This is a genomic window from Candidatus Formimonas warabiya (genome assembly GCF_002777255.1).
GTDB classification, from domain to species: domain Bacteria; phylum Bacillota; class Dehalobacteriia; order Dehalobacteriales; family Dehalobacteriaceae; genus Formimonas; species Formimonas warabiya.
Map to the genome: position 1 here is coordinate 2998495 of NZ_CP017634.1, position 230686 is coordinate 3229180.

Consider the following 230686-nt stretch of genomic DNA (forward strand, 5'->3'; position numbering starts at 1 on the left):
TTATTTCTCTCTGGTATACCTTCTGATCATGGTCGGTAAATTCCGTATGATTCGGGCATATCCAGCCCCTGGTGCCGCAGATGGCGGTAGCGCCGAAACAAATACTATCGTTCTGGAGGGCGAAAACATTTCCCGGCAAGGCTTCACGCACCCGGGAAATACTTCCCCACCAATAATCATGATTGCCTTGAATCAAGATAATGTTTCCGGGGAGGTCGCCCAAGAACGCCAAATCATAGGACGCATCCGGCAAGGTCATGGCCCAGGAAATATCTCCCGGTACCAATACCAGGTCGTCGCCTTTAACAGTATTTATCCAGGCGTCGAATATTTTTTCAAAATGATGATGCCAATGGGCGCCGAAAACATCCATGGGCTTATGCTGCACCACACCATCCCACTCCGGCGGCACCACAGGCCGGCAAAAAGACAAATGCAAATCACCAATGGCAAAAATTCTCACCCTGTTCACCTACAAGCAAAAAGATCTGCGGCCCTCTTCATAAAATAAGGCCTATTCATATTATAACAGTTTATGCGCCGATAAAACCTTTCCTCAGGGAATTAATAACCAGACTATGACCAGATGGGCTAAAATAGCGAAAGAAAAAACCGCCTTGAAATACCAGCGTTTGGTTTTATGATGAAATAATGCCATGCCGCTTGCCGTGCCGATGGCTCCACCCGCCAATCCCGTGAACAGCAAAGCCCGTTCGGAAATCCTCCACTGCTTTCGCCTGGCCTGTCTCTTGTCCCAGCCCATCATCATAAAGCCCATAGCATTGATAAAAACATAATAGGGAATGAGAAATTTAATCATTTTTGCTCCTTTTTCCCATACTTTGAATATATTCTTCCTAAATTTGGCATAATACGGATGATTAAAAAAGTAAGGAGGTAGCTTCCTTGGACAAAATTGCCCTTATATTGGTTATTATTGGTGCTCTGAACTGGGGCCTGATTGGCCTATTCGGCTTCGACCTGGTGGCCACCATTTTTGGCGGCCAATCAGCCTTCATCAGCCGGATCGTCTATTCCTTGGTGGGATTGGCAGGTTTGTATGCCATTACCCTTTTGTTCAGAGAAAGAACGGAAGTTAAGTAAAGAAAAGCGCCTGGACGGCGCTTTTCTTTACTTAATATTTTCTGTACTCCTAATCTCTGTTGACAATGTAAGCGAAATCCCCGTTTTTTACCAAAGCTGCATTGGCTTCGTCGGTATCCAAATGGAAATCCAATTTCATCGTATCTCCCACTCGGGCGGTGACATCATAGAAGCAAACAGTCTTTCCGCCTTTCACCAATAAATCAATTTTTTCCCCATCTTCAATGCCGAATCTTTCCGCCTCCGTGGTATGAAAATGAACATGGGTTTTGGCAAGAATACATCCTTCATTGATAATCAGGGGCCCTTTCGGACCAATAATAATACATCCGGGAGTTCCTTTTACGTCCCCAGATTCTCGCAAAGGAGCATTAATCCCCAATTGGCGGGCATCTGTCTGGCTTAATTCCACTTGCGTCTGCTTTCGGGCCGGTCCCAGGATGCGCATGCCCTGGAGCACTCCTTTAGGACCGACAATGGTCACCGTTTCTTTGCAGGCAAACTGGCCGGGTTGAGAGAGATCCTTCAAGCTCTGCAATTCATAACCCTCACCAAACAAAGCCACAATGTGCTCTTCGGTTAAATGGAGATGACGGTTGGAAATCCCGAGCGGAACAGCCCATTTTTCATTTGGTTCACAATTGTTTCCACAGCACATAAAAAAACACCTCCAGGTAAAACTTTGTACGTTTAGACGCTGTACTTTTCAGAACAATTATAACAGGGTATGGCACGAATAACAACGCCAATTGGCCCGGGGTACGGAAGTTGGATTTTTGAGAATATTCTCAAAAACAAAAATATCTTTATTCTCGTTATGGATTGGCAGCGTAAAACTAGCCGCAACAGAGAATGATTGTTTTAATTGATCGGGATGATCGAAGGATATTGGATCCTCCCCTTCATCCCGGAGTAATCAAAAAGCAGGGTACTTTCTCCTTCTTCAATCCCTATGATCCTATCCTTTTGAAAAGAAAACCGGTGCTGGAACCGATGCACAGCGATGAATTTATTGATTTCTTTCATGGTGCTCCCCAGGTGCTGGGGAAGATATCTCTCCCGCATTTGCCGATCCCGTAAAAAATCCGTGGATCCTGCCCCGGACTTGCCCAGCAACCAGGCGGGCAATCTGTTTCTCATTTCCGACACCAGCCAATCAAGCTTGATCAGGTCTAAAATAACCGGCTCTGCGCGCCGGGGCAAAATTCCGATCAAAAAAGAAAAGAGCATCTTGGCGCGCATTTCCGCCCCCAGTTTTTTTTCCTGCCCGTTTTGCGCCAAATACTCGGCAAAATACCTGTAAAAAGCAAAAGGCTCCGCGGAAAAATTGTTTATTGCGTAGGTAAGCGTATGCCCATATTTCCCCGAATTATAGTATTGCTCCAAAACTTCTTCGATATTTCTCAGCTGGAGCATTTCTTCAAAGGATAAGGCCTCTGTTTTCAGCACTTCATAAGGAGGATGGTCCCGGTAAATAAGACCGAATTCCTCCGCCTGCTTTCTTAATCCCGAGCCTTTGAGCAATTTGAGAAACCCCAGCTGCAGTTGGTGGGGGCCTAAAGTGTAAACATCATTAAAAGACTTTTCGAAAGAGAACAGGTTCTCCCCGGGCAGTCCGGCAATCAGATCCAGATGGAGATGCACATTGCCCGCTTTTTTTAATTGATGCACAGAAGCCTGAACCTGAGCAAAATCCATCTCCCTTTGGATTGTTTTCAGCACCTGCCGGTTCGTGGACTGAACCCCGATTTCCACCTGAAAATATCCGGGGGGCGCTTGTCCCAGTAAAGCAATGATTTCTTCATCCAATAAATCCGCGGCAATTTCAAAATGAAAATTAAGGTCCCTGTCTTGATAGGCCAGTAAAAAGGTTAAAAGATCTTTCGTCCGGCTTTTATGGCAGTTAAATGTCCGATCCACAAACTTCACCTGCCGGATCCCGGACCGGATCAGCTTCTCCAGGTCCTTTTTCACCCGGTCCAGGGAAAAATACCTGACGCCGGGAATGGTGGAGGACAAACAATATTGACAACGGAAAGGGCAGCCCCGGCTGGATTCGTAATATACAATCTTATGGGCAAACTGGGCCAAGTCATCTGCCGCGTAGGGAAAAGGAATCCTGTCCAGTTCCTTGATTAAACTTCGCGCCGGGTTAGGAAAAACGGCCTGATCTTTGCGCCAGACTAAGCCGGCGGTATGCGCCAAAGAGAGCTCCTGCTCCCGGCATTGAACCAGCTCAAAAAAAGTCTCTTCTCCCTCACCCACGACAATACAATCCACAAAGGAGTGATTTGCCATCATTTCCTCAGCGTCGAAAGAGACCTCAGGTCCCCCTAACACAATAAAAACTTGCGGGCAAACCTTTTTCAGCACCTGACAAATTTCCAAAGTGGGCCTGATGTTCCAGATATAGCAGGAAAAGCCGATCAGGTCCGCTTTTTCCCGGTAAATTTCCCCTGCAATATCCAGCACCGGTTCATTAATGGAATACTCCCGGACCGTAAAATCATGGGTATGGGAAAGGGGTGCGCAAAAGCTCTTTAAGTAATAGATGGATAGGGAGGTATGAATATATTTGGCATTAAGAGAAGTGAGCAGAATCTTCATGAGCGCCCCCGGTTCATCCAGAATGTTTTAGTGATATAAATAATCCCGCGTTAAGGCCAAGCTATTATTTAACCCTTTAGAAAAAAGGATTTGGTGAATATCCAGCCCGCTGCTCCGAAAGGAAGCCGCACAGGAATTCAAATAGAGCCGCCACATTTTCACGAAACGGTCCCCGTATTTGTTCCTGACCGTATCGACATTTTTTTCAAAATTCCTTGCCCAATGATCCAATGTTTGGGCATAATGGAGCCGCAAGCTTTCCACGTCGATCAAATGATAGTCATAATCGGGAAGCAGGGAAATTAATTGCCGGATGGAAGGAATATAGCCCCCCGGAAAGATATACTTTTGAATCCACTTATTGCAGGGTCCCTCAATTTGTCCGGTAATACAGTGTAAAAGGGATAACCCGCCGGGCGTTAATAGTTTGCTTACTGCTTCATAGTATTTTGGCAAATTAGCATAACCCACATGTTCTACCATCCCCACACTGACCACCTTGTCAAATTTTTTCCCTCTTTCTCCTAAGGTGCGATAGTCGGCCACTTCAACCCCCACCTGTCCGGTAAGCCCCAGTTCCTCAATCCGTTCCTTCGTCTTCTTGTATTGTTCTTCGCTCAAGGTGATGCCAAAGGATTGCACCCTATACTGCTGGGCGGCCCGAATAATCAGCCAGCCCCACCCGCTGCCAATGTCCAGAAGGGTCTCTCCCGGCTTCAGCTGAAGTTTTTTCAGCGTATGATCAATTTTTTGAAGCTGGGCCTGGTAAAGGGAATCCTGGGCAGACTTAAAGTAAGCGCAGGAATAGCTCAATGTCTCATCCAGCCACAATTCATAAAAATCATTGCCCAGGTCATAGTGGTGCTGAATGTCCTTTTTCTGCTGCGTGATGGAGGTAGATGACTTCTCCCGGGAAAAGAGGTTTTTTATTCCTTTAAAGGATTTTTTGGACATGAGCAGATCCCCGCCCTGATAAGCCGTCTCGATGATCTCCTGAATGTCCCCCTCAAAATCAATGATCCCGTCCATATAAGCTTCTCCCAAGGCCAGGGAAATATCCTTTAAAAGCTTACTTTTGGGGATTGGTTGATAAAAAATAATCTTAAACCGGGGCTTTCCCGTACCATAATTCTCTACCGTACCATCCCAGTATTGAACGGAAAAGGCCTTACCCGTCATTTTTCCCAATATGTTATGTAAAAAAAATTTTTCCATACCACAACCTCCTTTCGGCCCAGATCATAGTACTCTCCTTACAAATAGGCCGGATGTCAATCTATTAGTTACATTATAATGGGATAAACATCCGATGACTACCAATTGAAGGGCCATATTACTTTATCTTCCATTGTATGAGGGTATTTTATTCATTTTCCCGGAACTAAACCGATTATTTCTTTTGTTTTTTCCTCTTCACGCTTTTTTTTGATTATTTTCACAAAAAAACTGCCCCTAAGGCAGTTTTCCATCCATCTAGCGCTGCGTCCCCAGAAAAAACACCGCTAAAGTTCCCGGCCCGGAATGGGCGCCGATCACCGGTCCCACATGATTGATCAGGAAACCCTTCACAGGTATTCTTTCCTGAATCGCTTCCTGCAAGGAAAAGGCATCCTCCGGACAATCCCCATGGCTGATGCCGATAATTTGGTTTTCCGGATCGACAATTCTTTCTGCCGCCATGTCAGCCAGGGTTTTGATGGACTTTTTCCGTCCCCGTACTTTCATCACCGGAATCAGCCTTCCTGCATCATCCACATGCAAGATGGGTTTAATATTGAGCACCGTGCCCACAAAAGCTGCCGCCCCGGAAACCCTGCCCCCTCTTCTCAAATGCTCCAGGTCCTCCACGGTGAACCAGTGATTCATTCTCAGCTTGTTGTTTTCTACCCAATCCACAATCTCTTCTTTAGAGGCACCCTGGTGCAGCATTTCCAGCGCATAATGAAGAATTAAGCCTTCGCCCAGGGAGGCGCTTTTTGTATCGATCACAGTGATCTCCCTTTCCGGATACTGCTCCAAGACCATCTTTCTCGCCGCCACAGCATTGGTAAAGGTGCTGCTTAAAGCAGATGAAAAAGAGAGAAAAACCAGGTCGGCACCTTGCTGTACATATTTTGTAAAGATCTCCGTAAAGGTATGTATGTTCACCTGAGACGTGGTGGGCATTTCTCCGGCGCGCAACCCGTTATAAAAGCTTTGATAAGACATCCCGGTACCGAAATCATCAAAATATTCCTTTCCCTGAAAAAGATACAAATAATGAACAATGGGAATTTCATGTTGATGAATATAATTGGCCGGAAGATCGCTGCATGAATCCCCGATAATCACCGTTTTCATCAGTCCGTTCTCCTTTTAAGGTTATAAGGTCAGGGGACACACCATGTCCCTAATTATGGAATATTACTTTCTCATTTTATGCCAATATTTATCTAAAATCAACTGTCTATGACCGGAGTCCCGCGGGATCGAGCTACTCCCGGAAGGGAATCCAGGGTTGGCAAAGTCCTATAAGCGCAAAAAATGCGACCCAGAGGTCGCGGCTGATTAAAAAATGAGCTTAATTAAATAAGAAATAATTCCGGAGATGGTTGCCGTAATAGGAATGGTGAGAACCCATGCCCAGACAATATTTTTCGCCACCACCCAACGGACGCAGGACAACCTTTTCGCCGCCCCGACTCCCATAATTGAGCTGGATATGATATGGGTTGTGCTTACGGGAGAATGGAACATCGTAGCGGTAAAGATCACTGCGGCAGCACCTGTTTCGGCAGCAAACCCGTTTACCGGAGCCAGGCGGGCCATATTCATTCCCATGGTCTTAATGATCTTCCAGCCGCCCACAGAAGTACCTGCCGCCATCACCAGGGCACATGCCACTTTGACCCAAAGGGGCACCTCAAACTGGGGAATTAACCCTCCACTTAGCAAAGCCATGGTGATAATCCCCATAGACTTTTGGGCATCATTCCCCCCATGGTTTAAAGCCATTAAGGCGGCTGAGAAAATTTGGGCCTTGGAAAAAACTTTCGTCACAGTAACCGGGCGAACGGATCTTAAGATTCTGTTTAAAAGAGTCATCAAAATAAATCCGGCGGCAAATCCGATACAGGGTGATAAAATTAACCACAACAAGACCTTGTCAAAAAAATTACTCCAATGGACAATGGAAAGGGACCCTTTAAAGGCAATGGCGGAACCCAGTAGTCCCCCGATCAGGGCATGAGAACTACTGCTGGGCAATCCGAAGTACCAGGTGATCAGATTCCAAGTGATGGCTCCCAATAATGTGGCGATCACCACGGTTTGAGGAATACTGCCGGGGTTTACAATATCCGCCCCCACCGTTTTTGCTACTTTTACACTGATAAAAGCGCCAAGAAAGTTTAAAGAGGCGGCCATCATGATGGCTGCCGCCGGTGAAAGGACCCGGGTAGACACCGAAGTAGCGATGGAGTTTGCCGTATCATGAAAACCGTTAATAAAATCAAAGGTAAGTGCTAAACCTACCACAACGATGGTAATCCACAAAGTTGCATCAAGCATGCTTCATTACGACCCCTTCAACGGTATTTGCCACATCTTCACAGGCATCCAAAATATTTTCCAGGTGTTCATAGATTTCCCGCCACTTAATCACATCAAGTATCGGTATGGCCGTATCACTGAACAGCTTCCGGATCGCTTTCCGGTAGATAGCGTCCACCTCTTCTTCCAACCTGTTTATTTCCACAATCACCGGGAGCAGTTTATGGCCCTTCTTCACTACCTTAAAAGCCTGCATTAATTCAATCACCTGCTCCGTACCTTTCAAGACCAAATCGCTCAGGGTTTTTGCCTCCGGAGTGGCCTTATGCACATTAAACATGACAAATCTACTGGCCGTCGCCTCGATATAGTCGGCAATATCATCCATCTGCTTCCCAATGGTATAGATATCCTCCCGGTCAATGGGCGTGAGAAAAGTTTTATTCAGTTCTGTAAAAATCTCATGTAAAGTATGGTCGCATTTCACTTCCGTATCTTTAATCGCTTTTAATTTCTCTTCCGCATGATCCAGATCATACACAAAATCCTTTAACATTTCCGAAGACTTATGAATATTTTCGGCAAACAAAATAAATAAATCATAGAACTTATCTTCCTTCGCAGAAAACTTAAACATTTATTGCCCCTCCCTAGATTGCACTTTAAGCCACATATAGCATACTATAATTCACATAAAATTAAAATAAAAAAAATAATTCCATAACAATTTTAAGAAAATTTTCACAAACCTGATTTACGAAATCAACAGTCGCCGGGAGACACAAATGCCCAGCATGTACAAAGTTGCTGTAGGCAAATGACAACTGACGTTACCGTCAAATAGGATATTAGCCCGGGCAGGAAACCCCTCATCCTTTTCCCACAGCATCAACATCAAAGAAATTTTGGGAAAGACGCCCATTTCAAAAGCCGCATCCCCTCCTTGAACAGGAACACCCCCCAGCTTCTCTGCCGCTTTCCGAAATAGGTCCAAATTTGCGCCGAATTTCTGTGCTAAGGGCTCAATTGCTTCTTTCATAAATGGGTGATAGTGATGCTGTCCTTCCGGAAGTTCCAAAAAAGAAAGCCACCTGGCGGGCAGATGGGCGATGCCACAGCTTTCCGCTAGATATTGTAAAATAATCACCTTTTCTTCAAACCATAAATCATCCGGTATCATTTCTCCCGTATCCCAGTTGACAGCAAGGGGAATGTTTAGATAATTAAGCTTCAGGAAAGGCGTTTCCCACCTGGAAGAGGACAAATCTGCCATCACATGAGGCTTTTTATTGCGGAATTTTTTTAATGAGTCATCAAAAGCATCCTGGTATTGACGTCTTCCATTCATTACGGAGCACCCCTTTCTTTAAATACTAAAACTGCTCGTACTCCTTTCACTTCGCATGATTATTGTCATTCTGATTTAAATCCAGCATCACAAATCCCGACTCTTGATCCAAAATCCTTTCGCCACTGGTTCCATTAATCTCATAGATGACAGCTTCCGCATAACACCAAACAGAGCTCCCTTCCCGCAAACAACCGGCTAGGGTATGTCCCGCCCTGCCCATGGCCCCATGTATATGAAGAATAGGCCTGCCTTCAGAATTAGGTGCGATCAAACCGGCCGCAAGCATTTCATGAACCCCGTCCATGGGGATCATCATCGGCTGAGGAGGCCTTTCCCCGCCATCCTTAGGACCCATCGCCACATCCCCCTTCTCCAGGCAGCCAATTACCGTCACCCATCCGAATTTTATTCCTTTTTGCTGAGCAAGTTGTTCAATACAGGTAGGGATAACCTCATCATCCTCCAAACGCAAAATAAAAATTCTCCCTATCCTTCCTTCCGAGACCTGCATAACGCGCCTCCTTAAGACTGATTCTCCTGTCATAGTATCGCCCTATTAAGCGTTTGGCAAGCCCCTGCCTAAATAATATCAAAGACCTTAGGAGCTTGCTTTGCCTTTTTGCTCCCAGAAGGCTTAGGGTAACAGTGGACATCAGTAAGTAAGTACATAAAATAATCTTAAGCAGCATGATTTATCTTTATTATCACAAAAAAAGCAGATCAAAGCGATCTGCCTTTCAACAAAAAATTTTCCCGAATTGAGCTTTGGAGAACCTATTTTACCGTTCCCAGGGGCAACACAGTTTTACCATACACTTCATTAATCAACCATGGATTATTATCTTTTCTCCTCTTAATCTTTGACTGGTTTTATGGTAAATTGGGGTAAATCTAGTTTCTTCAGCACTTCAGGAATAACAAATAATTTCCATTGGTAAAGGGTATATTCTCCCTTTGAAAGCTCCACTTTTTGACCGCCTAAAGAAAGGCTGTACTTTTGAACAGACCCCATCCGTAAGTCTTTCGTTTTCTCTATATCAATGCTAATTTTTAGCGGGGCCATTAAAGGTCGGACCGGAATCAATTCCTGGTTGTCTCTAATAAACACGAAAGGAAGAGAAACTTTTTGTTTTAACTAATTATTGTTTTTATTTTTTTATACTAAAATTCTTTGATTAGGTTTGAAAATTTGTTCTATCCCGCATACAAGAAGCTGTTCATACCTTTTCAGGGCTGTGAAAAACAAGGGGACGAGGTACAGCTTTAGCTTAATCATAGTCTAAAGCAGCAACCCGTCCCTCTGACACTTTCCTTCACTCTGCACTTACTGTTGGGAAGTATTGGTTAATGGATATTGATATATTTTATCATCTCTCTGCAAATTGGAATTATTTTTAAAGTAGAGTACATTATTTTTTGCCTCTATGAACTTGAGATGATCACCATCACCATAGTAAGGAACTTCATTTGTTTCCACATCCTTTTGTTCTAGTTCACTTAAAAGTTCTTTATACAACAAAACCTTTTCTTTTGTTTTTAGATTGATTAACATCAAAATCCCTGTCTGGTTAGGTCTGATTAAGACATAATCTTCTTCCATCCATTCTATAAAATAATCATCGTCTTGACCACCCAATGCCACCAGATCAAAAGTTTTTTCGATCTCGTTTGTATCATCATTGACTAAATAGGCCTTTTTGCCATCCGTCATCACAACATATTCCCGGTAAAATTTTATGTTTTGCTTAAACCAGATATAGTAATGGACCATTGTTCTTTGAGCAATTTTGTTGTCGCTCAGGTAAACGGCGTAAACTATGTTGTTATAGCCGGGTTCTCCAAAATTGTCAGTTACAGTCAGGAGTACATTTCCTTTTGGGGTCTGTTCGGCAGACATATATCCCATGCCTATAATACTAAGCTGCAATTGCCCGATTTTTTGGAGCATCGCGGTATTTTTCAAAAGGTACAGATCCCCGCTTTTAGTATTCAGCCAGTATTCGCAATCATTTAATGCGCTTTTCAAATAGTTGTGCTCCCGATAGATGGAAACCAACTTAGGTTCTTTTTGCCATTCTACCCTTGCTTCTAGCACTTCAGAAATAAATCGAATTGGTGCCAAGGTTCTTCCGTTTTTTATCGTTACCGGCATGTCCAGTTTTACTTCCCGGTCACCCTTGTAGACAATTGGGCTGTCGACAAACAATTTTACCGTATTGTTTGTATCGATAATTGTTACCATTCTTTTTAATGGATCCCAAGCGGCTTCTTTTCCCAAAGCCTCAACCATAGGCCGAAGGGGGACCAACACGCGGCCTTGCTCCAACACAGGGGGCACGTCAAAGTTCATACTTTCACCATCCAAAAGCACTTTAACCGGCTGGTCCGCCAGTGCCCCTGCCGGCAAAAGCACTGTTAGTAGGATTATAACAGCCAGCGCAGCCAAACAGTGTTTATTCATGAGCAAAACCTCCTTGCAAGAAAAACAATGTTTCTGACTCTTAAAAGATGTTACTCAGTAGCTTATTTCGGCTCTGTGATAATCTTACCGTTTTCACCGGAAATTGTAGTATCATACCCTTCTACACCATTTACCCTGACTTCAGTTAATGCTAAATCTGTTTCACCTTCTGCTACAAGTTCAAAGGTAATTCGGGCCAATTCTCCGGTACCGCTAATACCTGTGCCACTAGCAAAGACTAATATAATGTTACCTTCTGCACAATGATCTAAATTGGCCGCTGTTAAAAATCCCTCCAACAAAGGTCCAAATTCTACGCTCTGAGGAATGGCTATGGAGGGGTCATACACCAATTTAAACATACCACCGGCTAACCCGGAAATATTCTCTCCGGTAATAGGCAACTGCACCAAATCTCCCGCCTTTCCTGTTACTTGCCCGGCAACAATACTACCGAAAACTGTCGTCTGCTTAGGATCTCCCATTCCTTGTTTCGAGGATGTTTGAACCGGGAATACATCAATTGTTCCGGCCCAATATTGCATAATTAAAGTAGCATCAGCGGAGGTTATTTCGCTGTCACCATTTACATCTCCAAGCAGCTTTTGCCAGTCCTCAAGAGGTGTTTGCCCTGACTCATATAGTAAAACGTATGTTGAATCGACCGGAGAAACTTGACAGTCTCCATTGACGTCCCCATAGTCCGAATAGGGTATTACTCCACATTTGATCCAGACTTTTTCATTTGCCGGGTCTGTGTAATTAACCAGCACATTCTCACCCTTAAATCCACCGCTATCGGCCGATGAAGTGGTATTATTCGTCATCAGTACTACAGAGCCTAAAGATGTACCAATTTTTACATTTGCCCATTTCGCGTTACGCAAAAAAGAGCCTGTAGTTAAATCCTGATGATCGAAGGTTTGAGCAATAGACGTTACTCTTTTCACTTGCATTCCTACTCCGTCAGACCTAAATTCGTACGATTCCGGAACGTTCACAACCGCGGTATGGTTGGAAGGATTCCCATATTTATCGACACCGGAGACGGCTAAAGCAAACTGGTTATCACAAGGCGTGTAATATTTAAAATCTACCGTTGTCCCCATTTTAAAGTTTCCCAGGTCTTTAGGTTGTGCCCAACCAACATTAGGATTATCATCTGGGTTGGGGTTAATAAACATTCCCCACGTTTCGGAAGTATAATTCAAAAGTAACCCTGCATCCACCTTACCCGCACTCGTGTTAGCGCCTGAATAAATATGTAATGTATCACCTTTAGCGTTGTCTGTGTTTACAAATGCTTCACCAGAATATTTATCCGGTAAATAAATTTGGGCCGTAAGACAGGAAAAACCTGTTGTAGAGCTAATTCTACGATAGGGACCGCTTTTAATATTGGGTAATTCATTAGCCGGGTGGTTCCATCCCCATGATGGCGCTGATGTTATGACTGCCGGAGCATCTGCATCATCCATTGATATTTCCCCCGTTGTTGCTGACGATATTTCCTTTTCAGGCGTATCGGTTTGGGTCGTGAACCATCTTATCAATTTGCCGTCTTTCCCAAGCAGGTCAGAATTTCTTTTTTTGAACTCTTCGATTAATTCCAAACGATTAGCCAGAATAGAACCATCTAGATCAATAAAAAGGACATTTTCCCTGTCTTCCTTAGCCAGGTTTTTCATGACGTTTTCCATTTTGATTTGATCCTCAAGGGAAAGCCTGTTATCGATAAAATCGGCTTTTTCTGCGTCTTTTGCGCCAGCCGGGATGCTCAGCAGAGTGAAGAACACTAAAACCACTAGTAAAAACATTTTTCTTAACATTGTGTTTCCTCCTCCAACTATATTTTTTAGCTTAAAGAAATTGATAATAAAGCTAAGGCATAAAGCAGCTAAAGTACACAGCAGTTTTTTCATGTTTAACCGACCATACCTCTCTTTCTGGCACAGCCATTTCGCAGCCTCTGGTCACCTCTTCTCAGGTTAATATAGGGTTTTTTATACTGCATTCACTTTTGTTGGTCATATCTTCTGTCCAAACTCTTTTTGCATTACCCTGCTTTCATCATCCTCACCTCCCCAGGAGATATAACAATCTCTATTTCATAACAGCTTTGCATAAAAACAAAAAAGCACCATTCATTAATGCTGCCTCCATCTTTGGTCATAATAAGTATTTTTACCTTTTAAAAGAGCTAATTAAATTCTTTATTCGATATATGTAAAATTTTTCCTTCTATTTTACTTAAATTTTTTATTATTTTTACATCCAGACTTAGGATTCAGTTATTGACACTTTTGATTATTATCTTGTTTAGCAAGTCCTCTGACTTCCGGTGTTTCGGATAGTATTAATTTAATCCTCAGTTAACACTTAGTTTAGTTTTTGAGCTATAAAGAAATAAAGCGCGAGGTCGCGCTTTTTGGGGGTTTAGTCGTTGGTTATTGTAAATTATTATAATGATTGTAATTATATGGAATCATGGTAATTATTCTCCTATCACAACAACTAGTTCAACACACTTTTATCAAGGCCGGAAATTACCACCTGGGACACTAATACTCCTTTGTCGGTTAATCACTTCAACTCTGGCTTTCACAGCAGATTTTACAGCACCGATCTCTCTGGCCAACAAAACAAAACTTTCCCCCCATCCCCTTGGCCAGCCTGATTTCGATCAACTCCACCTTACCGCTTTTTACAGCCATATCACAGACTAGAGGAGAGAGGCTTGTCTGCTAGAGGTGACATTTTGTAACGATAATTGAACTACTTTTAGAGTGACATTTTCAAAAGTTATTAACATAAGGTACTCTTAAAAAAAGGGCCCCAAATATGTAATCAATATCACAGCGCCCATCCCGGCGACCACAGAAGCAAGCATGCTCTTGCTAAAGTAGGCTGTTAATACGGTGATAATGGAAGCAATGATAGTTCTGTTGGCCAGGGAAAAATGGAGTTCCCCCTGATCGATAAAAATTAAAGGCACAATGAGGGCGGTCAATACGGCCGGGGCAATGTACCCCATGAATCTGACCAGTTTTTTTGGTAAATCCTTTTTTCCGGCCAGAAGCATCAGAGGAAACCTGGTAGCATAGGTTGCCAAGGCTGCGCCGGCGATAATCAGGACTATTTCATGAACCACTTTTTGCCACCTCCCGGCAGGTAGAACTTAGCCTTTTCTCTCGGAATGTCTCGGCCAGGTATCCGGCTATGCTGGCTCCTAAAGCGGCAATGAGGATATACCATTTGCCCGGGATGAAAAGACAACCCAGGACAGACAAAAATGACGCTACGATCACCGTAACCACGACGGGAAAATCTTTCACCATGGGCACCAGCATGCCGATAAAAGCTGCCACAAAGGCGAAATCAAAAGCATAACTCCATTGGAGGGGAATGATATTTCCCCCGAAGTAGCCGGCCAAACCTGCCCCGCCCCAAAACAGATAAATATTGAAACCGCTCCCCAAGAAGTACCAGGGGGAAGGAGGATTATTCTGAAAATAGGTATAAGATACGGCATAACTTTCATCCGTCAAAAAGAAAGCATTCAACAGTTTGATGCGGTGGGAAATTCCCTTTAAATACGGGGACACGGAAGCTGCCATGAGATAGTGCCGAAGATTAATAATAAAAACGGTAAATATCACGGAGATTGGGTTGCATCCCTGGGCAATCATTTGCACAGCTGCTATCTGGGAGGCTCCGGCGAAAACCAAAAGGGACATGGCCGCCACTGTCCATGCGGAAAGCCCGGTTTTCTGACTTAATACGCCATAAACGACCCCATACAGGGCCACACTGATGCCAACCGGTAGAGTGTCTACAAATCCTTTTATGAATTCAGGTCCTTTTTTCATTACGTCTCTCCTTTCCCGGATCCGTCTGCTAGACAATAGGTTTCATCTGGTTCTTGATTCCCTTTCTTTTTGTTTTGTTTTCCTGCAAAGTTTCGTTCAGGGCGGATATGAATTGTTTCACCCCGGCTCTGATTTTTTCCGGTTTGGAAAAAGTGAAATTAAGCCGGATATAATTTCCCGGGGGTGATCCGGTGAAAAAAACGTCTCCCGGCACAAAAGCCACACCCCGGTCCGCACATTTTGTCAACAATTTGGATAGCACTGTGTTCTCCGGCAGCCGGCACCACAAATAATATCCCCCTTTCGGTTCATTCCAATAGGTTTCAGGCGGCGCCCACCTTGTTAATTCTTCCAGCATCACATTGCGGCGCAAAGCATACTCCCGGCGCACTTGGTCCAGGTGCCGGTCCAGCAATCCTTCCTTTAAAAACGCATCAATCAAGTATTGGGCCAAACTGTTCGGATGCAGGTCTACCATTTGTTTGATCAGGGCAAGTTTATGCACCACCGGAGGAGGGGCTGCCAGCCACCCTACCCGCAGCCCGGGAAAAAGCATTTTGGAGAACGTGCTGAGATAGATGACATAACCCCGGGTATCCAGGGCCTTCAGAGAAGGCAACCCCTGGTCTTCATACCGAAGTTCTCCGTAAGGATCATCTTCCAGAACAGGGACCTGGTATTTATAGGCCAGCTCCAAAAGCCGGCCTCTCCTTTGCAAACTCATCACAGCACCTGATGGGTTTTGAAAGGTGGGCAGCGTATAGATAAACTTAGGCTTGTATTTGATGAGCATAGGCTCCAACAATTCCACCTGCATGCCGTTTTGATCCACAGGGATTTCCCTTACTCTGGCTCCCGCAGCCTGAAAGGCCTGAATAGCAGAGAAAAAGGAGGGCTCTTCCACGATTACCGCATCTCCGGGGTCGAGAAAGGCCCGGACCAACAGGTCCAGCCCCTGCTGAGATCCGGAAAGAATCAGGATCTCTTCCGGAGATAGGGATACCCCCCGGGCACCCATAAATGTGCTGATGGATTCTCTAAAAAAATAGCAACCCTCAGTGGGCGTATGCAGAAAAGCCGCGGGACCATAGCTTTGGGTCACCCGGCGATAGATTTTCTGAAAAATCTCCAAAGGAAACAACTCCGGGGCTGCCATACCCGCCGCAAAAGAAATCACATTTTCCCGGCCGACGATCTCCATTAAGTCCCGGAGCAGAGGCTCTTTGATCGAAGCAACATAACCGCTGAATAACTGATGCCAGGGCAAGGCAGCCGGGGAAGAAAATGAAAAGGGCTCGGGGGGTTTGGGGGAAAGCACCACTGTCCCCTGCCCAATATGGGAATCGATCAAGGCATCTGCTTTTAATTCCCTGTACGCATTTAACACCGTACTGCGATTAATGCCCAGCATCTCTGCCAGTTTACGCTCCGGGGGAAGACGAAACCCGGGAGGCAGGAGACCCGAGAGCACCTGATCCTTGATTTGATTTCTGATTTGCAGATATACAGGAACGGAACTGCCTTTGTCAATGGAAATCTTCATACATCCTTCATTCCTTTCCTAACCATAAATCGTCTAATCCATTTGCCTATTGGCCTCATCCAATTTTGATTATATCAGCCCCATTTAGGAAATAAAACAGCCAATTGGCATATTCTATAACCATCCAATTGTGGGCCAAAGGGCCCCATTTGCAGGTTACGCCCTTGGGGCCTGAGGAAAAATAAAACAGACCCGATCACCGAGTCTGTTTTAACTTTATGATGAATTTTACTTTGCCCTGGACCAGTTTATGCCAGTATGAAACAGATCACGGCGGTAACGGCAGTAATGACGAGAGAAACGACAAAGGCCGTCTTAATCACTGTTGTCTCCTGGCCCAGCGCATCAATGGTCGCTGCGGCATTCTGAAGCTTGGCGGGGGAAATAACACTGGCCAGCCCGCCTCCAATAGCTGTAGCTGCCGCCACGGTAAGAGAATTTACGCCCAGTAAATCTGAAGTCATCAAATTGTATTTGGCGAACATAGCCACGGTGGAAGCTTCACTGCCGCTGATAAAGCCGCCAAACAGCCCTAAAGGCGCCGCAATCAAGGGATACAGGCTGCCGATGGCCGCCGCCGATCCTTGGGCCAGAATCCAAATCATATTGTGGCTGGATTCTACCACCTGCCATTTTCCGGCCACATTCTCCAGACCGGTGTTGTTCATCACAAAACCGATGGCAAAAAATATTGCTGCCGCAAAACCGGGGCGCAGGGCTCGTTTCCACCATTTCGTCACCGTATATTTTACCTGCTTGCCGCTGGGTCTGAGAAAGACCGCTGCCGCAATGGTCGTGATCAAAACCCAGGTGTAGGCGTTCCAAAGCATTCTGGTCTTAATCACCTGACCGGGAATCACGGAAACAGCCATTTCCATTTTGGTAAAGAAAAAGTCCTTTAAAGGCGGGTAGAAATTGATAATAAACAAGGTTACGACTAAAATAATCCAGGGGGAAAGGGCAGTAAACAAAGACATTTCTTTTTCCACCTTTAAATCATCTGCCGTTAACTGGCTTTTATCGATAATTGGTTTGCCCAATATCTTCAGGTAAAGCAGCATCACAAGAATGGTGCAGGCTCCGGCAACCACTCCCGTAAGCACCACCCCGGAGCTTAAAAAAGGAATATACCCCATGGCCACCGCCGCTCCGCCGTTCGTCAAACCGGCAATGAGACAAGGGATGAATCCCTCTTTCATTAATTTGCTTCCCCCCACGATCCAAAGCATCCCAAAACCAATCAGGGTAGAAATAACCGGCAGGTAGGCGGCAAAAACTTGAGCCGCCTGAGTTAAGGGTACCCCGGTCATATCCGAGTATACCACCAAAGGAGCACCCAACAAAGAAAAGGTGCATAACGCATCAAAACCCAGGGCGGGCAGGGCAATCGCTACAAAAGTAGAATAACCCAGGGCGATCAAAACGGGCGGTAAAACCGATACCGGCGTTGCTCCCACGGAAACAAGGAGGGTGCCTGCCCCCACGTTGATCAGCATAATTTGCACCGCCTTATCGGCAGAAGACAGGGTTTTGACAAAAACCACGATCCTTTTTATGGCACCGGTAGCTTCCATAAAAGTAATTTGTAAAATAGAGGCTAAAACCATCAAAGAAACCGGAAAAGAAGAGATGAGACCGGCTAAGCTGGCCCGCAGGCCCACTTCCACAGAGGTATGAAAAAACAGAATTGCGATTAGAAGGGTGCACAACCATCCTATCGTACCACTTAAATCTGCCGCCAACTGCTTCCATGTCATAAGCAATAAGATCACAACGATTGGAAGCAGCGTTAAAATAATTGATAGCGCCACTACTACCATCCTCCCATCCTACACATAATTTAGTTGTTTTTATTTTACTCCTTTTTGGGCGTAATAGAGAATTATTCGTCATCATGGCCCAAAAACCTTCTGCTATCCTGAAAAATTTTTCAGTAAAATCTGTTAAAAAGCGCTCTATTCCCGGTCCGTTGTTGTCCTGTCCCCTAATCCTTATATCTGTGATATAATAGGGGGAAGATACGTTGAGGAGGTAATAGTATGACCAGTAAGACCCTGGAAATTATGCAAAAAATCATTGAGGATAAAAAGAAAAAGAGTGCTTCCCAGGGAAGCATGAAGCGTAGTCCGGATACTCTCGGCAACGCACAGCCTGGAATCAAAAAGAAGAAACCCAAAAAAGGCGGCATGTTTGACAAATAGTGCAGGTAAGGCACCCTTAACAACTTCGCAAATTGACAATGGTCAATTGCCAATTCACCTGGGAAAGGAATAATCGTGTCCATGAAAAAGCTTGTTCTCGCGGAAAAGCCCAGTGTCGCCCGGGAAATCGCCCGGGTGTTAAAGTGCACCGGCAAAAATAAAGGGTTCATGGAAGGTCCGGACTATGTGGTCACCTGGGCCCTCGGCCATCTGGTCACCCTGGCGGAACCAGATGATTATCAGGATAAATACAAAGAGTGGCGGCTGGAGGACTTGCCCATGATCCCGGAAAAAATGAAACTAAAAGTAATCCGGCAGACCGCCCATCAATTTCAGGTTGTCCGGAACTTAATGAAACGCAGCGATGTTCCTGAATTGATTATCGCCACAGACGCCGGCCGGGAAGGGGAACTGGTGGCCCGGTGGATTATGGAATTGGCCAACTGGAAAAAACCTTTTAAGCGGCTTTGGATTTCCTCCCAAACGGATCAGGCCATCCGGGAAGGCTTCGCCAGCTTAAAACCCGGTGCCGAGTACAACAACCTGTACGACGCGGCCGTTTGCCGGGCGGAAGCGGACTGGCTGATCGGTCTGAATGTGACCCGGGCTTTAACCTGTAAATTTAATGCCCAGCTCAATGCCGGCCGGGTGCAGACCCCTACCCTGGCCATGATGGTGCAGCGGGAAGATGAGATTAGGCACTTCGTTCCGGTAAACTACTGGACGATCCGGGCTGATTTCGGCGACTACTTCGGGGATTGGCGGGACAAGTCGGGGAAAAACCGCCTCTTCCATCTCCCTGAAGCAGAAGAAATTGCCCGCCGGGTAGAGGGAAAGTCCGGCGTGATCCAGGAAATCAAGAAGGAAAACAAAACGGAGCCCTCCCCCCTGGCCTACGATTTGACTGAATTGCAAAGGGATGCCAACCGGCGCTATGGATTCTCCGCCCAAAAAACCCTTTCGGTTCTGCAAAACCTGTACGAGCAGCATAAGCTGGTCACCTATCCCCGGACGGATTCCCGGTATATTACCCGGGATATGATCCCTACACTGCCCATCCGGCTGAAAAGCATTGCCGTGGGCCCGTACGCCAAATTAGTTAAACCCTTGCTGGAAAAGGAACTGCTGACCACCAAGCGTTTTGTAGACGACAGTAGAGTATCCGACCACCATGCCATTATTCCTACGGAACAGCCTTTAAATTTATCCGCCCTGAGCGGTGAGGAAAAAAGTCTTTACGACCTGATCGTCAAAAGGTTTCTTTCCGTGCTTTATCCTCCTTACCGTTATGAACAGATTACCCTGATTACGGAAGTAAACGGGGAGACCTTTTTTTCCCGGGGAAGAGTAGTCACAGACCAGGGCTGGAGGGCAGTAGGTACCGGCAGCGGGGAAAAGGACGAACCGGATGAGGATATGATCCCGGAACAAACCCTCACCCAACCCAAAAAAGGAGAGCACAAACCGGTAAAAAAGTGTCTCATTAAAAAATCCCAGACCAAACCGCCTGCCCGGTATACCGAGGCCACCCTGCTTACCGCCATGGAAAGCCCGGGTAAATTCATCGAAGATGAAGAACTGCGCGAAGCAGTAAAAGGAAGCGGCTTGGGCACCCCGGCCACCCGGGCGGAAATCATAGAAAAATTGCTTCACACCAGTTACATCGAACGGCATGGCAAGGAATTGGTCCCCACCTCTAAGGGCATGCAGCTAATCAAACTGGTCGTCCCGGATTTAAGATCCCCCGAGCTCACCGCCAAATGGGAACAGTACCTGGCCGATATTGCCCGGGGCAAAGGGAAAAAGGATCAATTCATCTCCGGCATCAGAGAGAACACGGTGGAATTGGTTAAGAGCATTGTTGCCGATACGGACAGCGTGTACAAGGCAGACAATATCTCGAAAACCAAGTGTCCCCTGTGTGGCAAATTGATGCTGGTGGTGAACGGCAAAAAGGGCAGAATGCTCTCCTGCCCGGACCGCAAATGTGGGCACCGGCAGCCGGAAAAGGAAGAAGCCTTCGGAAACTTCCGAAGTTCCCGAAAAGCCAGTGCCGTCAACCAGAAATTAATTGCCCGGTTCAGTGACCAGGGTTCCCTGGGAAACAGCCTGGGAGACGCCTGGAAAGAGGCTCTGGCCAAAAAAGATAAATAGCCAAAAAGAGACCCAAGTGTCTGTGACCCCACCACTTGGGTCTCTTTTTGGCCCGGGTTAAGATTGACAAACGGGCTCTTTAAAAGTAGAATTAAATTCCCGTATTTGACACTTGATCAAAATAAAAATCCTGCAAAGCCTTGATTTGAAAGGGCACTGAAAAATCCCCGTTTTTAGAGACGGGGATTTCTCAGTGCATAAATATGCGTTGTAATTTTCGTAGGAATAAGCGGAAAATTTGTTGGGTTTCGCTTGAAATAAAAAAGCAGCCCCAATCAGGCCGGATTTAGTGCGGAAAGCTTAACTATCCGCTTCACATTTACCACAAACGCTGTAAAATACGTTTGTAATCGCATGGCGTCAAGCCCCACGGAATCGGCTTTGCCAAGACCGTGCGCCACTTTCATTTCACCGTTTTTTTCTTCAATACGGTGCCGGATTTTCAGCCGTTCACGGAAGTATTCACCGGCTTCAAATTCAAGTCTTAGGCGGTTTTTCTCGTTCGGCTGCGTGATGCTGTAACTCCGTTCTTTCGCTTTTGATTTCCCAACACGGCACTGCTCCCATAGCGGGCATTTTCGGCACTTGACTTTGCTAAACACATATCTCAAATAGGTATTCCCATTCTCTGCGGCCCTTTTTTCAACACGCATAGCCAATTCCCCTGCCGGACATTGTAACAATCCGGCATCTTTGTTGAAAGAAAAACCTTCATCCAGCGACGAGGCGGCAGCAGCCGCCACAGCGGAATTCGTTTTAGCGAAAAGCATCACGCCGTCTTCTTCGCAAGTATCAAGGTTATCTTCGCTGACATACGCCATGTCGCCAATAATTTCCTTAACCTCAACACCATTGTTTTGGGATTTTTCAAGTAGTGCCGGAAGTTGCTTGCAATCCGCTTCTCCACCGTGTGTGACTTCAATGCCTGTTATGATCCGCTCTTCGCTCATAGCCAGATGGCTTTTATAACCGAAAAATGTACTGGTTGCCGTTTTGTGCCCAAAGCGGGCATCCTCATCGTTTTTGGAACGTATTTCACGAATACGCTGTGTGTCCAGCAATTCCTTAATGCGCTCATACAGTTCAATCAGCGAAATTTTCTCGCTTTGCAGTATGTCCTCTTTGACATTTTCAAGCAAGTGGTATGTATATTCGATTTCCTCCGCCAATTCTGCGGTTTCGCTTGGCTTTTCCGGAAACTTTTCGGAAAGCTCTATCATCTCACGGTAAATCTTTCTGCGGAATTGTTTGCTAAGTTCTCTCAGTACCTGTGTGACCGTTTTGGGCCGTGCCGCCGAGTTTGTATGGGTAGAATCCACTATGATCGCTGTGGATTTGATGATTCCTTTTTCTATCCCTTGCCGTATGGTTTCTCTTAGCATATCTTCCAAAATATCTTCTGTAATGCGGGTCTTGCGAAATTTTGTGAGCAAACTTGGATCTATCATTTCAGCTTCTGGGTCTAAATCCAGAAAGTATTTGTATGCCATGTCGGTCTGCGCGCCACTTATTAGCTTTTCGTCAGACAAATCGTACATTTTTTTCAAAAACATCAGCTTGAACATCATCTCCGGCTCCTTAGCCGGGCGCCCGAAGTTTTCACAATACTGTTTCCGCAACATGGGATTCACAAAGCTGAAATCTATATGCTCTTTGATTTTTCGCAACAGGTGTTCTTGGGGAACCACGATATCATAAAGCCCTTGATATGGTGACAAGGACAATTGCATTTGACTGTTGTCCCTCAGCATTCTCTCCCGCTCCCATCCATCCTTTCTTTCTATGCATAATTATACCAAAAATATATGAAAAAATCCATCCCGCTTATGCGAATGGACTTTTTCAGTGCCCTTGATTTGAAAGGTTTTGCAGGATTTAATGTATGTGTAAAAAGTGCGTACTTTTTTTACTTTTTCGTTTCTTTAAAAATTTTTTTCATGATGCTTGTTGCAACAATCTGATAGTCCGTGCGAAAGCCAAAAGCATCATGAAGCGCATCGGTAAAATCTGTTCTTGTGTAGGTTGGAACATACCCTTCGTTTTTAACTTCTAGAAAATCCATATCTCTCAGCCCGCCAATAATCTCGTGGCATGTGAAATTTTCGTTGAGCCTCTTTTCAAGTAGCCTAAAAATAATTAGCGATATAAAGCAAGTGGTAAAATGCGCTTCAATCCTGTCATCATTGCTTAAGTACACAGGTCTTGCTTTGAATTCGCTTTTCATAATCCTAAAGCATTCTTCGATCTCCCATCTCCTGTGATTTACCTTGATGATTTCAGATACATCATCCTCAAGGTTTGTGCAAATTCCATAAAAACCATCAAAGGCTTCTTCTTTCTGGATGAGAGTAGAATCAATGCTGTAGATCTCTTTTTCTGCGACTTCTCCATCAGGAGTACAGCTTGTTTTATGAATAAACCTTTTGTAATCGTTAGGATTGCATTTCTTAATTTTTATTGGGTTTGCATCTATAACCTTTTGGGCACGTTCTATTTGAGAGTTACGGATTTTACGCTGATAATCCCTGTATTTGATAGAGTAGGTTACAATAAGCCTTTGTTCAAAACCGTTTTCTTTGATCCAACGTTCCTTGTAAAAAACTTTAGCTCGTATTTTGGCTTTATCTTCAGTAGTGGCTTTATCTATCATTTCATCAAGCTTGGAAATGTCATAGGTTTTTTCGCTATCTGGAAGTTTCCAGCCATCTGGAGCAAGAGCCCATTTTTTTAGGTGCTCTTTTAATTTTTTAATAGACTGAGTTGTAATAAACGCCCGTCCATCTTTGTCGTTAAACTTTCGATTATCTTCGGAAGCAAGGCCTGCATCAGTACAGACGATGAATTTGGAAAGTTCAAAATCGGATAAAATCTTTTTTTCCAATGGCTTTAAAGTCAGCTGCTCGTTCATATTACCCCTGTTAATGCTAAAAGCCAGAGGAATGCCATCCCCGTCCATGAATAGTCCCATTTGGACTATTGGGTTTGGTCTGTGTTCTTTTGACGGACCGTATTGTTTACTGCCGTCTTCCTGTTCTATTTCAAAAAAGTAATTGGTGCAATCATAGTAAAGTACACTGGTGTTTCTTTTGGAAACCTTAAGGCTGTTTTCATACAAAGAGGACTGAATAAAACCTGTTTCCTTGGAAAGCACTTCAAGAGCTCTGTATATTTGATGTAAATCAAAATTAGGCTGCTCAATAAACCTTTTAGAAAGCTCGTATGTTGCAAGTTTTGAGGAAGGGAAGATAACTCTGCCGTAAATTAACCTTGAGAGAATTGAATCCAGGTCAAAATCAAATTTGTACCTTTGGGAAATATCTTTACAGATCTTATGAATTCCGAGTTCGTGATAAATCTTTTGCAGAAATAGATATCCGCCGTTGAAGGAACGCTGTTCGTCTTTCGAAATAATTTTAGATTGCTCGAAAGGAACAAGTATTTTCCGTATTTGTTCCTTTTCTTTTTCATTCAATTTTCTTATATATTCTTTAGCCCACTCATATGGATCTGCACCATTAAGTTTTTCCCTGAGTTCAGTTTCGGTTCCAAGTTTCTCAACAGTAATTGTGCGTTCTTTCTTATTCATATAAACAGTTTTTGTAACATAAAGTGAAGCTGAATTTTTTGAACGTGATACCTTTAATCTCATAAGCAATCCTCCAAACTACTTATATTATAACATATCACGCGTTATCACGCAATTGGAAGTGCGAAAATTTGACAAAAAAATAAGCCTATCTCAAGGCTTTCAGGGATTCTTTCTTTATTCAACTGTCAAAGGCCCGTGTCTGTGACCCCACCACTTGGGTCTCTTTTTGGCCCGGGTTAAGATTGACAAACGGGCTCTTTAAAAGTAGAATTAAATTGTAACCATTACAAAGTAATAATCATAATTATATTTAGTCCAATAAAACGTTTTCCCATCAAAAAAGGGAGAAGGGTTAGATGTGAAACCATCGTTTGATGATCTGTCCCATGAGTTGATCAGGAGAAAGATACGGCCTTCCCACCAAAGGATTAAGATACTGGACTATCTAATGAATCAGCGCTGTCATCCTACAGTGGATCAGATCTTCCATGACTTGCACCAGGAAATTCCCACCCTGTCAAAGTCAACGGTTTACAATACCTTAAATGCTTTTCTAGAAGCTCAGTTAATACGGGTGATCACGATCGAAGATCATGAAACCAGATACGATATCGCCATGAAAAACCACGGGCATTTTAAGTGTGACTCTTGCGGTTCCATTTACGATTTCACGATTAACATTGATGATTTTGCCACCGGCGAATTAAACGGTTTCCAAATCACGGACAAAAACATTTATTTTAAAGGGATCTGCCCCAGATGTTCGCAAGGGCTGTAATCCTGATATTCCGTGAAGGAGGGCCGCACCAAAACCATAGGCTTTGGTGCAGCCCTTTCTCCATTCTGATCAGATAGATTTTAAAAATTCCACCAGGTCATTTTTCTCTTGATCTGTTAGTTTGAGCCTAAATAAAGCATTATAATGATTCACGACGTCCAGGAGGGTGGCAAAACGCCCATCATGGTAGAATCCTCCTTTTTGGTGGGTCCATAGTCCCGCCAAAGGCGCCGTCCGGTACCTGTTTGTCGGCGAACGATAAGCCTGAAACCCGTCAATGCCCATTTCCCCGGGGGTATGCATGGCCCAGCCCGGTTCATTGTAAAGGGGCGGTACATGACAGCTGGCACATGTGGCCTTCCCATTAAACAAAGCCTCACCCCGGCGGGCTGCTTCCCGGTCATAGCTGCCTGTCGGAGGCTTAGGCGCAGTGAGGACCAGCTGGTAAAGATGCAGGTCCGGCAGCTTCGAAGTAATTAAATCAGGATTGTTCCTGATATTCCAGTCTTTGGTTTTCACCGCGATAGGATATTTTTCCGGGTTATTCAGCCTGGGGTCATAAAAGGTTCCCTTCCCTCTCATCTGGGTGTTCGCCACATAGGCATTCCAATAAGGGACGGAACCCCAGCCTGTCCAAGTATGCAGGTTGATCCCAGCGAGGCCGAAGGCTGGAGGAAGCAGCGTCGCGGCAGCCTTCCCGTCCGGGCGGAACCCCTTGCCGTCCTGCAACAACTCTGCGTCAAATTTCCCCGGTCCCCAGCTGGCCAGGACCTTTTTTACCGTGGCCACATCAATCCCTAACCGGTCGGCGATCGCTTTCAGGTTGGGTGACAGGCCAATAATCGCCCCCACATTCAAGTCCCGGTTAGCCCAGCCGTCCAACCGGCGCCCGATTCCGGGCGCTATAGAGTCGTCTACCGTGGAATGGCATAAAGAACATTGAATTCCCATAGAAGTCAGTTGTCCTTGTTCATCAAAGAACCCTGTAAGCCCCACCACGGCGTTATTTTTCAAAAGGGCCAGGGTCGCCGCAGGATCGTCCAGATTGATTTTGCCTTCCTTCAGACCGGTGGCCAAATCCCGGGGAAGGGCTTGGGCATCTACCTTTAGCCCAACCGACAGGGCGGTCTTAGGGCTGACTCCAGGACCTACACCACCCAGCTTTTCTCCGGCAATGGCCTGATGGAGTTTTAAGGTATTTCCCCAAAAATCTTCGTCCCCAAAAGTATCGTAGCGAAAGATACGCTGTCCTTCCTTCACCCTTGCGAGGGTACTCTTCTCAAGTTCCGGCGCCAAACCGGTCCCTTGGGAAGAAGTAAAGGTGAACCATTCTGTCCAGGGCGATAAAGCAAGACGGGATTTTTCTCCCGGATTCCACAGAATCAACCCGGCTACTGCTAACCCTGCCAAAATCACGGTAGCAACTTTAAACCTGGATTTCATATCATCCCTCCTAGAAATAGAGAAACTTTTCCCAATGCTAACGATATCTTATCCAGATTTATGCGCAATATGTGCCGGAGAAAAGCCGGGTTATCTGGTAGGAAGAGTTTTTCTTGATATGGTCACAAGGAATATCCCCCCGCCGATGAGAAATAAAATCATCACGCTTAAAACACCATACCGGGACTCCCCCGTAACCTGGCTGAAAAAACCATATAGACTGGGCCCCATAATGGCGGCAAATTTGCCAAAAATATCGTAAAAGCCGAAAAATTCGTTGGCATTTTCCTTGGGAACCATTTTCCCAAAATAGGAGCGGGACAAAGCCTGAAGGCCCCCCTGAGAACTGGCCACCAGCAAGGCCAGGATCCAAAAATCGAGGGCCGTCTCCATTCTATAACCCAGGTAACAGATGATGAGATAAATGATAATGCCGAAAAGAATCATCTTACTGCTGCCAAATTTCTTGGCCAAGATGCCGTAAAGAATCGCGCAGGGAAAGGCGACAATTTGCGTTACCAATAAAGCCAGGAGCAGGGTGCTGCTCCCCAACCCAACACTGTCGCCGTAAACGGTAGCCATATGAATGATGGTATTGACCCCGTCAATATAGAAGAAGTAGGCTAAAAGGAAGAGAAAGATGGCACCGTAATTTTTAATATTACGAAAAGTGCCGTATAATCTTTGAAAACTGCTTCGCACCAAACCGGGACTTGGCTCCAGGAAATATACCTGCCGGACATTTTTTAAAATGGGAAGGGCAAAAACCGCCCACCACACGGCCGTAATCAGAAAGGAAATCTTCGTAGCCAAAAGGGCAGGTATTCCAATTTCTTTGCCGAACATAATCAGAGCGATAGAAAATACAAAGGGGATGGTGCTGCCCCCAATATAGCCCAGAGCAAAACCGTAGGTGGACACCCGGTCCATCCTGTCTTCAGTGGTTACATCCACTAAAAAAGCATCGTAAAACAGGTTGGCTCCTGAAAAACCAATGACGGTAATGATGTAAAGAACAAGGATGGGAAACCATTGGCCGGTAAAGGCAAGGGCTGCCGTTGACAAGACGCCGATGAGCAGAAAGACCCGGAACATGCGCATTTTCATACCCCGGTAATCCCCCATGGCACCTAAGATGGGTGCCATAAGGGCAATGATCAGGGTAGCCAGTGACGTGCTGTATCCCCAATAAGCATCTGCCATATTGGGGCTGATACCGGCCTCTTTGGTCAAAGTTTTGAAAAAGATGGGCAGGACAGCCGCAGTCACAATGACCGAATAAGCAGAATTGGCCCAATCATACAAAATCCAGCTTTTTTCCTGGAGACTGAAATCTCTCAGCATCCCATCTCCTCCTTAATATTATTAGGAAAGGATAACCCATATGCCCAGTCTGATTACTCACTACCTGTGCGGGGAAAAAGCCGCTCAACTGCTGGAAAATACGCCTGGGGAAACAGTGATCAAAGAGCATAGAGCATTATTTAACTTGGGTACCCAAGGCCCTGACATCTTTTTTTATCACCGGGTCTGGCCCTGGACAAAAAGCCAGGGAGTAGAGAAAATAGGGCACCGAATGCATGAATACCAGGTTGGTGATTTCTTCTCACAGGCAATTAACTATATTATAAACCAGAGGGACGGGGAAAGGAACCGGCTTACGGCATATCTCTGCGGTTATCTCTGCCATTATGCCCTGGACCTGTACACCCATCCTTATATTTTTTTTAAATCAGGTTTTATCCGTCCCGGAGAACTGAGCACTGCCAAATATACCTGTTATCACCGCATATTTGAAACCGCTCTTGACTTATTGATGTTGGACCGGATGCTTAAGAAAAGGCCCACTGACCTCAGGATTTCCCAACTGATCCAGGTGGAGAAAGAAGAAGCCGGCCTATTGGGCAAAATGTACCAATCCAACCTGGAGATGATGGGTATCTCCGTTACTACCGCACAGGTAGTTCAAGCGATCCAAGACATGATTTGCGTGCAGGCGGTACTTGCTGATCGATGGGGTCTTAAAAAGAGGCTGCTCTCCTCTCTGGAAAGAATTCTCGGAAAATACCCCCTGATGTCCAGCATGATTTATCCCGCCGTGATTGCGGACGGGCTTGATTATTTGAATATGCGCCATTCCCCCTGGTCTCTTCCCTGGGACCGTTCTGTAGAAAGCCGCTTATCCTTTCCGGAACTGTTTGACCTGGCCGTCCAGGAAGCTAAAGGAATGTGTGAAGCCCTCTTGCTCTTCTTATCCGGGCAGGGCAATATTCAGGATGTTTTGCAAGCCATCGGCAACCGGTCTTTTTCCACCGGTCTGGACTGCTGCCTCAATTTGGAATTTCATTTTTATAACTGTATTTTTGCACCGGTCGAAGAAAAGGGGAAAGCATCCTTCTGAAAATATTTTCATTGACGAAAATGTTTATTTTCCGATACAATATTTAGAATGAGATTTTGCACCCAGCCTTTTATAGCACCAAAAAATGATTACAAAAATACCGCAAGCCGCAGCCCGGGCCATGGCTTAAGGAGGGCCGGTTCCCTTCCGGGAACCTTGTCACCTGCCGTGAAAAGGGCTATGATAAATGTAAAAAATCTGCTCCCCTGATAAGGAGGTTCCAATGATGTTAGAAATGCGCATTCACGGCCGGGGTGGACAAGGTGTGGTCACCCTGGCTGAACTTTTGGCCAAAACTGCCCTGAAGGCAGGGCAGGAAGCGCAAACCCTGCCTTTTTTCGGAGTGGAACGGAGAGGTGCCGCCGTCAAAGCTGCGGTTCGCTTTGACTCCCGCCCCATCAAAGTTCGCTCCCTCTCTTACCAGCCTGATATTCTGGTGCTGATGCACGAAAATCTCCTCTCCATCGGGCTTGATGACGGCTATGCCCCTGATGCCTTCATCGTGGCCAACGGGGAAAATCCCCTCCCCGTGTCCCAAAAGCACTGGCTGGTAGATGCCGTCGGTATTGCTGTCCGTAATGACCTGGTTTACGGCGGTGAACCCTTTATTAATGTTCCCATGCTGGGAGCTCTCTCGCGGATTCTCGATCTTCCTTTCTCCCTGGTGGAGGAAACGATCCAGGAACAATGGAGCGGCCCCAAAGCAGTTCCCAACATCGCTGCCGCCAAAGAAGCTTATGAAGCGGTGCGGCAAATCGAAGGAGGTGGGTCCCATGCATGACCCGTCCGTTTATCCCCTGGCCCGTCCGCTGAAAGGTTCCGGCGGACTTACCGGTACCTGGCGCACCAGCCGGCCCCAGTTAGATCCCCAAAAATGCAACGGCTGCCTTCTGTGCTGGCTTTATTGCCCCGAAGGGGTAATCAGCAAGACAGACCGCAGCATTGATTACGATTTATGTAAAGGATGCGGCATCTGTGAGGCAGAATGCCCGAAGAAAGCAATCACCATGGTAAAGGAGGAGGGCAGATGAAAAAAATACTTGACACGGGAAATGCTGCCTGCGCTTTGGCGGTAAAGGCCGCCAAAGTGGACATGATTGCGGCCTATCCCATTACTCCCCAAACTTCCGTGGCAGAAAAACTGGCCGGTTATATTGCCCAGGGTGAGCTGGATGCCAAATACCTGCCCGTAGAATCGGAACACAGCGTGATGAGTGCAGTGGCCGCAGCGGCCGCAGCAGGAGCCAGAGTTTTTACCGCCACTTCCTCTCAAGGTCTTCTTTATATGCACGAAATTCTCCATTATGCGGCAGGAGGACGCCTGCCCATCGTTATGGCCAACGTGAACCGGGCTGTGTGCGCTCCCTGGTGTCTCTATGTGGATCACCAGGATGCAGTTTCCCAAAGGGATACCGGTTGGATTCAATTGTATGCCGCCTCCAACCAGGAAATATATGATACCATTCTTCTAGCCTACAAGGTGGCTGAGGAAATCAATATCCCGGTCATGGTTAATTATGACGGCTTTTTGCTCTCTCATTCCATGATGCCTTTTGAACTTGTAGATCAGGACATCATCGATCAATTTCTTCCCCCCTTTGAGCCAGCGTGGCGCCTGCACCCAGACTGGGGCGGTACTTTCGGTAATGTGACTCCTTCGGAAAACTATGTGCCTTTCCGCACCCGCCTGGCGGAAGACATCGTCAAAGCAGGAGAAATCATTGAAAACTATGCGAAAGAGTATCAAAAGCTCACCGGCCACTGGCACGGCGGTCTTTTTGACCTCTATGGCCCGGCAGATGCCGAGTTTTTCCTCCTTTCCATGGGTTCCATGGGCGCAGAAATGGAATTGGCGGTGGATATCCTGAGAAAACAAGGTATCCCTGCGGCAGGTTTAAGACTTCGCGTCTTCAGGCCTTTCCCCGCCCAAGAATTATCCCGTCTGTTGCCGGCGGGAGCCAAGCTTCTGGTTTTTGACCGGAACTGTGCTTTTGGGACCGGAGGGGGAGCGTTGCTGGGCGAAGCCAAAGCCGCTCTTTTTGACCGGAAAGATGAGATCAAGGTCACCGGCCAAGTTATGGGTCTGGGCGGCGAGGACCTTCCTGCCCAATATCTCGCCGGGAAAGCCCGTGAAATGATGGAGGTGCTGAAATGAGCGTGACAATAAAAGAATTTTCCGATGTGGAATATGTGGTTCCCGGGTCCGCGGCCTGTGCCGGATGTCCTTCCACCATGGCCCTGCGCATTGTGGGCAAGGCTTTGGGAGAAAACGCTATTATGCTCATGACCCCTTCCTGTGCCGTGGCCAGTATCGGTCTTTTGCCTAAATCCTGTTACTCCCTGCCCGTCTTGAACATCTGTTTTGCCTCTGCGGGAGCCTCTGCCGGCGGTCTCACCCTGGCTCTGGATGCCCTGCTGGAAAAGGGCCGGATCAAGGGGGAAAAACCGACTGTGTTTAACTGGGCCGGTGACGGCGGCACCTATGACATCGGTCTTCAGGGCCTTTCCGCGGCAGCAGAAAGGAACGATGACTTTATCCACTTTTGTTATAATAATGAGGCCTATTCCAACACCGGTGTGCAAAGAAGCGGAGCTACCCCCATCCATGCCATGACCACAACCACTCCCCTGGGAAAAGAAGTGCACCGGAAGAATTTGCCCCTTTTAATGCTGGAGCACCGGATTCCTTATGTTGCTACCGCCTCTCTGGCCTACCCCATGGACCTGTACCGCAAAGTCCAAAAGGCAAAAGGCATCAAGGGGTTCAAATATATCGAAATCCACGCCCCCTGCTATCCGGGATGGAAATTTTCCGCCAGTGATACCGTAAAAATGAGCCGGCTGGCTGTGAAATCCGGAACCTGGCTGTTATGGGAAGGGTCATACGGGAAGGTAACCTTGAATAACCCTACCTCCCTTTTGGCCCAGGGAAAACTGGCCCCCATTCCGCTTGAAGAATACATCGGAGGTCAGGGCCGTTATGCCCATATCATGAACAGCCCCCAAAGAGAGGAATATCTCTCCGCCATCCGGGAAGAAATCAAGCGGGAACTTAAATTTATGGCAGGCAGAGTAGAACTGTAACGTACTTGAAAGCTTTTAGACGGCAGTAAATTAAATATCGTTCAATTGTGTCATGTGAGAAATCCCCCGGACTGGAGAAGGAAATGACAGATTGGGAAAGAACAGCAGGAAATCAGATACTGGAATGGTACGGGAAAAACAAAAGAGACCTCCCCTGGCGCCAAACAAAAGATCCCTACCGGATTTGGGTTTCGGAAATCATGCTGCAACAAACCCGGGTAGACACGGTAATCGGCTATTATCACCGCTTCTTGCAGCGTTTTCCCTCCATTGCTGCCTTGGCGGAAGCCAAGGAGGAAGAGGTTCTTTCCCTCTGGCAGGGTTTGGGATATTATTCAAGGGCCAGGAATCTGCACCGGGCGGCCCGTCTGATCACAGACCGGTATGGGGGTCAATTTCCCCATACCTATGAAGAGGTACGGAGCCTTCCCGGCATTGGCGACTATACGGCCGGCGCTATCCTGAGTATTGCCTTTGACCAGCCTTATGCGGCAGTGGACGGCAACGTCCTGCGGGTCATCACCCGGCTGACAGGGCTGGAAAAAGACATCACCCGTCCGGAAACAAAAAAAGAGTTGAGCCAGATGGTAAGGCCCATGATTCCTCTTGCCCATTCCGGAGATTTCTCCCAGGGACTGATGGAATTGGGCGCTCTTGTTTGTCTTCCCCTTGAGCCCTTGTGTGATCAATGTCCCGTCCAATCCCTCTGCACCGCCTATGCCACCGGGAGGCAAAATGAACTTCCTGTGCGAAAAAAGCGGGATAAACCCCTCAAAACCATCTTTTACCGGGTAGCTGTGATTCAAGATCAGGACTGCCTGCTCCTGGAACACCGGAGGAAGGAAACTTTGTTGGGCCAAATGTGGGGATTCCCCCTTGTGGAAGAAGGATCGGCCCGGTCCCTGGAATCCTTGTTTTGGGAAAAATATGGGTTAAAAATAAAGCTGGGTAAAAACCTGGGCCGGGTGACCCATATCTTTACCCATCAAGTATGGCAAATGGACATTTCTTCTTATTTGCTTCTGCCCGGCACTGCTTTCGCCTCCACCCTGCACTGGATCCCGGAGGAGGAACAAAAAAATTTAGCCATCCCTACCGCTTTTCGCAAGGTATTGCAAGTGATCAAGCCTGGCTAGTACACATTATCTGTTTTTCCAGGCCGGAAGCTGGGCCATCATGCTTTTGGCTGCTGTGGCGGCAGCCTGCTCATCCAAACCTTGGGTGCGCACAATAAACCCGGTTAAGGAATCCAGCTTCTCTTCATAGGATTGCATCGTGCCGTCAGGTCGCGCACAGTGCACACAATAGTCCTTATCGGTATCTCCCATCGCATAGTCGGATACAGCTTCCATAGGCATTCCACAGGCAATACAGGTTTTCATTACATCTCATCCTCGTATTATATATTTACAGTCATTTTTCTAGTTATAATTCCAATCCATAAATGACTGCATAAGAAAATTGAATTGGAATTATCAGAAGGGGTCTTCTTGAAGTATAATTTTCTTCGGGTTACAGAAAGGTTAGTTCTTATTCATCCTGTTGCACCGTATGGTGACTTCAAAGAAAGACTGTTCCCTTGTTCAATTTGTTAACTTCAAACCCAGGTGTTGTTCCTGCCTGCTTGGCGCTGTGGGTAGCAGCCGGCATGACAGCCAACAGACAGAGTTCTGATTTGTGCGAGGGTGTTGATGCATTTGAACCAAGGAGGCTCCTTTTGGTAATTCCAATATTCTCTTACGAAAGGTGGTGTTACCATGAAAAAGCAATTGCTATCAACACTCTTTATCGGTATAGATGTGAGCTTACGCGCTCACCATGCTGTCATTCTTGACTTCTTTGGAAATCAACTGGCTTCTGTTTCTTTTAACAACAATTTATCTGGAGCTTCATTGATCACTTCGGAGATCCTTCGTACAGCAGTTTCTTCCAAAGCTACTCATGTGGTCACTGCAATGGAAGCTACTTCTTTCTACAGCTTCCACCTTTGCAATTATCTTTTTCAGTCGCCGGAGCTGGCAGCTTTGAATATCAAGGTTTACTGCCTGAATCCCAAGGTGACAAGTGCCTATCAGAATACTTTTGTAGATATGGATAAGACTGACCCCAACGATGCCTATGGTATTGCCGATTTTGCAAGAACCGGCAAGATTACCTCTGAGCCCTTTAATGGTTCTGCTTTCGTTGCCCTACAACGACTAACCAGAGTAAGACTTCATTTGGTTGAGAGCCTCGCTAGGGAAAAGTCCTATATCCTTACCAACATTTTTATTAAATTCAGCGAACTAGCTGTCCTTAATCCAAGAGATAAAGAAGATAATCCTTTTTCCAATAGGTTTGGTGCAACTTCTGTTGCAGTTCTAACTGACTATTTATCACCGGATGAAATTGCATATGCTCCAGTAGAAGAACTTATTGATTTTCTCTGCGAAAAAGGTAAAAGCCGTTTTTCTGATCCTGAAGCCAAGGCTAAGCTGCTTCAACGTGCTGCACGTGATTCCTACCGTTTGGATAAAGCGCAGTATGAACCGCTAAACGCTGCGATTGCTGCTTCCTTTAACTGCATTAAGTCTTTTGAGAAGGAAATTAAGACAATTGATTCTGCTATTGAAAAAGCAGTAAAAGGTTTATCAAGCAACGGCTATCAATGTCTTCTGTCAATACCTGGCTTTGGGCCTGTGATTTCTGCCGGTATTATCGCTGAAATTGGTTTTATTGACCGTTTCAAATCGGAAGAAAAGCTGGCAAAGTTTGCTGGGCTTACATGGCGTAAAAAGCAATCCGGACGCCTTACCAGCGATATTACTTACATGACTAAATCAGGTAATAAGTATCTTCGCTATTATTTGGGCGAAGCCGTTATGAGTTTAATCAAAAACCATAATCCCGAATACACAGCTTTCTACCATAAAAAACGTAATGAAGCGACTCGCTTCCAGCATAAAAGAGCACTCGCACTGACTTCACGAAAACTTGTCAGGTTGATTTATGCACTGCTACGCAATAATCAACTCTATATTTCAACGAGAGGAGCTGTTGAAGCAACCACTTAACTAAATACAAACCTTTAGTCCTGTTTTTTTGATGCTTTTAAGGACGGGTTTGTTTGCTATACCCTTTTTTACAAAACCCAAGACAAGAATATTTAGATATTGTCTTGACATATCACCAGATGTCTTTCTTTTTATACATTTGGCTCATTTAGTCTAAATTGGCACCCATTTTTTTTAATTCTTCCGTTCCCTTTTCCGTAATTTGATAGACTGTTGTTCTGCCTTCCGCTAATTTCAACCATTCCAGCTCAATAAGCCGTTCTAAAATACGCTCTCCCAGCTTTCCCCCAAGATGTCCATAGCATTTTCTCCCCGCCGGCATCTTATGTTCCATGATTCACCTCCTTGTCGTCCATGGCATCATCTGCCCCGCTCTTCCGAGTAATTAAACACCAATAATGATCAAGCAGTTCCTGGCCATACCGTTTTAACACGCTTTCCCCCGGGGCAAATACATCGTCGTTTGCCAGGTAGTAATGGATTAATCCCACCCAGGTATTAAAAAGCAGGTGCACAGGAAAGGAATAAATAACTCCTGCCTTCATCTCCTGTTCCGCAGCTTGGCTCAGGTGAAAAGAAATGGCCGATTGAATCATGATCAAGGTATTTCTGGCCCCCTCCGGAAGCAGCCTTCCTTCAATGACAAGCCTGGTATAAAAATCTTCATATTCGGTTAAACCCTTTAAATGGGCCTCCAGAATCTCCCGCACCCCCTTTTGTTGGCCGGCCAGTTCATGCAGCCGCCGGGCGATCCGGGTGCCAAATTCCTCGATCACTGCGGTTAACAATGCTTCTTGGGTGGAAAAGTGGGCAAAAACAGTGCCGTGGGAAACCTGGGCCGCTTTCGCGATGTCGGCGGTCCTGGTGGTGGTTAAACCATTTTGGGCAAACTGGCGCAAGGCGACTTCAATCAGGTGCGCCCGGGTTTGTCTTTTCTGGATTTGCCGCTGTGTCTCCTTCATCTTGTTGACTCCTAACTCATTGAGTATATACTCATTATAGATATTCTTATGTCTTTTGTCAAATCATTTTTATAAAAATTTTCACCAAAAATCTGAACAAAAAGCTCGGGCTGTAATAAAAAACTTGAGGAAATTTTTAGGTAGTGAAGAACGATCACAAAAATAATAGCTTTTCACATGAGAAAGTGGTGGAAGAACGTGGCATTGTAGTAATATTCCTTATAAAAGCGAGGCTGTAACAAAATTTAGTAAGCATTTTGTTACAGCCCCAGCCCTTTTTTTAAAAATGAACTCCTTTTTAAAGAAATATCTAGTTTTTCTTCCATTGTTTTCAATAAAAACTATTAAGAAATCACTAAAGTTGAGGACCACCCATTTCAAAGGTTATTTGCTTGGCGGTTGAAAGTAAGATTTGGGTGTACGCATCTTTTGTCTCCGGGGAGAGCCTTTCGGCCATACTGGAAATACTCAAAGCAGCCAACGCCCGCCCGGAAATATCCAGTATAGGAACTGCCACGGAAGCCCCGCCTGGCACTCTTTCTGCAATACTGACAGCAAAGCCTTGTTTACTAACCTGCTCTATTTCCGTCAGAATTTCCGGCACCTGCTCACCGGTGAGTTCTCCTACTGAGATGTATTTCTCTATCATGCTCATCAATTCCGGCCTGCTGAGCCTGGCGGCAAGCACCTTTCCGACGGCTCCTTTCAGCAACGGCCCCCGGTCCCCAATTTTGATATTCTGGATAATGGAGTACTCTCCTTCAATCCGGTAAACACAAATCCGTTCAATTCCGGAAACCATATTAACAGAAACTGTTTCTTTCGTCTTCTCCGAAACTTTCCGCATAAATGGGATCGCCACATCCAGTAGATCCTTTTGCCCCAGGCCCTTTAATCCGATGGACAAGAGTTTGGGCGTTAACACGTAACCACGGCTCGGCCACGTGGTGACAATTCCTTCTTCGGCTAAAATAACCAGAATTCGGTGCACAGTGCTTTTGGGAATGCCCGTTCGTTGACTTAAGGCAACGATGGTATTGTGATCCCGGTTTCCCGCCATACTATCCAGAATCATAAAAGCTTTACTGATCACACAGATCCTCCTTTCCCATTCTGTAGGATTACGATTCAGTTATATGGAATTAATTGTCATTCATTATACCTTAATCATTTATTTTTGCAAGAGGGTATCAGCCTTCTTTGTGCCAGCTTTGCTTTAAACCAGTACCGGAAAAACTTGCTTTTCTCGTTTCCGGCAGAAATACGGCTACTAACAAAAAGGCCAGCGTCATGAGAAAGATGCCAAAATAGAATGAAACCCCGAAACCAAATCTATCGATTACTTGAGTCAGTAGCAAGGGACCAATCACAGTTCCCAGGTCGTTGAAAAGCCGGCCCAAACCCAGGGCTTTGCCGATATGCCTGCGCGGAGACATGTCGGCTATGATCACGTTGGGCAACCCCATATTAAAGGCCACCACACCGAAGATCAAACTGACGCCTAAATACATGGCATAATTGTGGACAAAGAGAAAAAGACTATTGCCCAGGACCAGAAAAGCCACTCCCACCAGCAAGACAAGTTTTCGCCCCCAATGATCTGCCGCTCTGCCTCCTAAATAGATGCCCCCCAGACTGGCCAGGCTACTCAAGGTTAAACCCAGGCCAATTTGCACGGAATTCAACGACAGGGTGCTGCCGAAAAAGGGGACTAGGGTCCTTTCTACTCCATCCCGGTTCAGGAAGATGGCCAGAGCCACCAGGTAAATGACGAGAAATTTCCCTTGAAAGAATGAGAAAGCTTCTTTCTCGTCCCCGTTTTTTTCTTCCTGAAGAACCTGGTCCTTTTCTTTCAACTGGTGCGATTTCCGGGCAGAGTAAGTGAAGAGGGCAATCGCGGCTCCGATCACATTCAGCACGCAGACCATAAAAAATACGTTTCTCCATCTGCCCCAGGCGGCCAATACTCCTCCCAAGAAGGGGAAAAGGGAGCCTCCGGCCCTCCTGGCCAGCATAAAGTAGGACATGGAGCGGGAGCGGTAGGCAGGAGGGGCGAGCAGGATTAGCTCTGTTTGCAGGGAAGTAACGGCAAGACCGGATCCTACCCCGGAGAGAATCCGCCCGGCAATCAAAAAATACAAGTTGGGGGCAAATCCGCACATGAGGGATCCCAGGGCGGACACGGTAAAACCGGAAAGAGTAACGATACATGTTCCCCAACGATCTACCAGGATTCCGGAAGGAAGATCCACTACCACACGGCTCATCGCGTAAGAAGCGACAAAAAAGCCCATCATACTGTAGCTCACATCCTGCCAGGCTTTAATCTGGGGCAGGATAGGCGAAACAATGCTCAGACCCGCCAGGGCAAAAATAATGTTAAGACAAACCAGCCAGATTCTCCGGTAAGGAATCTTTTCCTCCCGGTTGATTTTCTCTTCCATCCTTCCACCACCCTTTTTAACTGTTTCCCGCCAGAACGGTACCCGGCTCTTTCCAAGTACGCGCCCGACTTGGCACATTGTAACCCATCTGGCGGGACTATAATCCTGTAATACGGGATTTATTATTCTAATTATACCTCAAAAATTAATTCCTGCCAAAGAGCCAACCTTACCATCATAAAAAAACACCCGTAAAGTATCTTACAGGTGTACAAAACGAATACATGATGATTGTTTAGGGACGGAAAGCTTCACTGTATAAGGTGCATTCATCAATTCTCCGGGCAACCGGATCATAACCGATCCCCGGGGCCTGGGGAACCGTGATCAGGCCCTTTTCCACCATCACCTCGGGGTCAATCAGGTCCTGCACCCAGTACCTGCTGGATGCGGCGGTATCACCGGGTAAAGTAAATCCGGACAGTGTGGTAATGGCCACGTTGTGCCCCCGGCCAATGCCGGATTCACACATGCCGCCGCACCAGACGGGAATCCCTTTTTCTTGGCACAGGTCATGAATGGCCTTGGACTCTCCTAGGCCCCCGACCCGGCCGATCTTGATATTGATAATTTTGCAGCTTCCCAGTTCAATGGCTTTCCGGGCATCTTCCCGGGAATGAATGCTTTCATCCAAACAAATGGGCGTTTTAACTCTCTTTTGAAAAGTGGCATGGTCAATAATATCATCATGGGCCAGGGGCTGCTCAATCATCATCAAATTAAACTGGTCCAATTGGGCCAGGTGGTCCAGATCCGCCAGGGTATAGGCAGAGTTGGCGTCAACCATGAGGCGGATATCGGGAAAACGCCGGCGAATGGCTGCGACCACAGGAATATCATCCCCCGGCTGAATCTTTACCTTGATGCGGCGGTATCCTTCCTCCACATACTTCTCCACCTGTTCTACCATCTTCTCTGCCGTTTCCTGAATGCCGATGCTGATGCCTACTTCAATTTCCTTTTTTTCCCCGCCCAGTAGCCGGCTCAGAGACAGGCCCTGCCTTTTGGCGTATAAATCCCATAAAGCCCCGTCCAGGGCTGCTTTGGCCATATTATTGCGGCGGATATGTCGGAAAATGGCTCCTATTTCTTGGGGATGACTGATTTTGTGCGCCCAAATCAAGGGGATGAGAAATTCCTTCATGATGCTCCAGTTTGTGCTTACCGTTTCTTCATTGTAGTATGGTTCCCGGGAGGCCACCGATTCTCCCCAGCCGCTGCGTCCTTCCTTGTCCCGGGCTTCCACCAGAATAAAGTACTTATCCCATTCCGTGCCCAGACTCGTCGTGAAAGGATGCCTCATGCGCATTAACATTGCCCGTAAAGTAATCGAGTGCAGTTCCATGTTCTTTTTCATTCCTTTCAAAGTACTGCCGTTTTCCTTTTCCTTTACCCTTCTCCTGCCATCCAGGGCGCCTTCGGTACCGTCAGCGTAGACCGTTTCACAAGTATGTACTCATGCACCGGGTCGGTTTTCCGCAGGTTAAATCCTCCAACAGCCCAGCCGGCATCGAAGCATTTGGTAAAGACCTGCCGGGTTACTTCCTTCCAGGTTTTTGCCAGCTCAAAATCCTTTTGTTTCATGTCTTGGAAGCGGGCAGGTACGCTGACTACCAATTTATCCCCATCCGGAAGGGGATCCTCCACCCGGTGCGGCCGGGGAAAACCGGCTCCGTTCAATTGCCAGGAGATGAGACTCTTCCCGGCACCCGGAGGCAGAAGAAAGCTCCGAGGCCGGTCCAGCCACCATTCTACCTGAAAGCGGTCCGTGGGCAGACCCCGGTTCAACTGGTTTTCCATCGCTCCATAGTAATCCACATGATAGGTAGAACAATGGGCGCCCAACTTCCCCATATTCAAATAGCCATTGACCGTTTCCAAGGGGTCGTAAGTCCAGGCAATCAGGGGGTAACCGCCTTGCCTGGCCGTCTCCGCCTGCGCCCGCTTCAGGCCTTCGCCAATTCCCTGGCTGCGCCATTCCGGTCTGAGCCCCATCATATCGGACCAAAGATAGACCTGTCCGTGTAAAAAACAGGGTATACTGAACAGCATCCCGACCATTTGCTCGCCATGAAAAGCCCCCAGTAAAAAGCCGCCGTTTCTGCACACCACAAGCAACTCTTCCACACAGACCGGATTTTGCGAACCCCACACCAGCTTTTCCAACTCATTTACGGCAACCATGTCCGGGATGCTTTCCAAGCGCCGGATGATGATGTGATCATGCATCTATTTTGCCCCCTCTGAGAAACAACATACTCGTGTATCAACCTACCGGCGTTCCATGGCATACCAGGCGGCCCGGGCCAGTATTTCCGCGCCGTGGATTAAATAAGCGTGTTCAAAATGCATCTCCGGGTGGTGTAAACCGGGCTGTACATTGCACCCCAGGCCCATCATGGCCGCCTTGATGCGGGGGCAAAGGTGGGGATAATAATGGAAATCTTCGGCCCCCGGCGTAGCAAGGGAAGAGGCTAGGCTTTCCGGGCCTGCACTATCCCTAATCGCCCGGCACAAAATACCTTCCGCTTCCCTATTTACTTCAGCGGCCACAGTCTTCCCCACGGTGGACAGCTTTATCTCCGCTCCATAGGCTGCCGAGACATGGGAAGCCATCCTTTCCACCTGTGCCGTCAGTTTCTCCATTTGTTCATTGGTTCCGGCCCGCAGGTCCAGGGTGAAGCGGCCATATCCCGGAATAATGTTATCCGCTTCCGAGCCGGCCATGAAACGGGTCATCTTTACCGAAGCAGGCGTCAACGGGGTAAAATGAAGACCTTGCAGCAGGTGCAAAAACGCCATTGCCACCTCAATCACATTGATTCCTAAGTAGGGGCGTGCTCCATGGGCAGGTACGCCCGTCAGTTCTCCGTAAATCGTCTGGGCTGCTCCATGTTTTACGGCCGGAGAAAATTTGCCTGCGGGCAATTCATCACCCGGGCGCAGGTGTACGCCAAAAAGAAAGTCTACATCGTCCATGACCCCCGATTCGATCAAACGCAGGGCACCTTCTCCCTGCTCTTCCGCCGGTTGAAAGACGATTTTCAGGGCCGTCCCCTCCGGCAAGCTGAGGGGAGCTAGGGCTCCGGCAGCAGTGAGAACCATGGCCATGTGGGCATCATGGCCGCACGAATGCAAGATCTGCTCCCCTGCACCGGTGGAATGGCAAAGAGCATCCATATCTGCCCGTAAAGCTACCGTAAAAGGTCCCTTTCCCCGCATGCCGATCAGGCCGGTACTGTTGGGGATGGTAATAAGATCGTACCCCAACTCTTTTAACCGGTCCTTGATCCATGCGGTGGTGCGATACTCCTGCCAGCTCACTTCCGGAATTTCATGCAGCCGGTGAAAACAGTCATCTAAATAAGGCTGCCATTTTTCTTTGTCAAAATGCCAATCCAATCATTACCCGTCCCTTCATTTCAGAACATTGTCCATCCATACCTTCTCCTTAAATTATATGGATAATTCCCCGCTAATACAACATCAGACCCTTTCTAGATATCATCCTGTCCCAGCCAGGAAAACCACTTTTTATAAAAGAGCCGTTGTTGAATAAAGCGGGAGAATTCTTTCTGCCATTTTTTCAGGGAGGATTCCGGACTCTTTTCTCCCTGGCAGTACTTATGAATGGTTTTATACACATCGTCGGGAAACAGCAGAATGGCCTTTAGAATAGGAATCTCCTCTTGTTTGACAGGACGTACTACATGATAAGACTCAAATAAGGTCCGGGCAAAAGGCAGGGACCAGCCGGTGCATGAGAGAGCGGCAAAAAATAGGGCGCTCAAATCCTGCACAGGCAAATCGAGCCGAAAAGAATCAAAATCAATCACAAAGACCGCGCCGTCATCGTCGATAGTAAAATTTTTAGCTTTGATGTTACCATGGCACAGCATGGGCCTTGTGTAAATTTCCTCTACCATGCTTTGGTAGGCAGATTTTCTTAATAATTCTAATGCGGCCTCGGCCGTTTCCAGTACGAGAGGAGCATCTTTGCTCACTTCCTCCTCAAAAATATTTTGGGGATTTTTAAACCGGTCAAAGGCCTCCTTCATTTCTTTAATCCGCTTCGGGAAGCGGAACAGCCATTTTCCGGAGAAATAGTATCGCTCCACCTGGGGGGGTAAATAAATGTTTTGGGACATGAGATGAAAGGCCGCTAATTCTTTAGCGGCTAGGGTCCATTCTGTTTTTGATTCCCCCCGCAAGGGCCGGCCTACCCATTTTGTCAAAACAAAGATGTCCTCATCATTCTTGGCATAGGGCAGGCCGTTCACGGCGGGAAGGAGGCGGGGTGTTCTGGAATAACCCCTTTCCCATAATTGTTCAATGACCTGATAAGCAAAAAGCAGGCGGGCTTTTCCATGCTTCCACCGTTTCAAACAATATTGCCCGTGTTTCGTTTTCACTTTCCAAACAGGGCCAAATTTAGATACTTTCTTAACTTTTTTTCTCCAGTGATGATAAATCATCTTTTTAGCTTTTTCCTTCATGGCATCATCACCCTTCAATTTATCATTTACCGGGACCATCGATCAGAAAAAGGATTCATTATCAAAGATATGTAGAAAAATAGAGGATATTCAAAAGAATTTCCCCGGTATGGGGGCACTAGAAAACTTGGCTTGCGCCAAGCCTCTGGCGACGGCGGAAGCCTTAGTTGCACTTATACTTTCAACCTTTTGAAACTTATAAATTCTGAAAGTATAAAAAAGCCCAGAGGGCTTTTCGGGATCCGGGTACCGGGAAAAACAATTAAATCAAAAAGCCGGAGGTGATTCCCCCGGCCTTGGCGGTACCATGCATCTTTATTCTTCCTGGTAGAAATCCAAATAGGAATGCTTTTTGCCCTCCCGCTGCCAGCCTACAATACAATCCATATTGACATTTTGGGCCGATTTCATAATGAAGTGATCCACGTTCTTAATTTTTTTCTTCAGTTCCTGAATCAAGGCTTTTATTTCATACCGTTTATTGGCCGTCTTTTCCGCAGCCACCATACAAGCGCAGTTAAGAGGCCAAATTCCGTGCTCCTGAGTAAATTTCTCAATATATTGTTCCTCAATATAATAAAGGGGACGGATCAATTCCAGCCCTTTAAAATTGGTTGACCTTAATTTAGGGAGCATGGTTTTGAAGCATCCGGTGTAAAACATATTTAACAAAGTTGTTTCAATCACATCATTAAAATGATGGCCCAGAGCCAGCTTGTTGCATCCCAGTTCCCGGGCTTTAGCATACAATGCGCCCCGGCGCATTTTGGCACAGAGATAGCAAGGATAGTCCTGGGCAATATGATCTACAATTTTAAAAATATCGGACTCAAATAGATGAATGGGAATATTTAATTGCCGGCAGTTCTCCAGGAGTAATTTCCTGATGTCTTCGTGATAACCGGGATCCATGGCAATAAACTCCAGGGCAAAATTTCTCTTGCCATGATGATACAGTTCCTGGAACAACTTGGCCATAATGGTGCTGTCTTTTCCCCCGGAAACTGCAACCGCAATTTTGTCTCCGTCCTCAATTAAATGAAAATCGTTGATTGCCGTAAGAAATTTAGACCAAATCTGCCTTTTATATTTCGTAATAATACTTCTTTCAATTTCCTGAAGGGGGGCCCGCTCACCCTCCGGGATTAATCTATCACAGCCACTTCCTGCCACTTTACCCATCTTTGTCCCTCACTCAAAACAGAATTCAGCATCTATTGATAGGAATAATTTGAGCTAAAACTATTTTTTTCATCCCAAAATATTATAAATCCATTCCACCAAATTAACCAGCCTGTCCTTTATTCCTCCCCCAGGATCCTTCAAAAAATAAAAATTCCGAGATCACTTTTGGGTGCTCGGAATCCTTGTTGCCGCCTACGGCTACATCTCCAAACCTACGTTTATTTCCACCATGCCCACTTCCGTTAATACCTCAACGACTAATGTTTTAACCCGGCTTAACCGCCCCCGCACATTATTCCCCACAATAAGGGTAGGTGGAGAAATCTGGACGGACAGGCCATTTTGCTCCAGACCGATGGAGGCACAGCCCGTAACCATATTTGCCATCTCAGAAATCGCGCTTTGCGCCATCTCATCGAATTCCTCCACAGGAACTCCCATCATCATCATAGATGCAATCCCCTTGGCTGTTTCCTGGTTCATGCTAAAGGCCACGATCCCCCTAATATCCTCCGAAAGGCCGATAAAAGCAGTAACCTCATTGGTCGCCAGAAGCTTATCCTTTAAACTGAGATTCCCTCTTTTTACTTTTGAGAAGCCGTACTGTAACAGTATTTCAAAAAAGGCATCTACAAATGGAGCGACCATTTTAACGTCCAAAAAAATTCTCCCTCCTCAAAACCCGTCTCTTTGTCTACGGTGACCATTCCAGAAGCTCCTGGGAAATTGTGGTCTTCATCTATTGATTTTGCCGGCACAATAAAAGACTCTGCTTGGTTTACCAGAACAGAGTCAGAAAGCAACATCAATGAGATACTCTTCGGTAACTCGGCTGCCTTGGGTAAAACCGTAAGGTCCGTAGTTTTGCGTCGCCGGTTTTCACCGGGTTTGCCTTTTCGGAATTATTATAAAATTATTTTGGGAAGATCATCTTTCTATTATTAATTATGTGTTGAGGGGTAAATATTGTCAAGAGTTTACAAGCCGTATCAAATAATTCTTCTGTCAGACCGCCGCAAGCTTTCGTTCATATTCCTGCCTGAAGTGCTGCAGGGTAGTCAGAATCGGACTTGGGGCAGCCTGGCCGCATCCACACAAACAGGCTTTTTGCATGATCCTGCCTAACCGGGTAATCTTATCCATATCTTCTGCGGTCCCTTTTCCTGCATTGATTCTGGTCAGCATCTCGTGGCACCTGAAGGAACCTTCCCGGCAGGGAGTACACTTTCCACAGGACTCGTGGACAAAGAATTTGGCGATTCTTGTCACAATATCGACCACGTCTCTGGTCCGGTTCATCACAAAGACAGCCCCGGTTCCCAGGGTAGCGTCAATCTTCCGCATGGAATCGAAATCAATGGCCGTGTCCAGCAGGGATTCCGGAATAAAAGCACCGGATGTTCCCCCAATCTGCACCGCCTGGAACTGACCGCCATTTTTCACGCCGCCACCAAAATCATAGATGACATCCCTGATCGTGGTATCGGTAGGTACCTCAATGACAATACAGTTTGCCACATCTCCCGTCAAGGACAGTACCTTGGTCCCGGGATAGCTTTTTGCTCCGATCCCGGCATACCAGTCGGCACCTTTTTCCATAATTGGCCCAATATTGGCAAATGTCTCCACATTGTTGACAATGGTAGGTTTTCCCCAGAGTCCGGATACCGGGGGAAAAGGCGGCTTAAACCTGGGCTCTCCCCGGTGGCCTTCGATGGATTCGATCAGGGCCGATTCTTCTCCACAGACGTAGGCACCTCCACCCATGCGCACTTCCACGTCAAAATCCCCTAAAACCCCTTTTTCCTTGGCTTGGGCAATCGCGGTATTCAAAAGGTCCACTAAAAATGGATACTCACCGCGGCAATAAATATAGCCTTTTTTTGCTCCGATGGCATAGCCGCAGATTGCCATCCCTTCCAGCACACTGTGGGGATCGCTTTCCAGGAGGATGCGGTCTTTATAGGTCCCCGGCTCCCCCTCATCGGCATTACAAATGACATACTTTTCATCCGCAGGTATATTGTGAGAGAAGGACCATTTCAGGCCGGTATTAAAGCCTGCTCCCCCTCGCCCCCTCAGCCCGGATCTTTTCACTTCTTCAATGACGTCCAACCTGCTCATATGACGCGCTTTATTTAAGGACTCGTATCCACCTGTGCCTATATAGTCCTCAATCTTGAGGGGGTCAATTTTTCCCCAATTACGCAGCACAATGCGCATCTCTTCACCCATAGTTAAGTTCCCTCCTCACCTTTCCCAACCCTCACTTGTTTAAATCATTTATACAGGGACAGAACCTGGGATATTTGCTCCCTGTTCAATCCGCCAAAGGGTTTGCCATTCACCGTAAACACCGGGGTATCCTGGCACTGCCCCACACATTCCGCCCACTCCAGGGTAAATTTTCCGTCCTCCGTGGTTTCTCCCATTTTAATACCCAATTCTTTTTCCAAGGCATCAACAACCTCGCTTGCTCCGGCAATATGACAGGGAGCGCTTGCACAGATGCGAATCACATATTTACCCCGTTGTCCCACTTTCAAATAGGAATAAAAAGTAGCCACCCCAAAGGCCTTCGCCAAAGGAAGCCCAAATACTTGGGCCGCTTCACGCACCGCTTCTTCAGGAATATAATTATATTCTCTCTGGATCGCGTGATAGGCTTCAATTAGTCCTCCGGGAAGATCTTTGCGGCTATTGATAATTTCTGTATAATCAGTCACAGCTGGTTCACCTCCATCGCGGATGATAGATTATAAAAACTGTCCTCGGTTGAATTTAGAAGGAACACAGGCACCTGGTCCCCTAGCCGTATTACCCTACTTTTTCGATCTTAACCGCACATACTTTATATTCTCCCGTCTTTGTAACCGGGTCCAGCCCATGACTGGTGAGAACATTGGTGGGGCTTTCTTTATAATGGAACGACATCCAGATCATGCCGGCAGGCACCTTGTTTGTCACCTGGGCCCGTGTGGTAACCTCTCCCCGGCGGGAAATCACTTTCACCTTTTCTCCTGTCCCCACCCCTAAACGGGCGGCATCTTCCGGATTCACCTGGGCCATTTCTTCCGGCCACATGCTCTGAATACCCTTTGAGTAAGGCGTGGTGACATTATAATGGTATAAAATACGTCCCGTCGATAAAAGAAAAGGAAATTGTTCGTCCGGTATTTCTACCGGAGGAATATGCTCGGAGGGCTGGAACAATCCCAGACCCCGGCTGAAAGACTTGCCATGGAGGTATGGTGTCCCCGGATGGTCGGCCGTGGGACAGGGCCATTGCATGCCTTTTTCTTCCAAGCGAGGATAGGAAACTCCCGCCATAGAAGGGGTAAGGGCGGCCATTTCCCGCCAGATTTCCTCCGGATGCGTATAATTCATGGGATAGCCCATGGCATTGCTGATGGAGATAATGGTCTGCCAATTGGCTTGCCCTGGAAGCGGGTTGATCGCTTTCCGTACCCGTTGAATCCGGCGCTCCGTAGAGGTGAAAGTGCCGTCGGTTTCCGCAAAGCTGGCCGCCGGCAGCACCACGTCGGCATACTGGGCGGTTTCTGAGAGAAACAGCTCCTGCACCACCAAAAACTCCAGCTTTTCCAGTCCGGAACGGATCTCATTGGTGTTGGGGTCGGTGAGAACCGGATTTTCCCCCAAAATATACATGGCTTTTAATTCCCCTTCATTGGCCTTTTCAAACATTTGGGGAATCATCAACCCGTTTTCCGCCGGCAAAGTTACTCCCCAGGCGGTTTCAAACTTAGTGCGGGCAGCCGGATCAACCACCCTTTGATAACCGGAGAAAACATTGGGCAGCGCCCCCATATCGCAGGCGCCCTGCACGTTATTCTGACCCCGGATGGGATTCACTCCGGTGTGGGGACGGCCCAAATGGCCGGTAAGCATGGCCAGGTTGGCAATACTCATCACGTTGCTTGTCCCGCATACGTGTTCCGTAATCCCTAAGGTATAAAAGAGCATGGCCTTATCTGTCTTGGCATAAAGACGGGCCACCGCATACAGGTCCTCTACAGGAATACCGGTGAGGCGGGAAACATATTCCGGGGTGTATTTTTCCACGGTTTCTTTCAGAGCGGCAAAATTCTCCGTTCTTTCTTCAATAAAGTTTTTGTCCTGCAAATCCTCTTTAATAATAATGTGCATCAACCCGTTGAGCAGAGGGATATCGGTACCGGACCGGAGGCGCAGCCAGTAATCGGCTTCCTCCGCCAGTTCAATGCGTCTCGGGTCAACTACGATCAGTTTCGCGCCCCGGCGCTTGGCCTGCCGCATTTTATAGCCGATGACCGGGTGCGCTTCCGTGGTATTGGTGCCGACCAACATGAGCAGTTCCGCCCCGCTGATCTCGGCAATAGAATTGGTCATGGCGCCGCTGCCAAAAGTAGTGGCCAGACCGGCCACTGTGGGAGCGTGTCAGGTACGGGCACAGTGGTCTACATTGTTTGTGCCCATCACCGCCCTGGTAAATTTTTGCATCAAGAAATTTTCTTCATTGGTACATCTGGCTGAACTTAATGCGGCAAAAGACTTGGGTCCATACTTTTCCCTGATCTCCGTGAAACGGGTGGAAATCAGATCAATGGCCTCCTCCCAGGAGGCAGGCTCAAATTTTCCCTCTCTTTTAATCAACGGCGTTGTCAAGCGCTGTTCATTGTTGACAAAATCCCAGCCAAACCGCCCTTTCACGCACAGGGCCCGGCCGTTGGCAGGACTGTCCGGGTTGGAAAGGACCCCCACCAATTTGCCGTCTTTCACACAAAGATCAAAATTACACCCGACTCCACAGAAGGGACAGGTCGTTCTGACCCGGTCCAATTCCCAGCGGCGGCCTTTCCCCTGCATCGGTTTTTCTGTCAAAGCACCGGTGGGACACACCGCTACACAATTGCCGCAAAATGTACACACCGAATCCACATAGGGCTTGTCACCGTAAGTAGCCACTTTCCTGTCAAACCCTCGGTTAATATAATCAATATTGTCCTTACCAATGATTTCGGCACAGGCCCGCACACATTTGCCACACTGAATACACTTGTTCATATCCCGCAGTACGAAAGGATTACTGTCGTCAATGGGGTAATGATGTCTCTCCCCGGCAAAGGAACTGTCTTTTACGCCGTACCGGTAGCAGTATTCCGCCAGCCTGCAGTCTCCATTTTTTTCACAGGTCAGGCAGTCAAGAGGATGGTTGGCCAAAAGTAGTTCCAAAATCGTTCGTCTCGTTTCCACGACAAGAGGAGACTCGGTGTGCACCACCATGCCCCGTCCCACCGGGGTCACACAAGAAGCCGACAAAAGCGGGGCTCCTTCCACTTCCACAACGCAAAGACGGCAAGATCCCTGAAGGCTTAATTCGGGATCAAAACACAGCCGGGGGATATCAATGCCGATTTGTTCGGCAGCCTCTAAGATGGTTGTCCCGGCCGGAACTTCAACTTCTCTTCCATCAATCGTTAATTTAACTGCATCCACACACAACACTCCCTTCCATTCCCTATTTTGCATTCCATGGTAAAACAGCGCCTAAAAACCTTCTCTGTCCCAAATGCCGTCCCCACCGCATCCATGGCCATCAGGTTTTCCTCATGTCCCAAGGCTACATGATGATATCCGTCCAAACAAAATAGAACCGGTCCTTTTCTTAGCAGAAAAGACCGGTTTTTCACCCGTTTACCTTCTCTTTTCCACATTGGGAGGCACAACCGTCTCCCGTTGCACCTAAAGGTCAAAGGGCCATAACATCCGTTACAGGTCAATTGACTTGAAGGAATATTCAAGATATTTGATACTATTTTAAACGATCTTGCGCATTCCCACAAGAAAAAATTTTTTTCCTTTACATAAAGTCATTTCTAGTTCTGGGATATTTCTCCACATACTCCCGGTAGTTTCCAGCACCAGGCGGTCTTGTTTATCCGTTATGATCACATTCCTTCCTTTCCTTGTCGGCCAGAGCCAGGAAATATCCCGGTTTCACAAGAGCAATGTCCTGTCCCAACCGGCAATCCCCTAGGACGGATAGGCTTCCGTATTCCCAGATCACTTGGGCCGCAAACTCTTTCCAGACAGCCGTGTGATCCTCCCACAAAAGGCGTCGGAATCCGCATCTATCAAGAAGTTCCTCCCATTTGGCCCTTGTAAGGAAACGGCGCACTTCAACGGCGCTCAGGGCGCTCTCACTGGCCTCCTGCCGGGCATAAACATCGGATATGAGCAGCTTGCCGCCCGGCTTGAGTACATGGGCGCACGCAAGCAGTACATCAGGCTGTTCCATCACAGATAAACTGCATTCGGCAAGAACGGCCTCCCAGCTTCCCTCCGCAAAAGGTAAATTTTCTCCCCGGGCAACCATCAGCCTGCTCTGGGGGTATTCCGCCTGTCCGCACCGGATCAGGTCCGGGGAGCAATCAACACCGAGGGCCTGATATCCCAAGGCATCCAAATGGGCGACCGTGCCTCCCATGCCGCAGCCGAGCACAAGGATGCCTGCGCCTTGCTGCAACTGGGCCAGTTCCAGCAATCTCTCCGTTAATGCCAGCCCTCCCGGACGCATGGCATGACCGGGCAATCCTATCCATGCCTGATTTTCGTATACTCCCATTCCTTCGCCTCCTTTGCCAGGTTGTCAGGGGGGTTGTCAGGGGGACGGGGTTGTTGACACGAGTGTCAACAACCCCGTCCCCCTGACAACCCTACTTGTCTTCCAGAGACATCTCAACCTGGGCTACTTTTCCTTTCACTAACTCCTCCGACAAATAGACCAGACCGCAGAGAGGGCATTTGGGCAATTCTGTAATAAAACTATTTCCTAAATAACTGAGCGTTATTTTTGCCGGTTTCAAATAGACCTTGCACTTGTCGCACATAATAGCTGTATCTTGTTCATTCTGCATATTATCGCTCGCCCTCCCCAATCCGGATCCTATGGCTATACACATTCATTATTTCATAGGAATCCTCCTTTGGCAAATATTCTACCCAATAAGTAATGATGCCTTTTGGGAGATAACTGATGAAATGCTTGCGCTTAGTATCAAAAAGCCTATTTCCCGTGCTCTCTGCGTAATGGATTACCCCTTTTACATCGTCCAGGAGAATCAGCTCCCGGTCCATTTTTTCCTGCACTTCAGCAGGTACCAAGAGGGCGATCCTCTCATGATCCCGTTGATCCATGGTTACATCCACGCCCCAAATTTCTTTTAGCAACTGTTTTTTAAGCGTAATGCGGTTTTCCCACCTTTGGGACAGACTGGGCGGTTTTCTTTTTGCCTCGTGCTCAGAGCCACTTCCAAAGAGCAAATCCAGCATATGCCAGGCAGCTTTGCCGTCGGCGGCAAAGGTATCCCGGCAGTTGGTACAGTAGGTCACATAATGGTATGGGCTGGCCTCGGTCCTCTTTTTGATGATCTCTTGGGCCAGGGTAGGATTTGCGGAGTAAATCAACCCGCCGTAGCTGCAGCACTGGGCATACTTGCCATGGTAAGGCAATTCGGCGATGTGATAGTCCGCTTGCCCTAGCAACTGCCGGATGCTCTCTTGTGTTGCCGGGTCATACCGGCTGGAGCAGGAATCATAAACGGTAACCGTGATCCCATTCCCTCTCGCCGTCTCCTCCGGTAGCCCATATTCCTTGATCACATTCCACAGGGTCACCGCTTTCAGCTCAGGAAGATATTGTTGAAACATCTTCAGGCAGGTAGGGCAGGCTAGAATCACCGTCGGTTTCCCCAGCTTTTCCCAGCTTGTCTGTACCGCTTGGATCACTTGATGGTGCAGTTCTTCCCGGCCGGCCCATGCCGCAGGCGCGCCGCAGCAGCCTAAAGTAAGGGCAACCCCGTTGGGGAGACGGGTGGAGAGATATTGGTACGCCTTGATCACATATTCGGGGCGGGAAGCACCCAGCTGACATCCGGGAAAAAACAGGTAAGAGCTGTTTTCCCGTCCCGGCGGATTCAGGGATAAAAAAGCTTTTTCACCGCCACTGAATTGCATATCCCTGAGCCAAAAATCATGAAACGCCGGGGGCAGCTTGCCGCCCCGGTGTAAAATGCGCCGGCTGCTCAGACAGATTTCACTCATATCAAGGTCCGTGGGGCATACTTCCTTGCACAAACCGCATAAGTTGCACGAATTGATAAAACGGCCCGCCACGACTTCGAACAAGTGTAAACTTTGCTGGATATTGGTAATGTATTTTTTGGGGTACTCCCGATACCGTTCCAGCAATTGACAAGCCCTGACACAGGATTTACATTCACAAAGAAGGCACCTGCCTGCCTCTTCCCCTGCTTCTTCTTTCGTATAGCCGGCACCAGGGCGGGCGGGCAAAACAGCGGGTTTTGGTTCCTGATGGGGAAGATTTGTGTGCAGCCTGGTCTTTTGATAAACTTCCCCTTCCCGCCCTTCCGTTAATGAGGCATTCTTTAAATACCGCTCTATGGACCTGGCGGCGCGCAGACCCTGGGCGATGGAATTGATCGCTGAATCCTCCCCCTCTGTTGCCAGCAAACTGCCTCCCACAAACACGCCCTTTTGGGAACTCTCCAGGGTGAGGGGATGGAAGGATACCCTGTGATCTTCGGCATTAATCAGGTCAAAGGGATCCCCTTCCCTTCCGGTTGCTACAAAGAAGGCATCCCCCTCAAGGCCGTCCAGTTGGTCAACCTTTGTATGAAGAAAGATTTCCAGGTCCTCATCATTCCGGACCAAATCCAGCTCTTGGGAGATGATTTCCGGAGGGAGCATTTCCGGGCTCATCTGCCACAGCTTACCGCCCAGGCGGCCGGATTGTTCCAGTAGTTTTACTTGATATCCCTTGCGGGACAGGTTCAGCCCACAACTGAGCCCGCTTAAGCCCCCTCCCACGATGCAGACCTGCTTCTTCTTCCGGGGTATGGCAAACCGGTTCACTGCACTTGTTTTGGTAAAATCAACACAGGCTTTCTCAATCAGCCGAATAGACAGAGGATGATCCAGCTGACTTCTTAAACAGGCCTCTTGGCAGGGCGCGGGGCAAATGCGGCTGATAATACCGGGGAACATGACCTGTTTTTGATAATGTTTAAAGGCGCCTGTGAAGTCGCCCTGCTGCACTTTGGCCATCAGGAAACGCACATCCACATGCACGGGACACTGATTGGTGCAAAAAGCAGGCTCTTCCTGGATACATTTATCCCCTGCACAGAGTATTTCTTTCATGTCCATAAAAGCAACCCCAATTCCGCAAATTTATGGAAACATCCGGATATATTCAAAATATCCTGGCCGCCGGTGAAGGTACAGCCAGGACATGCTCATGCTTGAATCCTTTTACCGGTTTAGCATAAAAGGATTTCTCTTGATCTCTGCGATCCGTTCATACAGGTCTGAGCCCAGGAAATATTTCTTCGGTTTTTGTACCTCACCCTTTTGCCGTGCCTTTAGGCCGGCCAGCACTTTGTCGGGTGTGGCGGGCAACTCTCTCACCCGAACCCCGCAAGCATGATAGATGGCATTGATAATCGCTACATGGGGAGATGTCAAATACAGCTCCGCACAACCGGCGGACCCGTGGGGACCTCTGCTCCTTGGTGTCTCCAGATGATCGATTTCCAGTTGATCTGGGATATCATTGATAAAGGGAAATCCGCAGGAGATTAAGCCTCTGTGCTTCATCACATCGTCATAATCCTCCGTTAAGGCCAGACCCACGCCCTGGGCCAGCCCCCCATAAGCCTGCCCCTCTACGGCCTGCCTGCTGCCGATCACGCCTATATCGGCTTCCAAATTCATTTTCAATACTTTGGTCTTGCCCGTGGCCGTATCCACTTCTACTTCCGCCATAAAAATGCCATAGGTATAGTCCGGCGTCGGATCCCCCTGTCCCGTATTGGGGTCCAGGTCGATGGTATGCCCGGTGGTATCATACACGCCGATATATTTTGTGGGTATCCCTTCTTTGACCATTTCATCATAGGTACGGAAGGTACCGTCGGCTTTTCGCATCCCATGCATCAGCTTCTGGGCGGCATCAAGGGTGGCATTTCCGTTCATATAGTGGGAACGGCTGCCGGAAGCATTTCCCGAGTTGGGACAAATGGCCGTATCATTCATCACCAGTTTGATCTGTTCCGGCTTGATTCCTAAAGGACGCAACGCTTCATGGGTATGCACCAGGGTACCGATATCTCCTCCCTGCCCCTGGTCTTCCCAGGTATTATAATGGGTGATCGTGCCGTCAGGGTTCAGTTCCAAAGCCACTTCAGAATGGTCATTAATACCGGCAGTGACGTTGTACATGCCGCAGGCAATCCCCACACCCCGTTTTTTCTCAGGAGTTGATTCCCGCTTGGCTCTTTCCAGGGCTTCCTGATATTTGGGGCGCAGCCTGTCGATTAATTCCGGCATGGGATAAACATCAAAGGTATGGCCGTTAATGCTCTTGTCACCCGGACGGTACACATTGAGATAACGAAATTCCAAAGGATCCATGCCCACTTTTTCGGCCAGTTCATCCATCAGCTGTTCACTGGCGGCAAAGGTCTGGGGCGAGCCAAAAGATCTAAATGCCGTACTATGGGCATGATTGGTAGTTACTGCTTTGCTCAGGCCAATGGCATTGGGGATCACGTAGGGAGCACCCATAAAACGGATGCCCTTGGTAATCACCCGGGCCACTTCCGTAAAGGCTCCTTTATCATAAGCAATCTCAAATTCCATGGCCAGCAGCTTGCCCTTTTCGTCCGCCGCCATTTTCAGATTGGTAAAGGAAGGTGCCCGTTTACCGGTGAAATGGTGGTGTTCTTCATAGCTGAATCCGAGGCAACAGGGCCGTCCTGTGGCCAGGGTGGCCACAGCAACCAGTGCCTGGGCGGCAGGGGAAATGGTATAGCCGAAGCTGGCCCCGGTGGGATTCTCTATCAGCCGGATTTTATCTGCCGGAACCCCCACCCCGGCGGCGATGGCATTTTTGATCACATAGAGAGCCAGAGATTTACAATGAATGGTGAGCATACCCTTTTCGTCGGTATAGGCCATGGATACATCCGGTTCAATCACCAGATGGGGCTGCCTCTGGGTGTAATAACTGCCTTCTGCCACAAAGGGGGCCGATTCCATGATAGGAGCTGTATCTTCTCCATAAATCAAGGGATATTCATAGTACATATTGGGATAGCCGGAGTGAATCTCCATGGCATCCTCCGCCAAAGCGTCCAATGCGTTTAAGTATTCGGGCAGTTGTTCATAGTGTACGGTGACCTTTTGCGCTGCTGCCCGGGCATTTTTCTCATTATCCGCGGCAACCAGGGCGCAGACGTCTCCGTACCGGAAGATCTTCTCATCCATCAAAATGGGCCGTTCCGAGCCACTCATCTTAGAGAGGGGAGACCCTACGGGAAAATTGATCCGGTTGGTTCCTTTCACATCTTGATGGGTGATTACTTTAAAGACACCCGGCATCTCTTCCGCGGCCGATGTATCGATAGAAATAACCCTGGCGTGGGACACGCCGGCAAAAACAGGGGCCAGATGTAAAGCCCCGTCCGGAAGCTTCATATTGATATCGGCGCCATAATCGCAGGTCCCTGTCACCTTGGCCAGGGCGGCCGGTCTGGGATAGGCCGTATTGTATATTCTGCCGTTTTCCGGAATCTTAAAGTAAAGTTCTTCCATAGCCATTTCACCGCGGAGCACTTGGGCCGCAGCCATCACAGCATCCACGAGAGGCTTGTACCCCGTACACCGGCAGGCATTACGGTGTTTCTGGAACCAGTCCCGCACCTCCTGCCGGGTAGGCTTGGGATTTGTGTCCAGCAGTCCTTTGGCCGAAACAATAAATCCCGGCGTACAGAAACCGCACTGCACTCCCCCATAGACAATCCAGGCAAGCTGCAGGGGGTGCAAATGATCCGGGGTGCCGATTCCTTCGATGGTGATCACTTTGCTATATTCGGGGACCGCCTTCATCTTTCTCGCACAGGACCGGACAACTTTACCGTCCAAAATCACGGAGCATGCTCCGCATTGTCCGGTCCCGCAACCCACTTTTGTTCCGGTAAGTCCCAACCGTCTCAAAACATCCGCCAAGGTGTCCTGGTCCGGGTCACAGAGCAGAATACGCTCAGATCCGTTGATATTAAGAAACATTTTTCTGAAAGCCACTCACTTTTCCTCCTTTGCGTTTTTCGATCATGACCAGAAATTGGGGCAAAAAATTAGACTCCCGAAACATAGAATAGCAAAAACCATACCACATTTGAGAAGGCGCGAAAACCCTTTTATTACGCTATTTTGGGGTGAAGAAAAAAATGGCCCCATGAAAAAATGCATTAACTTTTCCCATTCATAGAGAAAGTGGCTGCTTTTAATCATGTGCCGTTAATGCTTTTTTTAATGAGAAAATGCAATTCTGCATTAAGAAATAGATTTTTACCCCCTCAAGTCCCTAATTTTGCGTTTACCATTTGCATTGGCAGAGAAAACTTTTTGCCCGGCAAAAGTAAATTGAGCAAAAATTTTGGCATCCATCAGCATGCTATGCAAATAATCCAAGTCTTCCTCCCTTCCCTGGTCCGGGAACTGGGCAGAGATAGTGAGAAAATCTTTCTGCCCCTCTTCCGTTAAAACGGCTTCATAATCGAGTAAACGAGGATAATTAAAAAGCACATCATCCAGCATATTGATGGTCAGCACCTGGTGATGAAAAGGCTGCCTTTGGCTTAAACGGCCGGAAATTTTTTGCAAAGTTTTTAACCTTGTCCCGCAGGTACAAGGTTGATCCAAAAATCGGCTCAAGTCGCCGGTGCGATACCGAATCAAAGGCATCCCTTTTCTGGTTAAGGTGGTGAAAACGATTTCCCCAACGCAGCCGTCCGGCAAAACCTCTTTGGTCTCGGGATCAATGATTTCAAAGTAAAGATCGGCTTCTCTGAGGTGATAGCCCCTACAGACATCACATTCCAGGCCTCCGCCTAAACCCATTTCCGTCATGCCGTAATGGTCAAAAACAGCACAGTGAAACGCATTTTTGATTGCCTTGACCAGGGAGGGAGCGGAATAGTCGGCCGAGAGCAGGATGCTTTTCATTGCCGTCTTCCGGTCCGGATAGCGGTATTCCTTAAGCCTGGCCAATTGGTATACCTGAGTGGGAATGCCCACGATGCCGGTGATTTTTTGCTCAAAAATCAGTTGTAACACCCTGTCGTAATCATCCACGAAACCATAAGGAATGCCCCGGCAATGAAACCGGCTTAACCCGGTTAACAATAAATCCCCCACACTGCCGGGTCTTGCTCCCGGCATCAGAATCAAAACACGATCTCCCGGACCGACGATGGTTTCCATGCCATGATGGAAGTAATCTGCCGTTAATTCCTGATCTTCCTCCGTAAAGAAAATCCTTTTATTCTGTCCCGTGGTTCCCGAGGTATTTAAGGTGACAATGCGGTGAATTTGATTCTGATTGACGCAGACCAATCTCTGGGGATGATCAAGAATATCTTCCCCACCGGTAAAAGGAATCCGGCTCAGGTCGCTCCAATCCCTGATCTCATCTGCATGGACTTGCTGCAACAATTCCCGGTAGAAGCCGGAATTCGCTTTGGCATAGAAGATGGTGTCTCTAATTTTGCCGATTTGATATTCCCTCAGCCGGCTCACGTTGAGATCCTCTCCCGGAAAATCACCTATTTTTGCTTTAATCCACCGGTCTAACGGGTAACGCTTGCCCTGATCTGTCATCTGCCTGCCCGATCCTTTCCCAGGTGCAAAAATACGGCCTAATCGGCCAGCTCATCATAAATCTCCCTGATTTTTTCATAGGTACGGCATAAAATAGCGGGACATACTTCCGCTTTCACTTTTCCCTCCAGTAACTCCGAACAATTGACGGTTCCATAGGTGTTATGAAACCAGTCTACCAATTCCATGGTGGCCCGGACATCGTCTTCGGGAAGAAGCATCGTTAAAGCAACCGCACCCGCGCTTAAACACCCGCATAACTCTCCTGACTGTAACCCGTTGCATAAGCCTTTCATGGAATTTACCAGTTCTTCATTATCTTTCTCCAATAAATCCAGCGCTAATTGCACCATAATTTGGCTGCAACAATAGCCTTTGTTTTTTAAACTCAAGATCCTGAGCTGATAGTCTTCCATGATTACTCTTCCCCCTTTTTTTCCTGAAACTCCTATTTATCCTCAAGAGTTTCTTCGACTTCCAAAATTTTACCCAGCGCCAGCTCTTCGGAAACATAGGTTAAGCCGCATTTCGGGCATCTCAACAGTTCCACCGGAAAAGTGCTTTTTAAATAATTGATATTGATCTTTTCCTCTTCCAGCAGCAGGTCGCATTTCAGGCATTTTAATTTTTTGCTGTTGCTGTTTTTATTCTTCATGATTCTTTTAAATCCTCCATCAACTGTACGCGATGGCTGTATGCTTTATGAACCAGATAGACATTATTTTCTCCGGGGGAATATTCCACCCAGTAGGTAATGAGGTCCGGCTGGTAATGGGCAATGAGATGATTGGTTTCCGGGTCTAAAATTTTGTATCCCGTCTTCTCCCCATGATCAATTACTTTTTTAATGTCTGAAATCAGGATCAACCGCTCCTCCAGATTTCTTTGCACATCCTCATCTAAGATAATTTCTATGCCCTGGGATTCCTCTAAAGATTCCATAGACTCACGCCATAGGTTTTTTAACAATTGTTTCTTCAGCCTGACCCTGTTTTCCCGTTTTTGGGAATAACCGGCCTTTTTTTTGCCCGCCTGCTCTTGATCCCCCTGATCATAGATTAGATCCAGCAAATGATAGGTGGGTTTGCCTTTTTGGGCCAGATATTCCCGGCACACGGCGCAGTAAGTGAGATAATCATGATCGCTTTCCGAGATCCGCTCCTGGATCATGCCGTCGGCAATTTTTTTATTGGCATAGGAGACCAAACCGCCATAGCCGCAGCATTTGGTTTTTTCTTTGCTGTAGCTGAGTTCCTGAAAAGGATAGCCCATTTTATGCAAGATGCTGCGTACCGCATCCTGAATTTGGGGCTCATCTCTCGTGGTACAGGGATCGTGTACCGACAAAATCTCTGGATGAGGTTCCTTGATGTCCGGAAAGTCAAAGGATTGCTCAAATATTTCCCACAAAGAAAGGATGCCCATGGAGGGAATATTTTTTTTGAATACGTGCAAGCAAGTAGAACAAGCGGCAATGATCCGGGGGGACCCCATGCCTGCCCACTTTTGCTCCAGTTCCCTTAATGACGCTTGGAACAGTTCCTTTCTTCCTGACCAAAAGGCGGGCGCCCCGCAGCACTGTAAAAACAAGCCTACGCCTCCGGTTAATTTTTCTCCTAAAAAAGTATAGATTTTTTCGATATATTCCGGATAGAGAGCGGCCAACTGGCAGCCGGGGAAAAACAGGTATTGGCTTTTGGCCCATCCGGGCTGATGTTTGATCAATTGGAATTGGCCGCTATTGCTAAAAAGCATATCTTGCACAGGAAAATCATGGACCGCAGGAGGCATGACCCCTTTTCTGACCATTTCCTCCCGGGCCTGGTCGCACACGAACCCCATATCTAATCCCGTAGGACAGACCCGGGCACAGAGTCCGCAATAGGTACAGGAATTAATCAGCCTTTTCGCGGTTTTTACCCCCATCACAATGGCTAAATTATTGGAAATTTCCCGGATGTACTTTTGGGGATAACTTTCAAAGGCCGCCAAATACCGGCATGCTTTCACGCACTCCATGCAGCTGCACTGCAGGCATCGGGCAGCTTCCTTCCGGGCCTCTTCCGGAGTAAAACCCCTTCCTTGGGGAGATACTTTCCCCTCTTTCCCCATGTGGTCGATCCGGGTCACCAGTTGGGTCTCATAAGGGCCTTCCTTCTCTCTGGCCTCCGTCAAGGAAGATTTCTTTAAGAACCGGTCTATAGAAATTCCCGCTCTTTTCCCGTCGGCGAGGGAAAGGATGGGAGAGTATGCCTGATCTTTTCTCGTCCCGCTTCCCCCGGCAAAAACCCCCGGTATCTTTGTTTCATAGGTAAGGGAGTTGACCTGGTCCGGGAAGAAAAATCCACTCAGGCCCGCTCTACCGGTACCCAGATACACGGCATCACATTGATCCACAAGGGCGGCAAACATTTCCCCGTCAATTCTGGTCTCTCTCTTTTGTTCAATCTCAAAGTAATCCAGCAGGGCTAAATCCTTTTTGATGGCCTCCCGGGGCAGTATCTCTTCCGGATACTGCCAGATTTGTCCCCCCAGGCAAGGTTTTTGCTCAAAGAGGGTCACCGGATAACCCTTTTCCGATAAAAAAAAGGCTGCCGCAAGACCGCTCAACCCGCCCCCAATCACGGCCACCTTTTGGGATTTTTTTCGGAAAGGCTTTTTCCAGATATTTTTTTCCCCATCGCCATAGTCTACGCAGGCCCTTTCCAATAAAGAAAGAGAAATGGGCTCATCCGCGTCTTTCCTGAGACATTTTTTTTCACAGGGATGATCACAGATTCTGCTCATGATCCTGGGAAAATAGACTTTTTGCCTGAAGCTGTTTAAGGCGGAAGTAAAATTCCCTTCCCCAATTTCTTTCGTCATCAGTAACCCACCCACATGGACAGGACAGGCCGCGGTGCACCGGGGAGGGAATCCTTGAATACAGACATTTTCCAGTTCCAGCAATTTTTTTCGGTCCATTTTTGTCTCCTCACCCTGAAAATGAGTTTTGTAAAGAGAAATATCAGGGGGACGGTGCACCGTCCCCTGACTTGCTGACTCGAATCATTCCTGGTGGTTGTCCTTCAATCCGGCCAAGATCTTTTCCGGCAGGGCGGGCAGGTATCTGATTCTCACCCCGCAGGCATGGTAAATAGCATTAATAATCGAAGCATGGGGACTGGTCAAGGGAGCTTCCCCTACTCCGGAACAACCAAACACACTGTGTTCTCTTGGTGTTTCTAAATAATAAATATTTAATTCGTCAGGCACATCTTCAATGAAAGGCAGTCCGCACCGGATCAAGGTGGTATGTCTGTGAATATCCTCGAAATCTTCACTTAAGGCCAGCCCGATCCCTTGCGCCAAACCGCCTAGAACCTGGCCGTCCACCACGGTCTTATTGGCGATTTTGCCGATATCAATGCCGGCAGTCATTTTCAGCACTTTGGTTTTTCCCGTTTTGATATCCACTTCCACTTCGGAAACGAAAACCCCGTACATATAGGCTACATAGGGATTGAATTGGCCTGTTTTCGGATCAAGGATGGTGCACAGATGGCCGGTCGCAAAGTTGCCCGTATATTTCGCCGGAATTTCCTCGGCCACCATTTCCCCGTAGGTCCGATAGGTGCCGTCCTCCTTCTTCATGGCATCGATTAATTTCTGGCAGGCATCGGCAATGGCATTGCCGACCATAACCTGACTCCGGCTCCCTGCCGCCATGCCGCTGTCCGGACAGCAAGCCGTATCGTTCATGACAAGTTTAATCTGCTCGGGTTTGATGTTTAAGGGAAATAAGGCTTCATGGGCAGAAGCTAAGGCGCCCATATCAGATCCCTGCCCATGATCTTCCCAGGTGTGATACACGGCAATTTTCCCATCGCTTAACAATTCCACAGCCGCCTCGGCCACATCCGCACTGTCGTTTCCCACCACGTAAATGCCTAAAGAAATCCCCACCCCCCGTTTTATATCCGGGGTAGACTCCTGCTCTGCTCTTTCCTTTGCTTCATAATAAACAGGGCGCAGCGCATCAAAAAGCTGGGGCAGGGTATAGACATCGGACCGGCACCCGGTAGGAGTGGTATCGCCTTCCCGGTATAAATTCCGGTAGCGGAACTCAAAGGGATCTAGTCCTGCTTGATAGGCCAGCTCATCCATGCAGCTTTCCGAGGCAAAGAAACTCTGGGGGGAACCATAGGCCCGGAAGGCGGAACCAAAAGCATGGTTAGTAAAGGTGACCCGGCCTCGCCCCCGGATATGATCGATCTTATATCCGGCGCCAATCAGCTGGTTGCCCTTGGTGCATAAAAGATCGCCAAACTCGGAATAAGCGCCGTGGTCCACGATGAAATCATATTCCATGGCCAGCAGTTTACCGTCTTTATCGGCACCCATGGTTAAGTCGACGAAAAAGGGCGACCTTTTACCGGTATAAGTAATTTGTTGGTACATATTGTATTCCAGATAAACCGGTTTTCCCGTGGACATCACCGCTACGCCCAAAATCGCTTCCAGGGTAGGGCTCAATTTGTACCCGAAGGTGCCGCCGGCGTTGTTCTGAATTAATCTCAGTTTTTCCCGCTCAATACCTAATCCCTCAAAAATCATATCCGCATGGCAATAGAGGGCCACGCTCTTGGAGTGGATGGTTAAACGTTCTTCCGCATCATAATAGGCAAATCCCACGTCTGGTTCCAAGACCAGGTGGGGCTGTCTTTGCAGGTAATATTGTGCGCTGACCACATACGCCGCCTTTTCCAGGAGGGGTTTGGTCTCCCCACCTTTCACGGTGGGCTGTTCAAAAAAGACATTGGGCGTGCCGGGGTGGATTTCCATGGCATCTTCTGCGGCCGCTTCCAGGGCGTCCATATAGGCGGGGAGTTCTTCCACCTCAACTTTTACTTTATCCGCAGCGGCCCGGGCATGCTCGATGGTATCGGCACAGACAATAGCAAGGGCATCTCCGAACTGATAAATTTTCTCATCACATAAAATGGGCCGGTCAAATCCATTGCATTGATTCCAGGGATAGACCACCAACCCGTTGATTCTATTGGAACCTTTCACATCTTTATAAGTAAGGACCGCCTCTACTCCCGGCATCATTTCCGCTGCCGAGGTATCAATGGAAAGAATTTTGGCGTGTGATACCTGGGCCTGCACCAGAGCCAAGTGCAGGGTACCTTCCGGAAGCTTTTGCCCCAAGTCGGCACCGTAATCGCATGTGCCGGTGACTTTTGCAGCAGCGGAAGGCCGTGGCATATCCGTGCCGAAAATTTTTCCGTCCGGGGGCAATTTGAATTTCAAATCTTCTTCGCTTCTTTCCCCGCGCAGCACCTGGGCTGCATCCATCACGGCATCCACAATGGGCCGGTAACCCGTGCACCGGCAGGCATTTCGATGTTTCTGGAACCAGTCTCTCACTTCTGCTCTGGTGGGACTGGCGTTTTGATCCAGCAGGCCCTTGGCGGAAACGATGAAGCCCGGGGAGCAGAACCCGCATTGGGCGGCCCCGTGTTTCATGAAGGCCAATTGCAGAGGGTGTAAGTGATCCGGGGTGCCAATCCCCTCAATGGTGACAATGTTGGCTTCTTCCGGCACTCTTTTCATTTTCAGAGAGCAGGATCGCACCACCTTGCCGTCCAGTAGGACTGAACAAACCCCGCATTGTCCTGCGTTACATCCGATCTTCGTCCCTAACAAGTGAAGCTGGGTGCGCAATACTTGGGCCAAAGTATCTTCCGGGTCAACCATGACAAAAACATTTTTCCCATTGACGATCAATTCTTTTCGGTATAGTATTTTCATATCTCTTTTACTGTCCCCCGCTCATCGTATTGGACATAAAAAACCTATTCCGAAAGATAGAATAGGTCCATTTCTTGCATACAATTATCGGTGAGAACCTATCTCCTTTCTATACGGAGAGGCATATTCGCGTCCCCATATGCCTTGTCGGCCGACAATTCGTAGCAGATCAGCAGGGCACCCCAGAATAACCGGCGCGAAGGTTTTTTCATGATCCGATTCCAGTCTACCTTACCGGGTATTCCAGTGTCAATATTTTTGTTTAAATATAACGGAATTATTACTCATAGTGGAATTATAAATTCCACACAATCACCTTCAGATTAGTCATTTCTTCAATGGCATATTTGATCCCTTCCCTGCCGATACCTGACTCTTTCACCCCTCCGTAAGGACCGTTGTCCGCCCGGAAAGAAGGAATATCGTTAATGATAACTCCGCCTGTTTCAATGGCCTTTGCCGCTTTCATCGCTTTATCGATGTTGGTGGTAAAGATGCCCGCTTGAAGCCCATATTTGGAATGATTTATTTTTTTCAAGGATTCTTCAAAACTGCGGAAGGTATCCACACATAACACGGGAGCAAATACTTCTTCACTCCATACCTTCATTTCAGGGGTAATGCGGTCGATAATCGTCGGCGCAAATAAGGCCCCTTGAATCCTTTTCCCGCCGCAGCGCACAAGAGCCCCCTGCTCCTCGGCCTCACGCACCCAGTTTTCGATGCGGATGGCCTCCTGCTCACTGATCATGGGACCCACATCCGTTTCCGGATCAAAGGGATCCCCTACTTTTAAGGTATGGGCCTTTTCCAGCATCCGGGCCACAAAATCCTCTTTGATTTGGTCTTCCACCAGAACCCTTTGCACGGAAATACAAGCCTGGCCCGCATTGGACACGGCCATGCGGACACATTTTTCCGCCGCCTGCTCTAAAGGAGCATCGGCACAGATGATCACCCCCGCATTGGATCCCAGTTCTAAGGAGCATTGACGGAAACCGTTTTTGGCGGCAATTTGTTTCCCCACTTCGGCAGATCCCGTGAAAGAATAAAAGGCGATCTCCTTATTTTCCAGCATGGCGTTGCCGATTTCTGCGCCGGACCCGGGTACTAAATTCATATATCCGGCGGGCAGCCCGGCTTCCTCCAATACTTCACACATGATTACTGATGAAAGAGGGGTGACGGAAGCAGGCTTCAGCACGACGGCGTTCCCTGCCGCAATCGCCGGGCATACCTTGTGGGCAACCAGGTTGAGGGGAAAATTAAAAGGAGCAATACAGCCGATCACACCTTTGGGTTGGCGGATGGTGTAACAAAAACGGTTCTCGTTTCCCTGAATGGCATCAAGAGGCACGATTTCCCCCACAATTCGTTTGCTCTCTTCCGAAGCAATAATAAAATTATGGATGGCTCGCGCGACTTCGCCCAAAGACTCTTTCAAAGTTTTCCCCACTTCTCGGGAGATGATTTCCCCGATTTCTTTTTCCCGGCGTTTCAGAATCTGGGCTCCCTTCAGGAAGATTTCATAGCGCTGAAAAGGGGTTAAGGGGTTTTCTCTCCACGCCCTGTCTGCCGCTTCCACAGCTTTGTTTACCAGGTCGGCATCTGCTCCGGCAATGAAAGCAAAGGGTTCCTGACGATACTTGTCCCACACTTCTATCCATTTGCCTGTTTCCATCCATTTACCATCAATAAGGATTTGATAATTTTTCATATGTCCATCCCTCTCCTTGGTTGATTAAGTATTATTAAAAGACCTCATACTTTTACATAGCAAAACTCTTGCCAACCTTCATGATCACCCTGAGCCCTTAGAAAAAAACGATCTCTCTCCTCTTTCCATGAACTTTGATGATATTTTTCATCAGTCCTGCTGTTTCCCTCTCCCCTATTTTCTACCTCTCCCCTCAAAAACAACGAGTCCCCTCCCATGAATAATTTCATTAATGGATAATGATAATTTTCATGGGAGAGGACTCTTTTCCTTGATCAGCTCATCTCCCTCTTCCCAGGCTTTCCCGGGATTTTAGAGTCCCTGATCCAATTATTCTTCCTTCATAAAACTATATCCGTAAGTTTGGGGAGGATTTAAATTCTCTTTAATTGTTCTCGGATTGATCCAGCGATAAAGGTTCAACTTGCTGCCTGCTTTGTCGTTGGTTCCTGAAGCTCTGGAACCGCCAAAAGGCTGCTGGCCCACCACCGCCCCGGTGGGTTTATCATTAATATAAAAGTTGCTGGCCGCATGGTTCAATTGTTTTTCCAAATCACTGATCACTTTGCGGTCACGGGCAAAGATCGCCCCCGTCAGTCCATAGGGAGAGGTTTCATTGCACAGCTCAATGGTCTTCTCGAATTGATTATCCGGGTAAACAAAAATTGTTAGCACAGGGCCAAAAATTTCTTCTTCCATGGTTTTAAACCGGGGATCGGTGGTGACGATCACAGTCGGTTTTACAAAGAAGCCTTCCTCGTCATCGACTTCGCCGCCATGGAGGATCTCAGCTTCCGCCGACGCTTTGGTATAGGTGAAATAGGTATCAATGTTTCGCAAAGATTTTTCGTCAATGACTGCGCTCATAAAGTTCGTGAAATTCTCCGCATCGCCCACTTTAATGGAGGAAACTTCATCCAGAAGTCTTTCCTTTACTTTAGGCCAAATGCTTTGGGGGACATAGGCCCGGGAAGCCGCCGAGCATTTTTGTCCCTGGTATTCGTAAGCCCCTCTGATCAGTGCGGTGACAAGAGCATCCACATCCGCCGAATGGTGGGCAAAAACAAAATTCTTCCCTCCGGTCTCACCCACAATCCTGGGGTAGGCCTTATATTGTCGTAAATTCTCCGCTACCGTGCGCCAAATATCTCCAAACACTTGGGTAGAGCCGGTAAAATGGATGCCGGCCAGATTTTCATCGGTGAGGACAATATTTCCTAACTTGCTGCCGGATCCGGGCACAAAATTAATCACGCCGTCCGGTAACCCGGCTTCCTGCAATAGCTTCATCACAAAATAATTGGAATAAACTGCTGTTGAGGCTGGTTTCCATAAAACCGTATTGCCGATAAGGGCAGGAGCCGTAGGAAGATTCCCCCCGATAGCGGTAAAATTAAAGGGCGTAATGGCAAAAACAAAGCCTTCTAAAGGCCGGTATTGTAAACGGTTCCAGGAATCTTGGGACGAGTTGGGCTGTTCCTCAATAATCTGGGCCAAATAATAGGCATTAAAGCGGAGAAAATCGGCCAACTCACAAGCCGAATCGATTTCCGCCTGGTGGGCAGTCTTACTTTGGCCAAGCATGGTCGCCCCATTTAAGGTACTGCGCCATGGGCCGGAAAGGAGCTCCGCTGCCTTCAAAAAGACGGACGCTCTGTGCTCCCAGGGCATTTTTTCCCATTCATCCTGGGCATTTTTCGCGGCCTCAATCGCCATGCGGATTTCTTTTTCCCCAGCCATGTGATATCTGGCCAGTACATGATTCTTTTTGTGCGGGATGATGCATTCCCCCATCATCCCCGTTTTTACTTCCTTGCCGCCGATGATGAGAGGTATCTCTATTTCCCCTTGTTGCAGCTCACGTAATTTCTTTTTCAGTGCTGCCTTCTCCGGACTGCCCGGCGCATAAGACAGCAATGGTTCGTTTTTTGGTTCTTTAATGGCAGAAATGGCATTAAACATGAAAAATACTCCTCCATTTAATATTTCGTTTTATGATTCGAACAAAGCAAATGTAATTCTCTTTCTCCCTCCTTTGCCAATATGTGAAAAATTTCACCTGTATTAACTAAAAAAATACCTCACAAAGGAGGTACTTGTTTTTTGCAAAAAGGCATAAATCACCAACCTTCCGTTGGCCCCTTTACGCCAAATCCGGCAAAAAGCTTCTCCTTTCCAAAAGGGAGGCATATCCGTTTCCCGATATACCCTGGCGTCCATCTCCCATGCATGGGGAATGACATGTTTAGGAGAAATGGCTCGGAGATATGATTTTCTATTATTTTATCTCATTTTGTCCATTCCCACAAGAACCTTTTACAGAACCGGCATCAGAATGGGCCAGGATTGTCCCGGATCAGGCAGCCAACCTGATTCACGTAAACCTGTCCATCCTCTTCTCTCAGTAAATTAATACACCCATAAGGCTGTTTAATCTGAAAAAGCGTATTTAAATCTGCCTTTAACAACCAGCACAACAGCACCCGGTTCAGCCCCCCATGACCAATCACGGCAATATTCCCGGTACTGTCTTGAACAAGATGCCGAAAAACCTTTTTCCCCCTGTCCAGGCACGCGGCGAAACTTTCTCCGTTTTTAGGCGCAAAATGGGCAAAATCTCTCCCTCTTTTTCGGTATTCGTCCGGATACTGCTCCTTGATTTCCTCAAAGGTTTTATTTTCCCAATCCCCCATATGGATTTCTCTAAGCCCTTCCTGGTAAACGATGGGAACCTGATCGCCTGCAATCAGCCGAGCAGACTCCTGACATCTTTGCAAAGGGCTGGAATATATTTTAGTAATATTTTTATGGGCCAAATACTCCCTTACCTTCAGGATCTCCTGCTTTCCCAGAAGAGACAAAGGGCACTCCGTTTGCCCAATACACCGTTTCACATTTCCCTCAAAAACAGGCCTGCCATGACGAATCAGATAAATCTCCCGCAAAGTCTTCTCTCCCGTCCCTGATCTTAACATAACCTCATTTTTCCCCTGTCGCTTTCTGAAAACGGTTAAAAACCTTATGAAAATTCAATTCCGTAAAATGCTCTACCTCCTGGCGAAGCTGGATATAGGTGTCCAAGAGCGCCTGTCCTTCTTCCGTTAAACTGGAACCGCCTCCATGAACACCGCCCGTTTGGCTGTGCAGCAAGGGGAATCCCATCTGGCCCTCGGCAATCTTAATGATTTTCCAGGCGTTGCTGTATGAAATACCCAGATTGCTGCACGCTTCATTGAGTGAGGCGGTTTGAGAAACCTGTTGCAACAATTCGGCAACGCTGCTGTCAAAGAACATGGCTTTCCGATTTAAACTGATCTTGACAGAACAGGTGATGGGCTCACGCAAGGTGATGCTTTTGGCATACTGTTGGAGCAATTCATAGTGCTCCGGTTTATCCGCGTCAATTGTCATGCCGATGTCCGGAAGCTCAATGGTCTCTTTTAAGCCGGTAAAGGCTTCCACCGCTCCTCTCAGCCCTTCTTCCCCCCGGTATGAGAGAAGCTGGGGAATCACACTGCTATCGATCAGGAGAGGGTGTCCCCCTTTGCCGTTATGTTCAGGAGTTAAAATGCGGCAATTGCTGCAATCCATATATCCCATCATAGTAAACAAGCTCTGGCGGGAAAAAAGCGGTACATCCGCCGGTAAAAAGAACACCCGATCCGTTTTGTCTTGAATATAGCGCAACCCCATAGAGGCCGAATAATACATATCCGTTGTGGCAAAATTTTCATTGTAAATGCACACCACATCCAGATTGGCTAAATGCTTCGTTAATTGTTCGGCATTGTTTCCGGTAACGACTACCACGGGCGATACTCCCGCCGATTTTAGGGTTGAGACCGCCGTCTTGATCACCGTTGAGCCTGCGAGCTGCAGCATGGGCTTAAAAGATTTCATTCTTAAGGATAATCCGGCTACCGCCACCACTGCTCCTGTTTTCATAGATTCCCTCCTTGTGCAGCATTACTGACTTTATATTCCACCTTATATTCCACCTTTTCGCCTGTGTTCGAAATATCGCCCGCCCTAAAATTAACCCCCCAGGCCCAGGTCGGAAAAACCTACCGGCTTCCCCGGTTCTATCACCGAAAACCCTATGTCCCATTGGCCCCGGAACAATCTGTACAAAATATCAAGAGTCCCTTTCACCACTTCATGTTCCAGGCTTAGTTTACCAGCGATGTCTCTGGTATGGTCCAGAATCTCCGGCAATTGATAGGCGCCGGTTTCAATGATGCGTAAACTTTTATAGCCCTTAAGCATGGTGCTCATGACTTTCCTCGTTTTTTCCTCTCCGTATTTTGCCAGGCAATGCTGGTAATCGGTCCAGATATTGGATTCCATCTCCAGATAGCCTTTGGTCAAATAATAGGCGGCACCTTGTTGATCCCATTCCCTTTTTTGCCGGTTCCCTCCCAAAAAAAGGGAAATACAATCGTCTACCTGGGGAAAAATGATCTTGGCATGCGCCGATTTTAGCCCGTAAAGGGAATTCCCGCAAACCCCGAAGACCAGCAAAATGGTGTCCACGTTGGAAATATGGTCGATTTGGTCCTGAAGGCCCTTGCGCAGTTTTTCCGGGGTGTTGTGCAGGCCTGATTGGATCCAGAGGATGGGGTAGTCAATCTGTAACTCATGGGCAACCAGCATTACTTCCTCTTTTAGCGTACTGCATGCGATGGCAATCGTCTTCAAATTCATGATCCTCCAAAATTATGTGATGTTTATCTCCAGAGCAAGGTCCTTCCGGGCTTTCCTCAGGGATCCCATCCGGGCCCCCTCCTTTTGGTTCAGTTTTATTCTCTGCCAGATCCAGATAAATGATACTGCCTACAATCAGGGCTGCCCCCAAAAACTGCCAGAAAGCAAGCCTTTCTCCCAGGATGATCAGGGCCAGGATAATGGTAAAAGGGATTTCAAAAGTACTGATGATAGAGGCCTTGCTTGCGCCAATCAGGGACATTCCCTTGAGCAATAAAAAATAGGAACAGACGGACGTAAAAAGAGCCATCACAAAGCCTAAGAAAAGAGCATAGTAAGAAATTCCCTCTAAAAGGAATAAAGGAGGTTTGACAATGATACAGGCCAAAAAGGCGAACAATTGGGTAAAGGTGGTTATTTCCAGGGATGAGGAGTCGCTCAAATTTCTCTGGCCATACAAACTAAAGAAGGTATAGCAGAGTGCGGATACCATAATTAATCCTACACCCTGGGCGGGTGTATTGGCAACGCTGACTGTCCAAAAATCGATCGTCAGAATCGTGCCCAAAAAGGTGATTGCCAGACAGGAATACTGGGAAAGACCCGCCTTTTCCTTAAAAAAGAGGATGGCCCCCAGAGTTACGAAAGCGGGATAGGAGTAAAAAAGCACGGTACCGACTGCAGCCCCCACATATTGGAAACCTAAAAATAAAAAAATGGACCCGCCGAATGAGCCTACCACACCCTGGAGGGCTAATCGACCCAGTACTTTCCTTGGCACAGGTGCGCCTCCGCTTCTCCACCGGTTCAGGTAGTAAATAGGCAGGAGCATGGCACAGGAACAAATATATTGGAGGGTCAAAAAATCCCAGCTGGAAATATCGATTCGGTAGGCCAGCTTAATAATAATGGCCCCGGTGCCAAAAAACATGGCAGCGGCCAGGGTGAATAAAACGCCATAATGCCTTTGGTTGATTTTCATGTAGATCCCTCAGGCACACCTCCTTGAATTTGGCTCCAGTTCCTGAACTTATTACCAATACTATCAATATTATACTTCAGATCGGGAAGAAGTTTCGAAAAAAATTTTCCGGCATCCGCATCATCCTTACGCCCCTTTAGCTTTTCTCTATTTGCAGGCACAAAAAGGTGAAAGGGTCCTCTTAAGAAACGAACCAAATGGCGCATGGGCTCAAAAACGCAAGCATGAAGTACCGTGCACCGGATTATGAGAGGAAATTGTCATGTAACCGCCACTTAGCCTTGTTGCAAAGGATGGCTAAGATTGATATCATTATCCCTGTTGTAAGCCGAACCGACAAATACCTGAAATATACGTTAACTTTAATATGTCCAACCTACATTTATACAACGGGAATCCAATGTTATGTGGCTGCCGGGCCGCCGGCGAGCGGATGGCAAAAGCATACTCAGGATACCCACCTGCGAGAGGGCAGGTATGGGCATATAAAGGACGGTATTTTGGGTATTTGGTTTTTAATTTTCCTGGCATTGGGGGCAATAGTATACACTGCCGCCCAGGTAGTTCTCTTTCGTGATCAATCCGCTACATACCGGACATTTCTGGTGCGCATTGTTTTTACTCATCACCGTTTGATACCGGCCCTGATTTCCAAACAAGTCCTTTTCCGTATCTCTGCCCCCAAGTTCCGTCATCTCTTTTAGTACCGTTTTCACCGTGCTGAGCATGCGTTCTTTATGCTTATCGGATAACGAATTCACCTTGCGTTTCGGATGAATCTGGCATTTCCATAAAATATCCTGCAAAACGCCGTTGCCCAATCCCGGTATGCGCTGCTGGGTGGCCAAAAAAGCCTTGGCACTGAGTTTCTGCACATCCGGCGCAGAGATCAGCCGGTCAAAATAGGCTTCATTAAACTCGTCTGCCAGGGGAGACGGTTTTCCCTTGGCCACCTGGTAATAAGGATTGTCAAAACCCCCTTCCTTAAAACACCACATGCCCCCGTACATCTGAACAGTGGCACTGAGGGCTGAAGAATCTTCAAACTCAATGAGCAATTGGTGTTTTGAGGGACGGCTTTCATGGGGGCCATGATAGCGCAAGCCCACTCCGTCACCAATAAGCAAGATGGCAGGGCCGGTTTTTATTTCGACCATACCGCCGTATGCTTTTGCCGCGTCAATGGCATGACCGGCAAGCAGGCCATGATAACCCAGGGGGTCGCCATGGTACCAGGCAAACTTATGGGGGGTCTGGGCAGCAATAACCGCCACAACCCCCTTTCCCTGCACGGTATCGTTCATCTGACCTGCCAGTACGAAAGCCTCCGGAAGTTCCATCATTATTCATCACCAATCCTTTCTCACAGAAAAGCCGCCCTGCAAAAACAAACAGTTCTAGTAATTTCTTCTCGAACACCGCAATATACAATCGGATCATCATGATGTTATTTCGACAAGGTTTTATTCTTTCCTTTAATTGTAAAAACAGGTTGACAATTTCATGATAAAATATGCCCACGGGCGTCCCCTATCTTTTATTATTTAGGAATGCGAATATTGACACGTAAATTAGTTTAGTTATAAACTATATCAAATACTTGGTTTATCTGAAAATGAAGCCAATGTATCTTTTGCTTACGATATGACGTTGAATCTATGAAAAATTACAGGGTGGATGATATGGATAGAAGTATAGAAATGCGTGATCAAAGCATCGGCAGGCTGCTGTGGAAATTTTCTGTACCTGCTATTACAGGCATGCTGGTAGCGGCCCTTTATAATATTGTCGACCGCATATTTGTGGGCCGGGGAGTGGGCCCTTTAGCCATTGCGGCAACAACCGTGGCTTTTCCCCTTATGATTATTTTGATGGCTGTTTCCATGCTGATCGGCATCGGCGCCACGGCATTAATTTCCATCCGTCTGGGCGAGCAGAGAAAAGAAGAAGCGGAAAAGGTAGCAGGCAATGCTACAGTGATGTTGGTGCTCCTCCCCTTGACTTTGACGGTGATATATCTCTTATTCTCCGAGCCAATTTTAACTCTTTTCGGCGCCGACAAAGAGGTTTTACCTTACGCCCGGGATTTTACCCATATCATTATGTTGGGAGCTGTCTTTTGGTCCACCAGCATGGGTATGAACAACTTTATCAGAGCGGAGGGAAATCCCAGAGTCGCCATGCTTACACAGGTGATCGGGGCTTTGATCAACGGCATTTTAAACTACATTTTTATCTTTAAATTAGGATTGGGGATTAAAGGGTCGGCTTTGGCAAGCATATCGGGTCAATTGTTTTCCGCCGTCTGGGTGTTAAGCTATTTTTTCTCCCGCCGCAGTGTGATAAAAATCAGGCTAAAAAACCTTAAACTGCAAAAACCCATCATCATCAGTATTGTCTCGATCGGCTTTGCTCCTTTTGCCATGCAAATTGCCAATAGCATTCAACAACTGCTTTTGAACAAGGTACTGATGATCTATGGGGGGAATTTAGCCCTGTCTGCCGTAGGCATCATTATGAGCATCTCCACTTTAATGTTCATGCCCATCGTAGGCCTCAGCCAGGGAGCCCAGCCCTTGATTGGCTATAATTATGGAGCCCGGCAATATGACCGGGTCAAAGAAACGTTGAAAAAAGCGGTCATTGCCGGTACCGGTATTGCCATAGCCGGTTTTCTCGTCATCTGGTTATGGCCCAGCCAAATTGCCGGGCTGTTCAGCAAAGATAATCAGGCGCTCACGGAAATGACCGCCCAGGCCATGCTGGTGTTTTTTGCCCTCTTTCCCGTGGTCGGCTTTCAAATTTTATGCTCAAATTACTTTCAAGCGGTGGGTAAACCGGTACAATCCACCATCCTCAGCTTGTCCCGGCAGGTATTGCTGTTTATCCCGCTGCTCCTGATCCTGCCCCATTTCTGGGGGATTGCCGGGGTATGGAGAACGGCACCGATTACCGATGGTCTTTCCGTGCTTTTGACAGGCACCCTCATCTATTTTGAAATGAAAAAGCTTCCCCAAAATCAGCCCCTTGTTGAGGGAAAAGTTACGTAAGGGGATGCTTTTGTCCCAACTTCTATTGATCATCGGTGGCCCGTCCATCACCGGTTACCGGAATCACCTCGCCCAAGTAGGTGGGCTTTGGCTTGATCAGCTTAGCCGTAAAAAAGTCCTTATTTCTCGCCGCGATTTCTCTGAGTTCGCTTCTCAGCATCACCCCGTGATAAATATGTTTGTCGGAAGGCACGCCGTAGGCCTCAAGGCCTAATTCCCGGGCAATAAAGAGTGCGCGCATCAGATGATACTCCTGGGTCACAATAATTACTTTTTTCACCTGAAAAATATCTCTGGCCCGATAAAGGCTTTCATAGGTACTGAAGCCGGCATGATCCATAAAAATATCTTCCGAGGGGATGTCTTTTTCCTTGAGAAAATTCTTCATGGTATTCACTTCATCATATTCCTTCTGCCCATGGTCGCCACTGACCAGAATCTTTGCCGCCTTCTTTTCTTGGTAAAGCTCGTACCCCACCGTCAACCGGTCACGCAGCATCAGTGACACATTTCCATTGGAAAAAACCCGGGCTCCCAGCACCAAAATGGCATCGGCCTGGGGGGCATCCTGGGCTTCAACAATATACTTTTTTCCTTCCTGCTGCACATAATGGCTCACAATCAAGGCATAGATCACTGCCGCTACAGCCAGTGCACTCAAGCAAAACAAAAAACCTTTCATTCTGCGCCGCATCCTTTGCATCCTTTCCTACGTCATGTCAGGTTACCCTACTTTTCATTTCTGCAAAATTCGCCGGTTTCCTGCTTGGTTCCCTGGGGAAATCAAACCAAAACAAGAATGGTGAGCATTTGGAAGTTATCTTGAAAAATATACTCCTATATCTCCGCTAAAGGCTCCTTACGGGCTCATACCACTGAATAGAAAGAATATTAAATCTACGGCGGTTTGAAATATCCCTCCTCCGGGTTTACAATGAAGTCGGGTGGTAAATATGAATAGGATGCCTCGTGATCATAGACGAAGGCAGATATTGATCTTTAACTCCTCCTAGCAGTTTTCCGTTTTTCGTTCCAACATGATGATGGAGGTGGGAATCATGTCGCAGGCTGATTCACCTATAATAAAATTAGGCATTACCAATGCAAATTATTATAATTGCGGCCTTCTCGTGATTAACTGGATTGAATTGCCCACGGAAGAAGAGATATTAAGAAAAAAACTTGCGGAAATGGAAATTGATCAGGACGACGATTACATCGTGCTTGAGGTAAATGCCCCATTCAAATGTACATTCCCGGATCACCTGGATATTTTTGAATTAAACAACAAGTTAAATAGGCTTGGCTGTCTTGATCCCGCTATTTTAACAGCGATCTCTAAATATGATACACTGCCTCTAATGCGTATTGTGGACATCGCACTGGACAAGAAATACGTCATTTACGAAAACGTCACAAACGAAGAAGATCTGGGACGCAGGTTATATCAAGAGCATCAGCTTCCTTTTCAGATCCCGAAAGATCTGGAAAAATATATTGATTTTCAAACATTGGGACACGAGGCTTGCCTGAAAGACGCCATCCGTTTTATTCCGGACATGCACATTGCGGAAAAAATATTATGCGCAAGCTGAGCAAGCTTCCCTTTGTTGAACTCATCACGCAAATCAATAAGCACCCTTTTCTCATGATCCCAGTGAGGCGGGGTGCTTATTTTTGTTTATTTTAGTGTTGAGGCAGCTTCTTTGGCCTGGTAGCGCCGGAATAAGCTTGCTACTACAGCAGCGACCGGCTGCTGATATAACATGGCCAGGGTAACCGGAACAGCCACCGCCGGAGGGAAGTAGGAAATCGCAAGAAGGGCTCCAAAACCGATATTCCGCATCCCCACATTGTAAATAATGGGAGAAATCACATCACTGCGCCTGTCTTTTACCACCAAAGAACCGATAAAACCCGTCATATACCCGCAAGCAACCAAAAGCAGTACTACCAAAAGCAGTTTAATCAGGGAAACATTCCAGGGGATTTCTGAAGCCACCATAGCAGCATTGATTAAAATCACCAGAAAAAATGCTCCTTTGGAAGTAAATGCCCCTATTGATTTAGAGAACCCGCGCAATCTTCCCCCTGTCATATCATTTAAAAACATCCCGGCCAGGCTGGGAATGGTCACCATGAAAAGGAGCTGTATAATCAAATCCGGATAATTAATCGTTAACGCCTGGCCCACCGTAATGAGAAAAAATGCCGGTAAAATCATCGGTACCAGCAGGGTATCTAAAGTAACTATCACCAAAGCCAGGGAAACACTGCCCTCGGTTAAAGAGGTCCAGATAATAGAAGTTACACCTACCGGAATGCTGGCACTAATTAAGAAACCCAATCTGATCAACTGGTCATGGGGATAAAAAATAGATCCCACCATCCAGGCAATCACCGGCGCACCGGCATGGATCAAAAAAAGCATCCAGATGGGAATCCATGGTTTACGCACAACTTGTACAAATTCTTTGAAACTGGTCCCCAAAGCCGAGATGAAAGTCATATAGGCAAACAACCCAATTGCTATGGACGTATACAAAGGTGATTGGGGTAAAGATAAATTAAATCCGATGAGCAGGGCGGAAAGAACCACAAAAAACATGCGCTTGCCCAGCCAGTGATCCCATGCTGTAATCATTTTCATCATATCTCTCAACTCCCGGCTCCTATCATAACACCTGAAGGCCGGCGTCAAAAGGTGAATAGTGATTCCATTTCTGTATAAAGGACCCATCTGTGCTTGACGATGAGGCGCTTCACCCGGAGGCAGGTATTTTGGCCGGACGTCTTTGATATAAATGGGCGATGATAGCAGCGACCGGCTGCTGATATAACATGGCCAGAATCACCGGCAGGGCTACTGCGGAAGGAAAATAGGAGATCACCAGAAGGGCCCCGAAGCCTGTATTTCGCATCCCTACATTGTAAATCATGGCGGAAATAATACCGCTCTGCCGATCTTTCACCACAAAAGACCCGGCGAAACCGGTTAAATATCCGCAGATAACCAGGAGCAAGACCACCAAAAGCAATTTAATCAAGGCGCCATTCCAATGAATCTCAGAAGCCACCATCCCTGCGTTGAGCAAAATGACCAGGAAAAGTGCCACTTTCGCCGTCAGCCCTCCTACCGATTGGGCAAACCCATTCCACCTGCCCCGGGTCCCATCATTGATCAGCATCCCTGCCAGGCTGGGGATGGTCACCATCAAAAGCAGGCGCAAAATCAGATCCCCATAATCAATGGTTAACACCTGGCCTACGGTGATGAAAAAAAAGACGGGCAGGACCACCGGGACCACCAGCGTATCCAATGTCACGACCACCAGGGAAAGGGGAATACTGCCCTCTGTTAAAGAAGTCCAGATAATAGAGGTAACTGCCACGGGAATACAGGCGCCAATTAAAAAGCCCAGCCTGATTAAATGGCCATGGGGATAAAAGATCCATCCCACCATCCAGGCAATCACCGGTACTGCGGCATGAATTAAAAAAAGCATCCAGACCGGGATCCACGGTTTATGCATTACTTTGAGAAATTCTTTGAAGCTGGTTCCCAAAGCGGTGACAAAGGTCATATAGGAGAATAACCCCATCCCCAGCAAAGTTATCCCGGGAGATTTGGGCAAATTCAGATTAAACCCGATCAGCAAAGCCGACAGGACCACAAAAAACATCCGTTTTCCCAGCCAGTTATTCCATTTCGCCATCAACTGGATCATGTTGTTTCAACTCCTGGCTACTATCATAGCACTTATCAAGGCAGAGAAAAAGACAAAAAGTATCTTTCCTGCAGAGGACAGGGGTGTTCCCCTGCCCTCTGCAGGCATCTTATCCCATGGTACTAACGCTTAGATACAATTGATACAAATCTTCCAGCTCTTTGATCACTTCATGATATTCCACATATCTCTCCGGGGGAGTATCTTTGTCAAAAGAATTTTCCAGCCGGTGCCGTTTTTCCTCCAACCCGGTTATTCGGGTCTCGATCTCCCGAAGATCGGGCTTAGGCCCGGACTGCTCCTCCGGCCCATGGCCAGCCGGCCTGCGGGCATCTTGTTTTGCCGTGGCCGCGGTACTCTTCTTATTCTGCTCCTGCGCTTTCACGATCCGGCTTTCTGCTTTTGCCTGCTTGTACGCGTCAAAATTTCCTTCAAAGGATGCTACGGTGCCTTCTGTAAATTCCAGGATCCTGTTGACGCAGCGGTTGAGGAAGTACCGGTCATGGGAAATGGCGATCACCGTTCCTTTGAAGTGGAGCAAGGCTGTTTCCAGGGCATCCCGGGCCGGTACATCCAGATGATTTGTAGGCTCATCCATAATCAGGCAGTCCGGGCTTTCCAGAATCATACAGGCCAGGTAAAGCCGTACCCTCTCTCCCCCGCTGAGAACGGCAATTTTCTTGTCAACCTCATCGCCATAAAACTGAAATCCGGCCAGATAATCTCGTGCGGCATCCGGGGCCATTTCCTTTACAGCAAGCAATTCCTCCATGATGGTCCGGCCCTCATCCGAAAAATCCACTTCTTGGCCCAGATACCCGTATCTCACCCACTCGCCCAGTTTGCCCAAGCCCTGGAAGTCTTGATCCTTTCCGAGCAGGATATTGATCAGGGTAGTTTTGCCGCACCCGTTGGGCCCAACGATCCCCACCCTTTCTCCTCCCCTGATCAGGAAATTCACCTCCGAGAACAAAGGGGAACTGCCGAAATATTTAGCCAGTCCATGGGCCACGGCAATTTCCGCACTCAAATGCTGAATGCCGTTAAAAGACATTTTTGGCGCCACGGTCCGGTACAGGTGATGCTTTTCTTTTTTCTCATTCAGGGCCACCGTCAGTTCTTTTTCCAGGCGCTGCACGGTTTTCATCCTGCTCTTCCAGGCAGTGCTGTTTTTGGTGCCCTTCAATTGCTGCACAATGGCGTTTTCCCGCTTTATTTCCTCTCGCAACCTAAACTGCTCTTTCCGGGCAAACTCCTTCATTTTATCCTTTTGTCCCATAAAGGTGGAATAATTTCCTGTTCTTTCTGTAATCGTACCCCTGCTCAGCTCCGCAACCCTGGTCGCTATCTGGTCGAGAAAATACCTGTCGTGGGATACCACCAGAACGCCGCCGCCAAACCTCTTTAAAAATCCTTCCAGCCATTCCACCCCGTCAATATCCAAGTGGTTGGTGGGCTCATCCAATACCAGCAGGTCCGGCTCCTCCAGCAAAATCCGGGCCAAAGCCACCCGCATCTTCTCTCCCCCGCTTAACAGCTCCAGGGGAAGGGTGAGGGCCTCTTCTTTAAGGCCCAGCCCGAGAAGCATGGATTTGATGGTAGATTCGATGGTGTATCCGTTCAGGCTTTCATAGCGGTCGACCAGTCGGGAGTATTCCGAAAAGACGGCGCCATATTCCTCCGGAAGATCCAGCACGGCCGGTTCCGCCATTCTTTTTTCCAGGTTTTTTATTTTCTGCTCCAGCCTGCTTACCTCTTCATGGTACAGCGCCGTCTCGCGAAAGATCTTCCCGTTGGGATCCATTTCCCGCAGGTCTTGGGTCAAGTACCCCATCTTTGTTCCCCGGGCCACGATCACGTTTCCTCTGTCACAGCATTCGACCCCTGCGGCAATTCTCAGCAGAGTCGTCTTCCCCGACCCATTGGGTCCGACAAGAGCCACCCTTTCTCCTCTTTCGATTCTCAGATCGGCCCCGTCAAGCACCACCCGGTTCCGATACTCTTTTATAATATGATTGAGCACCAATAAGCTCATCTCAATTCCTCCTTTTGTGCTACCGGAATATTTGCCTATCCTGAATGATCAAACCAAAAAATAAAGGACCGCAGGTATATCCGCGGCCATGATTCCAGCAGGAGAAAATAGAGATCCCCCTCGCTCAGCAAGAGTCAATTACTCAGAAGGAATATGCAGAAATAAAAAGCCGCGGCATTCGTGTGCTGTCCGCAGCTTGATTAGGCAAAACATACCTTAACAAAACGTTTCAAAATTAACGAACCATCAAAGCAGAATCGTTTTCGAAACGCTCACGCAAGATATTTTAGGCTTTACATGAGCTGTATTAAAACCCTATGCGGCCTTTTCACCGAAGGCAAGGGGCTATCCGCAAAAATGTATAACAGAATAAACTATCCTGTTTCTATAGCTTTACAGTAAAGTTTATGCAGATCAACCCGGTATCGGCTACTGATGGCTTTTAGGCTCCGGACAATGCATCACCGAATAAAATATGCACTTTGGTCCTTTGACCCTTTGGTCATTGTTCCAGAGCTGAGGCCACGGCCTTCTTCCGGTACATTGGGAAAATACCATTCCATGGTAAATCCTCCTGTACGGACTTTTGTTCTTATTTTTAATCCTTATTTATTATATAACAGGATAACCAGTTAAATCAACATCCTTGCCAAATCGCTTATTTTACCTGATCTCTGCCTATGATCTCCCCGTTTGCCGGGTTAACAAAAAAACGCGCACCGTAAAAATCGGAAACAACAATTTTTCCCTCCCGGATCATCATATTTTCATAGGGCAGCCTGTTCTTCCCGGGAAAAATCTCCTGGGCATTCTGTATTTGCCACAGGATCTCTCCCTGACTGTCCACAGCATAAACGTTATCATAAACCAACCGGTCGAAAGGGATCGCCAGTAAGACGACAAGCAAACAATCCATTTCTTTTACCGTCCGAACAGGGAAGGAAAAAGAGACGGTATGGCCATTAACTGTTAGAACTCCTTGACGTACAGAATAATTAATTGCCATTACTCTTCCGCTCCCGGTAAAAGTCTTGAATTGAGGAATTCGCCTGTTCTTTGCCCCATTAAGTCGAATTGAACTCCTCCGCCTTTTCCCCATTCCGGAACCTCATTGGTGATTCCCCCGCGCAAGCGTGTCCCTGGGCTAATTTTTACATCAACCACATATTTAGGCAAAGCCGGCAAGGCAAATTTGTCCTTAATCTGGGCGGGAGTCAAACCTTCCAAATCCGCTCCTTTCATCACCCAGCCGCCGTACATGCCGGAAATTTCCCCATCATATACCCGGGCAAAAGTGTACTCCTCCGTAACCGTAAATTCTGTCACCCGGGAACCGGCAAGATAGGGCGGTTTATCATAACCCTTTTCTTCCTTCCACCACTGGTTTACCTTATCTGCCGACCTGTTGACCAAATCCTGGGCGGGAATCCCTTCCGAAAAAGGATGTGTATCGGCTCCTTGGATCTGAGCCGTCTTCGTTTTTTCATCCCAGGACAAAGTTAACCCTAAGTTTTCCACCAGAAATCTCAAAGGAATCAATATTTGGTCCTGGGAAACCCTGGGCGAAACATCCAGGGTTATCGTTTGGGTGCCAACCAGTGCGGCAGGGCTTCCCGGATGAAAAACCAGATCGGTATCGCCCAGGTTCAAAGTCAGAGCACCCGTCTCCGGGCCGTAAACAGCGTCAATGTTTAAAATGGGACACAACGGCTCTACGGGAATTAAAATCCGTCCTTTCTCCAGGACCGGCGGCACATCCATCTCAATTAATTCTTGATTATTCCGTACCGAGACAAGATTGCCCCCATCCGTACTATCTGCGCCCGCTCCCCATACCGGGCCGGCCATGAAGCCGAACAGAACAACCAGTATCAGAATTAAATACCCTAGTCTTGGAATTTTTTTCATTTTTCTTCCTCCTTGCCCTATCCCTTATAGATCGCTCTTTTTGCCCCTAAAGAGAAATTTCTTTCTTTCTCACGGTTCAATGCCTTGTATTTCCACAAAATACAATCAGTTCCTCCTAAAGAATAAAAAATAAAATCGTCCCCATAGGAGGTATATTTATCCCGGGAAATGGCAAAAACAGTAATAAAATTCTAAAGAAGGACAAAAAATGGATCACAACAAGGTATTAAACTTAAATAGAATCAAAGAACTCCTGGAATTAAGAGAAGCCGGTTTGATCAGCAAACGGTTTAATCCCGCGATACAAGAATTGAGCAGGGAGGATTTAAATGCCCGCGCTTTTTTAGAAATGGCCGCCGAACTCCCTAATGATATCCCGGTGGAAAAAGGACTGTTCCTCCATTTTAGGAATGTATTTCAGTGGCTGAGGGACTATCCGGAAAAAGTAGCGATACTCCTGACATCCCAGCTGGTCACGCCTCCCCGGCCCACCCGGCATGACCAATACGCCGCCAGCTTTCAGTCCTTGGTAAACATGGTTTATGCGCTGTACAACCTGCAGGGATATAGTTTGGACGGCAACTATTACTGGTTTTCCAAAGATAAGGAGAAGCTGAGATATTTCGAGGATTTGGCAAAACGGCAAAACCCCAAAGACTTTCTCGTGGGCCGAGAGTAATGTAATGTCACGGGGACAGGTCCCTTGACATGCAGAGCCTCATCAAATAGTGGACTTATGTCAATGTACCTGTCTCCATGGCATGCTTCATGACATGCTCCTTATACGTTTAATCCTTGTGCGCGCATAAGGGAGAGCAGCTTTTCACGGTTTGCATCCTCCATTTCAGTAAGAGGCAATCGGAGATAATTCTTGCAGAATCCCATAGCCGCCATAGCCGCTTTAACCGGAATGGGGTTAACTTCGCAAAATAGTGTGTCTATCAGGGGATATAATTGATACTGCAGTTCTGCACTGCCGGCAATGTCACCATTAAAGAAACGGGTGCAAATCTCCCGTGTCTGTGCCGGCATAATATTTGAAAGCACGGAAATGCAGCCAACTCCCCCAAGGGCCATCAGTGGAACAATCTGATCGTCATTGCCTGAATACAAATCAAGCTTGCCGCGTATACGCGCCATCGTTTCCACAATTTTTGAAATGTTGCCATTTGCTTCCTTAATCCCTACGATGTTTTCGTGTTCAGCTAATACTTCATAGGTGGCAGGCTCAATATTTACTCCGGTCCTTGAAGGCACGTTATAAAGAATGATCGGTTTTGTGCTCTGATCGGCAATTTGAGTAAACATTTTAATCAAACCTTTTTGAGTAGCCTTGTTATAATAGGGAGTAACGACGAGCATTGCATCCGCACCTGCTTCGCAGGCACATCGAGTGAGATCAATTGCGTATTCGGTGTCATTGCTGCCTGTACCTGCTATAATCGGCACTCTCCCTGCTGCGTACTGAACTGCAAATGCAATTGCCTCTCTATGCTCCTCGTCATTCAGGGTCGACGCTTCACCTGTGGTTCCGCAAATCACCAGGGCATCAATCCCTTCTGCAATTTGCCAGTCGATCAATTTGCCAAACTGCGCATAATTAATTCCGGTTTCATCCAGAGGCGTGATGAGAGCAGTGGCGATACCTTTGAAAATAGTATTTTTTTTCATGTGCTTATACGTCTCCTTTTTTTAAAAAAAAATAGCTGATTACGGAATCAGCTAATAAATTACCAGTATGAATAATTCCTATTCATACTGTAATTTCTTATCATACTGTACTATAGATAGCTCTCCGCAAAAGCGACAGTTGAGCAAATCTTATTTTGCCCACCCAGCCCAGTCCCTACGCAATCAGGACCGACTTCGGCATCTACACCTTTCGCCGAAGCTACGGTCTTGCGTAAACCTTAACAGCTTCGGGTACTGATTGTACAATGCGCCTCTATCAATTTTATTCAGTTTGTCATATATCGTGATACTTGTCAAGCCTAAATATACGAGATAGATGAGATAAGGAACGGGCACCAGGATCCGGCATCCGAATATTTTTAAAAATATTTTTTAATTTTTATCTAAATTTTTTTATTTTAGGATTGCAAAACCATTAATTTATAAATATAATAAAAATGTAATCATTACAAAGTTATAATTGTTCTTTTGCTTTTGGGTGCCCAGCTTATGGAAAAAAGTGAGAAAAGCGTATATTTTAAAGGTGCCTTTCCGAGACGCCTTTCAAATATAAATAAATTTTTAGGAGGGTTATTATGCCTGATTTTGGACATCCCTTTTCTGGACTTGCAAAAGATCGCAAGCTGACAGAACAAGAATTAATTAGAGCGATCCGGTTTATGGTATCAGCAGAATATGAAGCGATCCAGCTTTATATGCAGCTTGCTGAATCGACAGACAATAGACTGGCAATTGCAGTATTGAAGGATATCGCCGATGAGGAGCGCGTACATGCAGGAGAGTTCCTGAGACTGCTGAAAGAACTTGCTCCAGATGAGGAAGGATTCTATGCAGAAGGGGCTCAAGAGGTGGAAGAAGAAATCGAGGAACTAAAGAATAATTTATAAAGGGAGGTAAAAAAATGGAAGAACAAAAAACTCTGAAAAACCTGATGGAGGCATTCGCCGGGGAATCCCAGGCAAATAGAAAATATCTGGCCTACGCCAAAAAGGCTGAGGCAGATGGAAAAATCAACGCCGCCAAGCTATTTAAGGCAGCATCCGATGCGGAGACTTTACATGCACTCAAACATTTCGAAGTAGCCGGTAAAATTGGGTCCACAGCCGACAACTTAAAAGATGCCGTCAATGGCGAAACCCATGAGTACCAAAACATGTATCCTGATTTCGTAAAAGAGGCTGAAAAGGAAGGCAATAAAGCTGCCCTCAACAGTTTCACCCTTGCCATGAAAGCAGAAGAGGTCCATGCACGGCTTTACAAAGAGGCATTAGAAAATTTAGATCAAACAGAAGAAGTTTTTTACTATCTGTGTCCCGTATGTGGAAATATTGAAAAATCTGTTCCGGAAAAATGCAGCATCTGCGGCGCTCCCGGATCGAAGTTCATTAAGTATTAAGTTATTAAGTTTAAACATCCCTTCCCCAAATATAAATAACCGGATACCGGTATTTTTCCGGCCTCCGGCTATTTTTTTATCTTGTTTTAATCGGTTTATTTTTTCACCATTTTACAATCAGTGATGTGTTGTAATAAAGAACATAGCAGAAAAGCCAGGATGCCAAAATAAGCCATGATCCAATCCTTTTCTCCAACATTCATACCATCTCCTCATACCTAAATTTACTTCATCAGCTAAATAACCCTATGTCCGCGCCTGCAAGACGTTCGGTATTCCTGTGTAGAACCCATTGTACTTATCTGAAATACTTTGTGTATTCCATTATAGTATAGAGATATTTGGAATTCAATAGCCATTTTTAAAATTTAAGAAGATTTTTTTCTGCTGTTTTATCACAAAAAGGTCGGGTAGACCGGGAGAGCGATTCCCCTGGCTACTCGACCTTCAAAAAAGTGATGAAAGTTCACAACTTAAAAATATAAATCTCGCGTACCAACTTCAATTTTTTTCAACTCGTCGATGGTCATTTGTTTAATCTTAGGGTTCGTGATCATTTCCAGATGTTCTTTGATGGCCTGTTCTCCGATCTCTCTAGTTTCCGGACTTGCGTAATCCATTAAATACTCCTTAAAGGTCAAAATAGCATTGGGCTGGCAAACATTTTGGATTTCGCCGGTTTTAGCAAGAGACATAAACCTGTCCCCTGTCCTTCCCTTACGATAACAGGCCGTACAGTAGCTCGGGATATATCCGGCTTCACAAAGATGACGAAGAATCTGATCCGGAGATCGATGATCAGCTACTTCGAATTGAGCAGAATGAAGGTCTTCGTATTCTTCAGTCCCCCGTTTTAGGTTTTCCAGCTGGGCCTTATATCCGCCGATGCCCACACAAGATCCTGCACTCATTTGGGAAATGCCCAGGTCAACAACTTCATCCCGGTAGTCAGGTTTTTCCCGCGTAGACAGAATCATTCCCGTATAAGGGACTGCCAATCTCAATACGGCGACGATTTTCTTAAATTGATCGTCATTCACCAAATAAGGGAAAGTACTCAAATCTACACCCTCCGCCTCCCGCATCCGGGGAAATGAAATGGTATGTGGCCCTACGCCAAATTTCTCCTCCAGGTGGCGGATGCCCAACATCAGTGCTACAACCTCAAAGCGATAGTCGTAAAGTCCAAAAAGGACACCCATACCTACATCATCAATGCCGCCTTCCATGGCTCTATCCATGGCTGTTGTATGCCAGTCATAATCTCTTTTCGGCCCGGATGGATGTATTTTGGCATATGTTTGCCGATGAAAGGTCTCTTGGAAAAGAATGTATGTGCCAATCCCTGCTTGTTTTAATTTTAGATAGTCTTCCACAGTCGTTGCGGCAATCTGGACATTAATTCTTCGTATGGCCCCATTGTCTTTCATTGTCTCATATATTGTTTTCATCGCCTCCACAACATACTCAATAGGTGCATTTTGGGGGTCTTCACCCATGTCCAGCATGAGACGTTTATGACCTAATTGCTCTAAGGCCTCTACTTCCTCCCTGATCTCATCCATAGACAACTTTTTTCGCTCCCCTTTATTTGCACAACGGTAGCCACAGTAAACACAGTTATTGATACAGTAGCTACTCAGGTATAGGGGAGCAAAAAGTACAATTCTTTTTCCATAAATTCTTTGCTTAATTTCTAAAGCGGCGTTAAACATTTCTTCCAGCAACTTTTCATCTTCCAGTTGAATTAATGCAGCTACCTCTCTTGTTGTTAATCCTTTTGCCTCCTTTGCCTTGGCAATTATTTCTTTTACCTCACTTTTAGAAATATGCGCCGTCTCACTAAGCAGTTGCTGGATTTTTGATTCATCAATAAAGTCCGCGGCATAGCTTTTATTCATTTTTTTATCTCCTTTCCGGTTTTCAGTTACCTACGAAAAAAGAAAGACCTTCCATTGGAAGGTCTTTTATTATCTACCAGACTTTTCATTCACCCCTAAAGGTCAGAAAATATCTCTTTCCTGTAGGATACTCAAAACCTTCCTTCCAGTCAGGCGCACCCTACTGGTCAGAACTTAATATATTATTTTTTGATTTACTCTTATGATATCACCAACTGATCAGACAATAAAGAATTAATTTCTCATATTTGTGCTAAATCGGCATAGATCCTTTGGATGAATAAAGGATTAGAGTAGCCAAGTTCATAGATAATCTGCTATAATCAATTTGGGCAGTATCATTAGAACTGCACCTTTTATGAAATAACTTAATAAATCAAAATGGTTCTGCCTAGATCCGTTACGGACCGGGACAGAGGGATAAAACAAGTATAAGTATGTCTAAAAAGGATCCTTCTGGTTAGAAAGGATCCTTTTTTAATATGCACATTGTTTTGTCACCTCTCCTAAAAAAAGGAGGAATGATCATGAAATTAACAAAAGACTTTTTGGACATGAAAGATCAAGGAAAAAAAATTGTCATGGTTACCGCCTACGATTATCCGTCTGCCAGACAAGTCGAGCAGGCGGAAGTGGACATGATCCTTGTCGGGGATTCTCTTGGCAATGTTGTGCTAGGCTATGATTCAACCATTCCTGTGACAATGGAGGATATGATTCATCATGCTAAGGCCGTGAAGCGCGGGGCTCGTAACACTTTCATCGTAGTGGACATGCCATTTATGAGCTATCATCTCTCCGTTAGGGATACCCTTTTGAACGGAGCACGGCTTATTCAGGAAACGGGTGCGCATGCTGTAAAAGTAGAGGGGGCTGATGGAGTGCTCTCTCATATCGAAGCGCTTGTAAAAGCCGGCATCCCTGTTGTATCCCATCTGGGGCTGACTCCCCAATCAGCGGCTGTCCTTGGCGGATATAAAGTTCAGGGGAAAGATGGCGCAGCCGCCAGAAATATGATCAAGGATGCAAAACGATGCCAGGAAGCAGGAGCATTTGCCCTTGTGCTTGAATGTATTCCAAAACAACTTGCCGAAGAAATTTCTGCCCGGCTGGCAATTCCTACGATAGGAATCGGAGCTGGTGTTGATACTGACGGTCAGGTGCTTGTATACCATGACATTCTCACTTATGGAGTCGATCGGGTAGCGAAATTCGTTAAACCCTATGCAAATGTGAATGAACCCATTGCCCTCGGTTTACAGGCATATGTAAGCGAAGTGCGTAATAAACTTTTCCCTGATGACCAGTACAGTTTCTCGATGAAAAAAGAGGAATTAGAGGCACTTAATGAAGGAAAAGAATGAGACAGGTTCTTTGTTGCTATACGAACGTCAAACGCCGGACGGCAGCTTATCTTCCATCAGGCTGCGAAGATTTATGGTGTTTCCGTCCACAACAAAGGTGCCGTCCCCATTGGCATGGAATGTGCGGCGTTCTTTCCGTTCCTGATCGATCCAGGCGCGTACGCCCTGCAAAATGAAAATGCCTTGAGGCTCCAGATAGTCAGTCACGCGGCACTCCAAACAGGCAAGGCATTCCAAAATCAGGGGAGCTTTTACATCGGTTGCCGGTAATGCCGTCAGACCAAATTTCTGAAACTTGTCCACCTCTGCACCGGAACAGTCGCCGATGCCAACCACCTTTTCCGCAAGGTCAATCGTCGGAATGGCAAGCACACATTCTTTGGTATGTATCAGAGCCTGAAACGAATAATTCCACGGGCCGGTTGTCAGGGCAATCTTCGGGGTAAAATCCATCACCATGTGCCATGAGATTGTCATGATATTATTCCGGCCCTCATCCTTTGTAGTGACCAGAATCACAGGTCCCGGCTCAATCAACATAAACGCTTTTTCCATTGGCAATTCTGTCATTGACACATCCCCCGCCTTCCTCCTTTATTGTCTTCATTATACTCCGATTGTACTTTATTAAAAATATTTTTGATTTATCAATAAGCCCAACTAAAACATTGATGTCTAAGAATCCGGCAGTGCAGATCCATTTTCAAGATAAACCTCCAAATTGGTCTTCTATTCTATACCAACTTGGAGGTTTATACAAAATTTAGGATATGCGCATCATTTATACTGATTCTAGTTTTTTAGTAACATCCACATACCAGTCAGGTTGTATGATGTCAATGCTCTTCCGCTCTGAACCATTAACGTCCAGTTCTTTAAGATGGATACCGTATAGAGTGCTGTTAAAATCTGTATTGAAATAAATACTACGGTTGGTATGATCTCTGATGATACACCACTGAGTCCAATCAAATTCATTATAGGAGCCATTCATCATGACTGTGCCACAGGGTACGGCGATAGTCTGTAAAATTTGTAGAGCTAATCCAATGCTCTGTTGCGTATTCTTGGGGTGAAACCCACTGCGCCTCAGTAATTCTGCCCGCACGAAGCGGGAAGGAGAAGTTGGGTCGCCGGGGCTTCCAAGCTGACCGCTTCCATAAAATTCGCCGTCAAAAGAAATTTTAGGATTGTTTTCCAGGCTTAAGGTCTCGTAATTGCGAAGATTCGTAAGATGCCAATCAAAGGCCGGGTCATTGGTCAGCACACCCACATTATTCTTGTAGGTTTTCATCTCTCCGTCTATGAATTCCACAATCAAATGGTTTCCCAAAGCATCGCTAAAAATAAAGTGCAACGGGGTCGCGAAAGGCCGACCGATGTCGATAACCGTTATCTTAGAAAGTTCATCTTTCACTTTGTTAACATTGTCAAAATTCCCTAAAACATAGCTCACAACATTATGGTTGCAAAGTATGGGGGTAGGCGGTGCAGGCTTAGGGTACATACTGCAATCCAACCATAAGGCAGCAGCAGAAAGTCCCGCCTCATTTAAGCCATCGGAATAGCCTATTTCCCCAGACAGAGCATGTACTGCACCGATAAATGCGTACTTGTTCTCCCATCGGATCTCTTCAGGGAGAGGAATTTCTGGAAACGATTGGAAACGAGGTATGAAATGAAGGCTGGTGGAAAGTTCTCGGGGAAAATCCATCGTTCGTGCTGAGATCATGGGATAATCCTTCGATTTACCTGCAATTGTTAAATTGGTGCACATGTTTTTTCTCCTTACAGCTTACCTGAAAATTATTCTATGTTACATAACATAATATGCACTGACATTTTTTTTGTGAATCCCTACTGAAATAAGCAAAATTACGATTAATATGGGATCAAAAAAATTAAATTATCCTTCGTACCATGTCATTTATATTTCCACATCATACTGAATTCAGCAAATTTTACATGTGAAATGTTCTCATATATTATTTAAAAATATTTAAACTATAAGCATTGAAGTAAAAACCTTTAGCTTAATGGCAAAATATAAAAATTTACGATGATAAAACGAGGTGGACAATATGCGGAAACGATCTATACGCAGCGTAATGATTTTAATGTTATTGATACTAATAGTGGTAGTGGCTTTTCAATCCGATTTTACCATTTATTCTGACCCGGCGGCAAAGCAGCTTGAGACAAAAATAGACGATAAAGATCTCCATCTCGTTATCGACGCTATCAATGAGAAGGTACTTCCTAAACACTTTCGCAAGGCTTGCGACCCGATCAGCACGGATAATGAGAAACCGTTAAATCTGACCGGGCTGGATACGCTAAACATTTCCGGTAGTCATCAATTTTCAGAAGAGGGACTTAAATTAATTAAAGAATCCATCGGCGCTCCATACCATATTACGGATATTGATTTAAGGCAGGAATCTCATGGTTTTATCAACGGCAATGATGTAAGCTGGGCAAATGCTAAAAATAATGCCAATGAAGGCTTGACAAAGCAACAGGTGATAGGTGAAGAAAAAAAGAAATTAAAAAGTATTCCATTAAACCAACCCATTTCTTTCTATAACCATCCTAAAATAACCATTGTGCCCAAAAAGGTCCAGACTGAAGAGAAATTGGTGAAAAGCCATTCCATATCTTATCTGCGCATCCCTGTTACGGATGGGAAGCTTCCGAATGATGAGATGGTTGACTATTTCGTCGGCTCCGTACGTAAACTTCCGGAAAATGCCTGGCTTCATTTTCATTGTAAAGAGGGTATTGGCAGAACCACAACCTTTATGATCATGTATGATATGATGAAAAATGCCAAGGAAGTCTCTTCAGAAGACATTATCAGACGGCAAGTTGTACTTGCACACCTGACTCCCCACAGTGTGGAGAGCTTTTATTCCAAGGAACGAATCAATTTTCTAAACACCTTTTATCAATACTGCAAGGAAAACACCGACAATTTCAAAACAAAATGGTCACAATGGAAGCAAAAGCAAGAATCAGCATACATCAAAAGTTCGAAAAAGCCCAAGTTCCTTTACGTCATTGATCAAAAGGGCATGAATTCTCCGGAAAGAACGATGATAGCTACCCTGCAAGGTTTGGTAGCCAATCTTTCCGATACACAAATCTACACGTTAAACAGTTCCAATCCGGACTACAAAATATGGCTGGAGGATTTGAAATCCGGACATGGCATTGGTTATCAAATGGTCAGCGATCCCTGGATGCTGCTGAATCACCTGAAAGGATATATAAAAGGATATGTTATCTATGACAATGTCTCCGGAAATGATCCCTCCATAAATAATGCCTGTTCATTGGCATCGATAAAACAATCTATTGCCATTGATGCGTCTTTGGAATCCAAAGTAAAATCCTTAGGCATCACAAACAAGATGGGGGACTGCAGAAATACCAGTGCCTCTTGGGCTTACGATCACCTCTGGAATTCCGGGTTAAACCATTCCGTTGTGATTCAGTTGTCACCCGGTAAGGATACCGCCTTACGGGATTATGCAATCATGACGAAATCTTTAGTGTTTTATGAAGACAGCAAGGAAAAGGTAACCCTCCGGAATAAAGTGTTCGGGTCTATGGGCCCCGATGCCCTGTGCCTTGGTTGGGGTCCTGACGAATTTGTTAATGTAAGCACAGCGTCCAGGCATGGGGTTAGTGTTGTAGCGGCGGACTGGTCCTATAATCTAAGCGTACTGAGCGCATTTCCTTCCTTGCCGGTGAGCCAGGGCGCCTTTGCCGAACCGCGTAGAGAGAAAGGTGTTCATTATGTAACCTTTCTCATGTCGGACGGTGATAACCAGCAGTGGTATCTGGGGAAAAACTACTCCTCCCCCAAATGGTACGGGGCTCAGGAGAGAGGCAGCTTCAACATGGGATGGACAATCAGTCCATCCATGTTTTATTTAACGCCGACTGTTTTTGATTTGTATTACAAAAGTGCAAAAAAGGGAACGGGCAGCGATTACTTTCTGGTCTCACCTTCCGGCAGAGGATATATGTTTCCCAGCAAGTTTCCCAGAAGCGACTTGGATAATTATGCCAAAAAACTTAACCGTTATATGAAAAAGGTAGATCAGAAATATGTAGCGGTTATAGACGATTGGGCACTTTTTAATCGGGCAGTTTGGGAGAAATACCTAGCCCAACCGGATATAGAAGGCTTGTTTTATCTTAATTACAGCAGGCAGGACGATTACAAAGGTTTAATGGTATGGGCAAAGGGCAAGCCAGTGGTATCCTGTAGAGACCTTCTTTGGGCCGGACTGGAAGAAGAGAATACCCTGGTGGAAAAGATCAACGCCCGTGTCCGCGCAGGCCAAACTGATATCCGTAAAGAGACAGCCTATACCTTTGTTTATGTGCATGCATGGAGCAAAGATATGAGCAGTATCGCAAAAGTGACCGCCCAATTGGAGAAAAATCCTAAAGTAAGGGTTGTCACACCGGAGGCCTTTATGGTGTTGGTAAAAAGAAACATTAAATAAATGAGCCTGCTTAAGTACCGGAAATAAAACATAGTCCGTCAAATGCAATCTTGAAATTTGGCGGACTATTCTGTATCTGCGGCATTCACCGCTCCTTCATTTTCTCTAAGTTCCAACAAACCCGCGGCTCTTAGGCGCTTTTTTGCGCGAATTGGCTATGATAAATATCCGCGTAGGTTCCGTTCTTACTCAGCAGTTCCTTGTGATTTCCCGTTTCCACAATATCACCGTGATCCATGACCAGAATGCGGTCGGCATCGTAAATCGTTGACAACCGGTGAGCAACCACAAAACTCGTGCGTCCTTTAAGCAGTTTCTTCATGGCACTCTGAATAACCAATTCCGTGCGGCTATCCACATTGGACGTCGCTTCATCCAAAATCAATATTTCCGGATTGCTGACAAAGGCCCGCGCGATCGTGATCAGCTGGCGCTGCCCCTGTGAAATATTGCCGGCCTCTTCGTTCAGAACGGTATTGTAGCCATCCGGCAGCTTTTGAATAAAGTCGTCGGCGTAGGCGGCTTTTGCCGCAGCGTAGATCTGTTCTTGGCTTGCGTTTTCGTTTCCATACCGGATGTTATCATAGATCGTGCCGGAAAAAAGCCAGGTATCCTGCAGGACCATGCCCATTTTTTGCCGCACCGCCTGCCGGTCAATATTGCGAATATCCACGCCATCCATCCGGATGCCTCCGCCCTGAATCTCATAGAACCACTCCAGCAAATTAATCAGGGTGGTTTTTCCCGCACCGGTGTGCCCCACGATTGCCACCATCTGCCCCTCTTGAACGTCCAGGCAAAAATCCTTCATCAGCGGTTCATCCGTATAGCTAAACCTGACATGGTCAAAAATGACCTTAGCCGTTTCGCCGGCTTTGTCCGGAAACTCCTCCCCATACTCTCTCATCTCTTCCGCATCCAGCATGCCAAACACCCGTTCAGCGGACGCAATGGTGGAGAGGACACTGCCCCAGATCTGGGAGAGTTTCACCAGCGGGTTGGAAAACTGGGAGGAATACTGCAAGAATGCCTGCATATCGCCAATGGTTACCGAGCCGCCCACGACCTTCACCGCGCCGATCACGGCGATGAGGACGTAAATAATATTTTGCGCCAGGCTCATGCTTGGCATCATGCTGCCGCCGAAGAATCTCGCCCTCCAGCCCGACTGGACCATGCCTTCATTCACAGTGTAGAACTTTTCCAGCAACTCCTTTTCACCGCCAAAACTCTTAACCACCACAAACCCCTGATAGGATTCTTCTATCTGCCCGTTCAGCTCGCCTTGCAGTTTTAAATACTGCCTGGTATTTTTTTGCGTGCTGGGCGTTAAGAGTTTCATGATGATCAGACTGCCGGGAATCATCACACAAGCAAGTAATGTCAGCAGCGGGCTGATGGTAATCATAATCGCTAAAACGCCAACGACTAGAATTGCACTGGAGATCAGTTCCGTCAAGCTCTGCTGTAAATTCGTCGCAATATTGTCAATATCATTGGCCGCCACCGACATCAGGTTGCCGCTTAAATTTTTGTCAAAATAGGATACGGTCACCTTATTCATTTTGGCCTTGAGCTCGTTGCGCAGGGAATAGGTCGTCTTTTGGGAAACAAGGACCATAATCCGTTGCTGTAAAAAGGTTGTGATGAATACGCCGGCATACAGTGCGGCGACAGTAAGCAGGATGACCCCCAGCCGGCTAAAATCTATTCCACTCTCCTGTTTGATCCCCTCGAAAATGACGGTGGTTGCGTTTCCAAGCATTCTAGGGCTGATCACCTGCATGAAGGTGCCTGCAACCGCAATGACAACCGTTAAGGCCATCAACAGGCTGCTTTTTTTCATGTACGCCAGGAGCCGCTTAATTGTACCCCACGTATTTTGGGGTTTATTACCTGCAGCGTGGAATCTTCCCCCCGCGCTTTTTCCGCTTATATTCATGTTCATGCCACTACCTCCGTGTAAAACTGAGATTGGATAATTTCCTGATACACAGGATTGGATGCGCTTAATTGTTCATGGGTGCCCAGCCCTGCCAGCTTGCCCTTGTCCAGGACGGCAATCAAATCGGCGTCCATAATCGTGCTGACCCTTTGGGCAACAATGACGGTAATCGCGTTCCTCAGTTTTTCTTTCATTGCCGTGCGCACGGCAGCATCGGTTTTGAAATCAAGCGCCGAAAAAGCGTCGTCAAAGATATAGATGCGCGCGTCCTTCAAGAGCGCCCGGGCAATGCAAAGCCGTTGTTTTTGTCCGCCTGAGAAATTGCCGCCGCTTTTTTCCACCACACTGTCTAAGCCCTTAGGCAAGGTGCGCACAAATTCCGTAGCCTGAGCCATCTCCAGCGCCGCCCATATTTCATGATCCGTGGCATCGGGCTTACCCATCAGCATATTGGCGCGTATGGTTCCAAAAAATAAGGTAGATTTTTGCGGAGAGAAACTGACCAGTTGACGAAGGGTTTTTTGGTCCAGATCACGAATATCCGTATTGTTGATGCGAATATGGCCTGATTCCACATCGTATAGCCTTGCTATCAGATTGACCAGCGATGACTTGCCCCCGCCTGTGTTGCCAATAACAGCAAGGGTCTGTCCTTTTTGTACGGTTAAACTGATGCCTTCCAAGGTCTTTTTCCCGGCACCGGGATAACGAAAACCAACATTTTCCAAAGCAAGTCTTATTTTCTCGTGCCCCGCATGGATTGCCTGTTTAGGATCGTTAATGCTCGCAGGCATATCCAACACTTCCTGGATTCTGCCTGCGGAAATCTGCCCGCGGGGAACGGCGAGAATCACACTGGTAAGCATGCCGAATCCCATCAGAATTTGCCCCGAATAACTGATCGCACCCATGATCGTGCCGATCTCCATGGTTCCCGCCGCCACGGCATTGCCGCCGATCCACACAATGAGCAGGGTCGAAAGACTGGTGATCATGGTGATCAGGGGGCTAAAGACGCTCATGATGGTAGCGGCCGTGATGGAGGTTTTGGTATATTCCTGATTGGCCCGCTTATATTTTTCATATTCGATCTTTTCCTTGTTGAAGGCGCGGATCACCTTTACCCCGCTCAGCCCTTCTCGGAAAAAGAGGTTGAGACTGTCCAGAAGCTTTTGCATCCTGGCGTAGAGGGGGCTGGCAAAACGGTAAATCACAAACGCCGCGACCGCCAAAAAGGGGACAGTGCCTAAAAAGATCAATGAGAGTTCCGGACTGAGCAGGTAGGTCATCGCGATGCCGCCAAATAGCATGGCCGGTGAAAGGATCAGGAATTTCATGGCCATTTCCACTAAGTTCTGCACCTGGGCCACATCATTGGTGTTGCGTGTCATCAAAGAGGACGCGCCGAATTTGTCAAATTCATGCTTGGAGAAGCGCATGGCCTTCCGGTAAAGGTCGGCCCGGAGCTCGCCGCCCAGCTGATAGGATAGTTTGGAAAAGAGAAAGGTGTTGAGCAGCGCGCCCACCAAACCGGCCACAGATAAGACAATCATCAGAAAACCCTTGGACCAGATATAGGAAATATTGCCTGTCATCAGGCCTTTGTTGACAATATCCGCTGTGACATAGGGCAGATATAACAGACAAACTACCTGCACCAGCAAAAAAACGATTGCCGCAAACACCGCGGCAGGAGAAAGTCGTTTCACCATTTTAAACATCAGCATTCCCTCCATTTTGCCTATCCGTAAATAATTCTTTCCTTATTTCAGTCTTTTCTCAATTTGTTTTTTGGCAGCTTCAAACTCGGCTTCCTGAATTTTATTTTCACGTCTCAAATTTTGTTGTCTGGAGTATCATAGAATTGCTCTTTAAACGGAACTTAAATTGAGTTTAAACGCAATGTAAACAGATAAAAAAAGAAAACACCGCAGATGTTTTCCATCCAAGGTGTCTCGATCTCATTTTTTTCATTTCACTTTATGTTCTCAACGTGGCAGCGTAATAGCAAACTCCGTCCCTTTACCGACCGCACTTATCATGCTGATCTGTCCATGATGTATATCCACAATCTTTTTCACCAGGGATAACCCCAGCCCATTGCCGCCGAAGGAACGGTCACGGGATTTGTCAACTTTATAGAAGCGCTCAAAAATGTGGATTTGATCTTCTTCCGGGATGCCGATGCCGTTATCGGAGATGGTACAGCATACGGCATTTTCATTCTCTGTTAGGGCAATGCCGATGCATCCGTCTGCCGGGGTAAACTTAACGGCATTGTGCAGCAGATTTACCCATACCTGGGTGAGCAATTCTTCATCACCCAAGAAAATGACCTTTGCCAGCGCAAGGTCAAGCCTGATGTTTTTTTCTCGCCATTGTGGCTCCAGCATCAATACGCAGCTCTCTATCTGTTTGTCCAGCCTGAACTCATGGGGCGTAAAGGATGTCTGATCTGCTTCCAAGGCCGACAGTTTCAGAAGATTATCGCTCAGTTTGGATAATCTCTTGCTTTCTGTTTCGATAATATCTAAGTAGTGGCTTCTTTGCTCCGGGCTAAGGGCTTCGTTTTTCAGCAGTGCGGCAAACCCGCTGATCGAGGTTAGCGGCGATTGGATCTCGTGGGATACATTGGATATAAAGTCCTGCCTCAGCTTTTCCATTGAGCTGAGTTCTTTAGCCATCTTATTGACACTTTCGGCGATCTCGTTAAAGTAGACGTTTCCTCGCCTGTCTGAATCTGCGCTTGGAATGAAGACATCAAAATTACCCTGGGCGATTTTCTTTAGGGCGCCCGTCACATGATGATAAAAATCCATCCGCTGATCGCCGTGCCTTCGATTGAATACCTTATGGATGACGACAAATATCAGATTGACGGTTCCGGCAAAAACCAGCAAGCCGAATATCCCCGAGACAATATAAGCCCAGAATGGGGCCGGCCGGCCCGTAACGGAAAAAAGCAGTTCAGCGCATCCATAGCCGGCAGCTAAAAAACATAAGCTAATTATGCCTGTAACAAGTGCGCGTACGGCAGTGGCGATTATCTTCCCCAGGCCTTTCATGTTAACTCCTCCAAACGATAACCCAGCCCTCGCACCGTTGTGATTTTAAACCGGTATTGTTCCGCTGGGAAGCGTTCGCGTAACCGGTTCACATGGACATCCAGCGTCCGTTCGTTCCCCTCGAAGTCATAACCCCAGACATCTTCGATCAATTGATCGCGGGTGAACGTCTTATTCGGAGTGCCGGCCAGCTTAAACAAGAGTTCAAATTCTTTCATGGGGATGTCCAGCTTCTCCGGCTTCTCTCCGTCCGTAAAGATGGTATAGCTGTTTTTATCAATGGTTAAGGTGCCGATTTGCACACGTTGTGATGAAATAACTTTATAGCGCCGGAGCAGGGCCTTCACTCTCAGGATCAGTTCAGGAGCTTCAAAGGGCTTCGTCAGATAATCGTCAGTCCCTTGTTCAAAACCTTTGACCTTCTGGCTGATTTCCCCCTTGGCGGTCAGCATCAGAACCGGCATATCCTCATAATAGCGGCGAATATTGCGGCACAGCTCAAAACCGTCCATATTGGGCATCATAATATCAATAATGCATAAATCGGGAATGGTCTTGCTGAATTTTTGCAGCGCATCACGGCCATCTGTGGCCTCATCGGTACGAAAGCCTTCATTTTTTAATAAGGTGCTTACAAGTTCCCGAATGTAATTATCGTCATCCACAATCATGATCCTGCTCATGGGAAACATTACCTCCTGCCTCTATCTTTAGCTTATACCGGAAATGTAAACGGAGTATAAATGAAATCGACATCGGTTTTATCCCTCTCTATTGTGCCTTCAATGTATTCAATTTATCTTTCGGCTGCTTACGCTCCTTAAGTAAAAATGTGGGAAGAATAATCATGCCCGCGATAATTGAAATCACCAGCATGGTATCGTTCAAGGCTTGAAGCTGCGCCTGCCTGGCAATCATTCCATAGATTGTGCTTAATGCTCCGGCCTGAGCATCTGTCTGGGTCATTCCGCCCTGGGCCAGTAATCCTTGCAGCATTTTGAACAGATTCATACTATTGGGATTAAAATAATTCACCTGCCCGGCCAAATCTGCATAGTTGATGGTATTCTGGTGCTGCATAATACTTGTAATAACTGTAATGCCCACAGACGTTCCTACCTGTTTTACCGTATTGAGCAGTGCCGAAGCATTAGACATGGCCGCCTTTGATATTCCACTTAATCCTATCGTCTGGACCGGCGCGATCAGGAAACCTACGCCAAGGCCTCTGATCATTAACAGCAGCGTAATCATCGTGTTAGGAGTTCCTAAGGTGATATGGGACATACTATAACTGTTAAATACAATCAAGATCAAGGCGGATATGGCAAATATTCTTGTATCCAGCTTACTTCCCAATCTCCCGTAGAGCATCATGGCAACTGCGGTTGCTATGGCTTCGGGGAAAAGGATCAACCCCGCCTGCATTGGACTCAATCCTTTAATCTGCTGTAAAAAAACAGGTATCAGGAACACACCGCCGTAGAGGGCCAATAGAGCAACGTTGATGATAATATTGCTCATGCAAAAAGTGTAATTCTTTAAAAGCCTTAGATTGAGCATCGGCTCCGGGATCAACAGTTCATTGACAATAAACATCAGCAGGCTGTAACATCCCATGATCATGATCAGGATATTCTTTATATCGTGCCAATCGACATCACTTTTACCAAGCACATAAAGGAGGCATACCATTCCAGCCGCCGACGTCAGGAACCCGATCAGGTCAAATTGCTTTGACGGCTTATGCTCCGATTCCCGGAGTATTACCATCGCCATGATTGTACTCACTACGCCAATCGGAATATTCATGAAGAAAACAAACCGCCAACTAAGATTCTCAATAATATACCCGCCCAGCGTTGGTCCCAGAGCAGGTGCTGCCATGCCACAAACCCCTACGATACTTATGACCATGCCAATTTCACTTTTTTCAAAAGTAGTCATGAGGATGGTTAGGCCCAGCGATATAATAAAAGCTCCCCCCACTCCCTGGATCACCCTGGATGCGATCATCGACATGACATTCCAGGAAATTCCGCACAGGAGCGACCCCGCGGTAAATAGCATTACGGCAAGAATAAATACTCTTTTAAAGCCACAGCGGTCACTTAAATATCCGGTTGACGGTATGGTAACGCCCAGCGTTAAGGTGTAGGCACTGATCACCCATTGTATTTGGCCCAGAGATGCCCCAAAGGTTTTCATCATTGCCGAAGTGGCAAGGTTGACCACACTGGTATTCAGATTTGCCATAAAAATTACGAGGGTAACGACACCCATTGTCAGCCATTTATATGAAGCTTCTTTTTTGTTGTCCATGATGCCCCCTACTTGATATGAACTTTTACAATTGCACTGGTACCCGGCAGCAGCTTAACATTTGTTTTCTCCAGGGCGATTTTTACCGGCACGTTCTGGACAACTTTTGTAAATGTACCGCCTGAGGAAGAAGGAAGAAGAGAAAAAGCGGAAGCCGCCGCTTCACCGATGGATGCCACCTTACCCTGAAATACTTGCCCCTTAAATTGATCTATTTTTACATCTGCCTTCTGTCCAACCTTTATTTTTTGAAGTTCGGTTTCTTTCATATTGGCACTGATATAAAGCTGATTCGGATCAACCATCACGGCAAGCGCAGTTCCGGCAGAAACAAATCCACCTGCCGCAGCTTGTTTTTTAATCATCAACCCACTGATCGGCGCTCTAAGCAAAGACATATCAACCCTTAAATCAGCCAGACCCTCTGCGTCAATGCGGCCTATGATCTGGTCCTTGATAAGGGAGTCACCTTCCTTCACATCAAATTCAAGCAATTTTCCGGATATCTCAGGTGTGATCGGAAAGAAATCACCCGCTACTCTTGCGTCCTCGGTGGATACAAAATAGGCATTATGATACCAGTAATAAGCGCCTACTCCTCCAAGCGTGATGATCATTGCTGCCGCAATACACAAAAGAATCAATTTACGTTTTCCCGTCATTTTTTTGTCCTCTCCCTTAATTTCTTACACCGACTTCGGCAAACATCCCTGGTTTTAATTGGGTATCTTGATTTTTGAAACTGACTTTGACCAGAACGGTTTTGCTGCTCGCATCAACGACGGAATCAATGGCCGATATTTCTCCGGCATATTCTTTTTCCGATATCTCTGGGATTTTTATGACCACCTGCTGTCCGGTCTTTACCTTGTGAAGAATCCTTTCCGGCAGATACGCATGGATCAATAAAGCCTCCGGGTTGACAACAGTTAGCAGGGAGGCCCCGGCAGTAGCCAATTCACCGCTATTTACATTTTTTGCGCTAATGATGCCGGATATGGGCGAAAATATGGTACCGTTGTCAAGCTGTATGTTCGCCGCATCTAAAGCGGTCTGGGCCTGTTCCAGCTGAGCTTGGCAGACGTTTTGCGTTGTCTCGGCCACATCCAGGGTATTTTGGAATTTTTCCCATTCTGATTGGGTGATTGCGCCTGCTTGGAAAAGCTGGTTGTTTCTGTTATAATTGACCTGGGCATTTTCGTGATTAACCTTAGCTCCCGTGAGTGAGGCCTGAACCTGCGTCAATGCAGCCCGGGCTTGGGCAACCTGGACCTGGAGATCTTTGGAATCTAGCTGAATGACCGGATCCCCTTTTTGCACCGTTGAACCAATATCCCCATTCATTTTAACTACTTTCGCCGTAATCTTTGACTTTAGGTCCACTTTTTCCCCGACTTCTATTTTACCTGCCATAAGATATACCACATCTTGCTTCTTGATACCGACCTCCGGGAAAACAGTACTTTCAGCCTTGCTGTTATCTGCGCTGCATCCAGTTAGGCCGGCAGTTCCTAAAAGTGTTAGTAATACGAACAGCAAGCTATATTTTTTCATGATTTATTACCCCTTTCCATGCGTTAAGCCTTTTTCCGTGATGATGGCCATCTTAAGTATCAACCGGTCAAGTTTTTCTTTCCGAGTTTTTCCAACAATTGTTTATTTCTTTATGATAATAAGGTACGGTACGTATAGTACCTTATGTCCATATGGTATAATATATGCACACAAAGTGCAAGAACAAAATGAAAAAACTTTGAAAGAAGGAACTCTATATATGACTAAGAAAAAGAAGGATGATGCAGATCATCTCCCAGGCGCGCGCCGTCGCGGCAAAATCCTTGAGAATGCTATTCTTCAGGCTGCCTTGGATGAACTTAATGAGGTCGGCTATGCCCATCTGACAATGGAGGGAGTCGCCGCCCGGGCAAAGACAAATAAAACGGCTGTTTATCGTCGCTGGCCCCAAAAGTCCGAACTTGTCGTTGCCGCATTACACAAATATACGCCAAAAATTACCGATGATGCTCCGGATACAGGCGATCTGCGCAACGATATACTGATTCTGCTGCGCAGGATTACAGTGCCCCTGCAAACGATCGGTGCTGAAACCATACATGGCCTTATGCTCGAGCATCTAGGGAAAGTATCTATTTCTGCTTTTACGCAGATCAGGCGCTCAGAGGGAGAAGAAAAGTGGCACACTATCATGATGACGATCCTGAAAAACGCGGAGATGCGGGGAGAAGTCAGCTTAAAAAAAATCAGCCCCCGGATCATTTCGTTACCCATTGATTTACTGCGGTTTGAATTTCTTGCAACTTTTGAGCCGGTATCTGATGAAACACTGACAGAGATTATTGACGACATTTTTTTGCCGCTTGTGCATCTTTAAGCAAGGAATCTGTCTGGCTGATGCTGGATGCCCAAGATTTCCCAGTCGATACTTACACAAAGATAGTCGGACCTCCCTCCTTTCATGTTATACTTTAAAAGAAACTGCATATGCGCCGAACCATGTAATCATTCATACGCGGGAGGTATGCGATATAAAAAAGATATTGATTATTGAAGATGATATGTCCTTAAGTAACGGCATATCTCTTGCACTGAAGGACAGCGAATTTTCCTTTGTTCAGGTACAGGACCTGCGCCTAGCCAGACAGAACATGGAGACTGCCCATTTTGATTTGGTCATTCTGGATCTTAATCTGCCCGATGGAAGCGGGCTCGATTTTCTTAGAGAACTGCGCAGATCATCCCCTGTTCCTGTGATCATTCTCACCGCCAATGACCTGGAAACGGACGTGGTGACGGGCCTGGAACTGGGGGCAGACGATTATATCACCAAGCCGTTCAGCTTAATGATTTTACGGGCAAGAGTAAATGCCCGGCTGAGAAAGGGAAATTCCCCTTCTGCCGATCCGGTGGAAATAGACAGCTTTTTATTTTCCTTCGGCAAAATGGAATTTTTGAAAAACGGCGCTCTCATTGAGCTGAGCAAAACCGAACAGAAGCTGCTGCGGATTTTGATGGAAAACAAAGGGAATACCCTTACAAGGGCTCAGCTGGTGGATGCTGTTTGGACGGACGGCGCCGAATATGTTGATGAAAACGCCCTTTCGGTAGCCATCAAACGACTCAGGGACAAGCTGGAGGACTTTCCGTCCCAGCCCAAATACATCAAAACGGTATACGGCATCGGCTACACATGGGCGGTGAAGTGATGGACAAGCCGGTTCTGATTGGCCTTATCGTTGCCGTGGCGGCAGTGACTGCTGCACTGACGACCATTCTCATCTATAGAAAAAAAATGCGGCGTATCATGGATAGGCTGAATACCATGCTGGACAGCGCCACAAACGGGGATTTCTCCGAAAGTGTTTTTGATGAATCCGCCTTGTCTGCGCTGGAAGCAAAAATGGCGCGCTTCCTGTCCGCATGCTCCGCTTCCTCGAAAAACTTAAATGAAGAAAAGAATAAAATAAAAGGCCTCATTTCCGACATATCACACCAGACCAAAACGCCCATTGCCAATATCCTGCTCTACTCTCAGTTGCTGAGCGAACACCCGTTACCGGAGGACTGTGCCGTCTGCGTCAAGGCCTTATCCGCTCAGGCCGAAAAACTGAACTTCCTGATAAGCTCCCTGGTCAAGACCTCGCGTCTCGAGACAGGCATTATCACCGTGATGCCGAAACCGGACACCGTTCAGAACCTGATAATCCGGTCTGTTGAGCAGATTATGCCGAAAGCGGACGCAAAGAACATTTCCGTCTCTGCTGAAGGCACGGACATTCAGGCCTCTTTTGACCTGAAATGGACGACGGAAGCGGTATATAATATTTTGGACAACGCCGTGAAATACACCGGGAGCGGCGGCACCATCACCATCAAAGCCATTGCCTATGAGCTCTTTTGCCGCATCGACATTACCGATAACGGCATCGGCATCGCGGGAGAAGAACACAGCAAAATATTCACCCGGTTCTACCGCTCGGCAGCCGTCCGTAATCAGGAGGGCGTCGGTATCGGACTGTATCTGGCAAGAGAAATCCTTTCTGCCCAGGGGGGATATATGAAGGTGTCGTCGCGGCCGGGCCGGGGCTCAACCTTCTCTGTTTTCCTGCCCATCTCTTAAATCTTTCAAAACTGTTAGATTTCAGAAAGAATGTGGAAAGATTGTCATGCTATTGTCTGTATTGTAAAGACGCAGTACAGACTTTTTATTGGGAGGAATTCACATGATCATTCTGGAAACGAAGGATCTGAAAAAATATTACGGCCGGGGAGATACCGCCGTTCATGCGCTGGACGGTGTTGACCTGCAGGTTGAGAATTCCCAGTTCGTTGCTGTCGCAGGCACCTCCGGCAGCGGAAAATCCACGCTTTTACATCTGCTCGGGGGACTTGACCGGCCGACGAGTGGAACCGTTACCGTCGACGGTAAGGAAATCTTTGCGCTGAAGGATGAGGAACTGACGATCTTCCGCCGGAGAAAGATCGGTTTTGTGTTTCAGAACTACAATCTCGTCCCTGTTTTAAATGTGTACGAAAACATTGTCCTGCCCATTCAGCTCGACGGCAATGAGCCGGACAAGTCCTATGTCGATCAGATAATTTCTACCTTAGGACTGGAGAGTAAGCTAAATAATCTGCCCAACAACCTTTCCGGCGGTCAGCAGCAGCGGGTTGCCATTGCCCGGGCGCTGGCTTCCAAGCCGGCGATTGTCCTCGCCGACGAACCGACGGGGAACTTGGACAGCAGAACAAGTCAGGATGTGATGGGACTTCTGAAGGTCACAAGCGAAAAGTTCCGGCAAACCATTGTGATGATCACGCATAACGAGGAAATCGCGCAGCTGGCCGACCGAATCGTCCGCATTGAGGACGGCAGAATTGTGGGCGGTGCACGGGCATGATCAGGGTAAAAAATAAAAGAGCCATCCGCAACCTGGCGGACAAGAGCTTTCGGGCCGCCAAAACGCGCAATGTTATCGCAGTGATTGCCATTGCCCTGACCGCGCTGTTATTCACCAGCGTTTTTACCATGGGCTTCGGCGCGGCGGAAAGCATGCAGCGTGCTGCCATGGTGATGTCCGGCGGGGATGGACATGCCGTCATTAAATATGTTACCGATGAAGAATATGCCGCGGTAAGCAGCCATCCGCTTATTAAGGAAATGGCATACTGCCGCACGCTTTGCGACAGCGTCGACAACGAAGCCCTTATCAAGCGCCATACGGAGTTTTGGTACTATGACGACGTGGGTCTGAAATATGGTTTTGCCGAGCCGACCAGGGGGCACAAACCAAAGGCCGAAAACGAGGTGATTGCCGATACCAAAACACTGGAGCTGATGGGAGTTCCCCTGGAAGTCGGCGCGCCTCTCACATTGAAGATCACCGTCCACGGCAAACAGGTTGCGCGCGATTTCAGATTGGCGGGCTGGTGGGAAAGCGATCCTGGCTACAATGTGGGACATATTTTTTCCTCCCGTGCTTATGTGGACACCCATTTGGACGAACTGCAAAACACCTACTATGAAGATTCTTCCCTCACCGGAGCCGTCTGCGGGTATATCAAGTTTGAAAACAGTCTGAATATCGAACAAAACCTGGAAACCGTTGTCACCGAAAGCGGGTTTTCCCTGGACGAGGATGCGCCGAATTACATGGCCACCGGCATCAACTGGGCCTATATGTCCACAGGCGTCGCCCTTGACGCCGGAACCATGACCGGTCTTGCCTGTGCGCTGCTGCTCTTTGTGTTTACGGGGTACTTAATCATTTACAATATTTTTCAAATATCCGTTTTGCGGGATATCCGTTTCTACGGCCTTTTGAAAACCATCGGCGCCACCGGCCGGCAGCTGCGCGCCATGATCCGCCGTCAGGCTTTTATGCTCTCTTTCATCGGCATCCCCCTCGGACTTCTGGCCGGCTTCTTTGTGGGCAAGGCTCTTGTGCCGGCATTAATGGAGCAGTCCTCCTATGCCGGCAGCGCCGTTTCGGTATCGCCCGACCCGCCCATCTTTGCCGGAGCCGCTGCATTTGCGCTGATTACCGTGTTTATCAGCACCCATAAGCCGGGAAAAATGGCGGCTCAGGTGTCTGCCATAGAAGCGGCGGGTTATACCGATCATCCGGTCAAAAGAAAAAAATTTAAAAATTCCCAAAATGGTGCCAGGCCAAAACAGATGGCGCTGGCAAATCTGGGCCGCAATAAAAAGCGCACCCTATTGGTGATCCTTAGCTTAAGCCTCAGCATTGTGCTTACCAACACGGTGTTCACTCTTTCACAGAGTGTGGATGTGAACAAAGCCCTTGAGAATTTCAGCGATGCGGACTTTTTGATTGGCCATGCGGATTTGTTCAATCATAAATACAGGGGTGCGGAAAGTGCGTTAAGCGAGAGCTTTATGGATGCCGTCAGCAAACAGGAGGGCTTTGAGACCGGCGGACGCCTGTACGGTTCCTGGGGCAGTTACCAAAGCGAGACCACAGTCCAGACAGTAAATCAACAGCCGGACGGTTCGTTTTCCACAGCCATATACGGTCTCGACGAATTTCCCTTTTCCCGCCTGCGCCTTGTGGACGGGGAGCTTGACAAGGAAAAGCTTGCCACGGGCCGGTATATCCTGGAGGGCGTAACCACAGATGATCACGGCAACGCGGAAACAGGCAGCTTTAACCATCAGGTTGGCGATATGATTACCCTGACCTGCGGCGGCAATGTCCGGGAAATGACCGTGCTGGGTCATGTGGTGGCAAACCCAAACACCAATACCGACGGAAGCTGGATGGGCTCTATCTTCTTTTTACCGGGTGATAGATACAAGGAACTGACCGGCAACACTTGCGTTATGAGCTATGCTTTTAACGTTGCCGATGATAAAGAGGCCGATATGGAGTCCTTTTTAAAACAGTATACGGACCGTATCGAACCGACCATGAACTATGCGTCGAAGTTTACCGCACTGGCCGGTCTGGAAGGAATACAGGATACGGCCGTTCTAATTGGCGGCGCATTGGCGCTGATAATCGGACTCATTGGCGTTTTGAATTTCATCAACGCTGTTTTGACCAGTATCCTGATGCGCCGCCGCGAATTTGCCATGCTGCAAAGTATTGGCATGACACGCAGACAACTGGTGGGGATGCTGTGCTTTGAAGGCAGCTACTATGCGGTCTTGACTGCGGTAAGCTCGGTTTTACTTAGTATCGGCTGTTCACTGCTGATTGTGCGTCCGATGTGCGGGCAAATCTGGTTCACCCGTTATCACTTCGTTTTCTGGCCGCTAGTGATCGTCTTGCCCCTGCTGTTAGTTTTAGGAATTCTGGTTCCCCTGATCGCGTATCAAACCACGGACAGGCAAAGCATCGTGGAGCGTCTGAGAGAAGCTGAATAGGGTATTGCCAAAGCAATAAATTGAACTTTTCTTGTAACGACCCCTAAACACAAAAAGTCCTGCCGCCTGCTGGAAAAACCAAGGGACAGCAGGGCTTTCTTGTGTGCTCAACCTTACCTGGCTGCAGGGTCGATGGTCAGATCGATGTAGCGTTGCAGCGTGGCCGCAACCGACCCGCGGGTGGCGTTGGCTTTGGGATGGAACGCATTGTTCTGTTCGCCTATCATAATGCCCGCCTGCTGCATAGCCTTCACCGCATCTCTGGCATAGCTGCCGATACTGCTGTTGTCGGCAAATGTGACAGGGGTACGGGTGACCGGGAGGGTATATCCTGTGGCTTTGGCGTAGTTCTTCAGGATCACAGCAACCTCCTCACGGGTAACATTCCTGTCGGGCACAAACTGATCGCCGCCGACGCCGCTGATGATGCCCTTCTGATAGGCCCATTCCACATAGGGCAGGAAATAGCTGCCCGCTTTCACATCGGTGAAGCTGCTGGTTTTATACCCGCTCACATCCACGCCGGACAGCCTGCCCAGGACTGTAACCAGCATCCCGCGGGACATGGCCGCGTCAGGTGAGAATTTCGTTTCAGCCGTGCCGCTGAATAGCCCACGCCCCACTACATAATCGATTGATCCCTTCGCCCAATGGGTGGCGATGTCCGTAAACTTCTCAGAGGGAGCCGTATAGCCCGCGCCGTACACTGAAAAATGATCCGTGGAGGGCGTAACGGCAGGTGCAGCAGAACTGCCCCGGGAGGAACCGCCGGAGGAATCGTCCTCTTCGGAGCCGCTTCCTCTGTTCATTAACCATTTTGCATAAAGCGTAATGTCTTCGATTACTTTATCATTGATGAAATCCCAGGCATGAATGCAGTCCGCTTCCTTGAACCAGCCGTTAAAGTTATAGCCAGGACGGTCCGGCTCATCAGGTTCCATAATGATCGTATTATACTCCGTCGATACCACATTTACCGCGCTGCCTCCCTGACTATCAGATGAAAGCCTTAGGAATTGATGGACGGATCAAAAAGTTTTGCCGACACCGTAATCATACCAATTGTCCAGCTTCCAGGCCCCGTTTTCCTTAACAAGGGTAAGGTCATAGGAAACCTCTTTCTCAGCACCGCTTTCAGGATCTGGCTCTTTAGCAAGGATGGCAACGGTTATCTTTTCCGGCTCACTGCTTTTCACGGTAATCTGATCGGTCATCTCGCCGAGTATACCTATGCCGCCAATATCATTGTTGATATAAAGAACACCATCAATCTCCTTAAACAGGATATAACCCCCCGCGTTTTCGTTAAAACCGACAGGATAGAGAATGTCCTCACAAAATTGTTTGGAATAAACCGCTTCCGTGGCCGCTTTCAGTTCCGCGATAGTATGAAATTTCCCTACGGGATAAAAGGGTTGTGCAGAATCCGCATCATATTGCACATCCAGGCCGCTCCCGCCGCCCATGTACCACCAGAAAACCTCATTGCCTTTTTGGGTTAAATCTTGATAAGTCGTCTCACGAATCGCCAATCGATACCCTAGATTTATAATTAAATTATGCAGGACATGTGTTCTCGAAACACGGATACGTTTTATGAAAGAGGATAATGAATAAAACTTCTTTCTAAAATTCACGTAACCGTCATATAGCTGCCTGGCTGTCAAGTTTTTCGGTGTGTACGCCACGTATGTTTTTCCATTGAAGCAAGTCCAATTTTCTGTAACAAGGCGGCCTTCCTCTTTCATTTGATGATAAATCGGTGTTTGGGGCAAGGGCGTAAGAATACTGACCGTCGCCCCGTCTATGCCGAGCTGTTCGCATGCTTTAAGCGTACTTTCAAAAACTTCGGGTGTATCGGTATCAAAACCGAAGACAATTCCCGCTTGAACCATCATGTTGTGCCTGTGTATATTTTGAATAATTTTTTGATAATCCCCAATCCGGTTGATTTGTTTTCCGGCGTCCTTGAGAGATGCTTCCGAGAAGGATTCTATGCCGATAAAAAGATATAAGCATCCTGCGGATTTTGCTTCATGCAATAATTCTTCATCCATACAGTCTGCCAATGTCACCTGCGCCGCCCCCCTTTTATGCAGAGGAGCAAGGCTTTTCATCAGTGCGATGGCATAAGGCTTATCGGCAAAAAAATTATCATCCCAAAATACGAAATATCTTGATTTTAGTCTTTTAATTTCACTGATCACTTCGCTTTTGGGGCGGGTACGGAAGCGGTCAAAATAAATTTGCTTCAAATTGCAGTATCTGCACTGATAAGGACAGCCCCTCGTTGCAAAAACGGCTCCTTTCATCAACGCCGTTCTATGTTTGAGCAAATCCCAACGTGGAGTGGGAAGATTTTTGAGCAACGGCACATGGGCGGGCTCATATCTTGCCTTGGCACTTCCGTTATAAAAGTCCTTAAGAAATCGAGGCCAGGTTTCTTCACTTTCACCAACCACAAGATAATCGCAATGCTTTTCGGCTTCATTGGGCAGCAGGGTAACATGGGGGCCTCCCAGTACCACCTTTGCTCCTTTGTCTCGAAAGATTTTACTTATTTTATAACAATGATATGCATTGGGAGTATTTACGGTAATGGCTATTAAGTCAAAGGCAATATCAAAAGGGATCTTTTGGCTATACTCATCCACCAGTGTGATTTCGAATAGGTCCTCGTCAATAAATGCCGCCAAATACGGAATCGTTATTTGAACGAAATTATTGAATTGCTTCTTTCTAAAGTTGTTAATTTCTTTATTTTCCGGTTGTATCAGCAAAATCTTTTTTTTCATCATCGACCTCTATCTAGTCCTCAACAGGACAAAATATTCCGGGATTATTTCAGACTTAGCATTATCCAACAATTGCTACTGTTCAGCATACCATATATTATATCGTTATTAAATATAATTTTATTGTTTTTCGATAAATCAGTTTTAGACCATTCAAAATCCCTCTGAAGCATGAGATTTACAAAATATAAGTATGGCAGAAACAAAAGGACTTAAACCACGCGGGTTCAAGTCCTTTTGATTTTCGTATGAGAAGTTAGGTACAAAAGATGCTATTTTTTCAGTAAGTGCCCTACTATCGCTGCTCGTCTGCGATGAAACGAATAAACGCATCGGCCTGTTTCTCCAGAAAAGGCGCGCTTGTCGTCAGGGCAAGCCCGCCGTCTTTATCAAGTTGCTGAGCCACACTGGGAATAGTGAGCCGCGGAATGTTCATGATATGCATATCAAGAAAACTGAGCAGGGTAACGAGATGATCTTGTGCCAGCCCTGTCCCGGACATACCTGGAGTAACACCGCTGATAGCCGCCGGTTTTCCGGTAAGAACCTGCGGTTCTTCTTTGCTGATCGGACGTGAGAGCCAGTCAATGAGGTTTTTCAGGACACCCGGAAAATAGTGATTATATTCGGGCGTAAAAAACCAGACGCCATCGGCCGCTTTGATCTGATCGCGCACACGCCGCACCGCTTCCGGGGCAGGAAATTCGAGATCCTGATTCATGAACGGCACATCGGAATAATCAAGTATTTCAAATTCCGCCCGGTCACCGACGATGGCCTGAGCTGCTCTCGCCAGCTGCCTGTTGTATGAATCCTTCCGCAATGAACCAACAACAGCGATAATAAATGGTTTTTTCATCGCACTCAACTCCAATCATTTTAGTTTCACTCATTTTGCACTCAGTATATCATAAAAAAGCAATAAAAGTAACAGAACCTAGATCACGAGGGCTCAAGTTCTATATACAAAAATGATCGGTCTTTGCAAAAAAGCCATTTATATTTATTATGGCATAATATCCAGTTTTGAAGGAACAATAGTTTTATATGAAATCTCTTTGAGGAGGTCTTTATGAATTTTTCCCTTTTCAAGAACGCGTCAGGAGATAAAGAGAGTGTGGACATTGAAGAAGTCTTTAATATCTGGAGCCTATTACGCTCAAGGCATGAACAGGTCGAGACGATTCAACTGTTCCGGAATTTCGTCCACGACCGGGAATTAAGCGTTGCCATCAATGATAATCTAGGTAGGCTGGAGGATCAAATCAATATCCTCACTAAAGAGGCGACTAAATTAAATATTAAGCAGACGAGAAGGCCTCCTCAGGATGTGAAGACTTCAGTACAAGTAGAAGAGTTTACAGACCAATATATCTATCGATCCATATTTGGCGCTACCACGGAAGATTTATTTAGAATCAGCCGTGCTGTCCGAACCAGCACAACTAACGACCAGCTGCGAAGTATTTTTCGCCTTTTTTTGAAGAAACAGTTGGACAACTTCAACGACTTTCTGGAATACGGAAAAATGAAGGGATGGCATGAACCTGATCCCACCTTTAAATCAGCTAAGCCCGTTAAAGAAGAGCCCCTTAACGTTACTGAAGCTTACCATTTATGGGACCACATTAATTTAAGATATGACCAGCTTGAATTAACGAAGCTGTTTTATAATTTCGCTCATGATAAGGATCTTCGCATGTTAATGGATGCTGGTTTGCTGGTTCTTGACAATGAGGCTTCTAAACTGGAAAAGGAACTTACTACATATGAAATTCCTCTGCCCCAGAGACCGCCTGAGGCCTTTAAATCTCCGATTGATCCGGAAACCATTGAGGATGAATTTATCTATCGCACAATTTTCAGGGGAATTCAGGAGGCCATGGACCTGCATCTGAGGGCTGCTGTGGAATCAACCAGAAATGATTCTTTAAGAAGATTCTTTCATGGCTTTCTGGAGACGGAAATGGATTTATTTGATAAGTACCTAAAGTATGGGAAGATGAAAGGCTGGATCCACACTGCACCGTTTTATAATGAACCAACTTAAAGATTAATAGAACGTAGTAATGTGATGCTCATCGCCATATTTATTTTGCCTCGGGGGTCTTTATGACTGAACATAGGCAAAACTCGGATTGGCAAAAAAGAGAGTCGAGACTTATGGATTAAAGCTATTCAATGCATAGGAATTCTTTCCATCTTGATAAATCCCGTTTGCCTTGAGCATAACCCAATTCATAGCTTTCAGACAGCTTTTTGTAATTAATCTCACGATTAGATATCGGCATGACATCCGGATAGACAAGAAAGGCCTTGCCTTCATTCTCCATCTCTTCAAGTTCTTCAAGGGTTTGATTGTAAATAATATGCCGATTGAACATTGCTTCAATTACACGAGGATATTTATGATAATAAGCCTTAATGATTCCTTTGAATTTTATCGGATTTTTTCTGTATCCTTTCGGACGGGTTAAGACAACAAAAAACTTCTTCACTCCATCCCTTTTGGCAATATCAAGAGCAATCCCGCCACCCAGACCGCCGTCTACAAAATAATGGTCTCCAAAATACGTAGGAGGCATAAATATAGGCATTGATGACGAGGCTCGAACAATTTTCATCAAGTCCTGCATGTTATGAATATCTTCTTTCGTATAATATATCATTTCTCCGCTGCTCCGTTCAAAAGCACCAATACGAAGTTGCGCCGGGTTTGCCGTAAATGTATCAAAATCTAAGGGAAGTGAAGCATCAGGGTAAGACGTTTCTTCATAGATATACTGAGAGCGGAAAAACCCCTCTCCCTTAAAAAATGATTTCCACCCGCCAAAATTAGGATCCAATACCAGGTCTACAAAGGAGCGCCTAGAACGTTTAATATCCCTGGACAAGTAATTGACGCTGTGGCTCGAGCCTGCGGAAATCCCTGCAACATAATCAAAATATATCTCATTTTCCAGCAGTGTATTTAAAAAGCCTGCTGTATAACTGGCTCTCATGCCGCCCCCTTCAAAAATCAGGGCTGTGTCTTTAATATTATTAATAAGCTTCATATATTTTTCACCTTCTTTAATAAGGATTTACACAAAAGTTCATGAATTGAGAAAGAATCGCATCTGTTGGACAGAAGCGGAATAAATGCCCCGGCACGTTGGAATACCCATTTAATATCTTGGTAGCGACTAAAAGTGTCCTTTAATACCATATTAATAAAGATTCTTGTAGTTTCGACAAAAAACTCAAAGATTGGTATTGAAAGGTCTTCATTCACTCCTTCGAAATTATTATAAGGTTTTGCTGGATGGACTGCGACAATTTATTTTAACCTTTTTTAATACTTCTATGACAATTTTAAAGAGACATTGAATTAATTGGTAACAGTTTTACTATTTGAGCAACCAGATAAATTCAGTACCAAAGTCAATAAAATAAAGAGCAATAAAAACTTTTTCATATTTATGCCGTCCTTCCTCATTAGTTAATAAATAAATATTTATTTATTAATGGAGAAATTTTTTTATCTCAAAGCATTCAGCAAATTTCAGTAATTCTTTTCGTTTCCTCCTTTGTAAATTTCTTATTTTTGTCTTCATCCAATGATAAAGCTATATTTCTATAAGGAATTGTAAATAGAACCAAAGCTACCTCCTTAGCAGTGACTTCTGGATTAAATTCTTTCTTTTTTCCAGCCAAATTAATAAAGCTCTGTGAGATTTCAATGATTTCCTTGTAATTTTCCTTTTTTTCAATTAAGGGTACTTTTACATCAAGGGCAACTGCAGTAATAAAATTTGCTCGTATGGGATCAAGATTGGCTTGTTCATGAAGAAATTGTACATATTCATAAATAGCCTCATAAGCATTAACTGCCGTATCAATTTTTGATAAAAAGTTTTTTTTCATATCCTCAACAATGGATTCCACTAATTGTTGCACTAATTCCTCCTTATTATTGTAATACCGGTATAAATAGCCTGGTGATACTCCTGCTTTTTCACTGATAAGGCAATTGACATCCTCCCATAACCATGTTCGACTAAAGCCTCCATCGTTGCTCTTTTTATGTTTTCCATTTTCTCAGGTTCAGCAATTCTTGCCATAAAAATAGCCTCACTTACAAATCTATTAATAAATAAATATTTATTTATTAAATTTACCTTTTGTATTAAATGTCAACAATTAATTTTGGGCAATTTTTGGGATATAATTTTGCGTCTACCCTGTTAAAAAAGCCAACCAAAATCCTTTATTATTAATAATTTGGAACTCTATATTCGGCTGATAATAAATTACAGGTAAAGCTGTTTTTATTTATATGTGACAAAAAAACATATCTTTTTGAAGATAATTTTTATATCTCTATCTCCATCTGCATACGAACACATACACTAGGTCTGCAAGTACCACAGTTGTCAATCGATACACCAAAAAATTGCGTCAGATCATACGCAAGCTAAATCGAAGGATCAAACTTGCCTGTTTCTATCGCGTTGACCGCCTGGCGTGAAACTCCCACGTGCTCTCCCAGTTCTTTTTGTGTTAGACCGCGCTCTTCCCGAAAGCGCTTTACATTGTTTTTCACTGTATTACCCCACAATTGTGTCAAGTATACCTTATATAAAGCACAGCAGAATGGTTGTTTGAATCAAGTATACCTGACACTGAAGCAATAGTACAATTCGAGGCGTTATCAATAACCCCGTTCCTTTGACACTCCAATGCGGCCGGAGTCAGTAAAATGCGTATGCGGTGGTTGCTCAAAAAAATTAATTATTTGGAAGTGCACCATAGCTTAAATAATTTGAAAAGCGTCTTGACAACAGGGTGCACTACAAAGCGCAAACCTTCACATATGAATTCTCATGTGAATATACTGTATATTAAACTTAAAAGGGAGGAATTTACATGGGATTTTTTATTGGCGTTGAACGGAATGTAAAAATCTATGTGGAAGATATAAACCCGTCAGGCAACAAAACAATCCTGTTTATTCACGGATGGCCGGGTAACCATAATTTATTTGAATACCAGTTTAACCAATTGCCCAAAGTGGGGTATAGGTGCATAGGAATAGACTGCCGGGGGTTCGGTTTATCAGATAGGCCCTGGACCGGTTACGATTATAACCGTTTATCAGATGATATCCGGAGTGTGGTCCATGCGCTCAGATTAAAGAATTTTATTCTTGGAGGACATTCAACAGGAGGTGCGATTTGTGTCCGGTACATGGCCAGGCATAACGGTTACGGAGTATCAAAGCTTGCTCTTTTTGCTGCTGCGGCACCAAGTCTTATCCAGCGCCCGTATTTTCCATATGGTCTTCAAAAACAAGCTGTAATTAACATCATACAAGGTATATATACTGATCGGCCCAAAGCATTAAGAGATTTTGGAAATATGATTTTCTATAATCCTGTTAGTAAGCCACTATCATATTGGATTTTCCAATTGGGTCTGCAAGCGGCCAGTTGGTCTACTGCGGCTATTGCAAATACATGGCTAGGTGAAGAAGGCTTATTTTACGACCTGAAAACAATTAAGGTTCCGACTCTGATCCTTCACGGTATCAATGACCAAGTATGCCTATACCCGTTAGCTGTTTCACAGAAGAATAGTATAAAAAATTCTAAGCTTGTGCCCTTTGAAGCATGTGGTCATTTCCTATTCTACGACCAGCGTGAAAGATTCAACTCAGAATTAATACAGTTTATTGAAGAATAAAATCAATATAGAATTCGATAACGTAAAATAAGTTCTTACTTGCAAAAGGGCATCTCTTGGTGTACATATTCCGTCTTATCCGAAGGCATACGGGTTCTTTCGCAAATTTGGGTATTATTAAGAAGGCTGTCACAGGAACGGGTCCGTTGACATAGGCCATCTTCCTACTAATTTATCCTTTCATGTCAGTGGACCTGTCCCCATGACATACCCATGACATATATAAACAAAACAACTTAAACACACCGTAAACATACGCGCGTTTTTTATAGTAGCCGTCTTTAGTCAGGGGTCTTACTTCAACGTCTTTGATGGTTTGACTACGGCAAATAATCAGTGTGTAATATCCTCCCAGTCCAGGATGTCATCGAAGCCGGCGCCGTCGAAACCCAAACCGCTCGTCGTCAGGATATCTTCCATTTCAAATACAATGATTTCCATCTCCGGCTTTTCATAAGCCTTTTTCATCGCATACTCCCCCCTTTCCGCAATTACAGGTCTTGCAGCCCGGCAACCGTTACCGTCCACACCGGAGTGAACGCCGTTACCGTTCCCTTTTGGGAAAAGGCCCGCACATGGAGCGGGACGCCGGCTTCGCCGGCGGGAATACCGGTAACCGTGCAGGCGATGATATAGGTTCCTCCGCTGTCCTTAGCCGTAACGGTAATACCCTCTCTCGTCACCGAATCGTACACGGTACTTGTCGACCTCACCTGTTCGGAAGGGACATTGTCTATCGTCGGCACTTGCTCGTATTTGGAGAAGACAAAGCCGACGGCGTCCGCATCCAGGTCGTCAAGGGTGCCGATAAAACGGATATCAAAGGTATCGTCCCCCTGCGGGATCAGCTGCGCGCCGCGATAGGTGACCAGACAGCCCCCATTGTCGTAGATCAGGATAATCCGCACGCCGGAAGTGGTCTCCCCTGCTGTTACGTTCACCCCGCCGGCGCTGCCGCCGTTATAGCCGGCTTTCGCTGCCGTCACGGTATAGCCCGTCCCCTGGGGCACATTGGCAATGGTAAAGACACCGTTGCTGCCGGTGGTGGCCGAGTAAGCGACGCCCCCCGCCGTTACGCTCACGGCAGCACCCTCCACCGGGCCCGCGCTATCCGTGACCGTGCCGGTAATGGCGCCGGTGGCGCCTGCCGAGGCGATGACGATCAGGGTAAATTGTTTTTGACGGGCGGTCCCGCCCGGATAACTGATTGTGGCGGTCAGGACAACGTTCTTGTTTGCATTGGCCGGCCTGGTTACCGCGCCGTTATTGGCCACGGTTTCGGTGTCAGAAGAGGCCCAGGCAATGGTACTGCCATGGGCGCCGCTTAAGGGCAGCGTCAGGTCTCGGGTCACCCTGCCGGCGCTGTCACCCTCGGTATAAGCTATCGCAAGGGCGTCCCTGTCCAGACCGATCACGGTATTGGCGGCGGCGATTTCTTCCGCAGTCCGGGACTGCCATTGCAGAATTGGGTAAGTGTAATCCTCAATCATTCTCCATGTACCCGAGTCCCTGGCAAAATCCCAACCGGTGAAGGTGCCCCGCCGTTTCATGTCCGCAGTGGTTTCAGGAGTCCTTCCTATGCCGGAGTCGCTTTTACCCGAGGTCTCTTGGTCATAGTAACAATGCTGAAGCGACCCGCCGTTAACAAACCCTATCAGGCCGCCGGCGTAATAGCCGCCGCTCACGTGACCGGTACTGTAGCAGTTGCTGAGGGAGGAGCTCTGCCTATCGTTAAAACCAATCAGGCCGCCCACGGAGCCCCCGCCGCTACCGGTGACGCTACCCGTGCTGTAGCAGTTGCTGACCAGAAGACCACTGTTGAAAGCGATCAATCCTCCGCAATCCACCCCGTACATCCCGGCCATCCCGGCCACAACATTGCTGCCGCTATAGCTGCCGGTAACGGTTCCGCCGTTATAACCGCACAGCCCGCCGGCTTTGCCGCCGGAGCTGACATTCCCGGCGCTGCTGCAATTGTTGATCGTTCCATTGCTGGTGCCGACGAGGCCGCCGGCAAATTGGGCCGTAGAAACGTTGACATTGCCCGAGATGGAACAGTTGTCGATGCTTCCCTCATTTTGCCCGGCCAGGCCACCGACATAGGCCTCGGCGACATCCGAAGCAATGACGGCATTGGTCAGCTTGATGTTCTCCAGCGCCGCGCCGCTTGCCACATAGCCGAACAACCCGGCGTACCGGAGCGTGCTGTTATGGAGCGTGAGATTGCTTATGGCATAACCGTCGCCGTCGAAAGTCCCGCTGAACCCGCTGCCCTCGCCTGTGCCGATCGGCGCCCAGCCGGCACCGCCGTTATAACCGGCGCCTCCTGCAGCAAGATAAGGAGACAGGTCAATATCGTCGACCAGAATGTAGTGGGCCCCCAGGTCGTTGCGAACGAGATCCAATTGGGCAGCGGTCGCTATTTGCCAGGGATCGTCCGCTGTGCCGCTTCCGCCCCTCTCCGCCAGGCCGTAGGTGGTAACCGTCATGGCCGTGCTTGAAGCTGACGCCATATGGGTAGCCGTTTCCTTGATTCTGGCTGTAAAGGTATATTCCGTCTCCGGGGTCAGGCCGGTGAAGATGTTGCCGTCCTGCCAGTTACCGTCGTTTATTCGGAATTCAAGGGCGAGGTTGACCGTCAGCGTCACACGGTTGAAGGTCTTGCGCTGAAGCTCCGGTGCAGGGGGAGCTTCCGGTCCGTCGGCCTTGACGGCGGCGGCTGTCGGCGTGCTGGTCACACTACCCGCGGCGTGGATGCCGTCGGCCGTCACGGTCACGGTGATGATCCGGCCGATATCCGCCGCCTCCAGGGTGTAAGTACTGTTTGCCGCACCGGGGATATCCGTCCCGTCCCGCTGCCACCGGTAGGCAAGCACATTGCCTTCGGCACTGGGTTCATAGGTAAGACCGCTGATGTTTACCGTCAATTCCATGCCAAACCTGGCGGTGCCGTCGATGGTTACGCTTCCGCCCATCTGCGGCGCCGGATCAGTGGTGACGCTGAGCGCCCCGCTTTCCGCCGAGGCCAAGTGTGTCGCCGTCTCCTTGATGCGGGTGGTGAACGTATACTGGGTGGCGGGAGTCAGTCCTGTAAACACATTGCTGTCCTGCCAGCTACCGCCGTTTACCCGGTATTCATACGCCGCGTTGGCCGCCAGGGTCACGCGGTTGTGATTTTTACTCAGGAGCTCCGGCGGCGCAGGCGCTTCAGGGCCATCCGCCTTGGCAGCCTTTAAGACCGTCACCGTAAAATCCCTGGTCCGACTTGTTCCGCCCGTCCGGCTCGCAGTGGCCCGCAGCGTCACGGCACGGTTGCCGTCGATTGGCCTGGTGACCGTCCCATCGACTGCTACTGTAGAAGGATCGTCCGAACTCCAGCCGATGGCCGTGCCATGGGCCCCGACCATAGGCAGCGCCAGGTTTTGGGTCACATTGTCCGCACTGTCGCCCTCGGCATAGGTTATTTCCAGCGCGGCCAGGTCCAGATCGATCAGGGCGTTGCTCTCCTCAGGTGTCTCAGTCTGCCATTGGAGCACGGGATATGTGTAGCCCTCAATGATTCTCCAGATCCCTGTTTCCGCCGTGAAATCCCAGCCGTTAAATGTGTTTTGCCGCTTCATTTGAGCCACAGTTTTGCACTCGCCTTTGTCTCTGTCGGTCCGCCCGGTGGTCTCGCCATAATAGGAGTTCACGACGCTGCCACCGGTGTTTATCTGCCCCACAAGACCCCCTGCTAGTCTAGATGCCGTGACGAGTCCTGTGGCGTAGCAGTTTGTAATGGTGCATGTTCTGGGCGGAGGAGAGATAATAATGACGGATACCAGCCCACCGGCGTATTGGCCGTTTGTCCCGCTTGACCCGGTTGCCGTCACCGTGCCGGTGGCATAGCAGTCCCAGATGGCGCACATCGTTGCCTCTCCCACCAAACCGCCGGCATGGTGTACCGACCTAACATTTACAGCGGCATAAGAGGCCCCGATGGATCCGTCCTTTAAAGCTAAAGTGGAGCCGGTGGCATATCCGACAAGCCCGCCGGTACTTGCTATCACACTACTTTCTTTCCCGGTCACACCGCCTGTCGCATAGCAGCCGGTGATAGCGCCTCCGACCAGGTATCCAGCCAATCCGCCAACATTTGCTTTACCGGTCACGTCGACCCCAGGCAGCCCCAGGTCCTTGATGACGCCGGAGTGCTGCTCGTCAGCATACTGTACATATCCGAACAGGCCGGTGTTATCCTGGCCGGGCCGGTTGATAAAGAGGCCGGCGATCGTCTTGTTGTTGCCGTCAAAAGTGCCGGTAAAACTGCTTGTCTTTGATGAGCCGATAGGCTCCCAGCCGCTGCCGGCGTTATAACCGTCTCCGCCGGGTGACAGGTAGGCGGTCAGGTCGAGGTCCGCTGTCAGGATGAAATTCCCACTCAGGTGGTTGCGCACGTTGTTCAACTGCACCGCAGTGGCGACCTGCCATGGGTCTTCTGCCGTGCCGCTCCCCCCGGAAAATTCTCCGTCCGCCGCCCAAACCATGGGTCTGCCCATCGGCAGCAGCATCAAGGCCAGGACGAGACTCATCGCCAACAAAAGCATTCTATTTCTTATTTTCTTTGTTACTTCAAAATTAATTTTTATTTTTTCCTCAGGGCCTTTCCACTTTATTGGCATATTTGCTTTACTCATCCTTCCACTCCCCTCTCACATCCGTAATCATCGGCAACTCTCTTGCCGTCCTGGCCGAACTTTGTGCCAGCATCATTCCCGGCTGGTAAGATTATAAACAAAGATCGCATATTTCACATGTGACTAAAATCATATCTTTTTAAAAATGACGGAGCCATGCAGGTAAACCCGCATGGCATCTATTTTGGATTAAATTATTGGGAAGTTAGGTCAAAAAAAATCGTTACAACAGTTTTTAAAAAGAACCATCCCAAACTAATCATTTGAGATGGTCCATAAGGGGATCTTTTGATGGATAACCATCAAAAGCTGCGCACGATTATCATCAAGATTTTTAATTTTTATCTTTAGGGGACAGCAATAAGTAATATTTGATAATATCGAATCAATTTGATATTATCATTATAATACGAATTGTTTTTTTGTCAATTAGCCCATATAGCCTGATTTCTATTCTTTTTGTTAAAAATGTTGTAATATTATGCTTAGAACCTTGTTGAACTTATAGGAGGTAAAAATGAGTCAAAACCCCAAACTTATACAGTCGGTCCAAAGGGCAATTGATATTATGGAATGTTTTGATTACAATAAAAAAGAGCTCTCTCTAAGTGAAATAAGTGAGATTTTAAATCTCAATGCAAGTACGGTACATGGGATTTTACTTACCCTACAGGTAAATGGATATATAGAAAAAATACCGGAGAAAAGCAAATATAAACTGGGCACCAAACTCCTTGAAAAAGGAACTCTGGTCCTCGAGGACCTTGATATCAGAGAAATTGTCCGTCCTTATCTGAAATTACTTACCAATAAATATAAGGAAACCTCCAATTTTTGTCTTTATCAATTCGGTAACCTTTACATTATTGAGAAGATAGAATCCCCTCTTTCATTTTTTGCGATGACGTCAAAGATTGGCCTCAAGATACCTTTGCATGCCTCGGCATCGGGAAAGCTAATCCTAGCTAACCTAAATCAAAAAGACTTGAATGAAGTCCTAAAGAAAATAAAACTTATCAGATATACCGAAAACACCTTAAGCGATATAAATACAATCAAGGAAGTTCTGGAAAAGGTGAGAATTCAGGGGTATGCCCTCGAAAATGAAGAAGTTGAATTAGGCTTATATACAATTGCCGCTCCCATATTTAATCATAAAGGTGAGATTCTGGGTACAATCAGTGTATTAGGCCCAACTGTGCGTATAAGGGAAAATGAAGATATGATTATTGCAGATTTAATACTATACAGCAAAAAAATTTCCAAAGAATTCGGTTGTAATCCTTAAATTACAATCAAAGTCTCCTCTGTTATACCAGTGCTGTTCGTTATAAATTCCTTGGTATCATTCAATGTCTCCCCGAGGCGGAATCAGCTACTTCTCGGATGCCGTATCCAATAAAACCGGATCCCATTTTTCCACAGACATCATCTGCCCATCCTTGAAAATCCAGCGTTGATAAAATGGCTGATATTCTCCGTTTGATTTTAACCCGCGGTTTTTTATCACAATACTTCCCGGCTTACACATACTGTCATCCAATGATCCAATAGCAACCTCATAATGGTCCCATTGCAGCCTTTTCAGTTTATGATCATCAGGATCAAATAAATAAGCGCCGTAATAATTCCCCATGGAGCCTCCGCCCCATTGTAATGTAATAAGCACGGGCGTTTTTGCCCCGACATTATAAATGCCGACAACGCTCATGATGCCTGATTTTTCATCAATGAGAATATTTTTCTCAGCAGATTCAACTTTTAGAGAACCGCCCTGCTCAAATAATGACACAGGAGTCGGCCATGGTGGAGCGATGATGGTTTCATTTTTACCGTCTCCGGTTAAATCTGCCGACCAAACAGACTGAAGGCTATCGATCTGGGACTGTAACGACTTCTTTTCATTTTGCAATTGTTCAATCTGTTGTTGTAATTTTGGGAGTTCATCCCGATTTGCCAGTAGTTCTTTAGAGGAATTTTCTGTAGGTCTTAAACTGCTGCAAGAAGAAAATAATAACACGAATATCAAAACGGTTGTGACCATAATACTCTTTCTTATCAAAGTTTTCACCCCATAAAAATCTATGTAAAAATACCCTATATAATGTAAAAAAGGGAGCCATATTAAAAATAAGCCTGTCTAAATATTCTAATCAAAGCACGGCATCAAAAGGAAGCATAACCTTTCCAAACAGAAAATTTATGCTCCTTGCAACATTTCTTTGCACCAATATTTACGTTATGATTTGTCTTAAAAAGAAACTAATCTATATACACCTTACTGATTCTGCTTCCCTCAGTCGTAGAAATATTTTGATAATCATATTCCAATTTATTCTTAAAACCAAATTTCTCGCAAATAAAGCGCAGAGGTACCATCACTTCCCCATCCATTAGGATTACAGGGGAACTCATCTCAACTACTTCATTATTGACGCTGGCCTTGTTGCTGTTAACGGTCATTTCGGCTTCCAGATTACCTCTTTTTAAGGTGAGTACCCCATTTTTCTGATCAAACTCAAATTCCAACCCTATCTGACCGGCAGTTTGCTTAATGGGAATCAGCAAGCTGCCATTTTGCATAACGGGATAAACCGCAGATTTGATCTCCTGATTGTGATAAAACATTTTTGCTTTTGTCTTTGTAACGGCTACAGGATATTCGGTCCGATAGGTATATTCCCAATCAACCCCCTCCATTGAGACGGTAATGTTATAATATTTTTTTAACTGTGCCGAATATTCCTTTGCTGTAGACTGATAAACAAAAAAGCTCTTGTTTTTTAAACTCTCGGAAAGCTTAAGCACCGAGTTGTCCATAATCAGGCAATAACCTTTTGTCCCATCATTAAAAACCGGTTCGGCATACTTATAATTTTCGGCAAAGGGAAACAAAAGGGCATCTATTTCACCTTGCTTAAAGGTCTTCTGGTAAGCATCTTCAATTTGCTTAATTTCCCCGGTCATTTCATTTTGATCAATGGGATTAAGGTGGTTCATCTGGGTATTCGGATAAGGGTTTTTCCCCAAAAGTTTCACCTGATCAGTTTTCGTGTCTAGTACATAAATGTTGTTTTGATCAAAAAGATATACTTTATTTTCACCAGCTGAATAATATTGAATATTCGATACCTGAATTGTTTTAACGATTTTGGCCCCTGATACCTTATATATGTTGTTTTCGGTGATTAAATAGGTATTATTACCGTAAGTTACAGCCGAGAGTGCCTCTTTTAAAATAGTATTAAAGCAGTCTGCCGGCAATTTAATCTTTTCCTGCTTCTCGCTATTATTAGCAGTATTTTGGGTCTTGATCACAAAGATAGATTCTTTTTTCTCCCCTGTTTTAATATTTTCTATGAAAAATGTTTGGCGCAGCTGTCCGGTTAGGGATGTGCCCAGGTATTTTCTGGGATAGGGTATGGAACTTGCTATTTCCCCACCCTGGTATATCGTCAAGTTTTCCATCGTCTCTTGGATTCCCATATTCAAACCCTTACCATTAATCAGCGGACTTTCACTTAAACCATGAGAAACATTTTCTATTTTTTCAAACTTAAATTCTTTCGTAGGATAGTTATATCTGTATCTATAGACAGGAGCCTTCGAATAATCATAAACATTACCTGCCGGGGGCTCGAAGCGATATACGTTTTCTACCTCAAAAACAAATTCATCCCCGGTGACAGAATTAAATTGCAGAGAATCGCCTTCTTGAAATATTCCCCCATTTTCCTCAACTATTTTTTTCTGGGCATCGTTATATAGTGCTTTATAGGGCTCTTCCATCTGACCCGTTTTAAGATCAAGTATTTCCAGAATGTTTTTTTCATTTGATTTCAGGACCACATAATCGTGATTAGCAAATACTATTCCCGGCTCCTTGATGTTAATGGGATATTTTTTGGATTGTAATGAAGGCAGACTATATACCGCTAATTGTCCGCCCTGCGCTGCAACTACCTGATCTTCTCCAAGGTAGGCAGGCAGTACCCCTCCTCCTCCATAGGATCCATTCGACCAATAATTAACCAGCTTGTCCCCTCTAATTAATATGGAATGGCCATGAAAACCCAGGTGGGGCTCACCGTAGGACTCAATGACGGAAATTAACTTAGAATCATGATCGGAACGCCGGGAAACAGTAAAATAAACCACATCATCCATAAAATCTTTTAAACTTGTGAGGAATGTAATTTTTTTATTTTGGGTTGACAGCAGATAAAATTTGCCTTCCATAACAAAAAACACATCTTCCCCATCGGAAACAGTCCGAACAAACCGGTAAAAATTATCGTCATTACCAGTAAATATAGCCCCGTTCGGATAGGCTAAAGATACCTGCTTTCCGGCTTGATCTACGATTTTTATCCCATTACCGGAAAAATTGGCCAATCCAGATCTAGTGTATTCAACTAATTTTATTGGTTTAGCCTTAGTTTCGGAATCCGGCAAAACAGTGACGTAATTATCCCCTTCATTTAAAGAAATCATCGGGACTTCATTGTACAGATCTTTCATAATTATTTTCTTTTTACTGTTACCTTCTTCGAGAAAATATTGCTTCCAACCAACTAATGTGCTTGTTTTATTATCTAGAATTTTTGGCTCAATCAATTCATTAGCATGTACTGCTGTTGTTGAAATATTGAGGATCAATAACGAAATAAATAGTATCATGATCTTTCTCATGTCTAGCAATCTCTTATACAACACAGCCATCCCCCTACCGCTTATTTATTCTATTAATTCTATATATTTTAGACCCTTTATAGGGGAAAAAGTTCCATATGATTCGTAAAATCTTGGGGGTAAGATATAAGAGATGGCATATCTAAATGCTTAGAATTGTACCTCTTCCAAAGCAAAATTTTATTTGCAGTTCTTCGGTCTTGAGTAAAGAAAATTATTTAAAAATCACGATAATCCTTCATAATGCTTATTCTTTAGAACTTGTAGTAACCATTCTAAAATGATTCCAAAGAGGATCGATAGAATAGAGTTAACGATCATGGTACTTTGGTCTTCCTGCATCAATGGCTCTATGTGGAAAGCTGTCACCCAAGCCCTGATCGCAAACCAGACCATAGCTCCATAGATTGCCCCGCGGAGCAAATTGTACTTTGTTCTTAAATAAGGAATAACGAATATATAAATCAATCCAACTGAGATGCTAAAAACAATCTCGAAAAAAAAGGAATATATTTGTTCAATTAGGCCATGGGGGTGCCTCCCTGTTGCTATAATATTCGCATAATCCCAAAATGATTTTCCAGTAATATTCAATAAGTTGTGAAATAATAAATCAGGAGTATTTTTAATGAGTCCGGCTATTGCACCGGCGATTACTCCGTCTATAAACTTATCGTCCAAAATTATTCATCCCTTTATCATTATTTTAGACATATCATTAAAAACTAAAAAACCCTTGTTTAACGAACGGGAATTCTTTAATAATTCCTTAGCTATTATTTGCAAAAACGCAATTTATATTTATCTGGCAGAAGGGTTTAATATCCCCGCTGCTTAATCAATGCCATAGGACAATCTTCGCGCTAATTTGCCGCAATAATTCATCAAGCCGAAGCCCGCAATTTTTGATGCTATCTTCCCGAATTTACGATAGACAAAATTGAATAACAGATAAGGGACTCTTTGGTTCCGGTCATCGGGGAGTCTTTTTATGATATTTTTAATTGAATAGAAGTCCTCATATATTTTCAGATAACCTTCATAAAGTTGTTGCTGAGTCATTTTATTGGGTGAGAAAACTGCGTAAGATGTGTTATAGTGGGTTGGTTCATGATCAATAATGCGGCCTTCGGATTTCAATCTTTGATAAATCTTTGTTCCCGGGTACGGAGTCAAAATATGAGCTGTCATTGTCTCTATTTTATTTCTAACAAGCCAATTCAACGTCTCCTCAAATACGGTATGTTCATCATCATCAAACCCAAATACTAAACTGGCATTGACCATTATGCCTCTGGAGTGTATCTCCTGGATTAGCTTTTCGTAACTATCGATATTGTTTTGGTATTTACTTACGCTTTCAATGGAAGCTTTATTAATCGTCTCAAAGCCAATGAATAGGCTTTCACATCCTGCGTCCTTCATTTCATCTAAAAGGTCGGGGTGCTGAACTAAGTTAGCTGAAACTGCTGCATGCCATTTCAGAGAAAGCGGCTTAATTTGCCTTAGGAATTCCTTCGTCCAGCCAATATTTCCAATAAAATTGTCGTCAATAAACATGACCTGCTTAGTTCTCAAAGCTTGGACTTCTTCAATAACGTGTTCAATGGGGCGATTCCTAAACTTGTTATGCACGTATTCACAACTGTTATAACAGAACTCGCATCGAAAGGGGCATCCCCTGCTAGTTACGACAACGTTGGTATACAAATACTTAGATTTGTCGATTAAACTCCATTTGGGCATAGGAGTATTGGCTAGATTAGTGGGCTTTTCATGATAATATTTCTTTTTTAAATCGCCAGTTTGGGCATCTGCTAAAACTTGTTCCCATAACTCCTCCGCTTCCCCCATGCAAACTGAGTCAGCGTAAGCTAAGGCCTCATCCGGATTGGCACTAACGTGAATCCCGCCTAAAATAACCTTAATTCCTTGCTTGCGGTAATGTTTCGAGATCTCGTAGGCGCGTTGTGAGGTATCCACATTTACGCTAATTCCAACCAAATCAGGCTTGTCCTCTAAATTCAATTTTCCGACGTTTTCATCTTCTATATACACTTCATGTTCATTAGGAGTTAACGCAGCTAATATTAATAAGGCCATAGAAGGTGACATACCCCTTTTAAACTCAGAGTCCATCGGCCTTAATGTCATTTTGGGGGAGATCAATTTTATTTTCATATATACCTCCGAATATATTGTCATAGTAATGAGCGCTGGGGTTAAGGGAAATGCCTAGCCAGGTAAGCAGGAAGGTTTTGTCCTCCGCGTTTTAAGCTATTTGTTTTCTCTTTTATATTCTAAAATATCTCCAGGCTGACATTCTAAAGCCTTACAAATCGCCTCTAGAGTTGATAATCGAATCGCTTTTGCCTTTCCATTTTTCAATATTGAAAGGTTAGCCATTGTTATTCCAACCCTCTCTGCAAGTTCTGTCACGCTCATTTTCCTTTTAGCCAACATCACATCAATATTGATTATAAGTGCCATGTTATTCACCTCAGACCGTTAAGTCATTTTCAGATTTTATATCTATGACATTTTTTAATAGCTTTTGAAGAACAGCAGCAAAAACTGCAACCGCCATTGAAGCAAAGATCATGATCATTCCGATTAGTATGATACCCGGGGCGTCATCTGCCTCTCCCATGAGATAGAAGAGTGGCATGCCTGCCACATATAAGATACTGATTGTAATTGCACAGTTTTTTATAGTCTTTAAAGCCTTTACAGATAATTCCGAGAACGCCTTGTTCTTGTCAATATAGCTTAAAAGTTTAAAAGCTTGATACAGAGCAAAGTAAAAAGGTATCGCCGTTGCGTACAAATCGACGAAAACGAGATATTTCATATAAGCCCAATCTGGAAACAATTCTGCTGTATAATTCGCTATCTCCGGCACCAAAAATATGCACAAAGCAAGAACGGGAAAACCCATAAGAATAACAGCTAACTTTAAAAAAAATGTTGAAGCTCGTTCCATAAAAAACACCTCACTTATTTATTGTCAATTTGATTCTAGCACGTACTTTATCGTTTTACAATAAATTATTATCGATATTAAATATATTATTATTGTTATTTTTTCTAATTTTAGACAAGGATCCTTCGAGGATGGGTAAGATTTCTGCCCTAGGAGGGTACATCTCTCACCGAAAGGGTGCAAAAAACAGAAAAAACACCGCTTAATGCCGTGCTCATTTAGGTCTAGAACGCCGAAAACTCCTTGTATCAAGGAGTTTTCATTGTATCAATATTTAGCAAAAAGCCCCAAATCCGGCCCCTACTATTTATTTCACTTGGCTAAATACACCTCGGCCGAACCCCGCTTATTATATAAAATACCTCCGGCGGTATTGATATACCCTTGAACAAAGCCGTCGGCGATTTTGGCGGCCTTCCCTCCGCTGATTTTAAATATTCCCGCCTCATAAGATTTGTTGATAAAATAACTGCCGGATTTATTGATCAATATATCGTCCGTTACGATATCGCTGAGTTTTTCCCCGGCTTCCGTTACCGCATTAAGATGATACAGCCCGGCCTCGCCAGAGACCGTATAATAAACCTGACTGCCGTAAACCTTGATCATACCAAGGTTTTTATCCGCCAAGACCCTGGCGTTATTACCGTCGAAGTCCGACTTCATCAGTTTTCTGCTGGTATATTCCTGATAAATGATACCGTCGGTAACCAGCCAGAACTTACTCACCTCTATGGGCAGAATCGTTTGTGTATTATCTGCGGTATCGATTTTCACCACATTCCTGTTGTCTTTTTCCGCCTTCTCCTCATAAAGCATGGAATATATACAGTTATCCTTGACCGCCAGGCCTTCCATATCGGTGGAAACGCCGAGAGAAGTAAAGTTTACCGTTACCGTCCTGACGAGATCATAGGTATAGCCATCCAGCGCGATATCGGCCGCCGGCTCATCCTTTGCCAGGTCAAGATAATATAAATTATTTTCCGTCATCCCCATACTATCCAGGCTGGTATAATATAGCTTGGTACCAACCTGTGCTATAGATGATAACAAATTAGGATCGCCAACATGAACCAAGCTATTATTTATCAGGCGGTAAATCGTATCGCCGCCCATCGTCCCATCTCCACTATGTAGTACAACAAAAGTATCCTGGCCCAAACGGATAACACCACCAAACCAGCCCTCGTTATCCAAAGACCAGCTGACATTATCTGCGGATAAGGAACAAACCTCCACCGAGCTGTTGGTGGCAAAGTCCAGCCGGTAAAGCTTTGTTTCCGCCCCGATCCTTGTCGGGTAGTAAAGGCTGTCGCCTACTACGCTGTTGCCTTCAATGCCGTAAGGCATACTGATTTTAGGATCTCCCGCCAAATTAATTTTGCTGGCCTTCCCGTTTTTATAATAATACAACTCCCTAACATAATTATCTTTCGCGTCATAATAAGTCCTTAAAGCATAGTATCCGTCATGATAAACGGCGATCGGATCGGGCTTGGCATCAACATCCTTGCCACAGGCGCTTAATTGGTTTTTCGCCTTGGCCGCCACCTCCTTCGTTTTAGCACTGGACAGATCAATGGGAACCTGGCTGATGATCACCATACCGTCTAACCAGCACACTTCCCGGTTTATTGCCTCGCCTATGGCCCGAAGGGGCAATACGATCCTGTTTCCGATCACCTGCGCCGGCACATCTAAAGCGATGTTCTTCCCGTTTACCTGCATTGTCTTACTGCCGGCGGTAATAACCACTTTATACTTAGGTTCATAGCTTGTTGTCAAAATAACAGTATCCGGCTTAGCAGCATCCCAATAAGTATTCCAATAAACAGCATTCTCCAGATCCGTTAAAACATCGACGACCAAACGGATGGGAACCATCACCCGGTCGTTGATATTGCAATTCTTATAATCTGCGCTGTTATCATAGGCCAACAACTTGCCGTTCACAAAAGCATACCCTTTAAAATCAAAGGGCAGGAGCGTGCTTTCCATAAAAGCATTATCCAGGGAAACTGGTTGTTCGTTTACATCCTCCCCTAAAACGGGGACACAAATTAAAATAAGTAATAATACCAATACCAGACCGCCGCATTTTTTCAACATTCTTATAAATCCCCTTTCCTTGTACCAAATACAGCCCCATTTCATAATCAAAACCCCTGGTTTCTTCTGGAAGTAATACAAATAATAGACTCTGATTACCCCCATTTAGTTCCATAAGCAGGCTATATTACTATCTTTTTACTATACTTATCAGTAAGATAGCGCACAATACCAAAACCGGTTAACACAAGGGCAGTAAGTAAAATCTGTTCCCAAAATACCTTTTCAACAAGATCGTCAAGCAAAACTCCAAATAATGCCCCGGGTATAGTTGCAATTGCAATAAACCAGAGAGATTTCCCCTCTTTGGTAAAAGGTCTGGATAGGCCTTTTATGATGATATCAAGAAAATCATGCCAGAAATATACCAGTACTGCCAAAAGTGTCCCAAGATGTAAAACGACATCAATAATCTACATTTCTGCGGAATCCCTTAATAGACGAAAAACCTCTAAAAGAATGATATTCAAACTGAGCCATACTCCCCCAAACACATAACCGGAGACAACATCACTGGGATACTGAGTGTGAAAGAATATTTGGCTCAGTCCAACAAGCAGTGAAACCATAAAAAAGAGAATGGGTCCGACTCTTTTAACCCAGATATTCTTACTATGGCGTACTAACAAAAAGGTAACAAAACCATAAGTAGCAATAACCATCAAAGTTTCACCACTGGGAAATGTATTAATAAGTTCGGCTACCAAATCCAACTCCTTTGGTCCGAAAATTCCAAACACAAGTTTTAATCCGATCTCAAAAAGTTGTCCTCCCGCGACTACTATCAGAATAAACGCGATCTCTATCATCCGATCCTTTCCCTTTATGACAACCCATAACAAGCCTAGAATAATTACCCCCACAAATATCTTTGGGGCAATTAAGAAACCAAAAAGTTTCATCACAGGAGACCATCGTTGGCTAAAAATTAAATCTGTTAAAAGTATCACGATATTATTAAATAGTTGGAATTCATTCGCTAGATAATCTTGAATCAACCCCAACATGAGAAAGAAGAGAATGATAAAAACAGCTGAAGTACTAGCAATTAAAAATTTTACCCGTCCAAGAGAATGAAAGCTCTCAAATGCTCTTTGTAAGATTATTAATGTACTCTCAACAATCTTGGCCTTATAGAACCGATATAAATAAATTGCAACCAAGACTGCTACTAAAATAAGACTTCCGACCAGGAGGTATTTCTTAACGGTATCATGAAAGTGTTCCCATCGGGGTCCTAGTATTTTCCCTAATGAAACAAAGGTACCGGCCCATAAAATGGCACCTGCATATGCAAAAACAGCAAATTTGCGAAAGGAGATTCTCGTGATTCCCGAAAAATATCCGGTAACGTGCCTCACTCCTGGTATGTAATATGCCAGGGCCAATATTCTATTTCCATACCTGCTAAACCATAAGGATGTCTTCTCAAGTTTCTCGGGCCCCACGTGAACATAGTGACCATAGCGCTTAAGAAACGGAGAACCTACCCGATAACCAATCAAATATGATAAAGTTATTCCTGTACATGCGCCTGCTGCCGAGACAAATATGCTTGGAAACCAAGCCAATTGCCCTTGAAATACCAGATAACCTGCATAGCTCATAAGGACTTCCCCTGGCAGCGGAAACGCAATAAGTTCCAACATTAGTGCTGTGAATAAAACAAGATATCCATAGTGATTTACTAAATTTGTTAAATCCATTTTCATCCCTCAATACCATTAGAATCAATTTGATAGTAAACGGTAATAAAAGCTTCCTGTACCATTTCTTCCGCATCTCGATCGTCCCCGATTATTCCATATGCTATTTTAAAAGCGTATTGATGATAATTCTTCATTACCTGTTCAAAAGTCTCTTTAGAACCTTGTTTAAATCTTTGGATCAACTCAAATATCTAACAACTCCACTGGGGCAATCCCCCTGAGGCAAATTCTTGAATGCTTAGGATTGTTCCTCATGTCCTTTAATATGATTATTCTTCTTAGAGCTCCATGTTTTAATACAATTAATAATTATTGGTAAGACTGATACCAGAATTATAATAAGCACTACTATCGGAAAATTATTTTTAACAACTGGAATATTTCCAAAGAAAAAGCCACTTAATTTCTGTCCAAGGGGGGTGTATCTTTCAACGAAAGGGTCCAGAAAACAGAAAAGGCACCACTTGAAGTGATGCGTAATTTACCCTAAAACGCTGAGAACCCCTCGTATCAAGGAGTTTTCATTGTATCAAAGATTGAGTACCTATTTGAGATGATTAGGCTAAACTCAAATTTTGATACAGTTTAACGTAATGGTTTTTTTCTTCTCATTTCTCTAAACATTATCACACCTCATCTCCTGAATATTATTGATTTTAACATAGCAAGTTATCTAAAGTTAAAACAAGTAAAAAAAGCCAACAGAAATATCATAAAATATCTCCCATAGAATATTTTTGAAAATACTTTTTGAAATCCTATTGACAACGATTAGCTGGTCTTGTCCCCTTATTTTCGATTTTTTTCATATCGTCTTGCCCCAACATATCGTGGAGTCCAATAACTATCTGAGATATTCAGATCACGAATCGCTACACCTTCAGATTCTGTTACGATGATAAGCTGCCCATTTCCAATATATAGTCCTGGTAATAATACTTTGTCGGATCCTTCGAAGAATAGAACATCTCCAATATTTAAATTTTCCCTTTTTATTTCCTTTCCTAAAGCCCATTGTTGAAATGAATATCTTGGCAGATCTATGCCTGAACCTTTTTTCAAAACATATTGTATAAATCCGGTGTGATCAAAGCCTTCTATGGTATTTCCCCCTGCTAAGTAAGGTATCCCCAGGGTTTTATATGCTTCTTCAACTACTCTGGAATCCCGTCTCAAACTAAGGGAGTCGAAGCGCTTTACTTCTAAATAGCGATCCATCAAATATTGCCCCAAATAGCTGATTGTAGTCATTCCTTCGTCACCGGATGCATGAATGATATAATTGTTTCCCAGATAAATTGCAGCATGGCCTGTTTTCCCATCCTGCTCCCATTTTCCTTGAAAATAAATCACGTCTCCAGGGCGCTTGTTTTCAAAATCGATCGTTTCACCCACTTCAATCTGTTTATAAGTTATGCGAGGCAAATAAATGTTTTTGGCATCTCTAAAGACTGTCTGAACTAAGTAAGAGCAGTCAAAACCATCAAGTGTTTCTCCGCCTAACAAATAAGGAGTTCCTATATATTTCATTGCTTCCCGGACAATTGGATTCTCATGTTCCCGATAACTTTCAGGCTGAGAATAATATATATCTGCCTCCGTCAGTCGTTTTGCGCCTTTATATATTCCTGACCAATACGTGCTCTCAATATCCCTTTCCGCAACGCCTTCTGTTGTCTGAACGATAAATATACCATTTCCTTTATAAATGCCGGGTATAAGACTGCTTTCCTGGAAAAACACCAGGTCTCCGGCCTGAAGATTTTCTTTAGAAATGGCTTCGCCTATTTCATAGATTCTGTCGGAAAAGACAGATAGCTGTATGTCGAGAACATCTTTAAAAACATAACGTACAAAATTATTCGTATTAAAGCCTTCGCTTGGCGATTTTCCTGCTGAGTTATAGGGCGTTCCAAGCAGATCCATGGCCTTTTTTACTATTGGGTTGTTAACGGTGGTGGCTCCCTCAATAATATCCTTTGTAAACCTTCTTGCTCCCAGCAGCCTGGACTTCCAATAATCACTTGTTTCAAGATCTGCCACAGCAACCCCGTTAGTTGTAACGATAACAAAAATCCCATTGTCTATGTAAATTCCCGGTAGCCGTACACCGTTGCCTTGAAAGAATAGGACATCACCGGTTTCGAGATCAGCCGTATCTACTTCCAGACCTACTCGCCATTGTTCGTTTGATGTTCTTGGAAAATCCGGTTCGTATACTTCCCTAAAAACGTATTGTACAAGGCCTGAATGATCAAAGCCCCCTGGATCATTACCTCCAAGCTCATAAGGAGCCCCTACCAATTCCAAAGCTTTTACGGCCGCAGGATTTAATTTGTCAGCTATATTTGTATAGCGCCTTGCGCCTTTATACCGCTCCCTCCAATAGGAATCTTCTGCTATATTCCGTATTACTACACCTTCATCTGTCGTTACAACAATAATGATATCATCGCCTTTATATATTGCCGGTATTAGGCTGCTGCTTCCGGTAAAGAAAAGAACATCTCCAGGCTGTATTTCACTATGTTTTATAGGTTCACCCAGTTTCCATAACTGGGAAGGCGATCCGGGAAGGACTATACTCTCTCCCTCTCTAAATACATACTGAATAAACCCGGTGCTGTTAAACCCTTCCTCTGGTGTATTTCCTCCTTCTTTAAAAGGTTTGCCTATTAAATTTTCTGCATGTGAAACCGTCTGGATTTCAGTCTCATTATCATAACCGTAAGCTGGGACTACAAAAGTTAACATAATCCATAGGGCTAACCAGATGGCATTTAGTTTTTTTAACAGGTTCATTTTTTACCTCCTAACTTAGTCTTTCTGATGAATGCCATATTTTTACTTATTATAAAGGATATCTTCTTGTATTGCAGCAATGATCGTCTTCTTTTAATAATCTTTCATATTTTCGCAAAACATTTTCATGGTTTGGCATAATCTTGTTAATATTCACCGGTATCATTACCGGAAAAGGGGATGGCAGAATCTCTGGAGAGTCTGACTTTTGTCAGGTAATTAAAACACTGGCGAAAGGGGGACAAACATGGGGTTAAAAAAAGTTTGCTTGACTAAATGAAACTGGGATGCTCCACAGAATGTGCACCATCCCAGTTTTTATTGGCAAGTTAGGCGAATATAGATGCGAGGGCTTTTTCTTAGCAGGTTTAGTACCAGAAGGTATCAATATAACAGAGAAGTTTATCAAGTTGTAACCGGCGGAGGGGGAGCACCGTTAAGCGACGCATATTCCAGTAAAAAAGGGGTTATTGTCCCTCCAATTCCTGAATATCACTTTGTAGTTGTAAATGTTGAGGATGATCTTATTATGGTTCATGCCATTTCTCATGAAGAAAGGACCATAGACCAGTTTGCCTTATCCAAATAAAACAAAGCTTAAAAAACTTAAATCTCTCTTAGACTGAACAGAGCCCCTAAAAATGGACAGTGAAATAAAATACCCCCAAGGGGTGCATTTTGACTTGTGCGTTTTAGGGGTTCTGCGCCACGATGTGGTGCAAGAACAGAAAAAGCGCCGCTTTTAAACAGTGCCAATTTGCTCTAAAATGCCGAAAATCTCTTGTATCAATGGACTCCAGTTGTATCAAAGATTGAGAACTTATTTAAGATGATTAAACTCAAACTTTGATACTAATTAACGTTATAAATAATATTAGATGGGCTTGACTATGAATATTAGCAAAATCCAACTCCAATGTATGGGTTCATACACATCCCGAACGTAGAGAACATATGATAACATAAAAAGTCTGTGAAAGGGATGAACAAAAATGTATTTTCCGTATAATCCGTATCCTTGTCCTTATTACTTTTGCCCAACAAGGTATAACCCGGGCAATATGAACAATGTTTGTAATATGTATTCATATCCCTACTACCGCAACGAACCAATGCAAAACTCTAGCTTTCCAAACCAGTCTACTAAACAGTATAATCCACCTGTTAATCAATCAAATAATGGTCCTATTATTTTGAAAGATTATGGGCCGGCACCGTTTGTAGTTAATATCGAAGAGGCTACTAAACAAAATAACAATTTCCGTACTGCTTTATGGACAGGAAATCATCTACAGCTTACCTTGATGAGCATTCCTGTTGGGGAGGACATTGGCTTGGAAATACATATCGATCATGATCAATTCATACGTATTGAAGAAGGCCAGGGGATTGTAAAGATGGGTGATAGAAAGGATAGGCTATATTTTCAAGAAAAAGCGTCTGATGACTATGCGATCTTTATTCCTGCTGGAACATGGCACAATCTAATCAATACTGGCAATAAACCAATTAAATTGTATTCCATTTATGCGCCCCCTCAGCATCCAAAGGGAACTGTTCATGCAACTAAGGCAGATGCGGAAGCTGCTGAGTAAAACTACAGCTTTATATAAAATAGCCTTCATGATAATCAAATTATCATTGAAAGCTATTTTTTTATGTCAAAAAGAAAAATTAGCTCTATCCCAACGTTCCGTAATTAGCTTCACAATGTCATCTTCTTTCTTCTAAAATCGAAAAACTTTTTTACTTAACGTATCCATCCCAAACGGCTTAAAAGCGGTTGTGATAATTTCTGTATTTTAATGATTTACACACCTAGTATTAATTACATATACTCCCGCCGCAAGCAAGGAGTTTTTTCTTACCATTCCCCCTGAATTTCAGAGGATCTGTGATCAGCAATAAAATCAGGTTTATCGAAGTAGTTTCCATTGCGCCCAAAAGTAGTATCGACATTTATCCATCTTCCTTCATCGGAAGAATAAACTTGATTCCAAGCGTGACCGCCCCATGCAGTTCCGTTGTATCCCAGCCCTGTAACCAGGCGGACTTTTAGACCTACTGCCCGACACATTGATACATAGAGACACGAATAATCAAAACATATGCCTTTTCTGGTATTAAACGCAATGATTGATCCTGAATCAATTTGATTAGTACCACGATTCACTTCAACTGCTTTGTTATAATCGTAGTCAATATTTCCAACTATCCATCGATAAATTAAATATGCTTTCCTGGTACTGCTTTTCTCATTACCCACTATTACGCTGGCAGTCTGATTAATATCCGCATTGGACTGAACAGCTTTGTCCAGGGTGACCCCATTAAAGTACTTAATGATAAGGCCGTTGTCTGGTTGCTGTAACGATGGATCGGTTTCATATCCCTGGCTGTCGTCCGGAATAACTATTTTCATGGTATCGGCTATAGATTCATTTATAATAACCGGAATGTTTTTAGCTAAATTAGAATTAAGAACCGGAGATAATACTTCTGCATGCAGTTTTTGATAAATACCTGATTGATTCATCCAACCAGATAACGCCGGAGATGGATTATAATAAGAAAAGAAATTAAGTGCCATACCTGCCAGAAAAACAAAAACCGCCACTCTGGGAACCTGTATCACAGCCCCGGTAATACTTTTTACAACTTGACCCCCGGCGGCTAACAAAGAATACAATCCGTCAGACAACGGGCACAGAACAGATCGGTAAAATACACCTTGAAACAGTCGCAGGATAGACGAGATCAATAATAGTATTATGGGTACGATCACTATATAAATCAGAACATCCTGTCCATAGAGAAGGGTCTGGATGTCTGGCGGAATCAGGCTATAGATTTCCTTGAAGCACCCGCTGGTATGATCAAAAAAGACCCCTTTGGTCAGGTATATGGAAAAAAACAACCCTGCTAAAAAAAGCAGATTGTCAAACAAAGACCAAAGAGAGCGGCGAACCCCTTCTCTGGTAAATTGCTTAAAAGCACCTATTATGACTGGTAAAGCTGCAATCAAAACTAGCGCCAGGGTTATTGGATTAATGTTTAACAAAACTTATCATCCCACCAACATTTTTTACTTTTTATTATAATACCTATTGGCAATTGAAATCTCATGGTTATTCCTTCCATGTAAATGTCAAGACCTACTAAACTTTCTATAATATCTTTAAACAAAAAAGAACTATGGATTTTTTCACAGTTCTTCTTCTAAAATTTGTGGATTAATAGTGAAAAAAAGATTTTTGAGATTATCTAAACTCTGCTGCCAACCGGACCAACAAATTTAGACTTTGTTTATTCTTTAATTTTCTGTCGTTACCCGCAGCCAATCGATATAACAAAGTCTTTTTGTGTTCCCGTTATCAAGCTTCATACGATCATCCCCCACATGCTATCATCATATCATAATCTATCTCTTATATAATACATTCTTTCAATATGGTTGTATCATAAATCCTGGAATCATCCTATGATTAAACTATTTTCATTAGTGTGAGAATTGTGAAAATCTAAGCCTTCAATCTTCTTTGTAGATTTATCTTTTTAAATACCTTCGGATGCAGCTTGTCCTACTATCAATTTTAATATGATTTTCACAGTCTTCACATCGTATATTTGCAAATGGACATAGTTCTTTACAAAAATGCTCAGATGCAGCCGCAACCGCATTCAGTGCATCATCTGACAGCTCGATTACTCTATTTTGTGATTTTTCATATGATTTTTTCATTTTATTAAAAAGTTCATCTCTAAATCTTGCCTCCTTGGAAAAATCATACTTTGTAAAATCAAACATTCCTTACCCCCATCCCAAGTGATATGAAACAGACTTATTTGGCTTTTTGCAAAACTTAATATCTATAAATCACCTTATCTCTTATTAGGATAGACACAAATTCCTGGTTTGTTGAACAATAGAAATTTGATTGATTTTCACTTCATTCACAAAGTATATCTTATTGGCTGCATTGCTTATTCAATAGTTAGTATTCCCGCAAAACCAGTCACTTCAAACACTTCCTTAACATTTTCGTTTGCATTGATAACTTTCATTGTTGTAGCAAGTGCATTCATTTTCTTCTGTGCTGTAAGGAGCACTCTAAGCCCTGCACTGCTTATATAATCCAATGCTTCAAAATCAAAGACAAGATCTATTGACCCCTCTTCAAATACCTTTGAAAGTTCTTCCCCCAGTTTGCTGCTGGTTACAGAATCAAGTCTGCCCGAAAGTGTCAAGGTTATTACATTTTCATTCTTAGTTCTTTTTATATCCACAATAATTCTCCATTCTCTTCTTATTTTGATTTTTTTATAACAAGCTCTGCATTATTGGTTAAAACTGTTACATTAATATCGGTCGCAAATTTTTCTATTATAGATTGTTCAATACCCTCAAATTCATCTTTTATCGACTTGTCTTCCTTCTTATCAGAATTCCATGATTCGCTCATCGACCAATAATAAGGAATCACAGAGCAGCTTAAATCATAGCAGCAACCAGTAGCCTGCATACCTGCACCAAAAAATATTTCATCCATAATCATGCTTATTCTGCCAAGAATTCCTTTTTTAGGCGTATTGGTTTTATCTTTTGACATAGCTATAAAATCTTTTTTTTGATTTTCCTCAAGAAAAGTATTTACCTTTATATGTATATCAAAATCCTTATCACTTGTTTCAACCCATAGTTCTCCATTATTGAATCGCAGGATATTGGAAATTGCCTTTGTACCCTCCTCTGCAAGAAGTCTGACAATAAGTACGTCTCTTGAATCAAACCCATAATAGTTTGCCAGAGCTTCTACCTTAACAAACGCTTTTTCATTTAGTTCTATTGTACCATCAAGCTTTAGTACATCACTTTTCATTTTTTTCTCCTCCTTAAATTTTTCTTTATTTCCATTGATATTGTGTTCTTGTTGTTTAGGTATTCTTCCTTAATGTTTCAGCAAAATTATTAATAATTGCATAGCTTATATCATCAATTCCGGACTTTATAACCTCAAGGCTGCCATAGGTTTCCGATAAATGTGATATACTTATCATACTCTCAGTTTCACTCCTTCTCAACCATTACTTTCATATCTGCTAAGCGCCAATACAGCTTTCTTTCTCTTTCAGCTTGAGTTTCATTTTTGCTTTTGCTCATTTTCGGATCTGTTTTTTTCCGATGTAATCGAGAAGAAGTATGAATAGCAGAAAATGATAAAGTATAATACTGCCACCATTATGAGGGGTACGAAGCATTATTAAAAGTAGGCTCAAACAGCTGTTCCGGTGAAGAAATACGCTCAATCGAGCTTTTTCTGAACAAATTACTATCCATGTTAAGGCCTCCTTTAACTCAGTTGCTTCTTGTTTTATTTTTTTCCACATCTAATTTTGTTTACATGCTCATTTTGTATGCATATTATGCAGCTATCCATTCCCGGAGTTTTTTCAAGCCTTTTTATAGTAATCATCACCAGATCTACTAGTAACATGAATTTTACAGAATTATGGTTTAAGGGTATATGCAATGTGATATCCCAGCAGCAATTAAAATTCAATTACCATGAAATCCGTGACTACTGCACAATGATGTCAGATATGATCTCAGAGGACAATTTCAGAAAAATCAATGAGTATACCGATGGATGGATTTCCCTGATCTATATCATTCTGATGGGGCTGGAAAAAGGTATTCCTGTTGGAATGAGCAGCTTTATTGACGAGTTGATTGAAAAGGCAATGTTTAATGCTTATGAAAGCCAAATTCAGAATTTTCTTTTAGATCTTTCGATCATGAATAGCTTTACTGCAGATCAAGCCTTATTTGTTACTCAGGAAAAAAAGCTCTTGAAATATTAAAAAAATTGCATCATGAAAATGCATTTGTTAATTATGATGAAATAAATTTACTTTATATTTATTTCAGGGACCAGGGCACCTTGAAAAGCATCATGCAGATTGTAGCCGATAAATATGTAGTATACTCCACCTTTGCAAATGGAAACGGAACAGGTTCAGATTATTTAGCAGAAGCTGAATATGCCTTGGAGACCGGAGATTGGTCAAATGCGGAAATATCTAGCTTCAAAACAATTTACAAAGCCCGTACAAAAGACCAGACAAGTATTATTATCTGTGCAACCTTTAACCTGATGAAATTATATATCATACAGGGCAAAATTAATGAAGCCATAGATATGTTAAAACAGCTTGAGAATGATATATCAGAAATGAATAACCCCATACACAATAGCGCGATTGAATTGTGCAAAGGTTATATATATGCCTGTCTTGGCCAATCTGAAAAAATTCCCTGGTGGCTGCAATCAGGAGAGATGACCGAAGCTGATATGTTTTTTCAGGGGATTGCCTTCAGCTATATCATTTATGGAAAGGCTGTCATGCTTTCTGGCAAATATTTGGAGCTTGAAGTACTTACAGAAAGTTTTCAGGAGCATTTTGCAATATACAACAATCAACTAGGTTTTATACATAATGGTATTTTTGAGGCAGTTGCAAAATATCATTGCACGGAATAAACGAAGGAGCAGCTGCGTTACGGGCAGTACTGGCTAAAGGTCAGGCGGATGATATCGTGATGCCTTTTGCTGAGAATGCTCCCTATATTATTGAAATCCTAAAACAAATTGTACATACCAGTTCATACAATAAATATTTCATAAAGGTATTATCCTGCTGCGAACAATACTGTAAGAGCCTCCAAAACAGTCAGACAAGCAGTATCAGGCTGTCTCAAAGAGAAACAGAGGTACTAGCACTTACTGCTGAGGGCTTAAGTAGGGAAGAAATAGCAAAGCACTTAGTTGTTTCGGCGGGTACTGTCAAAACGCACCTTCAGAATATCTATCAAAAACTTGAAGCAAATGGAAAAATTTCTGCAATTAGAATCGCAAAAATGCATGGGCTAATTTAATAAATGAAAGGATGGATATTATTTATCATGATAAGGGAGTATCAATAATTTTGTGGTGCGCCTGAACGTAGGCATGATGGAGTAGGTTGCGATACCTACCAAGGGAGACTATCCCCTTGAAACTAATCATAACTGCATTTCTGGAAACGGGGATGTGGGGAGCAATGAGAAATGGTGAATTTGTCAAGCTAACGCCCATGCTGAGACGAACACCCGTGAGTATAGTATGGTTAAACGAAAGTGAACCTCTGCTAGAAGCTTCGTTATTGGGAGCGTACCTTGGGGCATGATCGGGTATGTTTTGATGGTGGCTGCGGTATTCACAAATTACTACAGCGATAGTTCAAAATCATCCGGAGTAAAGGAGGAGCCTAACCTATACAAGTCATCTTGCCGAGAGTTCAGGAGAGCCTAAGGAGTCTAACTCTATGGCTGAGGAAACAGAGGGAAGCCTCTGTAGCTATCGAGCTTTGAAAAACTGTTACAAGGAGATAAAAAGAGCATAGCAGTGAAAAGAGATAATCTTTACGCTATACCTACGGAACAAGCACATCTAAATGTACGTAACCTCCAACGCAGATTAGTAAAAGCGGCTGCTGCAAGAGAAGGTAAAAGAATAAACCAGATTATGAGGCTTATGCTGCATTCATATTCCTGCAAAGTAGTTGCTATTGAACAGGTCACGCGAATAAACGACGGAAAGAAAACTTCAGGCATTGATGGCGTGACCATACTTTCGGATAAAGAAAGAGCGAAAGCTGCCAATCGTTCATACCTTAAGGTCGAGAAGAAACCTGTTAAAAGGGTCTACATCCCGAAGAAAAATGGCAAGAAAAGACCACTTGGAATTCCAACGATTCATGAAAGAATACAACAAAAGATATTCCAACTGATCATGGAGCCACTATACTCGGTATGGGGAAATAAAAACTCATTTGGATTCAGGCCTGGAAGGTGTACGCGAGATTGCCTTGAATTAATCTGGATGTGTACTGTGAATACAAAGAAGACCAGAATACTTATCGATGGTGATATCAAAGGATGTTTTGATAACATCTCTCACGAAAGGCTCTACGAATTAATTAAACCCTATACAACTCCGACAATGCGGCAACAAATATGGATGTCGCTCAAATCCGGTGCTGTCGAGAAAGGTGTCAAATTAAGTACAGAAGCAGGTACGCCCCAGGGTGGACTATGCTAAGCTTAGCATAGTCCACCCTATGCAAAGTAGAAGACTATGCAAAGAAAGAGCCATTTTCCTTTAAAATAAGGCATTCTTCCTGGTTTTACTTCGCATAGTATTCTGCTTATTACTGTTACAGCTCAGAAAGCCACTCCATCAGGTTGCTGTTTTTACTCCAGTCTGGCAGGTTGGAATCCACCAAATCCGGATAGGCGTTTTCCAGTGCTTTACGTTTGAGTTCGGCATCGGCTCTTGCATAAAGCTCGGTAGTCTTGATGTCACTGTGGCCGAGAAAGTCACGGATATAGATCAGATTCACACCGGCCTGCAGCAGATGTACCGCCTTGGAATGCCGGAGCATATGGCACCGCACTTTTTCAGGCACTTTTTCAGATGATTCATGTGCGATGACAGCATATTTGTTGATGACATAGGCAACTCCTTCTTTCGTCAGCTTATTGTGCTGCTTATTCGTAAAGAGCGGATGGCTGGCCTTATGTGCCAGATCAAGCCTGTTCTCAGAAATATACTTTTCCACGAGCACCGCCGTATTCTTCATGATGGGAACCCGACGGGTTTTATTGCCTTTTCCAGTAAGTATCAGTACCGGATTGCTCCCGGGAACAAAGTCTTTTACCGTAAGGTCAATAATTTCCTGCACTCTGGCTCCGCTGTCATACATCAGGCTCATCAGTGTAAGATCTCGACGTCCCTGTGCGGTGGTTTTATCCGGCTGTTCCAGCAGGATTTTAATTCCTTCCGGTGATAGATGTTCCACTACGGCCTGCCGTTTCTTTTTTACCGGAATGGCAAGCACCTTCTGATAGTGATACAGGGATTCCGGAGATTCTGACTGGGCATACCGGAAAAACGAGTGGATGGCAGTCAGTCTCAGGTTACGCGTGGAAATGGAGCTTTTTCTTTCTGTTTCCAGCCAGTTCAGGAACCGCTCAATCAGTTCGGATGAAAGCTTCTTCATCGTGAGCTTTTCAGCCGGAATTCCTTCTTCTCTTTCATAGAAAAGAATGAGCAGTTTAAAAGTGTCCCGGTAAGATTTGATGGTATTTCGGCTGACGTTCTTCTGTATAGGAAGATAATCCGACAGGAAATCGGTCAGATGCATGGAGAAATCAGTCGGTCTCATGGGAGAAATCCTCCATCTGCGGAATGATATCCCCTAAGCACTTTTCCAGCTTCACCCGTATATCTGGAAAAACATCGGCTGTCCATCTGAGGTAGTAGGCAGTTTCATTGAAAGTCTGATGCCCAAGATAGGTACGCATCATCGGAATCAGCACCATGAGATCCTGGTCATGCTCCGCCCATTCTTTCAGACGGTAAACACAGTATGCGTGCCTTAAGTCATGGACCCTTGGCCCGTCACCGGTATGGGAGATGCCCGCTTTCCAGAGAAAACGGCGGAAGTTCTTATAAACGTTTCCGACCGTCATCGGCTTTCCGCCATAACCGGGGAACAAGTACCTTTCCGGTTCAGTAAAAAGATGGACTTCCTTGGCATACTTCTGGAGCCTTAGTGTCATGGATTCCGGCATAGGAACCAGACGGCTGTTGTGGTTCTTAGAATCACGGATGGTAAGTACACCTTGATCCAGACCGACATCCCCAACAGTCAGCAGCCGGGCTTCCGAGCATCGCAGGCCACAGGAAAGAAGCATCCGGAAGAACTCGGGCATGACCAGATGGCGGTATGGGACTTCCGAACAATAGTGGCATTTGTCCGTCTCTGCAAAGAAACGTCTTAGCTCATCTGGAGTGTAAATATGAGGCACATACTGCTGGCCGGACGGATAATAATTCTTTGGAAGTATCCATGCATTGATCCCGATGCTGCCCAGGTACTTTGAGAACTGACGTACGACAGAAGCCCGGGAGCAATGGTTTGCAGCTGTTTCATGCATTGTTTTGGAACACCAGCCAGTCACGGCTTCTTTGGAAAGAGTGTCCGTTTTCGGATATTTCACTGCAAGATAGGTATCAAAGCGTTTTAAGATACCGGGTTCCGTGTTGTATTTATAACCGACAGAGTGCTTAAGCGAGATGAAATCCTGCATTTCCTTTTTGAATGGTCCTGTAAAAACTGGTTCAGCCAAGACGGAGCACCTCCTCGAAATCCAACGGGCATTCTGCCAGCCGTTTCATATCTACCTTGAGATATACGGCAGTGGAATTCGTATCCAGATGACCGATAATATCAGAGATAACGGGGAGCGGCGTATCTTTTTCCAGAAGTACGCTGGCCATGGTATGACGCAGGCTGTGCATTCCCCGGTGTTTTTTGGATACCGGAATATGTGCTTTTACCATATATGCCTTTATCAGCTGATTCAGATGATCCCCTTCTGAAAAAGGAAGGAATGGGGCCATATGGCGCACAAAGATACACGGGCTGTCAACCTTTGGCCTTCCGTATTTCAGGTAGTCGATCACTGCCCATCCGACCTCCGGTACAAGTGGAAGCTCCATGGGCTGTCTTGTTTTTGACTGGACGAAACAGAGCTTCTTCTCTGTCCAGTTGAAGTTTTCAAAACAAAGGTTTTTGATATCGGTACAGCGCAGACCGAGCCGGCATGCAATCAGGATGATGGCATAATCCCGTTTTCCTTTCGGGCTGCCACGGTCAATGGCACTGATCAGTTGTTTCAGTTCCTTGTGCGTCCATACAGAAGGGATAGATGTCTGCTTTCTGGCTTTCACCATCGGCATTTTTGCGGCAAAATCAATCTGGACAAGGTCTTCCTGGTAAAGGAAACGGAAAAAAGCACGCAGGGAACAGATATGCTGCTCCACAGTCTTGTAGGTAAATCCTGCCAGTGTACGTATGTAAGCATTAATGACGTCTAGTGTAACAGTGCTGAAATCTTTCATCTCCTGTGTGACCAGATAATCCATCATGTAGGACGACTGCTTCACATAGTGGTCTGTGGTTGCTTTGGAATAGCCCTTTTTCTCACAGTGTTCCTGAAATCGGCTGCTCATTTCCAGAAAGAATGGTTCCGTCAGGATTGTCTTATGCTTCAGATAACGTCGGAGCACCGCATGATGAAGCTGAAAATCGCCGATCATGCGGATAACACGCAGTTCCTGTGTTTCTGCCTGCGGTAGAGTCCTTGCAAAGTCATCATGGGTGATGCCGAAGAATTCCTGAACAAAGTCCATGCCGAGCTGTTCCGTGTAATAGTATTCGTCACGGTCCTGTGCATAGGCCATCAGCTGGTTCCAACGTCTGCGGTAAAAAGTCATGCTTCCCTTGGTATAACCAAGCCGCAGAAGCTCCTGTTCCAGTTCGGAAATCAGGTCTGGTAAGAGTTTTTTCTCCATAAAAGTACCTCCGATATGATATTTTTGAGAGCGATTCTCATAAATATCCTCGGAGACTATGCAAAGTAAAGCAAGAAGAAATGGCTTAGACAAAGGATTTTCAGCGTTTACTTTGCATAGTTGCTTTCTTTGCATAGGGTGGACTATGCTAAGCTTAGCATAGTCCACCCTGCTGAGTGCCCTCCGGATTAACTTTGACTTCGTTCATTATCCCCGTTTTGAGCATTTGTTTAATCAACATAAGAATGCGTCGATCCCGGATACCAAGATGCCAAAGTTGTTTGATTAACTTAGTATGACTAATGGTGTCAAAGAATTTTGAAATATCGCCTTCAATGACCCAATGATACCCAGTTTGGTGAACGATGTTTGTTATCCTTTCCAGGGCCATGTGAGCATCCCGGTATGGCCTAAACCCATAAGAGTGGTTAAAGAACTGTGCCTCTAAGATGGGTTCGATAACAAGGCGAATACACTCCTGAATTACCCGATCGAAAATGGATGGAATACCTAAAGGGCGTGTTTCCTGTTTTCCTGGTTTTGGTATATGCACCCTGCGTATTGGAATGGGTTGGTAGTTCTTTAGGCCTTCTTGTACGGCATGAATTACTTCCCCAAATGGCTTCTCCAGAAAATCCCTTATTGTAGTATCGTCAGAACCAGGTGTTTCTGCACCTCTGTTAGACTTGATGTTGTGAACTGCGGTCTGAATAGTAATTGGGGATGAGATAATCTCCAGCAGACCTTTAAATTTCGGTTTCTCTCCACGTTCTTTGGCCATTCTTGCTTTGGCATAAAGTTCGTCTAGGTAGTTGTGTAGATCCCATTCGTTCTTCAAGATTGGATAGTCAGATTGTTGCTCCAAGCAGTCCTCCTTTGTATGGAGTATTGGTCCTGCTGGCTTTAGTCAGTTATGGTCCACGCCTTCCCTGACAGTTGACTTGCTTATTTAGTATGATTGACTATGCCCCTTCGCCATGTACGCGACTTTCCCGCGCTCGGACTACTACGGGCTGCTGCCCCACAGGTAATGCGGTCATTTCTTACCGCTTAGGGATATCAGCCTTTACCAACTTTAACATTCCCTCCTGTGGTTCCGTTGTTCCCCGTAACCTAGCTTTACACTGTGACTTTAGCCTTCTCCTCTGGCCCGCCAGTCGCCTTTTTATCCTTTGCTAGTTGGACGCAAGGCCCCATCCCTCTTCGGGAGTGAGACAGACAAAAAACCCTATATTTTTACGTCTGCGGCATGGACCCCACTGGGGGGTGAATACCTTCATTTTGGTATCCCGCATTTTACGAGCCTTACATACGGAGATTTTCGGTGAATAGGCATGGCCATTTTATAGCCCCCCGACTACATTCCCTTACCATCGCAGGTTCGGTTTTCGCCGACTTTATCGAGCTTCGTACACTTTCGTGGTAAACCGGAGGTGCACGTCGAAGCTTCAGGGACGGGTCTGCTAGCATTCAGACCGTAGCAGGAACTACCCCTGCCAATTCGGTTACAGAGTTCAGATATGTTAAACACATTCTGCCAGGGTTTTATTGACCATTTCTGGTCAGGTTAACCTGGAACAACGCGCACATAGGGCAACGCTGAGGAGCGACCCGAGCGGCTTACAAGGTTTGGCTTATACGAATGGGGCGGTCGGTTGACCGCTCTTTTCATTCGGTAAGGAAAACAAAAGCGATAAACCTCAGGGGTTCGGGGACGGCGTCTCCGAGAGCCTTGCAGCGGCTTCCCTTTCCTCAAAAGGCGTTAGGCCATTGCCCTGAATACGCTCGTAGTTGTAGTATTGGACAAATTCATCGGTCAGTCTCTCGGCTTCGGTAAGCGTTTTCGGCTTTTCGAGATAAATACACTCCGTCTTGAACGTGCTGAAAAAATTTTCCGCCATCGCGTTGTCACCAGGTGTTGCGGGCTTGGACATGGACGGAGTTATACCATTTTCAGTAACTTGAAAATGGTAGTCCCACGATCGATACTGCCCGCCGCCGTCGCTATGAAGAATCAGGTCTTTCGGCGGCGTTTCAGAAGCGACAGCCGCTTCTATCGTATTTTTGACGAGCAAGTAATCCTGCCGCTTCGCCGTCTTATGCGCCACGATAAAGTTGCCGCATAAATCTCGGATTGCCGACAGATACAGAGTTCCTTCCGGCACAACAATATAGGATATGTCCGTCACCCATTTTTGATTCGGTCTGTCCGCACTAAATCCCCTATTCATTACGTTCTCGTAACGCAAGTTTCCATTCGGCTTGTAGTTAAACGGATTTTTACGGCGGATAACTGATAGCATATTGTTCCTGCTTGTAATCCGCCACACCTTTTTATGGTTTACAGTCAGCCCCTTTTCGCGCTTGAGCCATTTGACGATCCTCCGATAGCCGAAGCGTCTCTTATGTCGTTTGTGGCATTCGGTAATTAAGTCAATCAGATCCTTGTCCGGATTCCCGCATTGCCCACGATTCATCCAGTCATAATAGCCGCTTCGTGAAACGTCATAAAACTTACACATTACAGCAACAGGATATTTTCCCGTAAATCGCTTGATGATAGCGTAAAATTGCGATTTTCTCACCCTCTTTCTGTCAGTATGAGAAAATTTCGCAGCAGATCTACCTCCATCTCCAACCGTGCTATACGATCTTCTTGGGAATCGGTTTTCGGGGTACGGCTGTGAATGTCCTCCTTGCGGACAGCCTCTTTGCGGCGTCCGGCCTTATCACGCTGTGGAATCCCCATCTTTTTTCGGTACCTAAGGCACCATGATTTTATTGTATCAAGCGGAATATTCATGGTCTTCGCTATGTATTGATAACTTTCGCCATCTCTGAAGTACATATTCAGAGCTGTTTCCTGTTCTTCTAAACTTCGCATAATTGATCACCTCTTGCCATATTATGGACAATTCGGTGTTCATTTATGCTGTCCGATTTTGGGGTGCAGCTATTTTAGTATGCATTTTAACTGTCCGAAATCAAGGGGTAAGTGCCGGCAGAAATCCCACCTATCGTTGAAAAGTATAGGCATCGTTAAAAGGTTTGAGAAAACGTTAAAATATACTTCCATAGAATTAAAAGAAGACGAATCTAAAGGAATTAGACAATGGCTAAGTATGGGATGGATCTGAGGTGTTGTATCCGATACCTAATTTACGCAGACGATAATTGAAATTTTGTCGGGATAAACCAATATTTTTGGCGGCGGTTGAGGAAACGCCTTTACTTCTTGCCAGGGCTGCTTCAATGAACATTTTTTCGCATACCGCGAGAAAATCGTTTAACTTTTGATTTTGTTCTATCAAAGGTGAAATACTCTGATTTGTTGATAATCCTTGCTGACTGATCCTTGTCCGTAAAATCGCAGGGATATGTTCCAGACTGAGTGTAGTGTCAGCCGATTGAGCGAAAGTCATGGCGCATTCAATTGTATGCCTTAGCTCCCTGACATTACCTGGCCAATGATACTCTGAAAACAGATCGATGATGGCGGGATCAATGCGGGCGATATTTAAGGATAATTCGGTATTCATTTCAGAAATAAATCTATCAAGAAATACAGGAATATCTTCTTTGTGATGCCTGAGGGGCGGGATATAGAGGAGCTGTGTTGTCAGCCGATAGAACAGGTCTTCGCGAAATTGGCCCTTTTTTACAGTTTCAAACAAGTCCTCGTTGGAGGCGCATATAATACGACATTTAATGGGACGTTCGCGGTTGTCGCCAAGCCGTTTTACCGTTTTCTCCTGCATCAGCCGCAGTAGTTTTGGCTGCAGATGTAAGCTGAGGGAATTAATCTCATCCAGAAAGAGCGTACCTCCTTCAGCCTGCTCAAAAAATCCCGGTGCATCAATGGCGCCGGAAAAAGCGCCCTTCACAGTACCCATCATTAAGGCTTCCATTAATGTATCCGGAATAGCTGCGCAATTGATCGCGACAAAAGATTTATTGGCAAAAGGACTGGCGTTATGAATCCCCTGCGCGAAAAGCTCTTTACCCACTCCGGTCTCGCCGATAATCGTGACAATAGATTTTGTCTGGGCTATGCGTTTTGCTTGAAGGATGACTTTAGTCATAACCGGACTGGCGCTGATGATGTCATTCAGACTGAACTGGGTGCCATTATGCCGCATTTTTGGGAGATGTCTGTCGAAATTATCCATTAACTGCTGCATCAGTTCATTAGCGGAAGAGACGTCCCGGCCAATTTCATAGACCGCTGCAATTTCGCCGTTTTCAAAATAGGGATATGAATTTAAGACCAAATCCACTTTTTTCCCTGCCGGCGAAAGGTAGGATATGAACTGGTTGAGAATGGGCTTTTTACCTTTTAGGACAGCAGAACGCTGATAATCATCGACGGGCAGTGTTTCGGAGAGATAGATGTCACTGTCCTTGCAGCCCAGCATCTTTACTTGTTTGGTTCCCTCAATTTGCTCAAAGGCCTTGTTATAAACCAGGATATTGCCTTCTCTGTCGGCAGCATATACGCCATCTGAAACACGGTCGATGATAGCATGCAAAAGCTGGTTTTCTCTGCGTAAGGATGCCAATTCTTCTTCCAATAGATCCAGCATCAAGATAACCTCCTTATAGACAGCGAAAAAAACTGTATAAAAATATTTTCATTTATGATGTTTAATTATATTAATCATATTGATTATTATTCAAAATAGCAATAAAAACGAAAAAATATTTTTACAAATACGCAAATGATAATATTATCAGCACTTTTTACCGTTGCATCTGTAAAAATAATTTGTAATTGTAAAAAATAATTTTACATCTTGCGGCGTAAGAATGTTTTCTGCTTTTCGGTAACCAAATTTGTGATTTGCCTATTTTGTGCCCAGGCAACAGCTGCAAGGGCTGATAGCCTTTTATTGCTGCATGGCCTTTTTGTTTCTCCTGAAAAGAAAACAAATAATTGGCATCAATATTGCTTTATGATAATGCGTATCAATAATCACGTTTGGATATATGATCACTTTTATAGCGAACCATCAGGAGGAGAGTTAAATGATCAGAAGCAATAAAACCGTTAATGAAGGAGTACGTTTTGGCCTGCTGTCCCATGATCAGATGCAGGATATCCATAACTCAGTTCTAGATATTATGGAGAATATCGGCATGCATGTTCAATCCAAGAAGGCAATCAATATTTTACAGCAGGCTGGAGCCCGCGTGGAGGGATCCTTGGTTAAGCTGCCTTCCTATTTGGTGGAAAATGCTCTTGTTTCTGTGCCGTCCAGAATCGTGCTGTGGGACCGTGACGGCAATCAGAAAATTAATCTCAGCGGATACAATTCCTACTTTGGACCAGGCTCTTCCAATGTCTACATCATGGATCCTTATACCGGAGAACGCCGGAGGCCCACCAGCACAGATACAATTAATGCCATGAGGGTTGTTGATGCGCTGCCAAACATCGATTTTGCCACGGATTTTGGTACCATCAGCGATGCTCCTGTAGAAACAAATGATCTGCACCTTCTCAAAATTATGATGAACAATACCCGTAAGCCCATTTTACATTGGGCAAAAAATCTGAAGAATCAGATGGCGATGACAGAAATGGTTGCTGCTGTATCAGGAGGTCTTGATTCTTTCGTGGAACGACCCTCGGTTTGCTGGTTTACAACAGCCGTTTCTCCGTTGATTCAGACAGAAGAGGCGATTGAATGCTTGATGTATTGCGCGGAAAATATGATCCCAAATTGTCATGTCAGTGCACCCATGTCAGGAGGGACATCACCAGTGACTGGTGCCGGGACGGTTGCGCTCTCTCTTGCGGAAACCATGTTCGGGGTTGTACTCAGCCAATTGGTCAGGAAAGGTGCGCCCTGCTTTATGGGGTGTGTTGACGGCCCAATTGACATGAAAACCATGATCATGAGTTACGGGAATCCTGAGTTCCAATTAATGAATGCCGCTTTTGCGGAAATGGGCCATTATTATAATATCCCCACGTGGGGCGCTTCTGGCTGTACCGACGCTAAGGTCGTTGACCAACAGGCGGCCATTGAGGCTGCCTTCTCAATTATGACCCAGAGCTTTGTGGGTGCTAACCTTATTAGCGATAATGGATTTCTGGAGGGCGGAACGCTGGAATCCATGGAACAGCTGGCGATGTGTGATGAGATCATCGGGTACGCCCGGAGGCTCCTGATGGGTCTGACCATCACAGACGAGTCACTTGCCACTGATGTCATAGGCCAAGCTGGACCTCGGGGCAACTATTTTGACAAAGATCATACCTTTAAGCATTTCCGGGAACTATGGCGTCCAACGCTCCTCGATAGAAACAAGTATGATGTTTGGGTGAAGGATGGAAAGACAACGATGGGCGAGCGGCTCAATGCCAAGGTCAAATACTTGATCGATAACCATAGCCCCCAGGCGATATTGCCTGATGAAATAAATTTGAAATTGGCGAGAATTATTGCAGCAGCGGAATCATAAATTCGGCAGATGAACCTGTCGATCACTTCTTACAGTCATCAGAATAAACCAGAAAGAATCATCGGTATTACTGCATTGAGCAAAACGATACTTTGATCTTGGGGGAAGAAATGTGAATAACGAAATTGTGGAGTTAATTGTGGGATATGTGAGGAATTATAAAGCTTCAAAGAAAACAGAAACTGATTGGCGAGATCCTGTAATTGGATTTGCTGATGCCCAGGATCCATTATTCCCAAAATTAAAGGAATTGATTGGACCCAATCACGCTCTTCCTTCGGATCTTGTTCCAAATGCTAAGTCTGTAATAGTCTTCTTTATACCTTTTTCTAAGGAAGTTGTTGATAGTAACATTCTTGGAGAAGAAAGTTCAAGGGAGTGGGACATTTCAAACATTGAAACTAACAATTTAATTAACGATTTATGCAAATACCTATATGAAAAGATAACTGCCAAAGGCTTCAAGGCGTCATTACTTCCTGCCACGTATAATTATGATGAGGAAAAATTGATCAGTGACTGGTCCCATAGAAGTGTTGCATATATTTCGGGAATAGGTAAATTTGGACTCCATAACATGTTCATTACGAAGAGCGGGTGTTGTGGAAGATTAGGGAGTGTTATAACTGATATTGAGTTAACCCCCACAACGAGAACAGATGAGGAGTATTGTCTTTATAAGTATAACGGTACATGCAAAAAATGTATAAAAAAATGTGTTAATAATACTTTCCAACTACAAAATAGTAAAGTGTTTTTTGATCGTAAAAAGTGTAATGAACAAATTTATGACAAGATTGTTCCGGAATATCCAATTGGTTTGGGAGATACATGCGGAAAATGCATGGTTGGTGTACCTTGTTCGTTGGCAATTCCGAGAAAAATTGAATAAAATAATGTTTTCAAAGTATTGTGAGTTATGTTGCATTACCGGCATTATGTCTATAAAGACTATCAATGATTTTTGGGAGGTTAATAATGAATAATACGAAGATTTTTGCTTGCCAAACCTTGGAGGATGAGATACTTGAAATACTGCCCGGAAATATAGATCATGAATTTTTGGAATATAGGTTGCACCGTACTCCTGATAAGCTGCGCGGGCAGCTTAAGAAAAGAATTGAGGAAGCGGAAGAATATGATACTCTTCTGTTTGGGTATGGATTATGTTCCAACGGGGTAGCCGGTTTGAGCTCCCAAAAGCATAAAATAGTGGTGCCTAGGGTACATGATTGCATCAGTCTGCTGCTGGGTTCAAGAAATCAGTATGATGCCCAATTTGAAAAGCATCCAGCAACTATTTATTTAAGTAAGGGTTGGATTAAGCAAAAAGGTGACCCTATGTCCGAATTCTATGAGTATTGTGATAAATATGGAGAAGATAATGCCCGTTGGTTAATTGAAGAAGAATATAAAAATTATCAGAGGGTAGTGTTTATTCATACTGTGGGAGACTGTGATGAAGATGTGAAATACAGTAAGGAAGTGGCAGGTTTTCTTAAGGTTAAGTTTTGTGAAGTCCAAGGATCTTTGCGTTATTTTGAGAGATTGGTTAACGGGGAGTGGGACACGGAATTTCTTGTTATTCCTCCTGGTAGAACGATTTCATTAAACCACTTTATGTAAAAAAATTAGCGTTTTGGCCGCTACTCCAGATATCAAAAAGTACTAAAAACCGAATATCATTATCCCGGATTTCTTGAAACAAAGTATCTTCTCGACATAGTAGAACGGCGCTGAACCCCCTTGCAAAAATGCACCCCCAAAAAAGAAAATGCACCCCCTCGTAAAACAGAGGGATGTATCGTTAAATTGTATCAATATTTGAGTCATTAGACAAAAACAAACGTCAATATTGTACAATGTTGACGCGTGAAAAATCGAGCCGCCTCGACAGGCGGCTTTTTTACTTTTTTGAGGCCATTTCGTGAAAAGATGCACCCGCACTCCGGCACTTTTCAACCTTACGTGAAAAGATTAGGGGTATCGTGAAAAAGTGCAACCACCTATCATCAAAACCTCGCCGCCTGTAGGCTTTTGTCCGGCAAGCGGCGAGGCTTTTGTGTTCAAAGTACTATGATATTTTTCAAACAAAAGCAGACTTTCAGTCTAAAAAGCAAAAACTCTCTAGACTTATTCCGTACCATATGATACTATTAACATATGATAGATATTTGGAGGAGATGTATTATGTCATTAAACCATGTAATCCTGGGACTTCTAAACCGAGAACCATTGACTGGATACGAAATAAAAAAAATAATTCAGCATACACCTTTTATGTATTGGTCTGGAAACAATAACCAGATATATAAAGCATTTGTTGAATTATTGGACGAAGGCTTTGTTACAAAAGAGGTGCAACATCAAGACGGCTCACCGTCAAAAAATATCTACACGATCACCGACGATGGCCTACATGAGTTTAAAAGCTGGCTGCTTTCCGTGACTGATGTAGCGGTTTTCAAAAAGCAATTTTTGATTAAACTTGCTTTGGCTAATCAATTAAAACGTGGTGATTTGGAAAACATGCTGGCGTCATATGCCGATGTAGTTAAGATGCAAGCTGTTTTATCTGAAAGAGAACTCGATAAATGCTATTTTGCTGAACAAGAGCCTTCCGGCAAAGTTTTGTTCTTAGATTTGATACGAGAAAATATCTTGTCCTTTTATTCCAGCGAACTTGAATGGGTTCAAAAGGTAAAAGAATTTATTGCAGGGCTGCCGGATGAGAGCAGTATTATGACGGAAGCTGTCATACAAAAAGAAAACAACGAGGTGGAATCAACAATGAACTATCAAATAGTGGAAAGACAAGGGAAAAGATATCTGTATCTCACAAGCAGAGGCTCCTTAATTCATAGGGAGCAAGATGCCCTTGACATTATTTCACTTTGTATTGAACATGACACGAACGCAGTGGTTCTGGACGGCGATAGCCTTTCAGATGATTTCGTGAAGTTAAGGACAGGCCTTGCCGGCGCCGTGCTACAGAAGTTTGGAAACTATATCAAAGTAGCTGTAACTATAAAAGGCGGGCAGAATTTTCCTGTGCGTTTTCAGGAAATGGTTTCCGAGCTTAGCACCAGAAATACATTTCGCATATTTACCAATTTGGAAGATGCCGTAAGCTGGCTATTACTATAGAAGAGGAATCAAAATGACAAACACATTTGCATTTAAAACAACCGAGGGCAGGAATGCCGTATACAAAGCGTATGATACCTTTCTTGGCAACATGCGGATTCCTCATGAAGAAGTCAATATTGACACACGCTTTGGAAAAGCTTTTGTGATAGCGGCAGGTAAAAAAGATGCGCCCGTTTTGGTATTGCTTCACGGTAGCGGCATAAATTCAGTCATGTGGATCGGGGACATGGTAAAGTATTCCGAGCATTATAGTACTGAGGACGAGGTCTAAATACCTATCATGAAAAGGTGCACCTGTCTTTTTGAATTTGCATCCGCGAAGACGAAAATGCACCCGCGCAGATTCAGCCGGAGCGAGCGTGAAATTGTATCAATATTACCGTCATTAGACAAAATACAAAAATCAGACCTGTCATAGGGTCTGTTTTTTATATGCTCATAAACTTTCCATAAAATAATTCTTTTTGCTTTAATAAATCTTTTGAATACCTACCATTTCCGGGGTAACTTTTTTGTATTCTGATAAAATAAGCCTAGCTCTTGCTTTTTCCCGAATTATTACTAGGTATGGAGTAATTTGTTCAAGGGGGAAGATTGCTACATTGTATTTTATGTTTAATGTATATGAATTCTTGTGTTTTTCTGAGCTGTAATTCTTTTTTCTTATAATGGGTTCCTAAGCCGGTTGTATTTTTTATCCATTCTAATAATTTCTAAATCAACACATGCAATGCTGATTAGTGGTGATGGCTATTTGTTGTTGTGAAATTTTACCGAGGAAAAAGAGTTCTAGGTTTACCAGAATTTTTTACCTGGAGATAAAGAACATAAAGTAGAAGAGAAATTGATGCGCAAAATATTTATGCAGAATAATATAAGATAGAAGGTTAAAGTTTGTAATAATAAGGAAAAACAATTTGCAAAATATCTATGCGGATGCAAAATATTTTTGTAAAAGAGAAACTTTGTAAAAAACTTTCAGCTGTTTGATAGCGTTTTTTACTCTTTATCTCAGATCCTGTAGAACATATTCTTAATTTTTTTACTGATTGGGAAACGTTTTTTGTGCATACTTGGTCAGGTAGATTATATTTAGATATTAATTATTGGCACAATATTTGATAAGTAACTATTTTAGTAAGAAGTAGTATAGTAATAAGGGTACACTGAGATAAGGCATATGGAGCATTATAAAGGGTCAACAAAATATAATTAAAAAATGGAAGAAGGGTTGCATAGTGTCGAAAAATTATCAAACAATATTGTACGTTTGTTGTCTAACAAGTTTTATTGCGATTACATATGCTTTTGGAAGGTATATTTTTGCTGTTATCACTCCGGAGATTGCGAAAGATTTACATTTAAATTATGAGTTTGTGGGGCGGATTAATGCTTTCCAGATGGGTTTATTTCTCCTTTTTTCGTTCTTTGGCGGTTTTATGTCTGCGGTTGTCGGAGCCCGGCTTTTAATATGCTCATCAGTAATGCTGAGCGCATTAAGTTTGGTTAGTTTATATTTTGTCCATGATAAATGGATACTGTTTACAATTGTGGGTATACTGGGAATATTTGCTGCGACAGCATGGGTTCCCATGGTCGAACTTGTAGCCAGATCGATAGCTGAAGAAAACCGCGGAAAGAGTTTAGGGATTATTGCTAGTGGCACTTCTTATGGCGTAATATTAAATGGTATGCTGATTCCTTACATCCTAATTACTTATCATTGGCAAACAGTCTGGCTTGTGTTTGGGATCATAAGTTTTATTATTGGCTCGTTTGGAGTGTATGTGGTTTATTCGGTTAAGAATACAGCTTTGCTTCCAAAAAGCGATCCAGATGAAATGAAAATTGAAAATAATTCAGTTGATATTACTACAAATAGTCCAATGACTAAGAATTATTTACAATATACTCTTTTAATTCTGCTGGTTATTGTGACCGGATTATATTTGATGCCATTCCAGACCTATATCGTTCCATTTATCCAAGAGGATTTAAGGTTAAATCATGAAATTGCTGGAATTAGCTGGAGCCTATTTGGGATCTTAGGCGTGGTTAGTGGTTTTTTTGCTGGCATATTGGCTGATAAGTTTTCTGCGAAAAAAGCGATGATTATAATGTATGGGATCTCGGTGATAGCTATTTTAGTTTTACTTATATTTCACAATTCTGCTTGCGTTTTATTATCCTGTGGAATTTTTGGTTTATCATTTTATGGATTATTTGGCTTGCATCCGACCTATGTTTCGAGGATGCTCCCACCGGAAAAGACTGCTAAATTATTTGGCCTTTTGAATGTTGCAATTGGCTTTGGTGCTATGATAGGCAATTATGCAAGTGGTTATATTAAAAATGCCTCAGGTAGTTTTATTAATGCTTATATGCTAATGGCCGTTTTATCACTATTGTGTTTAAGTATTTGTTTTGGTATTAAGGATGATAGAAGTCGTGCAATAAGCAATTCTTATGGTATTAAGGAGGTTGGTAATTTTGTTAAAGAACAGCAGTGAAGAAAAATTAGTTGCGGTCTATTGCCGGACAGCCCTTTGAGGTTTAGTAATCAAAGGGATGCTAGGGCAACTAAAAATTTTAAAAATATGTCAATAGAGCAGATGAAATATCATTTAATTATTTTAAAAAATATCAAAAGAGATATTCTTTCGACGAGTTCATTCCAGGTGATAAACCACTTCGTGTAGATACAGTAGTGATTTCCACTCAACATGATCCAGAGATGGGCCTTGATATCATATGATAGAAAAAGTGATTCAAGGCTGTTATTACTGCGAAATTATTAAAGAAAACGATCATATACTTGTCACGGGATCAGGAAAACCAGTTAATGGGACTGATTGAAGAAAAGGGGCATATTGAAACTATACACTATGAATATTGCTCAAAACTTTCGACCATATTGAAATTGGGCCAGATGGTATGGCAGAGGTCATTTTCCTTGCCGGAATAAAAGTTAAAGTAGGATAATTGATGATTATATGGAAATGAAACCCGCAGGGCTGGCAGATTGCTGACCTTGCGGGATTTTTTTGTTTTTTAGAGAAATGTGCCTCTATAAATATGTTATTTGAGATTTAGAGGGAAGAGTTTTTGGTAGGAGATATTTTTTAAAGCCTAATTGAACAAAATGTATTTCCATTTGAGGTAAGTATAGTTTGGGCTCCGTCTTGATAACAGAATTGATAGTATATTATGTAGGAAGTTCCGACACTTAAACCTGATAATGTTCAGTCTGGTAATTCTCTCTATTTACCAGAAATATTTGATTGGAAATGATGGAAGAATAATCTTTAGCCTTATTACCGTATACATGGGAGGCATAAGTATATGAAGATTTCGATTTTTAAGTCCGCCAAAACTGGTGTTGAACAATTAAGGTTTTACAGGGTTTTGGATTATATTCTTTCAATGAACCAATTTTATTTATAGTTTTTATTTTATGGTTTTCATTTTATGGTTTAATGTATATTCACCTTGAAAAAATCTCTTTAAAACCGGGAATAAAAAGATCTGATAAGTAAGTTTTTAAAAGGGGAAGAATGTATGTGCCTCAAAGGAATGACAAGCTAATGATATTGATATAGGCAGGAAGATCATAAGATTCGAATTGTGTAAAGAATCCGAGGTGAAAATTTTGAAGAAAATTAAGGATAGGTTTTTGTTAGGTGTTATAGCAGGGTTAGGGGGTAATATGGAAAAAATTACTGTAGAACATTTCTTTAATAGAACTGGCCTCTCCAAAAGTAACGGCTATACAACTGCTGCCGGAATATTTCTAAAAAAATCGGATATTCCAAAGCAGTACGGTAAACTAGTCGGTTATATTGCAGATAACATGATTGCAGGAGGACTTGGTGTCACCTGCACTTATTGGGCTACTCTCATGGGGAAAGATAATTATTTGTTAAAAGGCGCAGGTTTGGGAGCTGCTGAATGGACTACTTTGTACGGAGTCTTCTCTAAACTAGGTGCCACAGCCATATTTCCTGTAAAACCGAAAGATGCCCTAGCCACTTACATATCTCACCTAGTTTTTGGTGCGACCAAAATGGCCATTACCGTAAACTTAGGTGATACACGTTTATTTAAGCCTAGTAATTTAACTTTGGAGATAGATGAACCACAGAGTCTGTTTCCTAAATCTCAGAGCCGGGATAAACTTAATACCAGGGGAGAATGAACAAATCTCTATATTTTAAAATATTAGTGCTGCCCTATCCATGAACTTTGCGGATTGGGGTGGGGTAAAATTGCAAATACTATTTAAGGTCGTATTATAAGGGATAAAATGGGTTTCTTCAGTAGAGGCTGTCAATGAAGGATGGAAGTGATATAATTCTATGAATAAAAAACGGGGCAGCTGTTCATTCCTAGCAAAAATCTTCTCCGGTATTTCTATTTCCGGCATAGTTGGTCAGTTAAAACAACGAGGCATTAACAAAAACGAGCTTAACAGTAATCAAAAAAGAATACTGCTAGGAAGTATACCTTTTGCTTATTTTGCACTTAAGACTATTGTGCGTAAACTAACCCAAAAAGAAATTGGCGATGTACTTAAGACGTTGACTACAGATGAGTATAGTAAAAATATGATGGAAATATGGACCGGTTTCAGACGTGCAGGAATTGATAACATTTTAGAAATCAACTTAAGAGCTACTCAGGGGACTGTCATTAATCGACCGGTGGGGACTTCCAAACAATTTGTTGGATATGATAATCTAATGTTCACAAAACCTCCGCAGTTAAAGAAACTTCCAAAGCCTGGTGACACCCCTGTTGATATGAAAGTTACTATAGGCTCAAAGGCAGATAGGCCATTAATTACTAATATTCCTTTACTGATTTCCGGCATGGCTTATGGAGTAGCATTAAGTGAGTCCGCAAAAATAGCTTTAGCAAAAGGTGCAAAGAAGGCCGGGACTTCAACAAATTCAGGCGAAGGTCCGTACCTCCGGGAGGAACACAGGGAAGCCGGCAAATACATTTTGCAGATATCGCAATGGCCTTGGGGATTACGTACCGATGAAGAAATAGCTTCAGCAGATATGTTGGAAGTACAAATTTCTCAAGGCGCTCAAAGTGGTAGCTTTTATCTTGCTCCAGATGAAGTAAAAGGTAAAGCCAGGGAGCTTATGGGTTTGCCTCATAATCAAGGAATAAGCAGATTGATAGCTCCGCCAGGTGTTAATAGTGAAAAGGATTGGCCAATACTGATTAATGATTTACGCAGGAGAGCCAAGGGAATCCCGATAGGTGTAAAAATGATGGCAACCAATTCGCTTGAAGAAGATTTAGCAGTAGCGATAGATTTAGGTTTTGATGTTATAGCTATTGATGGAGCACAGGGCAGCGCACTTGTATCAAATCCAACGATGCAGGATGATTTCGGGATTCCAAGTCTTCATGCACTGGTTCGTGCTGTCCGATATTTACGTGAACGTGGAATCCGGGATCAAATAAGCCTGATTGTATCCGGAGGGTATTTTAATCCTGGAAGCTGTTTGAAAGCTCTGGCTTTAGGCGCAGATGCAATATATCTTGGTACAGTCCCTTTATATGCTCTAGTCAATAAGCAGCATAAAAAAGTAATACCGTGGGAGCCTGCTACAACTCTTGTAAGCTACAGCTCAAAAAATAATAAAAAATTAGACATAAATCTAGGTGCTGAAAGAGTAGCTAATGTGTTACGATCCATGGTGGTGGAAATGGAGCAAGTCATTCGCGCCTTAGGCAAATCATCAATTAAAGAGCTTAATCCCGATGATTTAGTTGCTCTCGATGACTTCTCTGCTGAATTAACTGGTGTAAAAAGAGTATATTAACACTTAAATAATCTTCTAAAAGTAACCGGCCAGAATACAATGAGGTTGACATAATATAACTCATAAGTGATGTGTGCCAGCCTGTATTTTGTCATTTATCCTAAGGGAACATAGGCCTTAACTTGACACAACTAATATTCTGCCCAATAAATGATAGTAAATAGAATGTTTTAAGACAATTGGCCCTTTTTGGTAGTTATATAACGAACTTTAGCAGTGCCGATTTTTATTTGCACCCCCTTAAATTTTGCACCCCCCAGGAAAGGCACTTACCCCTTGATTTCGGACAGTTAAAATGCATACTAAAATAGCTGCACCCCAAAATCGGACAGCATAAATGAACACCGAATTGTCCATAATATGGCAAGAGGTGATCAATTATGCGAAGTTTAGAAGAACAGGAAACAGCTCTGAATATGTACTTCAGAGATGGCGAAAGTTATCAATACATAGCGAAGACCATGAATATTCCGCTTGATACAATAAAATCATGGTGCCTTAGGTACCGAAAAAAGATGGGGATTCCACAGCGTGATAAGGCCGGACGCCGCAAAGAGGCTGTCCGCAAGGAGGACATTCACAGCCGTACCCCGAAAACCGATTCCCAAGAAGATCGTATAGCACGGTTGGAGATGGAGGTAGATCTGCTGCGAAATTTTCTCATACTGACAGAAAGAGGGTGAGAAAATCGCAATTTTACGCTATCATCAAGCGATTTACGGGAAAATATCCTGTTGCTGTAATGTGTAAGTTTTATGACGTTTCACGAAGCGGCTATTATGACTGGATGAATCGTGGGCAATGCGGGAATCCGGACAAGGATCTGATTGACTTAATTACCGAATGCCACAAACGACATAAGAGACGCTTCGGCTATCGGAGGATCGTCAAATGGCTCAAGCGCGAAAAGGGGCTGACTGTAAACCATAAAAAGGTGTGGCGGATTACAAGCAGGAACAATATGCTATCAGTTATCCGCCGTAAAAATCCGTTTAACTACAAGCCGAATGGAAACTTGCGTTACGAGAACGTAATGAATAGGGGATTTAGTGCGGACAGACCGAATCAAAAATGGGTGACGGACATATCCTATATTGTTGTGCCGGAAGGAACTCTGTATCTGTCGGCAATCCGAGATTTATGCGGCAACTTTATCGTGGCGCATAAGACGGCGAAGCGGCAGGATTACTTGCTCGTCAAAAATACGATAGAAGCGGCTGTCGCTTCTGAAACGCCGCCGAAAGACCTGATTCTTCATAGCGACGGCGGCGGGCAGTATCGATCGTGGGACTACCATTTTCAAGTTACTGAAAATGGTATAACTCCGTCCATGTCCAAGCCCGCAACACCTGGTGACAACGCGATGGCGGAAAATTTTTTCAGCACGTTCAAGACGGAGTGTATTTATCTCGAAAAGCCGAAAACGCTTACCGAAGCCGAGAGACTGACCGATGAATTTGTCCAATACTACAACTACGAGCGTATTCAGGGCAATGGCCTAACGCCTTTTGAGGAAAGGGAAGCCGCTGCAAGGCTCTCGGAGACGCCGTCCCCGAACCCCTGAGGTTTATCGCTTTTGTTTTCCTTACCGAATGAAAAGAGCGGTCAACCGACCGCCCCATTCGTATAAGCCAAACCTTGTAAGCCGCTCGGGTCGCTCCTCAGCGTTGCCCTATGTGCGCGTTGTTCCAGGTTAACCTGACCAGAAATGGTCAATAAAACCCTGGCAGAATGTGTTTAACATATCTGAACTCTGTAACCGAATTGGCAGGGGTAGTTCCTGCTACGGTCTGAATGCTAGCAGACCCGTCCCTGAAGCTTCGACGTGCACCTCCGGTTTACCACGAAAGTGTACGAAGCTCGATAAAGTCGGCGAAAACCGAACCTGCGATGGTAAGGGAATGTAGTCGGGGGGCTATAAAATGGCCATGCCTATTCACCGAAAATCTCCGTATGTAAGGCTCGTAAAATGCGGGATACCAAAATGAAGGTATTCACCCCCCAGTGGGGTCCATGCCGCAGACGTAAAAATATAGGGTTTTTTGTCTGTCTCACTCCCGAAGAGGGATGGGGCCTTGCGTCCAACTAGCAAAGGATAAAAAGGCGACTGGCGGGCCAGAGGAGAAGGCTAAAGTCACAGTGTAAAGCTAGGTTACGGGGAACAACGGAACCACAGGAGGGAATGTTAAAGTTGGTAAAGGCTGATATCCCTAAGCGGTAAGAAATGACCGCATTACCTGTGGGGCAGCAGCCCGTAGTAGTCCGAGCGCGGGAAAGTCGCGTACATGGCGAAGGGGCATAGTCAATCATACTAAATAAGCAAGTCAACTGTCAGGGAAGGCGTGGACCATAACTGACTAAAGCCAGCAGGACCAATACTCCATACAAAGGAGGACTGCTTGGAGCAACAATCTGACTATCCAATCTTGAAGAACGAATGGGATCTACACAACTACCTAGACGAACTTTATGCCAAAGCAAGAATGGCCAAAGAACGTGGAGAGAAACCGAAATTTAAAGGTCTGCTGGAGATTATCTCATCCCCAATTACTATTCAGACCGCAGTTCACAACATCAAGTCTAACAGAGGTGCAGAAACACCTGGTTCTGACGATACTACAATAAGGGATTTTCTGGAGAAGCCATTTGGGGAAGTAATTCATGCCGTACAAGAAGGCCTAAAGAACTACCAACCCATTCCAATACGCAGGGTGCATATACCAAAACCAGGAAAACAGGAAACACGCCCTTTAGGTATTCCATCCATTTTCGATCGGGTAATTCAGGAGTGTATTCGCCTTGTTATCGAACCCATCTTAGAGGCACAGTTCTTTAACCACTCTTATGGGTTTAGGCCATACCGGGATGCTCACATGGCCCTGGAAAGGATAACAAACATCGTTCACCAAACTGGGTATCATTGGGTCATTGAAGGCGATATTTCAAAATTCTTTGACACCATTAGTCATACTAAGTTAATCAAACAACTTTGGCATCTTGGTATCCGGGATCGACGCATTCTTATGTTGATTAAACAAATGCTCAAAACGGGGATAATGAACGAAGTCAAAGTTAATCCGGAGGGCACTCAGCAGGGTGGAATTATCTCTCCACTGCTAGCTAATGCCTACCTAAATACCTTTGACGAGTACATCGCCAATGCTTGGGAGAATAAGAAAACGCGTCATCAATACGCATTTGCAAATGGCAGACTCAGAGCTCTAAGAAACCAAGGAACACTAAAACCGGCCTATCTAGTACGTTATTGCGATGATTGGGTTATCATTACTAACACAAAAAAGAATGCCGAAAGATGGAAGAACCATATACAGCAAAAGCTGAAAGACCAGCTTAAGCTTAAACTTTCGGAAGAAAAGACTAAACTTACTTGTGTTAAAAAGAGCCCTATTTCATTTCTAGGCTTCACGTATAAAGTAGTGCCGTCGGGCAAAGCCCGAAAAGGCTATGTGACGAAAACCCATCCTCACCCGGAGCGACTAAAGTGCAAGGTTGCAGAAATCCGCAAAGAAGTTAAGAAGATTTACAAACAACCCGATCGAGAGTTAATTTTTCAACAAATCCTAAAGGTAAACGCTATGACTAGGGGCATAATCAACTATTATCAGGCGGCAACCCATGTTTACCTAGACCTATGTAAACATGCGTGGGGGATTTTTCCTATTGCCTCTCGTGTAATCAAAAAATTAGGTGGCGGTATGGTTCCTGCCAATCAAGTTAGTAATTTACAAGATATACATCAGCAATATACAAAAAAGATTGCGGCAATTCAAGACGGTAATAGACTTATTGGAATTACTTCTCTCAGTTTCTGTAAATGGCAACAGATCAAGCTGAAAAATCGGAAAGAAACTCCTTACACTGTGGAAGGCCGAGAACTTTATTTAAAACGAACGGGGAAAAAGACAACTCTACCCCGTCAAGACGAAATACTTAGTTCCCACCTTCTAAGCAAGATCCACAATAAAGGTAGCCCCCCATATAACTTTGAATACTTCCTAAATCGTGGGTATACCTTCAATCGAGATAAAGGTAAATGCCGCATATGCGGCGAGTATCTAAGTGAAACTAATGTGGAATTTCACCATATTCAAACAAAGCTAACCCTCGACATGGTTAATCGAGTACCTAATCTTGTTAGTGTCTGCACAACTTGTCATGACCTAATTCATAGTAACTGCAATATTTCAAATCTACCTAAGTCAAAATCCCGTAAACTAACCAGGATGAGAGAAAAGTTGACATAAGCGAAAATAGTAGATTGATGGAAGGCCGGATGAGGTAAAAGTCTCATGTCCGGTCTGAAGCGGGGGAAAAGGGCCTTCCGAACGGCATTTAATCGATGAGCGAGGAAGTCCCTTACCTATCGCGATCCTGCTTGCAAGTAAAAGCATTATGATTATTGCCGGTTTTTCATGCATTTATTCGGGGTGTGCAAAATAGTTGTCCGTCACAAGGGGTGCGGTGCCGCCTCAGGGGGGTGCATCTTTCAACGAAAGGGTGCAAAAACAGAAAAAAGCACCGCTGAAAACACTGCTAATTTAGGTCTAAAACGCTGAAAACTCCTTGTGGCAAGGAGTTTTCATTGTATCAAAGTTTGAGTACTTATTTGGTGGAGGCGAGGGGACATGTTTTCCCATAAGTTTCCTTACGGCATGGACTATATCTTTACCCATTTTCATGGGTACCCGGCGTATTATGGAGAGTATGTTTTTTTGACCTCTCCATCCAAGGCTTTGCCTTGAGTCTCTACAGGGCTTGCACCCCTCGGTATTGCCATATAGCTTTTCGCTACTTAGGTTTCACCGATGTAAGCCGGGTTTTCACCTGGATGTTGCCACCCAGGGCGACCCTTTTGTTGATCGAACCCCTGTCCGAAAGAGAACCCACAAAAGCTTCTCCGAGCGCAGTTTGTGCTTTAGATTTCGCTCCCTTGCCGGCCACAAACAGCCTGCGCGGTCGCTATCTCGATGAATTTCCCCTGATCCCTCCGAGAATTGGGATCAGAGTATCCTGCTAAAATGACACCCTATTCCTCACCGCAGGAGCAGAGGGTAGGATGTTAGCTGCATTAAGCAGCTAAAGCGTAATTATCGTTAGCGTTTAAATTAATTTCCACCGTTTAACGGGCTGATGGAACCCCGGCTCGCTACTCTCGCCAATTCATCCCCCGTCGAAATCCAGTACGCCCCCATGTTATTTATTTGGCGATTAGGGACTGTGGATTGTCTACTGTATAGCTACTAACTGTTAATCAGTGGGCCTTAGAAGTAGACTGCTAATAATGCTGTCTTTCCTTGAACGCTTTGTCCATTTCTCTTTTTGCGTCTCTTTCTGCCATATCATCCCGCTTGTCATAGAGCTTTTTACCTTGGGCCAGGGCCAGTTCCACTTTGGCGCGGCCCCGGGAGAAATAGACTTTCAATGGAACCAGGGTTAAACCTTTTTCCCGTACGGTTCCAAAAAGCTTGTTGATTTCATATTTGTGCATGAGCAGTTTCCGGGTGCGCTTGGGATCGTGGTTAAAACGGTTGCCCTGCTCATAAGGGCTGATATGCATATTATATAAAAGGACCTCTCCGTTTTCAATCCGGGCAAAAGCATCGTTCAGGTTGGCTTTTCCTCCCCGCAGTGACTTCACTTCCGTACCCTGGAGAGCCATCCCGGCCTCATAGGTTTCCAGAATGTGATAGTCATGCCGCGCTTTTCGGTTGTCGGTAACGATCTTTATTCCTTGCTTCTCTTTCATACGGCACCCCGAAAAACAAACCCTCACGTACAGATCAAACTAACGCACAACCTGCCGCAGGGTTTCGTCATTCCATAAGAAATCAACGTGTGTAATTATTATAACACACGGGCTATCAAAGTCAACGGTATCCTGTTTCCAGCCGGGAAAGGCTACTATTCGTCGGCGGCCAGTTCAAAATCGATGCTCCGGTCTTCTACGTTCACCCGGCTCACCACGATTTTTACCGCATCCCCCAGCTTATACATTTTTCTCGTGTGGCGGCCCCGGAAGGCAATCAATTTTTCCTCGAACTGATAGTAATCGTCGGTCATGGTGGAAACATGGACCAGGCCTTCCACGGTATTATCCAGTTCCACAAACATGCCGAAAGAAGTCACCCCGGAAATAATTCCTTCGAAGGTGTCGCCGATATGCCGTTCCATGAACTCGGCTTTTTTCATGTCCAGAGATTCCCGTTCCGCATCTTCGGCGATTTTCTCCTTAAAGGAAGACTGCTCGGCGTAATCATTCATCCGTTTGCGCAATTTGGTCCGGCGCTCTTCATTCAGCTGGCCCTTGGCAAGATACTCCTTGATCACCCGGTGGATCACCAGATCCGGATATCTCCTGATGGGAGAGGTAAAATGAGAATAGTATTTTGAGGCCAGTCCAAAATGGCCCAGAGCTTCCGGGTGGTAACGGGCATGACGCATGGACCGGAGCATTACCGTACTGATCACCCGTTCCTCCGGACGGCCTTCTATCTTATCGATGATATCCTGATAGACCTTAGGATGGATCTCATGGGACGCTCCTTTGATATGATAGCCGAAACGGTGCAGGAATTCGTTCAGTTCTTCCACCTTTTCCGGATCTGGAACTTCGTGAATCCGGTACAAAAAAGGAGCTTCCCGCCAGTAATATTCTGAGGCCACCGTTTCGTTAGCGGCAATCATAAATTCCTCAATCATCTGCTCCGCTACATCAGAGGTACGTTTCACAATCGCCTCCGGCTTCCCGCGCTCGTCCAAAATTACTTTTGCCTCAGGAAATTCAAAATTGATCGCGCCTCTTTCCATGCGCTTTTGGCGCAGGGTGTGCATGAGCATAGCCATATTTTTAAACATGGCTACAAAATCTTCATACCTTTTTTTCAACTCCAGGTCATTCTGAAGGAGAATTTTATTCACATTGCTGTAGGTCATGCGCTCCCTGACCTGAATCACCGAGGGAGTGATGTCATGGGCTACTACGGACCCCTGGGGATTGATCTCCATAAAACAGGTCATGGCCAGCCGGTCCACCCCGGCATTCAGGCTGCAAATATCGTTGGACAGCTGCCTGGGCAGCATGGGAATCACCCGGTCCACCATATAAACACTGGTCCCTCGTTGAAAAGCCTCCCGGTCCAAAAAGCTGTCTTCTTTGACATAATTCCCTACATCGGCAATATGGACCCCTAAATACCAGTTGCCGTTGGCAAGAAGCTCCAGGGAAACGGCATCATCCAGGTCCTTGGCATCTTCCCCATCTATCGTTACCATGGGCAGGCTGCGCAAATCCCGTCGTCCCTGATAATCTTCCGGCCTGATCACGGCCACTTTCTCCGCTTCTCTGATCACATTTTCCGGAAACTCTTCCGGAAGCTGAAATTTTTTGATGATCGATAAAACATCAATTCCCGGAGCACCAGCCCGGCCGAATACCTCTGCCACCTTCCCCTCGGGGTTTCTTCTGGGTTCCGGCCATTTCGTTACTTCCACAATCACCTTGTCGCCGTCCCTGGCCCCGTTGAAAGATTCTTTGGGCACAAAAATGTCCTGGGCCAGCCGTTTTTCATCGGGCCGCACAAAGCCGTATCTCCGGGCGTCCTCGAATGTGCCCACCACCCGGTTGTTGGCCCGCTCCAGAATCCGGATCACTTCACCCTCCTGGCGTACTCCAGTCACCTGTTTCATCACCCGCACCATGATGCGGTCGTTATGCATGGCCCCGCTGGTATTGTCTGCGCTGATAAAGATATCGTTCTGCTCGGGATTGTCCGGAATCAAGAAGCCAAATCCTTTGGCATGACCTTGAAAGCGTCCCGGGATTAAGCCCATTCTTTCCGGCAGCCCGTAGCGGTTTTTCCGCGTAAAAACAATGAGCCCCCGGCTTTCCATATCCCGGAGCAGGGCAATAAACTCCTGGATATCCTTTACCTGCAAAGCATGAATCAGTTCTTCCGCGTTCAATGGTTTATAGGTGCTTTCCCGCATATAGGAAAGCAGTTCCGCAGCAGTGATCATGAAATCTCCTCCTGGAATATCTCCAAAACCTCTGTTTTATCTAATGCTTCAGCCAGTAAACCTTCTATGTCAAGTTTCTCTTCCATCTTCCGGGCTTCATCCAACCGGGGACGAATCTTGGGGAAGTCGGGCAGAAACACGGTACAGCAATCCTCATAGGGACGGATGGAAATATCAAAAGTATGGATGTGCTGGGCAATTTTGATGATTTCTTCTTTGTCCATACCCACCAGGGGACGCAGCACAGGCATGTTGGTAACATCATTAATGGTAAACATGCTCTCCAGGGTCTGGCTGGCCACCTGGCCCACGCTTTCTCCGGTATAAATGGCAAAAGCCCTATTTTGTTGGGCAATTCTTTCCGCCAAACGAAACATCATACGGCGCATGATGGTAATGCCGTATTCTTCCCGGCAGTTCTGCCGGATCGCTTTTTGGATTTCCGTGAAGTGCACCACATGGAGGCGGATTTTCCCACCCCACCGGGCCAAAACCTGGCACAGATCGATGACCTTCTGCTTCGCCCTTTCACTGGTAAAAGGAAAGCTGTGAAAATGGACGGCGTCAAAGGTAACACCCCTTTTCATGGCCATCCAGCCCGCCACCGGGCTGTCGATACCCCCGGAAATCATCAGCACCGCCCGGCCGCTGGATCCTACGGGCAGTCCCTTGGCCCCGGGTATCACCTGTCCGTAAACAAAAGCCCCTTCTCCCCTGATTTCCACATCAATCGTATGCTGGGGATGATACATATCGGCCTGATAAATGTCCGGACTGTTGGCAAAAAGATAGGATCCCACGGCTTTGCTGATCTCGGGAGACGTCATGGGAAAGGTTTTATCCGACCTTTTGGTCTCCACTTTAAAAGTTCCCCCCTGGGGCAGAGCATCATGCAGTACCCTTAAAGCCGCTTTCTGTACGGCGTCCAAATCCTTTTCTGTTTTGATCACCGGACTGACGGAATAAATACCGAATACCTGCTGCAGCCGTTCCATGGTCCGGTCCAGGTCATTTTTTACGGGAACCCAGATCCTCCCCCAGGTGGACTCTACCTCTCTGGGAGGCAGATCCTTCAAGGCCCTCTTGATATTCAGGACCAGCCGGTTGATAAATTGATGCTTATTTTTTCCTTTGAGGCCCAGTTCCCCATAGCGTACCAGAATTAATTCGTACATCGGTTACCTCCCCCGCTATTTTCCCGTTAACGCCCGCAGTTCTTTCACTGCTTTGGTTACACTCTCCACTACCGGCATGACTTCCTCCAGATCATTCATGTAGGAAAAACTAAACCGGAGGGAGCCCTCCATTTCTTCCTCTTCCAGATGCATCGCGGTTAAAACATGGCTCAGCTTTCCTTTTTTGGCGGAGCAAGCAGACCCGGAGGAGATATAGATGCCGTCCTGCTCCAAATAGTGCAGCAGCACCTCGCTTCTTGTGCCGGGAAAGGAAATATTTAAAATATGGGGGGCCCCTAAACCGTCGAAATTACTGTTGATCCGGCAGTCCGCTACCTGTTCCTTAATCCGGGATGCCAATGTTTCTCTGATGGCATCCATTTTTTTGGCGTGGGCATCCCGGTCTTTCACGGCAATTTCCACAGCTTTACCTAATCCCACAATGCCCGGTACATTTTCCGTGCCGGAGCGCACGCTCTTTTCCTGTCCGCCCCCTTCTACCAAAGGTTTGAGACGGGTTCCTTTTTTTACATAAAGAATGCCGATTCCCTTGGGGCCATGAATTTTATGCCCGCTCACCGAAAGAAGGTCAACCCCCCATTTCGCGGGAAAAACCGGCAGTTTACCAAATGATTGCACGGCATCCACATGGAAAAACACCTTTTTATGATACCCTTTTAGAACTTCCCCCACCTCTTGAACCGGCTGCACGGCACCCACTTCATTGTTGACATGCATCAGGCTGACCAGGATGGTATCGCTGCACAGAACCTCCTTCAGCTCCTCCATATCAATGACCCCATTTTCCTTTACGCGCAAATAAGTAATCCGGAAACCTAATTCCTCTAAGTGGTCAAAAACATTGAGCACCGAAGGATGCTCCACATTGGAGGTAATAATATGATTGCCCCGGCTTTTATAGGCATGGACAATCCCTTTGATCGCGGTATTATTGCTTTCTGTACCCCCGGAAGTAAAGTAGATTTCCTCCGGGCTGACTTCCAAAGCCCCGGCGATGATTTTCCGGGCATGGCTTACGGCCTGCTCCGCCTGGACCCCCTTTTTATGCAGGGACGAGGGATTGCCGTAATTACGGATCATGGTCTCATGCATCAAATCAGCCACATCCGGGTGCACCTGGGTGGTCGCGCTATTATCAAAATAGATTTCTCTCTCCATCAATTTCGCTCCATATTTTAATTAGATAATATATCTTGCCCATTTCACAAATTTGACATACACACGGATGAGTACCGGGATCCGGTCATGATATAGGCACCTCCTGATGGAGGGCTTCCATGATTTTCGCGCTAGCCTCGGCCGCCACAGACCCGTCTTCCAGAACAGCCCTGGCTTCAATCTCATGCATTCTTCCCCGTTTTTTTACCACCCGGCTGGAGAAGGTGACCGGTTTGCCGATGGGTATGCCTTTCCGGTAGCGAATGTTTAAGGAGGCGGTAAAAGCCATGATTCCCTCCACAAACACGGACCGGGCGCATACTTCATCCAGAATTGCCGCCGTAATGCCGCCGTGAATCAGTCCGGGATAGCCCTGGTGCTCTTCCCGGGGCACAAATACGGTACAATAGCAATCACTTTCTTTTTTGAACTCCAGCTTTAAGCCGATGGGGTTTTTCTTCCCGCAGGCAAAACACATGGAATCGTACTGGTCGATCATGACAACTCCTCCCTTTGATATCTTCTGTCCCTAACCTGTCCAAAAGGGCTTTTCAAGAAAAAAGTGCTGGGTGATACCCAACACTTTTTTTCCGATGCAAATTATTTAAAGAATATTGATATGATCAGTGTCAGTAGTAGGAAACCAATGGCCAGTCCCGCAGAAATTTTATTTAAAAGCTCATCAATGCCTTTTTTCTTTCCAAAGAATGTCTCCGCACCTCCGGCAATGGCTCCCGACATCCCCGCGCTTTTACCCGACTGGAGCAACACAGTGGAGATCAATCCTAAAGAAATCAGCATTTGAATAATCATCAAAAAAGTTTTCACAAACTCACCCTCCGTTTTTAAATCAGTGAATCTATTGTACCACAAATATTTTTTGCGTACAACTGATTCAGGTCCTGTTTGTTAGTAAGCCGGCAGGTATTTTTCTTTATTTTTTCAGATTGTAAAAGGCATTGATTCCCGCATAGGCCGCCACTTCATCCAGTTCTTCTTCAATGCGGAGCAGTTGATTGTATTTCGCGACCCGGTCGGTACGGGAAGGAGCGCCGGTTTTGATTTGTCCGGCATTGGTGGCTACCACTAAATCCGCAATGGTGGTATCTTCGGTTTCCCCTGACCGGTGGGAAACGATAGCGGTAAAGCCTGCCCGTTTTGCCATTTCGATACAATCCAGAGTCTCTGTCAGCGTGCCGATCTGGTTTACCTTAATCAGAATAGAATTGGACGCCCCGGTTTGAATTCCTTTGGATAATCTCTCCGTATTGGTGACATAGAGATCATCGCCCACGATCTGGACCTTTTTGCCTAATACTTCCGTAAGCCTGGCCCAGCCGGCCCAATCATCTTCCGCCAGCCCGTCCTCAATGGAGATAATGGGATACTTGTCCACCAGTTTGGCATAAAAATCAATCATTTCCTCAGAGGTTTTTTCCAGGCCTTCCCCTTTCAGAACATACTTGCCGTCTTGATAAAGGACGGATGCCGCCACATCCACAGCCAGCATCAGATCCTTGCCCGGTTCATATCCGGCCGCTTTGATGGCCTCCACAATCACGGCCAGGGCTTCTTCGTTGGAGCCCAAATTAGGAGCAAATCCTCCTTCGTCACCGACTGCCGTATTATAGCCTTTTGCTTTGAGGACTTTTTTCAGGTTGTGAAATACCTCTGCCCCCATCCGTAAAGCGGAGGCAAAGCTGGCCGCCCCCACCGGCATCACCATAAACTCCTGAATATCCACATTATTGTCGGCATGTTGTCCCCCGTTCAGGATATTCATCATCGGTACGGGCAACTCTTTCGCATTGACCCCGCCCAAATACCGGTAAAGAGGAACATCTAAATAATTGGCTGCTGCCCTGGCACAGGCCAAAGACACCCCTAATATGGCATTGGCGCCTAATTTGGCCTTATTGGGAGTGCCATCCAGTTCCAGCATCAATTTGTCGATATGGGCCTGGTCTAAAACACTTAAGCCGACGATTTCCGGAGCCAGAATCGTATGTACGTTGGCCACAGCATCCAAAACACCTTTGCCCAGGTAACGCTGCTTGTCACCATCTCTCAGTTCCACTGCCTCATAGGCTCCCGTGGAGGCACCGGAAGGGACGGCGGCTCTTCCGATGGTGCCGTCTTCTAAAAATACCTCCACCTCAATCGTGGGATTACCCCGGGAATCCAAAATTTCTCTCGCATTGATATCCGCGATTAGGGACATGATTCTACCTCCTATTTTTTATAAGATAATCAAATTATTCCCCGTCATTTCCTGCGGTTTCTCTAAACCCAAAAGATAGAGCATGGTGGGAGCAATATCTTCCAGGGCTCCGCTTCTTAATGGGGCAGACTTCAGTTGATCCGCCACTAAAATAAAGGGCACTTGATCCGTCGTGTGCGCCGTGAGAGGCTCGCCGGTTTTTTCATCAATCATGCATTCCACATTGCCGTGATCAGCGGTAATGAGGGTGATACCGCCCTGCTCCTGCACGGCCTCCACTACTTTGCCCAGGCATTCGTCAACGACTTCCACCGCTTTTTCCGCTGCCTCCATCATCCCGGTATGCCCGACCATATCCGGATTGGCATAGTTTAATATAATTACATCATAGATACCGCTCTTAATTTTGTCAATCACTGCTGCCGTTACCTCATAAGCGCTCATTTGAGGCTGCAAATTATAGGTAGCGACCTGAGGAGAGGGAATTAAAATCCGGTCCTCTCCCGGATTCGGCTCTTCTACCCCGCCGTTAAAAAAGAAGGTCACATGGGCATATTTTTCCGTTTCCGCGATGCGCAGCTGTTTCAAGCCGCGGTCCGCCAGCACCTGTCCCAAGGTTTGGTTTAAGTTCTGGGGCGGAAAAGCCACCGGGGCCTGAATGGTAGCGTCATATTGGGTCATACAGACATAGTGCACCTGGGGAGGATTGTTGCCCCGGTCAAAACCGGAAAAATCCTCATCCACAAAAGCCCGGGTAATTTCCCGGGCCCTGTCGGCCCGGAAATTATAAAAAATGATGCTGTCTCCGGTCTGAACAGTACCCTTAGGGTTACCTGCTTCATCAACGATCACGGTAGGTTCTACAAACTCGTCGGTAATTCTCTTGTCATAGGATTGTTCCACCGCCACCTGAGCAAGGGGGGCCTTTATTCCTTCTCCGTAGACCATCGCCCTGTAGGCCCTGTCTACCCGGTCCCATCTTTTATCCCGGTCCATGGCATAGAAACGTCCCATCACCGTAGCCACAGCGCCAAAGCCTAATTCTTTAAACTTTTGCTGCAAAAGCAGGATATATTCTTTGGCATTGGCGGGAGGAACATCTCTCCCGTCCAAAAAGCAGTGCACATAGACCTTGGTTAGTCCCTGGCGGCGGGCCATTTCCAGCAAAGCAAACAAATGATCCAGATGGCTGTGCACCCCCCCGTCGGAAAGCAGTCCCAGCAGATGCAAAGAAGAATTGTTTGCTTTGGCATGTTCCATGGCTTTTAACAATACCAGGTTTTCAAAGAAACTCTTATCCCTGATGGCGCGGGTAATGCGGGTGAATTCTTGAAACACCACTCTCCCCGCTCCCATGTTCAAGTGCCCCACTTCCGAATTGCCCATCTGTCCCTCAGGTAACCCCACCGCCTCCTCGGAAGCATTCAATGTGGTATGGGGATAGGCATCCCAAAGCCGGTGATAATTAGGCACCCAAGCGCAGGCAATGGCATTTCCTTCAGCTTTATCACGAAGACCCCAGCCGTCCAAAATCGTCAATACTAAAGGCTTTCCTTGACTAGTCACCGAATTTCCTCCTATCAAAAACCAGCAATTTTACTGAAAGAATCCGCTTTAAGACTGGCGCCCCCTACCAAAGCTCCGTCAATATTGGGCTGCGCCATAAGTTCTTGAATGTTTTCGGGCTTGACACTGCCCCCATACTGAATGCGGATTTTTGCTGCCGTTTCGGCGCCAAACATGTCGGCCAAGAGGGCACGAATCTGAGCAATCACTGTTTCCGCATCTGCCGCGGAAGCATTCTTCCCTGTACCGATGGCCCACACCGGTTCATAAGCCAAGACTAAATTTTCCCGTCCCTCCTGGGGTAAGCCCGTGAGGCCGGTGCGCACCTGATTTTCCACGACGGTGCCCGTCATACCTGCCTCCCGTTGGGCCAATGTTTCACCCACACAGACAATGGGCCGTAAACCATGGGCAAGAGCGGCCTTTACCTTCCTGTTGACCGCTTCGTCTGTTTCAAAAAAGTACTGTCTCCTCTCGGAGTGCCCAATAATCACATATTGGCACCCTACAGCAGCCAGCATCACAGGCGAAACCTCCCCTGTAAAAGCCCCTTCCTGCTCCCAATGCATGTTTTGTGCGCCTACCTTGATGCCGGTGTCTTGCACGGCAACAACAACGGCGGGCAGGTCTACGAAAGGAGGACAAACCACGATTTCTGCCTGAACATGGCTAATCAAGGATTTCAGGTCATTAATTAAACTTAATGCCTCTCCCGGCGTTTTAAACATTTTCCAATTTCCTGCAATAATGGGTCTGCGCATTTTATCTTCCCCCAAATCAGGGACCAGGGTTCAGGCCTTCGGTAGTCTGAACCCTGTCACCCGCTTATTTGTTTTGCAAGGCGGCAACTCCCGGCAGCTCTTTCCCTTCCAGGAATTCCAGGGATGCTCCTCCTCCGGTGGAAATATGGGTAATCTTCCCTTCCAGACCCGTTTTATGTACAGCCGCCACCGAGTCTCCCCCGCCTACAATGCTCACGGCCTGGGCCTCAGCCACCGCTTTGACAATCTCTTCGGTGCCTTTGGCGAAAGCTTCCATTTCGAATACGCCCATGGGCCCGTTCCAGATAATGGTCTTTGCCTGCCGGACAATTTTTCCGAAAGCGGCCCGGCTCGCCGGCCCGATATCCAATGCCATCCAATCGGCAGGCACTTGACCCACCCCGACAACCTGGTGCTTGGCGTCGGCAGCCAAGGCCTCTCCGACTACTAAATCCTCCGGCAAAAGGAGCCCTACTCCTTTTTCTTGGGCCTGTTTCATGAGAGAGCGGGCTAAATCCAATTTATCCGTTTCCACCAAGGATTTCCCCATCTCTTTTCCCTGGGCGGCAAGAAAGGTATTGGCCATGCCCCCGCCCATGATCAGGACGTTTACTTTGGTGATCAGATTTTGGATCACACCAATCTTGTCGGATACTTTGGCGCCTCCTAAAATCCCCACAAAGGGCCGCTCAGGATGCTCCAGGGCCCGACCCATGATGCCGATTTCGCTCTGCATCAAGAATCCGGCCACTGCCGGCAGATATTGGGCAATCCCGGCCGTGGAGGCATGGGCCCGATGGGCGGTACCAAAAGCGTCGTTCACATAAATTTCCGCAAGGGCAGCCAGTTTTTGAGCAAAAGCGGCATCATTTTCTTCTTCTTCCTTATGAAAGCGCAGGTTTTCCAGCAGAAGCACATCTCCCGGCCTCATGGTTTCGATCATTCCCTCTGGTTCCGCCCCAATACAATCTTTGGCATACAAGACATCCGGTCCGATCAGCTCTTTCAATTTTGCCGCCACAGGAGCCATGGTGTATTTTTCATTCACTTTTCCTTTGGGCCGTCCCAAATGAGACATGAGAATCACTACAGCCCCTTTCTCCCGTAAATAGCTAATTGTCGGTAAAGCCGCCGTGATTCTGGTCTCATCCGTAATCTTTCCCTGATCATCAACAGGGACATTAAAGTCCACCCGGACAATCACTTTTTTTCCTTTGACATCAATATCCTGAATGGTTTTCTTGTTCATTTCACAAACCCCCTATTGGAGCAAATACTTCATTCAGATGGAGGTCCTTTTAGTCCATCTGAATTCTGACGCAAGTTCTTAACTTGCTAAGTGATTTTCTTAGCAAGTTTTAGAACTGCTAATACAGAGTGAGAACTGCAGATGCATGACTTAATTGGCGTTGGACCCCCGCCATTAGAATATCCCCAATCAATGGGGAGGCTTACGCCAAGTTAGTCAGGTGAAAAACGAATTGACAATTGGGGTGCCAATGTCAATGTCTCAAAAACATCCCCTTTGATATGCGTCCCATGCTGTTTTTTTCTCCATCGTCAACCTGTCCCCTTATTTTGGAGTTGTCCATCATTACTATTTTATTCCGGTCAGCTGACAATGGTTCATTTTCTATTTTTACAGGCTTTTCGCCACAAAATCCGCTAAATCCACGACCCGGCAGGAATAGCCCCATTCATTGTCATACCAGGCAATCACTTTCACTAAGGTATCCTCGATCACCATGGTGGACAGCCCGTCGACGATGGAGGAATGGGGATCTCCATTATAGTCTCTGGAGACCAGGGGCTCATTGGAGAAGGCCAGAATTCCCTTTAGTTCATTGTCGGCCGCATGCTTCAAAGCAGCATTGATCTCTTCCACAGTAACCTTTTGAGCCAGTTCCGCCACCAAATCAACGACCGATACATTCGGTGTCGGTACTCTCATGGAGAATCCGTTCAATTTTCCTTTCAGATCAGGAAGAACCAAGGCCACTGCTTTGGCCGCTCCGGTAGTAGTGGGAATGATCGACATACCGGCCGTTCTGGCCCTGCGTAAATCCTTATGGGCCTGATCCAAAATGCGCTGGTCATTGGTATAGGAGTGCACCGTGGTCATTAAACCCCGTTTCATGACGAACTTCTCATGAATCACCTTGGCCACAGGAGCCAGGCAGTTGGTAGTACAAGAGGCGTTGGAAATAATATGGTGGGCTTTCGGGTCATATTTATGTTCATTAACCCCCAAGACAACGGTAATATCTTCATTTTTCGCCGGAGCGGAAATGATTACTTTTTTCGCTCCTCCTTTAATATGGGCGGCCGCTTTTGTGGCATCGGTAAATAAGCCGGTAGATTCAATCACGATATCTACCCCCAAATCTCTCCAAGGTAAGTTTTGCGGATCACGCTCCGCAAACACCTTAACCTCTTTTCCGTTTACCACGATGTTGGTGTCTTTTGCTGATACATCGGCCTTCATGGTCCCGTGTACCGAATCGTATTTCAGCAAATGCGCATTCGTTTCAGCACTGGTTAGGTCATTAATGGCTGCTATTTCCAGACCGGTTTTCTCCAACGCCGCTCTGAAAACCAGCCTTCCAATCCGTCCAAAACCATTAATACCAACTTTTACAGTCATCATACATCCTCCTTATTAATTTGGGGAATCCCCAGGAATTAGATATGCTAAATTCTAGGATAAATTTGGCAGCCCCAACTTAGCATTCCACAAAAATTTTAAAAATCCTTCTCCCCGTTATTATTATTCTTCCTTTTAAGACCTATACATAAAAAAGATCGCATGGAGGCGGCGATTTTTTTTCATAAAACATCATTTATAATATTGCCCTTCCTGGCTCATATACGGCCGGGCACAAATTTGCCATACCCTTTTGCCCCACAAAATTGTTCCCCGCGATAAATCACCTTTCCTCTCAGGACGGTTATTTCCGGGCACCCTTTTACGTGCATATCTTTAAAGGGGGAATAACCGGCTTTGGAATGGAGCCGGTGATAAGAGAGTTCCACTTCTTTTTGGGGATCAAACACCACGATATCCCCATCACTCCCGGTCCGGATCACTCCTTTTTGGGGATACAGGCCGAACAGTCTGGCCGGATTGGTGCTTAACAGTTCTACCAGCCTTGTCATGGTGATCTGGCCGGGAGCAACCCCGTAAGCGTACATGACAGGAAGCAATGTCTCCACGCCGGGAATTCCCGACAAGGTCTCGAAAAAGGTGCGGGACCTTCCTTTTTGCTCCTTGGAAAAAGCGCAGTGATCGGAAGCGACGACGGAAAAGACCCCTTCTTTCAGGGCAGACCATAAAAAAGGCTGTTTTTCTTTTTCCCTTAGCGGCGGGCACATGATATACCATTGGGGGTCGGCGCCTGCATAAACTTCATCCCCTAAAACCAGATAATGGGGACAGGTTTCCCCCAGAATTTGCTTCCCCTCTTTTTGGGCCTGCCCAATCAGTTGGGCTGCTTCACAGGTAGAGATGTGCACAAAATAGACCCGGGAACCTGTTTCCCCGGCGAGAGCGATGATTTTCTTTACTGCTGCTGCTTCCGATTCCACCGGCCTGCTTTTGCCATGATAGGCTGGTTGCAGATGCCCCTCCCGGGTCAGCTCTTTTTTTGCTGCCTGAATGATATCGTCCTCTTCCGCATGGACCGTTACCAGAACGCCTCTCTTTTTACTCCAGGCCAGTAATTTGGCGACATCTTCATAGGGCAGGCGGGAAGAATCATAGGTCGTAAACACCTTAAAACTGGCAAGGCCGGAATCAATGACCTGCTCCCAGGACTCAAAAAGCTTTTCTTCCCAACGGTTGACCACATAATGGAGCCCGTAATCAATGCAAATCGCCCCGTCCGCTTCTTTTTTCCGGGCAGCCACTGCCTCCAGAGGCCCCTGGTCATTTTCCGGTTCTACATAGTCAATCACAGTGGTAACTCCCCCGCAGGCCGCGGCAACGCTGCCGCTGTAAAAATCATCGATGGTGCGCTCGGAAGGTCCGCAGGGCATATGGAAATGGACATGGGCATCAATGATGCCGGGCAGGATATATTTTCCCGCGCAATCGATTACTTCCGTATCCAGGCCCGGTTTTAGTCCCGCACCGATTTGGACAATCTTTTCATCTTGCAGGAGCAAATCGGCTTCCCTGACGCCGTTCTCTGCGGCAATGCTGCCGTTTTTCAGCAAAATGGCCATGGGCTCTCCTCCCATCCGTACCTCTCTTTGATCCTCTCCAGCCAGGCAAAGCTTTATTTTTTCCCCTTCAGAGACCTAAATTATTTTAATAATTCCTTGGCTAAATAGAAGAAGCCTAAAGAAGCCTTCTCTAATTCCTCTATATTAATATATTCATCGACCACATGGGCTTGATCCTCCCGGGAAGGTCCAAATCCCACCGTGGGTATTTTCCAAATACCGGCGCTGCAGCTGCCGTTGGTGCAAAAAGAATAGCTTGTGATTTCCGGTGTGCCACCCAAATTTTCCAGTGCTTTCACGGATTTTTCCACGATCTCGCTGTGCCGGTCCATGAGCCAGGCAGGAAAGAATCTTTCTCCTTCCAGGATTTCACCGGTGTAGGTTTGGTGCCTGCCATAGGCACAACTTACTGCCCCTTTAAAAGCAGGGTCTTCCTGCCCCATTTGCGCCATCAAATTCCTCATCTGCCCCAACACGTCCTCTTTCTTTTCGCCTATTAAAAGCCGCCGGTCAAAGGTTGCTTTACATAGACCGGGTACCACGGATGTCCCGGGATAGGGGGATGAAATAATATCCGTCAGTTCCATGATGGCTTCCCCTAAAAAATCATGGACGGGAAGCTTGATTTCCCGGATCCGGTTGATCAGCTGCATCATGGCATACACCGCATTATAGCCCTTTTGGGGATTTGCCGAATGGGCATTTCTCCCTTCTGTGGTGACGACCAGTTCCGCCCGGCCCCTTTGCCCTATTTTTAGCTTCAGTTCCGAGGCCTCCCCGATCACCACAAAATCCGGATTTACCTGCTCCAAAACCCGGGCCAGGGATCCGCCTTCCAAAGTTTCCTCAAAGACGGTTCCGGAAATAAACAGGTCCCCCTGCAAGGAATCTTTTTCCTGGATCAGTTCTTTTCCCGCATAAACCATGGCCGCCATGGCCCCTTTCATGTCGGACGCTCCCCGGCCGTAAATGCGCCCCTGGTGCATCTCCCCGCCGAAAGGCGAGTAGGACCACAAACCGGGCGCAGAAACTTCCACGGTATCGATATGGCCGTCCCATAACAGTTTTTTGGGACCGTGACCTTTGATGCGGCCGATCACGTTTCCCCATTGATCAATCCACGCTTCATCATAGTCCAAATGAAGCATTTCCTGCCGGATCCGTTGCGCCACCCCTTCCTCATTTCCGGACAGACTGGGAATCTGAATTAATTCCCGGCAAAAGCTGATTAAGGCGGAGTTTTCCTTTGGCAGCATCAAGACCACCTTCTCCTTCATCCTTGTTATCTCCTGTGATGGATCGCCATCATCTAAAGGAGGCTGCAGCACAGGGGGCTGAAAGAAGCCTCCAGGCCTAGTGCTCCGGCAAGCTTTACCGTTTCTTCCGTGGGATAGGCCATGCCGTTTACCCCGGCGCGCAACGCCAAGTGCTCTATCTCTTTTTTCTTTTTGCCCGCAGGCCGGGCACAGCCCAGCATCACCTTTGACTGGGGGTTGAGAATGCGGGCCAGGGCAATCACCTGGGCCACTTCTTCCGGCAGGGGCCCTTTTACCTGGGCCATGGGTGTCCCCGGCAAAGGATTAAACACTACAATCACCAGGATAGGCGGGTTTATTTGGGCAATCTGGTAGAGGGCTTCATATTCTCCCCGGATCTCCCCATAGTGGAGTCCTGCTACAAGATGAGGGACGGCGTAGAGCCCCATGGCATGCAGCAGCCGCAAAGACTCTCCATAATCATCGGGGTTTCGGTCCAGATGATACACATCCCGAATGGTTTTCCCATCACCGATCACGTCCACCAATACCTGATCCACCTGACATCTGTGCAGCATCCGGGCCGTTTCCGGGCTGACCAGGCCGGTGTGGACAATGATTTTGAGACCCGTTTTCTTCAGTCCGGCAATTCCTTCTTCCCAGCCTAACAAGGGCACCTCCCCCTGGGCATCGGCGCCCCCGCTTAGTAAAATCCCCGCACAGCCGGCGGCCCGCAGTCTTTCGCCCCGTTCCATTAAATCGCGAGAGTTTTTCACCGCAGCCATGCTCTCCAATAATTTGCCTTTACAATGCTCACAACCCAATGCGCAGGATGACCCCGTAAGGGAGATGGCGGCAAAGGCATGGGGACTATTTTGATAGCCGTCAATTTCGTAATGTTTGGCACTGGGGGCGGCGAAGGAAATGGAGGAAAAATGATGCTGCCGTCTGATTGCCCAGGCTTGGGCGAGCAGTTCTTCAAAAGGGGTTTGCAGCAGGGAAAAAATCCTTTCCCGGGTGATTTCCATCTCTCTCACACCTCTATTCCGTCCCAGAGTTGGTCCTCAATCATTTTCAGGTCATGGGCATCGGGATCAAAGGGGAAATTCCGCATGGGCTGGGAAGGCCGTTCATTGCCGTAAGGACGGTTGCACGCCACCGTACCGTCTTTTCCCGGACAACCGGAAGTGATAAAGGCCCGGCCATCTTTCAGACAGCCCGTGATATCCCGGCCAAAATCAATAATTTGGCCTTTGTCATTAAATTTCATCTCTCTGATGTTCCCTAATTTTTCATTGATCAGGTGACGGGCCAGCTGCATGCGCCGGTAATGTCCCAAGTCAGGCTGAGGCCAGCTTTCCATTTTGCTTCCCGGCTCCGGGTAGAAGCTGAAAAGATGGGTCCCGGCGCCCAGATCATCGGCCTTTTGGATGGTGGAGACCATTTCGTATTCCGTCTCACCCAACCCCACTACCAGGTGTACGCCCGCTTGGTACCGGCCGAAAACCTGAATTGCCTGCTCCAATGTGTTCCAGTAATTTACCCAGGAATGGGGCCCCCCCACACCCTTGCCCCGGTATTTTTCAAAGAGCGCTTCGGTAGCGCAGTCAATGGCAATGCCGCACCGGTCCGCGCCGGCTTCTTTGATGCGGAGCAGGTCATTTTCCTTGAGCACGGTGGGTGAAACTAAGGCACTAATGGATAAACCGGTTTCCTTTTTTAAAAGCCGGATCATGGAGATGGTATCTTCCCCGGCTTTGCCATGGGTAACCATCCCTACGCAGACCCGGTTTAAACCGTGTTTTTTGGTTTTGACCGCCTCAATGATGTCTGCCAGTGCATAGACCGGCCAAGAAACCCGAATGAAGGTTTTTCCCCGGCCGGTCAGGTCCCTGTTGCCGGCCAGGCCGCAGTAGCTGCATTTGGCCCCGCATTTTTGATCATAGGTGACGAGCAGATTGAGACATTTTAAAACCACATCCCGGTAAAAGAGCCCTTCTTGAAAACCCAGGGTCAAGCTGGATGCCAAACTGGTCTGGGCATAATCAGGACTTTGCCGGGACACCTTTTCTGCCTTCTGCACCGCGAAATCAGACATTGCTCCCTTCCCCCTTTGCTCGATTTCCGTACTCTTTAAAAGCAATCCAGGTCCTTCGGATTACCTGCGCCAACCGCTCCGGATCAGGATGCCAGTTTTTTTCTTGAAACTGCCTGTTCATAAGGGCTAAATCCAAGCTGTTTCCTAAATAGGCCCTTACTTCCTCTTCGTATTTCCTTAAGCCGGAAAGATCACCCCGGTCCAATACCTCCGGAGTGATGCGGGCGGCAATAGTTCCACTGATTACAGCATGGGCGATGCCCGCTCCCGTCATGGGGTGGGTAGCCCCGGCAGCATCCCCGATTAATAATAGATGGTCTTGCACCAGTCTGGGGCAGAAACCGCCAATGGGAATGGTCCCGGCCGTAGAGCCTAAAACTACCGGCTTTTCTATGCCAAGCAAAGGAAAAATCCTTTCTTTTGCCTGTTTAAAAGCACTGTTTTCCTCCTCAATAACCATGCCGAAGCCAACATTCGCTGTTTTGCCTTTGGGGAACAGCCACCCGTAGCCCCCATAAAAATCCGGATGGAAAAATACTTTTGTATCAGGTTGGGGCTGGGACAATACAATTTCCCCCTGCCAGGCACGGGCAGTTTTCGGCGCAGCAATCCCCATTTTCTCCCGCACCAGCGATTTGGGCCCATCCGCCCCGATTATTATTTTTGCCTTCAGTGCGGAAAGCCCCTCTGGTCCCCGCACCCTAATTTCTTGTCCCGTCACATCCGTTACTCTGGTCTGCATCAGCAGTGCAGCACCTGCCCCGACAGCTTCCGTGACAAGATATTTGTCGAAAAGGGCCCGGTGCAGGACAAAACCGGGCGCAGCCGTCCGTGTTTTGCTTCCATCGGGTAAAACCGTTTCCAGATGACTGATTTTTTGAGCAATGGTCTCAGGAGGTATGGCACAAAAATTTGTCAATAAGGCAGGCACAAACTCGGCACACTGGACGGGGATGCCCACGCAGGTACGCTTTTCTATCATCACCACCCGGATACCCCGGTCTGCCAAAATTTTCGCTGCCGTGGCCCCGGCAGGACCTGCCCCCACAATAGCCACATCGAAATCAAATTTTCCCCTGGGTCCGTTCATGATCCATTCTCCTCCGCCCACAAGGGCCGGTGGGATATTTTTATCTCTAATACCTGTTTCAGCAAACCGATTTTTAGGCTGGTCTCGTTTTCAAATTTCCCTTGATGGGCCTGGGTTTCCTGACCTAGGTCATAGCAGGTGGAATGATCCACATCCAGCAGAATCCCGGGCAGGCCGATCCTTTCAAAATCCTCTTTATGCTTAATATAAAACGCCTCACAGCAGATTCCCATAAATGCGGACACCTGACGGTTTTTTAAATCCAGTAAGGTTTCTTCCAGCATCTCATAGTTTTGAATGGTGATGGGCGTCAAGCCATATTCCTCAGCGATCCGGAAAGCGTCCCCCACCGTACATTCCCCGCATTGACCGCATCCCTGATCATAACGGTAAGGACAGGTGACCTTCTTGGCACAATAGGGAAGCAACAGCACGGCAGGATTTTTTATTTCATGAAAAGAGGCCCCCACGGTAAAAACCCGGTTAATATCGGCGTAATCGATGCCTTGCCGGGCTAAACTGCTTTTCTCAACGGCGGTCCAGACGGCCCGGGTAAAATCCTCCGGCCCAAAACCGGGCACTGTGATCTCCTGGTGGAGAAAAAACTCCCGGATGATCTGCGCAATTTTTTCATACTGAGCGGGCGCTTTTTTACATAAACTTTCTAAATCAAAGAGGGCATTCTGAGGATAGACAAAAAAGTCCCCGGTGAACAAAACCGATTCTATCCGCTTTGTCCGGCCATCCAGCACCACGGAAGTCTTGATCAGGCCTCCCTGTTTTTTTAAGACGGAGCGCAGTTCCTGGCGCTGGACCGGGGAGCGCCGGGTGTGAAAGATCCAGGATGCCGATTGGAACTTGGGCAAAGCCTGGTCCAGCAAATTTCTTTCTTCCGGGCTTAAGGGACCCGGGGTGAAATCAACCCCCAGAACTTCCTCAAAGCCGCTGGTGATCAAAGCCTTGATCTGATCCAGGGGGGGAAGATAGCCCAGTTCACTTTTGAGACAGGTGACCCGTTCCTTGACGCTTTGAATCTCCTTGTCCTGGAGCTTTTCCGTGGGAATCCTCAGCACCCGGAGCATGGTATCCACATCAAAATCGATGAGCAGGCTCCCTTGAAATAAAAAGGCTCCTCCTAATTCCGTTCCACCGGTTCCGGAAATTTTGCGGTGATTGATTTCAATATCATTGCGGGGACGAAATTTCGCCTGAATGCCCAGGTCTTTTAAGCCCCGGATCACGGCTTCACAAAGTTTGCGATATAAATCTTCTATTTTACCCGGAAAAATGGCCTCATCCTTTTGGGCAAAGATCTCCCAGCCCAGCTGGGCCTGGTCCCAGTACAGCCCTCCCCCGCCGGTGATTCTCCTGTTAATTTCGATCCCCTGAGTCCGGCAGTAATCGACCCGGATTTCCTGCTCCACCGCTTGATGGAAGCCAACTAAGGCGCTGGGATAAAACTGGAGGAAGCGCAACGTGTTCGGTACCCAGTGGCGGGCTTTGGCAGAGAGAATCACCTGGTCCAAAGCCATGTTTTCCGCTGCGCTGCGGATGCCGGTGTCCAAAAGTCGCCAGGATGACATAGTATCTGCTCCTATCCTATTTATCATTTGGTCTGATCATAATCAGCAGGAGATGGATTTGTTTTCGTTCCGTAATGACCATAGTTTTACGAATTAGTGTGAGCACACTATTCCTTTTTTATCATACTTCAGGGGATTTTGATAAATCAATCCACAATTTCTGCCCGTAAAGCCCCCGTGGGACAAACCGAGACACATAACCCGCAGCTGCGGCACAACTCTTCATTTACCGTCATTTCCGGGTAATGCAAAGCCCGGGCCTGATAGGCGCAGGCGGCCACACAACGCCCGCAGTTGATGCAGCCGCAATGGAGACAGCGCATGGCCTCTTTTCTGCCTGCCTCTTCGGACAGCCCTGACTCTACTTCCCCGAACCCGGGCAGCCGCTTCTCCACGGGAAGGATCAAACTCTTTTCCCGAATCGTATCATCTTCCGCTACTTCCACAAAGTGCATGCGGGGAGAACTGTTTTCTTCTTCTACTTTTCCCTCCCCGCCTAAGAAACGGTCTATTTCACAGGCGGCTTTCTTCCCTGCTGCGACGGCCTCAATCACGGAAGCGGGGCCTGTGGTACAATCTCCCGCAAAAAATATTCCTTTGGTTGCTTCCGCTAAATCCCCCCGATGATATCGGCCCAGGACGGACAGGTCTATATTTTGCCCTGTGGCAATCACGATCAGATCCGCGTCCAGGGGCACCGGCTCTTCCCCGGTGGGGACCGGTTTTCTTCTTCCGGAACCATCCACCTCCCCCGGCTGCATAGGATCGTAAAATAATTGATACCCCTTGCCTGCCGCCTCAATGCGGTTTGGCCCGGCTAGGAAACGGAATTTGACCCCTTCTTCTTCCGCATAGGCTACTTCTTCGCAAGTGGCCGGCATATCTTCCCGCTGCCGCCTGTAGACGACGGTCACCTTTCCGGCCCCCAGCCTTAAAGCAGATCTTGCCGCATCAAGGGCCACATTTCCCCCGCCAATCACGGCCACTTTTTTCCCGTGCAGCCCTCCGGCCCGGCCCAGGTTCACATCCCGTAAAAACCGGATCCCGGACAGGACGCCGGCCAGATCTGCCCCGGGGATTTTAAGCTCCGGATCTTTATGGGCCCCTACGGCGATTAAAATACTCTCATATCCCTGTGCTTTGATTTCTTCCATGGTGATGTCCTGCCCCAAGGCCGTTCCGGTTTGGATCTCTACACCCATGTTTTCGATGCGGGTGATTTCCCTCTTTAAAATCTCCTGAGGCAGCCGGTAGTCGGGGATGCCGACGGCCAGCATGCCCCCGGCCACGGGCAACGCCTCAAATACCTTCACCTGATACCCCAGCCGGGTCAGGTAATAGGCGGCACTTAGACCGGCAGGTCCCGCCCCGGCAATGGCCACCTTTTTCCCATTTTTCGGCCTCATCGGGGATAAAGGCAAACTTGATCCGCAACTCTCATAGGTTTTGTCGGCTGCAGTGCGCTTGAGCAGACGGATGTGCAGGGCCTGATCCACTTGAGCCCGGCGGCACTTTATTTCACAGGGGTGGTGGCACACCCGACCGCAAATGCCGGGAAAGGGGTTATCTGCACTAATGGTCTTGTAAGCATCCAGATAATGCCCTCTTCTCACCTGGTCAATATAGAGGGGAACGTCCACTCCTGCCGGACAGGCCTCCTGACAGGGGGGTAAATCGGGTTCATAATGGAACTTCAGTTTTGCCACAATATCTTCTTTAGGGAAGTTAGGCAAAGCTACCCCCCTGACGCTCCGAATATCCTTATAGCCAAGATGCTCTAAAAGGGCCGCCGTATCCTTATTCAGCTTTTCAAAATACTCAATACCTTTTAGGACAGCGATAGAGTGTACCCCGACGGCATTACAGCCTACCATCAAGTATTCGATGGCATCTTCCGCACAAGTGATGCCACCGGTACCAACCAGGTTGGGGCAGCCGCCCCTGGCTATTTCCGAGTTGATCCGTAAAGCGATTGGCCTCATCGCACCACCGGACAACCAGCCGTAACCGCCTTCCCCCATCATCTCAGGTTTGGCTTTTTTAATATCAATCTTGAGGGTCGGTCCAAGAGAATCAATAGCGGTAATACCGGCCGCACCGAATTCCAGGCATTTTTTTGCTGTAGCCACAGGATCGGGCCAGTTTCCGCTCAACTTGCAGAGTACCGGTATTTTAACTCTTTCCAAAGTAGCTCCAAGCATAGGAAGCAGGGTTTCTTCCGCGTAGGAAACCAACTCGATCAGATCAGCTCCGGCATCTGCGCAGGGCTTAACCAGGTCTTCAGCTTCCGGCAGCGTATGGCCAACACTGGCAATGACAACTACACCGGCTTTCTTGGCCATGGGGATTTCCCTGTTAAACCAGACTTCCGGAGGCGAATCTGCCCACTTTTCACAGTTAATCAAAGAATCCCTGTTGATTTTTCCAATATGGTGCACGGGGTTAACCGCAGCATGATGTCTGATGGTTTTCGTCACAACTGCACCGCAGCCTGCCTGGTAGGCCTTGATCATACCTTCGGCAGCATAGGACAGGGGTCCTGAAGATAGAATGAAAGGACTTTGCAGCTTAAGACCACATAGCTCTGTGGCAAGATCTGCCCCTTTTAATTTTTTGAAATCAATCATATTTTCTCCCCTCCGATTTTTCACCTCAGAAGATTTCTCGTTTATTTGGTTGCCCGGCCACATCCCGGATGGCATCTATGATTTGCTCATAACCAGTGCAGCGGCATAGGTTGCCGGAAATAGCCAATTTAATTTCCTCCCTGCTTGGTTCCGGGTTTGCATCCAAGAGGGCTTTAGCGCTCATAATCAGACCGGGAGTACAGAACCCGCACTGCACCGCATTGTGTTTAATGAAGGCTTCCTGAATCGGGTGCATTTTCCCGTTTTCCATCAGCCCTTCAATCGTGGTAATATGCCTGCCTTCCATAGATGCAGCCAGAGTTAAACAGGTGTTTACCGTTTGTCCGTCCACAATTACGGTACAGGCCCCGCATTCTCCAATACCGCAGCCCTCTTTTGTCCCGGTAAGACCTAAATCGTACCTCAGAACATCCAACAGTCTGGTATAGGGCTTAATTTCAAGACTGACCGGTTTACCGTTGACAACCATATTCAGCAAAACTTTATCCATTTATCCCACCCCCAGTGCCTGATTCAGTGCCCTTCGGGTCAGAACTGCGATTACCGGCTCTTTGTAGGTCGTCGACCAACGGATGCCTGACCTTTTGATCATTTCCTCCGCCACCTTTTCAGCTGCCTGCTCAATCAGTTCACTTTTCGGCTCATTGCCTACCAACACCTCTTCGGCACCACTTACCCGGTCAGGTTTGGGAAGAACTGACCCTGGAGCAATTCTAGCTTCGATCACTCTACCGACCTCATCCAAGGTAACACTGACCGCTACATTCATCCGGGCAATGGCCAATGCTTTCCTGCGGCCCAGCTTGATAAAAGCGGTTCTGGAACCTATGGGGAGCCGCATAAAACTAATTTCTGTCAACAGCTCATCGGCAGCAATATTTGTCCGGTAAGGCTTTTCAAAAATACCCACGAGAGGAAGCACCCTGACCCCCCGGACACTCTCCAGTTTCACATTGGCGTCAAGGGCGATCAGAACCGGAACAGGATCCGCCGCCGGAGATGCATTGCACACGCTGCCCCCCAACGTGCCCCGATGTCTGATCTGCGGAGAGCCGACAGTACTGCATGCTTCCGCCAAGAAGGGGACAGCAGTACGCAACAAAGGTGAGCTGCTTATCTGATCATGGGTAACCAGAGGTCCGATACGTATTTCATTGCTGTCTTCCTCAATACAGCCCAGTTCATCGATTCCACTGATATCGATCACATACTGTAATCCCGCCAGCTTCTCATCCTCATCACGGATTTGCCCCATTAAGTCGGTACCGCCGGCGATCACTTTCGCCGCACGGCCGTATCTGTTTAGTAATTCACATGTTTCTTTAATTGTAGTAGGTCGAAGATATGCAAAACGCATCATTAGGAATTACCTCCTGCTCTTAAGGATTTCCCTAAAAGAACACGCTCCAGGTCAAAAGGCAGTCTTCTGAGACGAACTCCTTTCGCATTGATCAGCACGCTGTTTACCGCACTTGCTATGGCTGCCCCCACCCCTTCCAAAGCAGGCTCTCCCAAACTTTTGGCCCCAAAAGTTCCCTCCTTGTCATCACACTCAAACAAAACTGCTTCCATGGCAGGTACATCCATGGCCGTGGGGAAAATATATGCGTCGAAGTTCTTATTTCCTACTCTCCCTCTGTTCACCTCAACTTCTTCCATCACTGCAAAACCCATACCCATGGCAATACCGCCGTAGATCTGACCCTTGGCCAAAGCCGAGTTTATGACGGTACCACAATCATGGCCGGAAGAAACTTTTAACACATCTACACAGCCTGTCTCCAAATCAACCTCGACCTCAGCCACCACACAAGCATAAGAATAGGTTGGGAATACGTCTCCCTGTCCGGTACCATGGTCAAAATGCAGCGGTTTGGGTTCAAACCATTCGTACACGCTGAGCTGCTTTCCTGACCAAAGTCTGGTGGCACAAACCGCACTTAACGGCAGCTTTATATCCGGATTGCTTTTGGCAAAACACATGCTGTCCTCAATTTCCACTTCATCCAAAGGCGAAGCATGCAATAGTTCTGCCCCAGTCTCCAGCAGCAGCTTTTTTAATTTTTCCGCCGCTTTTTTTATGGACTGAGCCCCCATCACGGTTCCCCGGGAAGCAACGGACATCCCACTATCGGCAATGGCATGGGTATCAATGCCGTAATGATGAATATCGTCCACCTTTACCCCCAGAGATTCCGCCACAATCTGTGCATAAGCCGTTTTCAGGCCCTGGCCGTTTTCTGAAATCCCGGAATGGATCATCACCGTTCCGTCCTCCAAAGCAGTAACCATTGCCCCTGAGGCATCCGGTGACTCTGCGCCAAAACCGCAGCCTCTATAACAGGTCACAAGGCCAATTCCTTTTCTCTTCACGACCTTTTGCTTTTGATAATTCTCTCTCTTCGCCACAAAATCCGTGCTTTCCAGCATATGCTCCATCATTTCTGTAATTAAAGTGGGTTGGACAAGTTTTTGGCTGGTTGCCGTGAGATCATACTGCCGCAAAAGATTCTTTCTCTTCAGTTCAATGATATCCATGTTTAAAGCTTCCGCTAATTCTTCCATTAAAGACTCCTGGGCAAAGATGATCTGGGGCGAACTATAGCCCCGAAAGGCACCACTATGAATATTATTGGTAAAGACGCCAAAAGTATCGTTCTTCACGTTCGGGATCTGATAAACACCGGCTGAGTGTATTGATGCCCGGCAATTCATATACTGGGTCTGGTTATTGTATGCCCCGCTGTTATCGATCAGTTCACTCTCTAAAGCCAAAATTCTGCCTTCCTTGGTGGCCCCGATTTTATAACGAAACCGGAAAGGATGCCTTTTAGAACTTTCCAGGATAGAATCTTCCCGGCTTAGTATCATTTGGACGGGTCGTCCCGTTGCCCTGGCCAGCAGTGCCGCCCGGCCTACGTTCAACCCGGCCAGTTCTTCTTTTCCCCCAAAAGACCCTCCCAATGTCTGCTGAACTAAACGGGTTTTGTTCATGGGACATTGCAGGGCATCAGCAATATAACGCCTGCTGAAGAAGGGGTTTTGAGAAGAGGAATATACTGTCATGATGCCGTCTGCCGGATGGGAAACAGCGACACAGGCCTCAGGTTCAATGTAGGCATGTTCCACGAATTGAGTCCGGTACTCCCTTTCGATGATCACATCACATTGTTTAAAGGCTTCTTCTACATTTCCCTTGCGAATCCGGAAATAGGAATCCATAAATACATTCCCTTTTGTCCCTGGTGTAGGGATGCCGTCTACCAATCCAACGCCTTTTTCCCTTACTTGGACAGTTCCAGTTTTCAGGGCATCATCAATTGTATAAACACCGTCCAGTTCTTCGTAGATCACCTCTATTGCCTTCATAGCATCTTCCAGACTTTCTTTATCCTCGGCAGCGATGATGGCAACCACGTCACCCACATACTTTATTTTGTCTGTGATGTACATGTAATCAGCCCAGCTCTGCGGCTTCGGAATATCCGCTGCAGTTAACACCGCTTTCACCCCAGGAGTCTCCTTTGCCTTTGAGGTATCAATTCTCACCACATTTGCGTGGCTTAAACCGCTTCTCAGGCACCCACCAACCAACATAGCGGGAAATTTTAGGTCAGCTGCGTACTGAGCACGTCCTGTAACCTTGTCAACAGCATCGACACGAGGTACAGGTTTATTGAGTATTTTATAATCTTTACCTCCCATTAGCGGCATCATCTCACCCCCCAGTGATAAGGAACACTATTTATTGCCCTTCCAGAATTGATCAGCACTTTCTCTTATTTCAGCTTTGGCTTGCTCTTCGTCCAAAGTTAATAGTTTTCCGTTTTCCATGACCAAATTCCCATTCACCATCACATCAACCACATCAGAAGGATTGCGGAACAAAACCAGTTGGTCATAGACATTATGCTCATTAATCGGGGTTGGCGTATCCATTTTAATGGTAATCATATCAGCCAGACAGCCCGGTTCCAGTTTACCCAGGTCCTGATAACCAAGGACCTCCGCGCCCAAACTGGTTGCCATTCTGTAGACGTCCTTAGCCGGCATTACCTGGGGATCCTGACGGTATGCCTTGTGGATCAGGAAAGCTCCCCGCATGACTTCAAAGAAACTGTTTACATAACCGTCGGTCCCTAAACCTACCTTAATTCCTTTCGCCAAACAATCAGGCACAGGGGCTACCCCGCCGCCGACTTCGCAGTTGGAGAGAGGCATATGAACCAACTTTGCTCCTCGTTTTGCTATGATGTCGATTTCGTGAGGTTCAAGTTGAACCCCCTGAGAAGCAACTACATTAGGACCCATATAGCCCAACTCTTCATAGATATCAACAGGCCTTTTGCCATATTTGGACAAGGTCCAATTTGGCTCATAAACACTTTCGGAAAGATGCATGTGGATATCGCATCCCAGTTCCTGGGCCAGTTCTTTCGCCTGCACCACATATTCCCGATCAGCAGTAAAAAGAGTATGAATGCTCATCATTCCCTGAACCAGACTCTCCGACTGATGATACTTTCTGACTAAGTCGGCATTCTCTTTAAGTCCTAACTGACCGTTTTCCTTATTCATCCTTTCACACGCTTCAAAAGTGAGAATTCCGCGCAGACCGGCCTGATGGACAACTTTTGCTTCTACTTCCAATGCACCCGGTATAGAATTAGGTCCTTCCAACACGTCCATAAAAGTAGTAATGCCGCTCTTAATCATTTCGACACACGCCCACCTGGTGGTTTTCTCAACTAACTCATGATCCATGCGGTCCTCAACATAAGGCCACCAGAAGTCTTCCAAAAAGCTGGAGAACTCCGTGACCAATGCTTCAACGGTGATACCGTGGGAGAGCACCCCATACATGTGCATATGTCCATTCACAAAACCGGGTGACACCAACCTGTCTGAAGCGTCTAAAACTTTACAGTTTTCCGGGACACGCTTCATTAATAGGTCATTAGGAGCAGCTTCAACAATTCTATTACCCTCAATTCTTATGCCCCAGTCTTTCTTAATGCCTTCTTGGGTCATCAGGTATCCACCTTTAATCAGGGTTCCTGCCATCCTTTAATCCCTCCCTTTTAAGGTTACCAATTATCGTCTTGAGGCTACATTGCCCATGGTTAAAGCCATTAAAGCCTTGATCGTGTGCATTCTGTTTTCCGCTTGATCATAAAGTACGGATTGGGGACCATCCATCACTTCGCTGGTAACTTCCACGTCACGGTCTGCCGGCATGCAGTGCATATAAATCGCCGACTCTTTCGCCAGCTTCATTCTTCTGCTGTCCACCAACCAGCCTGGATTCTCATCGATCAGCTTTAAGCCGGCTTCTTCGTCGTTTCCTACATGCATAATCGGGCCCCAGCCTTTCGCATAAATGATATCTGCATCCTTGCAGGCCTGATCCATGTCATGTACGATTTCAAACTTGGCACCGGCTTTTCTGGCATTTTCTTTCGCCATTTCTATTACTTCCGGCATCAAGTCAAATTTCTCCGGGTGGGCTAAGGTCACATCCAGCCCAAAACGCGGCATTAAAGCGACTAAAGATTGCGCCATGGACAAGGGACGAACGTAATTAGGCGCGGAAGTCCAGGAAATAACGAACTTACGGCCTCTTAAGTCAGTGCCGAATTTTTCTCTGATGGTATACAAATCGCAGATGGACTGAGTGGGGTGCCAAATATCACACTGCATATTATAGACAGGAATTTTAGCATGCTTAGCAACTTCAGCCATCCACTTATGACCGCCCACCAGGGTGTTGCGGATGCCAATCCCATGGCCCATGCGGCTTAATACTTCAATCGTGTCTTTGGCGGTTTCCCCATGGTCAATTTGGGTTGCTTTTGGTGTTAAATAGTTTGCGTGTCCGCCCAGTTGCGTAATCCCGCATTCGAAAGCGTTTCTGGTGCGCGTTGATTCTTCAAAAAACAGCATAAATAAAGATTTGTTTTTGCACAGCTCATGAGGCACATCCATGGCATACTTCATTTTTAAATCTTCTGTTACTTTAAATAAAGTTTCCAGTTCCTCGTTCGTCCAGTCCTGTTCGCATAAAAGGTGTTTGCCTTTGAAATGTGTTTGCATTCCTTTTTCCTCCTCATTCATCATTATTTATTCGTGATGGCCAATGGCAGCAATGCATAAAACTTAGCGGCATCCACCAACTCGCTGATCGGCACTTGATCATCGGTAGAATGACAAAAAGCGCCATTGCCCGGTCCAAAACCAATCGTCGGAATTCCTGCTCTGCCGCATGTTTGGGTTCCGTCAGTGGAGAAATTCCATTTGCCGATGATCGGGTCTTTGTCAAACAAGGTTTTAAATGATCTGGCTCCTGCCTGAACCAGTTCGTGATCCTCGGGAATCACCCAAGAAGGGAAAAATTCCTCAGCATGTTTCACATAACCTGTATAGCTGGGATTTTCTACTTCCACAATTTTGACGGTAGCCCCTATTTTTTCGACAAGGGGCCTTACTTCATTTAATAAGTCTTCTTTGGTTTCGCCTGCTGTTGTCCTGCGGTCGATGTAGATAACAGTCTCTCCCGGGATTGTATTCAAGGAAGGCGTCTTGCACGCTACCTTAGTTACCTCCAGAGTCCCTTTTCCCAGGAAAGGATCTTCCGGCAGGTCTTTCCAGGCATCCAGCAGCTGAATAACCGGGATTGCTTTTATTAAGGAATTTTCACCCAAGTGGGCCGCACTGGCATGGGCAGCTTTACCGGGAACATTGATTTGCAGCAGAGCGCGTCCTTTATGTCCCCGCGTAATTCTCATTTCACTGGATTCTCCGATCAAAACATAGTCCGGCTTAATTTGGGGCTCTGATTCCATCAAATCCTCAAGAGCAGAACCTTCTACATCTTCTTCGGCGATCGCGCCGACAACATACAATGTAAAATCTTGATCAAGGCCCAACTCTTTAAGGGCCTTACCTGCATAAACAAAAGCCGCCAAACAGCCTTTATCATCAACCGCACCACGTCCATAAACAATACCATTTTCTAATTTACCCTTAAATGGATCGAACCTCCATGCAGACAGCTCTCCGGCCTCAACCGTATCCATATGGGCATCATACAAAATAACAGTTTTACCTGAGCCAATACGGCCAAAAACATTGCCGATGCGGTCTTGCTTCACTTCGTCAAAACCATTTGCCCGCATTTTATCCGCGAAAAAGTTTGCGGCTTCTCTTTCGTTATAAGTTTCACTGGGAATTGCAATAAAATCTCTGAGAAACTGCACCAGATGATCTTGCTCTTTCTCAAGATAATCACCGATCTTTTCAGCAAAAACACGTAAATCAGTCACAGGAACCACCTCTTTACCATTTCTTTGCTTTTTGTACATATTGCCTTAGTCAAAGGGAGGAAGAAAGGGCCGATTGGCCCCTTTCTTTCTCCTGGTAAGCTTTCTCTGCTCCCGGATGCAATGGATACACCAGGTCTTTGCTCATATACTCAGGAGTGAGGTTTTTTAGTTGGGAATGGTTACAGGGGCAACAGCTTTCTGCAAGCTGTTTTTGGTTAACTTGCATGGAAGCGATCATGAGTATATTCCGTCTCCAGGAAGGGGAATACCCAATTCTGCGGCATATTTTCTCATCCTCAGGTAAAGATCCAAATATTCCTTGGACGGCTCTAGGGTTTTCACATTAAAGCACTCCGGAAAACTCTGGCCTTTGGGGGGATTCTTCAACTCATGCTCATATTTGGGGATCACTTCATTGAGAATTTCGTTGGCTTTTTGAGCGCTTAAACCGGCTGTTCCTTTGAACACCGCCGAGGTATACCAGGCTTCCAGGGGAGTCAGATGATTCTTATATTTGCCCCCGCCTGATCTGGGACCGATGGTAAACTCCAGGCCGGAGACACCTGCTGCCGTAAACCCGGCAATGGTTTCATAGAAAAACATTTCTGTGCAGGGCCCGGAAACCTGGTTGATCGTCTTTAATTTGACAATATGGGTATTCCGGCCTACGGCCTGGGTGGCAATGGTCTGAGACCAGATGGCATGCCGCCCGTTGTTTCCCGCGTAACGCAAATCATAACAGGGCGCCCCCGAGAGATGGGCCCGGTGCACAGGATACTGAAGCAGGTCGGTGGCGATGCCTGCCACAGCACACCCTTCCGGTCCCCCGGTATATCCCCCGATCATCACCGGCGATCCTGATTCAACGTATCCACCCAATTCCAAAGTTTGCACAATTTTATGCAGGCTGGTGTAATTGGTCTTTAATGCGGCCGGGATCAGCACAAGGGCAATTTGGGGCTGTTTAAAGACCCCGAAGGCGGCCAGATTGCCGTATTCCGTACTGCTGCTCGCCACCAGCATATTGCCGATGCCGACCCGGCCCGCCCGCCACTGGGCTTCCCTTCTCAGGCGGGCTTCATAAAAGCCGGCGAAGGTTTCGTAAGGACTGTGAGCCAAGAGGGGTGACCCCAACACCGTGTCCAGAGAGGGGCCCTCATGAATATCAATCAAGCGGCTGCTCAGAATGCCCTGGGCCACGGGAACATAATATTCTTCATTCATCTGGATGGACAAGGGTCCACCGTATTTCGGCGCCTTGCCGTCACTGGGTTTTCTCGCCTGGATGGTGACTTTTTCCTGTCCCTCACCCAGGGTCATTTCCGAGGGGGCCTGTTCGATCCCCCGGAGCAGTTCTTCTTCATCAATTTCTACCACCGTCTCGGTATTGGTGCAAAAGATACCCAGCCGTAAAGCCGCTTCCTTTCCCGCCTCAAAATACCGGTCCGCCAGATCCATGTCTTCATTGACAGGCTTCGTAATATCGCAGGTTTTTTCCAGGTGATATTTCGCCACAATATCTTTAATGGTTTGGGGGACAATTTCATAGTCCCACTGTTTTTCCGTCACCCGCTTCCCTGTTCTGACCCGGTCCAGTGTTTTTAAAATATCGACTGCAGAACCCATTTAAGATCACCTCCAAAGAAAATTATTAGTCACCCATGAGCATCTCCGTAATCACATCTGTTCCCATCAAGCTTTTGCATATCTTTACGGCCCCGACGGCAGTCCTGGCGTAAGCATCGGCCCCAATGACCCGCGCCCAATTGGGGTCGATGGGCCCGCCCCCCACAATGACTTTAAACCGGGTGTTCAGTTCTTCTTGTTTGAGCCGTTTAATCAGCTCTTCCATGTAATAGGCAGAAGTCGTCAATAAAGAGGACATGGCAATGATGTCGGCTTGCTCTTCCAGGGCCTTTTCGATAAATTTGTTGGTACTGACATCGACCCCCAAGTCCACTACGTAAAAACCATTTACCGAGAGGGTGGTGGCCACCAGATTTTTGCCGATATCATGAAGATCACCCTTCACGGTACCAATGACAATTTTTCCGGTAAAGGCACTTTTCTCGCTGCCCATGTAAGGGGTCAAGGAATCAATCAATACCTTCATGGCTTCTCCGCCCAACATCAGTTCCGGCAAGAAGGCCTCCAGATTCTCAAATGCTTCTCCCAACTGCTCCAGTCCGCTGACGCCACCTTTTTGAATGGCCTCGATGGGGCTAACCTTGTTTTCCAGTACTTCATCAGCCAGTTTTTTTACATCCTCTTTGCTGCCGTTTCGCACCGCATCGGCAATTCTCTTAAATAAATCCGACAAATTTGCCCACTCCCTCCACTAAATTATTTCAGTCACTACAATAAACGAAGCGAAAACCCTTTCCTTTCTTTCCTAAATTTATTATATGGGAACTCCCACCTCCTTTATGAACACGTGTTCATAATATTTCAAAAAAAATATTCCTGTAATTATCACAACTATGTGAGATTTCTACCCATATATTTCGACCTTTTTTAGGATTTTCCTGCTCACGTGTGCATTATTTTTGTCCTTTCTGTACCTAATGCCCATGGCGTCTAAAACCCCTCTTCTCCCCGCTCGAAAGGTTTTCCGTTATAACGGGGGGCCATAGACGGACCCACGACAAAGAGAGCCAATAGGGTGATCAAATAGGGGGCAATCAAAAAAATTTGGTACGGGATATTGAATCCGATAATCTGCATGCGCAGCTGAAAGGCATCGGACATGCCGAAGATCAGGGCGGCCACCAGCACGCCCAAAGGCTGATACCGGCCGAAAATAATGGCTGCCAAAGCAATATAGCCCCTTCCCGCTGTCATGCCGTCTTGAAAAAAGTGTAAATCACCGATGGTGAGGCTGGCCCCACCCAGCGCTCCAAAGATACTGCTGATCAGCAAACCGGCATATCGTGTCTTGGCGACACTAACGCCAAGGGTATCCGCCGCATAGGGGTGCTCGCCTACCGCCTTTATTTTCAGACCGGCAGAAGTATGGGAAAAGACTACAATGGTGACGATGAGAAACACCAGTCCCAGAAAAAGCAGAATGGTTTGCTGGGCGAGAACATCGCCCAGAAAGGGAATATCTCGCACCAGGGCAAAGTCCATTTTAGGCAAACCGGGGCATTTCTCATATCCGTTTCCTGTGGCAAAAGACTTGCGGAAAATTGTGCTGGTTAAACCTAAAGCCAGAATATTGATCCCCACCCCGTAGACCACCTGATCGCATTTCAGCAACACCAAAAAAACAGCATGGATCAGCGCCAAAATCAGGCCTGCCCCGACGGCAGCAAGTAAGCCCCCAGAGACGCTGCCGGAAAAAAACGCCACATGGTAGGAAAAATAGGCCCCGATAATCATGGAGGCTTCAATACCTAAATTAAGGACGCCGCTTTTCTCCGCATATAAGTCGCCCAGAGCGGCAAGCAGTATGGGGGTCGATAATGCCAGGCCGCTGATGATAAAACTTTCCATCCCTTCTCAGCTCCTCTTTTTCGGCCTTCTTTTTTCAAATATTTTTCTCAGACCAACCATGCCGATAGAGCTCAAAATTGCCAGTGCCATCATCACCTTGACAATGGACACGGGAATGCCCAAAGCAATTTGCATGGAACTGGCCCCATTGAGCAGCGCGCCGTAAAAAAAGGCGGCGATCAGCGTTCCCACAGGATGCAGCCCGCCCAGCAAAGCAACCGGAATGGCGTGATAACCGTAATCCACTAAAAACCCTTCCGTTAATCGATGCTGGACCCCCAAAATCTCTACGCTTCCGGCCAGGGAACCGATAAAACCGCTCAGGGCCATGGTGATCATAATCACCTTTGACGTCTGAATGCCCCCATAGACGGAAGCATCCGGGTTGGATCCTACCGCTCTGATTTCATACCCGAGTGTCCGGTGTTGAAAGATATAATAGATCAAGAATGCACAGGCCAGCACCAGAACCAGACCCCCGTGCAGATCCGTCCCGGGTAATTGGGGAAGCCGGGCGGAGGGAAGTATTTTGGGACTCCAGGGGATGCCCTGTCCCGGAGCTCTTAAGAAGGTGCTTACGCAGGCCCCCAAAATGTAAATGGCAATAAAATTCATAAAAATAGATACTAAAATTTCATTAAATCCTTTTTTTACTTTGAGATAGCCTGGAATAAAAGCCCATAAGGCTCCTGCCCCACCTCCGGCACCTAAAGCCAGGAGGATATGAATCATGGCCGGAATGCCGTCCAAGGAGACACCTACCCAGGTGGAAAACAGGGCCCCCATATACAGTTGTCCTTCCACACCAATATTAAAGATGCCCCCTTTAAAAGATAAAGCGACCGCCAGACCGGCAAAAGCCAAGGGCATAAACCGGAGCAAGGTGGCAGAAAACCCGTATTTTGACCCAAAGGAACCAAGGAACATTTCTTTATAAGCAGTGACCGGGTTGACGCCAAACAGGGCAATGATCACGCCCGCCCCCGCCAGGCCCAACAGCAAGGACAGAAGAGGAAACAGCAGGGCGGAAATCCCTTTGGTTTCAAAAAATCGCACATATTTCATCACTCTTTTCCTCACCCCCTGTCTTTACCGGCGCCCCGCCATCAGCAAGCCCACGGTCCAAAGATCCACGGCGCCGGCATCAAACACGCCCACGATATCTCCATGGTACAAAACCATGATCCGGTCACTCATGTCAAATATTTCTTCCAGCTCCGTAGATATATACAATACGGCGGTCCCGGCTTCTTTCTGTTTCAGGATCCATCTCTGCACAAATTTTGTCGCGGCTACATCCAACCCCCGGGTGGGCTGGGCGGCGATGAGCACTTGGGGCGGAACAGCCAGTTCCCTTGCTAAGATTAATTTTTGTTGGTTTCCCCCGGATAAGTGGGCGGCACGGGCGTTTACGTCCGGTGTCAACACATGGTATTCTTCTACTTTTTTCCGGGCAAAGGAATCATTATAGGTATGATTTAATTTTCCCCCGCTAGAACAGGGTTCTTGATAATATCTGCCCAGCAGTAAATTGTCTTTTACGGAGAAATCCAGGATTAACCCGTGTTTGTGCCGGTCCTCAGGGATATACCGAATGTTTCTTTTTTGCCTTTCCCTGGGGTTTAAAGTACTAATATTCTCTTCCCCCAGCATCATGCTCCCTGCCCCCGGCTTTCTCAGTCCCGCTAAGGCTTCCGCCAGCTCGGTCTGACCATTTCCCGACACACCGGCCACCCCGACAATTTCTCCCTGATATAAGTTGAAAGTAACCCCGTTCACGGCCCTTAGGCCTCTATTGTCTTTGACCACTAAATTCTTTACCTGCAACACCGGGGTCCGGGAATCCCGTCCTGTCTTTTCCTTTTTTACAAGCAGCTCAATGTTTTCTCCGACCATTTTTACGGCCAGCTCATTTTTGTCCTTGATCTCTTTCCGCTGATAGGTCCCCACGCTTTTACCTGCTCTCATCACGGTGATGCGATCCGATATTTCCAGGATCTCGTCTAATTTGTGGGTAATCAAAACCACGGCATTTCCCTTTCCGGTATACTGCCGAATAAAGGCAAACAATTCCTCAATTTCTTGGGGAGTTAAAACCGCTGTGGGTTCATCAAGAATTAAAAGACTGCTTTTCCGGTAAAGGGCTTTGAGGATTTCCACTTTTTGCTGGGCCCCCACAGAAAGGTTTCTGATTTCCTGATGCAGCTCAACCCTGATCTGGTAAGTTTCCATCAGGCCGGTCACCTGGGCGGATACCTTCTTTTGATCCAAAAATGGGGCCCGCTCTGATTTTAGCCCCAGCATAATATTCTCTAATACCGTCATATTGGGTACCAGCATAAAATGCTGATGCACCATGCCAATGCCATTTTTTATGGATTCATGAATGCTATGGAAACTAAATTTTTTGCCTTCATAGAAGATCTCTCCCCCGTCCGGAGCGTAGAGCCCGTAAATGCACTTCATCAAAGTGGTTTTGCCGGCCCCGTTTTCTCCAATAATGGCATGTACTTCCCCTTCATTTAAATCAAAATCAACCCCATCGTTGGCGGCTATATCGCCGAATTGTTTCGTTAAACCAACTATCTCCAGTTTCTTCATACATTTCTCTCCTGGATCAGGAAGAAGGAGGATCCTCCTTCTTCCTGCTGCCCGTATTCTAATCCCACCCGTTCACTGCGGTGTTTACTTGAATCGTGCCGTTCATGATTCCTTCCGTTTCCTTCTTCAGCATCTCAATGGTCTCTTGGCTGACGGCATTGCCGAATGTGCCGAAGCCAAGGGCCCCGCTGTCCAGGCCGAATTGGATGGACTGCCCCGGCGTATATCCTCCGGCCAGGATTTTTTGGATCGCCGCATAGACGACGATGTCATTTCTAATCAGCATGCTGGTAAGGATGGTGTCCGGATCAAGACCGACTTCATCGCCGGACCAGCCCACCACGTGGATGCCCTTTTCCTTTGCCATTTGGGCTACGGCTGCAGTGGCCCCGTCAATATTGTTGATGATGATGTCAACGCCGTCATCCGCCAAAGAGGTGGCTGCTTGTTTGGCTTTATTCACGTCGGACCAGTCGCCGGTATAGACGCCCTTGAGTTCAATTTCCGGGTCTATTTCCTGCAATTTTTTCTTCATGTTGCCTACTTCACATTCCATCTGGGGAGACTCAACGGCACAAACATAGCCTACCTTTTTGGTTTTTGTCATCGTACCCAGCAACAGGGCCGCTAAATCTCCATTGACCCCATACTGGATTCGGGCCGTAGCTAAATTGGGTCCGGCATTGGGCACGTTGGTGCCGATAAATTTAATGTCCGGGTATTCTTCGGAAACCTGCAGCAAAGCATCACTGAAGGTATATCCGTTGGCAATAATCACATCATAGCCCTTGTTGGCATAGTCCCGCATCACGGCTACAATCTCATTTTGCGGGATCAGCTCCGTATAGTCTCCCACGATGCCCAATTCATTTACCGCTTTCATCAAGCCTTCATAAGGAAGTTGGTTCCATCCCCCGTCTTTAATATTGCCGTCCAGAAGCAAGGCAACTTTCAAAGGTTCCTTCCCCGTACTTTCACTGTCTTCTTTCCCATCTTTTTCTTGTCCTGCACACGCGGTTAACAGGAAAGGCAAGATTAAAGCAAAGCCCACCAAAAAAGTGATCATCAGGTTGCTTTTTTTACATTTCATCATTTTCCCTCCCCCCTAAACTTTTGCTCCCGATTTTTAACCGACCACCCTCCTCTCCTTTGGGATTTCTCAGATCACTGGTGTCCTGGTGCCCTTTGGCAAGGCGTATTCTGAACACGTGTTCATTCTATGGTCAAATAATCAGTATTTTTTTACCCGTAGATTTCGATTTTATGAAGAATTATCCTGCCCACGTGTGCAGTTTTTTTACCGTCACGTTCCGCTGTATTATGCACTATTTAGACAGCATTACCTACTTAATGATGTTTTTTTCAAATTAAGAACTTGCTCCGCTTATTTATTGCTTGATCAGTTCATGAAAGATAAAACTTGACAAGATGAGGGAATGGCTTTATTCTTTTTATGCAAACGTTAACATTGATAGGTACAGCCTCATGAAATTTCACCTAAATTAAGAACTTGCTTCACTTTCATGATTTAATGTGCCGATCAAATTCTAAAAATTTTTTTGGAGGATTCCCGCGTGACTGAAAAGAAGCATCCGTTTTCTTTAGACCGGCCGGCCACGATCAAAGATGTGGCTGCTCTGGCAGGGGTATCCCATTCCACCGTATCCCGGGCCCTTAATCATCCCGAAATTCTGAGCGAGGAAACCAAGGAGAAAATATTTGACTGCATTAAAAAGCTGGATTACCAGCCCAATCCTTTCGGTCGGGGACTGCAGACCTCCCACAGCAAAACCGTTGCCTTACTGGTGCCCAGCATTTCCAACCTGGCCTTTGCCAACTTTACCCACGGGGTTCAAACAGCCCTGGAAGAAAAAAACACCCAATACGGGTTGATCATTTTTAGCTCCGATGAGAACCGGGCCAAGGAAAGGTTTATTTGCAGTTCCTTACGCCAGCACTGGGTGGACGGCGTCATTTTCGTCAGCTCGGCCGGCGGTACACCCCCTACCCAATTATTACCGGAAAAGATGGCCAAGGTACTAGTGGAACGGAGCAATCCGTCCCAAAAAATTGATTCCTTGCTGCTCAATTTGGATGAAGGCGTTAAAACAGCGTGCACCCATCTCTTTCATCTCGGCCACACCAGAATCGCCGCGATTATTGGGGATGCCACCAGCATCACCAGCCAGGAACGGCTCCAGGCTTTTCATAAAGCGATGTCCGACTTGGGATTGACCATCAAGGAAGGATACGTGGAGCAAGGCATGTGGACTTCCCGGGGGGGCTGGGATGCCATGATCAAGCTTCTGACCTTAAAGGAGCCTCCTAGCGCAGTTTTTACCATCACCGATACCATGGCTTTAGGGGCCATTGGCGCGGCCAGCTATCTGGGCTTGAAAGTTCCTGAGGATGTTTCCGTGATCGGTTTTAATAATGAACCGGGCAGCGCGGAATTCAATCCCCCCTTAACGACCCTGGATGCCTCCTCCCTGGCCATGGGGAAACAGGCGGCGGAAACATTGCTCGCCAGGATCCAGGACCCCCAGCGGCCGGCCGTAGAGATTAAGTATGCCGTGACACTGATCACCCGTGCTTCTACGGCACCACCGAAAAAATAAAATAGCGCTCACTTTTTGATGAGATACTCCTTAATTCTCTCCGGTGTTAAGGGAAACTGATCCGGGTTGATGTTTAAGGCATTGCATACCGCATTGACGACGGCAGGTGCGGACGGCACCGTAGCGCATTCACCAATACTCTTGGCCCCATAGGGCCCAGACTCTTCTCCTTCCTCAATCAGCATTACCCGGGTTCTGGGCATCTGAGACGCCTTCACCATGTGATACTTTTTCAGATGGGGGCAGGTCATTTTTCCTTTCTCATCATAGGTCAATTCTTCCGTTAGGGCATAGCCAATCCCCATCTGGATCCCGCCTTCCGCCTGGCCTTCCGCGTACATGGGGTTAATGGCCTTGCCTACATCATGCACCGCCAAATAATCTAAGACCCGGACTTTGCCGGTTTCCTCATCCACCTCTACTTCGGCGAAATGGGCGCCGTAGGAATAAGGTCCAAAAGGGTCACTGAAGGATTCCGCGGCGATCATATCTCTCTGCTCTTCCTTTTGGGCAAAGATAATCACATCGCTCAGGCCGGCTTTTCTGTCCGGATTGTTCCCGCTCACCACAAAGCCGTTTTTCAATGTCAATTCTTCGCCAGGGAGGCCCAGCATTTTTCCGGCCGTCTGAATCAGCTGATTTTTCACATTTTCCGCTACCTTTTTGGCGGCATGGCCGGAAACATAGACGCCCCGGCTGGCATAGTCCCCTAAATTCCAGGGCACGGTGTCCGTATCCGCTTCAATGCATTCAATACGGTCAGGATGAATGCCCAAAACCTCGCCGATAATCTGGGTTTCCGCCGTCACGGTGCCATTTCCCATATCATGGGTGCCGGTATAAAAAACTGCCGAGCCATCCTCATTCATTTTCAGAATCAAGGCCGTGTAGTCCCGGTGCACGCCAAAACAGCCGTTGCCGTGGCAGCCTACCGCCATGCCGATCCCTCTTTTTTTCCCGCCCAGATCCTGAGAAAGATCTCTTTCAAACCAGCGGAAGGCCTGTGCTCCTTTGGCGACACAATCCATGGGGCGGGGATTGCCCATAGGGTTGCCGTGCATGGGTTCGCAGCTGTCCGGCTCCACTAAATTTTTCAGCTGGAATTTTACAAAATCCAGGTTCAGGGTTTGGGCAATGCGCCGAAAATGTACCTGCTGGGCATAAAAAGCCTGGGGAGAACCATAGCCTCTCATGGCGCCGGCAATGGGCAAATTGGTATAGACGGGAATGCCCACGAAGCGCACATGAGGCATTTGATACATCTTAAAAATTTTATGGCTCATGGCACCCACCACATTCAAAGCACTGGATGCGTAAGCCCCTGTATTGGCGATCACTTTCATCTCATGGGCAATTAAGGTGCCGTCTTTCTTTACCCCGGTCTTGACAGACACCACGGCACTGGTTCTGGTCCGGGTGGATAAGAAGACCTCTTTCCGGGTTAATTCCAGCTTGACGTGCCGGCCCGTCAATTTGGCCAGGAGAGCCGCCACGGGTTCAATGGTCATTTCCAGCTTGCCCCCGAAGGCGCCCCCGATAGCCGGTCTGATCACGCGCACTTTATTTAAGGGGAGATCAAAAATCTTCCCTAACAGAATGCGGTAATTAAAGGCATTCTGGGTGGCGCACCAGACCGTTAATTTCCCCCCGGCGTCATAATGGGCCACCGCCGCATGAGGCTCGATGGCCACATGGCTCACGGCAGGCAATACATACTTATCTTCAAAAATATGGTCGGCAAGCTTCCAGGCTTCATCTATGTTCCCTGCCTGCACCAGGAATTCCCCTACCTTATTCCCCCCGGCATGAATAATAGGGGCATCCGGTTTCAACGCTTCTTCCGCGTCAAAAACCGCGGGCAGCTCTTCGTATTCCACTTGGATCAGTTTGATTGCCTTTACGGCTGTTTCCAGGTCGTCGGCGGCTACGGCCGCTACTCTGTCTCCCACAAAGCGTACCACCTCCGGAAAAACAAATTCTGTATCCGGAATCTTGTGGTCGATAAAACGCTGGGCGCTGTTATAGACTGTTTTCGGTCCATTGAAGCAGGATACCACGGCCCTGACGCCGGGCAGCGCTTCCGCTGCGGAGGTATCTATCTTTTTAATTCTGGCATGGGCGTAGGGGCTGAATAAAAGTTTGCCGTACAGCATGCCGGGGAAAAACAGGTCTGCCGTATACTTTAGCTGCCCGGACACTTTTAAGGCGGCGTCACGGATCGGCAGCCGGGCGCCCACATAATGCAGTTCGCTCATTTATTTCCCTCCCCCATTCTCCGGGCGGCTAATTCTACCGCATCAATGATTTTTACATAGCCCGTACAGCGGCAAAGGTTATTGTCAATGGCTTCAATAATTTCTGCCCTGGTGGGGTGGGGATTGCGGTCCAGCAATCCTTTTGCGGAAATGATCATGCCCGGGGTACAAAAGCCGCATTGCACGGCACCGGCATCGATGAAAGCCTGCTGAATGGGATGCAGACGGTCGGCATGGGATAGCCCTTCAATGGTGAGGATGGTCTTGCCCGCCGCTTTTCGGGCCGGAATCAGGCACGAGTTTACCGCCCTGCCCTCCACCAATACCTTGCATGCGCCACAGTCGCCGGTATTGCACCCGCATTTGGTGCCGGTCAACTTTAAAACCTCTCTGATCACATAGAGAAGCGTCCAGTTTTTTTCTACAGTCAAATGATATGTCTTCCCGTTAATATCCAGAGAAACCGCTTCCATTTTCCCGTCCCCTTTTTATTCACAATATCATACTGGGCACCGATAATAATCACAGGCAAATCTTAACTGTTCAATGTTTTGTACATAACCGTTCGAAACTAAGTAATAAAATATCCCAATGATGATGATCCAACCTAATACAAATATCTTCCCGGACAAAGGGTAATTAACTTCATGATAATATCTTTTATTGGGATTTGCTCCAAAGGCTTTGGAATCCATTGCCATCGCCGTAATTTGAGCTCTTCTCAATCCACAGAAAAGAAAAGGAACCGTAAAACGTTTGAGCCGGGAAAATTTCTCCGTTAAACTTTTCGAGCCTCCGGCTCCTCTGATTTTTTGGGCTGCAACCAAATCTTCATACTCATCCTGCAGTAAAGGTAAAAATCTCAAGGCCAGGAAAAATGCCTGCGTTCCTCTTACAGGCAACCCTAATTTCTCGTGTACGCTGATCGCCAAATCCCGGGGATGCGTGGAAAACAGAAAAATCACAGACCCCAAGGCAATATTGACCATGCGCAGACCTACAGATACCGCAACCATCATACCTTCTAAATAAACCGTAATCGGGCCTATTTTTACCAAAAGATGATCTCCCTGGATGACGATGGATTGGATCACCAGTATGATCAAGGCCAGGATCCATATGGGCTTCAATTTTACAAAAACACTGAGAAAAGGAACCTTAGCCAATATGGTTGCCGTACCCATCAGCAATAGAAATAAGGCGATTTGAATGAAGGGAGTTTGAAAAACCATGGCAAGAATGCCAATGATCACAAGCCAAATTAACTTGCTGATGGGATCGATGCCGTGCAAAAATGACCTTTTTAAATTATAGGAAAAGATGGTTTCTTTCATGAGACATCCCTCCTCAGCCCCGGAATCTTTAGCGCTTGGATTAATTCGGCATTGGATAAATATACCCGATTCTGATGGGGAGAAATTTTTTCCGACAGCCGGCAAATGGAAGGTTTGCCTAATAAGGTTTTATTCTGCAGCTCTTGCAAGGAAAAGTATTCTCCCGGATGACCGTCGAACCATATCCTACCTTCGTCTATGACCACCACTCTGCTCGCCCATTCTGCCACACAACGCATATCATGGGTCACATATATAATCGTCTTGCCCGCCTTATTTAGTTCCGCACACAGGTTCATAATAGAAGAAAGTACACCCCAGTCAAGTCCCATCGTGGGTTCATCCAGAATTAGTAAATCCTGATCCAACGTCAACATCGTCGCAATGCTGAGACGTCTTTTTTCACCCATACTTAAAGTTAAGGGATGCCTTTTCATTAATGTTTTACTTAATCCTACTGTATCTAGGGCATAATTAACCATCTCATTAACTTTCTCTTCCGGAGTCTTTCTTAATCTTAATGAATAGGCTACTTCATCATAGACTGTATCGGTAATTAGTTGGTTGTCCGGATATTGAAATACATAGCCCACTTTTTCAGTTAAATGGGCAATATCCATTTTTTCGATATTTTGATCGTGAATCGTAATGGTTCCCCGGTAGGGTTGCTGCAGACCGATTAATAATTTTGTCAAAGTAGTTTTGCCGGAACCGTTCTGACCGATAATGGCCAGGAAATCTCCTCGGTTAATTTCTAAATTAACATCTTTCAAAACATCTTTTCTTTGGGGATAACCGGCCATCACGTCTTTGATCTTCACTAAAGGAATTTGGCATTTAATCATGCCGGTAATATTCTCCGCCTCTTCTAACTGGTTTTTAAATGGGGTTAAAACTTCCGTAACCTCATCTATGGTTAAAGGGAACTCTTTTGCCGTAGATCTTATTTCCTCAGGCAAATCCAAAAACAGGTCCGCCATTTGGGGAAGATTTACACCCAAGTCCCTTAGGGCATAGCCATGCTCTTTTAAGATCTCCCGAGGCTTTCCGTCTAAAATCGCATTCCCTTGATCAAAAATGATGAGCCTATCCACAACGGAGATTAATTCATCTACCTTATGATCGATGGCAATGATGGAGATATTTTCTTTTTCTTCCCGGATCCTTTTCAGAATGGTAATAACTTCGTTGGCCCCCTGAGGATCTAAATTGGATGTTGGCTCGTCTAAAACAAGTACCTTGGGCTCCATCGCCAATACCGAGGCGATTGCCAATCTTTGTTTCTGGCCCCCGGAAAGTCCCCAGGTATAAGCGTCTTTATACTCCTGTAAATTCACCATATTTAATGAATTATCAAGCCTGTCTCTAATCAATTCTTTGGGCATCAGTAAATTTTCCATGCCAAATACGATCTCGTCTTCCACACACATGCAGCAGAGCTGGGCATCAGGATCCTGAAACACTAATCCCACCTCTGTAGCCATTTGCGCGATGGGAGTAGAGAAGGGATTTTTTCCATTAATTAATACTTCACCTTTATAGCACCTAGCATTCATCACCTGGGGGATAATTCCATTAAAGCATAAACCGAATATACTCTTTCCACAACCACTGGGTCCTAAGACCAGAATAAATTCACCAGGGGAGATTTGTAGATTAAGACCGTTTAACACCGGCTTTCCTAGAGTAAATTCTATTGAAAGATCTTTTATTTCGATGCTAATTTTTCACACCCCCTCAACGATTTGATTTCCCTGGGAAAATTAGAGCTTTCCCAGGGAAATCATGCTATCTATTAGAATCTCTTAATTTGTGATGCCCGTTTGATCTGTATCTTCAAAATTGCTGCCTACCACCCCTGTTTTCAATAATCCTTTGCCAATATAATAAGCGATCAAACCTCCCAGCCAGGAAATTGCCACAAATCCCAGGTAGGGATACCAGACTGCCTGCCAACCATATTGATAGGTTGAGTAGAAATAGATCCCAAACCAATAAGAGAATAATCCTGCTAATTCAGCCCCAATTAACATTTGAACCAAACCGAATTTCTTATATCCTGTGCAAAGATAGGGCAGTTCCGTACCGATTGCCTCCAGAGCGATCCAACCCATCATGGCAATACCCGCAGGATGTCCTGTGATCACAGACATAACGCCCATCACAGCTTCTCCTAAAAATGCCATACCTGGTTTTCGAACTAAAAACATGACCAATGGACCCGCAATGTACCAGATAAATCCAATAAAGCCGGAGATAATATTGCCATAAGGTAAAACGAATAACGCACTAAACAAGAATCCATTGGCAGTGCTTACAATACCCATAATGACACCAACAACAATCAACGTAACGATGTCTTTTGTAGAATAGTTAAATTTCATTTAAAATACCTCCTAAAATTAAAATTGGGGGGGGGAACAGTTGGTTGACCCAAAAATTCCTGTTGTTCTGATCCTTTCTCTACTTATAGATTAAGCGTTACACGTAGGAGGTATTATTGTTTGTGCCCAGCTTCTATTCATCTATGAAATAGAGGAGGATTTTCGTATCCTGTCCATCACCTCTTATCCTGGTAGCGATTTAGTTTTTTGGCTTTTGCAATTACCTTCTTGATGGCGTATTCTGCCTCTTTCATTAATTGGTGTTCGTCAAAATCTACTAACCGGCCGTCTTTGACAAGGATTCTTCCATTTACCACAGTAGTATTTACATCCCTGCCGTTAAATGAATATACGAGTGCCGGAATGACGTTGTCAATATTAAAAGGGCTATTTCTGATACTCCGGTTTAGAATCACAATATCTGCTTTTTTGCCAACCTCAATACTACCGATTTGTTTATCCAACAGCAAAGCTTTTGCTCCCTCAGATGTGGCCATTTTAAAAACATCATCAGCCGAAATGGATGTAGGTCCCAGTCTCGGTTTTTGCATCAAGGCGGCCAAGCGCATTTCCACAAATAGGTCCAAATTATCATTGCATGCAGCGGTATCAGCACCCAGGGAAACATTGATGCCGCCACTCAAGTACTCCGGAACCGGCGCAATTCCAGACGCCGCTTTGTTGTTGCATGATGGGCAATGCAAAACACTGATATTATTTTCTTTCAGGATCTGCTTTTCTTTTTCTGATACCCATATGCAATGTGCCATCTGCAGCTTATGGTCCGTTAAACCGAGCTTGCAAAAATATTCAATTGTGGACATCCCTTTTTCTTGGAATATGACTTCATTTTCCGATAGATTTTCATTGGCATGGGTATGAATGGGGACATGGTATTTTGCCGCAATATCTTTTAGACCTTTGAGAGATTGATCGGTCGTTGTTAAAATCCATCGAATCGGCAGACCGCAAGTAATATTATGATCGGCCTGACCATGCCACTTATTGATAAAATCTTCCGTTTCCACAAGACCCTTTTCCGTGTCGTGCCGCAAATATTCCGGGGCCCAATCACTATCCATAATCGTCCGGCCCAGTTGGGCTCTGATCCCTAAATCCTTTACTGCATACGCTGTTTCTGTGGCAAAGTTCGCAGCTCCCATGTCATTGATCGTTGTTGTACCTGATTTCAACATCTCAGCAATACCTAATTTGGCCGAAATATATGCTGTCTCCTCATCATGGCAGCTTTCTAAAGGCATAATAATATCAAGCCACTCCATCAGTGCTAAATCATTGGCAATATTTCTAAATAAGGTTTGGCATAAATGGACATGGGTTTGAATCAGTCCCGGAATGATCACTTTATCCGATGCATCAATGATTTGATCTGCTCTATCCACAATTCTTGCTTCAATTTTTTTGATTCGATCATTCTCAACTAAAATATCTCCCAAAAAATTTTCCGACTTCCCGTTCATCGTCACGATGTAACCATTTTTAATGAGTATGGTGTTTTTGATAGCCATCACCTTCTTTTGACTTGGTTCTGTGCAGTGATCAGAAATTCAATAATCAAACCATTTTTGGGTAATATAAATGTTTTTTCCTTCCTTTTCGAAGCACTCCCACCCAAATTTTAAAAAGGCGGCAGTTTGGGCAACTCTCTTACCAATTCTGACTGCTCCCATATTCCCCGGCGCATCATTTTTCGCCCCTTCTCTTGAGCCGTCCCTACTCCAGAGCATCGCCCCGGCCGGTTCAGCCAACGAGCCTCCACAGCAAAGGATCTCATATGTCTGATAAAAGTTATGAATATTGAGAATAGTCATTTCCTGTCCCCCATTTCTCCCCCCTCCCACAGCAATAGCTCCTCCCACTTTACGGGTAAAATGTCCCGGATGGACCAAGTAAGTTGGCCTGACTCTGCTCATGAATGCGGATAAAACAGGGGTCACATTCATGTTATAAACCGGACTGCCCAGGATAAACCCGTCCGCCTCTAAGAATGATTTTTGCACTTCTTGAAAATCATCCTTCAGGGCACACAAGGTTCCTTTTTTGAAACACCTATCGCAGTGAATGCAAGTATTGATCTTTTTGCTATTGAGGCTGATAAACTCCGTGGTTATATCCGCATCAATTTCTTGGGCAGCCTTTAAAGCCTCTTGCACAGCATGTTCCGTACCGCTGTCCTTACGCATGCTTCCACTAATCCCTAATATTTTCACCTCCATACTTTTCACCTCCTTGCCAAATCATATTTCATTTTTGAAAATTTTATTAATGTTTTTTTATAATTGAAATATTTCGTGGTACAATGATTAAATCCTCTATTTCTTAAACATATTATTCAGATTTTTTTATTCATTTCTGATCAGAAAATAGGAAGGCCAGCATTCCCCCATTAAACTTATAACAATTGGAGAATTACATTTTTCGCATATCATTCTGTTTTGACACTCGATGAACAAAAAAAGCTTAAGAACCTTTGAAAATAGGAGGCCCTAAGCTTTTTTCAGCTGATTAAAAATAAACATTTTGCGACACGCCATTTCTTGGTATTCGGCGGATCCGGCAATTAGTTGAACTGCTCTATCATGATGTCTATGAAGGCTTTGTGAAAGCTAGACAGATGATATAACTTGTTATATGAGATGACAATATCTCTTTTGGCAAAAGGATGGTCAATCAAAACTGCGTAATAATCTCCCCGATCAATATTACAGATATGATCATGTATCAGAATCTCGTCGCTTAATGCACATCCGATCCCTGCGATGGCCAATTCCTTCGCGGTCTCATTGTATGTGACCTCCATAACAATTTTCGGAACAATATCAAGATCATGGAATATCTGATCTACCAGGATCCGCCCATGATACATCCTCTGCAGCAATATTAGTCTTTCCCCATGCAGCCTGATGGCGGGAATTTTTTCCGTTATCACGCCATCGGGAAAAAGCCGCGGGATCGCGTCGGAGTTCTTGGAAACAATCAAAGATAGCTGCTCTTTGCAGAGCGGGATATTCCCAATTTCGTTAATTAAAGTTTTGTGGTTGGATATGAACAGGTCGCATTTTCCTTCTAACAGCAGCTTCTCCCTGGCATCAAGGGGGATCCGCTGATCCCATATTTTTATTCTGACGTTGGGGTAGCACTTCATAAAAACAGGCAATGTTTTAGGAAGCAAGTCTTTAGCCCGTTTTTCGGACAGCCAAATAGAGAGTTCGCCGGAAATATTATTGTCGGAACCGCTGATTCCGTTCAAAAAATTCCTGTGTTGCTGCAATATGCCGGACACTGTCTGGAGGTACTGCTTGCCCGCGTAAGTAAGGGTCATCTTGTATGAGGAGCGATTGAAGAGCGTTACGCCAAGTTCCGTTTCGATCTTCCGGATGGTCTGACTGATGGATGACTCCGAAACATACAACTTCCGGGCGGCCGGGGATACTCCACCTTCCTCCACAACGGTCAAAAAACATTCCATCTGGTGAAAATTCATGGACTTTCCCTCCCAAGCATGTTAGTTAAGTATATGCTTAACTTGTTTATAAGTATAATAATTATTTATTAAATTAACAAGATATGATAAAAATGAAACAAGAAGATATTACGTGATATTTCCGAAAAATAAGAACAACGGTCAGAATAAAATTGAAAGGAATGATAAAAAGCATGTCAAGAAACAGTGACTTAGCCTGGAAGACTGACAGCCTAATCAAGAGAACGAGTATTTCCCACCAGATCGCCCGTTACGTGCTTAGCATGGAATATGATTCCATGCCGCCTAAGGTTGTACATACGGCCAAACGTATCCTTTTAGATACGCTTGCCTGTGCGGTCGCGGCGTCCAAGAGTCCTGGCCGGCCGATCATCGAGAATACGATCAACGCCCTCGGCGGCATACCGGAATCGACCCTCTTCGGATCCGGTAAGAAGACCAGCGTGCTGAACGCAACGTTACTGAACTCGTATATGCTCCGTTATCTGGACTACAACGACGTAGGCGGCGGCGGACACAACAGCGAGTGCATAGCCGCCCTGCTGGCAGTTGCGGAGCGCGAGCATGCGACGCCCGCAGACTTCCTTGTCTCGATCGTGCTCTCTTACGAGATCGGTGAACGGATCATGGAGTCCATACCCGGCGGTAAGCGCGGCATCGAGGCGAAGGGATGGAGTTTCGACAGCCGGGCGGGGCTGAACATGCCTCCCGCCATTGGTAAGCTTATGGGCCTGAACGAGGATCAGCTTGCTAACGCCATGGGAATTTCCGGCCCCTTTGCCCCCACGCTGGGCGTTCTCGACACCGACCTTGTGGAATGCAGGATGGTTAAGAACCTGCGCTTCGGCTTTAGCGCTTACCAGTCCATTCTTGCCTGTATGCTGGCAAAAGGCGGGCTGACCGGAGTCGTAAACGTCATCGAGGGAGAAAAGGGCTTCCGTCAGGTCGTCGTGGCCAATGAGATGGATCTGAACTATATCGTGGATTTCGCTCATTGGTATATTCTAGATAGCACTTCATTCAAGGGTTATTGCATGAACTACGCCAACCACGGCGGTATCCAGGCGGCCCTCAATCTCGTTGAGAAATATGATATCAAGCCGGAAGACGTGGAAGCAGTCAAGGTCAAGACCAACGCTCGCGTCGCACGCCATACCACCCTGGTACCTGGAAAGAAATACGCCAGAAACACCGAAAATGCCACGCATAGCGCATTTTTCTCGGTCGCCATGGCGATAAAAGAGAGAAATGTCGGCCCATGTCAGCTGACGCCTGACAAATTCGAGGATCCGGAGTTGATAGATCTGATTGAAAAGATCACGATCGAAGAGGATGCCTCCCTTGTGGGGACGAGCAACCGCGGCGCCATCGTCGAAATCAGGACCAAGAAGGGCAACTGTTATTCCGAGCGGGTCGACGTTCCTCCCGGACACTCGAGCACGCCGTTCAGCGATGAGGAGATCGAGGAGAAGTTCAGGAAAGCGGCCAGGCCTTATATGGATGACAATCAAATCCAATCCCTCATCAAGTCAGTCTGGGAGCTGGAGAAGCTGGATTCCGTCGAGGAACTGACCAGGCTCATGGTCTGGAAGGAGATATAAAATGGGAAAGACAATTGCCGAAAAAATTTTGGCCCGTACCGCCGGGCTGCCGGAACTCAAGCCGGGGGACATGATCATGGCCTATGTTGACAGGACAATGATCGTCGACTATAAGGTACAGGAACATTACAACACTTTCAAAGAGCTGGGCATCACGAAGGTTTTCGATCCGGAAAAGGTGGTCACGGTGCTCGAGCATCATGTGCCGCCCGCGACCCAGTTCCACGCCGACGCCCATGTGATTGCCAGAAAATTTGCCAAAGAATATAGCGTTAAATTTGGTGAGATAGGCCGTCACGGAATCTGTCATACATATTTCATCGAGAACGGCTATGCGAGACCGGGTGAGCTGGTGGTCGGCGAAGATTCGCACACTTGCACGTATGGGGCGTTCAACGTGGCCGCCCGCGGTCTTGGCCCTGACGAGATGTCCTACGTTTTGGCAACGGGTAAGACGTGGTTCAAGGTTCCCGAGACGATCCGCTTTGTCCTGAACGGCAAGTTGCCCTCTATGAGTTATGCAAAGGATATGATCCTTCATATTGCAGGCAAATATGGTACGGATGTAGCACTGTATAAATCCGTCGAGTTTGTGGGCGAGGCCGCTCACGCGCTCCCGCTATCGGGACGTATGACCATCGCCAACATGGGCATTGAGATCGGCGCGAAGTTCGCTATTTTTGAAGCCGATGAAAAGACCCTCGAATACGTCAAAGCGCGTACGGACGAGGCGTTTGTACCCGTTACCAGCGACGAAGATGCGGATTTCTCCGCCATCTATACGATAGATGTCTCCAAGATTGGCCCGCAGATTGCCTGCCCGTTTTCTGTTTCGAACGTAAAGCCCGTCGAGGAGGTGGAAGGCCAGGTTATCCAACAGTTCTTTATCGGCTCCTGCACGAACGGCGGCTTAGATGATTTGCGCGTGGCGGCCAAGATACTGAAGGGTCAAAAAGTATTTCCCGAATCGAGGCTGATCGTCATTCCAACCTCTATGAAGATATACGAGCAGGCGCTCAGCGAGGGGCTGCTGAACATCTTCATCAAGGCGGGCGCCATGGTGGAGGGTCCCACATGCGGTCTTTGCGCGGGCGACAGAGGAATCCTCGGCAAGGGAGAGACGGGCCTGTATTCCAATAACCGGAACTTCAAGGGCCGCCAGGGCAAAGAGGCCGAGGTGTATCTGGCTTCTCCGGCGACGGTGGCTGCCTCCGCTATTCACGGAAAGATCACGGATCCCAGAAAATACGCACATTGCTTTGACTAAGTGGAAGGGGTAATGAATAATGGCTATTAAAGGAAAAGTATGGAAGTTTGGCGACGACATGAGCACTGATTTGATGATGCCGATCAGTGCCCGCTACGGCAGAGTACCGGAGGATCAGCAAAAATATTCCTGCATGTCTGCGATACGACCGGAATTCAGCCATGCAGTATGCCCCGGCGACATTGTAATAATGGGCAGGCACTGCGGTAGCGGCTCCAGCAGACCGGCGCCCAGGCTGTTTGTTGAACTGCAGGTCGGTTGTATCATTGCCGAATCCTTTAGCCCGTTATTTTTCAGGAACGCTATCGCGATCGGCTTTCCTGTGATTGAGGTGCCGGGGATCACCAAGGAATTCCAGGAAGGTGACGAGGCGGAGGTCGATCTGGACAAGACAGAGGTCAGGAACCTTACTACCGGAAAGGTCATCCACTTTAAACCCTATCCGGAAATGATCAAAAAGATCTTTGAGTTGGGCGGATTCAAAGCCTTGCTTAAACAAGAATTTTCGCAGATTTAAGCAAATAAGGAAGGAGATAACCGATGAAGAAGGAGTTTTGTTTACTCGCAACAAACGGCAGCCTGGGAGGAGGATTCAAAGAGGAAACCTTCTATAAGGCGCTGGACATGAAGCCTGACGTCATTGCAGCCGATTCCGGCTCCATCGACCCGGGTCCGTACTACCTCGGCATGGGCAGGCCGCGCATGAGCCGCAAGGCCAGCAAGTGGGAGCTTCGACTGATGATCACTGAGGGTGTGAAACGCAACATCCCTGTCCTGATTGGCTCAGCCGGCACCGCAGGTGCGGACCCGAACGTTGATTGGCTCATGGACATCGTTAAGGAGATCGCTGCAGAGGAAAACCTGCACTTCAAGCTGGCTGAGATCAAAACCGAGATCAAGCCGGAAACGCTCCGTAAATACCTGCGCGCAGGGAAGATGAAGGCTCTAAACGATGTACCGGAGTTCAAAGAGGAGGATATCGAAAGTGTCACGCGCTGCGTCGCCGTCATCGGCGCCGAGCCCTATTGCAAGGCGTTGGAGGAAGGCGCCCAGGTCATCATTGCCGGGCGTTCCACTGATACGGCAATCTTCGCGGCCGTGCCGAAGTTCTACGGGCTCGATAACGCCTATACCTGGCACGCCGGAAAATTACTCGAGTGCGGTGCGGCATGTTGCGTCCATCGTCCTTATAATGACTGCATGATGGCATGGGTATCGGAGAATTCTTTGGTCGTGGAGCCGCCTAACCCCATTATGAGATGCTCGCCCACATCCTGCGCTGCCCATACTCTATACGAGAATGCCGACCCGTTCCACTTGGTTGAACCAAGCGGCGCTCTGATCACGACCGATACAGTATACGAGCAAATCGGAGAGCGCAGCGTCAAAATCACCGGAAGCCGCTTTGAGTACGCCAAGCAGTATACGTGCAAGGTCGAGGGCGTCAAATTCCTCGGATATCGCCGCGTGGTGATAGGCGGGGTCACAGACCCCTTGATCCTTAAGCAGCTAGACAGCTACATCCAGAATTGCATCGATATCGCCCAGAGAAAAATTGAGAGAACCATGGGACTCAAGAAGGAAGACTATTTGTTGCGTTACTTTATGTACGGCAATCCAAACGCTGCCGATCCTGGCCAGGTGGGTGTTGTGTTCGATGTTGTAGCCAGGACCGAATCTGATGCAGAGGCCATTTTGGGTAACATCTGGCACATTGCCCTGCATACTCCCATCAAAGAGTGGGAGGGGCTCCAGAGTAATATGGCGTTCCCCTTTTCTCCGCCGACTATGTCGACCCTTGACGGCGGCGCCACATATTCCTTCTGCCTCAACCACGTGCTTGAATTGGATGATCCTCTTGAACTGGTACGCTTCAAGTATTACGAGTTGTAATGGAGGTGGAATGTCATGAAATTTTATAAGCTTACCAAGATGATCCGTTCCAAGAACGCCGGACCTTTTGAAATGTCCCTTGATATTCTGTACGGTGATTATGAGACTTACAAAAAAGTATTGGATACGGGGGTTGTGACGCCCGAGCTGATCAGTAAGCTGAACGACGTACCGGTGGAAAAGGTGCAGTATTATGAGTTGCCCCTCGCCTGTGCGGTCAAGTTCTCCTTCCCGCGCCGCTACCCGTCCGGGGATTTCCACGATACCGACATATACGGTTGCCAGTTTCACGCTCCCCTGGTCGAACTCGAAATACCGGTAGAATAATATCTACTTGTATTAATACCAAAAAAGTAAGGAGGAAAAATAATGAAAAAGGCGAGAATTATTCTGGTGCTAATACTCGGGCTATGTTTGGCGTTCACCGTCGCCTGCACTTCCGAGAAGGCTGCTCCCCCTGCCCCAGAGAGCGACAAGCCCCCGTTCACCGAAATGGTTATGTACACCGACGGTACTCCCGGCTCCATCGGGGACCTCTTCATCAGGACCCTTGGTCCCATTATTGAGAAGCAGTCCGGCGTCAAGGTCGTCTATAAGAACATCTCCGGCGGCAGCGGCACCAACGTTATGACCGACATGATGAATGACAAGAAGCATGTCTCTGTCGTTGCTCACTCCTGCTCTCTGCCCCTCGCTTGGGCCACCGGCTCCAGTCCCTACACCAGTGACCAGGTTGCCTCTGTTTGCTCCATTTCGACCGACTACATCGTTGTATTTACCCGCCCCGATTCTCCCTTCAATTCTTGGCAGGATGTTGTTGCTTACGCCAAAGACCATCCCGGTGAACTCAAATGGGGCGGCAGCGGTGTCCAGGGCTCCCAACAGCTGCTCCACCAGTTGTTCATGGATGAGTTAGGCATAGATCTCGAGTACGTTCCTTATGACAATGCCGCCAGCGTCCGGGTCGGCGTCCTGGCCGGCGACGTTGATATCGGTTCCAACGCATTCGGCAACATCCTCACCGATATCGTTGGAGGCACCTACAAGGGCCTCGTCGTGACCAGTCCGGAACGTTTTGATTCCGCTCCTGACCTGGAGACCGTCGGTGAAGCCGGTATCTCGTCCGCCATCGGCAATTCTGTGTGGAGGGCCTTCTTCTGCCCGGCCTCCTATGATCAGGCTGTGATCGAGTACCTGGCCAAGCTGATCGAGAACGCCAAGAACACCGACGAGTGGACCAAGTTCCTGCAAAATAACAACCAGGTCAGGTGGGATCTAGGCCCTGAATAATTAACCGCTTATGTCAAGGATTATATGGATCTCAGCACAACGGCTATTTCACACATGAAATGATCGGTTAGACTCCTGCAAAACGGCATGAGAGAAGTGAAAAAGGCTGTCATTTCCATGCCGTTTTGTAATTCTTTCAATAAAGAGGGGAAACATCATGAATCGCCTAACTCTATCAATTATCTCGGAGATTGTTATATTCCTGATAGGCGCGCTGTTCCTTTTTCTTGCTGTTACCACACTCAAATCATCTGGAACCTTTTACAAGTCGGCGGGATACTACCCCATTCTGCTTAGTTCCTGCATCATTGTTGTCAGCGCATATGGTTTGGTCAGTGATCTGATCAAAAGGCGCAGGGAGAGAGATGATAAAGTGGACCTGGGTAGTATGAAGAGCTTCGTACTCGTTCTGGGCATCATGGTGGCCATGGAGCTTATCTGGAAACTTTTGGCTCTCTTCTATGTATCCATGGCCCTGGGTATCAGCGGTATCCTTTATCTCTTCCACGACACAGGCAGGCCGAAGCGCAGGCGCCTTATCTTTGCTGTTATCGTAGGCGTTGGCTTTACTGTTGTGGCATACATCACTTTCGCATTCATATTGAAGATTAACATTTGAAGGAGTTTTTGATATGAGCCTTTTCTCTTGGGAAGTTATAAGCCCACTCCTACAGCCGAGTACAATTCTTCTCATGGTGATCGGCTGCATTATAGGCCTTTTCATCGGTGCGCTGCCCGCTCTAGGAGATAATATCGCGATAGCCCTACTGCTGCCCATTACCCTGAGCCTGGACCCCGTGGTGGGCATAGCAATGCTCATGTGCATATATCAGGCTTCCGAATATGGGGGCAGTATTTCTTCCATCACGCTCGGCATTCCTGGCCAAGGGGGTGCCGTTTGCACGATGTTTGACGGCGTGCCCATGGCGCGAAGGGGCGAGCCTGGGCGGGCATTAGCTATTTCCCTGACTTCTTCTACGGTGGGAGGCTTTTTTGGCGTCGCTGCCCTCATGTTCCTCACCGTGTCGCTTATGCCTCTCATTTATAAGCTCACCGACCCGGAAATCACCTGCATCACGGCCTTCGGTCTTCTTTCCATCGTCTGCCTTAACACCCAAAGCGGGACGAAGAGCCTGCTCTCCATTCTGCTGGGACTGCTTGTGTGCACCATCGGCGTCGACCCGTTTAGCGGTGAGCCGCGCTTTACCTTCGGCGCCCATGTCCTGGATGACGGTTTTTCTCTCGTCCCGGTTATTATCGGCCTTTACGCTATTCCCCGGATCATCGAATCCCTCGTCGACAAGCAAGAAAGAGAGCAACTCATTGTGGACAAGAGCCAGTTGAAATTTAATTTCAAAAAGGGCGATTTCAGGAATTGCCTTCCGGTGATGCTCCTGGGCAGCACCATCGGCACGCTCACCAGCCTCATCCCCGGGCTGGGCACAGGTCCGACGACCGTCTTTACCTATAACATCTGTAAGAGCATGAAGAAACATAAAGACACTTTCGGGACAGGGGATCCCCGAGGCATCGCCTGTGTGGAGGCCGCCAACAATGCCTGCGTGGGGGGACACCTGATCCCCTACCTGACGATGGGCATTGCGGGCTCCGGCAGCATCGCCCTTATCGGCGGCGCTTTGGTCATGCACGGCATCGCACCCGGCGCCACGCTGATGAAAAACAATCCCGAACTGGTCTACGGTGTTATGTGGGGTGTCTTATGCAGCGTTATCCTCATGTTTCTCTTCGGCATCTTTAGCACCAGGATCTTCGCCAGGATCATGAACATCCCCGACACGTTGATGGCGCCGCTCTTGATCTTCTTCAGTTTTGCGGGAAGCTATGTTACCCGTTACATGAGCATAGATATCTGGATTTGCCTCGGCATAGGGATCGCTGCCTATTTTGCCATTAAGGCCGGCTATTCCCAGACAAACTTCGTTGTGGCGTTCGTCCTGGCGAAGGTCTTTGAAAACTCCCTCCGGCGCTCATTGTATATTTCCCACGGGGACTGGAGCATCTTTCTTACCCGCAAGGTCTGCCTCGTTTTCGTGATCCTCATGGTGGGATTTGTCGTTCTCTCTGTCGTCAGAGGCATCAGGAGCCGGCGTGCAATAGAAGAGAGTATCTGAACAGTATCAGCAAAAAACGGCGACCGAATCCACCGGAAGCCGTTTTTTGCTGAAATTTCGCCAAAGATAATTGGTCTGAGTACTTGAGGTATTTAAATATGAGTGGAACCCCGACCCCAGGAAAACAAATCGATATGACCGAAGGAGTCATCTGGAAACAGATGCTCCTGTTTGCCATTCCGCTGCTGGTGGGTGAAATACTTCAGCAGATGTACAACACGGTGGATAGCATTATCGTGGGAAACTTTGTGAGCAAACAGGCGTTGGCCGCCGTGGGAGCCACCAATAATATCGTCACTGTGCTGATTGGCTTCTTTACAGGTTTAAGCACAGGAGCTACGGTCGTGGTTGCCCAGTATTACGGCGCCCATCAGGAAGCGGAGTTGAAAAATACGGTCCATACGATGATCCTGTTTACCCTGCTCATGGGATTGGCTTTTACGGTAATTGGCGTAGCAGGGACCCCTATGATGCTGCGGTTGCTCGGTACGCCGGAGGATGTTTTTCCGGATGCCAAAATATATTTGCAGATCTATTTTGCCGGGGTTTCGGCTCTGGTTCTGTATAATATGTGCGCGGGCATTCTGCGTGCGGTGGGAGATTCGCGCAGTCCTCTCTATATTCTGCTCCTGACCACAACCCTGAACATCGTCCTAGACTTGGTATTCATTTTGGTTTTCCGCATGGGCGTGGCCGGAGCCGCCTTGGCCACGATCATCGCCCAGTTCATTTCCTCCTTAATTCTGCTGTTCAACCTCTGCCGCACAAAGAATATTTACCGTCTCGAGCTCCGGCATTTGCATATAGACAAGGCGATCCTGCGCCGGGTAATCGATATAGGGCTGCCGGCAGGCCTGCAAAAGTCCATTACTTCTTTTTCCAACACCATCGTGCTCTCCTATATAAACAAATTCGGCTCCGGCGCCATGGCCGGCTGGAGCGTGCATCAGCGGCTGGACCAGATCATTAACCGGACCACACAGAGCATGTCCATAGCGACCGCCACCTTCGTCGGTCAGAACGTCGGCGCGGGAAAAGAAGAACGTATTCATAAAGGAATTCGCACGGCACTGCGTTTGTCTCTGCTGATCACCGGTATTTATGCGGTCTTCTTTGTCAGCTTCAACGGATCCTTGATCAAATTGTTCAACCATGATGGGGACGTGCTGTATTATGGGAAAATCATCATTTCCGTTCTGGCCCCGCTGTATCTGATCAACACGGTAAACCATATTCAGGTCGGCGCGCTGCGGGGACAGGGCGACAGCAAAAACCCCATGTTCATCCTGCTGTTTTGTCACGTCATTCTGCGCCAGCTCTATCTGAACCTGGGCTGGAGTCATTTCCAGTCGATTTACTTCGTTCTTTCCTGCTATCCTGTGAGCTGGTTGCTCTGCTGCATCATCATCAGCGCTTATGCAAAGATGAAGAGAAAAACAGGCACAAACCCTAAAATATTTCATGATGGAGGCGTTCAATAATGCGTTATGGCTTTGGAGACTATGTTTATGAACTGGTAGAGGGCTGGGGCGAGCGGAGGCACGAGTGGGACATGAGTACCGTTCCCGGCGTGGCTGTTGATGCCAATGATCACGTCTACATCCTGTCCCGGGGTAAGCCGCCCGTCGTCGTCATGGACAGAAAGGGCCGTTTACTCGAGCAATTCGGCAACGATGGGTTCGGCCGGGCCCATGCGGCCTATCTGGACGAAAGCGGCACCTTCTTCTGCGTGGACGACGCGGGACATGCGGTGTACAGGTTCGACGCGGGCCGGAAGGTGGACTTCACACTGGGCAATAAGGGGGTCCCTTCGGACACAGGCTGCGTCAACAAAGATTACAAGACGATCACCCACGGCGGCGGTCCGTTCAATTACCCTACCGACCTGGTAATCGCGAAGGACGGCTCCATTTATGTATCGGATGGTTATGGCAATGCCCGCGTGCACAAGTTCAGCGCAGAGGGCAAGCTGCTGTTCAGTTGGGGCGAGCCCGGCGACGCACCCGGCTACTTCAATCTGCCCCATGGAATCACCTTGAGTCCAGATGAGAAGATCGTCTATGTTGCAGATCGGCAGAACTGCCGCATCCAACTCTTCGACCATGAGGGCAACTATCTTGACCAGTGGACCGGCTTGGAACGTCCCGCCGGCGTCGTGATCCGCGACGGTATCATGTATGTGGCGGAATTAAAGCGCTGCAACGTCTTTGACGGTTCACCGTCACGGATCAGCATTTTGAGCCTGGACGGCAGGCTTATATCCCGCCTGGAGAACGACCTGATCTGTGATCCCAATATCGGCTACCGCGCCGCCCATGGCGTAGCGGTTGATTCTGAGGGTTCCATCTACGTTGCTCAAATCGGCAAGAAGCATCCCAAAGACTACTTCGCCCTGCTGAAATACCGTCGCGTCTGACAAATCCATGATCCGTGTTATCTCCCATCCTCCTCTATATGTAAAAAGCCGAGAAGGGGCTGTCGCAATAAAAAACTCCGCCTTGAGGAAATAAAAAATTTTTTTGACACAAGCCAAAAAATGAGGTTTTACTCTGCCTATTTATGACAAAATAGCAAGGCCCCTATCTCCCTTATATCAAGGGACTAGGGCCATTTCTTTTGTGGATTTCGTGTCAAAGTCAAGAGATAACATATTTTTTTGTTGACCTTAGTGGCCTTTTAATAGTAAAGTTTTTTGCTCAGAAAATAGGATGGGTGACATCCTCCTATAAATCTTACAATAATTGCGAGAATTAAATTTTTCACATATAATAGTAACTGGTTTAGTAAAAAGAGGTCCTTGCATAAAGGAGGTATGATCCCATTGACAACGATCGGTTCCACCATAAATACCATTCGTAATAGTAAAGGTTTTACTCTAAAAGAACTGGCGGAAACAACCGGCTTATCAATATCCTATTTAAGCCGTTTGGAAAATGATAAGACAGAAGCTACTTTAAATGATTTAAGTAAATTAGCGGAAGCATTCGAAACATCCATCATCAATCTTTTTCCAGATAAGTTTGATCAGGATGTCAGAATTGTGCGAAAAGAGGAGACGAGAATTATCTTGCAGCCTTCCCCAAATGGCGCACCCTCAGAACAAGAATTTATTTTATGGGGCAGTAAAATTAATTTAGAGCCAACGATCATGACTGTTCCTCCAGGTTCCAGCTCAGGTAAAACCGTGAAACATAATGGAGAAGAGTTTTTATACGTATTAGAGGGAGAAATCAGGGTTTGGTGTGATGATACATGCTATGATTTAAAAAAAGGGGATACCATAGGTTATCCGGCGAAACACCCCCATCGTTGGGAAAATATTAAAAATGAAACCGCAAAGGTCTTTGTCGTAAGTTCTTTACCAACTTTTTAAACAAAAATAAGAACAGCTTCTGCGGAGCTGTTTTTTTTATCTTATCTCAAAAAGAAATCTGACCCTGGTATCCTGTTTTCATATTTGATAAAATAATATTAAAATTTTCATGTTTAATATTTTCAGGAATATGAGGTGATTGGCATGAATTACAGATATGTGGGAAAGCCTTTGCCCATTAGAGATGGGGCTTTAAAAGTTACAGGACAGGCCAAATATACCGCTGATCTGTATTTCCCCCACATGCTATATGGCAAAATTCTTTTTAGTCCAGTGGCACATGCTAGAATTAAAAAAATTGATACCTCGATTGCTGAAAATGTGCCAGGGGTTAAGGCTATCGTGACATATTTAAATTCCCCCCAGATTAAGTTTAACAGTGCCTGCCGATTTCTGGGACATGCGATTCCGGAAACGGAGAGGATTTTCGATTCCACAGTCAGATACGTGGGCGACAAAGTTGCGGCAGTAGCTGCAGAAAGTCCGGAAATCGCCCGTCAGGCGATAAAACTGATCCGTGTCGAATATGAAGAATTGCCTGCTGCTTTTACTCCTGAAGAATCTCTCCGGGTAGATGCATATCCCATTCATCCCGGTGGTAACATCGTCAGTGAAATCCAATCCCAGATCGGAGATATCACCGAAGCATTTGAACAAGCAGATTTATTCATATCAAGCCGAATAACCACTCCTAAGGTCCATCATTGCGCCATTGAACCCCACGTGTCCATCGCCCATTGGTCACAAGATGCCAAACTAACCGTTTGGTCTCCTCATCAAAATATTTTTGCTACCAGACTTTTATTGGCCAAAATATTTCATCTGCCTATCCATAGAATACATATGATTAAACCAACGATCGGCGGTGCATTTGGGGGAAAACTGGAAATGGTTTTGGAACCGGTAGTTGCTTTATTGGCTCAAATCACAGGCCAATACGTGAAAATTGAACTCACGAGGAAAGAAACGATGGTTTCCACGCGCACAAGACATGCGACATCATTTTTCATAAAAACGGCCCTTACCAAGGATGGTATCATCATAGGTCAGGAAATAGACGGTATCATTGACACAGGAGCTTATGCAAGCAGCGCTTTAAATGTCACGGGAACCATGTGCGGAAAAGCATTTGAGTTATACAAGGTGCCAAATATGTCTTTTAAGGCTGTTGCTTGTTATACAAATACCCCGATTTCAGGTGCTATGCGCGGTTATGGTTCCCCTCAACTAATTACTACGCTGGAAATTCATATGGATGAGATCGCCAGAAAATTAAAATTAGATCCGGTAGAGCTGCGATTGAAAAATTTAGTCAGACCCTATCAGCAGATTCATTCAAATCATGCCCTGGGAAATTGCCGAATAGTTGATTGTCTTGAAAAAGGGGCCCATATTTTTCAATGGGAAAAAAGGAAAAAAACAAATGAGAAATTTGTCCGGACCGGTTTTGGTGTAAGCTGCGGCGTTCACGGCAATGGGGTTTTCCCCATCCATCGCGATTATACTTGTATGACTCTTAAGCTCAACGAGGATGGAAGCGCCATTTTACTTACCGGTATCCATGACTTAGGATCCGGTTCTTACACGATTCTCACCCAAATTATCAGTGAAATTTTGGATATTGAACCCGAATTAATAGAGGTTATCGAAGCCGATACGGAAAATACCCCTTATGACTTGGGCGCCTATGCCAGCAGAAATACCTGGGTTGGTGGGGCAGCAGCTAAAAAACTAGCGGAAAAAATGCTGACACTTTTATTCGGCATGGCATGTGAAATATTAAACACTAGGGAGGAGGATATTACCTTTGATCATGGAAAGTTTACTTCAAAAAGCGCTCCTCAAAAAAGCATTTCACCTGCGCATATCGTTTCTTATTGCCAAGAGAAAAAACAGCAAGAGCTTATTGCCACTATTAGCTACCACTCCACTTTCGGTCCTCCCACATATGGCGCCCACTTTGCCCATGTAAAAATCGATTTAAGGACGGGAAAAGTCAATGTTATCGACTATGCTGCTGTTCATGATGTAGGAAAAGCAATTAACCCACTGCTTCTAGAAGGCCAGATTCAGGGGGGAATTCAAATGGGCCTAGGTTTCGCCCTATCCGAAGAACTAAAAATTGATCCCACTTCCGGTCAGTTAATGAATGCACATTTAGCAAAATATCACATACCTAAAGCAAAGGATATGCCTCCTATTCACATTTCTTTTGTGGAAGAAACTGAAGAACCGGGTCCTTTTGGGGCAAAAAGCATTGGCGAAGTAGCCACAGTACCTGTTGCCGCCGCCATCATTAACGCGATAAATGATGCGCTGGGGACATCTTTTTCCCGTCTGCCGGTGACACAGGAAATGATAAAAAAACATATTGAGGGCGGGCAAATTATTTAAATCCTGAACAGATCTTACAAGCCATAATTTTTTGCTAAGAAGTCCCTCTTGGCTTTCCCCATGGCAATGACATTATCCGGGTGCACAAAGTTGGCCAGGGAATTACTGCTGGACAGGATGTACCGTCCTTGTCTGCCGCAGGTCTCCATTAATTTCGTCACTTCTGCATAAACACTTTCCGGTGTGCCCCGGGTGAGAAGAGTTAAATCCACATTGCCGATTAAGGTGGTTCTCTGGCCTAAAGTTTTAATCAAACTGTAAATATCCATCACATCCGGCTGAATGGGGTGGATGGCATCCATCCCTAAAGTTAATAAGTCCTCTATCACCTGGGTAATATTGCCGTCACTGTGGTAAATCCAGGGTTTTTTTATTTCTTCCGCCATCCTTCTGAAATAAGGGAGCACCAGATTGCGGAACAGCTCCGGCTGCACATAGGTGCCGCTGTTGAAGGCAATATCTTCTCCCACCCAAATAAAATCGATTTCCGGCATGCTGCTGTATAGGCGGTCCAGTTTCATAAAATATTGGGTATACCGCTCCATGATTTCTTTGATCAAATCGATGTCCTCATAGAGTTTATAGCAGAAATTCTCAAACCCCAGATCAATAATCACCGGATCCAAACAGAAAATGTGGGCCACAAACAGGGCCAGTCCGGAATCGCCGATGGCTTCTTTGGCCTCTTTGACCCGGTTCCTGAGAAAATCTTCGTCGATCTCTTCCGGAATTTTCAGTTTGTCCAGGTCCTCCCGTTCTTTAATCAAGGGTTTAAAGCCCAGCACCCCGTTATATTCCACCATTTCATTGCCAAAGCGGTCCCAATGGGCAATACCGACGGCATCCTGGCCGACGAATTTGGCATACTTGACTCTTTCCTGCCAACCCACCTTTTCCAGGCCAAAGGTTTTGGCAATCAGCTCATCCCTGGTTTCAATTTCGATCCAGGGAATGGGTCCCCTTTTCCCTTGAAGCGCATCCAGCACCATTTCTTTCGGTTTCATCCCGCGCCCCTCCCCTCCCGTCTATTCGCCCTTCACCCGCTTGATCTCTTCCTTCAGCCAGGGCTCGATCATCCCTACATCCATCAATGCCGCCAACTGGCTTGGATCATAAACCTTAATTTTCACCAGCCATCCTTTCCCATAGGGGTCCTCATTGATCCTTTCCGGCTCAAATTCCAGGTCTTCATTATAGGCCGTGATTTCCCCATCCACCGGCGCCATCACCCGGCCCACCCATTTCCCCGATTCTACGGACATAAACACCTGATCCTTGTGCACCTTTTTACCCGGCTCCACCACATCCGCAAAGACAAATTCTCCGGCCAAGCGGACGGCAAAGTCGGTCATGCCCAAAGTGACCTGGTCACCCTCGACTTTTTCCCAAAAATGGCTCCGATCATATTTGAGGTCATCCGGAAAATGATATCCTTCTAT

Annotated in this window: 193 protein-coding genes, 2 other RNA genes, 2 pseudogenes and 4 riboswitches (2 of these 201 running past the window's edge); of the genes and pseudogenes, 56 read left to right on the plus strand and 141 right to left on the minus strand. The window is 46.2% G+C overall.

Features of this window, described 5'->3' with window-relative positions; all coding sequences use genetic code 11:
• Together DCMF_RS13860 and DCMF_RS13865 are read right to left on the minus strand one after the other, a co-directional pair.
• Positions 1 to 463 carry the 5' portion of a metallophosphoesterase gene (locus DCMF_RS13860; protein WP_148137906.1) on the minus strand. Its footprint begins 275 nt before the window's first position, so only the first 463 of its 738 coding nucleotides appear in the window; it begins with the start codon at positions 461 to 463; its stop codon lies off the left edge, out of view.
• Between the two features lie 93 nt (positions 464 to 556).
• Positions 557 to 820 carry a DUF1294 domain-containing protein gene (locus DCMF_RS13865; protein WP_148134966.1) on the minus strand — a complete coding sequence of 88 codons (264 nt, stop codon included), beginning with the start codon at positions 818 to 820 and terminating at the stop codon, positions 557 to 559.
• 86 nt (positions 821 to 906) lie between these two features.
• Here DCMF_RS13865 and DCMF_RS13870 point away from each other — a divergent pair, with 86 nt between their 5' ends.
• Positions 907 to 1104, plus strand: coding sequence for a DUF378 domain-containing protein (locus tag DCMF_RS13870; RefSeq protein ID WP_148134967.1), 198 nt, complete (start codon positions 907 to 909; stop codon positions 1102 to 1104).
• A 49-nt stretch (positions 1105 to 1153) separates the two neighbouring features.
• On the opposite strand, the gene pduL is transcribed toward DCMF_RS13870, so the two are convergent.
• From pduL to DCMF_RS13945, 14 genes are all read right to left on the minus strand, one after another.
• Positions 1154 to 1762, minus strand: coding sequence for a phosphate propanoyltransferase (gene pduL, locus DCMF_RS13875; RefSeq protein WP_148134968.1), 609 nt, complete (start codon positions 1760 to 1762; stop codon positions 1154 to 1156).
• Between the two features lie 203 nt (positions 1763 to 1965).
• A complete protein-coding gene (locus DCMF_RS13880; protein ID WP_148134969.1) occupies positions 1966 to 3711 on the minus strand; it encodes a B12-binding domain-containing radical SAM protein in 1746 nt (581 codons plus the stop codon).
• A gap of 27 nt (positions 3712 to 3738) precedes the next feature.
• Entirely contained in the window at positions 3739 to 4926 is a 1188-nt protein-coding gene (locus DCMF_RS13885; RefSeq protein ID WP_148134970.1) for an SAM-dependent methyltransferase, read from the minus strand.
• Between the two features lie 258 nt (positions 4927 to 5184).
• Positions 5185 to 6051 carry a DegV family protein gene (locus DCMF_RS13890; protein ID WP_148134971.1) on the minus strand — a complete coding sequence of 289 codons (867 nt, stop codon included), beginning with the start codon at positions 6049 to 6051 and terminating at the stop codon, positions 5185 to 5187.
• Positions 6052 to 6258: 207 nt separating this feature from the next.
• Positions 6259 to 7260: an inorganic phosphate transporter gene (locus tag DCMF_RS13895; protein ID WP_148134972.1), complete on the minus strand. Its 1002-nt coding sequence runs from the start codon at positions 7258 to 7260 to the stop codon at positions 6259 to 6261.
• Positions 7253 to 7879: a DUF47 domain-containing protein gene (locus tag DCMF_RS13900; protein ID WP_148134973.1), complete on the minus strand. Its 627-nt coding sequence runs from the start codon at positions 7877 to 7879 to the stop codon at positions 7253 to 7255. The genes DCMF_RS13895 and DCMF_RS13900 overlap by 8 nt, the downstream gene beginning before the upstream one ends.
• Before the next feature lie 117 nt (positions 7880 to 7996).
• Positions 7997 to 8590 carry a DUF3786 domain-containing protein gene (locus DCMF_RS13905; RefSeq protein ID WP_148134974.1) on the minus strand — a complete coding sequence of 198 codons (594 nt, stop codon included), beginning with the start codon at positions 8588 to 8590 and terminating at the stop codon, positions 7997 to 7999.
• Between the two features lie 46 nt (positions 8591 to 8636).
• Entirely contained in the window at positions 8637 to 9104 is a 468-nt protein-coding gene (locus DCMF_RS13910) for a PPC domain-containing DNA-binding protein (RefSeq protein WP_214659339.1), read from the minus strand.
• A gap of 813 nt (positions 9105 to 9917) precedes the next feature.
• Positions 9918 to 11054: a stalk domain-containing protein gene (locus tag DCMF_RS13920; RefSeq protein ID WP_148134977.1), complete on the minus strand. Its 1137-nt coding sequence runs from the start codon at positions 11052 to 11054 to the stop codon at positions 9918 to 9920.
• A gap of 62 nt (positions 11055 to 11116) precedes the next feature.
• Positions 11117 to 12883, minus strand: coding sequence for a dockerin type I domain-containing protein (locus DCMF_RS13925; protein ID WP_214659340.1), 1767 nt, complete (start codon positions 12881 to 12883; stop codon positions 11117 to 11119).
• A gap of 992 nt (positions 12884 to 13875) precedes the next feature.
• Positions 13876 to 14205, minus strand: a complete 330-nt coding sequence (locus tag DCMF_RS13930; protein WP_148134979.1) for an AzlD domain-containing protein — start codon at positions 14203 to 14205, stop codon at positions 13876 to 13878.
• Positions 14195 to 14923: an AzlC family ABC transporter permease gene (locus DCMF_RS13935; RefSeq protein ID WP_148134980.1), complete on the minus strand. Its 729-nt coding sequence runs from the start codon at positions 14921 to 14923 to the stop codon at positions 14195 to 14197. The genes DCMF_RS13930 and DCMF_RS13935 overlap by 11 nt, the downstream gene beginning before the upstream one ends.
• 28 nt (positions 14924 to 14951) lie before the next feature.
• Positions 14952 to 16466, minus strand: coding sequence for a MocR-like pyridoxine biosynthesis transcription factor PdxR (pdxR, locus tag DCMF_RS13940; RefSeq protein ID WP_148134981.1), 1515 nt, complete (start codon positions 16464 to 16466; stop codon positions 14952 to 14954).
• Between the two features lie 248 nt (positions 16467 to 16714).
• Complete coding sequence (locus DCMF_RS13945) at positions 16715 to 18286, minus strand: L-lactate permease (protein ID WP_148134982.1); 1572 nt, start codon at positions 18284 to 18286, stop codon at positions 16715 to 16717.
• Positions 18287 to 18505: 219 nt separating this feature from the next.
• On the opposite strand from DCMF_RS13945, the gene DCMF_RS29255 reads away from it, so the two are divergent.
• Positions 18506 to 18667 (plus strand): hypothetical protein, encoded by a 162-nt coding sequence (locus DCMF_RS29255; RefSeq protein WP_214659341.1) that lies wholly within the window; start codon positions 18506 to 18508, stop codon positions 18665 to 18667.
• Between the two features lie 81 nt (positions 18668 to 18748).
• Positions 18749 to 20821 (plus strand): DNA topoisomerase III, encoded by a 2073-nt coding sequence (locus tag DCMF_RS13950; RefSeq protein WP_148134983.1) that lies wholly within the window; start codon positions 18749 to 18751, stop codon positions 20819 to 20821.
• 275 nt (positions 20822 to 21096) lie between these two features.
• On the opposite strand, the gene DCMF_RS13955 is transcribed toward DCMF_RS13950, so the two are convergent.
• Together DCMF_RS13955 and DCMF_RS13960 are read right to left on the minus strand one after the other, a co-directional pair.
• Entirely contained in the window at positions 21097 to 22551 is a 1455-nt protein-coding gene (locus DCMF_RS13955; RefSeq protein WP_236860051.1) for an IS1182 family transposase, read from the minus strand.
• Between the two features lie 176 nt (positions 22552 to 22727).
• Positions 22728 to 24470 carry an IS1634 family transposase gene (locus tag DCMF_RS13960; RefSeq protein ID WP_148132591.1) on the minus strand — a complete coding sequence of 581 codons (1743 nt, stop codon included), beginning with the start codon at positions 24468 to 24470 and terminating at the stop codon, positions 22728 to 22730.
• 298 nt (positions 24471 to 24768) lie between these two features.
• On the opposite strand from DCMF_RS13960, the gene DCMF_RS13965 reads away from it, so the two are divergent.
• A complete protein-coding gene (locus DCMF_RS13965) occupies positions 24769 to 25188 on the plus strand; it encodes a Fur family transcriptional regulator (protein WP_148134984.1) in 420 nt (139 codons plus the stop codon).
• A gap of 69 nt (positions 25189 to 25257) precedes the next feature.
• Here DCMF_RS13965 and DCMF_RS13970 read toward each other — a convergent pair whose 3' ends face one another.
• Positions 25258 to 26631, minus strand: a complete 1374-nt coding sequence (locus tag DCMF_RS13970; RefSeq protein ID WP_148134985.1) for a hypothetical protein — start codon at positions 26629 to 26631, stop codon at positions 25258 to 25260.
• Positions 26632 to 26721: 90 nt separating this feature from the next.
• Positions 26722 to 27975 carry an MFS transporter gene (locus DCMF_RS13975; RefSeq protein ID WP_335582414.1) on the minus strand — a complete coding sequence of 418 codons (1254 nt, stop codon included), beginning with the start codon at positions 27973 to 27975 and terminating at the stop codon, positions 26722 to 26724.
• A gap of 40 nt (positions 27976 to 28015) precedes the next feature.
• Here DCMF_RS13975 and DCMF_RS13980 point away from each other — a divergent pair, with 40 nt between their 5' ends.
• The 6 genes from DCMF_RS13980 (at position 28016) to mutY (ending at position 33252) form a co-directional block, all read left to right on the plus strand.
• Positions 28016 to 29032, plus strand: a complete 1017-nt coding sequence (locus tag DCMF_RS13980) for a zinc dependent phospholipase C family protein (protein ID WP_148134986.1) — start codon at positions 28016 to 28018, stop codon at positions 29030 to 29032.
• 223 nt (positions 29033 to 29255) lie between these two features.
• Complete coding sequence (locus tag DCMF_RS13985) at positions 29256 to 29813, plus strand: 2-oxoacid:acceptor oxidoreductase family protein (protein ID WP_148134987.1); 558 nt, start codon at positions 29256 to 29258, stop codon at positions 29811 to 29813.
• The gene (locus DCMF_RS13990) at positions 29806 to 30063 is read left to right on the plus strand and encodes a 4Fe-4S binding protein (RefSeq protein WP_148134988.1); all 258 of its coding nucleotides are present in this window, start codon (positions 29806 to 29808) and stop codon (positions 30061 to 30063) included. Before DCMF_RS13985 ends, DCMF_RS13990 begins: the two co-directional genes overlap by 8 nt.
• Entirely contained in the window at positions 30060 to 31187 is a 1128-nt protein-coding gene (gene porA / locus DCMF_RS13995) for a pyruvate ferredoxin oxidoreductase (protein ID WP_214659342.1), read from the plus strand. Before DCMF_RS13990 ends, porA begins: the two co-directional genes overlap by 4 nt.
• Positions 31184 to 32116, plus strand: coding sequence for a thiamine pyrophosphate-dependent enzyme (locus DCMF_RS14000; protein ID WP_148134990.1), 933 nt, complete (start codon positions 31184 to 31186; stop codon positions 32114 to 32116). The genes porA and DCMF_RS14000 overlap by 4 nt, the downstream gene beginning before the upstream one ends.
• 83 nt (positions 32117 to 32199) lie before the next feature.
• Positions 32200 to 33252, plus strand: coding sequence for an A/G-specific adenine glycosylase (mutY, locus tag DCMF_RS14005; protein ID WP_148134991.1), 1053 nt, complete (start codon positions 32200 to 32202; stop codon positions 33250 to 33252).
• A 6-nt stretch (positions 33253 to 33258) separates the two neighbouring features.
• On the opposite strand, the gene DCMF_RS14010 is transcribed toward mutY, so the two are convergent.
• Positions 33259 to 33498, minus strand: a complete 240-nt coding sequence (locus DCMF_RS14010; protein WP_148134992.1) for a zinc ribbon domain-containing protein — start codon at positions 33496 to 33498, stop codon at positions 33259 to 33261.
• A gap of 375 nt (positions 33499 to 33873) precedes the next feature.
• Between DCMF_RS14010 and DCMF_RS14015 the strand changes: the two genes are divergently transcribed.
• Positions 33874 to 35169, plus strand: coding sequence for an IS110 family RNA-guided transposase (locus DCMF_RS14015; protein ID WP_148134993.1), 1296 nt, complete (start codon positions 33874 to 33876; stop codon positions 35167 to 35169).
• Between the two features lie 148 nt (positions 35170 to 35317).
• Here DCMF_RS14015 and DCMF_RS14020 read toward each other — a convergent pair whose 3' ends face one another.
• The 29 genes from DCMF_RS14020 to DCMF_RS14165 all read right to left on the minus strand — a co-directional run bounded on the left by DCMF_RS14020 (position 35318) and on the right by DCMF_RS14165 (position 71198).
• A complete protein-coding gene (locus DCMF_RS14020) occupies positions 35318 to 35503 on the minus strand; it encodes a hypothetical protein (protein WP_148134994.1) in 186 nt (61 codons plus the stop codon).
• On the minus strand, positions 35493 to 36131 hold the full coding sequence (locus DCMF_RS14025; RefSeq protein WP_148134995.1) for a TetR/AcrR family transcriptional regulator: 639 nt from the start codon (positions 36129 to 36131) through the stop codon (positions 35493 to 35495). Before DCMF_RS14025 ends, DCMF_RS14020 begins: the two co-directional genes overlap by 11 nt.
• Positions 36132 to 36486: 355 nt before the next feature.
• Positions 36487 to 37224: an IclR family transcriptional regulator gene (locus tag DCMF_RS14030; RefSeq protein ID WP_148134996.1), complete on the minus strand. Its 738-nt coding sequence runs from the start codon at positions 37222 to 37224 to the stop codon at positions 36487 to 36489.
• A gap of 97 nt (positions 37225 to 37321) precedes the next feature.
• Positions 37322 to 38575: an MFS transporter gene (locus DCMF_RS14035; protein ID WP_214659343.1), complete on the minus strand. Its 1254-nt coding sequence runs from the start codon at positions 38573 to 38575 to the stop codon at positions 37322 to 37324.
• 235 nt (positions 38576 to 38810) lie between these two features.
• Complete coding sequence (menC, locus tag DCMF_RS14040) at positions 38811 to 39932, minus strand: o-succinylbenzoate synthase (protein ID WP_236860272.1); 1122 nt, start codon at positions 39930 to 39932, stop codon at positions 38811 to 38813.
• A 32-nt stretch (positions 39933 to 39964) separates the two neighbouring features.
• Positions 39965 to 40804 carry a GNAT family N-acetyltransferase gene (locus DCMF_RS14045; protein ID WP_148134998.1) on the minus strand — a complete coding sequence of 280 codons (840 nt, stop codon included), beginning with the start codon at positions 40802 to 40804 and terminating at the stop codon, positions 39965 to 39967.
• A gap of 42 nt (positions 40805 to 40846) precedes the next feature.
• A complete protein-coding gene (locus tag DCMF_RS14050) occupies positions 40847 to 41977 on the minus strand; it encodes an amidohydrolase (RefSeq protein WP_148134999.1) in 1131 nt (376 codons plus the stop codon).
• 95 nt (positions 41978 to 42072) lie between these two features.
• Entirely contained in the window at positions 42073 to 43071 is a 999-nt protein-coding gene (locus DCMF_RS14055; RefSeq protein ID WP_214659344.1) for a CotS family spore coat protein, read from the minus strand.
• Positions 43072 to 43386: 315 nt separating this feature from the next.
• The gene (locus tag DCMF_RS14060) at positions 43387 to 44253 is read right to left on the minus strand and encodes a tRNA 2-thiocytidine biosynthesis TtcA family protein (protein WP_148135001.1); all 867 of its coding nucleotides are present in this window, start codon (positions 44251 to 44253) and stop codon (positions 43387 to 43389) included.
• 201 nt (positions 44254 to 44454) lie between these two features.
• Positions 44455 to 44916 (minus strand): chemotaxis protein CheX, encoded by a 462-nt coding sequence (locus DCMF_RS14065; protein ID WP_148135002.1) that lies wholly within the window; start codon positions 44914 to 44916, stop codon positions 44455 to 44457.
• A 159-nt stretch (positions 44917 to 45075) separates the two neighbouring features.
• Positions 45076 to 45159: riboswitch (cyclic di-GMP riboswitch) on the minus strand.
• Positions 45160 to 45261: 102 nt separating this feature from the next.
• Complete coding sequence (gene nuoF, locus DCMF_RS14070; RefSeq protein WP_148135003.1) at positions 45262 to 46491, minus strand: NADH-quinone oxidoreductase subunit NuoF; 1230 nt, start codon at positions 46489 to 46491, stop codon at positions 45262 to 45264.
• Between the two features lie 44 nt (positions 46492 to 46535).
• On the minus strand, positions 46536 to 46982 hold the full coding sequence (locus DCMF_RS14075; protein ID WP_148135004.1) for an NADH-quinone oxidoreductase subunit NuoE family protein: 447 nt from the start codon (positions 46980 to 46982) through the stop codon (positions 46536 to 46538).
• A 91-nt stretch (positions 46983 to 47073) separates the two neighbouring features.
• A complete protein-coding gene (gene fdhF, locus DCMF_RS14080) occupies positions 47074 to 49752 on the minus strand; it encodes a formate dehydrogenase subunit alpha (RefSeq protein ID WP_148135005.1) in 2679 nt (892 codons plus the stop codon).
• Entirely contained in the window at positions 49734 to 49946 is a 213-nt protein-coding gene (locus DCMF_RS14085; protein WP_148135006.1) for a hypothetical protein, read from the minus strand. The genes fdhF and DCMF_RS14085 overlap by 19 nt, the downstream gene beginning before the upstream one ends.
• Positions 49939 to 50059, minus strand: a riboswitch (molybdenum cofactor riboswitch). Its footprint overlaps the gene before it by 8 nt.
• 132 nt (positions 50060 to 50191) lie before the next feature.
• Positions 50192 to 50881, minus strand: coding sequence for a DVU_1556 family methyltransferase (gene trsM / locus DCMF_RS14090; protein WP_148135007.1), 690 nt, complete (start codon positions 50879 to 50881; stop codon positions 50192 to 50194).
• 91 nt (positions 50882 to 50972) lie between these two features.
• Complete coding sequence (locus tag DCMF_RS14095) at positions 50973 to 51173, minus strand: DVU_1557 family redox protein (RefSeq protein WP_148135008.1); 201 nt, start codon at positions 51171 to 51173, stop codon at positions 50973 to 50975.
• Position 51174: 1 nt separating this feature from the next.
• Positions 51175 to 53484 (minus strand): pyridine nucleotide-disulfide oxidoreductase/dicluster-binding protein, encoded by a 2310-nt coding sequence (locus DCMF_RS14100; RefSeq protein WP_148135009.1) that lies wholly within the window; start codon positions 53482 to 53484, stop codon positions 51175 to 51177.
• 105 nt (positions 53485 to 53589) lie between these two features.
• Entirely contained in the window at positions 53590 to 56406 is a 2817-nt protein-coding gene (locus tag DCMF_RS14105) for a molybdopterin-dependent aldehyde oxidoreductase (protein WP_148137909.1), read from the minus strand.
• Positions 56407 to 56688: 282 nt separating this feature from the next.
• Positions 56689 to 57999, minus strand: a complete 1311-nt coding sequence (locus tag DCMF_RS14110; protein ID WP_148135010.1) for a DVU_1553 family AMP-dependent CoA ligase — start codon at positions 57997 to 57999, stop codon at positions 56689 to 56691.
• A gap of 38 nt (positions 58000 to 58037) precedes the next feature.
• Complete coding sequence (locus tag DCMF_RS14115) at positions 58038 to 58415, minus strand: C-GCAxxG-C-C family protein (protein WP_148135011.1); 378 nt, start codon at positions 58413 to 58415, stop codon at positions 58038 to 58040.
• A 32-nt stretch (positions 58416 to 58447) separates the two neighbouring features.
• Positions 58448 to 58654: a DVU_1557 family redox protein gene (locus DCMF_RS14120; protein ID WP_148135012.1), complete on the minus strand. Its 207-nt coding sequence runs from the start codon at positions 58652 to 58654 to the stop codon at positions 58448 to 58450.
• Complete coding sequence (locus DCMF_RS14125; RefSeq protein WP_257790962.1) at positions 58651 to 61023, minus strand: pyridine nucleotide-disulfide oxidoreductase/dicluster-binding protein; 2373 nt, start codon at positions 61021 to 61023, stop codon at positions 58651 to 58653. The genes DCMF_RS14120 and DCMF_RS14125 overlap by 4 nt, the downstream gene beginning before the upstream one ends.
• A gap of 24 nt (positions 61024 to 61047) precedes the next feature.
• A complete protein-coding gene (locus DCMF_RS14130) occupies positions 61048 to 63795 on the minus strand; it encodes a molybdopterin-dependent aldehyde oxidoreductase (protein ID WP_148135014.1) in 2748 nt (915 codons plus the stop codon).
• Positions 63796 to 64090: 295 nt separating this feature from the next.
• Positions 64091 to 65512 carry an aldehyde dehydrogenase family protein gene (locus tag DCMF_RS14135; RefSeq protein WP_148135015.1) on the minus strand — a complete coding sequence of 474 codons (1422 nt, stop codon included), beginning with the start codon at positions 65510 to 65512 and terminating at the stop codon, positions 64091 to 64093.
• Between the two features lie 330 nt (positions 65513 to 65842).
• On the minus strand, positions 65843 to 67474 hold the full coding sequence (gene pruA / locus DCMF_RS14145; RefSeq protein ID WP_148135017.1) for an L-glutamate gamma-semialdehyde dehydrogenase: 1632 nt from the start codon (positions 67472 to 67474) through the stop codon (positions 65843 to 65845).
• A 190-nt stretch (positions 67475 to 67664) separates the two neighbouring features.
• A riboswitch (molybdenum cofactor riboswitch) is annotated at positions 67665 to 67789 on the minus strand.
• A 53-nt stretch (positions 67790 to 67842) separates the two neighbouring features.
• Complete coding sequence (locus DCMF_RS14150) at positions 67843 to 68487, minus strand: histidine phosphatase family protein (protein ID WP_148135018.1); 645 nt, start codon at positions 68485 to 68487, stop codon at positions 67843 to 67845.
• Positions 68488 to 68491: 4 nt separating this feature from the next.
• Positions 68492 to 69457, minus strand: coding sequence for an NTP transferase domain-containing protein (locus DCMF_RS14155; RefSeq protein ID WP_148135019.1), 966 nt, complete (start codon positions 69455 to 69457; stop codon positions 68492 to 68494).
• A gap of 90 nt (positions 69458 to 69547) precedes the next feature.
• The gene (locus DCMF_RS14160) at positions 69548 to 70216 is read right to left on the minus strand and encodes a DUF1638 domain-containing protein (RefSeq protein ID WP_148135020.1); all 669 of its coding nucleotides are present in this window, start codon (positions 70214 to 70216) and stop codon (positions 69548 to 69550) included.
• Positions 70149 to 71198, minus strand: a complete 1050-nt coding sequence (locus DCMF_RS14165; protein WP_148135021.1) for a DMT family transporter — start codon at positions 71196 to 71198, stop codon at positions 70149 to 70151. The genes DCMF_RS14160 and DCMF_RS14165 overlap by 68 nt, the downstream gene beginning before the upstream one ends.
• A gap of 338 nt (positions 71199 to 71536) precedes the next feature.
• Between DCMF_RS14165 and ssrS the strand changes: the two genes are divergently transcribed.
• Positions 71537 to 71709, plus strand: a non-coding RNA gene (gene ssrS, locus DCMF_RS14170) — 6S RNA.
• A gap of 4 nt (positions 71710 to 71713) precedes the next feature.
• Here the strand turns inward: ssrS and DCMF_RS14175 are convergent.
• Positions 71714 to 72541, minus strand: coding sequence for a zinc finger domain-containing protein (locus DCMF_RS14175; protein WP_148135022.1), 828 nt, complete (start codon positions 72539 to 72541; stop codon positions 71714 to 71716).
• 339 nt (positions 72542 to 72880) lie between these two features.
• On the opposite strand from DCMF_RS14175, the gene DCMF_RS14180 reads away from it, so the two are divergent.
• Positions 72881 to 74248 carry an MATE family efflux transporter gene (locus tag DCMF_RS14180; protein WP_148135023.1) on the plus strand — a complete coding sequence of 456 codons (1368 nt, stop codon included), beginning with the start codon at positions 72881 to 72883 and terminating at the stop codon, positions 74246 to 74248.
• Positions 74249 to 74270: 22 nt separating this feature from the next.
• Here the strand turns inward: DCMF_RS14180 and DCMF_RS14185 are convergent, their stop codons facing one another.
• Positions 74271 to 74942, minus strand: a complete 672-nt coding sequence (locus DCMF_RS14185) for a SanA/YdcF family protein (RefSeq protein WP_148135024.1) — start codon at positions 74940 to 74942, stop codon at positions 74271 to 74273.
• Positions 74943 to 75306: 364 nt separating this feature from the next.
• Here DCMF_RS14185 and DCMF_RS14190 point away from each other — a divergent pair, with 364 nt between their 5' ends.
• Entirely contained in the window at positions 75307 to 75843 is a 537-nt protein-coding gene (locus DCMF_RS14190; RefSeq protein ID WP_214659345.1) for an antirestriction protein ArdA, read from the plus strand.
• A gap of 86 nt (positions 75844 to 75929) precedes the next feature.
• Here the strand turns inward: DCMF_RS14190 and DCMF_RS14195 are convergent, their stop codons facing one another.
• The 5 genes from DCMF_RS14195 to DCMF_RS14215 all read right to left on the minus strand — a co-directional run bounded on the left by DCMF_RS14195 (position 75930) and on the right by DCMF_RS14215 (position 81919).
• Positions 75930 to 76901, minus strand: a complete 972-nt coding sequence (locus DCMF_RS14195; protein ID WP_148135026.1) for a bile acid:sodium symporter family protein — start codon at positions 76899 to 76901, stop codon at positions 75930 to 75932.
• A gap of 109 nt (positions 76902 to 77010) precedes the next feature.
• Positions 77011 to 77976: a bile acid:sodium symporter family protein gene (locus DCMF_RS14200; protein ID WP_148135027.1), complete on the minus strand. Its 966-nt coding sequence runs from the start codon at positions 77974 to 77976 to the stop codon at positions 77011 to 77013.
• Between the two features lie 109 nt (positions 77977 to 78085).
• On the minus strand, positions 78086 to 80011 hold the full coding sequence (locus tag DCMF_RS14205) for an ABC-F family ATP-binding cassette domain-containing protein (RefSeq protein WP_148135028.1): 1926 nt from the start codon (positions 80009 to 80011) through the stop codon (positions 78086 to 78088).
• A 658-nt stretch (positions 80012 to 80669) separates the two neighbouring features.
• A complete protein-coding gene (locus DCMF_RS14210) occupies positions 80670 to 81017 on the minus strand; it encodes a DUF7957 family protein (protein ID WP_148135029.1) in 348 nt (115 codons plus the stop codon).
• Positions 81017 to 81919 (minus strand): copper amine oxidase N-terminal domain-containing protein, encoded by a 903-nt coding sequence (locus DCMF_RS14215; RefSeq protein WP_148135030.1) that lies wholly within the window; start codon positions 81917 to 81919, stop codon positions 81017 to 81019. Before DCMF_RS14215 ends, DCMF_RS14210 begins: the two co-directional genes overlap by 1 nt.
• A gap of 208 nt (positions 81920 to 82127) precedes the next feature.
• Between DCMF_RS14215 and DCMF_RS14220 the strand changes: the two genes are divergently transcribed.
• Entirely contained in the window at positions 82128 to 82598 is a 471-nt protein-coding gene (locus DCMF_RS14220; protein WP_148135031.1) for a hypothetical protein, read from the plus strand.
• Positions 82599 to 82699: 101 nt separating this feature from the next.
• Here the strand turns inward: DCMF_RS14220 and dapA are convergent, their stop codons facing one another.
• Positions 82700 to 83590: a 4-hydroxy-tetrahydrodipicolinate synthase gene (dapA, locus tag DCMF_RS14225; RefSeq protein WP_148135032.1), complete on the minus strand. Its 891-nt coding sequence runs from the start codon at positions 83588 to 83590 to the stop codon at positions 82700 to 82702.
• A 109-nt stretch (positions 83591 to 83699) separates the two neighbouring features.
• A riboswitch (Lysine riboswitch) is annotated at positions 83700 to 83875 on the minus strand.
• 311 nt (positions 83876 to 84186) lie between these two features.
• Here dapA and DCMF_RS14230 point away from each other — a divergent pair.
• Entirely contained in the window at positions 84187 to 84498 is a 312-nt protein-coding gene (locus DCMF_RS14230; RefSeq protein WP_148135033.1) for a ferritin family protein, read from the plus strand.
• Between the two features lie 14 nt (positions 84499 to 84512).
• Positions 84513 to 85007, plus strand: a complete 495-nt coding sequence (locus DCMF_RS14235) for a rubrerythrin family protein (RefSeq protein ID WP_148135034.1) — start codon at positions 84513 to 84515, stop codon at positions 85005 to 85007.
• 473 nt (positions 85008 to 85480) lie between these two features.
• On the opposite strand, the gene hydG is transcribed toward DCMF_RS14235, so the two are convergent.
• On the minus strand, positions 85481 to 86908 hold the full coding sequence (gene hydG, locus DCMF_RS14240; protein WP_148135035.1) for a [FeFe] hydrogenase H-cluster radical SAM maturase HydG: 1428 nt from the start codon (positions 86906 to 86908) through the stop codon (positions 85481 to 85483).
• A 527-nt stretch (positions 86909 to 87435) separates the two neighbouring features.
• Between hydG and panB the strand changes: the two genes are divergently transcribed.
• Entirely contained in the window at positions 87436 to 88272 is an 837-nt protein-coding gene (panB, locus tag DCMF_RS14245) for a 3-methyl-2-oxobutanoate hydroxymethyltransferase (RefSeq protein WP_148135036.1), read from the plus strand.
• 27 nt (positions 88273 to 88299) lie between these two features.
• Here panB and DCMF_RS14250 read toward each other — a convergent pair whose 3' ends face one another.
• Together DCMF_RS14250 and DCMF_RS14255 are read right to left on the minus strand one after the other, a co-directional pair.
• Entirely contained in the window at positions 88300 to 88842 is a 543-nt protein-coding gene (locus tag DCMF_RS14250) for a flavin reductase family protein (protein WP_236860274.1), read from the minus strand.
• Positions 88843 to 89053: 211 nt separating this feature from the next.
• Positions 89054 to 90049, minus strand: coding sequence for a linear amide C-N hydrolase (locus tag DCMF_RS14255; protein WP_148135038.1), 996 nt, complete (start codon positions 90047 to 90049; stop codon positions 89054 to 89056).
• A 304-nt stretch (positions 90050 to 90353) separates the two neighbouring features.
• On the opposite strand from DCMF_RS14255, the gene DCMF_RS14260 reads away from it, so the two are divergent.
• Positions 90354 to 92792 carry a GxGYxYP domain-containing protein gene (locus DCMF_RS14260; RefSeq protein WP_148135039.1) on the plus strand — a complete coding sequence of 813 codons (2439 nt, stop codon included), beginning with the start codon at positions 90354 to 90356 and terminating at the stop codon, positions 92790 to 92792.
• Between the two features lie 130 nt (positions 92793 to 92922).
• Here the strand turns inward: DCMF_RS14260 and DCMF_RS14265 are convergent, their stop codons facing one another.
• The 7 genes from DCMF_RS14265 to DCMF_RS14295 all read right to left on the minus strand — a co-directional run bounded on the left by DCMF_RS14265 (position 92923) and on the right by DCMF_RS14295 (position 101678).
• A complete protein-coding gene (locus DCMF_RS14265; RefSeq protein ID WP_236860275.1) occupies positions 92923 to 94740 on the minus strand; it encodes an ABC transporter ATP-binding protein in 1818 nt (605 codons plus the stop codon).
• Complete coding sequence (locus DCMF_RS14270; RefSeq protein ID WP_148135040.1) at positions 94737 to 96458, minus strand: ABC transporter ATP-binding protein; 1722 nt, start codon at positions 96456 to 96458, stop codon at positions 94737 to 94739. Before DCMF_RS14270 ends, DCMF_RS14265 begins: the two co-directional genes overlap by 4 nt.
• 267 nt (positions 96459 to 96725) lie before the next feature.
• Positions 96726 to 97802 carry a HAMP domain-containing sensor histidine kinase gene (locus tag DCMF_RS14275; protein WP_148135041.1) on the minus strand — a complete coding sequence of 359 codons (1077 nt, stop codon included), beginning with the start codon at positions 97800 to 97802 and terminating at the stop codon, positions 96726 to 96728.
• Positions 97799 to 98485 (minus strand): response regulator transcription factor, encoded by a 687-nt coding sequence (locus DCMF_RS14280; protein WP_148135042.1) that lies wholly within the window; start codon positions 98483 to 98485, stop codon positions 97799 to 97801. Before DCMF_RS14280 ends, DCMF_RS14275 begins: the two co-directional genes overlap by 4 nt.
• 88 nt (positions 98486 to 98573) lie before the next feature.
• On the minus strand, positions 98574 to 100124 hold the full coding sequence (locus DCMF_RS14285; protein ID WP_148135043.1) for a DHA2 family efflux MFS transporter permease subunit: 1551 nt from the start codon (positions 100122 to 100124) through the stop codon (positions 98574 to 98576).
• A gap of 8 nt (positions 100125 to 100132) precedes the next feature.
• Positions 100133 to 100786 carry an HlyD family secretion protein gene (locus tag DCMF_RS14290; RefSeq protein ID WP_148135044.1) on the minus strand — a complete coding sequence of 218 codons (654 nt, stop codon included), beginning with the start codon at positions 100784 to 100786 and terminating at the stop codon, positions 100133 to 100135.
• Between the two features lie 16 nt (positions 100787 to 100802).
• Positions 100803 to 101678, minus strand: coding sequence for an efflux RND transporter periplasmic adaptor subunit (locus DCMF_RS14295; protein WP_148135045.1), 876 nt, complete (start codon positions 101676 to 101678; stop codon positions 100803 to 100805).
• A 220-nt stretch (positions 101679 to 101898) separates the two neighbouring features.
• On the opposite strand from DCMF_RS14295, the gene DCMF_RS14300 reads away from it, so the two are divergent.
• The 5 genes from DCMF_RS14300 (at position 101899) to DCMF_RS14320 (ending at position 107532) form a co-directional block, all read left to right on the plus strand.
• Entirely contained in the window at positions 101899 to 102516 is a 618-nt protein-coding gene (locus tag DCMF_RS14300; protein WP_148135046.1) for a TetR/AcrR family transcriptional regulator, read from the plus strand.
• A 154-nt stretch (positions 102517 to 102670) separates the two neighbouring features.
• Positions 102671 to 103348, plus strand: coding sequence for a response regulator transcription factor (locus tag DCMF_RS14305; protein ID WP_148137911.1), 678 nt, complete (start codon positions 102671 to 102673; stop codon positions 103346 to 103348).
• On the plus strand, positions 103348 to 104262 hold the full coding sequence (locus DCMF_RS14310; RefSeq protein ID WP_148135047.1) for a sensor histidine kinase: 915 nt from the start codon (positions 103348 to 103350) through the stop codon (positions 104260 to 104262). Before DCMF_RS14305 ends, DCMF_RS14310 begins: the two co-directional genes overlap by 1 nt.
• A 103-nt stretch (positions 104263 to 104365) precedes the next feature.
• Positions 104366 to 105043, plus strand: a complete 678-nt coding sequence (locus tag DCMF_RS14315; RefSeq protein ID WP_148135048.1) for an ABC transporter ATP-binding protein — start codon at positions 104366 to 104368, stop codon at positions 105041 to 105043.
• Positions 105040 to 107532 (plus strand): ABC transporter permease, encoded by a 2493-nt coding sequence (locus DCMF_RS14320; RefSeq protein WP_148135049.1) that lies wholly within the window; start codon positions 105040 to 105042, stop codon positions 107530 to 107532. The genes DCMF_RS14315 and DCMF_RS14320 overlap by 4 nt, the downstream gene beginning before the upstream one ends.
• A gap of 113 nt (positions 107533 to 107645) precedes the next feature.
• Here the strand turns inward: DCMF_RS14320 and DCMF_RS14325 are convergent, their stop codons facing one another.
• From DCMF_RS14325 to DCMF_RS14335, 4 genes and pseudogenes are all read right to left on the minus strand, one after another.
• Positions 107646 to 108341 carry an S-layer homology domain-containing protein gene (locus DCMF_RS14325; RefSeq protein WP_257790974.1) on the minus strand — a complete coding sequence of 232 codons (696 nt, stop codon included), beginning with the start codon at positions 108339 to 108341 and terminating at the stop codon, positions 107646 to 107648.
• Between the two features lie 9 nt (positions 108342 to 108350).
• Positions 108351 to 108518: pseudogene (locus DCMF_RS30100) on the minus strand (InlB B-repeat-containing protein); the annotation flags it as partial.
• A gap of 42 nt (positions 108519 to 108560) precedes the next feature.
• Positions 108561 to 110330 (minus strand): B12-binding domain-containing radical SAM protein, encoded by a 1770-nt coding sequence (locus tag DCMF_RS14330; RefSeq protein WP_236860278.1) that lies wholly within the window; start codon positions 110328 to 110330, stop codon positions 108561 to 108563.
• 292 nt (positions 110331 to 110622) lie between these two features.
• On the minus strand, positions 110623 to 111186 hold the full coding sequence (locus DCMF_RS14335; protein WP_148135051.1) for an NADPH-dependent FMN reductase: 564 nt from the start codon (positions 111184 to 111186) through the stop codon (positions 110623 to 110625).
• Between the two features lie 213 nt (positions 111187 to 111399).
• On the opposite strand from DCMF_RS14335, the gene DCMF_RS14340 reads away from it, so the two are divergent.
• Positions 111400 to 112377, plus strand: a complete 978-nt coding sequence (locus tag DCMF_RS14340) for a DUF3231 family protein (RefSeq protein WP_148135052.1) — start codon at positions 111400 to 111402, stop codon at positions 112375 to 112377.
• Positions 112378 to 112501: 124 nt separating this feature from the next.
• Here the strand turns inward: DCMF_RS14340 and DCMF_RS14345 are convergent, their stop codons facing one another.
• The 4 genes and pseudogenes from DCMF_RS14345 to DCMF_RS14355 form a co-directional block, all read right to left on the minus strand.
• On the minus strand, positions 112502 to 113383 hold the full coding sequence (locus tag DCMF_RS14345) for a patatin-like phospholipase family protein (RefSeq protein ID WP_148135053.1): 882 nt from the start codon (positions 113381 to 113383) through the stop codon (positions 112502 to 112504).
• A gap of 478 nt (positions 113384 to 113861) precedes the next feature.
• The gene (locus DCMF_RS14350) at positions 113862 to 114332 is read right to left on the minus strand and encodes a TetR/AcrR family transcriptional regulator (protein ID WP_418219653.1); all 471 of its coding nucleotides are present in this window, start codon (positions 114330 to 114332) and stop codon (positions 113862 to 113864) included.
• The gene (locus DCMF_RS29690) at positions 114266 to 114430 is read right to left on the minus strand and encodes a hypothetical protein (RefSeq protein WP_236860280.1); all 165 of its coding nucleotides are present in this window, start codon (positions 114428 to 114430) and stop codon (positions 114266 to 114268) included. The genes DCMF_RS14350 and DCMF_RS29690 overlap by 67 nt, the downstream gene beginning before the upstream one ends.
• Before the next feature lie 356 nt (positions 114431 to 114786).
• Positions 114787 to 114912 (minus strand): annotated as a pseudogene (locus DCMF_RS14355) (helix-turn-helix transcriptional regulator); the annotation flags it as partial.
• Positions 114913 to 115235: 323 nt separating this feature from the next.
• On the opposite strand from DCMF_RS14355, the gene DCMF_RS14360 reads away from it, so the two are divergent.
• Positions 115236 to 116051, plus strand: a complete 816-nt coding sequence (locus tag DCMF_RS14360; RefSeq protein WP_148135054.1) for an alpha/beta fold hydrolase — start codon at positions 115236 to 115238, stop codon at positions 116049 to 116051.
• Positions 116052 to 116384: 333 nt separating this feature from the next.
• Here DCMF_RS14360 and DCMF_RS30105 read toward each other — a convergent pair whose 3' ends face one another.
• Entirely contained in the window at positions 116385 to 116519 is a 135-nt protein-coding gene (locus DCMF_RS30105) for a hypothetical protein (RefSeq protein WP_257790963.1), read from the minus strand.
• A gap of 23 nt (positions 116520 to 116542) precedes the next feature.
• Positions 116543 to 120727, minus strand: a complete 4185-nt coding sequence (locus DCMF_RS14365; protein ID WP_148135055.1) for an immunoglobulin-like domain-containing protein — start codon at positions 120725 to 120727, stop codon at positions 116543 to 116545.
• Positions 120728 to 121244: 517 nt separating this feature from the next.
• Here DCMF_RS14365 and DCMF_RS14370 point away from each other — a divergent pair.
• Positions 121245 to 122015 carry an IclR family transcriptional regulator gene (locus tag DCMF_RS14370; protein ID WP_148135056.1) on the plus strand — a complete coding sequence of 257 codons (771 nt, stop codon included), beginning with the start codon at positions 121245 to 121247 and terminating at the stop codon, positions 122013 to 122015.
• 87 nt (positions 122016 to 122102) lie between these two features.
• Here DCMF_RS14370 and DCMF_RS14375 read toward each other — a convergent pair whose 3' ends face one another.
• The 11 genes from DCMF_RS14375 to DCMF_RS14425 all read right to left on the minus strand — a co-directional run bounded on the left by DCMF_RS14375 (position 122103) and on the right by DCMF_RS14425 (position 135025).
• A complete protein-coding gene (locus DCMF_RS14375) occupies positions 122103 to 122789 on the minus strand; it encodes a hypothetical protein (protein WP_214659346.1) in 687 nt (228 codons plus the stop codon).
• A gap of 200 nt (positions 122790 to 122989) precedes the next feature.
• Positions 122990 to 125440: a copper amine oxidase N-terminal domain-containing protein gene (locus DCMF_RS14380; protein WP_214659347.1), complete on the minus strand. Its 2451-nt coding sequence runs from the start codon at positions 125438 to 125440 to the stop codon at positions 122990 to 122992.
• Positions 125441 to 125644: 204 nt separating this feature from the next.
• Positions 125645 to 126100, minus strand: coding sequence for a hypothetical protein (locus DCMF_RS14385; RefSeq protein ID WP_148135059.1), 456 nt, complete (start codon positions 126098 to 126100; stop codon positions 125645 to 125647).
• 153 nt (positions 126101 to 126253) lie between these two features.
• Entirely contained in the window at positions 126254 to 127600 is a 1347-nt protein-coding gene (locus DCMF_RS14390) for a B12-binding domain-containing radical SAM protein (protein WP_148135060.1), read from the minus strand.
• A gap of 96 nt (positions 127601 to 127696) precedes the next feature.
• Positions 127697 to 127909, minus strand: a complete 213-nt coding sequence (locus tag DCMF_RS14395) for a helix-turn-helix domain-containing protein (RefSeq protein ID WP_148135061.1) — start codon at positions 127907 to 127909, stop codon at positions 127697 to 127699.
• A gap of 10 nt (positions 127910 to 127919) precedes the next feature.
• Positions 127920 to 128402, minus strand: a complete 483-nt coding sequence (locus tag DCMF_RS14400) for a DUF2975 domain-containing protein (RefSeq protein ID WP_148135062.1) — start codon at positions 128400 to 128402, stop codon at positions 127920 to 127922.
• A gap of 312 nt (positions 128403 to 128714) precedes the next feature.
• Positions 128715 to 130514, minus strand: a complete 1800-nt coding sequence (locus tag DCMF_RS14405; protein ID WP_214659348.1) for a stalk domain-containing protein — start codon at positions 130512 to 130514, stop codon at positions 128715 to 128717.
• Between the two features lie 122 nt (positions 130515 to 130636).
• Positions 130637 to 130927: an undecaprenyl-diphosphate phosphatase gene (locus DCMF_RS14410; protein WP_148135064.1), complete on the minus strand. Its 291-nt coding sequence runs from the start codon at positions 130925 to 130927 to the stop codon at positions 130637 to 130639.
• Complete coding sequence (locus DCMF_RS14415; RefSeq protein ID WP_214659350.1) at positions 130928 to 132220, minus strand: VTT domain-containing protein; 1293 nt, start codon at positions 132218 to 132220, stop codon at positions 130928 to 130930. It abuts the gene before it with no gap.
• 2 nt (positions 132221 to 132222) lie between these two features.
• Positions 132223 to 132357, minus strand: a complete 135-nt coding sequence (locus tag DCMF_RS30500) for an RNA polymerase sigma factor (RefSeq protein ID WP_418219654.1) — start codon at positions 132355 to 132357, stop codon at positions 132223 to 132225.
• A gap of 655 nt (positions 132358 to 133012) precedes the next feature.
• Positions 133013 to 135025, minus strand: coding sequence for a C40 family peptidase (locus DCMF_RS14425; RefSeq protein WP_148135067.1), 2013 nt, complete (start codon positions 135023 to 135025; stop codon positions 133013 to 133015).
• A gap of 992 nt (positions 135026 to 136017) precedes the next feature.
• Between DCMF_RS14425 and DCMF_RS14430 the strand changes: the two genes are divergently transcribed.
• Positions 136018 to 136620 (plus strand): cupin domain-containing protein, encoded by a 603-nt coding sequence (locus tag DCMF_RS14430; RefSeq protein ID WP_148135068.1) that lies wholly within the window; start codon positions 136018 to 136020, stop codon positions 136618 to 136620.
• Positions 136621 to 136889: 269 nt separating this feature from the next.
• On the opposite strand, the gene DCMF_RS14435 is transcribed toward DCMF_RS14430, so the two are convergent.
• The 4 genes from DCMF_RS14435 to DCMF_RS14450 form a co-directional block, all read right to left on the minus strand.
• Entirely contained in the window at positions 136890 to 138086 is a 1197-nt protein-coding gene (locus DCMF_RS14435; protein ID WP_148135069.1) for a transglutaminase-like domain-containing protein, read from the minus strand.
• Between the two features lie 486 nt (positions 138087 to 138572).
• A complete protein-coding gene (locus tag DCMF_RS14440; RefSeq protein WP_148135070.1) occupies positions 138573 to 138833 on the minus strand; it encodes a hypothetical protein in 261 nt (86 codons plus the stop codon).
• A gap of 176 nt (positions 138834 to 139009) precedes the next feature.
• Positions 139010 to 139312, minus strand: coding sequence for an STAS domain-containing protein (locus tag DCMF_RS14445; protein ID WP_148135071.1), 303 nt, complete (start codon positions 139310 to 139312; stop codon positions 139010 to 139012).
• Positions 139313 to 139332: 20 nt separating this feature from the next.
• The gene (locus DCMF_RS14450) at positions 139333 to 139905 is read right to left on the minus strand and encodes a hypothetical protein (RefSeq protein WP_148135072.1); all 573 of its coding nucleotides are present in this window, start codon (positions 139903 to 139905) and stop codon (positions 139333 to 139335) included.
• Positions 139906 to 140557: 652 nt separating this feature from the next.
• Between DCMF_RS14450 and DCMF_RS14455 the strand changes: the two genes are divergently transcribed.
• The 4 genes from DCMF_RS14455 (at position 140558) to DCMF_RS14470 (ending at position 143166) form a co-directional block, all read left to right on the plus strand.
• Positions 140558 to 140887 carry a hypothetical protein gene (locus tag DCMF_RS14455; RefSeq protein ID WP_214659351.1) on the plus strand — a complete coding sequence of 110 codons (330 nt, stop codon included), beginning with the start codon at positions 140558 to 140560 and terminating at the stop codon, positions 140885 to 140887.
• An 80-nt stretch (positions 140888 to 140967) separates the two neighbouring features.
• On the plus strand, positions 140968 to 141567 hold the full coding sequence (locus tag DCMF_RS14460) for a tetratricopeptide repeat protein (RefSeq protein ID WP_214659352.1): 600 nt from the start codon (positions 140968 to 140970) through the stop codon (positions 141565 to 141567).
• A gap of 59 nt (positions 141568 to 141626) precedes the next feature.
• Positions 141627 to 141962, plus strand: a complete 336-nt coding sequence (locus DCMF_RS14465; protein WP_236860333.1) for a response regulator transcription factor — start codon at positions 141627 to 141629, stop codon at positions 141960 to 141962.
• Positions 141963 to 142470: 508 nt separating this feature from the next.
• On the plus strand, positions 142471 to 143166 hold the full coding sequence (locus DCMF_RS14470; protein WP_148135076.1) for a reverse transcriptase N-terminal domain-containing protein: 696 nt from the start codon (positions 142471 to 142473) through the stop codon (positions 143164 to 143166).
• Between the two features lie 115 nt (positions 143167 to 143281).
• Here the strand turns inward: DCMF_RS14470 and DCMF_RS14475 are convergent, their stop codons facing one another.
• The 7 genes from DCMF_RS14475 to DCMF_RS14505 all read right to left on the minus strand — a co-directional run bounded on the left by DCMF_RS14475 (position 143282) and on the right by DCMF_RS14505 (position 151070).
• Complete coding sequence (locus DCMF_RS14475) at positions 143282 to 144292, minus strand: site-specific integrase (RefSeq protein ID WP_148135077.1); 1011 nt, start codon at positions 144290 to 144292, stop codon at positions 143282 to 143284.
• Positions 144279 to 145259, minus strand: coding sequence for a tyrosine-type recombinase/integrase (locus tag DCMF_RS14480; protein WP_148135078.1), 981 nt, complete (start codon positions 145257 to 145259; stop codon positions 144279 to 144281). Before DCMF_RS14480 ends, DCMF_RS14475 begins: the two co-directional genes overlap by 14 nt.
• A complete protein-coding gene (locus DCMF_RS14485) occupies positions 145252 to 146487 on the minus strand; it encodes a site-specific integrase (protein WP_148135079.1) in 1236 nt (411 codons plus the stop codon). Before DCMF_RS14485 ends, DCMF_RS14480 begins: the two co-directional genes overlap by 8 nt.
• A 154-nt stretch (positions 146488 to 146641) precedes the next feature.
• Positions 146642 to 147352 (minus strand): reverse transcriptase domain-containing protein, encoded by a 711-nt coding sequence (locus DCMF_RS14490; protein ID WP_214659353.1) that lies wholly within the window; start codon positions 147350 to 147352, stop codon positions 146642 to 146644.
• Positions 147353 to 148187: 835 nt separating this feature from the next.
• Positions 148188 to 149072 carry an IS3 family transposase gene (locus DCMF_RS14495; RefSeq protein WP_148135080.1) on the minus strand — a complete coding sequence of 295 codons (885 nt, stop codon included), beginning with the start codon at positions 149070 to 149072 and terminating at the stop codon, positions 148188 to 148190.
• Positions 149069 to 149371, minus strand: a complete 303-nt coding sequence (locus DCMF_RS14500; RefSeq protein ID WP_148135081.1) for a sigma factor-like helix-turn-helix DNA-binding protein — start codon at positions 149369 to 149371, stop codon at positions 149069 to 149071. The genes DCMF_RS14495 and DCMF_RS14500 overlap by 4 nt, the downstream gene beginning before the upstream one ends.
• Before the next feature lie 232 nt (positions 149372 to 149603).
• On the minus strand, positions 149604 to 151070 hold the full coding sequence (locus DCMF_RS14505; RefSeq protein ID WP_148135082.1) for a sigma-54 interaction domain-containing protein: 1467 nt from the start codon (positions 151068 to 151070) through the stop codon (positions 149604 to 149606).
• 442 nt (positions 151071 to 151512) lie between these two features.
• On the opposite strand from DCMF_RS14505, the gene DCMF_RS14515 reads away from it, so the two are divergent.
• From DCMF_RS14515 to ltrA, 11 genes are all read left to right on the plus strand, one after another.
• A complete protein-coding gene (locus tag DCMF_RS14515; protein ID WP_148135084.1) occupies positions 151513 to 152955 on the plus strand; it encodes a trimethylamine methyltransferase family protein in 1443 nt (480 codons plus the stop codon).
• Positions 152956 to 153067: 112 nt separating this feature from the next.
• Entirely contained in the window at positions 153068 to 153847 is a 780-nt protein-coding gene (locus tag DCMF_RS14520; protein ID WP_148135085.1) for an epoxyqueuosine reductase, read from the plus strand.
• An 86-nt stretch (positions 153848 to 153933) separates the two neighbouring features.
• Complete coding sequence (locus tag DCMF_RS14525) at positions 153934 to 154581, plus strand: DUF1638 domain-containing protein (RefSeq protein WP_214659354.1); 648 nt, start codon at positions 153934 to 153936, stop codon at positions 154579 to 154581.
• Between the two features lie 564 nt (positions 154582 to 155145).
• On the plus strand, positions 155146 to 156102 hold the full coding sequence (locus DCMF_RS29695; RefSeq protein ID WP_236860281.1) for a DUF4180 domain-containing protein: 957 nt from the start codon (positions 155146 to 155148) through the stop codon (positions 156100 to 156102).
• 13 nt (positions 156103 to 156115) lie between these two features.
• Positions 156116 to 156376 (plus strand): hypothetical protein, encoded by a 261-nt coding sequence (locus tag DCMF_RS14535; protein ID WP_236860282.1) that lies wholly within the window; start codon positions 156116 to 156118, stop codon positions 156374 to 156376.
• Between the two features lie 967 nt (positions 156377 to 157343).
• Positions 157344 to 158615: an MFS transporter gene (locus DCMF_RS14540; RefSeq protein ID WP_214659355.1), complete on the plus strand. Its 1272-nt coding sequence runs from the start codon at positions 157344 to 157346 to the stop codon at positions 158613 to 158615.
• A 1196-nt stretch (positions 158616 to 159811) separates the two neighbouring features.
• Positions 159812 to 160300: a hypothetical protein gene (locus DCMF_RS14545; RefSeq protein ID WP_236860283.1), complete on the plus strand. Its 489-nt coding sequence runs from the start codon at positions 159812 to 159814 to the stop codon at positions 160298 to 160300.
• A 160-nt stretch (positions 160301 to 160460) separates the two neighbouring features.
• Complete coding sequence (locus tag DCMF_RS14550) at positions 160461 to 161945, plus strand: FMN-binding glutamate synthase family protein (RefSeq protein ID WP_148135089.1); 1485 nt, start codon at positions 160461 to 160463, stop codon at positions 161943 to 161945.
• 380 nt (positions 161946 to 162325) lie between these two features.
• Entirely contained in the window at positions 162326 to 162628 is a 303-nt protein-coding gene (locus DCMF_RS14555; protein WP_148135081.1) for a sigma factor-like helix-turn-helix DNA-binding protein, read from the plus strand.
• Complete coding sequence (locus tag DCMF_RS14560; protein WP_148135080.1) at positions 162625 to 163509, plus strand: IS3 family transposase; 885 nt, start codon at positions 162625 to 162627, stop codon at positions 163507 to 163509. The genes DCMF_RS14555 and DCMF_RS14560 overlap by 4 nt, the downstream gene beginning before the upstream one ends.
• Before the next feature lie 835 nt (positions 163510 to 164344).
• Positions 164345 to 166210, plus strand: a complete 1866-nt coding sequence (gene ltrA / locus DCMF_RS14565) for a group II intron reverse transcriptase/maturase (protein ID WP_214659279.1) — start codon at positions 164345 to 164347, stop codon at positions 166208 to 166210.
• A 612-nt stretch (positions 166211 to 166822) separates the two neighbouring features.
• Here ltrA and ssrA read toward each other — a convergent pair.
• From ssrA to DCMF_RS14720, 31 genes are all read right to left on the minus strand, one after another.
• Positions 166823 to 167148: a transfer-messenger RNA gene (ssrA, locus tag DCMF_RS14570) on the minus strand.
• A gap of 93 nt (positions 167149 to 167241) precedes the next feature.
• Positions 167242 to 167712 carry an SsrA-binding protein SmpB gene (smpB, locus tag DCMF_RS14575; RefSeq protein WP_148135090.1) on the minus strand — a complete coding sequence of 157 codons (471 nt, stop codon included), beginning with the start codon at positions 167710 to 167712 and terminating at the stop codon, positions 167242 to 167244.
• Positions 167713 to 167867: 155 nt separating this feature from the next.
• Positions 167868 to 169982, minus strand: coding sequence for a ribonuclease R (rnr, locus tag DCMF_RS14580; protein WP_148135091.1), 2115 nt, complete (start codon positions 169980 to 169982; stop codon positions 167868 to 167870).
• Complete coding sequence (thiI, locus tag DCMF_RS14585; protein WP_148135092.1) at positions 169979 to 171157, minus strand: tRNA uracil 4-sulfurtransferase ThiI; 1179 nt, start codon at positions 171155 to 171157, stop codon at positions 169979 to 169981. Before thiI ends, rnr begins: the two co-directional genes overlap by 4 nt.
• Before the next feature lie 15 nt (positions 171158 to 171172).
• Entirely contained in the window at positions 171173 to 172336 is a 1164-nt protein-coding gene (locus DCMF_RS14590; RefSeq protein ID WP_148135093.1) for a cysteine desulfurase family protein, read from the minus strand.
• 85 nt (positions 172337 to 172421) lie between these two features.
• A complete protein-coding gene (locus tag DCMF_RS14595; RefSeq protein WP_214659356.1) occupies positions 172422 to 172835 on the minus strand; it encodes a PaaI family thioesterase in 414 nt (137 codons plus the stop codon).
• 101 nt (positions 172836 to 172936) lie between these two features.
• Positions 172937 to 173164, minus strand: coding sequence for a preprotein translocase subunit SecG (gene secG, locus DCMF_RS14600; RefSeq protein WP_418219636.1), 228 nt, complete (start codon positions 173162 to 173164; stop codon positions 172937 to 172939).
• A gap of 106 nt (positions 173165 to 173270) precedes the next feature.
• A complete protein-coding gene (gene eno, locus DCMF_RS14605) occupies positions 173271 to 174557 on the minus strand; it encodes a phosphopyruvate hydratase (RefSeq protein WP_148135094.1) in 1287 nt (428 codons plus the stop codon).
• An 18-nt stretch (positions 174558 to 174575) separates the two neighbouring features.
• A complete protein-coding gene (gene gpmI, locus DCMF_RS14610; protein ID WP_148135095.1) occupies positions 174576 to 176123 on the minus strand; it encodes a 2,3-bisphosphoglycerate-independent phosphoglycerate mutase in 1548 nt (515 codons plus the stop codon).
• Positions 176124 to 176137: 14 nt separating this feature from the next.
• Positions 176138 to 176884 (minus strand): triose-phosphate isomerase, encoded by a 747-nt coding sequence (gene tpiA, locus DCMF_RS14615; RefSeq protein ID WP_148135096.1) that lies wholly within the window; start codon positions 176882 to 176884, stop codon positions 176138 to 176140.
• A gap of 64 nt (positions 176885 to 176948) precedes the next feature.
• On the minus strand, positions 176949 to 178133 hold the full coding sequence (locus DCMF_RS14620; protein ID WP_148135097.1) for a phosphoglycerate kinase: 1185 nt from the start codon (positions 178131 to 178133) through the stop codon (positions 176949 to 176951).
• Between the two features lie 390 nt (positions 178134 to 178523).
• Positions 178524 to 179528: a type I glyceraldehyde-3-phosphate dehydrogenase gene (gap, locus tag DCMF_RS14625; protein WP_148137917.1), complete on the minus strand. Its 1005-nt coding sequence runs from the start codon at positions 179526 to 179528 to the stop codon at positions 178524 to 178526.
• A gap of 218 nt (positions 179529 to 179746) precedes the next feature.
• A complete protein-coding gene (gene hydA / locus DCMF_RS14630; RefSeq protein ID WP_214659357.1) occupies positions 179747 to 181108 on the minus strand; it encodes a dihydropyrimidinase in 1362 nt (453 codons plus the stop codon).
• Between the two features lie 80 nt (positions 181109 to 181188).
• A complete protein-coding gene (locus tag DCMF_RS14635; RefSeq protein ID WP_236860284.1) occupies positions 181189 to 182385 on the minus strand; it encodes a YgeY family selenium metabolism-linked hydrolase in 1197 nt (398 codons plus the stop codon).
• 32 nt (positions 182386 to 182417) lie between these two features.
• Positions 182418 to 183392, minus strand: a complete 975-nt coding sequence (locus DCMF_RS14640) for a radical SAM protein (RefSeq protein ID WP_236860334.1) — start codon at positions 183390 to 183392, stop codon at positions 182418 to 182420.
• 5 nt (positions 183393 to 183397) lie between these two features.
• Positions 183398 to 184462: a radical SAM protein gene (locus DCMF_RS14645; RefSeq protein WP_214659358.1), complete on the minus strand. Its 1065-nt coding sequence runs from the start codon at positions 184460 to 184462 to the stop codon at positions 183398 to 183400.
• A complete protein-coding gene (locus tag DCMF_RS14650; protein WP_148135100.1) occupies positions 184455 to 185552 on the minus strand; it encodes an NAD(P)/FAD-dependent oxidoreductase in 1098 nt (365 codons plus the stop codon). The genes DCMF_RS14645 and DCMF_RS14650 overlap by 8 nt, the downstream gene beginning before the upstream one ends.
• Positions 185549 to 187135, minus strand: coding sequence for a lipoyl protein ligase domain-containing protein (locus DCMF_RS14655; RefSeq protein WP_148135101.1), 1587 nt, complete (start codon positions 187133 to 187135; stop codon positions 185549 to 185551). The genes DCMF_RS14650 and DCMF_RS14655 overlap by 4 nt, the downstream gene beginning before the upstream one ends.
• Before the next feature lie 146 nt (positions 187136 to 187281).
• On the minus strand, positions 187282 to 189762 hold the full coding sequence (locus DCMF_RS14660) for an FAD-dependent oxidoreductase (protein ID WP_148135102.1): 2481 nt from the start codon (positions 189760 to 189762) through the stop codon (positions 187282 to 187284).
• A gap of 25 nt (positions 189763 to 189787) precedes the next feature.
• Positions 189788 to 190273 carry a (2Fe-2S)-binding protein gene (locus DCMF_RS14665; RefSeq protein ID WP_148135103.1) on the minus strand — a complete coding sequence of 162 codons (486 nt, stop codon included), beginning with the start codon at positions 190271 to 190273 and terminating at the stop codon, positions 189788 to 189790.
• Positions 190274 to 191143: an FAD binding domain-containing protein gene (locus DCMF_RS14670; protein ID WP_148135104.1), complete on the minus strand. Its 870-nt coding sequence runs from the start codon at positions 191141 to 191143 to the stop codon at positions 190274 to 190276. It abuts the gene before it with no gap.
• Positions 191143 to 193500, minus strand: a complete 2358-nt coding sequence (locus tag DCMF_RS14675; RefSeq protein ID WP_236860285.1) for a xanthine dehydrogenase family protein molybdopterin-binding subunit — start codon at positions 193498 to 193500, stop codon at positions 191143 to 191145. The genes DCMF_RS14670 and DCMF_RS14675 overlap by 1 nt, the downstream gene beginning before the upstream one ends.
• A gap of 24 nt (positions 193501 to 193524) precedes the next feature.
• A complete protein-coding gene (locus DCMF_RS14680; RefSeq protein ID WP_148135105.1) occupies positions 193525 to 194847 on the minus strand; it encodes an amidohydrolase family protein in 1323 nt (440 codons plus the stop codon).
• A 30-nt stretch (positions 194848 to 194877) separates the two neighbouring features.
• Positions 194878 to 195876, minus strand: a complete 999-nt coding sequence (locus tag DCMF_RS14685) for an ornithine carbamoyltransferase (protein ID WP_148135106.1) — start codon at positions 195874 to 195876, stop codon at positions 194878 to 194880.
• A gap of 23 nt (positions 195877 to 195899) precedes the next feature.
• On the minus strand, positions 195900 to 197105 hold the full coding sequence (locus tag DCMF_RS14690) for a YgeY family selenium metabolism-linked hydrolase (RefSeq protein WP_214659359.1): 1206 nt from the start codon (positions 197103 to 197105) through the stop codon (positions 195900 to 195902).
• Positions 197106 to 197339: 234 nt separating this feature from the next.
• Positions 197340 to 198731, minus strand: a complete 1392-nt coding sequence (locus DCMF_RS14695; RefSeq protein WP_148135108.1) for a monomethylamine:corrinoid methyltransferase — start codon at positions 198729 to 198731, stop codon at positions 197340 to 197342.
• A 25-nt stretch (positions 198732 to 198756) separates the two neighbouring features.
• Positions 198757 to 199425, minus strand: a complete 669-nt coding sequence (locus tag DCMF_RS14700) for a corrinoid protein (protein ID WP_148135109.1) — start codon at positions 199423 to 199425, stop codon at positions 198757 to 198759.
• A gap of 257 nt (positions 199426 to 199682) precedes the next feature.
• Entirely contained in the window at positions 199683 to 200600 is a 918-nt protein-coding gene (locus DCMF_RS14705) for an ABC transporter permease (protein WP_148135110.1), read from the minus strand.
• 6 nt (positions 200601 to 200606) lie between these two features.
• Positions 200607 to 201665 (minus strand): ABC transporter permease, encoded by a 1059-nt coding sequence (locus DCMF_RS14710; protein WP_236860335.1) that lies wholly within the window; start codon positions 201663 to 201665, stop codon positions 200607 to 200609.
• A gap of 24 nt (positions 201666 to 201689) precedes the next feature.
• Positions 201690 to 203201, minus strand: a complete 1512-nt coding sequence (locus DCMF_RS14715; RefSeq protein ID WP_148135112.1) for an ABC transporter ATP-binding protein — start codon at positions 203199 to 203201, stop codon at positions 201690 to 201692.
• A 58-nt stretch (positions 203202 to 203259) separates the two neighbouring features.
• On the minus strand, positions 203260 to 204294 hold the full coding sequence (locus DCMF_RS14720; protein WP_148135113.1) for a BMP family protein: 1035 nt from the start codon (positions 204292 to 204294) through the stop codon (positions 203260 to 203262).
• A gap of 481 nt (positions 204295 to 204775) precedes the next feature.
• On the opposite strand from DCMF_RS14720, the gene DCMF_RS14725 reads away from it, so the two are divergent.
• Positions 204776 to 205819, plus strand: coding sequence for a LacI family DNA-binding transcriptional regulator (locus tag DCMF_RS14725; protein WP_148135114.1), 1044 nt, complete (start codon positions 204776 to 204778; stop codon positions 205817 to 205819).
• Positions 205820 to 205827: 8 nt separating this feature from the next.
• On the opposite strand, the gene DCMF_RS14730 is transcribed toward DCMF_RS14725, so the two are convergent.
• From DCMF_RS14730 to DCMF_RS14765, 8 genes are all read right to left on the minus strand, one after another.
• Entirely contained in the window at positions 205828 to 208074 is a 2247-nt protein-coding gene (locus DCMF_RS14730; RefSeq protein ID WP_148135115.1) for a xanthine dehydrogenase family protein molybdopterin-binding subunit, read from the minus strand.
• Entirely contained in the window at positions 208071 to 208547 is a 477-nt protein-coding gene (locus DCMF_RS14735; RefSeq protein ID WP_148135116.1) for a (2Fe-2S)-binding protein, read from the minus strand. Before DCMF_RS14735 ends, DCMF_RS14730 begins: the two co-directional genes overlap by 4 nt.
• Before the next feature lie 27 nt (positions 208548 to 208574).
• Positions 208575 to 209408, minus strand: a complete 834-nt coding sequence (locus DCMF_RS14740; protein ID WP_148135117.1) for an energy-coupling factor transporter transmembrane component T family protein — start codon at positions 209406 to 209408, stop codon at positions 208575 to 208577.
• Positions 209405 to 211081, minus strand: a complete 1677-nt coding sequence (locus DCMF_RS14745; protein WP_214659360.1) for an ABC transporter ATP-binding protein — start codon at positions 211079 to 211081, stop codon at positions 209405 to 209407. Before DCMF_RS14745 ends, DCMF_RS14740 begins: the two co-directional genes overlap by 4 nt.
• A 132-nt stretch (positions 211082 to 211213) precedes the next feature.
• Entirely contained in the window at positions 211214 to 211792 is a 579-nt protein-coding gene (locus DCMF_RS14750) for an ECF transporter S component (protein ID WP_148135119.1), read from the minus strand.
• 176 nt (positions 211793 to 211968) lie between these two features.
• On the minus strand, positions 211969 to 213321 hold the full coding sequence (locus DCMF_RS14755; protein ID WP_148135120.1) for an amidohydrolase family protein: 1353 nt from the start codon (positions 213319 to 213321) through the stop codon (positions 211969 to 211971).
• A gap of 39 nt (positions 213322 to 213360) precedes the next feature.
• On the minus strand, positions 213361 to 214029 hold the full coding sequence (locus DCMF_RS14760; protein WP_148135121.1) for a flavodoxin family protein: 669 nt from the start codon (positions 214027 to 214029) through the stop codon (positions 213361 to 213363).
• Between the two features lie 344 nt (positions 214030 to 214373).
• Positions 214374 to 215297 carry a LysR family transcriptional regulator gene (locus DCMF_RS14765; RefSeq protein WP_148135122.1) on the minus strand — a complete coding sequence of 308 codons (924 nt, stop codon included), beginning with the start codon at positions 215295 to 215297 and terminating at the stop codon, positions 214374 to 214376.
• A 173-nt stretch (positions 215298 to 215470) separates the two neighbouring features.
• Here DCMF_RS14765 and DCMF_RS14770 point away from each other — a divergent pair, with 173 nt between their 5' ends.
• From DCMF_RS14770 to DCMF_RS14825, 12 genes are all read left to right on the plus strand, one after another.
• Entirely contained in the window at positions 215471 to 216898 is a 1428-nt protein-coding gene (locus tag DCMF_RS14770) for an MmgE/PrpD family protein (protein WP_214659361.1), read from the plus strand.
• A gap of 1 nt (position 216899) precedes the next feature.
• Entirely contained in the window at positions 216900 to 218165 is a 1266-nt protein-coding gene (locus DCMF_RS14775; protein WP_148135124.1) for a 3-isopropylmalate dehydratase large subunit, read from the plus strand.
• A 19-nt stretch (positions 218166 to 218184) separates the two neighbouring features.
• Positions 218185 to 218682, plus strand: a complete 498-nt coding sequence (locus DCMF_RS14780) for a LeuD/DmdB family oxidoreductase small subunit (RefSeq protein WP_148135125.1) — start codon at positions 218185 to 218187, stop codon at positions 218680 to 218682.
• A 23-nt stretch (positions 218683 to 218705) separates the two neighbouring features.
• Complete coding sequence (locus DCMF_RS14785; protein ID WP_148135126.1) at positions 218706 to 220058, plus strand: acyclic terpene utilization AtuA family protein; 1353 nt, start codon at positions 218706 to 218708, stop codon at positions 220056 to 220058.
• A gap of 15 nt (positions 220059 to 220073) precedes the next feature.
• A complete protein-coding gene (locus tag DCMF_RS14790) occupies positions 220074 to 220385 on the plus strand; it encodes a DUF4387 domain-containing protein (protein ID WP_148135127.1) in 312 nt (103 codons plus the stop codon).
• 42 nt (positions 220386 to 220427) lie between these two features.
• Complete coding sequence (locus tag DCMF_RS14795; protein WP_148135128.1) at positions 220428 to 221348, plus strand: Bug family tripartite tricarboxylate transporter substrate binding protein; 921 nt, start codon at positions 220428 to 220430, stop codon at positions 221346 to 221348.
• A 157-nt stretch (positions 221349 to 221505) separates the two neighbouring features.
• The gene (locus DCMF_RS14800) at positions 221506 to 221967 is read left to right on the plus strand and encodes a tripartite tricarboxylate transporter TctB family protein (protein WP_148135129.1); all 462 of its coding nucleotides are present in this window, start codon (positions 221506 to 221508) and stop codon (positions 221965 to 221967) included.
• A gap of 73 nt (positions 221968 to 222040) precedes the next feature.
• Complete coding sequence (locus DCMF_RS14805) at positions 222041 to 223480, plus strand: tripartite tricarboxylate transporter permease (RefSeq protein ID WP_236860336.1); 1440 nt, start codon at positions 222041 to 222043, stop codon at positions 223478 to 223480.
• Positions 223481 to 223578: 98 nt separating this feature from the next.
• Positions 223579 to 224961 (plus strand): MATE family efflux transporter, encoded by a 1383-nt coding sequence (locus tag DCMF_RS14810; RefSeq protein ID WP_148135131.1) that lies wholly within the window; start codon positions 223579 to 223581, stop codon positions 224959 to 224961.
• Positions 224961 to 225896, plus strand: a complete 936-nt coding sequence (locus tag DCMF_RS14815) for a peptidyl-alpha-hydroxyglycine alpha-amidating lyase family protein (protein WP_148135132.1) — start codon at positions 224961 to 224963, stop codon at positions 225894 to 225896. The genes DCMF_RS14810 and DCMF_RS14815 overlap by 1 nt, the downstream gene beginning before the upstream one ends.
• A 405-nt stretch (positions 225897 to 226301) precedes the next feature.
• Positions 226302 to 226853: a helix-turn-helix domain-containing protein gene (locus tag DCMF_RS14820; protein WP_214658624.1), complete on the plus strand. Its 552-nt coding sequence runs from the start codon at positions 226302 to 226304 to the stop codon at positions 226851 to 226853.
• Positions 226854 to 226997: 144 nt separating this feature from the next.
• A complete protein-coding gene (locus DCMF_RS14825) occupies positions 226998 to 229247 on the plus strand; it encodes a xanthine dehydrogenase family protein molybdopterin-binding subunit (protein WP_148135134.1) in 2250 nt (749 codons plus the stop codon).
• A 14-nt stretch (positions 229248 to 229261) separates the two neighbouring features.
• Here the strand turns inward: DCMF_RS14825 and DCMF_RS14830 are convergent, their stop codons facing one another.
• Together DCMF_RS14830 and DCMF_RS14835 are read right to left on the minus strand one after the other, a co-directional pair.
• A complete protein-coding gene (locus tag DCMF_RS14830) occupies positions 229262 to 230251 on the minus strand; it encodes a uroporphyrinogen decarboxylase family protein (RefSeq protein ID WP_148135135.1) in 990 nt (329 codons plus the stop codon).
• Positions 230252 to 230272: 21 nt separating this feature from the next.
• Positions 230273 to 230686: the 3' portion of a glycine cleavage system protein H gene (locus DCMF_RS14835; protein WP_148135136.1), read on the minus strand. The gene runs 6 nt beyond the window's last position; only the last 414 of its 420 coding nucleotides appear in the window; the start codon falls outside the window, past its right edge — the gene reads right to left on this strand; the stop codon is at positions 230273 to 230275.

Bases quoted from the DNA above. Each gene is read 5' to 3' on its own strand.
- DCMF_RS13865 (WP_148134966.1), bottom strand. From the start codon at position 820: ATGATTAAATTTCTCATTCCCTATTATGTTTTTATCAATGCTATGGGC.
- pduL (WP_148134968.1), bottom strand. From the start codon at position 1,762: ATGTGCTGTGGAAACAATTGTGAACCAAATGAAAAATGGGCTGTTCCG.
- DCMF_RS13880 (WP_148134969.1), bottom strand. From the start codon at position 3,711: ATGAAGATTCTGCTCACTTCTCTTAATGCCAAATATATTCATACCTCC.
- DCMF_RS13885 (WP_148134970.1), bottom strand. From the start codon at position 4,926: ATGGAAAAATTTTTTTTACATAACATATTGGGAAAAATGACGGGTAAG.
- DCMF_RS13890 (WP_148134971.1), bottom strand. From the start codon at position 6,051: ATGAAAACGGTGATTATCGGGGATTCATGCAGCGATCTTCCGGCCAAT.
- DCMF_RS13895 (WP_148134972.1), bottom strand. From the start codon at position 7,260: ATGCTTGATGCAACTTTGTGGATTACCATCGTTGTGGTAGGTTTAGCA.
- DCMF_RS13900 (WP_148134973.1), bottom strand. From the start codon at position 7,879: ATGTTTAAGTTTTCTGCGAAGGAAGATAAGTTCTATGATTTATTTATT.
- DCMF_RS13905 (WP_148134974.1), bottom strand. From the start codon at position 8,590: ATGAATGGAAGACGTCAATACCAGGATGCTTTTGATGACTCATTAAAA.
- DCMF_RS13910 (WP_214659339.1), bottom strand. From the start codon at position 9,104: ATGCAGGTCTCGGAAGGAAGGATAGGGAGAATTTTTATTTTGCGTTTG.
- DCMF_RS13920 (WP_148134977.1), bottom strand. From the start codon at position 11,054: ATGAATAAACACTGTTTGGCTGCGCTGGCTGTTATAATCCTACTAACA.
- DCMF_RS13925 (WP_214659340.1), bottom strand. From the start codon at position 12,883: ATGTTAAGAAAAATGTTTTTACTAGTGGTTTTAGTGTTCTTCACTCTG.
- DCMF_RS13935 (WP_148134980.1), bottom strand. From the start codon at position 14,923: ATGAAAAAAGGACCTGAATTCATAAAAGGATTTGTAGACACTCTACCG.
- pdxR (WP_148134981.1), bottom strand. From the start codon at position 16,466: ATGAAGATTTCCATTGACAAAGGCAGTTCCGTTCCTGTATATCTGCAA.
- DCMF_RS13945 (WP_148134982.1), bottom strand. From the start codon at position 18,286: ATGGTAGTAGTGGCGCTATCAATTATTTTAACGCTGCTTCCAATCGTT.
- DCMF_RS29255 (WP_214659341.1), top strand. From the start codon at position 18,506: ATGACCAGTAAGACCCTGGAAATTATGCAAAAAATCATTGAGGATAAA.
- DCMF_RS13950 (WP_148134983.1), top strand. From the start codon at position 18,749: ATGAAAAAGCTTGTTCTCGCGGAAAAGCCCAGTGTCGCCCGGGAAATC.
- DCMF_RS13955 (WP_236860051.1), bottom strand. From the start codon at position 22,551: ATGCAATTGTCCTTGTCACCATATCAAGGGCTTTATGATATCGTGGTT.
- DCMF_RS13960 (WP_148132591.1), bottom strand. From the start codon at position 24,470: ATGAGATTAAAGGTATCACGTTCAAAAAATTCAGCTTCACTTTATGTT.
- DCMF_RS13970 (WP_148134985.1), bottom strand. From the start codon at position 26,631: ATGAAATCCAGGTTTAAAGTTGCTACCGTGATTTTGGCAGGGTTAGCA.
- DCMF_RS13975 (WP_335582414.1), bottom strand. From the start codon at position 27,975: ATGCTGAGAGATTTCAGTCTCCAGGAAAAAAGCTGGATTTTGTATGAT.
- DCMF_RS13980 (WP_148134986.1), top strand. From the start codon at position 28,016: ATGCCCAGTCTGATTACTCACTACCTGTGCGGGGAAAAAGCCGCTCAA.
- DCMF_RS13985 (WP_148134987.1), top strand. From the start codon at position 29,256: ATGATGTTAGAAATGCGCATTCACGGCCGGGGTGGACAAGGTGTGGTC.
- DCMF_RS13990 (WP_148134988.1), top strand. From the start codon at position 29,806: ATGCATGACCCGTCCGTTTATCCCCTGGCCCGTCCGCTGAAAGGTTCC.
- porA (WP_214659342.1), top strand. From the start codon at position 30,060: ATGAAAAAAATACTTGACACGGGAAATGCTGCCTGCGCTTTGGCGGTA.
- DCMF_RS14000 (WP_148134990.1), top strand. From the start codon at position 31,184: ATGAGCGTGACAATAAAAGAATTTTCCGATGTGGAATATGTGGTTCCC.
- mutY (WP_148134991.1), top strand. From the start codon at position 32,200: ATGACAGATTGGGAAAGAACAGCAGGAAATCAGATACTGGAATGGTAC.
- DCMF_RS14010 (WP_148134992.1), bottom strand. From the start codon at position 33,498: ATGAAAACCTGTATTGCCTGTGGAATGCCTATGGAAGCTGTATCCGAC.
- DCMF_RS14015 (WP_148134993.1), top strand. From the start codon at position 33,874: ATGAAAAAGCAATTGCTATCAACACTCTTTATCGGTATAGATGTGAGC.
- DCMF_RS14020 (WP_148134994.1), bottom strand. From the start codon at position 35,503: ATGGAACATAAGATGCCGGCGGGGAGAAAATGCTATGGACATCTTGGG.
- DCMF_RS14025 (WP_148134995.1), bottom strand. From the start codon at position 36,131: ATGAAGGAGACACAGCGGCAAATCCAGAAAAGACAAACCCGGGCGCAC.
- DCMF_RS14035 (WP_214659343.1), bottom strand. From the start codon at position 38,575: ATGGAAGAGAAAATCAACCGGGAGGAAAAGATTCCTTACCGGAGAATC.
- menC (WP_236860272.1), bottom strand. From the start codon at position 39,932: ATGAAAAAGAACATGGAACTGCACTCGATTACTTTACGGGCAATGTTA.
- DCMF_RS14045 (WP_148134998.1), bottom strand. From the start codon at position 40,804: ATGCATGATCACATCATCATCCGGCGCTTGGAAAGCATCCCGGACATG.
- DCMF_RS14055 (WP_214659344.1), bottom strand. From the start codon at position 43,071: ATGAAGGAAAAAGCTAAAAAGATGATTTATCATCACTGGAGAAAAAAA.
- DCMF_RS14060 (WP_148135001.1), bottom strand. From the start codon at position 44,253: ATGGGTAAAGTGGCAGGAAGTGGCTGTGATAGATTAATCCCGGAGGGT.
- nuoF (WP_148135003.1), bottom strand. From the start codon at position 46,491: ATGGGTGAAGAGATGCGCATTGTGCTGCGTAATTGGGGAAAAATTGAC.
- trsM (WP_148135007.1), bottom strand. From the start codon at position 50,881: ATGGGAGTATACGAAAATCAGGCATGGATAGGATTGCCCGGTCATGCC.
- DCMF_RS14095 (WP_148135008.1), bottom strand. From the start codon at position 51,173: ATGCAGAATGAACAAGATACAGCTATTATGTGCGACAAGTGCAAGGTC.
- DCMF_RS14100 (WP_148135009.1), bottom strand. From the start codon at position 53,484: ATGGACATGAAAGAAATACTCTGTGCAGGGGATAAATGTATCCAGGAA.
- DCMF_RS14105 (WP_148137909.1), bottom strand. From the start codon at position 56,406: ATGTTTCTTAATATCAACGGATCTGAGCGTATTCTGCTCTGTGACCCG.
- DCMF_RS14110 (WP_148135010.1), bottom strand. From the start codon at position 57,999: ATGACAGATCAGGGCAAGCGTTACCCGTTAGACCGGTGGATTAAAGCA.
- DCMF_RS14115 (WP_148135011.1), bottom strand. From the start codon at position 58,415: ATGGAAGACTATCAGCTCAGGATCTTGAGTTTAAAAAACAAAGGCTAT.
- DCMF_RS14120 (WP_148135012.1), bottom strand. From the start codon at position 58,654: ATGAAGAATAAAAACAGCAACAGCAAAAAATTAAAATGCCTGAAATGC.
- DCMF_RS14130 (WP_148135014.1), bottom strand. From the start codon at position 63,795: ATGAAAATACTATACCGAAAAGAATTGATCGTCAATGGGAAAAATGTT.
- DCMF_RS14135 (WP_148135015.1), bottom strand. From the start codon at position 65,512: ATGAAAAATTATCAAATCCTTATTGATGGTAAATGGATGGAAACAGGC.
- pruA (WP_148135017.1), bottom strand. From the start codon at position 67,474: ATGTTTAATGCCATTTCTGCCATTAAAGAACCAAAAAACGAACCATTG.
- DCMF_RS14150 (WP_148135018.1), bottom strand. From the start codon at position 68,487: ATGTTAAGATCAGGGACGGGAGAGAAGACTTTGCGGGAGATTTATCTG.
- DCMF_RS14155 (WP_148135019.1), bottom strand. From the start codon at position 69,457: ATGAAAACAGGAGCAGTGGTGGCGGTAGCCGGATTATCCTTAAGAATG.
- DCMF_RS14160 (WP_148135020.1), bottom strand. From the start codon at position 70,216: ATGAATTTGAAGACGATTGCCATCGCATGCAGTACGCTAAAAGAGGAA.
- DCMF_RS14165 (WP_148135021.1), bottom strand. From the start codon at position 71,198: ATGAAAATCAACCAAAGGCATTATGGCGTTTTATTCACCCTGGCCGCT.
- DCMF_RS14175 (WP_148135022.1), bottom strand. From the start codon at position 72,541: ATGATGGAACTTCCGGAGGCTTTCGTACTGGCAGGTCAGATGAACGAT.
- DCMF_RS14180 (WP_148135023.1), top strand. From the start codon at position 72,881: ATGGATAGAAGTATAGAAATGCGTGATCAAAGCATCGGCAGGCTGCTG.
- DCMF_RS14185 (WP_148135024.1), bottom strand. From the start codon at position 74,942: ATGCGGCGCAGAATGAAAGGTTTTTTGTTTTGCTTGAGTGCACTGGCT.
- DCMF_RS14190 (WP_214659345.1), top strand. From the start codon at position 75,307: ATGTCGCAGGCTGATTCACCTATAATAAAATTAGGCATTACCAATGCA.
- DCMF_RS14195 (WP_148135026.1), bottom strand. From the start codon at position 76,901: ATGATGAAAATGATTACAGCATGGGATCACTGGCTGGGCAAGCGCATG.
- DCMF_RS14200 (WP_148135027.1), bottom strand. From the start codon at position 77,976: ATGATCCAGTTGATGGCGAAATGGAATAACTGGCTGGGAAAACGGATG.
- DCMF_RS14205 (WP_148135028.1), bottom strand. From the start codon at position 80,011: ATGAGCTTATTGGTGCTCAATCATATTATAAAAGAGTATCGGAACCGG.
- DCMF_RS14210 (WP_148135029.1), bottom strand. From the start codon at position 81,017: ATGGCAATTAATTATTCTGTACGTCAAGGAGTTCTAACAGTTAATGGC.
- DCMF_RS14215 (WP_148135030.1), bottom strand. From the start codon at position 81,919: ATGAAAAAAATTCCAAGACTAGGGTATTTAATTCTGATACTGGTTGTT.
- DCMF_RS14220 (WP_148135031.1), top strand. From the start codon at position 82,128: ATGGATCACAACAAGGTATTAAACTTAAATAGAATCAAAGAACTCCTG.
- dapA (WP_148135032.1), bottom strand. From the start codon at position 83,590: ATGAAAAAAAATACTATTTTCAAAGGTATCGCCACTGCTCTCATCACG.
- DCMF_RS14230 (WP_148135033.1), top strand. From the start codon at position 84,187: ATGCCTGATTTTGGACATCCCTTTTCTGGACTTGCAAAAGATCGCAAG.
- DCMF_RS14235 (WP_148135034.1), top strand. From the start codon at position 84,513: ATGGAAGAACAAAAAACTCTGAAAAACCTGATGGAGGCATTCGCCGGG.
- hydG (WP_148135035.1), bottom strand. From the start codon at position 86,908: ATGAATAAAAGCTATGCCGCGGACTTTATTGATGAATCAAAAATCCAG.
- panB (WP_148135036.1), top strand. From the start codon at position 87,436: ATGAAATTAACAAAAGACTTTTTGGACATGAAAGATCAAGGAAAAAAA.
- DCMF_RS14250 (WP_236860274.1), bottom strand. From the start codon at position 88,842: ATGACAGAATTGCCAATGGAAAAAGCGTTTATGTTGATTGAGCCGGGA.
- DCMF_RS14255 (WP_148135038.1), bottom strand. From the start codon at position 90,049: ATGTGCACCAATTTAACAATTGCAGGTAAATCGAAGGATTATCCCATG.
- DCMF_RS14260 (WP_148135039.1), top strand. From the start codon at position 90,354: ATGCGGAAACGATCTATACGCAGCGTAATGATTTTAATGTTATTGATA.
- DCMF_RS14265 (WP_236860275.1), bottom strand. From the start codon at position 94,740: ATGAACATGAATATAAGCGGAAAAAGCGCGGGGGGAAGATTCCACGCT.
- DCMF_RS14270 (WP_148135040.1), bottom strand. From the start codon at position 96,458: ATGTTTAAAATGGTGAAACGACTTTCTCCTGCCGCGGTGTTTGCGGCA.
- DCMF_RS14275 (WP_148135041.1), bottom strand. From the start codon at position 97,802: ATGAAAGGCCTGGGGAAGATAATCGCCACTGCCGTACGCGCACTTGTT.
- DCMF_RS14280 (WP_148135042.1), bottom strand. From the start codon at position 98,485: ATGAGCAGGATCATGATTGTGGATGACGATAATTACATTCGGGAACTT.
- DCMF_RS14285 (WP_148135043.1), bottom strand. From the start codon at position 100,124: ATGGACAACAAAAAAGAAGCTTCATATAAATGGCTGACAATGGGTGTC.
- DCMF_RS14290 (WP_148135044.1), bottom strand. From the start codon at position 100,786: ATGACGGGAAAACGTAAATTGATTCTTTTGTGTATTGCGGCAGCAATG.
- DCMF_RS14295 (WP_148135045.1), bottom strand. From the start codon at position 101,678: ATGAAAAAATATAGCTTGCTGTTCGTATTACTAACACTTTTAGGAACT.
- DCMF_RS14300 (WP_148135046.1), top strand. From the start codon at position 101,899: ATGACTAAGAAAAAGAAGGATGATGCAGATCATCTCCCAGGCGCGCGC.
- DCMF_RS14310 (WP_148135047.1), top strand. From the start codon at position 103,348: ATGGACAAGCCGGTTCTGATTGGCCTTATCGTTGCCGTGGCGGCAGTG.
- DCMF_RS14315 (WP_148135048.1), top strand. From the start codon at position 104,366: ATGATCATTCTGGAAACGAAGGATCTGAAAAAATATTACGGCCGGGGA.
- DCMF_RS14320 (WP_148135049.1), top strand. From the start codon at position 105,040: ATGATCAGGGTAAAAAATAAAAGAGCCATCCGCAACCTGGCGGACAAG.
- DCMF_RS14325 (WP_257790974.1), bottom strand. From the start codon at position 108,341: ATGAACAGAGGAAGCGGCTCCGAAGAGGACGATTCCTCCGGCGGTTCC.
- DCMF_RS14330 (WP_236860278.1), bottom strand. From the start codon at position 110,330: ATGATGAAAAAAAAGATTTTGCTGATACAACCGGAAAATAAAGAAATT.
- DCMF_RS14335 (WP_148135051.1), bottom strand. From the start codon at position 111,186: ATGAAAAAACCATTTATTATCGCTGTTGTTGGTTCATTGCGGAAGGAT.
- DCMF_RS14340 (WP_148135052.1), top strand. From the start codon at position 111,400: ATGAATTTTTCCCTTTTCAAGAACGCGTCAGGAGATAAAGAGAGTGTG.
- DCMF_RS14345 (WP_148135053.1), bottom strand. From the start codon at position 113,383: ATGAAGCTTATTAATAATATTAAAGACACAGCCCTGATTTTTGAAGGG.
- DCMF_RS29690 (WP_236860280.1), bottom strand. From the start codon at position 114,430: ATGGCAAGAATTGCTGAACCTGAGAAAATGGAAAACATAAAAAGAGCA.
- DCMF_RS14360 (WP_148135054.1), top strand. From the start codon at position 115,236: ATGGGATTTTTTATTGGCGTTGAACGGAATGTAAAAATCTATGTGGAA.
- DCMF_RS30105 (WP_257790963.1), bottom strand. From the start codon at position 116,519: ATGAAAAAGGCTTATGAAAAGCCGGAGATGGAAATCATTGTATTTGAA.
- DCMF_RS14365 (WP_148135055.1), bottom strand. From the start codon at position 120,727: ATGAGTAAAGCAAATATGCCAATAAAGTGGAAAGGCCCTGAGGAAAAA.
- DCMF_RS14370 (WP_148135056.1), top strand. From the start codon at position 121,245: ATGAGTCAAAACCCCAAACTTATACAGTCGGTCCAAAGGGCAATTGAT.
- DCMF_RS14390 (WP_148135060.1), bottom strand. From the start codon at position 127,600: ATGAAAATAAAATTGATCTCCCCCAAAATGACATTAAGGCCGATGGAC.
- DCMF_RS14395 (WP_148135061.1), bottom strand. From the start codon at position 127,909: ATGGCACTTATAATCAATATTGATGTGATGTTGGCTAAAAGGAAAATG.
- DCMF_RS14400 (WP_148135062.1), bottom strand. From the start codon at position 128,402: ATGGAACGAGCTTCAACATTTTTTTTAAAGTTAGCTGTTATTCTTATG.
- DCMF_RS14405 (WP_214659348.1), bottom strand. From the start codon at position 130,514: ATGTTGAAAAAATGCGGCGGTCTGGTATTGGTATTATTACTTATTTTA.
- DCMF_RS14415 (WP_214659350.1), bottom strand. From the start codon at position 132,220: ATGGATTTAACAAATTTAGTAAATCACTATGGATATCTTGTTTTATTC.
- DCMF_RS30500 (WP_418219654.1), bottom strand. From the start codon at position 132,357: ATGAAGAATTATCATCAATACGCTTTTAAAATAGCATATGGAATAATC.
- DCMF_RS14425 (WP_148135067.1), bottom strand. From the start codon at position 135,025: ATGAACCTGTTAAAAAAACTAAATGCCATCTGGTTAGCCCTATGGATT.
- DCMF_RS14430 (WP_148135068.1), top strand. From the start codon at position 136,018: ATGTATTTTCCGTATAATCCGTATCCTTGTCCTTATTACTTTTGCCCA.
- DCMF_RS14440 (WP_148135070.1), bottom strand. From the start codon at position 138,833: ATGTTTGATTTTACAAAGTATGATTTTTCCAAGGAGGCAAGATTTAGA.
- DCMF_RS14450 (WP_148135072.1), bottom strand. From the start codon at position 139,905: ATGAAAAGTGATGTACTAAAGCTTGATGGTACAATAGAACTAAATGAA.
- DCMF_RS14465 (WP_236860333.1), top strand. From the start codon at position 141,627: ATGCCTTTTGCTGAGAATGCTCCCTATATTATTGAAATCCTAAAACAA.
- DCMF_RS14475 (WP_148135077.1), bottom strand. From the start codon at position 144,292: ATGAGACCGACTGATTTCTCCATGCATCTGACCGATTTCCTGTCGGAT.
- DCMF_RS14485 (WP_148135079.1), bottom strand. From the start codon at position 146,487: ATGGAGAAAAAACTCTTACCAGACCTGATTTCCGAACTGGAACAGGAG.
- DCMF_RS14500 (WP_148135081.1), bottom strand. From the start codon at position 149,371: ATGCGAAGTTTAGAAGAACAGGAAACAGCTCTGAATATGTACTTCAGA.
- DCMF_RS14505 (WP_148135082.1), bottom strand. From the start codon at position 151,070: ATGCTGGATCTATTGGAAGAAGAATTGGCATCCTTACGCAGAGAAAAC.
- DCMF_RS14515 (WP_148135084.1), top strand. From the start codon at position 151,513: ATGATCAGAAGCAATAAAACCGTTAATGAAGGAGTACGTTTTGGCCTG.
- DCMF_RS14525 (WP_214659354.1), top strand. From the start codon at position 153,934: ATGAATAATACGAAGATTTTTGCTTGCCAAACCTTGGAGGATGAGATA.
- DCMF_RS29695 (WP_236860281.1), top strand. From the start codon at position 155,146: ATGTCATTAAACCATGTAATCCTGGGACTTCTAAACCGAGAACCATTG.
- DCMF_RS14535 (WP_236860282.1), top strand. From the start codon at position 156,116: ATGACAAACACATTTGCATTTAAAACAACCGAGGGCAGGAATGCCGTA.
- DCMF_RS14545 (WP_236860283.1), top strand. From the start codon at position 159,812: ATGGAAAAAATTACTGTAGAACATTTCTTTAATAGAACTGGCCTCTCC.
- DCMF_RS14550 (WP_148135089.1), top strand. From the start codon at position 160,461: ATGAATAAAAAACGGGGCAGCTGTTCATTCCTAGCAAAAATCTTCTCC.
- DCMF_RS14555 (WP_148135081.1), top strand. From the start codon at position 162,326: ATGCGAAGTTTAGAAGAACAGGAAACAGCTCTGAATATGTACTTCAGA.
- smpB (WP_148135090.1), bottom strand. From the start codon at position 167,712: ATGAAAGAGAAGCAAGGAATAAAGATCGTTACCGACAACCGAAAAGCG.
- rnr (WP_148135091.1), bottom strand. From the start codon at position 169,982: ATGATCACTGCTGCGGAACTGCTTTCCTATATGCGGGAAAGCACCTAT.
- thiI (WP_148135092.1), bottom strand. From the start codon at position 171,157: ATGTACGAATTAATTCTGGTACGCTATGGGGAACTGGGCCTCAAAGGA.
- DCMF_RS14590 (WP_148135093.1), bottom strand. From the start codon at position 172,336: ATGGAGAGAGAAATCTATTTTGATAATAGCGCGACCACCCAGGTGCAC.
- DCMF_RS14595 (WP_214659356.1), bottom strand. From the start codon at position 172,835: ATGATCGACCAGTACGATTCCATGTGTTTTGCCTGCGGGAAGAAAAAC.
- eno (WP_148135094.1), bottom strand. From the start codon at position 174,557: ATGTCCCTAATCGCGGATATCAATGCGAGAGAAATTTTGGATTCCCGG.
- tpiA (WP_148135096.1), bottom strand. From the start codon at position 176,884: ATGCGCAGACCCATTATTGCAGGAAATTGGAAAATGTTTAAAACGCCG.
- DCMF_RS14620 (WP_148135097.1), bottom strand. From the start codon at position 178,133: ATGAACAAGAAAACCATTCAGGATATTGATGTCAAAGGAAAAAAAGTG.
- gap (WP_148137917.1), bottom strand. From the start codon at position 179,528: ATGACTGTAAAAGTTGGTATTAATGGTTTTGGACGGATTGGAAGGCTG.
- hydA (WP_214659357.1), bottom strand. From the start codon at position 181,108: ATGGCCATTTTGCTGAAAAACGGCAGCATTGCCGCAGAGAACGGCGTC.
- DCMF_RS14635 (WP_236860284.1), bottom strand. From the start codon at position 182,385: ATGAAGGAGAAGGTGGTCTTGATGCTGCCAAAGGAAAACTCCGCCTTA.
- DCMF_RS14640 (WP_236860334.1), bottom strand. From the start codon at position 183,392: ATGGAAATCACCCGGGAAAGGATTTTTTCCCTGCTGCAAACCCCTTTT.
- DCMF_RS14645 (WP_214659358.1), bottom strand. From the start codon at position 184,462: ATGTCTGATTTCGCGGTGCAGAAGGCAGAAAAGGTGTCCCGGCAAAGT.
- DCMF_RS14650 (WP_148135100.1), bottom strand. From the start codon at position 185,552: ATGAACGGACCCAGGGGAAAATTTGATTTCGATGTGGCTATTGTGGGG.
- DCMF_RS14655 (WP_148135101.1), bottom strand. From the start codon at position 187,135: ATGTCATCCTGGCGACTTTTGGACACCGGCATCCGCAGCGCAGCGGAA.
- DCMF_RS14660 (WP_148135102.1), bottom strand. From the start codon at position 189,762: ATGATTGATTTCAAAAAATTAAAAGGGGCAGATCTTGCCACAGAGCTA.
- DCMF_RS14665 (WP_148135103.1), bottom strand. From the start codon at position 190,273: ATGGATAAAGTTTTGCTGAATATGGTTGTCAACGGTAAACCGGTCAGT.
- DCMF_RS14670 (WP_148135104.1), bottom strand. From the start codon at position 191,143: ATGATGCGTTTTGCATATCTTCGACCTACTACAATTAAAGAAACATGT.
- DCMF_RS14675 (WP_236860285.1), bottom strand. From the start codon at position 193,500: ATGATGCCGCTAATGGGAGGTAAAGATTATAAAATACTCAATAAACCT.
- DCMF_RS14680 (WP_148135105.1), bottom strand. From the start codon at position 194,847: ATGGCAGGAACCCTGATTAAAGGTGGATACCTGATGACCCAAGAAGGC.
- DCMF_RS14685 (WP_148135106.1), bottom strand. From the start codon at position 195,876: ATGCAAACACATTTCAAAGGCAAACACCTTTTATGCGAACAGGACTGG.
- DCMF_RS14695 (WP_148135108.1), bottom strand. From the start codon at position 198,731: ATGGGTTCTGCAGTCGATATTTTAAAAACACTGGACCGGGTCAGAACA.
- DCMF_RS14705 (WP_148135110.1), bottom strand. From the start codon at position 200,600: ATGGAAAGTTTTATCATCAGCGGCCTGGCATTATCGACCCCCATACTG.
- DCMF_RS14710 (WP_236860335.1), bottom strand. From the start codon at position 201,665: ATGAAATATGTGCGATTTTTTGAAACCAAAGGGATTTCCGCCCTGCTG.
- DCMF_RS14715 (WP_148135112.1), bottom strand. From the start codon at position 203,201: ATGAAGAAACTGGAGATAGTTGGTTTAACGAAACAATTCGGCGATATA.
- DCMF_RS14720 (WP_148135113.1), bottom strand. From the start codon at position 204,294: ATGATGAAATGTAAAAAAAGCAACCTGATGATCACTTTTTTGGTGGGC.
- DCMF_RS14730 (WP_148135115.1), bottom strand. From the start codon at position 208,074: ATGAGCGAACTGCATTATGTGGGCGCCCGGCTGCCGATCCGTGACGCC.
- DCMF_RS14735 (WP_148135116.1), bottom strand. From the start codon at position 208,547: ATGGAAGCGGTTTCTCTGGATATTAACGGGAAGACATATCATTTGACT.
- DCMF_RS14740 (WP_148135117.1), bottom strand. From the start codon at position 209,408: ATGAAAGAAACCATCTTTTCCTATAATTTAAAAAGGTCATTTTTGCAC.
- DCMF_RS14750 (WP_148135119.1), bottom strand. From the start codon at position 211,792: ATGAAATTTAACTATTCTACAAAAGACATCGTTACGTTGATTGTTGTT.
- DCMF_RS14755 (WP_148135120.1), bottom strand. From the start codon at position 213,321: ATGGCTATCAAAAACACCATACTCATTAAAAATGGTTACATCGTGACG.
- DCMF_RS14760 (WP_148135121.1), bottom strand. From the start codon at position 214,029: ATGGAGGTGAAAATATTAGGGATTAGTGGAAGCATGCGTAAGGACAGC.
- DCMF_RS14765 (WP_148135122.1), bottom strand. From the start codon at position 215,297: ATGAATTTTCACCAGATGGAATGTTTTTTGACCGTTGTGGAGGAAGGT.
- DCMF_RS14770 (WP_214659361.1), top strand. From the start codon at position 215,471: ATGTCAAGAAACAGTGACTTAGCCTGGAAGACTGACAGCCTAATCAAG.
- DCMF_RS14775 (WP_148135124.1), top strand. From the start codon at position 216,900: ATGGGAAAGACAATTGCCGAAAAAATTTTGGCCCGTACCGCCGGGCTG.
- DCMF_RS14780 (WP_148135125.1), top strand. From the start codon at position 218,185: ATGGCTATTAAAGGAAAAGTATGGAAGTTTGGCGACGACATGAGCACT.
- DCMF_RS14785 (WP_148135126.1), top strand. From the start codon at position 218,706: ATGAAGAAGGAGTTTTGTTTACTCGCAACAAACGGCAGCCTGGGAGGA.
- DCMF_RS14790 (WP_148135127.1), top strand. From the start codon at position 220,074: ATGAAATTTTATAAGCTTACCAAGATGATCCGTTCCAAGAACGCCGGA.
- DCMF_RS14795 (WP_148135128.1), top strand. From the start codon at position 220,428: ATGAAAAAGGCGAGAATTATTCTGGTGCTAATACTCGGGCTATGTTTG.
- DCMF_RS14800 (WP_148135129.1), top strand. From the start codon at position 221,506: ATGAATCGCCTAACTCTATCAATTATCTCGGAGATTGTTATATTCCTG.
- DCMF_RS14805 (WP_236860336.1), top strand. From the start codon at position 222,041: ATGGTGATCGGCTGCATTATAGGCCTTTTCATCGGTGCGCTGCCCGCT.
- DCMF_RS14810 (WP_148135131.1), top strand. From the start codon at position 223,579: ATGAGTGGAACCCCGACCCCAGGAAAACAAATCGATATGACCGAAGGA.
- DCMF_RS14815 (WP_148135132.1), top strand. From the start codon at position 224,961: ATGCGTTATGGCTTTGGAGACTATGTTTATGAACTGGTAGAGGGCTGG.
- DCMF_RS14825 (WP_148135134.1), top strand. From the start codon at position 226,998: ATGAATTACAGATATGTGGGAAAGCCTTTGCCCATTAGAGATGGGGCT.
- DCMF_RS14830 (WP_148135135.1), bottom strand. From the start codon at position 230,251: ATGAAACCGAAAGAAATGGTGCTGGATGCGCTTCAAGGGAAAAGGGGA.